The 225946-nt window shown below is 70.8% G+C and carries 224 protein-coding genes, 7 tRNA genes, 3 rRNA genes, 1 other RNA gene and 2 pseudogenes (2 of these 237 only partly in view); 159 read left to right on the top strand and 78 right to left on the bottom strand.

The features are described 5' to 3' along the window. From dcd to PVE36_RS13300, 7 genes are all read left to right on the top strand, one after another. Positions 1-57: the 3' end of a dCTP deaminase gene (gene dcd / locus PVE36_RS13330; RefSeq protein WP_277453008.1), read on the top strand. The gene continues 519 nt to the left of window position 1, outside the view; only the last 57 of its 576 coding nucleotides appear in the window; its start codon lies off the left edge, out of view; it ends in the stop codon at positions 55-57. A gap of 73 nt (positions 58-130) precedes the next feature. Further along, complete coding sequence (locus PVE36_RS13325) at positions 131-1651, top strand: amidase (protein WP_277453007.1); 1521 nt, start codon at positions 131-133, stop codon at positions 1649-1651. A 113-nt stretch (positions 1652-1764) separates the two neighbouring features. Next, positions 1765-2814: an enoyl-CoA hydratase/isomerase family protein gene (locus PVE36_RS13320; RefSeq protein WP_277453006.1), complete on the top strand. Its 1050-nt coding sequence runs from the start codon at positions 1765-1767 to the stop codon at positions 2812-2814. A 32-nt stretch (positions 2815-2846) separates the two neighbouring features. After that, on the top strand, positions 2847-3962 hold the full coding sequence (locus PVE36_RS13315) for an ATP-binding cassette domain-containing protein (protein ID WP_277453005.1): 1116 nt from the start codon (positions 2847-2849) through the stop codon (positions 3960-3962). Further along, positions 3962-4612: an ABC transporter permease gene (locus PVE36_RS13310; RefSeq protein ID WP_277453004.1), complete on the top strand. Its 651-nt coding sequence runs from the start codon at positions 3962-3964 to the stop codon at positions 4610-4612. The genes PVE36_RS13315 and PVE36_RS13310 overlap by 1 nt, the downstream gene beginning before the upstream one ends. Further along, positions 4609-5337, top strand: coding sequence for an ABC transporter permease (locus PVE36_RS13305; protein WP_277453003.1), 729 nt, complete (start codon positions 4609-4611; stop codon positions 5335-5337). The genes PVE36_RS13310 and PVE36_RS13305 overlap by 4 nt, the downstream gene beginning before the upstream one ends. Continuing rightward, positions 5334-6260 (top strand): ABC transporter substrate-binding protein, encoded by a 927-nt coding sequence (locus PVE36_RS13300; RefSeq protein ID WP_277453002.1) that lies wholly within the window; start codon positions 5334-5336, stop codon positions 6258-6260. The genes PVE36_RS13305 and PVE36_RS13300 overlap by 4 nt, the downstream gene beginning before the upstream one ends. Before the next feature lie 60 nt (positions 6261-6320). Here PVE36_RS13300 and PVE36_RS13295 read toward each other — a convergent pair whose 3' ends face one another. From PVE36_RS13295 to PVE36_RS13280, 4 genes are all read right to left on the bottom strand, one after another. Continuing rightward, positions 6321-6890 (bottom strand): TetR/AcrR family transcriptional regulator, encoded by a 570-nt coding sequence (locus PVE36_RS13295; protein ID WP_277453000.1) that lies wholly within the window; start codon positions 6888-6890, stop codon positions 6321-6323. Positions 6891-6898: 8 nt separating this feature from the next. After that, positions 6899-7261 carry an SPW repeat protein gene (locus tag PVE36_RS13290; RefSeq protein WP_277452998.1) on the bottom strand — a complete coding sequence of 121 codons (363 nt, stop codon included), beginning with the start codon at positions 7259-7261 and terminating at the stop codon, positions 6899-6901. A gap of 270 nt (positions 7262-7531) precedes the next feature. After that, positions 7532-8107 carry a GNAT family N-acetyltransferase gene (locus PVE36_RS13285; protein WP_277452996.1) on the bottom strand — a complete coding sequence of 192 codons (576 nt, stop codon included), beginning with the start codon at positions 8105-8107 and terminating at the stop codon, positions 7532-7534. An 83-nt stretch (positions 8108-8190) separates the two neighbouring features. After that, positions 8191-9042 carry a hypothetical protein gene (locus PVE36_RS13280; protein ID WP_277452995.1) on the bottom strand — a complete coding sequence of 284 codons (852 nt, stop codon included), beginning with the start codon at positions 9040-9042 and terminating at the stop codon, positions 8191-8193. A 58-nt stretch (positions 9043-9100) separates the two neighbouring features. Between PVE36_RS13280 and PVE36_RS13275 the strand changes: the two genes are divergently transcribed. Further along, the gene (locus PVE36_RS13275; RefSeq protein WP_277452994.1) at positions 9101-9310 is read left to right on the top strand and encodes a hypothetical protein; all 210 of its coding nucleotides are present in this window, start codon (positions 9101-9103) and stop codon (positions 9308-9310) included. Between the two features lie 343 nt (positions 9311-9653). Here the strand turns inward: PVE36_RS13275 and PVE36_RS16255 are convergent. Further along, positions 9654-10973, bottom strand: a pseudogene (locus tag PVE36_RS16255) ((Fe-S)-binding protein); the annotation flags it as partial. A gap of 1113 nt (positions 10974-12086) precedes the next feature. On the opposite strand from PVE36_RS16255, the gene cysK reads away from it, so the two are divergent. The 8 genes from cysK to PVE36_RS13230 all read left to right on the top strand — a co-directional run bounded on the left by cysK (position 12087) and on the right by PVE36_RS13230 (position 17373). Beyond that, positions 12087-13013 carry a cysteine synthase A gene (gene cysK / locus PVE36_RS13265; protein ID WP_277452993.1) on the top strand — a complete coding sequence of 309 codons (927 nt, stop codon included), beginning with the start codon at positions 12087-12089 and terminating at the stop codon, positions 13011-13013. A 2-nt stretch (positions 13014-13015) separates the two neighbouring features. Next, the gene (gene cysE, locus PVE36_RS13260) at positions 13016-13615 is read left to right on the top strand and encodes a serine O-acetyltransferase (RefSeq protein ID WP_277452992.1); all 600 of its coding nucleotides are present in this window, start codon (positions 13016-13018) and stop codon (positions 13613-13615) included. A gap of 99 nt (positions 13616-13714) precedes the next feature. Then, positions 13715-13801 (top strand) — tRNA-Ser (locus PVE36_RS13255). A gap of 48 nt (positions 13802-13849) precedes the next feature. Next, positions 13850-14284 (top strand): type II 3-dehydroquinate dehydratase, encoded by a 435-nt coding sequence (gene aroQ / locus PVE36_RS13250; protein WP_277452991.1) that lies wholly within the window; start codon positions 13850-13852, stop codon positions 14282-14284. A 201-nt stretch (positions 14285-14485) separates the two neighbouring features. Beyond that, entirely contained in the window at positions 14486-14689 is a 204-nt protein-coding gene (locus PVE36_RS13245) for a cold-shock protein (protein WP_185991445.1), read from the top strand. Between the two features lie 112 nt (positions 14690-14801). After that, positions 14802-16274, top strand: a complete 1473-nt coding sequence (locus PVE36_RS13240) for an LCP family protein (protein ID WP_277452989.1) — start codon at positions 14802-14804, stop codon at positions 16272-16274. Positions 16275-16340: 66 nt separating this feature from the next. Then, positions 16341-16426 (top strand) — tRNA-Ser (locus PVE36_RS13235). A 116-nt stretch (positions 16427-16542) separates the two neighbouring features. After that, a complete protein-coding gene (locus PVE36_RS13230) occupies positions 16543-17373 on the top strand; it encodes an alpha/beta fold hydrolase (RefSeq protein ID WP_277452988.1) in 831 nt (276 codons plus the stop codon). Here the strand turns inward: PVE36_RS13230 and PVE36_RS13225 are convergent. After that, positions 17360-18208: a class I SAM-dependent methyltransferase gene (locus PVE36_RS13225; RefSeq protein WP_277452987.1), complete on the bottom strand. Its 849-nt coding sequence runs from the start codon at positions 18206-18208 to the stop codon at positions 17360-17362. The two genes, PVE36_RS13230 and PVE36_RS13225, sit on opposite strands and share 14 nt — an antisense overlap. 99 nt (positions 18209-18307) lie before the next feature. Here PVE36_RS13225 and PVE36_RS13220 point away from each other — a divergent pair. Both PVE36_RS13220 and PVE36_RS13215 read left to right on the top strand, forming a co-directional pair. Further along, positions 18308-18380: transfer RNA gene (locus PVE36_RS13220), tRNA-Arg, on the top strand. Between the two features lie 172 nt (positions 18381-18552). Further along, positions 18553-18816 carry a hypothetical protein gene (locus PVE36_RS13215; protein WP_277452986.1) on the top strand — a complete coding sequence of 88 codons (264 nt, stop codon included), beginning with the start codon at positions 18553-18555 and terminating at the stop codon, positions 18814-18816. A 169-nt stretch (positions 18817-18985) separates the two neighbouring features. On the opposite strand, the gene PVE36_RS13210 is transcribed toward PVE36_RS13215, so the two are convergent. Continuing rightward, positions 18986-20827: a phosphoenolpyruvate carboxykinase (GTP) gene (locus PVE36_RS13210; protein WP_277452985.1), complete on the bottom strand. Its 1842-nt coding sequence runs from the start codon at positions 20825-20827 to the stop codon at positions 18986-18988. 267 nt (positions 20828-21094) lie between these two features. Here PVE36_RS13210 and PVE36_RS13205 point away from each other — a divergent pair, with 267 nt between their 5' ends. The 3 genes from PVE36_RS13205 to PVE36_RS13195 all read left to right on the top strand — a co-directional run bounded on the left by PVE36_RS13205 (position 21095) and on the right by PVE36_RS13195 (position 25795). Next, a complete protein-coding gene (locus PVE36_RS13205; RefSeq protein ID WP_277452984.1) occupies positions 21095-22420 on the top strand; it encodes an acyl-CoA dehydrogenase family protein in 1326 nt (441 codons plus the stop codon). 92 nt (positions 22421-22512) lie between these two features. Beyond that, positions 22513-23778, top strand: a complete 1266-nt coding sequence (locus PVE36_RS13200) for an acyl-CoA dehydrogenase family protein (RefSeq protein ID WP_277452983.1) — start codon at positions 22513-22515, stop codon at positions 23776-23778. 274 nt (positions 23779-24052) lie between these two features. Continuing rightward, positions 24053-25795, top strand: coding sequence for a S8 family serine peptidase (locus tag PVE36_RS13195; protein ID WP_277452982.1), 1743 nt, complete (start codon positions 24053-24055; stop codon positions 25793-25795). Positions 25796-25948: 153 nt separating this feature from the next. Here PVE36_RS13195 and PVE36_RS13190 read toward each other — a convergent pair whose 3' ends face one another. The 8 genes from PVE36_RS13190 to PVE36_RS13155 all read right to left on the bottom strand — a co-directional run bounded on the left by PVE36_RS13190 (position 25949) and on the right by PVE36_RS13155 (position 33490). Further along, complete coding sequence (locus PVE36_RS13190) at positions 25949-26707, bottom strand: helical backbone metal receptor (protein ID WP_277452980.1); 759 nt, start codon at positions 26705-26707, stop codon at positions 25949-25951. A gap of 153 nt (positions 26708-26860) precedes the next feature. Next, complete coding sequence (locus tag PVE36_RS13185; protein WP_277452979.1) at positions 26861-27031, bottom strand: DUF202 domain-containing protein; 171 nt, start codon at positions 27029-27031, stop codon at positions 26861-26863. Between the two features lie 13 nt (positions 27032-27044). After that, entirely contained in the window at positions 27045-27413 is a 369-nt protein-coding gene (locus PVE36_RS13180; protein WP_277452978.1) for a DUF202 domain-containing protein, read from the bottom strand. Between the two features lie 57 nt (positions 27414-27470). Then, entirely contained in the window at positions 27471-30731 is a 3261-nt protein-coding gene (icmF, locus tag PVE36_RS13175; protein WP_277452977.1) for a fused isobutyryl-CoA mutase/GTPase IcmF, read from the bottom strand. Positions 30732-30851: 120 nt separating this feature from the next. Then, positions 30852-31409 (bottom strand): MarR family transcriptional regulator, encoded by a 558-nt coding sequence (locus tag PVE36_RS13170; RefSeq protein ID WP_277452976.1) that lies wholly within the window; start codon positions 31407-31409, stop codon positions 30852-30854. Positions 31410-31480: 71 nt separating this feature from the next. Then, positions 31481-31837, bottom strand: a complete 357-nt coding sequence (locus tag PVE36_RS13165; RefSeq protein ID WP_277452974.1) for a CrcB family protein — start codon at positions 31835-31837, stop codon at positions 31481-31483. Beyond that, the gene (locus tag PVE36_RS13160; RefSeq protein ID WP_277452972.1) at positions 31834-32262 is read right to left on the bottom strand and encodes a CrcB family protein; all 429 of its coding nucleotides are present in this window, start codon (positions 32260-32262) and stop codon (positions 31834-31836) included. Before PVE36_RS13160 ends, PVE36_RS13165 begins: the two co-directional genes overlap by 4 nt. A gap of 10 nt (positions 32263-32272) precedes the next feature. After that, on the bottom strand, positions 32273-33490 hold the full coding sequence (locus PVE36_RS13155) for a pyridoxal phosphate-dependent aminotransferase (RefSeq protein WP_277452971.1): 1218 nt from the start codon (positions 33488-33490) through the stop codon (positions 32273-32275). A 79-nt stretch (positions 33491-33569) separates the two neighbouring features. Between PVE36_RS13155 and PVE36_RS13150 the strand changes: the two genes are divergently transcribed. Both PVE36_RS13150 and PVE36_RS13145 read left to right on the top strand, forming a co-directional pair. Next, a complete protein-coding gene (locus tag PVE36_RS13150) occupies positions 33570-34910 on the top strand; it encodes an MFS transporter (protein ID WP_277452969.1) in 1341 nt (446 codons plus the stop codon). Next, positions 34907-36322, top strand: a complete 1416-nt coding sequence (locus tag PVE36_RS13145; RefSeq protein ID WP_277452967.1) for an aspartate aminotransferase family protein — start codon at positions 34907-34909, stop codon at positions 36320-36322. Before PVE36_RS13150 ends, PVE36_RS13145 begins: the two co-directional genes overlap by 4 nt. Positions 36323-36357: 35 nt before the next feature. Here the strand turns inward: PVE36_RS13145 and PVE36_RS13140 are convergent, their stop codons facing one another. The 3 genes and pseudogenes from PVE36_RS13140 to PVE36_RS13130 all read right to left on the bottom strand — a co-directional run bounded on the left by PVE36_RS13140 (position 36358) and on the right by PVE36_RS13130 (position 37936). Next, complete coding sequence (locus tag PVE36_RS13140) at positions 36358-37221, bottom strand: thiamine pyrophosphate-dependent enzyme (RefSeq protein ID WP_277452966.1); 864 nt, start codon at positions 37219-37221, stop codon at positions 36358-36360. Positions 37222-37235: 14 nt separating this feature from the next. After that, positions 37236-37334, bottom strand: a pseudogene (locus PVE36_RS13135) (hypothetical protein); the annotation flags it as partial. Next, positions 37301-37936, bottom strand: coding sequence for a thiamine pyrophosphate-binding protein (locus PVE36_RS13130; RefSeq protein ID WP_277455847.1), 636 nt, complete (start codon positions 37934-37936; stop codon positions 37301-37303). The pseudogene PVE36_RS13135 and the gene PVE36_RS13130, both read right to left, overlap by 34 nt. A 175-nt stretch (positions 37937-38111) precedes the next feature. Between PVE36_RS13130 and PVE36_RS13125 the strand changes: the two genes are divergently transcribed. From PVE36_RS13125 to PVE36_RS13105, 5 genes are all read left to right on the top strand, one after another. Next, complete coding sequence (locus tag PVE36_RS13125) at positions 38112-38288, top strand: hypothetical protein (protein ID WP_277452965.1); 177 nt, start codon at positions 38112-38114, stop codon at positions 38286-38288. Between the two features lie 165 nt (positions 38289-38453). Next, positions 38454-39983, top strand: a complete 1530-nt coding sequence (locus tag PVE36_RS13120; protein WP_277452963.1) for a Re/Si-specific NAD(P)(+) transhydrogenase subunit alpha — start codon at positions 38454-38456, stop codon at positions 39981-39983. Between the two features lie 3 nt (positions 39984-39986). Continuing rightward, positions 39987-41438: a Re/Si-specific NAD(P)(+) transhydrogenase subunit beta gene (pntB, locus tag PVE36_RS13115; RefSeq protein ID WP_277452962.1), complete on the top strand. Its 1452-nt coding sequence runs from the start codon at positions 39987-39989 to the stop codon at positions 41436-41438. A gap of 122 nt (positions 41439-41560) precedes the next feature. Continuing rightward, positions 41561-41896 carry a PadR family transcriptional regulator gene (locus tag PVE36_RS13110; RefSeq protein WP_277452959.1) on the top strand — a complete coding sequence of 112 codons (336 nt, stop codon included), beginning with the start codon at positions 41561-41563 and terminating at the stop codon, positions 41894-41896. Further along, positions 41893-42921, top strand: a complete 1029-nt coding sequence (locus tag PVE36_RS13105; RefSeq protein ID WP_277452958.1) for a permease prefix domain 1-containing protein — start codon at positions 41893-41895, stop codon at positions 42919-42921. The genes PVE36_RS13110 and PVE36_RS13105 overlap by 4 nt, the downstream gene beginning before the upstream one ends. On the opposite strand, the gene PVE36_RS13100 is transcribed toward PVE36_RS13105, so the two are convergent. From PVE36_RS13100 to upp, 3 genes are all read right to left on the bottom strand, one after another. Then, positions 42909-43613: a PH domain-containing protein gene (locus PVE36_RS13100; protein ID WP_277452956.1), complete on the bottom strand. Its 705-nt coding sequence runs from the start codon at positions 43611-43613 to the stop codon at positions 42909-42911. The two genes, PVE36_RS13105 and PVE36_RS13100, sit on opposite strands and share 13 nt — an antisense overlap. Positions 43614-43617: 4 nt before the next feature. Next, on the bottom strand, positions 43618-43791 hold the full coding sequence (locus PVE36_RS13095) for a hypothetical protein (protein ID WP_277452953.1): 174 nt from the start codon (positions 43789-43791) through the stop codon (positions 43618-43620). Between the two features lie 150 nt (positions 43792-43941). Further along, positions 43942-44580, bottom strand: coding sequence for a uracil phosphoribosyltransferase (upp, locus tag PVE36_RS13090; protein ID WP_277452951.1), 639 nt, complete (start codon positions 44578-44580; stop codon positions 43942-43944). Positions 44581-44661: 81 nt separating this feature from the next. Here upp and PVE36_RS13085 point away from each other — a divergent pair, with 81 nt between their 5' ends. From PVE36_RS13085 to idi, 10 genes are all read left to right on the top strand, one after another. Continuing rightward, positions 44662-45093, top strand: coding sequence for a nucleoside deaminase (locus tag PVE36_RS13085; protein WP_277455845.1), 432 nt, complete (start codon positions 44662-44664; stop codon positions 45091-45093). 89 nt (positions 45094-45182) lie between these two features. Then, a tRNA-Ser gene (locus tag PVE36_RS13080) sits at positions 45183-45272 on the top strand. 117 nt (positions 45273-45389) lie between these two features. Further along, the gene (locus tag PVE36_RS13075) at positions 45390-46253 is read left to right on the top strand and encodes a phytoene/squalene synthase family protein (protein WP_277452949.1); all 864 of its coding nucleotides are present in this window, start codon (positions 45390-45392) and stop codon (positions 46251-46253) included. Further along, a complete protein-coding gene (gene crtI / locus PVE36_RS13070; RefSeq protein ID WP_277452948.1) occupies positions 46250-47872 on the top strand; it encodes a phytoene desaturase family protein in 1623 nt (540 codons plus the stop codon). Before PVE36_RS13075 ends, crtI begins: the two co-directional genes overlap by 4 nt. Positions 47873-47877: 5 nt before the next feature. Continuing rightward, entirely contained in the window at positions 47878-48201 is a 324-nt protein-coding gene (locus tag PVE36_RS13065) for a lycopene cyclase domain-containing protein (RefSeq protein WP_277455844.1), read from the top strand. After that, complete coding sequence (locus tag PVE36_RS13060; protein ID WP_277452947.1) at positions 48198-48509, top strand: lycopene cyclase; 312 nt, start codon at positions 48198-48200, stop codon at positions 48507-48509. Before PVE36_RS13065 ends, PVE36_RS13060 begins: the two co-directional genes overlap by 4 nt. Continuing rightward, positions 48506-49408: a prenyltransferase gene (locus PVE36_RS13055; RefSeq protein WP_277452946.1), complete on the top strand. Its 903-nt coding sequence runs from the start codon at positions 48506-48508 to the stop codon at positions 49406-49408. The genes PVE36_RS13060 and PVE36_RS13055 overlap by 4 nt, the downstream gene beginning before the upstream one ends. Then, positions 49398-49958: a hypothetical protein gene (locus PVE36_RS13050; RefSeq protein ID WP_277452945.1), complete on the top strand. Its 561-nt coding sequence runs from the start codon at positions 49398-49400 to the stop codon at positions 49956-49958. The genes PVE36_RS13055 and PVE36_RS13050 overlap by 11 nt, the downstream gene beginning before the upstream one ends. Further along, positions 49951-50706: a glycosyltransferase family 2 protein gene (locus tag PVE36_RS13045; RefSeq protein ID WP_277452944.1), complete on the top strand. Its 756-nt coding sequence runs from the start codon at positions 49951-49953 to the stop codon at positions 50704-50706. The genes PVE36_RS13050 and PVE36_RS13045 overlap by 8 nt, the downstream gene beginning before the upstream one ends. Next, positions 50703-51296 carry an isopentenyl-diphosphate Delta-isomerase gene (idi, locus tag PVE36_RS13040; protein ID WP_277452943.1) on the top strand — a complete coding sequence of 198 codons (594 nt, stop codon included), beginning with the start codon at positions 50703-50705 and terminating at the stop codon, positions 51294-51296. Before PVE36_RS13045 ends, idi begins: the two co-directional genes overlap by 4 nt. A 25-nt stretch (positions 51297-51321) precedes the next feature. Here the strand turns inward: idi and PVE36_RS13035 are convergent, their stop codons facing one another. The 3 genes from PVE36_RS13035 to PVE36_RS13025 form a co-directional block, all read right to left on the bottom strand. Beyond that, positions 51322-51822: a LytR C-terminal domain-containing protein gene (locus PVE36_RS13035; protein WP_277452942.1), complete on the bottom strand. Its 501-nt coding sequence runs from the start codon at positions 51820-51822 to the stop codon at positions 51322-51324. Between the two features lie 2 nt (positions 51823-51824). Next, positions 51825-52127, bottom strand: coding sequence for a type II toxin-antitoxin system VapB family antitoxin (locus PVE36_RS13030; protein ID WP_277452940.1), 303 nt, complete (start codon positions 52125-52127; stop codon positions 51825-51827). A gap of 73 nt (positions 52128-52200) precedes the next feature. Beyond that, on the bottom strand, positions 52201-52665 hold the full coding sequence (locus tag PVE36_RS13025) for a DUF3817 domain-containing protein (RefSeq protein WP_277452939.1): 465 nt from the start codon (positions 52663-52665) through the stop codon (positions 52201-52203). 84 nt (positions 52666-52749) lie between these two features. On the opposite strand from PVE36_RS13025, the gene PVE36_RS13020 reads away from it, so the two are divergent. The 11 genes from PVE36_RS13020 to PVE36_RS12970 all read left to right on the top strand — a co-directional run bounded on the left by PVE36_RS13020 (position 52750) and on the right by PVE36_RS12970 (position 63301). Next, positions 52750-52839: transfer RNA gene (locus PVE36_RS13020), tRNA-Ser, on the top strand. Between the two features lie 152 nt (positions 52840-52991). Further along, positions 52992-53088, top strand: an RNA gene (gene ffs / locus PVE36_RS13015) — signal recognition particle sRNA small type. A 133-nt stretch (positions 53089-53221) separates the two neighbouring features. Further along, entirely contained in the window at positions 53222-54250 is a 1029-nt protein-coding gene (locus PVE36_RS13010; RefSeq protein WP_277452937.1) for a hypothetical protein, read from the top strand. Positions 54251-54328: 78 nt separating this feature from the next. Then, on the top strand, positions 54329-54901 hold the full coding sequence (locus tag PVE36_RS13005) for an NADPH-dependent FMN reductase (RefSeq protein ID WP_277237359.1): 573 nt from the start codon (positions 54329-54331) through the stop codon (positions 54899-54901). 68 nt (positions 54902-54969) lie between these two features. After that, positions 54970-57222, top strand: coding sequence for a DNA polymerase III subunit gamma and tau (locus PVE36_RS13000; RefSeq protein WP_277452935.1), 2253 nt, complete (start codon positions 54970-54972; stop codon positions 57220-57222). A 56-nt stretch (positions 57223-57278) separates the two neighbouring features. Beyond that, complete coding sequence (recR, locus tag PVE36_RS12995; RefSeq protein WP_185991479.1) at positions 57279-57878, top strand: recombination mediator RecR; 600 nt, start codon at positions 57279-57281, stop codon at positions 57876-57878. Then, complete coding sequence (locus PVE36_RS12990) at positions 57871-58425, top strand: DUF5063 domain-containing protein (protein WP_277452934.1); 555 nt, start codon at positions 57871-57873, stop codon at positions 58423-58425. Before recR ends, PVE36_RS12990 begins: the two co-directional genes overlap by 8 nt. Before the next feature lie 203 nt (positions 58426-58628). Further along, positions 58629-59903: an aspartate kinase gene (locus PVE36_RS12985; RefSeq protein WP_277452933.1), complete on the top strand. Its 1275-nt coding sequence runs from the start codon at positions 58629-58631 to the stop codon at positions 59901-59903. After that, complete coding sequence (locus PVE36_RS12980; protein WP_277452931.1) at positions 59900-61003, top strand: aspartate-semialdehyde dehydrogenase; 1104 nt, start codon at positions 59900-59902, stop codon at positions 61001-61003. The genes PVE36_RS12985 and PVE36_RS12980 overlap by 4 nt, the downstream gene beginning before the upstream one ends. A 223-nt stretch (positions 61004-61226) precedes the next feature. Then, entirely contained in the window at positions 61227-62105 is an 879-nt protein-coding gene (locus PVE36_RS12975) for a LytR C-terminal domain-containing protein (RefSeq protein ID WP_277452930.1), read from the top strand. Next, positions 62102-63301 carry a pyrophosphate--fructose-6-phosphate 1-phosphotransferase gene (locus PVE36_RS12970; RefSeq protein WP_277452929.1) on the top strand — a complete coding sequence of 400 codons (1200 nt, stop codon included), beginning with the start codon at positions 62102-62104 and terminating at the stop codon, positions 63299-63301. The genes PVE36_RS12975 and PVE36_RS12970 overlap by 4 nt, the downstream gene beginning before the upstream one ends. A gap of 19 nt (positions 63302-63320) precedes the next feature. Here the strand turns inward: PVE36_RS12970 and PVE36_RS12965 are convergent, their stop codons facing one another. The 6 genes from PVE36_RS12965 to PVE36_RS12940 all read right to left on the bottom strand — a co-directional run bounded on the left by PVE36_RS12965 (position 63321) and on the right by PVE36_RS12940 (position 66642). After that, positions 63321-64058 carry an enoyl-CoA hydratase-related protein gene (locus tag PVE36_RS12965; RefSeq protein WP_277452926.1) on the bottom strand — a complete coding sequence of 246 codons (738 nt, stop codon included), beginning with the start codon at positions 64056-64058 and terminating at the stop codon, positions 63321-63323. Continuing rightward, positions 64058-64420 carry a YchJ family metal-binding protein gene (locus PVE36_RS12960; RefSeq protein WP_277452925.1) on the bottom strand — a complete coding sequence of 121 codons (363 nt, stop codon included), beginning with the start codon at positions 64418-64420 and terminating at the stop codon, positions 64058-64060. Before PVE36_RS12960 ends, PVE36_RS12965 begins: the two co-directional genes overlap by 1 nt. A 23-nt stretch (positions 64421-64443) precedes the next feature. Next, a complete protein-coding gene (locus PVE36_RS12955; protein ID WP_277452924.1) occupies positions 64444-64869 on the bottom strand; it encodes a VOC family protein in 426 nt (141 codons plus the stop codon). A 119-nt stretch (positions 64870-64988) separates the two neighbouring features. Continuing rightward, positions 64989-65065: transfer RNA gene (locus tag PVE36_RS12950), tRNA-Pro, on the bottom strand. A gap of 75 nt (positions 65066-65140) precedes the next feature. Continuing rightward, a complete protein-coding gene (locus PVE36_RS12945) occupies positions 65141-65704 on the bottom strand; it encodes a hypothetical protein (RefSeq protein ID WP_277452922.1) in 564 nt (187 codons plus the stop codon). Then, complete coding sequence (locus tag PVE36_RS12940) at positions 65701-66642, bottom strand: metallophosphoesterase (protein ID WP_277452920.1); 942 nt, start codon at positions 66640-66642, stop codon at positions 65701-65703. The genes PVE36_RS12945 and PVE36_RS12940 overlap by 4 nt, the downstream gene beginning before the upstream one ends. 57 nt (positions 66643-66699) lie before the next feature. Between PVE36_RS12940 and PVE36_RS12935 the strand changes: the two genes are divergently transcribed. Beyond that, positions 66700-67158 carry a GatB/YqeY domain-containing protein gene (locus PVE36_RS12935; protein ID WP_277452919.1) on the top strand — a complete coding sequence of 153 codons (459 nt, stop codon included), beginning with the start codon at positions 66700-66702 and terminating at the stop codon, positions 67156-67158. A 97-nt stretch (positions 67159-67255) separates the two neighbouring features. Here the strand turns inward: PVE36_RS12935 and PVE36_RS12930 are convergent, their stop codons facing one another. From PVE36_RS12930 to PVE36_RS12920, 3 genes are all read right to left on the bottom strand, one after another. Then, a complete protein-coding gene (locus PVE36_RS12930; protein WP_277452917.1) occupies positions 67256-69766 on the bottom strand; it encodes a transglycosylase domain-containing protein in 2511 nt (836 codons plus the stop codon). A 64-nt stretch (positions 69767-69830) separates the two neighbouring features. Beyond that, on the bottom strand, positions 69831-70988 hold the full coding sequence (locus PVE36_RS12925; protein WP_277452915.1) for an ArsA-related P-loop ATPase: 1158 nt from the start codon (positions 70986-70988) through the stop codon (positions 69831-69833). After that, positions 70988-71959, bottom strand: coding sequence for an ArsA-related P-loop ATPase (locus tag PVE36_RS12920; protein WP_277452913.1), 972 nt, complete (start codon positions 71957-71959; stop codon positions 70988-70990). The genes PVE36_RS12925 and PVE36_RS12920 overlap by 1 nt, the downstream gene beginning before the upstream one ends. Positions 71960-72012: 53 nt before the next feature. Between PVE36_RS12920 and PVE36_RS12915 the strand changes: the two genes are divergently transcribed. From PVE36_RS12915 to PVE36_RS12900, 4 genes are read left to right on the top strand one after another with little or no spacing between them, the layout of a single operon-like run. Continuing rightward, positions 72013-72171, top strand: a complete 159-nt coding sequence (locus tag PVE36_RS12915) for a DUF4177 domain-containing protein (protein WP_277237322.1) — start codon at positions 72013-72015, stop codon at positions 72169-72171. Then, complete coding sequence (locus PVE36_RS12910; protein WP_277452911.1) at positions 72171-72635, top strand: RidA family protein; 465 nt, start codon at positions 72171-72173, stop codon at positions 72633-72635. The genes PVE36_RS12915 and PVE36_RS12910 overlap by 1 nt, the downstream gene beginning before the upstream one ends. Next, on the top strand, positions 72635-73468 hold the full coding sequence (locus tag PVE36_RS12905) for an NUDIX hydrolase (protein WP_277452909.1): 834 nt from the start codon (positions 72635-72637) through the stop codon (positions 73466-73468). The genes PVE36_RS12910 and PVE36_RS12905 overlap by 1 nt, the downstream gene beginning before the upstream one ends. After that, positions 73465-74274, top strand: coding sequence for an MBL fold metallo-hydrolase (locus PVE36_RS12900; protein ID WP_277452907.1), 810 nt, complete (start codon positions 73465-73467; stop codon positions 74272-74274). The genes PVE36_RS12905 and PVE36_RS12900 overlap by 4 nt, the downstream gene beginning before the upstream one ends. Before the next feature lie 15 nt (positions 74275-74289). Here PVE36_RS12900 and PVE36_RS12895 read toward each other — a convergent pair whose 3' ends face one another. Continuing rightward, the gene (locus tag PVE36_RS12895; RefSeq protein ID WP_277452904.1) at positions 74290-74967 is read right to left on the bottom strand and encodes a Crp/Fnr family transcriptional regulator; all 678 of its coding nucleotides are present in this window, start codon (positions 74965-74967) and stop codon (positions 74290-74292) included. 137 nt (positions 74968-75104) lie between these two features. Here PVE36_RS12895 and nth point away from each other — a divergent pair, with 137 nt between their 5' ends. Further along, on the top strand, positions 75105-75782 hold the full coding sequence (gene nth / locus PVE36_RS12890) for an endonuclease III (protein ID WP_277455843.1): 678 nt from the start codon (positions 75105-75107) through the stop codon (positions 75780-75782). Then, positions 75779-76459, top strand: coding sequence for a CoA pyrophosphatase (locus PVE36_RS12885; protein ID WP_277452902.1), 681 nt, complete (start codon positions 75779-75781; stop codon positions 76457-76459). Before nth ends, PVE36_RS12885 begins: the two co-directional genes overlap by 4 nt. On the opposite strand, the gene PVE36_RS12880 is transcribed toward PVE36_RS12885, so the two are convergent. Continuing rightward, positions 76353-77252 carry an alpha/beta hydrolase gene (locus tag PVE36_RS12880; protein WP_277452900.1) on the bottom strand — a complete coding sequence of 300 codons (900 nt, stop codon included), beginning with the start codon at positions 77250-77252 and terminating at the stop codon, positions 76353-76355. The two genes, PVE36_RS12885 and PVE36_RS12880, sit on opposite strands and share 107 nt — an antisense overlap. Positions 77253-77341: 89 nt before the next feature. Further along, complete coding sequence (locus PVE36_RS12875; protein ID WP_277452899.1) at positions 77342-77800, bottom strand: phage holin family protein; 459 nt, start codon at positions 77798-77800, stop codon at positions 77342-77344. A gap of 245 nt (positions 77801-78045) precedes the next feature. Between PVE36_RS12875 and PVE36_RS12870 the strand changes: the two genes are divergently transcribed. From PVE36_RS12870 to rrf, 4 genes are all read left to right on the top strand, one after another. After that, entirely contained in the window at positions 78046-78915 is an 870-nt protein-coding gene (locus PVE36_RS12870) for a glycerophosphodiester phosphodiesterase (RefSeq protein WP_277452897.1), read from the top strand. Between the two features lie 565 nt (positions 78916-79480). Continuing rightward, a 16S ribosomal RNA gene (locus PVE36_RS12865) occupies positions 79481-81005 on the top strand. 425 nt (positions 81006-81430) lie between these two features. After that, positions 81431-84549, top strand: a 23S ribosomal RNA gene (locus tag PVE36_RS12860). A 115-nt stretch (positions 84550-84664) separates the two neighbouring features. Beyond that, positions 84665-84781, top strand: a 5S ribosomal RNA gene (rrf, locus tag PVE36_RS12855). Together the 16S, 23S and 5S rRNA genes form the textbook arrangement of a ribosomal RNA operon. Before the next feature lie 137 nt (positions 84782-84918). On the opposite strand, the gene acs is transcribed toward rrf, so the two are convergent. Beyond that, on the bottom strand, positions 84919-86859 hold the full coding sequence (gene acs, locus PVE36_RS12850; protein WP_277452896.1) for an acetate--CoA ligase: 1941 nt from the start codon (positions 86857-86859) through the stop codon (positions 84919-84921). A gap of 289 nt (positions 86860-87148) precedes the next feature. Between acs and PVE36_RS12845 the strand changes: the two genes are divergently transcribed. After that, positions 87149-88048: a phenylalanine 4-monooxygenase gene (locus PVE36_RS12845; RefSeq protein WP_277452895.1), complete on the top strand. Its 900-nt coding sequence runs from the start codon at positions 87149-87151 to the stop codon at positions 88046-88048. A 2-nt stretch (positions 88049-88050) separates the two neighbouring features. Here the strand turns inward: PVE36_RS12845 and PVE36_RS12840 are convergent, their stop codons facing one another. Next, positions 88051-88671 carry a TetR/AcrR family transcriptional regulator C-terminal domain-containing protein gene (locus PVE36_RS12840; protein WP_277452893.1) on the bottom strand — a complete coding sequence of 207 codons (621 nt, stop codon included), beginning with the start codon at positions 88669-88671 and terminating at the stop codon, positions 88051-88053. A gap of 120 nt (positions 88672-88791) precedes the next feature. On the opposite strand from PVE36_RS12840, the gene PVE36_RS12835 reads away from it, so the two are divergent. Genes PVE36_RS12835 through bioB form a run of 4 tightly spaced genes read left to right on the top strand, consistent with a single transcriptional unit; the run spans position 88792 to position 91789 of the window. Beyond that, on the top strand, positions 88792-89376 hold the full coding sequence (locus PVE36_RS12835) for a biotin transporter BioY (protein WP_277452892.1): 585 nt from the start codon (positions 88792-88794) through the stop codon (positions 89374-89376). Next, the gene (locus tag PVE36_RS12830) at positions 89376-90065 is read left to right on the top strand and encodes an ABC transporter ATP-binding protein (protein ID WP_277452890.1); all 690 of its coding nucleotides are present in this window, start codon (positions 89376-89378) and stop codon (positions 90063-90065) included. Before PVE36_RS12835 ends, PVE36_RS12830 begins: the two co-directional genes overlap by 1 nt. Then, a complete protein-coding gene (locus PVE36_RS12825) occupies positions 90062-90700 on the top strand; it encodes a CbiQ family ECF transporter T component (protein WP_277452888.1) in 639 nt (212 codons plus the stop codon). The genes PVE36_RS12830 and PVE36_RS12825 overlap by 4 nt, the downstream gene beginning before the upstream one ends. Positions 90701-90727: 27 nt before the next feature. Continuing rightward, positions 90728-91789: a biotin synthase BioB gene (gene bioB, locus PVE36_RS12820; protein WP_277452885.1), complete on the top strand. Its 1062-nt coding sequence runs from the start codon at positions 90728-90730 to the stop codon at positions 91787-91789. 90 nt (positions 91790-91879) lie between these two features. Here bioB and PVE36_RS12815 read toward each other — a convergent pair whose 3' ends face one another. The 6 genes from PVE36_RS12815 to PVE36_RS12790 all read right to left on the bottom strand — a co-directional run bounded on the left by PVE36_RS12815 (position 91880) and on the right by PVE36_RS12790 (position 97880). Then, positions 91880-93490: a cation acetate symporter gene (locus PVE36_RS12815; RefSeq protein ID WP_277455842.1), complete on the bottom strand. Its 1611-nt coding sequence runs from the start codon at positions 93488-93490 to the stop codon at positions 91880-91882. A gap of 8 nt (positions 93491-93498) precedes the next feature. Further along, positions 93499-93846 (bottom strand): DUF485 domain-containing protein, encoded by a 348-nt coding sequence (locus tag PVE36_RS12810; protein WP_277452884.1) that lies wholly within the window; start codon positions 93844-93846, stop codon positions 93499-93501. A gap of 174 nt (positions 93847-94020) precedes the next feature. Continuing rightward, positions 94021-95544 carry a cation acetate symporter gene (locus PVE36_RS12805; RefSeq protein ID WP_277452882.1) on the bottom strand — a complete coding sequence of 508 codons (1524 nt, stop codon included), beginning with the start codon at positions 95542-95544 and terminating at the stop codon, positions 94021-94023. Then, positions 95541-95912, bottom strand: a complete 372-nt coding sequence (locus tag PVE36_RS12800; RefSeq protein ID WP_277452881.1) for a hypothetical protein — start codon at positions 95910-95912, stop codon at positions 95541-95543. The genes PVE36_RS12805 and PVE36_RS12800 overlap by 4 nt, the downstream gene beginning before the upstream one ends. After that, on the bottom strand, positions 95909-96670 hold the full coding sequence (locus tag PVE36_RS12795; protein ID WP_277452879.1) for a LytTR family DNA-binding domain-containing protein: 762 nt from the start codon (positions 96668-96670) through the stop codon (positions 95909-95911). The genes PVE36_RS12800 and PVE36_RS12795 overlap by 4 nt, the downstream gene beginning before the upstream one ends. A 10-nt stretch (positions 96671-96680) precedes the next feature. Beyond that, entirely contained in the window at positions 96681-97880 is a 1200-nt protein-coding gene (locus PVE36_RS12790; RefSeq protein ID WP_277452877.1) for a histidine kinase, read from the bottom strand. Positions 97881-97912: 32 nt separating this feature from the next. Between PVE36_RS12790 and PVE36_RS12785 the strand changes: the two genes are divergently transcribed. The 5 genes from PVE36_RS12785 to PVE36_RS12765 all read left to right on the top strand — a co-directional run bounded on the left by PVE36_RS12785 (position 97913) and on the right by PVE36_RS12765 (position 102086). Continuing rightward, positions 97913-98767 (top strand): Fic family protein, encoded by an 855-nt coding sequence (locus PVE36_RS12785; RefSeq protein ID WP_277452876.1) that lies wholly within the window; start codon positions 97913-97915, stop codon positions 98765-98767. 328 nt (positions 98768-99095) lie between these two features. Then, entirely contained in the window at positions 99096-99824 is a 729-nt protein-coding gene (locus PVE36_RS12780) for a hypothetical protein (protein WP_277452875.1), read from the top strand. Further along, positions 99821-100861, top strand: a complete 1041-nt coding sequence (locus tag PVE36_RS12775) for a TadA family conjugal transfer-associated ATPase (RefSeq protein WP_277452874.1) — start codon at positions 99821-99823, stop codon at positions 100859-100861. Before PVE36_RS12780 ends, PVE36_RS12775 begins: the two co-directional genes overlap by 4 nt. After that, a complete protein-coding gene (locus PVE36_RS12770) occupies positions 100858-101538 on the top strand; it encodes a type II secretion system F family protein (RefSeq protein ID WP_277452873.1) in 681 nt (226 codons plus the stop codon). The genes PVE36_RS12775 and PVE36_RS12770 overlap by 4 nt, the downstream gene beginning before the upstream one ends. Beyond that, a complete protein-coding gene (locus PVE36_RS12765) occupies positions 101535-102086 on the top strand; it encodes a type II secretion system F family protein (protein WP_277452871.1) in 552 nt (183 codons plus the stop codon). The genes PVE36_RS12770 and PVE36_RS12765 overlap by 4 nt, the downstream gene beginning before the upstream one ends. A gap of 18 nt (positions 102087-102104) precedes the next feature. Here the strand turns inward: PVE36_RS12765 and PVE36_RS12760 are convergent, their stop codons facing one another. After that, positions 102105-103556, bottom strand: a complete 1452-nt coding sequence (locus tag PVE36_RS12760; protein WP_277452869.1) for an alanine/glycine:cation symporter family protein — start codon at positions 103554-103556, stop codon at positions 102105-102107. Between the two features lie 173 nt (positions 103557-103729). Here PVE36_RS12760 and PVE36_RS12755 point away from each other — a divergent pair, with 173 nt between their 5' ends. From PVE36_RS12755 to PVE36_RS12745, 3 genes are read left to right on the top strand one after another with little or no spacing between them, the layout of a single operon-like run. After that, positions 103730-103921, top strand: coding sequence for a DUF4244 domain-containing protein (locus PVE36_RS12755; protein WP_277452866.1), 192 nt, complete (start codon positions 103730-103732; stop codon positions 103919-103921). Positions 103922-103940: 19 nt separating this feature from the next. Next, positions 103941-104273, top strand: a complete 333-nt coding sequence (locus PVE36_RS12750; protein WP_277452862.1) for a TadE family type IV pilus minor pilin — start codon at positions 103941-103943, stop codon at positions 104271-104273. After that, positions 104260-104688 carry an Rv3654c family TadE-like protein gene (locus tag PVE36_RS12745; RefSeq protein ID WP_277452860.1) on the top strand — a complete coding sequence of 143 codons (429 nt, stop codon included), beginning with the start codon at positions 104260-104262 and terminating at the stop codon, positions 104686-104688. The genes PVE36_RS12750 and PVE36_RS12745 overlap by 14 nt, the downstream gene beginning before the upstream one ends. Before the next feature lie 24 nt (positions 104689-104712). Here the strand turns inward: PVE36_RS12745 and PVE36_RS12740 are convergent, their stop codons facing one another. The 6 genes from PVE36_RS12740 to PVE36_RS12715 are packed head-to-tail and all read right to left on the bottom strand — an operon-like array spanning position 104713 to position 109515. Continuing rightward, a complete protein-coding gene (locus PVE36_RS12740; RefSeq protein ID WP_277452858.1) occupies positions 104713-105429 on the bottom strand; it encodes a GAF and ANTAR domain-containing protein in 717 nt (238 codons plus the stop codon). Beyond that, positions 105426-105899, bottom strand: a complete 474-nt coding sequence (locus tag PVE36_RS12735; protein WP_277452853.1) for a hypothetical protein — start codon at positions 105897-105899, stop codon at positions 105426-105428. The genes PVE36_RS12740 and PVE36_RS12735 overlap by 4 nt, the downstream gene beginning before the upstream one ends. Continuing rightward, positions 105896-106432, bottom strand: a complete 537-nt coding sequence (locus PVE36_RS12730; protein WP_277452852.1) for a GAF and ANTAR domain-containing protein — start codon at positions 106430-106432, stop codon at positions 105896-105898. Before PVE36_RS12730 ends, PVE36_RS12735 begins: the two co-directional genes overlap by 4 nt. Positions 106433-106443: 11 nt before the next feature. Continuing rightward, positions 106444-106605: a hypothetical protein gene (locus PVE36_RS12725; protein ID WP_277452850.1), complete on the bottom strand. Its 162-nt coding sequence runs from the start codon at positions 106603-106605 to the stop codon at positions 106444-106446. 4 nt (positions 106606-106609) lie between these two features. After that, entirely contained in the window at positions 106610-107170 is a 561-nt protein-coding gene (locus tag PVE36_RS12720; protein ID WP_277452849.1) for a hypothetical protein, read from the bottom strand. Beyond that, positions 107170-109515 carry a DEAD/DEAH box helicase gene (locus tag PVE36_RS12715; RefSeq protein WP_277452848.1) on the bottom strand — a complete coding sequence of 782 codons (2346 nt, stop codon included), beginning with the start codon at positions 109513-109515 and terminating at the stop codon, positions 107170-107172. The genes PVE36_RS12720 and PVE36_RS12715 overlap by 1 nt, the downstream gene beginning before the upstream one ends. 18 nt (positions 109516-109533) lie before the next feature. Between PVE36_RS12715 and PVE36_RS12710 the strand changes: the two genes are divergently transcribed. Genes PVE36_RS12710 through PVE36_RS12680 form a run of 7 tightly spaced genes read left to right on the top strand, consistent with a single transcriptional unit; the run spans position 109534 to position 119380 of the window. Then, a complete protein-coding gene (locus PVE36_RS12710) occupies positions 109534-109887 on the top strand; it encodes an STAS domain-containing protein (RefSeq protein ID WP_277452847.1) in 354 nt (117 codons plus the stop codon). Positions 109888-109946: 59 nt separating this feature from the next. Beyond that, positions 109947-110933, top strand: coding sequence for an NAD(P)-dependent oxidoreductase (locus PVE36_RS12705; protein ID WP_277452845.1), 987 nt, complete (start codon positions 109947-109949; stop codon positions 110931-110933). Next, positions 110930-111733, top strand: a complete 804-nt coding sequence (locus tag PVE36_RS12700; protein WP_277452843.1) for a hypothetical protein — start codon at positions 110930-110932, stop codon at positions 111731-111733. Before PVE36_RS12705 ends, PVE36_RS12700 begins: the two co-directional genes overlap by 4 nt. A gap of 24 nt (positions 111734-111757) precedes the next feature. Continuing rightward, positions 111758-114097: a sodium-translocating pyrophosphatase gene (locus PVE36_RS12695; RefSeq protein ID WP_277452842.1), complete on the top strand. Its 2340-nt coding sequence runs from the start codon at positions 111758-111760 to the stop codon at positions 114095-114097. Positions 114098-114106: 9 nt separating this feature from the next. Then, positions 114107-115627: a class I SAM-dependent methyltransferase gene (locus tag PVE36_RS12690; RefSeq protein WP_277452840.1), complete on the top strand. Its 1521-nt coding sequence runs from the start codon at positions 114107-114109 to the stop codon at positions 115625-115627. A gap of 10 nt (positions 115628-115637) precedes the next feature. Beyond that, positions 115638-117365 (top strand): ABC transporter ATP-binding protein, encoded by a 1728-nt coding sequence (locus PVE36_RS12685; protein WP_277452839.1) that lies wholly within the window; start codon positions 115638-115640, stop codon positions 117363-117365. Continuing rightward, complete coding sequence (locus PVE36_RS12680; protein WP_277452838.1) at positions 117362-119380, top strand: ABC transporter ATP-binding protein; 2019 nt, start codon at positions 117362-117364, stop codon at positions 119378-119380. The genes PVE36_RS12685 and PVE36_RS12680 overlap by 4 nt, the downstream gene beginning before the upstream one ends. A gap of 56 nt (positions 119381-119436) precedes the next feature. On the opposite strand, the gene PVE36_RS12675 is transcribed toward PVE36_RS12680, so the two are convergent. Then, complete coding sequence (locus PVE36_RS12675) at positions 119437-120225, bottom strand: class III extradiol ring-cleavage dioxygenase (RefSeq protein WP_277452837.1); 789 nt, start codon at positions 120223-120225, stop codon at positions 119437-119439. Between the two features lie 167 nt (positions 120226-120392). On the opposite strand from PVE36_RS12675, the gene topA reads away from it, so the two are divergent. The 4 genes from topA (at position 120393) to PVE36_RS12655 (ending at position 126024) form a co-directional block, all read left to right on the top strand. Further along, on the top strand, positions 120393-123191 hold the full coding sequence (topA, locus tag PVE36_RS12670; RefSeq protein WP_277452836.1) for a type I DNA topoisomerase: 2799 nt from the start codon (positions 120393-120395) through the stop codon (positions 123189-123191). A 118-nt stretch (positions 123192-123309) separates the two neighbouring features. After that, a complete protein-coding gene (locus PVE36_RS12665) occupies positions 123310-123762 on the top strand; it encodes an SCP2 sterol-binding domain-containing protein (RefSeq protein ID WP_277452834.1) in 453 nt (150 codons plus the stop codon). A gap of 1 nt (position 123763) precedes the next feature. Further along, complete coding sequence (locus tag PVE36_RS12660) at positions 123764-125341, top strand: AMP-binding protein (RefSeq protein ID WP_277452832.1); 1578 nt, start codon at positions 123764-123766, stop codon at positions 125339-125341. Positions 125342-125589: 248 nt separating this feature from the next. After that, positions 125590-126024 carry a pyrimidine dimer DNA glycosylase/endonuclease V gene (locus PVE36_RS12655; protein ID WP_277452831.1) on the top strand — a complete coding sequence of 145 codons (435 nt, stop codon included), beginning with the start codon at positions 125590-125592 and terminating at the stop codon, positions 126022-126024. A 6-nt stretch (positions 126025-126030) separates the two neighbouring features. Here PVE36_RS12655 and PVE36_RS12650 read toward each other — a convergent pair whose 3' ends face one another. Next, complete coding sequence (locus tag PVE36_RS12650; protein ID WP_277452830.1) at positions 126031-127371, bottom strand: serine hydrolase domain-containing protein; 1341 nt, start codon at positions 127369-127371, stop codon at positions 126031-126033. A gap of 58 nt (positions 127372-127429) precedes the next feature. Between PVE36_RS12650 and tmk the strand changes: the two genes are divergently transcribed. From tmk to PVE36_RS12620, 6 genes are all read left to right on the top strand, one after another. Beyond that, entirely contained in the window at positions 127430-128050 is a 621-nt protein-coding gene (gene tmk, locus PVE36_RS12645; protein WP_277452829.1) for a dTMP kinase, read from the top strand. Further along, positions 128047-129210, top strand: coding sequence for a DNA polymerase III subunit delta' (locus PVE36_RS12640; RefSeq protein ID WP_277452827.1), 1164 nt, complete (start codon positions 128047-128049; stop codon positions 129208-129210). Before tmk ends, PVE36_RS12640 begins: the two co-directional genes overlap by 4 nt. A gap of 121 nt (positions 129211-129331) precedes the next feature. Then, entirely contained in the window at positions 129332-130828 is a 1497-nt protein-coding gene (locus PVE36_RS12635) for an alpha/beta hydrolase (protein WP_277452826.1), read from the top strand. Positions 130829-130956: 128 nt separating this feature from the next. After that, a complete protein-coding gene (locus tag PVE36_RS12630; protein ID WP_277452824.1) occupies positions 130957-132063 on the top strand; it encodes an NAD(P)/FAD-dependent oxidoreductase in 1107 nt (368 codons plus the stop codon). A gap of 60 nt (positions 132064-132123) precedes the next feature. Beyond that, complete coding sequence (locus PVE36_RS12625; protein ID WP_277452822.1) at positions 132124-133752, top strand: LuxR family transcriptional regulator; 1629 nt, start codon at positions 132124-132126, stop codon at positions 133750-133752. Between the two features lie 85 nt (positions 133753-133837). Next, a tRNA-Thr gene (locus PVE36_RS12620) sits at positions 133838-133911 on the top strand. A 159-nt stretch (positions 133912-134070) separates the two neighbouring features. Here PVE36_RS12620 and PVE36_RS12615 read toward each other — a convergent pair. Further along, complete coding sequence (locus tag PVE36_RS12615; RefSeq protein ID WP_277452821.1) at positions 134071-135144, bottom strand: site-specific integrase; 1074 nt, start codon at positions 135142-135144, stop codon at positions 134071-134073. A gap of 24 nt (positions 135145-135168) precedes the next feature. Further along, positions 135169-136719, bottom strand: coding sequence for a replication initiator (locus PVE36_RS12610; RefSeq protein ID WP_277452820.1), 1551 nt, complete (start codon positions 136717-136719; stop codon positions 135169-135171). 484 nt (positions 136720-137203) lie between these two features. On the opposite strand from PVE36_RS12610, the gene PVE36_RS12605 reads away from it, so the two are divergent. The 5 genes from PVE36_RS12605 (at position 137204) to PVE36_RS12585 (ending at position 143407) form a co-directional block, all read left to right on the top strand. Continuing rightward, positions 137204-138862, top strand: a complete 1659-nt coding sequence (locus tag PVE36_RS12605) for a hypothetical protein (protein ID WP_277452819.1) — start codon at positions 137204-137206, stop codon at positions 138860-138862. 1025 nt (positions 138863-139887) lie between these two features. Next, positions 139888-140400, top strand: a complete 513-nt coding sequence (locus PVE36_RS12600; protein ID WP_277452817.1) for a TspO/MBR family protein — start codon at positions 139888-139890, stop codon at positions 140398-140400. Positions 140401-140505: 105 nt separating this feature from the next. After that, a complete protein-coding gene (locus tag PVE36_RS12595; RefSeq protein WP_277455840.1) occupies positions 140506-142050 on the top strand; it encodes an alpha/beta hydrolase in 1545 nt (514 codons plus the stop codon). A gap of 182 nt (positions 142051-142232) precedes the next feature. Continuing rightward, positions 142233-142988 carry an SDR family oxidoreductase gene (locus PVE36_RS12590; protein ID WP_277452816.1) on the top strand — a complete coding sequence of 252 codons (756 nt, stop codon included), beginning with the start codon at positions 142233-142235 and terminating at the stop codon, positions 142986-142988. 35 nt (positions 142989-143023) lie between these two features. After that, entirely contained in the window at positions 143024-143407 is a 384-nt protein-coding gene (locus tag PVE36_RS12585; RefSeq protein ID WP_277452815.1) for a hypothetical protein, read from the top strand. A 51-nt stretch (positions 143408-143458) separates the two neighbouring features. On the opposite strand, the gene PVE36_RS12580 is transcribed toward PVE36_RS12585, so the two are convergent. Beyond that, positions 143459-144355 (bottom strand): alpha/beta fold hydrolase, encoded by an 897-nt coding sequence (locus tag PVE36_RS12580; RefSeq protein ID WP_277452813.1) that lies wholly within the window; start codon positions 144353-144355, stop codon positions 143459-143461. A gap of 127 nt (positions 144356-144482) precedes the next feature. Here PVE36_RS12580 and PVE36_RS12575 point away from each other — a divergent pair, with 127 nt between their 5' ends. After that, a complete protein-coding gene (locus PVE36_RS12575) occupies positions 144483-144929 on the top strand; it encodes an SRPBCC family protein (protein ID WP_277452812.1) in 447 nt (148 codons plus the stop codon). On the opposite strand, the gene PVE36_RS12570 is transcribed toward PVE36_RS12575, so the two are convergent. Further along, positions 144913-145545, bottom strand: a complete 633-nt coding sequence (locus PVE36_RS12570; protein ID WP_277452809.1) for an inorganic diphosphatase — start codon at positions 145543-145545, stop codon at positions 144913-144915. The genes PVE36_RS12575 and PVE36_RS12570 overlap by 17 nt on opposite strands. Before the next feature lie 120 nt (positions 145546-145665). Here PVE36_RS12570 and dacB point away from each other — a divergent pair, with 120 nt between their 5' ends. The 9 genes from dacB to PVE36_RS12525 all read left to right on the top strand — a co-directional run bounded on the left by dacB (position 145666) and on the right by PVE36_RS12525 (position 154949). Continuing rightward, the gene (dacB, locus tag PVE36_RS12565) at positions 145666-147042 is read left to right on the top strand and encodes a D-alanyl-D-alanine carboxypeptidase/D-alanyl-D-alanine-endopeptidase (protein ID WP_277452806.1); all 1377 of its coding nucleotides are present in this window, start codon (positions 145666-145668) and stop codon (positions 147040-147042) included. A 35-nt stretch (positions 147043-147077) separates the two neighbouring features. Next, positions 147078-148121: a zinc-dependent metalloprotease gene (locus PVE36_RS12560; protein WP_277452804.1), complete on the top strand. Its 1044-nt coding sequence runs from the start codon at positions 147078-147080 to the stop codon at positions 148119-148121. Beyond that, the gene (gene tilS, locus PVE36_RS12555; protein ID WP_277452801.1) at positions 148121-149137 is read left to right on the top strand and encodes a tRNA lysidine(34) synthetase TilS; all 1017 of its coding nucleotides are present in this window, start codon (positions 148121-148123) and stop codon (positions 149135-149137) included. The genes PVE36_RS12560 and tilS overlap by 1 nt, the downstream gene beginning before the upstream one ends. 24 nt (positions 149138-149161) lie before the next feature. After that, on the top strand, positions 149162-149713 hold the full coding sequence (gene hpt, locus PVE36_RS12550; protein ID WP_277452800.1) for a hypoxanthine phosphoribosyltransferase: 552 nt from the start codon (positions 149162-149164) through the stop codon (positions 149711-149713). Positions 149714-150050: 337 nt separating this feature from the next. Next, positions 150051-152177: an ATP-dependent zinc metalloprotease FtsH gene (ftsH, locus tag PVE36_RS12545; RefSeq protein ID WP_277452798.1), complete on the top strand. Its 2127-nt coding sequence runs from the start codon at positions 150051-150053 to the stop codon at positions 152175-152177. Positions 152178-152180: 3 nt separating this feature from the next. After that, positions 152181-152759 (top strand): GTP cyclohydrolase I FolE, encoded by a 579-nt coding sequence (folE, locus tag PVE36_RS12540; RefSeq protein WP_277452797.1) that lies wholly within the window; start codon positions 152181-152183, stop codon positions 152757-152759. Continuing rightward, positions 152756-153613 carry a dihydropteroate synthase gene (gene folP / locus PVE36_RS12535; RefSeq protein ID WP_277452795.1) on the top strand — a complete coding sequence of 286 codons (858 nt, stop codon included), beginning with the start codon at positions 152756-152758 and terminating at the stop codon, positions 153611-153613. The genes folE and folP overlap by 4 nt, the downstream gene beginning before the upstream one ends. Then, positions 153610-154488, top strand: coding sequence for a 2-amino-4-hydroxy-6-hydroxymethyldihydropteridine diphosphokinase (gene folK, locus PVE36_RS12530; RefSeq protein WP_346780589.1), 879 nt, complete (start codon positions 153610-153612; stop codon positions 154486-154488). Before folP ends, folK begins: the two co-directional genes overlap by 4 nt. Further along, on the top strand, positions 154482-154949 hold the full coding sequence (locus tag PVE36_RS12525) for a DUF3180 domain-containing protein (protein ID WP_277452794.1): 468 nt from the start codon (positions 154482-154484) through the stop codon (positions 154947-154949). Before folK ends, PVE36_RS12525 begins: the two co-directional genes overlap by 7 nt. 12 nt (positions 154950-154961) lie before the next feature. On the opposite strand, the gene PVE36_RS12520 is transcribed toward PVE36_RS12525, so the two are convergent. The 4 genes from PVE36_RS12520 to PVE36_RS12505 all read right to left on the bottom strand — a co-directional run bounded on the left by PVE36_RS12520 (position 154962) and on the right by PVE36_RS12505 (position 159350). Then, on the bottom strand, positions 154962-155726 hold the full coding sequence (locus tag PVE36_RS12520; protein WP_277452793.1) for a class F sortase: 765 nt from the start codon (positions 155724-155726) through the stop codon (positions 154962-154964). A 143-nt stretch (positions 155727-155869) separates the two neighbouring features. Then, a complete protein-coding gene (locus tag PVE36_RS12515; RefSeq protein ID WP_277452792.1) occupies positions 155870-156706 on the bottom strand; it encodes a hypothetical protein in 837 nt (278 codons plus the stop codon). A gap of 235 nt (positions 156707-156941) precedes the next feature. Next, positions 156942-158021, bottom strand: a complete 1080-nt coding sequence (locus PVE36_RS12510) for a DUF6801 domain-containing protein (RefSeq protein ID WP_277452790.1) — start codon at positions 158019-158021, stop codon at positions 156942-156944. Positions 158022-158171: 150 nt separating this feature from the next. Then, positions 158172-159350 carry an NADH-quinone oxidoreductase subunit D gene (locus PVE36_RS12505; RefSeq protein ID WP_277452788.1) on the bottom strand — a complete coding sequence of 393 codons (1179 nt, stop codon included), beginning with the start codon at positions 159348-159350 and terminating at the stop codon, positions 158172-158174. A 32-nt stretch (positions 159351-159382) separates the two neighbouring features. On the opposite strand from PVE36_RS12505, the gene PVE36_RS12500 reads away from it, so the two are divergent. After that, positions 159383-160645, top strand: coding sequence for a GDSL-type esterase/lipase family protein (locus tag PVE36_RS12500; RefSeq protein WP_277452786.1), 1263 nt, complete (start codon positions 159383-159385; stop codon positions 160643-160645). Here PVE36_RS12500 and PVE36_RS12495 read toward each other — a convergent pair whose 3' ends face one another. After that, positions 160646-161200 (bottom strand): SAM-dependent methyltransferase, encoded by a 555-nt coding sequence (locus PVE36_RS12495; RefSeq protein WP_277452784.1) that lies wholly within the window; start codon positions 161198-161200, stop codon positions 160646-160648. A gap of 146 nt (positions 161201-161346) precedes the next feature. Here PVE36_RS12495 and PVE36_RS12490 point away from each other — a divergent pair, with 146 nt between their 5' ends. The 11 genes from PVE36_RS12490 (at position 161347) to ggt (ending at position 171389) form a co-directional block, all read left to right on the top strand. Beyond that, complete coding sequence (locus PVE36_RS12490) at positions 161347-161553, top strand: hypothetical protein (protein ID WP_277452783.1); 207 nt, start codon at positions 161347-161349, stop codon at positions 161551-161553. A 99-nt stretch (positions 161554-161652) separates the two neighbouring features. Continuing rightward, positions 161653-162546 carry a DUF2520 domain-containing protein gene (locus PVE36_RS12485; protein WP_277452781.1) on the top strand — a complete coding sequence of 298 codons (894 nt, stop codon included), beginning with the start codon at positions 161653-161655 and terminating at the stop codon, positions 162544-162546. Next, positions 162543-163451, top strand: a complete 909-nt coding sequence (panC, locus tag PVE36_RS12480) for a pantoate--beta-alanine ligase (protein WP_277452780.1) — start codon at positions 162543-162545, stop codon at positions 163449-163451. Before PVE36_RS12485 ends, panC begins: the two co-directional genes overlap by 4 nt. Positions 163452-163547: 96 nt before the next feature. Further along, the gene (gene panD, locus PVE36_RS12475; RefSeq protein WP_277452779.1) at positions 163548-163994 is read left to right on the top strand and encodes an aspartate 1-decarboxylase; all 447 of its coding nucleotides are present in this window, start codon (positions 163548-163550) and stop codon (positions 163992-163994) included. Then, positions 163987-165714, top strand: a complete 1728-nt coding sequence (locus tag PVE36_RS12470) for an L-aspartate oxidase (protein ID WP_277452777.1) — start codon at positions 163987-163989, stop codon at positions 165712-165714. The genes panD and PVE36_RS12470 overlap by 8 nt, the downstream gene beginning before the upstream one ends. Then, positions 165711-166595 carry a carboxylating nicotinate-nucleotide diphosphorylase gene (gene nadC / locus PVE36_RS12465; protein ID WP_277452776.1) on the top strand — a complete coding sequence of 295 codons (885 nt, stop codon included), beginning with the start codon at positions 165711-165713 and terminating at the stop codon, positions 166593-166595. The genes PVE36_RS12470 and nadC overlap by 4 nt, the downstream gene beginning before the upstream one ends. Positions 166596-166709: 114 nt before the next feature. Continuing rightward, positions 166710-168161 (top strand): lysine--tRNA ligase, encoded by a 1452-nt coding sequence (gene lysS, locus PVE36_RS12460; protein ID WP_277455836.1) that lies wholly within the window; start codon positions 166710-166712, stop codon positions 168159-168161. A 2-nt stretch (positions 168162-168163) separates the two neighbouring features. Then, positions 168164-168376, top strand: coding sequence for a hypothetical protein (locus PVE36_RS12455; protein WP_277452775.1), 213 nt, complete (start codon positions 168164-168166; stop codon positions 168374-168376). Positions 168377-168450: 74 nt separating this feature from the next. Next, complete coding sequence (locus PVE36_RS12450; RefSeq protein ID WP_277452773.1) at positions 168451-168780, top strand: Lsr2 family protein; 330 nt, start codon at positions 168451-168453, stop codon at positions 168778-168780. A gap of 161 nt (positions 168781-168941) precedes the next feature. Then, entirely contained in the window at positions 168942-169403 is a 462-nt protein-coding gene (locus PVE36_RS12445; RefSeq protein ID WP_277452771.1) for a (2Fe-2S)-binding protein, read from the top strand. A 174-nt stretch (positions 169404-169577) separates the two neighbouring features. Next, positions 169578-171389: a gamma-glutamyltransferase gene (gene ggt, locus PVE36_RS12440; protein WP_277452768.1), complete on the top strand. Its 1812-nt coding sequence runs from the start codon at positions 169578-169580 to the stop codon at positions 171387-171389. A 2-nt stretch (positions 171390-171391) separates the two neighbouring features. Here ggt and ligD read toward each other — a convergent pair whose 3' ends face one another. Genes ligD through PVE36_RS12430 form a run of 3 tightly spaced genes read right to left on the bottom strand, consistent with a single transcriptional unit; the run spans position 171392 to position 173203 of the window. Further along, complete coding sequence (ligD, locus tag PVE36_RS12435; RefSeq protein WP_277452767.1) at positions 171392-172279, bottom strand: non-homologous end-joining DNA ligase; 888 nt, start codon at positions 172277-172279, stop codon at positions 171392-171394. Continuing rightward, the gene (locus tag PVE36_RS16250) at positions 172272-172418 is read right to left on the bottom strand and encodes a hypothetical protein (RefSeq protein WP_346780588.1); all 147 of its coding nucleotides are present in this window, start codon (positions 172416-172418) and stop codon (positions 172272-172274) included. The genes ligD and PVE36_RS16250 overlap by 8 nt, the downstream gene beginning before the upstream one ends. Beyond that, positions 172415-173203, bottom strand: coding sequence for a DNA ligase (locus PVE36_RS12430; protein WP_346780587.1), 789 nt, complete (start codon positions 173201-173203; stop codon positions 172415-172417). The genes PVE36_RS16250 and PVE36_RS12430 overlap by 4 nt, the downstream gene beginning before the upstream one ends. A 63-nt stretch (positions 173204-173266) precedes the next feature. Here PVE36_RS12430 and PVE36_RS12425 point away from each other — a divergent pair, with 63 nt between their 5' ends. Then, complete coding sequence (locus tag PVE36_RS12425) at positions 173267-174271, top strand: Ku protein (RefSeq protein ID WP_277452766.1); 1005 nt, start codon at positions 173267-173269, stop codon at positions 174269-174271. A gap of 12 nt (positions 174272-174283) precedes the next feature. Further along, positions 174284-175108 carry a DNA-formamidopyrimidine glycosylase family protein gene (locus PVE36_RS12420; RefSeq protein ID WP_277452765.1) on the top strand — a complete coding sequence of 275 codons (825 nt, stop codon included), beginning with the start codon at positions 174284-174286 and terminating at the stop codon, positions 175106-175108. Here the strand turns inward: PVE36_RS12420 and PVE36_RS12415 are convergent, their stop codons facing one another. After that, complete coding sequence (locus tag PVE36_RS12415; RefSeq protein ID WP_277452763.1) at positions 175109-175696, bottom strand: flavin reductase family protein; 588 nt, start codon at positions 175694-175696, stop codon at positions 175109-175111. Positions 175697-175874: 178 nt separating this feature from the next. Here PVE36_RS12415 and PVE36_RS12410 point away from each other — a divergent pair, with 178 nt between their 5' ends. From PVE36_RS12410 to PVE36_RS12400, 3 genes are all read left to right on the top strand, one after another. Further along, on the top strand, positions 175875-176447 hold the full coding sequence (locus tag PVE36_RS12410) for a DUF4328 domain-containing protein (protein ID WP_277452762.1): 573 nt from the start codon (positions 175875-175877) through the stop codon (positions 176445-176447). Further along, entirely contained in the window at positions 176444-176749 is a 306-nt protein-coding gene (locus PVE36_RS12405; protein WP_277237143.1) for an antibiotic biosynthesis monooxygenase, read from the top strand. Before PVE36_RS12410 ends, PVE36_RS12405 begins: the two co-directional genes overlap by 4 nt. A gap of 165 nt (positions 176750-176914) precedes the next feature. Then, positions 176915-179440 (top strand): ATP-dependent Clp protease ATP-binding subunit, encoded by a 2526-nt coding sequence (locus PVE36_RS12400; RefSeq protein ID WP_277452758.1) that lies wholly within the window; start codon positions 176915-176917, stop codon positions 179438-179440. A gap of 274 nt (positions 179441-179714) precedes the next feature. Here PVE36_RS12400 and PVE36_RS12395 read toward each other — a convergent pair whose 3' ends face one another. The 3 genes from PVE36_RS12395 to PVE36_RS12385 form a co-directional block, all read right to left on the bottom strand. Then, positions 179715-180224 carry an SRPBCC family protein gene (locus PVE36_RS12395; RefSeq protein WP_277452757.1) on the bottom strand — a complete coding sequence of 170 codons (510 nt, stop codon included), beginning with the start codon at positions 180222-180224 and terminating at the stop codon, positions 179715-179717. After that, positions 180221-180586 carry a metalloregulator ArsR/SmtB family transcription factor gene (locus tag PVE36_RS12390; protein WP_277452756.1) on the bottom strand — a complete coding sequence of 122 codons (366 nt, stop codon included), beginning with the start codon at positions 180584-180586 and terminating at the stop codon, positions 180221-180223. The genes PVE36_RS12395 and PVE36_RS12390 overlap by 4 nt, the downstream gene beginning before the upstream one ends. A gap of 88 nt (positions 180587-180674) precedes the next feature. Beyond that, complete coding sequence (locus tag PVE36_RS12385) at positions 180675-181343, bottom strand: DUF305 domain-containing protein (RefSeq protein ID WP_277452754.1); 669 nt, start codon at positions 181341-181343, stop codon at positions 180675-180677. Positions 181344-181533: 190 nt separating this feature from the next. On the opposite strand from PVE36_RS12385, the gene PVE36_RS12380 reads away from it, so the two are divergent. Further along, positions 181534-182952 (top strand): hypothetical protein, encoded by a 1419-nt coding sequence (locus PVE36_RS12380; protein ID WP_277452753.1) that lies wholly within the window; start codon positions 181534-181536, stop codon positions 182950-182952. Positions 182953-183008: 56 nt separating this feature from the next. After that, entirely contained in the window at positions 183009-183506 is a 498-nt protein-coding gene (locus PVE36_RS12375) for an amino-acid N-acetyltransferase (protein WP_277452750.1), read from the top strand. 70 nt (positions 183507-183576) lie between these two features. On the opposite strand, the gene PVE36_RS12370 is transcribed toward PVE36_RS12375, so the two are convergent. From PVE36_RS12370 to PVE36_RS12350, 5 genes are all read right to left on the bottom strand, one after another. Further along, positions 183577-184464: an A/G-specific adenine glycosylase gene (locus PVE36_RS12370; protein WP_277452749.1), complete on the bottom strand. Its 888-nt coding sequence runs from the start codon at positions 184462-184464 to the stop codon at positions 183577-183579. A gap of 92 nt (positions 184465-184556) precedes the next feature. Beyond that, positions 184557-185633: a DNA integrity scanning diadenylate cyclase DisA gene (disA, locus tag PVE36_RS12365; protein ID WP_277452747.1), complete on the bottom strand. Its 1077-nt coding sequence runs from the start codon at positions 185631-185633 to the stop codon at positions 184557-184559. Positions 185634-185650: 17 nt separating this feature from the next. Next, the gene (gene radA, locus PVE36_RS12360; RefSeq protein WP_277452746.1) at positions 185651-187036 is read right to left on the bottom strand and encodes a DNA repair protein RadA; all 1386 of its coding nucleotides are present in this window, start codon (positions 187034-187036) and stop codon (positions 185651-185653) included. 56 nt (positions 187037-187092) lie between these two features. Continuing rightward, the gene (locus PVE36_RS12355; protein WP_277452745.1) at positions 187093-188511 is read right to left on the bottom strand and encodes an FAD-linked oxidase C-terminal domain-containing protein; all 1419 of its coding nucleotides are present in this window, start codon (positions 188509-188511) and stop codon (positions 187093-187095) included. After that, positions 188511-189350 carry a hypothetical protein gene (locus PVE36_RS12350; protein ID WP_277452744.1) on the bottom strand — a complete coding sequence of 280 codons (840 nt, stop codon included), beginning with the start codon at positions 189348-189350 and terminating at the stop codon, positions 188511-188513. Before PVE36_RS12350 ends, PVE36_RS12355 begins: the two co-directional genes overlap by 1 nt. A gap of 67 nt (positions 189351-189417) precedes the next feature. Here PVE36_RS12350 and PVE36_RS12345 point away from each other — a divergent pair, with 67 nt between their 5' ends. The 10 genes from PVE36_RS12345 (at position 189418) to PVE36_RS12300 (ending at position 197256) form a co-directional block, all read left to right on the top strand. Next, on the top strand, positions 189418-190344 hold the full coding sequence (locus PVE36_RS12345) for a Ppx/GppA phosphatase family protein (protein WP_277452742.1): 927 nt from the start codon (positions 189418-189420) through the stop codon (positions 190342-190344). A gap of 192 nt (positions 190345-190536) precedes the next feature. Next, positions 190537-191355, top strand: a complete 819-nt coding sequence (locus PVE36_RS12340; protein WP_277452741.1) for a sugar phosphate isomerase/epimerase — start codon at positions 190537-190539, stop codon at positions 191353-191355. After that, entirely contained in the window at positions 191352-191936 is a 585-nt protein-coding gene (locus PVE36_RS12335) for a TetR family transcriptional regulator (RefSeq protein WP_277452740.1), read from the top strand. Before PVE36_RS12340 ends, PVE36_RS12335 begins: the two co-directional genes overlap by 4 nt. 71 nt (positions 191937-192007) lie before the next feature. Beyond that, positions 192008-192730 carry an ABC transporter ATP-binding protein gene (locus tag PVE36_RS12330; RefSeq protein ID WP_277452739.1) on the top strand — a complete coding sequence of 241 codons (723 nt, stop codon included), beginning with the start codon at positions 192008-192010 and terminating at the stop codon, positions 192728-192730. Next, positions 192727-193461, top strand: coding sequence for an ABC transporter permease (locus PVE36_RS12325; protein WP_277452738.1), 735 nt, complete (start codon positions 192727-192729; stop codon positions 193459-193461). The genes PVE36_RS12330 and PVE36_RS12325 overlap by 4 nt, the downstream gene beginning before the upstream one ends. A 21-nt stretch (positions 193462-193482) precedes the next feature. Further along, positions 193483-194388: a diacylglycerol kinase family protein gene (locus PVE36_RS12320; protein ID WP_277452736.1), complete on the top strand. Its 906-nt coding sequence runs from the start codon at positions 193483-193485 to the stop codon at positions 194386-194388. Then, complete coding sequence (locus PVE36_RS12315) at positions 194385-195338, top strand: hypothetical protein (protein WP_277452735.1); 954 nt, start codon at positions 194385-194387, stop codon at positions 195336-195338. The genes PVE36_RS12320 and PVE36_RS12315 overlap by 4 nt, the downstream gene beginning before the upstream one ends. A 43-nt stretch (positions 195339-195381) precedes the next feature. After that, on the top strand, positions 195382-196176 hold the full coding sequence (gene proC / locus PVE36_RS12310) for a pyrroline-5-carboxylate reductase (RefSeq protein ID WP_277452733.1): 795 nt from the start codon (positions 195382-195384) through the stop codon (positions 196174-196176). Next, positions 196173-196676, top strand: coding sequence for a GNAT family N-acetyltransferase (locus tag PVE36_RS12305; RefSeq protein ID WP_277452731.1), 504 nt, complete (start codon positions 196173-196175; stop codon positions 196674-196676). Before proC ends, PVE36_RS12305 begins: the two co-directional genes overlap by 4 nt. A 64-nt stretch (positions 196677-196740) precedes the next feature. After that, positions 196741-197256, top strand: a complete 516-nt coding sequence (locus tag PVE36_RS12300; RefSeq protein ID WP_277452730.1) for a GNAT family N-acetyltransferase — start codon at positions 196741-196743, stop codon at positions 197254-197256. A 10-nt stretch (positions 197257-197266) separates the two neighbouring features. On the opposite strand, the gene PVE36_RS12295 is transcribed toward PVE36_RS12300, so the two are convergent. Next, entirely contained in the window at positions 197267-197935 is a 669-nt protein-coding gene (locus PVE36_RS12295; RefSeq protein ID WP_277452729.1) for a TrkA family potassium uptake protein, read from the bottom strand. A 64-nt stretch (positions 197936-197999) separates the two neighbouring features. Here PVE36_RS12295 and PVE36_RS12290 point away from each other — a divergent pair, with 64 nt between their 5' ends. The 13 genes from PVE36_RS12290 to hemL all read left to right on the top strand — a co-directional run bounded on the left by PVE36_RS12290 (position 198000) and on the right by hemL (position 210374). After that, complete coding sequence (locus PVE36_RS12290) at positions 198000-199190, top strand: acetoin utilization protein AcuC (RefSeq protein WP_277452728.1); 1191 nt, start codon at positions 198000-198002, stop codon at positions 199188-199190. A 170-nt stretch (positions 199191-199360) separates the two neighbouring features. Then, positions 199361-199558 carry a helix-turn-helix domain-containing protein gene (locus PVE36_RS12285; protein ID WP_277242298.1) on the top strand — a complete coding sequence of 66 codons (198 nt, stop codon included), beginning with the start codon at positions 199361-199363 and terminating at the stop codon, positions 199556-199558. A gap of 190 nt (positions 199559-199748) precedes the next feature. Next, on the top strand, positions 199749-199847 hold the full coding sequence (locus tag PVE36_RS12280; RefSeq protein WP_003792170.1) for an AURKAIP1/COX24 domain-containing protein: 99 nt from the start codon (positions 199749-199751) through the stop codon (positions 199845-199847). A gap of 181 nt (positions 199848-200028) precedes the next feature. After that, positions 200029-201081, top strand: coding sequence for an NAD-dependent epimerase/dehydratase family protein (locus tag PVE36_RS12275; protein ID WP_277452727.1), 1053 nt, complete (start codon positions 200029-200031; stop codon positions 201079-201081). Then, positions 201081-202538, top strand: a complete 1458-nt coding sequence (locus tag PVE36_RS12270) for a lysophospholipid acyltransferase family protein (protein WP_277452726.1) — start codon at positions 201081-201083, stop codon at positions 202536-202538. Before PVE36_RS12275 ends, PVE36_RS12270 begins: the two co-directional genes overlap by 1 nt. 35 nt (positions 202539-202573) lie before the next feature. Next, the gene (locus tag PVE36_RS12265) at positions 202574-202792 is read left to right on the top strand and encodes a glutaredoxin family protein (protein WP_277455832.1); all 219 of its coding nucleotides are present in this window, start codon (positions 202574-202576) and stop codon (positions 202790-202792) included. Positions 202793-202932: 140 nt separating this feature from the next. Then, positions 202933-203616, top strand: a complete 684-nt coding sequence (locus tag PVE36_RS12260) for a redox-sensing transcriptional repressor Rex (RefSeq protein ID WP_277455831.1) — start codon at positions 202933-202935, stop codon at positions 203614-203616. Next, positions 203613-204887, top strand: a complete 1275-nt coding sequence (locus PVE36_RS12255; RefSeq protein ID WP_277452725.1) for a glutamyl-tRNA reductase — start codon at positions 203613-203615, stop codon at positions 204885-204887. The genes PVE36_RS12260 and PVE36_RS12255 overlap by 4 nt, the downstream gene beginning before the upstream one ends. Then, the gene (hemC, locus tag PVE36_RS12250) at positions 204884-205843 is read left to right on the top strand and encodes a hydroxymethylbilane synthase (RefSeq protein WP_277452722.1); all 960 of its coding nucleotides are present in this window, start codon (positions 204884-204886) and stop codon (positions 205841-205843) included. The genes PVE36_RS12255 and hemC overlap by 4 nt, the downstream gene beginning before the upstream one ends. Further along, positions 205840-207483, top strand: coding sequence for a uroporphyrinogen-III synthase (locus PVE36_RS12245; protein WP_277452720.1), 1644 nt, complete (start codon positions 205840-205842; stop codon positions 207481-207483). The genes hemC and PVE36_RS12245 overlap by 4 nt, the downstream gene beginning before the upstream one ends. Further along, entirely contained in the window at positions 207480-208484 is a 1005-nt protein-coding gene (gene hemB, locus PVE36_RS12240; RefSeq protein ID WP_277452719.1) for a porphobilinogen synthase, read from the top strand. The genes PVE36_RS12245 and hemB overlap by 4 nt, the downstream gene beginning before the upstream one ends. Further along, on the top strand, positions 208481-208966 hold the full coding sequence (locus tag PVE36_RS12235) for a MarR family transcriptional regulator (RefSeq protein WP_277452718.1): 486 nt from the start codon (positions 208481-208483) through the stop codon (positions 208964-208966). The genes hemB and PVE36_RS12235 overlap by 4 nt, the downstream gene beginning before the upstream one ends. Positions 208967-209042: 76 nt before the next feature. Then, positions 209043-210374 carry a glutamate-1-semialdehyde 2,1-aminomutase gene (hemL, locus tag PVE36_RS12230; protein ID WP_277452716.1) on the top strand — a complete coding sequence of 444 codons (1332 nt, stop codon included), beginning with the start codon at positions 209043-209045 and terminating at the stop codon, positions 210372-210374. Positions 210375-210521: 147 nt separating this feature from the next. On the opposite strand, the gene PVE36_RS12225 is transcribed toward hemL, so the two are convergent. Continuing rightward, positions 210522-211202 (bottom strand): hypothetical protein, encoded by a 681-nt coding sequence (locus tag PVE36_RS12225; protein ID WP_277452715.1) that lies wholly within the window; start codon positions 211200-211202, stop codon positions 210522-210524. 136 nt (positions 211203-211338) lie between these two features. Here PVE36_RS12225 and PVE36_RS12220 point away from each other — a divergent pair, with 136 nt between their 5' ends. From PVE36_RS12220 to PVE36_RS12210, 3 genes are read left to right on the top strand one after another with little or no spacing between them, the layout of a single operon-like run. After that, the gene (locus PVE36_RS12220) at positions 211339-212055 is read left to right on the top strand and encodes a succinate dehydrogenase cytochrome b subunit (RefSeq protein ID WP_277452714.1); all 717 of its coding nucleotides are present in this window, start codon (positions 211339-211341) and stop codon (positions 212053-212055) included. Between the two features lie 19 nt (positions 212056-212074). Continuing rightward, the gene (locus PVE36_RS12215; protein WP_277452712.1) at positions 212075-214042 is read left to right on the top strand and encodes a fumarate reductase/succinate dehydrogenase flavoprotein subunit; all 1968 of its coding nucleotides are present in this window, start codon (positions 212075-212077) and stop codon (positions 214040-214042) included. Between the two features lie 2 nt (positions 214043-214044). Then, positions 214045-214788, top strand: coding sequence for a succinate dehydrogenase/fumarate reductase iron-sulfur subunit (locus PVE36_RS12210; RefSeq protein WP_277452711.1), 744 nt, complete (start codon positions 214045-214047; stop codon positions 214786-214788). A gap of 71 nt (positions 214789-214859) precedes the next feature. Here PVE36_RS12210 and PVE36_RS12205 read toward each other — a convergent pair whose 3' ends face one another. Then, complete coding sequence (locus tag PVE36_RS12205) at positions 214860-215474, bottom strand: CPBP family intramembrane glutamic endopeptidase (protein WP_346780586.1); 615 nt, start codon at positions 215472-215474, stop codon at positions 214860-214862. A 274-nt stretch (positions 215475-215748) separates the two neighbouring features. Here PVE36_RS12205 and PVE36_RS12200 point away from each other — a divergent pair, with 274 nt between their 5' ends. The 7 genes from PVE36_RS12200 (at position 215749) to PVE36_RS12170 (ending at position 224300) form a co-directional block, all read left to right on the top strand. Next, entirely contained in the window at positions 215749-216339 is a 591-nt protein-coding gene (locus PVE36_RS12200) for a hypothetical protein (protein WP_277452710.1), read from the top strand. 140 nt (positions 216340-216479) lie between these two features. Then, positions 216480-218279, top strand: a complete 1800-nt coding sequence (metG, locus tag PVE36_RS12195; protein WP_277452709.1) for a methionine--tRNA ligase — start codon at positions 216480-216482, stop codon at positions 218277-218279. Continuing rightward, the gene (locus tag PVE36_RS12190) at positions 218279-219154 is read left to right on the top strand and encodes a TatD family hydrolase (protein ID WP_277452707.1); all 876 of its coding nucleotides are present in this window, start codon (positions 218279-218281) and stop codon (positions 219152-219154) included. Before metG ends, PVE36_RS12190 begins: the two co-directional genes overlap by 1 nt. Positions 219155-219329: 175 nt before the next feature. Then, positions 219330-220541 carry a resuscitation-promoting factor gene (locus tag PVE36_RS12185; protein ID WP_277452704.1) on the top strand — a complete coding sequence of 404 codons (1212 nt, stop codon included), beginning with the start codon at positions 219330-219332 and terminating at the stop codon, positions 220539-220541. 125 nt (positions 220542-220666) lie between these two features. After that, positions 220667-221560: a 16S rRNA (adenine(1518)-N(6)/adenine(1519)-N(6))-dimethyltransferase RsmA gene (rsmA, locus tag PVE36_RS12180; protein ID WP_277452702.1), complete on the top strand. Its 894-nt coding sequence runs from the start codon at positions 220667-220669 to the stop codon at positions 221558-221560. After that, complete coding sequence (locus PVE36_RS12175) at positions 221557-222492, top strand: 4-(cytidine 5'-diphospho)-2-C-methyl-D-erythritol kinase (protein WP_277452701.1); 936 nt, start codon at positions 221557-221559, stop codon at positions 222490-222492. Before rsmA ends, PVE36_RS12175 begins: the two co-directional genes overlap by 4 nt. Further along, positions 222492-224300, top strand: coding sequence for an ABC-F family ATP-binding cassette domain-containing protein (locus tag PVE36_RS12170; protein WP_277452699.1), 1809 nt, complete (start codon positions 222492-222494; stop codon positions 224298-224300). The genes PVE36_RS12175 and PVE36_RS12170 overlap by 1 nt, the downstream gene beginning before the upstream one ends. Before the next feature lies 1 nt (position 224301). Here PVE36_RS12170 and PVE36_RS12165 read toward each other — a convergent pair whose 3' ends face one another. Then, entirely contained in the window at positions 224302-224808 is a 507-nt protein-coding gene (locus PVE36_RS12165) for a MarR family transcriptional regulator (RefSeq protein WP_277452697.1), read from the bottom strand. A 114-nt stretch (positions 224809-224922) separates the two neighbouring features. On the opposite strand from PVE36_RS12165, the gene PVE36_RS12160 reads away from it, so the two are divergent. Both PVE36_RS12160 and PVE36_RS12155 read left to right on the top strand, forming a co-directional pair. Next, positions 224923-225723, top strand: a complete 801-nt coding sequence (locus PVE36_RS12160) for a methyltransferase domain-containing protein (RefSeq protein ID WP_277452696.1) — start codon at positions 224923-224925, stop codon at positions 225721-225723. Beyond that, positions 225720-225946, top strand: partial view of a VOC family protein gene (locus tag PVE36_RS12155; protein ID WP_277452695.1) — the 5' portion only. Its footprint extends 133 nt past the window's final position; the window shows 227 of its 360 coding nt (coding positions 1-227); the start codon lies at positions 225720-225722; its stop codon lies off the right edge, out of view. Before PVE36_RS12160 ends, PVE36_RS12155 begins: the two co-directional genes overlap by 4 nt.

Genomic DNA, 225946 nt, shown 5'->3' with positions numbered 1-225946 from the left:
CAGCGCGGTCCGACGGCGAGCCGATCCTTCGCCAACTTCCACCGCACGGATCTCTGAGCGAGGCCCCCTCCGTCCCGACGCGGTCGATCACCTGCCGGGGCCCTCGGTGACCCACGGGTAATATCTGGCCATGACGACCGACACCTCCCGCCCGGCCCCGTACGAGCAGATCCGCGAGGACCACGAGTCGCGACGGGTGTCGGCCTTCACCGGCGACGCCCTCGGGACCCACGACGCCACCGGCGTCGCCGAGGAGATCCGCTCGGGCCGGATCAGTGCGCAGGAGGCCGTCGACGCCGCGATCAGCCGCGTCGAGGCGGTCGACCCGGTGCTCGGCGCGACGATGGTGCGCGACTTCGAGAGGGCCCGACGCAGGGCCGGGCACCTGCCGAAGGGGACGTCCGCCCCCTTCGCCGGGGTGCCCTCCGCGATCAAGGACAACGTCCACCACGCCGGCCTGCCCATGACCATGGGCTCCGACGCGCTGCCGACCGCCGCGGCCACGGAGGACGGGCCCTTCGTGAGGCAGTTCCTCTCCACCGGGGTGGTGCCGGTGGCGACCACGACCTGTCCTCCCTTCGGCTGGACCGCGACGACCGAGCGCCCCGACGGCCGGGTCACCCGCAACCCCTGGGACACGGGCTACTCCTCGGGAGGGTCGTCCGGCGGCTCGGCGGCGCTCGTCGCCTCCGGCGCCCTGCCGATCGCCCACGGCAACGACGGTGGCGGCTCGATCCGCATCCCCGCCGCGGTGTGCGGCCTCGTCGGCCTCAAGAGCAGCCGCGGCCGGCTCCTGGGTGACCCGACGACCGACCAGGCCCCCATCAAGATCGTCGTCAACGGCGTCCTGACCCGCACCGTGCGCGACACCGCGAACTTCATCGCCGCGGCCGAGCGATACCAGCCCTCCCGTGCCCTGCCACCCGTCGGGCTCGTCGAGGGGCCCGGCGCCCGCCGGCTGCGCATCGGCATGATGCTCGACTCGCCGCTCATCGGCCCCTCCGACCCGCAGACCCGCGCCGCCGTCGAGGCGGTGGGTGCCCTGCTGGACGGTCTCGGCCACGACCTCGAGGCCGACGTCGAGCTGCCGATCCCGCAGTTCTTCAAGACCGACTTCGAGGACTACTGGGGCCTGCTCGCCCTCGCTACCAGGGCCCAGGGGAAGGGCCAGTACGGCAAGGACTTCGACCCCGCCCGCCTGGACCGACTCACCCTCGGACTGGCCGCGAAGGCCAAGCGGCGCCTGGTCCGCACCCCCATGGTCTTGGCCCGGCTGGCCGCGACCGGCACCGGGGCGGAGCGGCTCTTCCCGCGAGGGCTGGACCTGCTGCTCACGCCGACCCTGTGCCACACCACGCCGCGGATCGGGTACCTCGCCGGCGACCTGGACTTCGAGACGCACATGGAGCGCCTGACCCAGTACGTCGGCTTCACCCCGCTGCACAACGCGAGCGGCCAGCCCTCGATCTCGCTGCCGCTGGGCCGCACCGACGACGGGCGCCCGATCGGGGTCATGTTCTCCGCGCGGCGCGGTCAGGAGCGGCTGCTGCTCGAGCTGGCCTTCGAGCTGGAGGCCGCCGCCCCCCTTCGAGGCTCGGGCCCGGGGGCCCTCACACCTCAGGACGGCGCCTTCGCCCGCATCGACGACTGACGGGTGTGCCCGAAAGGGACTCCCCGTGACCAGCACCCCCGAATCCGACGTCGACGTGCGCCAGGGGTCCCTCTTGTGCACGGCCCGCCAACCCGTGTGCAAAGGTGACGCCCATGCCTGACTTCACCCCCGGCAGGACCGGCACCGACGAGGTGCTCTTCGCCCGTGACGGCGTGCTCGGCCGCGTCCTGCTCAACCGCCCCCGCGCAATCAACTCCCTCACCCGCGACATGGTCGTCGCGATGCAGGACCAGCTGACGGCCTGGGAGGGGGACGACGCGATCACCGCGGTCTCGCTGGAGGGCGCGGGGGAGAAGGGCCTGTGCGCCGGCGGCGACGTGCGCGCCGTCCGGGAGGCGCACCTGGCCGACAGCTCCGGGGGCGTGGACTTCTGGGCCGACGAGTACGTCCTCGACGCGCAGATCGCGGAGTACCCAAAGCCGGTCATCGCGGTCATGGACGGCATCGTCATGGGCGGCGGGCTCGGGATCTCGATGTTCGCCGACGCCCGGTGGACCACGGAGCGCTCCCGGATCGCCATGCCCGAGACGATCATCGGCTTCTTTCCCGACGTCGCCGCCACCTACCTGCTCGCGCGGATGCCCGGCGAGCTCGGCACGCACATGGCGATGACCGGCGCGACGATCTCCGGTGCCGACGCCGTCGACGTCGGTCTGGCGGACTGTGTCGTCGACTCCGCCAGCATCCCGGACCTCCTCGCCGCCGTGGCCGCCGGCGGTCCGGTCGAGTCCGTGCCGGACGCTCGTTTCGAGGCTCGGCCGCTGCCGGCCTCGCACCTCAACGACCGGAAGACCCGGGAGTGGATCGACGAGTGCTACGCCGGCAACGACCCGGCCCTGGTCCTCGAGCGACTCCGCGCGCACGCGCACCCGGACGCGCAGGCGGCGGCCGAGGAGATCTCCGTGCGCTCGCCGTTGTCGGTGGCCGTCACCCTCGAGGCGGTGCGTCGTGCTGCGGACGCGGAGTCGGTGCGCGAGGTGCTGCGGACGGACACGGTCGTCAGCGCCAACCTGCTGCACCGCCCTGACTTCAGCGAAGGGGTGCGCGCGCTGCTCGTCGACAAGGACAAGCAGCCGCGGTGGGAGCATCCCGACGTCGCGAGCGTGCCGCGGGCAGAGGTCCTGGAGCTCTTCACACAGTAGGTTGGTAGCCACTCGACAGGAAGCAGCTGAGCATGATCGAGCTGGATGGCGTGACCAAGCGGTTCCCCGGGGGGTCCGTGGCGGTCGACGATCTGAGTCTGCGCGCGCCCGACCGCGCCATCACCGTGCTCGTCGGTCCGTCGGGCTGCGGCAAGACGACCACCCTGAGGATGATCAACCGGATGGTCGAGCCGACCTCCGGCACGGTGACGATCGACGGCCGGGACGTGCAGGCGATGGATCCCGCGCAGCTGCGTCGGGGTATCGGGTACGTGATCCAGCACGGTGGTCTCTTCCCGCACCACACCGTCGAGCGCAATGTCGCCGCGGTGCCGCTGCTGCTCGGGGAGAAGAGCCGCACGGCGCTGACCCGTGCGCGTGAGCTCCTCGAGCTCGTCGGCATCGACCCCGCGCTCGGACGCCGCTACCCCAGCCAGCTCTCCGGGGGGCAGCAGCAGCGCGTCGGCGTCGCCCGCGCGCTTGCCGCGGACCCGCCGGTGATGCTCATGGACGAGCCCTTCTCCGCGGTGGACCCGGTCGTGCGCGGGCAGCTGCAGGACGAGTTCCTGCGCCTGCAGGGTGAGCTCGGCAAGACCATCGTCATGGTCACCCACGACATCGACGAGGCGATCAAGCTCGGCGACCACGTGGCCGTGCTGCGTACCGGGGGCGTGCTCGCCCAGATGGCCACCCCCCGCGACCTGCTCGCCTCGCCGGCCGACGCCTTCGTCGCCGACTTCCTCGGCAAGGACCGCGGCTACCGCGCCCTCGGATTCGATGCCGCCGAGTACCCCCTGCACGAAGAGGTGACCGTCGTCATCGGCACACCGGTTGGCGCCGCGGGCAGCAGCGCGGACTCCGACGGCTGGGTCCTCGTCACCGACGCGGACCGCCGCCCTCTCGGCTGGGCCCGCCCCGCCGACGCAGACGGTGCGGTCACCGAGGAGGACCTCGCGCTCGGCGGCACACTGGCCACGGTGGACGGCCCCCTGCGCGGCGCCCTCGACGCAGCCCTGTCCTCGCCGAGCCGGCGCGGTGTCGTCGTCGACGAGGACGGTGTGCTCGTGGGGACCTGCCGCGCGACCGAGGTGCTGGAGGTCATCGAGTCCAGGGACCGGCAGCAGGCCCCGATCAGTGCGAGGCACTGATGCAGTGGATCCTCGACCACCTGGACGACATCACCTCCCTCGGTCTGCAGCACGTCTGGCTCTCCGGCCTGCCGCTAATCCTCGGGCTGGTCATCTCGATCCCCGTCGGCTGGCTGGCGACGAGGGCGCGGTGGCTGCGCGGCGTCCTCATCACCGGGTCCGGCCTGCTCTACACGATCCCCTCGCTGGCGCTCTTCGTGCTGATGCCACTCGTCCTGGGCACCAGCATCCTCGACCCGCTCAACGTCGTCGTGGCGATGACGATCTACACGATCGCCCTGCTCGTGCGCTCCGTCGTCGACGGGCTGACCTCGGTGCCCGACGAGGTCGCCCGGTCGGCCACGGCGATGGGGTACACCTCCGTGCGCCGGTTCTTCGGTGTCGACCTGCCGCTGGCCGTCCCGGTGATCGCCGCCGGCCTGCGGGTGGCGGCGGTGAGCAGCGTGAGCATGGTCTCGATCGCCTCCCTCATCGGGGTCGACCAGCTCGGTGACCTGCTCATCGACGGCTTCAACCGCGAGATCGCCGGCGAACTGCTCGCCGGCATCCTCGCCTCGGTCCTGCTGGCCGTCGTCTTCGACCTGCTGATCCGGTTGGGGGAGCACACGCTCACCCCCTGGCGGCGCGCGCAGCAGGGGAGCAGCGCATGATCGTCGACATCCTGCAGTGGCTGGTCAGCGCCGAGGAGTGGTCCGGTGACGGCGGCATCCTCGTGCGCCTCCTCGAGCACATCGCCTACACGCTCCTCGTGATCCTCCTGGCGGGCCTGGTCGCGATCCCCGCCGGGCTGTGGATCGGGCACACCGGCCGGGGCCGGTGGATGGTCACGGTCGCCAACGCCCTGCGCGCCATCCCCACACTCGGTCTCCTCTTCGCGCTGACCCTCGTGCTGCTGCCGCGGCTGCCGGGCGCGTCCGCCTTCATCGTGCCCAGCATCGCCGTCCTCGTGCTGCTGGCCATCCCACCGATCCTGTCGGGTACCTACTCCGGGGTGGAGTCCGCCGACCCCGCCGCCCTCGACGCCGCGAAGGGCATGGGCATGACCGGACGGCAGGTGCTGCGCTCCGTCGAGATCCCCATCGCGCTGCCGCTGCTCATCTCCGGGATCCGCGCCGCCGTCCTGCAGGTCGTCGCGACGGCCACGATCGCCGCGTACGTCGGGCTCGGGGGACTGGGCCGCTACCTCATCGACGGACTGGCGATCTCCGACTACGTCAGCACCGCCGGCGGTGCCCTGCTCGTGGCACTCCTCGCGCTCGCGCTGGACGCCCCCTTCGCCCTGCTCGGCCGGTACCTCGTCTCGCCCGGCCTGACCGGGCGCACCCCTCGTGCACTTCGCCAAACCGACCCCGTACCAGCTGGAGGCACAGCATGAACCCGTCCCGCTCCCTTCGTCCCGCGCTCCTCGCGATCGCCTGCGTCGGCGCGCTCACCCTGTCCGCCTGCGGTGGCGAGAGCGACCCGCTCTCCTCGTCCTCCTCGGGCGAAGGGGGTGGCTCCGGTGGGGAGGTCGTCGTCGGCTCCGCGGACTTCTCCGAGTCGACCCTCCTGGCACACATCTACGCCGGCGCGCTCAAGGCCGACGGCGTCAACGCCACGACCAAGACCGGCATCGGCTCCCGCGAGGTCTACCTCAAGGCCCTCGAGGAGGGCTCGGTCGACGTGATGCCGGAGTACACCGGCGCGCTCGCGCTCTACTACGACAAGGACTTCGACGAGGTCGACCCGGACAAGACCTACGCGGCCCTCGAGGGCGTGCTCCCCGAGGGCATGGCCGTGCTCGAGAAGTCCGCGGCCGAGGACAAGGACTCGATCGTCGTCACCCAGGAGACGGCCGAGTCGCAGGACCTGTCCGCCATCGGTGACCTCGAGGGGGTCGCCGGGGACATGACGCTCGGGGCGCCCGCGGAGTTCAAGGAGCGCGCGCAGGGCATCCCGGGCCTGGAGGAGACGTACGGGGTGACCTTCGGTGACTTCCGGGCGCTGAAGCCGGGGCAGTCCATGAGCGGTGCGCTGGCCAACGGGCAGATCGACGCGGCCAACATCTTCAGCACCGACCCCGCGATCGTCGAGAACGACTTCGTGGTGCTCGACGACCCGAAGAAGCTCTACGGCAGCCAGAACGTCGTGCCGCTCGTCCGCGCCGACGTCCAGGACAAGGTCGACGAGACCCTCAACGAGGTCTCCGCGAAGCTGACCACCGAGAAGCTGCAGGAGATGCTGCGCCAGACCGACGTTCAGAAGAAGGACCCGGACCAGGTGGCCGCCGACTTCCTCGAGTCGGAGGGCCTGGACTGACATCCGGCCGGGCCCACGCGGGCGTCCCCGGGAGGCCGGGGCACGGCGGGCCGGTGGTGCTCAGCCCGGCGGCGACGTGAGGGCGTTGCTGATGACTCGAGCCGCGCCGGCGACGTCGGGCCCCGTGCCCTCGAAGCGTTGTGTGTTGGCATCGTCCATCACGACGGCGACGAAGGTCTGCGCCGCCTGACGGCGCATCACCGGATCGATGGCGTGCTCGATCGCGGAGTCGAGGACCTGCTCGGTCAGCTCGAGGATGCTCTCGCGCAGGGCCCTCAGGTGCTCACGCACCTCGGGATGGGTCCCGGACTCACGCCAGATGATCGTGCTCAGCACGACCGACTCGTGCCGCCCCAGGCCGAGCGTGCGCGCGAGCTGGACGAGTGAGGCGACGGGGTCGCCGATGCGGGTCACCTCGCTCGGCTCGCACAGGGGATGGGACGGGAGCCGCTCGGCCAGGAGCGCCCGGAGGATGTCGATCTTGCGCGGGAAGTAGTAGAAGACCAGCCCCTTGGGCACGCCGGCCCCGTCCGCGATCGCGGTGGTGCCGGTGGCGGCGAAGCCGTCACCGGCGAACTGCACCTCGGCCGCGTCGAGGATGCGTTCACGGCGCGAGGCCGGGGTGCCCATCGTGTCCCCTAGTGCGAGGCGGCCGGGCGGTGCATGCGAGCGCTGACCTGGGGGAGTGTCAGCACACCGGCGACGAACGTGACGACTCCGGCGATCCACGCGGTCCAGGCGAGACCGCCCAGGTCGGCGAAGCCCATGACCCACGGGGCGATGAACAGCAGTACCCCGAGGACGGCGTGCGAGCCCTCGCTCATGGTGTCCCTCTCGCCGGGGGTGTAGAGGGAGTAGGCCGACGCGAGCACGATCAGTCCGCCGAGGACGACCATCGTCCACGTCGCGCGTGTGTCCGTCGTCGTGACCAGGGGGGCCAGCAGCGCGATCGCGCCGGCGGTCAGGGCCACCCAGTCCTGCCATCGAGTCCACTTGTGCATCACAGCATCCCACCTTCATGGATTGGGATCCGTCGCGCCTGAGGCGGATCGTGTCCCTCCATGCTCGTCCTGTTTGACCGGTCGGTCAAGAGTGCGGTGCGATGAGCCCGACGCCGCTACTGTGCAGTTCGCAAACTGAACTTACGCGCGGGTACGACGACAACTACAGACGTAGCGCGGCGGTGGAGCCCCGGAACCATAGGGTCCTCCTCCCGGCGCCCAGCGCAAGTGGTCGTCGTACCCGCGCGTAGCTTCCTGCGGTCAGACCGGTCAGAGCGCCCGACGCATCACCAGGCGCGGCATCTTCGAGGCGATGGCGTCCGTCGTGCCGATGACCTCGAAGCCGGCCCGCTCGAACATCGACCTCGTCCCGACGAAGGCCATCGTCAGGTCCATCCGACGATCGCCCGGGTCGACGGGGTAGGCCTCGACCGCGGGCGCTCCGTGCGAGGCCGCGAAGTCGACGGCGCCCTGGATGAGGTGGCCGGTCACTCCCTTCCTGCGGTGCCCGCCGCGGACGACGACGCAGATGATGCTCCACACGGGGACGTCGTCGACGGGGTGGATCTTCGTCGACCCGACCAGGCGGGGGATGTCGCTGCGGGCACCGATGTTGCACCACCCGACGGGTGTGTCGTCGAGATAGGTGACGACGCCGGGCGGGACCTCGCGCTCGCACAGGCGCCGTGCGGCCTGCTCGCGGCTGCCCTCGCCCAGCTCCTCGATCTGCGGCGCGGTGAGGCGGTGGGACAGGCACCAGCAGTGGCTCTGCCGGCGATTCGGGTTGATGACGTCGCCGAAGTCCTCGAACCGGTCGGCGGCGACCGGGTGGGTGCTCCACTCCATGCCCCCAAGCATGCACCCCACGGGGGACAGCCGAAGGGGGTTGCGCACCGTGGTGCGCAACCCCCTTCATCAGCGGTCCGGGATCACTCCCAGGACGGCTTGGCGTTCTTCTTCGCCAGGTCGGACAGGTGGTCCTCGTCCGAGGTCGACGCCGTAGGGGCCTCGGCCTGCTGCGCCTCGGTCGCCTCGTGCTGGTCCGCCGGAGCCGACTCCGTCTCCGCCTCGGGAGCGGTCTGCTCCTGCTGCGGCGCCTCGGCCGGGGCCTCGTCCGTCGGGGCCGTTTCCGGCGAGGGAGCCTCAGCAGCCTCCTGCGCCGGCGCTTCGGTGGCCGAGGAGGCCGCCGGGGTGCCGGTCTCCCACGACGGGGCGGCGTTCTTGGCCGCCAAGTCGCTGTCACCCGCGGCTGCGGGAGCGGCCGGCTCGGCCGTCTCGGTCGCGGGAGCCTCGGCGGCCGGAGCGGCCTCGGTGCTCTCCTCGACCGGGGTGGCCTCGGTGCTCTCCTCGACCGGGGCAGCCTCGGTGCTCTCCTCGGCCGGTGTGGCCCCGCCGGTCTCCCAGGAGGGGGCGGCGTTCTTGGCGGCCACGGAGTCGTTGGCCGGTGCCTCGGTCGCAGTCGCCTCGGCCTTGGGCTCGGGTGCCTCGGCAGCCGGGGTGGCAGCCCCGCCGGTTTCCCAGGAGGGGGCGGCGTTCTTGGCGGCCACGGAGTCGTCGGCCGGTGCCTCTGTCGGGGTCGCCTCGGCCTTTGGCTCTGGCGCCTCGGCGGCCGGAGCGGCAGCCCCGCCGGTTTCCCAGGAGGGGGCGGCGTTCTTGGCGGCGACCGAGTCGTCGGCCGGTGCCTCGGTCGGGGTCGCCTCGGCCTTTGGCTCTGGTGCTTCGGCGGCCGGAGCGGCAGCCCCGCCGGTTTCCCAGGAGGGGGCGGCGTTCTTGGCGGCCACGGAGTCGTCGGCCGGTGCCTCTGTCGCAGTCGCCTCGGCCCTGGGCTCTGGCGCCTCGGTGGCCGGAGCGGCAGCCCCGGTCTCCCACGACGGTGCCGCGTTCTTCGCCGCGGTGTCGCTCTCCCAGGCGGGTGCGGCGTTCTTGGCCGCAGGACTGTCGTCCGACGAAGAAGCAGCAGCACCCGCACCGACGACGGCGGCGCCACCGGCGGCCGCAGCCCCGGTCTCCCACGAGGGAGCCGAGTTCTTGTCGGCGACGGTCTCCTGACCCTCGACGGCCTTCGGGTCCTCGCCGGCCTCCTCGACCGCGGCCGCGGTCTTGGCGGTCTCGGCCTCGCTCGGCGCGGCGGGGGTCGCCCCTTCGCCTCCGTGCCCTCGGTGGGGGCGGGGACCGCGGTCTTGGGCTCGGCCTCGGCCTGCTCCTCGGTCTCGGTCTGGCCGCCAGTCGTCGCCTCGGACTCCTTGATGGAGGCGAGCAGCATCTGCGCGACGTCGACGACCTCGATGTCGTCGGACGCGCCCTCAGACTGCTTGGCGGTCAGCCCGTCGGAGAGCATGACGCGGCAGAAGGGGCAGCCGACGGCGATCCGGTCGGCGCCGGTCGCGATGGCCTCCTCCGTGCGGTTGAGGTTGATCCGCGACCCGAGCTTCTCCTCCATCCACATGCGGGCACCACCGGCGCCGCAGCAGAAGGACTTCTCCTTGGTCCGCTCCATCTCCTTCAGCTCGACACCCGGCAGGGCGCTGATGAGCTCACGCGGCGGGGCGTAGACGTTGTTGTGGCGACCCAGGTAGCAGGGGTCGTGGTAGGTGACCGACGGGCCGGTGGAGGCGACGTCCTTGAGGGAGGACTTGCGGGCGCCGTCGGGACGGTTGACCGGGGCGATCTTCTTCTCGCGGACCATGCGGTTGAGCAGCTGCGTGTGGTGCAGCACCTCGTACTTGCCGCCGAGCTGCGGGTACTCGTTCTTGATCGTGTTGAAGCAGTGCGCGCAGGTGACGACGATCTTCGTCGCGCCGACCTCGTTGAGGGTCTCGACGTTCTGCTCCGCGAGCATCTGGAAGAGCACCTCGTTGCCCGCGCGGCGGGCGGAGTCGCCGGTGCAGGTCTCACCGTTGCCGAGGACGGCGAAGTCCACGCCGGCGTGGTCGAAGAGCTCGGCCACGGCGCGGGTCGTCTTCTTCGCACGGTCCTCGTAGGCGCCGGCGCAGCCGACCCAGAAGAGGTAGTCGACCTCGTCGGCGGACTCGACGTCCTCACCGAAGACCTTGACCGTGAAGGGAAGGTCCTTCGCCCAGTCCATGCGCGCCTTGGCGCCCATGCCCCACGGGTTGCCCTTCGACTCGAGCTTCTTGAACAGGCCCCCGAGCTCGCTCGGGAAGGCCGAGGCGATGAGTGTCTGGTAGCGGCGCATGTCGACGAAGTGGTCGACGTGCTCGATGTCCACCGGGCACTGCTCGACGCAGGCGCCGCAGGTGGTGCAGGACCACAGTGCGTCCTCGTCGATGACGACATCGGGCCCGTGCGGGTTGTAGGCCGTCAGCGGGTGCTCCGGGTCGTACCCGGTCTGCCCGACGAGGGCCATCTCGCCCCAGTTGATCGCGTCGGGCTCGGCGGTGGCGACGGAGCCCTCCGCGTCGGTCGGGGCATCCGCCAGCGCAACGGCGCCGGACTTGGTCTGGGAGCGGGCACCGCCGGCGGACGGCAGTGCACCGGAGACCCCCTCGGCGGCGGCCAGGTAGGGCGCCTTGCTGTGCGCGTGGTCGCGCAGCGCCATCATCATCATCTTCGGCGAGAGGGGCTTCTCGGTGTTCCACGCCGGGCACTGGTCCTGGCAGCGACCGCACTCGGTGCAGGTGCTGAAGTCGAGCAGGCCCTTCCACGTGAAGTCCTCGACCTTGCCCACGCCGAAGGTGGAGTCCTCGTCCATCTCCTCCATGGCCTCCATGGAGAAGGGCTTGCCGTCGACCATCATCGGCTGCAGCTCACCCAGCGAGGTGCGTCCGTCGGCGTGGCGCTTGAAGTAGATGTTGAAGAACGCGAGGAAGCGGTGCCAGGCGACACCCATCGTCGGGGTGAGCGAGATGGTGATCATCCACGCGTAGGAGATGATCAGCTTGATCAGCGCGACGACGACGATCCCGGTCTCGAGCGCGCCCACGGACATGCCCGTGAAGAGCGAGCCGAGCCACGCCGTCAGCGGGAAGTGGAAGAGCGAGGCGTGCTCGGTGTCGCCCGTGTTGCTCATCAGCGCGTACTCCATGCCGCGCAGCAGCGCGATGCACAGGCCCACGCCGAGGATCGTCAGCTCGACGTAGTAGGCCTGCCAGAAGGTCGAGCCGAAGAAGCGCGAACGGCGGCCCTCCTCACCCGCGGCCGAGCGCGGGTGCTGCTTCTGCCGGATGGCCATCAGCATGAGGATCGTGATGATGCCCGTCATCGCGAACAGCTCGGTGACCCACTCGTAGAGGAAGAACGTGCTGATGAACGGGATGACGAAGTGCGGGTCGAACAGCTGCCCGGTCGCCTGGACGAGGGTCAGGAAGAGGACCCCGAAGGAGATCATCGTGACCCAGTGGGCGATCGCCACGACCGGCAGGCGGGACATGCGGGTGTGCCCCAGGAACTCGCGCAGCAGCGTGGCGGTGCGCGCCCCCGGGTTCGCCGTCCGTTCGCCGCTCGGCGTGGACTGCCCGAGCTTGAAGAGGGTGACGAAGTGCTTGACGGCTCGAGCGAGCAGGCCCCATCCGACGATGGTGATCCCGACCCCGATGATGATCGCGACGATCTGGAGGGCTGACATGGCGGGCAGTCTAGTGAGCGTGCGCGCCCCCGCACCCCCGAGGCAGTGCGTCGCTCGTCACCCTCGGGCGATGAGGGAGACCATGGTGGAGGCGAAGGGGGCTCGCCCGCGCCGCATGAGACCCGCTTGCGGCCGGAAATAACAGGGTGTTGGAATATCCATAACACCTCGTTCGTTCTCGGACGAGATCGGCCGCGCGTGCGCGGCACCCTTCGAACCCTCCGATGGAAGGACCCCGCGTTGCCCATCTACGAAGACGCCACGAAGCTCGTCGGCCGGACCCCGCTGGTGCGGATCAACCGCGTCATCGAGTCCGACGCCACCGTCGCGGCCAAGCTCGAGTTCTACAACCCGGCCAGCTCGGTCAAGGACCGCATCGGCGCGGCGATCGTCGACGCGGCCGAGGCCTCCGGTGACCTGAAGCCGGGTGGCACCATCGTCGAGGCGACCTCGGGCAACACCGGCATCGCCCTGGCCATGGTCGGCGCGGCCCGCGGGTACAAGGTCGTGCTCACGATGCCGGAGACGATGTCGAAGGAGCGCCGAGCCCTGCTGCGCGCCTTCGGTGCCGAGCTCATCCTGACCCCCGGGCCCGGGGGCATGAAGGGGGCGGTCGAGAAGGCCGACGAGGTCGCTGCCGAGCGCGGCGCGGTCCAGGCGAAGCAGTTCGCCAACGCGGCCAACCCGAGCATCCACGAGAAGACCACCGGCCCGGAGATCTGGCAGGACACCGACGGCAAGGTCGACATCCTCGTCTCCGGGATCGGTACCGGCGGCACCATCACGGGCGCCGGCCGGTACCTGCGCTCGCAGAACCCCGACCTCCAGATCGTGGCCGTGGAGCCCGCGGAGTCGGCGATCCTCAACGGTGGTGACCCCGGACCGCACAAGATCCAGGGACTCGGCGCGAACTTCGTCCCGGAGATCCTCGACACCGACATCTACGACGAGGTCATCGACATCGATGCCTCCACCTCCTTCGACTGGGCTCGGCGGGCTGCCACCGACGAGGGTCTGCTGGTGGGTATCTCCTCGGGCGCGGCTCTTGCGGCGGCTGACCAGGTCGCCCGTCGCCCGGAGAACGCCGGGAAGACAATCGTCGTGATCATCCCCTCGTTCGGTGAGCGCTACCTGTCGACGCCGCTCTTCGAGGGTCTGACCGACTGAAGATGACCTCTCACCTGCCGGTTCGCGAGACGATCCGCGAGGACGTGACCGCGGCCATGGAGCGCGACCCCGCCGCGACCTCGCGGTGGGTCGTGCTGCTGACCTCTGCCGGTCTGCACGCGATCTGGCTGCATCGCATCGCGCACCGGTGGTGGCAGCAGCGTCGGCTGCGGTGGCCCGCGCGGCTGCTCGCCTACGCGTCGCGCTCCATCACCGGGATCGAGATCCACCCAGGGGCGCACATCGGCCGTCGCTTCTTCATCGACCACGGCATGGGCGTCGTCATCGGCGAGACCGCGGTCATCGGTGATGACGTGATGCTCTTCCACGGGGTCACGCTGGGTGGTACCTCCGGCCAGCGGGTCAAGCGGCACCCGACGCTCGGCGACGAGGTGATGGTCGGTGCCGGCGCGAAGATCCTCGGCGACGTGCACGTCGGCTCCCGGGTCAAGGTCGGCGCGAACTCGGTCATCGTCAAGGACGTACCCACCGGTGCGGTCGCGACGGGCATCCCGGCGCAGTACCGCTTCCCTCAGCTGGGGGACCTGCCGGCGATGAGCTCCGAGGAGCGGCTCTACGCCGACCCCGCTCTCTTCATCTGATCTGCGGGCCCGGACGAAGGGGTGCACTCACCAGATCCGGTGAGTGCACCCCTTCGTCCGTGGCATACCGTTGGCCGTGCCGTCGTGCACCGGCGGCCGGGAGGGCTCGCATAGTGGCCTAGTGCGGCGGTCTTGAAAACCGCTAGGGGCGCAAGCCTCTCGTGGGTTCGAATCCCACGCCCTCCGCTCGTTCCATGCTCGCCGGGCCGACCGACTGCTGGCTAGGCTGCCTGCGTGACCAACCGCCCCACCGTCGTCGTCCTCAACGGGCCCAACCTCAACCTCCTCGGTGAGCGCCAGCCGGAGATCTACGGCCACGAGACCCTCGCCGACGTCGAGGAGATGTGTCGGGTTCGTGCAGACGAGCTGGGGATGGACCTGGACTTCCGGCAGACCAACCACGAGGGCGTCTTCATCGACGCCATCCACGAGGTGCGCCGCTCCGCGATCGGTCTCGTGGTCAACGCCGGCGGCTGGACGCACACCTCCGTGGCCATCCGCGACGCACTCGCAGCCGTGGTCGCTCCGGTGGTCGAGGTCCACATCTCGGACGTGCACGCACGCGAGGATTTTCGGCGCTTCTCCTACATCTCGGACGTCGCCGAGAGTGTGATCGTCGGGCGCGGGGTCCGGGGCTACGTGGAGGCCATCGACGCCCTCGGTCGCTGATGCGTCACACGGGCGGTAATGCTGGTAGCGTCGCTCTCGTAGTTGCATGACAGAACTTCTCGCACGATGCGAATGGGCTCGACCCCGGTCGGGTCCCGAGTATTACCGGAGGCGTGTTCCTCTGCCGAGGGGAGCGTTGCAGCTCGGAAGGGACCGCAACCGGCGGGACCGGATTGTTCAACAGGAAAGAAGATTCACCCCATGGCACAGGGCACAGTTAAGTGGTTCAACGCTGAGAAGGGCTTTGGCTTCATCGCCCAGGACGGCGGGGGCCCCGACGTGTTCGTTCACTACTCCGCCATCGACACCACGGGTTACCGCACCCTGGACGAGGCGCAGCGTGTCGAGTTCGAGATCACCCAGGGCCCCAAGGGTCCGCAGGCCGAGGGCGTTCGTCCCGTCTGAGACGACGCTCACCTGATGCGGTGATTCCACCGCTTCGACGAAGGCCCCCACCACACGTTGGTGGGGGCCTTCGTCCGTCCCGTGCGGTTCGGGACGATAAGGTGACCCTTCGATGCGACACGAGAGACAACAGGCGAGCCGCTCTGCGCGTAGCCTTGAGCGCCGTCGGCGACGTGCCCGTACCCGTCGCCGGGTCCTCATCGGGGGCGGGCTCGTCATCGCCCTCGTCGCCACCATCGCCCTGGCCACCGGGATGCACCTCACCGGCAACATCTCCCGGGTCGACATCGCGTCGGGCAGCAACGAGCGGCCCGAGGACATCGATGGCGACCTGAACATCCTCGTCATCGGCTCCGACACCCGCGAGGGCATCGGGACGGACGAGTACGGGACCGGGACCGCCGAGGGTGGGGCTCGCTCGGACACCAACCTGCTCCTGCACATCGCAGCCGACCGCGAGTCGGCCTACGTCATCTCGATCCCGCGCGACTCGATGACCCCGGCCCCCACGGACTGCGACGACCCGGCCTCTACCGTCATCAACGGCGAAGTGCGCCGGTGGAACGACAACTTCAACCGGGGCGGCCCCGCGTGCGTGGTCAAGACCCTCGAGGGCCTGACCGGGATCTTCGTCGACCACGTCGCGGTCGTCGACTTCAACGGTTTCCAGTCGATGGTCGACGGCCTCGGCGGAGTCACGGTGTGCCTGCCCAGGGCCGTGCACGACGAGGACGCCCAGATCAATCTTGAGGCCGGCAAGCAGCGCCTCGACGGTCACGAGGCCCTGGGCTACGTCCGGATGCGCAAGTCCCTCGGGGACGGCTCCGACCTGCAGCGCATCGAGCGGCAGCAGGCCTTCATGTCCTCGATGGCGCAGGAGGCCACGCGCACCTCGCTGCTGCTGCGCCCGGACCGGCTCTACTCCTTCCTCGACGCGGCGACCAAGTCGATGACCGCCGACGAGGACCTCGGCCTGAAGCGGATGCTCTCGATCGCGACGAGCGTGAAGGACCTGGGCATGGACGAGCTCGTCTTCGTCACCGTGCCGAACGAGCCCTACCCGGCCAACACCAACCGGGTGCAGTGGAGCCAGCCGGCGGCGGACGCCCTCTGGACGGCCGTGCGCAATGACACCGCCCTCCCCGGTCAGGAGAAGGACGAGAAGAAGGACACGGAGCCGACCCTGACCGTGGCGCCGCGGCAGATCCACGTCCAGGTCCGCAACGACACCCCGGCGTCCGGCCTCGCCGCGCAGGAGACGAGGTTGCTCCAGGCGCAGGGCTTCGACGCGTCCGTGGTCTACGACCCCCCGACCGGCGAGACCGAGGGAGTCACCGTCGCGCACGCGAAGGGGGAGGCGGCCGCCGCCAGAACCGTCGCCGCCGCCTACGAGGGCGCCAAGCTGAAGGTCGACGAGGAGCTGCCCGTCGGCACCGTCCAGGTCTCCTTGGGGCGCGGTGCACCGAACGCCCAGGAAGTGCCGAACAGGGAGGGCACCCAGCCGCTCCCGGAGGCCACGGTCCAGGCCCCGCCGGCGCCCACCCAGGTCAAGACCCGCACGGCCGACCAGGACATCTGCGGCTGAGCGACCCCGCCACCGGACCCGACTTTGAGAGCCGAAGGCTTGCCAGATAGTCTGTCCGGGTTGTCTGGAGGCGTCGCCTAGTGGCCTATGGCGCCGCACTGCTAATGCGGTTCGGGTTACCCCCGTCGAGGGTTCAAATCCCTCCGCCTCCGCGCAACAGGAGCCCCCGCGCCGTGTGGCGTGGGGGCTCCTGCTCGTGGTGGGCCTCGAGGTCTCCGGCTAGGTTCAGGACCATCGTTGGAGCGTTTGCCGATGGGACAGTGGAGCCATGTGGATCAGGGGCGTGGGCATTGCCGCGGCGGTCGTCGTCGGTGTGCTCGCCGTGCTCGTCGGTGCAGCGTGGGCCTTCCAGCGCTCACTCGTCTTCGTCCCCGATCCTTCCCCGGTCACCACGCCGGACGACGTACGTGAGGTGACGTTCACGACGAGTGACGACGTGGAGCTCTTCGCTTGGCTCGTCGAGCCCGGGGCGGGCGCCCCCGACCGTGAGACCGCCGTCCTCTACGCCCCCGGCAACGGCGGGAACCGCGGCGGGCGTATCGGTATCGGACGGGCGCTCGCGGACGAGGGGTTCACCGTGCTGCTCATGGACTACCGCGGCTACGGGGGCAACCCCGGGAGCCCGTCGGAGGAGGGACTCGCCAAGGACGCCAGGGCGGCGGCCGGCGTGCTGCGCGGCGAAGGCTTCGGGCCCGAGCGCACGCTCTACCTCGGGGAATCCATCGGCACGGGCGTCGTCGCGAGGCTGCAGGCCGACCGGCCACCTGCCGGGATGCTGCTGCGCTGGCCGTTCACCAGCTTCGTCGACGTCGGGTCGCACCACTACCCCTTCCTGCCCGTGGGGCTGCTCATGCGTGACCGGTTCCCGGTGGAGACGTACGTGAGCTCGAGCGAGGTGCCGGTCACGGTCGTGTCCGGCACCGACGACGAGGTCGTACCTGCCGAGCAGAGTGCCCGGGTCGCCGACACCGCGGGGCGCCTCGAGGAGGTGGTGGCCCTCGACGGGGTGGGACACAACGACCCGCAGATGTTCGGGCGCCCCGTTGTCGAGGCACTCTTCCGATTGGCCGACGCCCACGTGGGCGTCAGTGCTCCTTGACCGCCTGCAGGGTGTAGCTCGCGGCCAGGCGCTCGCGACGCTCGGTGAGACGGAACTCGCCGGGGTGGTCCGGGTGCGGCTCCATCTGGTCGCCCAGCGCGAGGTAGGGGACGCTGTCGTGCTCCTCGAGTCCGGTGATGCGCATGCCGTGGTCGAGCAGCGCCGTGACGATCTCACCCAGCCCGTGGTTCCACTCATGGGTGACGGTCGCCCCGATCCGGCCGTCACTCCCTTCGCCCGTGCTCACGTAGGTCGAGGCCTCGTCCCAGACCATCGGGGCCTCGGTCTGGAAGTACGGGTACTCCACGGCCAGCAGGCGGTCCTCGCGCGGATCGTCGAGGCTCCACAGCATCGGGTGACCCTCCCTCAGGTGCAGGCGGCCGCCGGGCCGCAGGAGGGACGCGACGACGCCCGCCCACCGGTCGATGTCCGGCAGCCAGTTGAGGGCGCCGATGCCCGTGTACACGAGGTCGAAGGGGGCGACCCCGGCCAGCGCCTCGGGTGCCCTGTAGACGTCGGAGACGACGTAGTCGATCTCCGCGCCGGTCTCCCGGGCCAGCTCGCGTGCGGCGGTCACCGCGGCGGGGGAGAGGTCGACACCGATGACCTGCGCGCCGAGGCGGTGCAGGGAGAGCGTGTCGGTGCCGATGTGGCACTGCAGGTGCACGGCCCGCAGGCCGTCGAGGTCGCCGAGGCGGGGCCGGTCGAAGCTAACGACGTCGCTGATGGACTGCGGGTCGCTGCGGTAGCGGGCGAGGTCGTACTCGGGGGAGTCGACGTGGATCGCGGTCCGGTCGTCCCAGTTCGCGCGGTTGATCGCCAGGTAGTCGTCCACCGTCTGAGTATGCCGTCCGACGCCCGGGAGGGCCCGATTTCGTCCTCGGCACCCGAGCCGGTATTGTCCATCCGTGTTGCCGGCCGAGTTCGGCAGCGAGCGCCCGTAGCTCAACGGATAGAGCATCTGACTACGGATCAGAAGGTTTGGGGTTCGAATCCCTACGGGCGCGCTCTGTGTTGAGACAGACAACGAAGGCCCTGGACCAGCGGAAACGCCGTGTCTGGGGCCTTCGTGGCAGAGTCGGCCCGTGATCCGAGCGTGCATTCACCCGATCCGGCGTCCACTTCTGCACTAGGCTCGGGGTCCCCGCTGGAGCCTCCGCGGGAGAACTGGAGCGGACGATGGACTTCTACCTCATCCTTGGTGCACTGGCTGTTCCCGTGGTGATCCTCGCGGCGGTGATCGCCCGGCGCGGTGGGCGCATGGGCGAATACGACGCCAATGGCCGTGGAGTGAGCTCTCCGCACGTCCCCCGCTCCGGTGGTGGCACGACGAACGGCACCGGCTGGGGCGGCAGTGTCAGCGCGGGGACGTACGGCGCCGGCGTCGCGCACCCGGCCGAGGACTGGGGTGGCCGCGACGTGGGGGACCAACCCCGCCGCTGACCGGCTGGGTGGCCTCCAGAGGTCTCGGTCGGGTGGCCATCAGCCTATGTGCGCGGCACTTCTCGTGGTCGATCGAGTGGGGGAGGAGCATGCGAAGGGGGCCGCACCGGATTTCCGGTGCGGCCCCCTTCGATGTGGCGTCGTGGGCGCTCTTGTCAGGCGCTGCGGATCAGGCCTGCTCGTTGTCCAGGGCCTTGGCGACCCGGCGGTGGGCCTGCCAGATCTCCTCGGGCAGCCGGTCGAACTGCTTGAGGTGCTCCTCGCGGAAGCCCATCTCCTGCTGCCAGCGCGGCACGTCGATGGACAGGATCCGGTCGAGGTCGGCCTGCGGCAGGTCGAGCCCCTCGAGGTCCAGCTCGTCCTCGGTCGGGAGGATGCCGACGGCCGTCCGGCGGCCGGTGACCTCGCCGTCCTTCAGGCGCATGAGCCACAGCAGCGGGCGCAGGTTCTCCCGGAAGCCGGGCCACACGTAGTGCCCGTCCTCGGGGTCGCGCTGGAACCAGTTGACGTGCGCGAAGAGCGGCTTGTCCTTCACCTGGCTGAGGATGTCGAGGTAGTGCTGCGCGTAGTCGCCCTCGCCGTAGGCCATGAACGGCCGGTTCGACATCGGGTCGTAGCGCAGCTGGCCCTCGACGCCCTCGGCGGCGAAGGTCGCCTCGGCGCCCAGGGTCAGGCCGTCGTACACGCCCTCGGCGACGTCCTCGATCGCGCGGATCAGCGGCTCGCGGTCACGGGTGCGGCCACCGAAGATGATCGCGTCGATCGGCACGCCGGCCGGCTCGTCGAAGTCCGGAGCGGCGTTCGGCACGTTGGCCAGCGTCGTGGTGAAGCGGCTGTTCGGGTGCGCCCAGGGGGAGTCGTCGCCCGGCTCGCGGTCGGCGATCGGCTCACCCTTCCAGTCCAGCCACCCGTCCACGTCGGCCGGCGGCTCGGGCGTGCGGCCCTCCCACCAGACCTCCTCGAGCTTCGGGTTGTAGGCGACGTTGGTGAAGATGACCTTCGTGCCCGGGTCGGTGGACCGCAGCGCCGTCGGGTTCGTCTTCTCGTTGGTGTCCTTGGCGACACCGAAGACGCCGTACTCCGGGTTCATCCCCATGAGCTTGCCGGTCTTCTCGTCGACCCACAGCCACGCGATGTCATCGCCGTAGAAGTCGACCTGGTACCGGTCGCCCATCGCGTCCGGCGGCAGCATCATCGCGAGGTTGGTCTTGCCAGAGGCGCTCGGGAAGCCACCGGTGATGTGGTACCGCTTGCCGGTCTCCTTGTCGGTGATCCCGATGAGCATGTACTGCTCGGCGAGGAACTTCTTGGTGTCCCAGCCGTCGTAGGCGCCCTGGCGCAGGCCGTGGGCGATCTTGCCGAGGAGGGCGTTCCCGCCGTAGGAGGAGCCGAAGTGCAGGATCATCCGCTCGTCGGCGACGGTGACGAAGTAGCGCTTGTCGTCCGGGGTGCCCTGGCCGAGGTTCTCCAGGTCGCCGGTGACGTGCACAGCGCGCACGAAGTTGTCCTGCTGCGGCAGGTCGTTGACGTGCTCCACGCCCACGCGGGACATGCGCATCATGTGCAGCACGACCGGGCGGCTGTCGGTGAGCTCGACGCCGGTGGCCCACTGGGACAGCTCGTTGTTCCTCGGCGACATCAGGTAGGGCAGCACGTACATGGTCTTGCCCTTGGACTGACCGCGCATCAGCTCGGTCAACTTCTCCTTCATCTCGGAGGCGGGGCGCCAGTTGTTGTAGACGCCCTTGTCCTTCTCGTCGTTGGTGGCGACGATGGTGCGCTCCTCGGAGCGGGCGGTGTCCTTGGAGTAGGAGCGGGAGTAGTAGCGACCCTCGCCGGCGGGGAGGAACTCGCCGGAGTCGAGGCACTCCTGGATGAGTCGGTCATCGTCCTCGGAGCCGATAACCTCGATCCGATCCGGCTGGGTGATCTCCGCCCAGTGCTTCACGTACTCGCGGACCGCCTCGTTAGTGAGGCCTGACGCATCCAGCGCGGCGTCGACGTCGACCATGCTCTGTATCCCTCTCACGTGCTCTGGTGTCGGGTGCTCCCTCTCGGGCTCCCGTTGCGGGCAGGCTACCGCCAGTAGAAGGGATCGGGTCGGGTGCGACTGGCCCCGTGTGCGTGAGATCACCCGGGCAATCGGGAATCAATGCCGACGTCGGCTGTGCCGCGGATCACCCGCACTCGTAGTGACTCACCGGTATACGATACTTGCTGTAGCAGGTACTGTCTGTACCGAGCACTTTTGCCTTGCCGTCCACGAAGGGGTAGTCCCATGGCTTCCAGCGACACGATGACCTTGGCCGACAAGGGCCAGCGCATCGGCCTGCGTCTCATCGCCAAGGCCGGGGCCCTGCCCGGCCTGAAGGACAAGGACGTGCGCGCCCGCGTCGAGAAGTACCTGTACAAGGGCGCCGTGACCGGCTTCAAGGCGCAGACCGCGGCCGGTCGCACCTTCGCGAAGAAGAAGGCCTCCGGGGACCCGGCTCGCCCGGCCCCGACCAAGCCCAAGAAGGCCTTCGACCTCACGCCCACCGAGGACCAGCAGATGATCCAGGGGGTGGCGCGTGAGCTCGCCGAGGAGGTCGTGCGTCCCGCGGCGGCCAGGGCCGATGCCGAGCGCACCGTGCCGGCGGAGGTGCGCGCCGCCGCTGCGGACATGGGCCTGCACCTCATCGGTGTCCCGGCCGAGCTCGAGGGCATCGCCGAGGAGCGCTCCGCCGTGACCGGCGCCCTCGTCCTCGAGGAGCTGGCCCGCGGTGACATGGGCATCGCCACCGCGATCATGGCCCGCTCGGCGGTCGCCACGGCGCTCGCGAGCTACGGCAGCGCCGAGCAGCAGGCCACCTACCTGACCGAGTTCACCGGCGAGAACCCGCCGGCCGCCGCCCTGGCGCTCCAGGAGCCGCAGGTGCTCTTCGACCCCTTCGCCCTGCGGACCACGGGTCGGCGTGAGGGTGGTCAGATCGTCCTCGACGGCGTCAAGGCACTCGTGCCGGGCGCCGAGGAGGCAGAGCTGTTCGTCGTGTCCGCCGAGATCGAGGGCGAGTCCCGCCTGGTCATCGTCACCTCCGGCATCGAGGGCCTGCAGGTCGAGGACGACCCCGCCATGGGCGTGCGCGCTGCCGGGACCGCCCGCCTGCACCTCGAGGGTGTGCGCGTGCCCGACAGCGACCTGCTCGGGACGGCCGAGGACCACCGCGACGCCGTGCGCCGCGCCCGTCTCGCCTGGGCCGCCGCCGCCGTCGGTACCTCCCAGGCCGTCCTCGACCAGGTCAGCGAGTACGTCAAGGAGCGCAAGGCCTTCGGCGAGCCGATCGGCTACCGCCAGGCCGTCGCCTTCACCGTCTCCGACATCGCCATCGAGCTCGCCGGGTTGCGCCTGGTCGTGTGGAAGGCCGCCTCCCGCCTCGACCGCGGCGATGACGCAGGCGCCGAGATCGCCCAGGCCCGCAGCCTCGTCGCGCGGCACGCCACGTGGATCGGCTCGAGCGGCGTCCAGTTGCTCGGCGGCCACGGCTTCGTCAAGGAGTTCGACAACGAGCGCTGGTACCGCGACCTGCGGGGCGCCGGAGTCCTCGAGGGCACGCTGCTGGTCTGAGCGGCCCCATCCACTCAACTTCCCGTTGGCTGAGGTGCGAGGCCGTCCACGGCCGAGCCTCGAAGCCACCGACCGACACGAAGGACGCGACAATGATCGATCTCGAGGTTCCGAAGAAGTTCCGCCCGCTCGTCTCCCAGGCCCGCGGCATGGCCGAGGAGGTCTTCCGGCCGATCTCGCGCAAGTACGACCGCGCCGAGCACGAGTACCCCGCCGAGCTCGACCTGGTCTCGGCCGTCATCGACGGCATGGCCGATGGAGGGGCCGGCCAGGGGGCCGGCGCGTCCAACACCACCCGCGCCAAGGACGAGGGCGCCGAGGAGGGTGACGTCGCCGCCGTCGGCTCCGGCCGCAAGAGCGCGAAGGGGGAGAAGGAGAACAAGAACGGCTCCAACCTCTCCTCGGTGCTCTCGATCCTGGAGACCTGCCGCGGGGACGTCGGCCTGACCCTGTCCATCCCGCGCCAGGGCTTGGGCAATGCCGCCATCGCCGCGGTCGCCAATGACGAGCAGAAGGCTCGGTATGCCGGCAAGTGGGCCGCCATGGCGATCACCGAGCCCGAGACGGGGTCCGACTCCGGCGCCATCCGCACCACGGCGACCAAGGACGGCGACCACTACGTCCTCAACGGGGAGAAGATCTACGTCACCTCCGGTGAGCGCGCCGAACTCGTCGTCGTCTGGGCGACCCTCGACCGCAGCCTCGGCAAGCAGGCGATCAAGTCCTTCGTCGTGCGTCGCGACAACCCCGGCCTGCAGCTGGTGCGCCTGGAGCACAAGCTCGGCATCCGCGCCTCCGACACCGCGGCCTTCGTCCTCGAGGACTGCCGCGTCCCTGCCGAGGACCTCCTCGGCGACCCGGAGGTGCGGATCGAGGGTGGTTTCGGTGGTGCGATGCAGACCTTCGACAACACCCGTCCGCTCGTCGCGGCGATGGCCCTGGGGCTGGCCCGCGCCTCGCTGGACAGGACGACGGAGCTGCTGGCCGAGGCCGGCGTCGTCGTCGACCAGGACCGGCCGGCCAACGTCCAGTCCGCGGCCGCGGCCAAGCTCATCGAGATGGAGGCGGACTACCAGAGCGCCTACCTGCTCACCCTGCGCGCCGCGTGGATGGCCGACAACGGCAGGCCGAACTCGATGGAGGCCTCGATGGCCAAGGCGAAGGCGGGACGCACCTGCGTCGACGTCTCCCTCGCCTGTGTCGAGCTCGCCGGCGCCACCGGCTACGCCGAGACCGAGCTGCTCGAGAAGTGGGCCCGCGACTCCAAGATCCTCGACATCTTCGAGGGCACGCAGCAGATCCAGCTGCTCGTCGTCGCCCGCCGCATCCTGAACTACTCCAGCAAGGAGCTGAAGTAGGCCGGACCGGCTGACCGCCACGCCCCCTTCGTCACCGCACGAAGGGGGCGTGGTGCGTCGTCGTGCAGGCCGGTGCCCGGGGTGTCGCAACTCGCCGCGACGGTGGCTAGCCGCAGAATCAGCCGGTCGCACCCGCGAGCACCGCACATCCTGCGGATCGGCTCTGCGACACCACAAGAAGTCCTGACCCGCTCTTGCCTCCAGATGCGTGAGCCACCCCATAAGGTGCTCACGGGCGGCGCAACAGCCGTCAATCACCATCGGGAGGAATTGCATGCGACACCAGCGCATGGTCTCGGTCCTGGGCGCGCTCGCGCTCGGTGTGACCGGGCTGACCGCGACAACCAGCGCCACCGCGGCACCGACACAGACGTCAACCGACTCCGCCAGCGGGAAGCAGTCCAGTTACGTCGTCCTCGCCGAGCGCGGTGGTGACGCCGCGGCGCTCGCCGAGCGCCTCGAGGCGCAGGGCGCGAAGGTCGTCTCGATCAACGAGCAGGTCGGCATGGTCATCGTGACCTCGCGCTCGGCGGACTTCGCCGAGCAGGCGCGATCGATGAAGGGCGTCTTCGGCGCCGCGACCGAGGGCGTCGTCGGGCGTTCCCCGGAGAAGCCGAAGAAGGACAAGGACGAGGTCGAGCGCCCGCGGCTGAAGGGCAAGCCGGCCACGACCCCGCCGGTCGCCACCGGCCCCAAGGGCAAGAGCAAGAACCGCGCCGCCGACCCCCTGGACTCGAAGCTGTGGGGCATGGACATGATCAACGCGGGCGCCGCACACAAGGTCGAGTCCGGTGACAAGCGCGTGACGGTCGGGATCATGGACACCGGTGTCGACGCGAGCCACCCGGACATCGCGCCGAACTTCAACCACAAGCTCTCGCGCAACTTCACCACCGACATCCCGGCCATCGACGGGGCGTGCGAGGTCGAGTCCTGCGTCGATCCGGCCGACGTCGACCAGGGCGGCCACGGCACTCACGTCGCCGGCAGCGTCGCCGCGGCCAAGAACGGCCTCGGCGTCTCCGGTGTCGCTCCCGATGTGTCCCTCGTCAACGTGCGGGCCGGTCAGGACGCGGGCTACTTCTTCGTCGGCCCGACGGTGAACGCGCTGACCTACTCCGCCGACGCGGGCATCGACGTGGTCAACATGAGCTTCTACGTCGACCCGTGGGCCTTCTACTGCGAGGGCGGTGCCCCCGAGGACACCGCGGACGAGGCGGCCCAGCAGGACATGATCATCGAGTCGATGTCCCGTGCGCTGCGCTACGCGCACTCCAAGGACGTCACCCTCGTCGGTGCGCTCGGCAACGCGGCGACCGACCTGGCCAACCCGGGTACGGACACCTCGAGCCCGAACTACCCGGACGGCAACGCGCACGAGCGCACCCTCGACAACGCGAGCTGCATGGACCTCCCGGTCGAGGGGGAGCACGTCATCGGTGTCTCGTCGGTCGGGCCGAGCGAGCGCAAGGCGTACTACTCCAACTACACGACGGACGTGACCTCGGGCGAGATCGAGGTCAGCGCCCCCGGTGGTGACGCGTATGACTACCCGAACGCCGACCTGCCGAACCCGGAGAGCATGGTGCTCTCCTCGGTCCCGGAGGAGGTCGTCAAGGCCGAGGGCTCGGTCGACGAGGACGGCAACATCACCGAGTACGGCGAGGGCTGGGTCCTCAAGGACTGCGCCTTCATCAAGGGCCAGGAGGAGTGCGGGTACTACGAGTACTACCAGGGCACCTCGATGGCCTCGCCGCACGCGGCCGGTGTCTCCGCGCTGATCGTCTCCGCGTACGGCAAGAACAACGGCCACACCGGATTCGGTCTCGACGCCGCCACGACCAAGGAGATCCTCATGGACTCCGCGCGTGACAAGGCCTGCCCGGAGCCGCGTCTGTACGACTACCCGGCGCCGATCCCCTCGGGGTACAACGCCGAGTGCGTCGGTGACGAGGACTTCAACGGCTTCTACGGCGACGGCATCATTGACGCCGAGGCCGCCGTCAGCGGTCGCTGAGGTACCAGTACACAGCGCGAAGGCGTCGCCCTGAGGTGCGACGAAGGAGCCTCGAAGGGGGGGCGGTCACCGCACGGTGACCGGCCCCCTTCGCCGTCCTCTGGGTGGAGGTGCGGAAGCCGTCCGCGGCTGACGCCTCGAAACCACGGGCCGCTACTCCACTGCCAGCGCCTCGTACGCCTCGACCATCGCCGGGCCGTACCAGGTGAGCAGCCGCCCACTGACGAGCCGGGTCGGCGCCTGCGCGAAGGCCTCCGGCCCGTCCTGCGCCGTGAAGTCGTACGGCTCGTCCGGCAGGAGGACGAGATCGATGCCGGAGCGATCGATCTGCTCGATCCCGACGTGCGGGTACCGCTTGTCCGGGTCGGCGTCCGCGCCGGCGAAGGCGTTGCTCCAGCCGAGCCGGGACAGCAGGTCGGTGGTGTACGTCCGCGGCCCGACGACCATCCACGGGTCCCGCCAGATCGGCACGGCGACCAGCCCGCGGGGTGCGGGCGCCGGCCCTCCCCACAGCTCGTCGGCGCGATCGAGCCAGTCGGGGACGGGCTGCTGCAAGGCCTCGACGAAGAGGCGACGCATCGCCGTCAGGGCCGAGGGGACGTCCTCGATGTCGGTCACCCAGACCGGGATCCCGCGCTCGCGCATCCGCCGGACGTCGAGCTCGCGGTTCTCCTCCTTGTTGGCCACGACGAGGTCCGGGGACAGGTCGGCGATCGCCCGGAGGTTCGGGTTCTTCGTGCCGCGCACCCGGGCGACGTCGAGGTCCGCCGGATGGGTGCACCAGTCGGTGGCGCCGACGAGCACCTCCGGGCAGGAGGCGGCGAGCGCCTCGGTGAGGCTCGGGACGAGGGAGACGACCCGCTGCGGGGGGCGTGCGGGCTCGAGGGTGGTTCCGAGGTCGTCGGTGGGCATCTCAACCTCCGAGGGTCAGGGCGAGCAGTTCGGTCAGGGCGAGGGCGACGACGGCCATGCTGAGGGCGAAGGGGGCGCGACCGTCCCGGCGGCGGGCGCGCAGCCCGAGGTCGGGGTCGTACCGGCGCCGCCCGAGGACGAAGGCGGCGGCGGTCAGGCCGAGCGTCCCCAGCAGGAGGGGAGTGCGACGACCCCGAGGGTGTCGGCGGAGTGGCGGGCGATGATCGCCGCCCCGGCGGCGCTCGCCAGTGCGGTGCGCTGCCAGGACAGGGCGGTGCGCTCGGGCTGGGCGCCGCGGGGGGAGGCGGTGGCGAACTCGCTCATGGCTCCCGCCGGCTCAGGCCCGGACGACGACGACTGCGATGACGGCGGCGGCCACCAGCACCACGCCGGTGAGCGCGACGGCCAGTCCGCCCATCGACGGCAGCGGGGCGTCGTGGCGCAGGGCGCGCTCGGTCGAGGCCCACCGGAGGAAGGCCGCCGCAGGGCTGATCACCCCGAGAGCGAGCAGGAGCGCCGCGAGGCCGCGGGCGATGTCCTCGGGAACCCCGAGCTCGAGCACGCTGACGGCCACCCCGGCAGCGATGAGCGCCAGGGTCGTGCGCAGCCACGCGAGGAAGGTGCGCTCGTTGGCCAGCGAGAAGCGGTAGTCGGGCTCCTCACCCTCGCCGTAGACCGCCGCGGGCCAGCGCTTGGGGGTACTCACGGTCCCCACGCTACCCACGGCGCGGGCCACGGCCACCCGTGACCCGACCGCCGGGGGTCACACGTTGCGCCGGTACTGCCCACCCACCTCGAAGAAGGCCTCGGTCACCTGCTGGAGGCTGCAGACCCGAGCGGCGTCCATGAGGACGGCGAAGACGTTCGCGTCGCTCGTGGCCGCCTCCTTCAGGCGCTCGATCGCCTCGGCGGCCTCGTCGCGGTGGGTCTGCTGGAAGGAGTGCACGCGCTCCAGCTGCGAGACCTTCTCCTTCTCGGTGGCGCGGGCGAGCTCGATGTCCTCCGGCTCCCCCTTCTCGCCGTCCTCGCGGAGGAAGGTGTTGACGCCGACGATCGGGACCGAGCCGTCGTGCTTGCCGTGCTCGTAGACGAGGGACTCGTCCTGGATGCGGCCGCGCTGGTAGCCCGTCTCCATGGCCCCGAGGACGCCGCCCCGGTCGCTGATCCGGTCGAATTCCAGGAGCACGGCCTCCTCGACCAGCTCGGTCAGCTCGTCGATGATGTAGCTGCCCTGCAGCGGGTTCTCGTTGTAGGACAGGCCCCACTCGCGGCTGATGATCAGCTGGATGGCCAGGGCTCGGCGCACCGACTCCGTCGACGGGGTCGTCACGGCCTCGTCGTAGGCATTGGTGTGCAGGCTGTTGGCGTTGTCGTAGAGCGCGTTGAGGGCCTGCAGCGTCGTGCGGATGTCGTTGAAGTCCATCTCCTGGGCGTGCAGCGAGCGGCCCGAGGTCTGGATGTGGTACTTCAGCTTCTGGCTGCGCTCGTTGGCGCCGTACTTCTCCTTCATCGCCACCGCCCAGATGCGGCGGGCGACCCGACCGAGGACCGAGTACTCCGGGTCCATGCCGGAGGAGAAGAAGAAGGACAGGTTCGGCGCGAAGTCGTTGATGTCCATCCCGCGCGCGAGGTAGGCCTCGACGTAGGTGAAGCCGTTGGCGAGGGTGAACGCGAGCTGGCTGATGGGGTTCGCCCCGGCCTCGGCGATGTGGTAGCCGGAGATGCTCACCGAGTAGAAGTTGCGCACCCCCTGCTCGATGAACCACTCCTGGATGTCGGCCATCATCCGCAGCGAGAACTCCGTGGAGAACAGGCAGGTGTTCTGCCCCTGGTCCTCCTTGAGGATGTCCGCCTGGACGGTGCCGCGGACCGTCTGCAGCGCGTGGGTGCGCAGCTCCTCGGCCTCGGCGGCCGACGGCTCGCGGCCCTCGCGCTCACGGAAGAGGTCGACCTGCTGGTCCATCGCCGTGTTGAGGAAGAAGGCGAGGACCGTCGGGGCGGGTCCGTTGATCGTCATGGACACGCTCGTCGTCGGCGAGACGAGGTCGAAGCCGGAGTAGAGCGCCTTCATGTCGTCGAGGGTGGCGACGGAGACGCCGGACGTGCCGACCTTGCCGTAGATGTCGGGCCGCTCGCCCGGGTCGCGCCCGTAGAGGGTGACCGAGTCGAAGGCGGTGGACAGGCGGGTCGCCGGCTGCCCCTGGGAGAGCATCTTGAAGCGGCGGTTGGTGCGGAAGGGGTCGCCCTCGCCGGCGAACATGCGCGCCGGGTCCTCGTTGTCCCGCTTGAAGGGGAAGACGCCGGCGGTGAAGGGGAACTTCCCGGGCAGGTTCTCCGAGCGCCAGTACGCGACGAGCTCACCGTGGTCGGTGGTCTTCGGCAGGGCGACACGGGAGATCTTGTTGCCGGAGAGCGACTCCTTGGTCAGCTTGGTGTGCAGCTCCTTGCCGCGGATGGTCACGACCTGTTCGTCACCGGAGTACGACTCGACGACGGCGTGCCAGTTCTCGATCTGCTCGGTGATCTCCGTCGGCATCTGCGCGCGGGCCTCGTCGAGCAGCTCGTCGACACCGTGCCCGTCCTTGCCTGCCGCGGTCAGCTCGTCGTCGACGAGGGCGAGGCGCTGCACGCGGCGGGCGTTCTCGGCGAGCTGCTTGGTCTGCTCGTGGTAGCCGCGGACGGTCTCGGTGATCTCTGCGAGGTAACGCACACGGGTGGCCGGGACGACCTGCCCGAACTTGGTGGAGTACTTGGTGTCGACGCGCTGGAGCTGCCCCTCGTCGACGCTCAGGCCCCTCTCGGCGAGGAGGTCGCGCAGGTGGTGGTAGAGGGCGGTGACGCCGTCGTCGTTGAAGGTCGCGGCGGAGGTGCCGTAGACCGGCATCTCCTCGGGCTTGACGCCGAAGGCCTCACGGTTGCGCACCAGCTGACGGGCGACGTCGCGCAGGGCGTCCGCGGCGCCGCGGCGCTCGAACTTGTTGATCGCCACGACCTCGGCGAAGTCGAGCATGTCGATCTTCTCCAGCTGGCTGGCCGCGCCGAACTCCGGCGTCATGACGTACATCGGCACGTCGACGTAGGGGATGATCGCGGCGTCGCCCTGGCCGATGCCCGGGGTCTCGACGATGACGAGGTCGTAGCCGGCGGCCTTGGTGATGTCGATGACGGTCTGCAGCGCGTCGGGGAGTTCCCGCTCGCCGCGGGTGGCAAGCGATCGGAAGAACACCGGAGAGGACCCTGCGCTGCTCTCGCCGAGGGAGTTCATCCGGATCCGGTCGCCGAGCAGCGCGCCGCCGCCCTTGCGGCGGGTCGGGTCGACGGCGATGACCGCGACCCGCAGCTTGTCCTCCTGGTCCACGCGGAAGCGGCGCACGAGCTCGTCGGTCAGCGAGGACTTGCCGGAGCCGCCGGTGCCGGTGAGGCCGAGGACGGGAGCCGTGGACTTCTCCGCGGCCTTGGTGATGCCGCCGATGAAGGAGTCGTCGAGCTCGCCGAGCTCGGCGCCGGAGATCGCCCGGGAGACGGCGGCACGCTCGCCGGCGAGGACCTGGTCGAGGGTGGTCGGACCGAGCTGCCACACATTGGTGTCGCAGTCGGCGATGAGGGTGTTGATCATGCCCGGCAGGCCGAGGCGCTGGCCGTCCTCGGGGGAGAAGATCGTCACGCCGGCATCGCGCAGACGCTGGATCTCCTCGGGGACGATGACGCCGCCGCCTCCACCGAAGACCTTGACGTGGCCGGCGCCCTGCTCACGCAGCAGCTGGGTGAGGTACTCGAAGTACTCCACGTGACCGCCCTGGTAGGACGAGACGGCGACCCCCTGCACGTCCTCGTCGACCGCTGCGTCGACGACCTCCTGCACGGAGCGGTTGTGCCCGAGGTGGACCACCTCTGCACCCTGGCTCTGCATGATCCGCCGCATGATGTTGATCGACGCGTCGTGGCCGTCGAAGAGAGCAGATGCGGTCACGAAGCGGACCGGGTGGGTCGGGGAGTGCAGCTCGGGCTTGGCGGGTGCAGACATGGAGGAACCTCGTCATCGAGTTAGTCGGTACTCACCGATACTAGGACATCCAAGTAATTGCTGGCCAGCCCGGTTGGTCGGGACGGCCCCGAAAGCGCACGGCCCTTGGTCGTTCGTTCCTCACTCCCCGAGTCGGGTCGCGCCCTCTCGGGCCCGACCCTCCACCGAGGTCCGGGGTGGGGCGCTCACCGTGTCCCCGTGGGCGGAGCGAAGGGAGGTGAGCAGCTCGGTCGCGGCGCCCACCTGGGCCGGGTCGAGGCCGGGGGAGGTGAAGACCGTGTCGTTGAGGTCGGCCGTGGCCGCCTCGACGATCTCGACCCCCTTCGTCGTGAGGGAGGCGAGGATGACCCGCCGGTCACGCTGGAGACGGAGCCGCTCGACGAGGCCCTGCTTCTCCAGGCGGTCGACGGCGCTGGTCACGCTCGTCGCATGGACCTGCAGGAGCGACCCGAGCCGGCTCATCGCCATGGACCGGCGGCGGCTGAAGGCGAGCAGGCGCAGGATCTCGTAGCGCGCGAAGGTCAGCCCGTACGGCCGCAGCACGTCCTCGACCCGCTCGACGAGCAGCTGCTGCGCCCGCGTGATCGAGGTGACCAGGGCCATGCCGTCCGCGGCGTCCGTCCAGCCGTGCGACACCCACTGCTGGTGCGCCTCGGCGATCGGGTCCCGGTCCGTCATGAGTCGATCCTAGGACGTCCATCCACTTCGGGCGCACCCTGGCTGTCGGAAGTGCTCGGGCAGTCGCCGGGTCAGGTGGTGAGCCACCAGCCGAGCGAGACCAGCACCAGCCCGAGCACGAGGCTGAGCACGAGGTCGGTCAGCGCCTGCCGAAGTCGTCTCTCCTGCAGGGCCGCCGCCACCTCCACCGCGTGACTGGCGAAGGTCGTGAAGCCACCGCAGAAGCCGACCCCGAGCAGAGGGAGGAGCCAGTCGGGGCCACCGGAGGTCACGATCCCGGCCACGAGGCCGAGCAGGAGCGACCCGGGCAGGTTGACGAGCATCGTCGCTCCCGCGACGGTGGCACCCCTGCTCCGCCCGCGCGTGGTCACCTCGTGCCGGGCCAGGGCACCCAGCGCGCCACCGATGACGACGAGCAGCCAGGTCACAGCTCCTCCTCCTCGACCATGCGGTCGGCCCTCTCTGGGGACACCCCGAACCACCGCTCGCCGGCGAGCAGGCCGCCCAGGCTGGCGCCCACGCCGAGGAGCAGAGTGGCGAGGACGTAGCCGACGGCCCGGCCGAGACCGTCCCCACCGATGATCGCGTGCGCATCCAGCACGAAGGTCGAGTACGTCGTCCACCCACCGAGCAGGCCGACGGCGGCGAAGGGCCGTACCAGCGAATGCCTGACCCGGGCCGCCAGCCAGGCCACGAGCAGGCCCATCGCGAGGGCACCGGTGACGTTGACGGTGAGCGTCGCCCACCCCCACCCGGGTCCGGCCTCGGGCAGCGAGCCGTCGACCAGCCACCGACCGAGCGTGCCGACGGCGCCGCCGGCCGCGACGGCCAGGCGGGTCCCCCCTTCCGTCATGAGAATGTGCTCACGACCGCTTGGTCTCGAGGAAGTCCGCGATGCGCCCGATGGCCTCGGTGAGGACGTCCTCGTCCGGCAGGGTGACGAGGCGGAAGTGGTCCGGCTCGGTCCAGTTGAAGCCGGTTCCGTGGGTGACGAGGATCTTCTTCGCCCGCAGCAGCTCGATGACGAAGGCCTGGTCGTCCTCGATCGGGTACACCTCCGGGTCCAGCCGGGGGAAGCAGTAGAGCGCCCCCCGTGGTTCGACGCACGAGACGCCCGGGATCTCGTTGAGCAACCGTGAGGCGAGCTTGATCTGGTCGTGGTAGCGCCCACCCGGCACGATGAGCTCGTCGATCGACTGGTACCCGCCGAGCGCGGTCTGGATCGTGTGCTGGGCAGGGACGTTGGAGCACATCCGCATGTTGGCCAGCAGGGTCAGGCCCTCGAGGTAGTCCTCGGCGAGGTGCTTGGGGCCGGAGATCATCACCCAGCCGGCGCGGTAGCCGCACACGCGGTAGGCCTTGGACAGCCCGGAGAAGGTGAGGCACAGGACGTCGTCGCCGGCGTACTCCGCGGCGTGGTGGTGGACGGCGTCGTCGAAGACGATCTTCTCGTAGATCTCGTCCGCCATGACCACGAGATCGTGCCGCCGGGCGATGTCGACGAGACCGCGCACGGTCTCCGGCGAGTAGACCGCGCCGGTCGGGTTGTTCGGGTTGATGATCACGATCGCGTGGGTGTTCTCGGTGATCTTCGACTCGATGTCCGCGAGGTCGGGGTTCCACCCGTTGTCCTCGTCGCAGCGGTAGTGCACCGGCGTGCCGCCGGCGAGCGAGACCGCCCCGGTCCACAGCGGGTAGTCGGGCGCCGGGATGAGGATCTCGTTGCCGTCGTCCACGAAGGCCTGCAGCACCATCGAGATCAGCTCGGAGACGCCGTTGCCGATGAAGACGTCCTCGACCTTCGTCTCCTTCAGTCCGTGCGACTGGTAGTACTGCGCCACCGCGGTCCGCGCCGAGTAGATGCCCTTGCTGTCGACGTACCCCTGCGAGCCGCGCAGGTGGCGGGTCATGTCGGCGACGATCGCCTCGGGTGCCTCGAAGCCGAAGGGCGCGGTGTTGCCGATGTTGAGCTTGAGGATCTTGTGGCCCTCTGCCTCGAGACGCTGGGCCTCGACGAGGATGGGGCCGCGCACGTCGTAACGCACGTCCTTCAGCTTGCGGCTCTGGCGGATCTGGCGCATGGGCGTGATCATCTCACCCCGGTCGTACGGGCCGCGTCGGCCCGACGACATGTGGCTGACTCGTGAGTAGCATCGCGCCATGGAGCCATCACCGGCGGTGCTGCCGGCGCGGGTGCGGCGCGGTTACGGCCTGGGGTCGGTGGTCACGGGCGCCTTCCCCACCGTGCCCGGGCTCCTGCTCCTGCCGTACCTGACCGATCGGCTGGGGATCGCCGCGGGGCTGGCCGGCCTGATCGTGCTGCTGCCCAAGGCCTGGGACGTCCTGCTCAACCCGGTCGCGGGACGCATCTCCGACCGCAGCACCCACCCGGAAGGACGGCGTCGTCCGTTCCTGCTGCGGGGCGGGATCGCCCTCGCGTTCTTCTTCGCGCTCCTCTTCGCCGGGCCGACCGCGCCGCCCGCACTCGCCGGCGCCTGGGTGGTCGTGGTCTTCCTCGCCTGCGCCAGTGCCTACGCCTTCTTCCAGGTCCCGTACGTGGCGATGCCCTCCGAGCTGACGCGGGACTACGGCGAACGGACCCGCCTGATGACCTGGCGGGTGGTCGTGCTGGCCCTGGCGATCCTCGTCTCCGGTGGTCTGTCCCCGGCCCTGCGGGACGCGCTGGGCCCGCCGTGGGGCTATCGCGCGGTCGGGATCTTCGTCGGTCTGCTCATCCTCGGCGGGGCCGTGGGCGCGTGGTGGGCGACGAAGGGGGTCGCGCCCGTCCTCCACGTCACCGCCAGCGGGTCACTGCGTGACCAGTTGCGCGTCGTCGCGCGGGCCCGGGACTTCCGCGCGCTGCTGCTGACGTACTCCGTCCAGGCGCTCGCGACCGGCGTCATGCTCGCGGGCGTCGACTACACCGCGCGCTGGGTCCTCGGGAGCCCGGGGGCCTCCACCTATCTCTTCGTCGCCTTCGTCGCACCGGCGCTCGTCGTCACCCCGCTGTGGGAACGGATGGGCACCCGCGCCGGCAAGCGGCCGGGCTTCGTCGCCGCCACGGTGTGCTTCGGCGTGGGTGCCCTGCTGGTGTGGGTCCTGCGTGACCACGGGATCGTCGCGATCGCGGGGGCGATCGCGCTCGTCGGCGTCGGCTACGCGGGCGCGCAGATGTTCCCGCTGGCGATGCTCCCCGACGCCGCGGCCGTCGACGCCGACCGCACGGGGGAGAACCGCGTCGGGGTCTACACCGGGGTGTGGACCGCGGTCGAGACCCTCGGTCTCGCCTTCGGCCCGGGGGTCTACGCCCTCGTGCTCATGGCCGGTGGCTACGTCTCCTCGACGGGAGGCGCCGTCGACCAGCCCGACTCGGCCGTGACCGCGATCGTCCTCGGTTTCAGCGTGCTGCCGGCGCTGCTCTTCTTCGCCTCCCTGCTCCTCCTGCGCCACTACCGGATCGACGAGGCGGCCGTGGTGGCCGCCGGGAAGGACCTGTCATGAGTCGTGACGCGAGGCCCCTGGACTGGAGCCGCCCGGCGGGGGCCGACGAGGTACGGGCTGCGCTCGCGGACCTGCGGGCGGGGGACCTGCCCACCCACGGCGGCCGGACGCTCAGTTACGTCTACGACTCGGGGATCGCCACGGCCGACGAGATCGGGCGCGAGGCGCTCACCTCCTTCGCGGCGACGAACGGCCTCGACCCGACGGCCTTCCCTTCGCTGGCGGCCATGGAGTCAGATCTCGTGGCGGTCACCCGCGACCTGCTGGACGGTCCGGAGTCCGCGGTGGGTGTCGCCACCTCCGGCGGGACCGAGTCGCTCGTCCTCGCCGTGCTCGCGGCGCGGGAGGGCAACCCGCACATCGCGCGCCCGCAGGTGGTCGCCCCCGAGACGGTGCACGCGGCCGTGCACAAGGCCGGTCATCTCCTGGGGGTCGAGGTGGTCATCGTGCCGGTGGACCCGCGGACCTTCCGTCCCGACCCCGACGACCTGGCCGCGGCCGTCACCGACTCGACGGTGCTGCTCGTGGCATCCGCGCCGTCGTACGCGCACGGCGTCGTCGACCCGGTCGTGGAGATCGCGGCCGTCGCTGCCGAGCGGGGCATCCGCTGCCACGTCGACGCCTGCATCGGGGGCTGGGTGCTGCCCTTCCTCGGGGACGTGCCGCCGTGGACCTTCGCCGTCGACGGGGTCACGAGCATCTCGGTCGACCTGCACAAGTACGCCTACACGCCGAAGGGCATCTCCCTCCTCCTGCACCGTAGCCCCGCGCTCCGCCGCGGCCACTTCTACGCCTGCGCGGACTGGCCGGGATACACCGTGCTCAACACGACCCTGCAGTCGACGAAGTCCGGCGGGCCCCTCGCCGCCGCCTGGGCGGTGGTGCACGCCATCGGCCGCGACGGCTACCGCGACCTCGCCACCCGCGCGCGGACCGCGACCCTCGAGGTGGCCGCAGCCGTCGACGGCATCGACGGGCTGCGCGTCGTCGTCGCACCCGACTCCACTCTGCTCGCGCTCGCGACCGACGAGCGGTGCGACGTCTTCACCATCGTCGACGAGATGGCCTCGCGTGGCTGGCTGGTGCAGCCGCAGATGTCCTTTGCCGGGCACCCGCCGACCCTGCACCTCTCCCTGTGCGCGGCGACCGCGGACCGCGTGCCGGAGCTGGTCCCGGCACTGACGCAGGCCACGGCGGAGGCGGTGCGAAGGGGCCGGTCCGGGTCGACCCGCAGCTCGCCTCGGCAGCCGCGGCCCTCGACCCCGCCGGACTCGACGACGCCGCCCTCGACGGGCTCCTCGCCATCGCCGGGCTGGCCGGCGACGGCGGTGCCGTGCAGGTCCCGGAACGCATGGCCGAGGTCAACGCCCTGCTGGACATTGCCCCACCGCCCCTGCGCGAGGCGCTGCTGACCGCCGTCCTCGACCGCCTCACCCGCTGAGCCTGGTCAGATGCCGGTCGTGGTGCGCGGGTAGGGGATCTGCGCGTCGGTGACGACGTTGACCAGGTAGGGCACGCCGGAGGCGAAGGCGCGGTCGAGTGCCGGGCCGATCTCCCTCGGGTCGGTGACCATCTCGCCGCCGCCGCCGAGCGCGGTGACCACCTGGTCGTAGCGCGTCCGAGGTGCGAGGTCGGTCGCGACGTCGTAGCCGTAGAGCATCTGCATCGGCTGCTTCTCCAGCCCCCAGGCGCTGTTGTTGCCCATGACCATCACGACCGGCAGGTCGTGGCGCACGAGTGTGTCGACGTCCATGAGCGACATCCCGGCCGCGCCGTCACCGAGGAGCAGCACCACCTGCGACGAAGGGCGGGCCACCCGGGCCGCCATCGCCGCACCGAGGCCGGCGCCGAGGCAGCCGAAGGGGCCGGGGTCGAGCCAGCCGCCGGGGCGGGTCGGCTCGATGAACCGCCCGGCCCAGGAGACGAAGTCGCCGCCGTCGCCGATGACGACGGCGTCCTCGGCCAGCCGGGGGAGCAGCTCGCCGTAGATGCGCGCGGGGTGCATGGGAGAGACGTCGCTGGTGAGCAGCTCGCGGTCGGCCGTCGCGCGTCCGCGGGCCTCCTCGGCCAGCCGCCCGGCCCACTCCGACCAGTCACGGTGGCCCTGCTCCTCCATCCGGGCCTGGAGCGCGTCGAAGAAGGTCGTGAGGTCGCCGCAGGCGCTCGCGGCGAGTTCGGCGTGGCCGCTGATCTGGGCGGCGGAGTCGCCGACGTGCACCACGGCCGCGTCGGGGGTGCCCGCGGCGCCGCCGAAGGAGCCATAGCCGAGGCGGAAGTCGAGGGCGTGCCGACGACGATCGCCACGTCGCACTGGCCGCACGCGGTGCGGCGGGCCCCACCCACGAGCAGCTCGTCACCACCGGGGACGATGCCGCGGGCCATGCCGTTGGTCAGGGTCGGCAGGCCGAGGTCGTGGACGAATCTGCCCGCGGCCCGGTCGGCGCCGTCGCTCCAGACGTCGGAGCCGAGGACCAGGAGGGGCGCTCCGCGGTGGCCAGCAAATCCGCGATGGGGGCGACGTCCTCGTCGTCAGGGGCGGCCGGGGCGGCCGAGGAGGTCGTGATCGGCAGCGCCTCGGTCTCGTTGAACAGCTCGTCCATCGGGACGTCGAGGAAGACCGGTCCGCGGTGCGGGGCGGCCGCGAGCCGGAGGGCCTCGTCGACGGCAGGGCCGATCTTCTCCACCGACTGGACCGTCGCTGCCTGCTTCGTCACGGGTGAGAGCAGCGGGGGGTGGTCGAACTCCTGCAGCGCGCCGCGTCCCCAGGAGAAGCTCGCGGCGCGACCGCCGAGGACGACGAGGGGTGAGCCGGAGAAGTGGGCCTGCGTGATCGCGCTGACGCCGTTGGTCACGCCCGGCCCCGCCGTGAGTGCCGCGAGCCCCGGGGTGCGCGTGAGCTTGCCGATGGCCTCGGCCGCGAAGACGGCCGTCTGCTCGTGGCGCACGTCGACCAGCCGCAGCGGTGGCTCCGCGGTGACCGCACCGTCGTGGAGGGGGAAGATGTGCGCCCCCGAGAGGGTGAACATCGTCTCCACGCCATGGGCGGCCGCCGCCGCGACCGCCCGCGCCCCGCCGCTGACTTCCTCGTGGTCCATGGCCAAAGGTTACCCGTGAGTAGGGCACTGCGACACCCCTTCGCGGCCCTAGTCTGAACGGGCGTGCCGTCGCGATCCCGGGCGCGCCCCCTTCGCCTCGGAGGTCATGATGGTCCGGTTGCTCCTGCTGGTCCCGCTGGTCCTGCTGCTGTCCGCGGCCGACGGCCGCGAGCCCGAGGAGCACACCGTCTGGGAGGACGAGGAGGAGGTCCGCGAGGCGGTGCTCGACGCCGCCGAGGCGGAGGAGGACCCCGACTCGCAGGTCGCCCCGAGCGAGGAGTGAGCGACCCCGGCACGGGTGCTGCCCGTGCCACGCAGTGAGACGAAAGGCCGTCTCACGCAGTGGGCCTGTGATCATCATCCCCATCACAAAGACGTGGGATCTCGCGCGCGCTGTCGTAAGTTGCGCAGCGACCCACACCCACCACACCCCAGTACTGGAGTGACGATGCGAATTGGCGTACCCAAGGAGTCAAGGCCGGGAGAAACCCGTGTGGCCGCGACTCCGAAGACCGTCGCGCAGATGATCAAGCTGGGCTACGACGTGATCGTCGAGCCCGGCGCAGGAGCGGCCTCGGCCTACCCCGACCAGGGGTACGTCGACGCCGGCGCGACCCTTGGTGAGACCGCGGAGGTGTGGGCCAGCGACATCGTCGTGAAGATCAACGCCCCCACCGACGCGGAGGTTCCCCTGCTGCGGGAGGGTGCCATCCTGACCTCCCTCCTCGCCCCTGCCCTGAACCCGGAGAAGGTCGAGGCGCTGCGTGCGCAGGGCGTGACCTCGATGGCGATGGACGCCGTGCCGCGGATCTCGCGCGCCCAGTCCCTGGACGTGCTCTCCTCGATGGCCAACATCGCGGGCTACCGCGCCGTCGTCGAGTCCGCCCACGAGTTCGGCGGTCTCTTCACCGGGCAGGTCACGGCCGCGGGCAAGGTCCCGCCGGCCAAGGTCCTCGTCTGCGGTGCCGGCGTCGCCGGTCTCGCCGCGATCGGTGCCGCGGGCTCCCTCGGTGCGATCGTGCGCGCGTTCGACGTGCGCCCGGAGGTCGCCGAGCAGGTCGAGTCGATGGGCGCGGACTTCCTCGAGATCGACGTCCAGCAGGAGATCTCGTCCGACGGCTACGCGAAGGAGGCCTCGGAGGACTTCAACGCCAAGGCCGCCGAGCTCTACGCCGAGCAGGCCAAGGACGTGGACATCATCATCACCACGGCCCTGATCCCCGGGAAGCCCGCCCCGCGGCTGATCACCGAGGAGATGGTCGCCTCGATGAAGCCGGGCTCGGTCATCATCGACATGGCCGCCGGCACCGGTGGCAACGTCGCCGGTTCCGTGGCCGACGAGCGGGTCGTCACCGACAACGGCGTGCGGATCATCGGCTACACCGACCTGGCCGGTCGCCTCCCGACGCAGGCCAGCCAGCTGTACGGCACCAACGTCGTCAATCTCCTCAAGCTCATCACCCCCGAGAAGCAGGGTGAGGCCGTCCTCGACATGGAGGACACCGTCGTGCGCGGCATGACGGTCACGCAGCAGAAGGAGACGCTGTGGCCGCCTCCACCGGTGCAGGTCTCCGCCGCCCCCGCGGCGCCGGCGCCCGCCGAGGTGGAGCCCGCAGAGCCGAAGAAGCCGGTCGACCCGAACCGCAAGTTCTGGATCATCGGCGGCGCCGCCGCGCTCTTCCTCGTTGCGGCCGCGTTCATGCCGGCAGCCTTCCTGTCCCACTTCATCGTCTTCGCGCTGGCCGTCACCATCGGCTTCTACGTCATCGGCAACGTGGCCCACGCCCTGCACACGCCGCTGATGTCGGTGACCAATGCGATCTCCGGGATCATCGTCGTCGGCGCCCTGCTCCAGGTGACGTCGTCGAACCTCGCCATCCAGGTGGTCGCCGCGGCCGCGATCTTCTTCGCCAGCATCAACGTCTTCGGTGGCTTCACCGTGACGCAGCGGATGCTCAACATGTTCCGGAAGGGCTGAGTCGTGCTGTCCACAGTCGTCACCGCCGCGTACATCGTCGCGGCCCTGTTGTTCATCCTCAGCCTCGCCGGACTCAGCAAGCACGAGTCGGCCAAGCACGGCAACTGGTTCGGCATCGCCGGCATGGTCATCGCCCTCGTGGCCACCATCGCGCTCGTCGTCAAGGGCGTCTACGACGGACCAGGTGCCGCCGTCGACGCCGGCAAGTGGGGTCTGGGCGTGCTCGTCGTCACCATGGCCCTCGGTGGGGCCATCGGTGTGCGGATCGCCCGTCGCGTCGAGATGACCGGCATGCCCGAGCTCATCGCGATGATGCACTCCTTCGTCGGTCTGGCCGCCGTGCTCGTCGGCTACAACTCCTTCCTCGGAGCGCACGGCGACTCCGAGGAGGCGGTCGAGGCGCACCGTGCGCTCGAGGCCCTCGACATGGTCGGCATCCACAACGGCGAGGTCTTCGTCGGTGTCTTCATCGGTGCCCTGACCTTCACCGGCTCGATCGTGGCCTACCTCAAGCTGAGCGCGAAGATGAAGTCCGCCCCGCTCGTGCTCCCGGCGCGCCACTGGCTCAACCTGCTGGCCGTGCTCGTCTCGGTCGGGCTGGGCGTGTGGTTCGTCGTCGCGCCCTCGCTGGTGCCCCTGGGCATCATGACCGTGATCGCGCTGGCCTTCGGGTGGCACCTCGTCGCCTCCATCGGCGGCGGCGACATGCCGGTCGTCATCTCGATGCTCAACAGCTACTCGGGCTGGGCCGCGGCCGCGGCGGGCTTCATGCTCTCCAACGACCTGCTCATCGTCACCGGTGCGCTCGTCGGCTCCTCGGGTGCCTTCCTGTCCTACATCATGTGCAAGGCGATGAACCGCTCGTTCATCTCCGTCATCGCCGGCGGGTTCGGCGCCGAGGCGCCGAAGTCCAGCGGCGACGAGGAGCAGGGGGAGCACCGCGAGACCAACGCCGAGTCCGTGGCCGAGATGCTCACCGGCGCCTCCTCGGTGGTCATCACGCCCGGTTACGGCATGGCCGTGGCCCAGGCGCAGTACCCGGTCGCCGACCTCACCGAGCAGCTGCGGGCGAAGGGGGTGGACGTCCGGTTCGGGATCCACCCCGTCGCCGGTCGCCTCCCCGGGCACATGAACGTCCTCCTCGCGGAGGCCAAGGTGCCCTACGACGTCGTGCTCGAGATGGACGAGATCAACGACGACTTCCCGGAGACGGACGTCGTCCTCGTCATCGGCGCCAACGACACGGTCAACCCGGCCGCTGCCGAGGACCCGGCCAGCCCGATCGCCGGGATGCCCGTCCTGGAGGTCTGGAACGCCAAGGACGTCGTCGTCTTCAAGCGGTCGATGGCCACCGGCTACGCCGGGGTGCAGAACCCGCTGTTCTTCAAGGAGAACACCCAGATGCTCTTCGGCGATGCCAAGGAGCGGGTGGGGGACATCCTCAAGCTGATCTGATCAGCAGAGGCCACACGAAGGGCGGCGCTCACCCGATCGGGGGAGCGCCGCCCTTCGTCATGCCCCGAACCCGTTGAGAGTGCCATGGACAATAGTGTGTGAGGCACACTATTGTGCTTCGCATGGACGAGGAGACGTTGGCAGGACACCTGCAGGAGGTGCGGCGGGGCACCGTCGTGCTCGCGTGCCTGGCCACCCTCGAGCGTCCGCGGTACGGCTACGCGTTGCTCGAGGACCTCGACCGCGCCGGCTTCGCCGTCGACGGCAACACGCTCTACCCGTTGTTGCGCCGCCTCGAGAAGCAGGGGCTGCTGACGAGCGAGTGGAGCACCGCGGAGGCGCGGCCGCGCAAGTTCTACCGGACCAGCCCGGCGGGGGCCGAGCTGCGGAAGCGCCTGATGACCGAATGGCGATCGCTGGACTCGGCGATCGAGGCACTGGACGGAGACCAGTCATGAGTACGAGCACGCTGACCGAGCGCTACGTCTGGGTCGTCACCCGGCACCTGCCCGAGGAGATCGGTCCCGACGTCGCCGAGGAACTGCGCAGTGCCCTGGCGGAGACCATCGAGGCCAAGGTCGAGGCGGGAGCACGACCGGAGGCGGCCGAGCGCGAGGCGCTCACCGAGCTCGGCGACCCCGACGTCCTCGCTCGCGAGTACGGCGGGATGCCCAACCACCTCATCGGTCCGGCCGTCTATCCCGACTTCATCCGGTTGCTGAAGATCCTCATGGCCGCCGTGCCCGCCATCGTCTTCGTCGTCTCCGCGGCGGTGAACCTGATGACGGGCGGCGCCCACATCGGGCAGGTCGCCCTCGATGCGGCTCTCCTCGCCCTGACCGTGGCCGTGCACGTGGGCTTCTGGACCGGGGCGACCTTCGCCCTGGTGGAGCGCTCGCGGCCCGAGCACGAGCGGGACCGGCCGCTGAGCCGGTGGGGCCCCGACCAGCTGACGGCCGATGTGCCGTGGCGGCACTACCCGACGGGCCAGATGGTCTCGCAGGTGATGTGGACCTGCGCGGTCGGGGCCGTGGTGGTGTGGCAGTTCGCCGGTGTGGGACAGCCGGGTCTGCAGGTGCTCGATCCCTCCCTGGCCCTGGTCTGGGAGGTGGTCGTCGTCGGCCTCTTCCTCGTCGAGGCGGTGCTCGCGCCGATCGCCTGGCGTGTCGGCAGGTGGACGCCGACCCTGGCTGCCCTGGCGGTCGTCGCGAACGTCGCTGCCGCGGTCGTGACGCTGTGGCTGCTCGGCCGCGGAGACCTGCTGACCGACCTGCAGGCGACTGTGGGAGAGAGGTTCGACCTGGTCCTCGACCAGTCCGTCGCCGTCATCCTCGTCGGGGCGGGTGTCCTCCTCGTCACCGCGTGGGATGCCACCGATGCCGTCGTGCGGGCCCGCCGGTCGCTGCGCGGCGGGGGCCGGTCCGGCCTCTCCCCGGCGGCGAAGGGGGGAGCCGAGCCGCCCCCTTCGCCTCACTCGTCGTAGCCGGGGTCGTACGGCGGGAGCTCACCGGTGTCGGCGTCGTGGTCGCGCCGCAGCAGGTCGGGGCTGCGGTAGATGGAGCCGGTGTGCACCCGCGGGTCGTCCCGGTCGGGGTCGTCGTCGAAGGGCTCGTCGGTCCAGGTGCCGCCGGCGGGGCCGTCCGGGTGCCGCGGGTCCTCGTCGTCCACGAGGTTGCTCGGCAGGCCGAAGACGACGGCGCAGATGGCGCGGTAGTTGTCGTCCGGGTTCGGGACGAAGGAGATCTTCGACAGCCGCTGGTCCTGCCCGGCGCTCTCGAGGACGAAGGTGCCGTAGCCGAGCAGCCGGCCGAGCAGGGAACGCTCGTACCCCATGTCGGTGACCTTCTTCAGCGGCATCATCGAGACCTTGTGGTTGATCCACCCCTCGAAGAGGACGATCCGCTTGTCGGTGGCCACGACCTGGGTGTGGCGCCACTCGATCCACTGCCAGGCGGCCCAGAGGAAGGCGATGAACCACAGGACCCAGACGTAGGTGAGGATCCCGGCGTTGGCGATGCTGATGGACAGGTCGAGCCACAGTGCGAGGACGGTGGCCGCGAGGACGACCAGCGCCGGCTTGAGCAGGACGATCGGGTGGTACCTGATCTCCGCGGCCGGCGTCTCCCCGGGCAGGAGGTACCGGTCTACGCCGTGGCGGTCGAGGCGCGCCGGCACCGCGTCACCGGTTGATCAGCGAGTCGAAGAACTGACCGATGTTGTCCACCCCGTCGGCGAGGATCCCCCACCCGGTGTCGACCATGTCGGCGGCGTCGGTGGGGGAGGTCAGGATCGCGTAGAGGAGGAAGATCGTGACCAGCCAGAGGACGATCTTCTTGATCGGTGGCGCGTTCATGGGTCGTTCTTCTCCGTCATCGGGCGGCTGGCCGCTCACGGCGCAGTAGGACGCTTCAGTGTTGCAGATGTGACCTGTGGGACGAGAGACCCCGCCCCCTGCGGGCGCGCCGCCCCCTTCGCCCCCCGGTGACCCAGGCGCGACGCCGAGTCAGACGATGCCGTAGAGGCGGTCCCCGGCGTCTCCCAGCCCCGGGACGATGTAGCCGTTGTCGTCGAGGCGCTCGTCGATGGCGCCCGTGACCAGCCGGATCGGCACCTGCAGGTCACCCAGCTCGCGTTCCAGGGCGTCGATGCCTTCGGGGGCCGCGATGAGGGTCACCGCCGTGATGTCGTCGGCACCGCGCTCGACGAGGTACTGGATCGACATCGCCAGCGTGCCGCCGGTGGCGAGCATCGGGTCGATGACGTAGCACTGCCGGCCGGAGAGGTCGTCGGGCAGCCGGTTGGCGTAGGTGATCGCCTCGAGCGTCTCCTCGTTGCGCAGCATCCCGAGGAAGCCGACCTCGGCCGTCGGCAGCAGGCGGACCATGCCCTCGAGCATCCCGAGCCCGGCGCGCAGGATCGGCACGACCAGCGGCTTGGGCGTCGACAGCTTCATGCCGGTGGTCGGCGCGACGGGCGTGTCGATGTCGAAGGGCACGCACCGCACCTCGCGGGTCGCCTCGTACGCCAGGAGCGTGACCAGCTCGTCCGCGAGCCGGCGGAAGGTCGGGCTGTCCGTGTCCTTCTTCCGCAGGTAGGTCAGCTTGTGGGCGATGAGCGGATGGTCCGGGACGGTGACGCGCATGGGCCCGAACCTACCGTGCGGGAGACTGTGGGCGTGAGCCACGATCCGACCCGCCCGCAGCGGCCCGCCGAGGAGGCGTGGATGGACCACGCCCTGCAGCTGGCCGAGCAGGCCGCCGCCGACGGGGACATCCCGGTGGGCGCGGTCGTCGTCGACGCGGAGGGCGAGATCATCGGCGAAGGGAGGAACGTGCGCGAGCGCGAGGGGGACCCGACCGGCCATGCCGAGGTGGTCGCCCTGCGGGCCGCGGCACGGGCGAAGGGGGAGTGGCGCCTGACCGGGTGCACCCTCGTCGTCACGCTCGAGCCCTGCCCGATGTGCGCGGGCGCGAGTGCACTCGCCCGGGTCGACCGGATCGTTCTCGGGGCCTGGGACCCGAAGATGGGCGGCTGCGGCTCCGTGTGGGACATCGTGCGCGACCGCCGTTCGACCCACCGGGTCGAGGTCGTCGGTGGCGTGCGCGAGCAGCAGGCCGCGGACCTCCTGCTGGACTTCTTCGCCGACCACCGCTGACGCGGGGTCGCCCCCCTTCGCCCGTGCCCGTGTGCTCGGGGGCGCGGCCGGTTTCTCGCTCGGAGCGGTGCTCCGGTACCCTTCTCGGCGGTGGCGTGTCCGAGCGGCCTAAGGAGAACGCCTCGAAAGCGTTTGTCGGTTGACGCCGACCGTGGGTTCAAATCCCACCGCCACCGCCACGGGGCCCCGAGGGGCCCGGATGCCGTCCGGCACCAAGAGACGGCCCGACCGCTCGCGAGCGGTCGGGCCGTCTGCCGGGGCGGATTCGGCCGGGGATGACGGGTACCTTCTGACACATGGTGCGCAATCCGCTTCGTGCGAGGGCCTCGCCGACCTATGACGAGGTCGCCCACGCGAGTGCCGCCGTCGTGATCGACCGCTACTCGACCTCCTTCGGGTGGGCGACGCGGCTCCTGCAGCAGCCCGTACGCACCCACGTGTGCTCCATCTACGCCTTCGTGCGGGTGGCCGACGAGCTCGTGGACGACGAGAGCCAGCCGTGGGACGCCGACCAGCGTCGCCGGCTCCTCGACGGGTTGCAGCAGGAGACCCACCGCGCGCTCGCCTGCGGAGCGAGCGCCAACCTCGTCGTCCACGCCTTCGCGCGCACTGCACTCGAGCACGGCATCGGGACCGACCTCGTCGACCCGTTCTTCGCCGCCATGCGGGCCGACCTCTCCCTGCGTCGCCACGACACGGAGACGCTCGACCGCTATGTCTACGGGTCGGCGGAGGTCGTGGGGCTGATGTGCCTGCGTGTCTTCGTCTCCGGTGACGAGCGCCGCTACGAGGACCTCGCGCCCGGTGCCCGTCGGCTGGGCGCCGCCTTCCAGAAGGTGAACTTCCTGCGCGACCTCCACAGCGACCACGAGCTCCTCGGCCGGTCGTACCTGCCCGGTGTCGACCGAGGGACCTTCACCGACGACCAGCGCGACCAGCTGCTCGACGACATCGACGGGGACCTGCGCGCAGCCGCCCGGGCGATCGAGCAGCTGCCCCCGAGCAGCAGGCGCGCGGTGCGAGCGGCGCACGCGCTCTTCGAGGCGCTCTCGCTGCGACTGCGCGCCACCCCGGCAGAGCAGATCGCGCGCGAGCGCGTGCGGGTCCCCGACCTCGACAAGGCGCGCATCATCGCGCGCAGGGCCCTGGTCGTGCGATGAGGGTCGCGGTCGTCGGCGGCGGGATCGCCGGCCTCGCCACCGCTGCTCTCCTCGCCTCGGACGGCCACGAGGTCGACCTCTTCGAGCAGCAGCAGGCGCTCGGTGGTCGCGCGGGGACCTGGTCGGCGGACGGGTTCCGCTTCGACACCGGACCGTCGTGGTACCTCATGCCGGAGGTCTTCGAGCACTTCTTCCGGCTGCTCGGCACGACCGCCGCGGAGCAGCTCCCGGTCCGGGCACTTGACCCGGCCTACCGGGTCTTCTTCGAGGGGACGCCGCAGGCGCGGCCGTCGCAGCTGGACGTGCACGCCGACACCGGGGCCAATCTCGAGGTGTTCGAGCGGATCGAGCCGGGCGCGGCAGGGGAGCTCTCCTCGTACCTGTCCTCGGCGTCGGACACCTACGACATGGCGATACGCCACTTCCTGTACACGAACTTCACCTCCCCCTTCGCGCTGGCGCACCCCGACGTGCTCCGACGGGTGCCGCAGCTGCTGCCACTGCTGGCCAGGTCGCTCGAGTCGTTCGTGGCGGCGCGGTTCCGTGACGGGAGGCTGCGCCAGCTGCTCGGTTACCCGGCGGTCTTCCTCGGGTCCTCGCCGGACCGGACCCCGAGCATGTACCACCTGATGAGCTCGCTCGACCTGACCGGCGGTGTCGGCTATCCCGAAGGGGGCTTCACCCGCCTCATCGAGGTCATCGCCGACCTGGCGACCGGGCGCGGGGTGCGCGTCCACACGGGCGCGACCGTGACCGAGGTGACCACCACGCCCACGAAGGCCACCGGACTGCGCGCGCGAGCGTCCCGACGTCGCGCTCGTGCGACCGGGGTGCGGTGGCAGGAGCCGGACGGCCGGGCACACCATCACGACGCGGACATCGTGGTCGGGGCAGGCGACCTGCACCACCTCGAGACCAGGCTGCTGCCGGAGGGGCTGCGCACCTACCCGCAGCGCTACTGGGATCGCCGCGCCAGCGGGCCCGGCGCCGTCCTGGTCCTCCTCGGGGTGCGCGGGCGACTGCCCACGCTGGCCCACCACAACCTCTTCTTCACCCGGGACTGGCACGCCAACTTCGACGCGATCTTCGCCGGCCGGGTCCCCGACCCGGCGTCGGCCTACGTCTGCAAGCCCTCGGCCACGGACGACGGCGTCGCCCCGGAGGGGCACGAGAACCTGTTCGTGCTCGTCCCCGTGCCCGCCGAGCCGGCCCTCGGGCGCGGCGGTGCGGACGGGAGCGGCGACCCCGGCATCGAGGAGGTCGCCGACCGGGCCGTCGCGCAGGTCGCGCAGTGGGCCGACGTGCCCGACCTCGCGGACCGCGTCGTGGTGCGCCGGACCATCGGACCCGGCGACTTCGCGGCCGACCTGAACGCGTGGCAGGGCGGCATGCTCGGACCGGGTCACACCCTGCGACAGAGCGCGATGTTCCGCAGCCGCAATCGCTCCCGGCACGTGGACGGCCTCTACTACGCCGGATCGAGCACCATCCCGGGCATCGGCCTGCCGATGTGCCTGATCAGCGCCGAGCTGGTGCTGAAGCACCTGCGCGGCGACACCTCGAGCGGGCCCTCCCCGACGGGGCCCGCGGCGCCTCCTCGGGACGGGGGCGTGACGTGATCTCGATGGTCTACGGGGCCGTGCTCGTCCTGCTCATCGGCTGCATGGCCCTGCTCGACGCGCGCTTCTCGCTCGTGCTGTGGCGCGCCCGGCGACGCAGCGCCATCGTGCTCGGCGGTGGCATCCTGCTCTTCCTGCTGTGGGACGTGGTGGCGATCCGGCTGGGCTTCTACCACCGGGGCGAGAGCGAGATCATGACCGGGCTGCTGCTGGCGCCGGAGCTGCCGGTCGAGGAGCTGCTGTTCATCGGCTTCCTCTGCTACACCACTCTGGTCCTGCGCGGGCTCGTGGGCCTGGCCGTCGGCCATGCCGGGACGAGGCCGCGATGACGTACGCCGGCCTCGCCTGCGTCTTCGTCGCCCTGTCGGCGGCCGTGGCGCTCTTCGCCACCCTCCGGTGTGGCCTGACCGCGCGGTGGTGGCTCACGACGGGCGGGACCATCGCGGTCCTGGTGGTGCTCACGGTGGTCTTCGACAGCCTGATGATCCTCACCGACCTCTTCCGGTTCGACGAGTCCTCGCTGCTGGGCGTGCGGCTGTGGCTCGCCCCCGTGGAGGACCTGGCCTGGCCCGTGGTCGCCGGTCTCGTGCTTCCCGCCGCGGACGAGCTGCTCGGTGCCCGCGAGGTTCGGTCATGACGGTGTCCCGGGCCGCGGACACCGGCCCCTCGGTCGGTGGCGCCCTCCGTCAGCTCGTCGGCTCCTCGCGTCCGGTCAGCTGGATCAACACGGCCTACCCCTTCGCAGCGGCGTACCTGCTGTCCGGTGGCGGCCTCACCGCCACCTTCGTCGTCGGGACGCTGTGGTTCCTCATCCCCTACAACCTGCTCATGTACGGCGTGAACGACGTCTTCGACTTCGAGTCCGACCTGCGCAACCCACGCAAGGGCGGGCTCGAGGGGGTCGTGCTCTCCCGGCGCTGGCACCGCCTGACGCTGTGGGCCGCCGTGGTGACGAACGTCCCCTTCGTCGTCCTGCTCGTCCTGTGGGGCGACGCCGTCTCCACGGTGACGCTCGCGGTGATCCTCTTCGCGGTCATCGCCTACTCGGCCCCGGGGCTGCGCTTCAAGGAGCGCCCGGTCGTGGACTCGATCACCTCGAGCACCCACTTCGTGAGCCCGGCCGTGCTGGGGCTGGCGCTCACCGACACCCCTCTGACGTCTCCCGTCCTCGCGGGGCTCGGGTCGTTCTTCGTGTGGGGGATGGCCTCGCACGCCTTCGGTGCGGTGCAGGACATCGAGGCCGACCGCGAGGCCGGCATCGCGTCCGTCGCCACCGCGCTCGGTGCGGCGCCGACCGTGCGGGCGGCCTTCCTCGGTTACCTCGTCTCCGGGGGGTTGCTCCTGGCCACCGACTGGCCCATTGTCTGGGCCGCCCTCCTCGCCCTGCCCTACGCCGCGAGCGTCGCTCCCTTCCTGCGCCTGTCGGACCGGGACTGCGAGCAGGCCAATGCGGGGTGGCGCCGATTCATCTGGCTCAACTTCTTCACCGGTTTCGTCCTGACCCAGTTCTTCATCTGGATGAGCCTTGCGACCTGAGCTGATCGTGCCCGGCCCGCGGTGGGCGCGCGCGGCGACCGACGTGGTGGCGGTGATCGGCGTGCTCTCGCTCGCCCTCGCCTTCTGGTGGGGAGCGGTGGTGGTCGCGCTCTTCGCCCTCGTCCTCCTCGGCCTGACGGTGCCCCGGGTGGCGGGACTGCCGGGGAGTTTCCAGGCCGTGGGCGGCGCGATGCTCGTCTTCGCGGCCTGGGCCGCCACTCTCGGATGGTACGAGGCCGTGCCCGCACTCGACCTCCTCGTCCACGCCGCCGTCAACGGCCAGCTGGCCGTCCTGCTGGTCGTGCTGCTGCTCCGCGCGGGGGCGCTCCCCGCCGGTGCGTCGCGCACGGGGACGGTGCTGGTGACCGTGGGCCTGGGCGCGTTGCTCGGGGTCGTCTGGGAGGCGGGCGAGTGGTTCGGCCACAGTGTGCTCGACGACGGGATCGTCGTGGGCTACGACGACACCATGGGCGACCTGCTCGCCGGCATCGTCGGTGCCGGAGTCGGGTCGGTCCTGCTGGCTCGGCACCGAGGGGGCGGCGATGTCTGAGGTCAGTGTCGTCATCCCGGTGCGCGACGACGCAGAGCTGCTGCGGGAGTGCCTCCGCGCCCTGGGCCGGCAGAGCGAGCCACCGCTCGAGATCATCGTCGTGGACAACGCCTCGTCCGACCACTCGGCCGCCGTGGCGCTCTCGCACGGTGCCCGCGTCGTGCGGGAGCCGAACGTGGGTATCGCGTACGCGACGGCGACCGGTTACGACGCCGCCCGCGGGGCGATCATCGCCCGGTTGGACGCCGACACGCGCCCGCCCACCGACTGGCTCGAGCGGATCGGGACCGTCATGGCCGGCCATCCCGGCCACGAGGCCGTGACGGGGATCGGCGTCTTCCACGACGCTCCCCGTGGCCTGCGGCGGCTGCTGTCGGTCATCTACCTCGGCAGCTACTACCTGCTCGGGGCGGCGGCCGCCGGTCACCACGTGCTGTGGGGATCCTCCATGGCAGTGCGCCGCACGGCCTGGCAGCGGGTCACCCACCTCGTGCACCGTGACCTCGAGGTGCACGATGACTTCGACCTGGCCCTGGTGCTCGGGCCGGGGGCCGCCATCGTGCTCGACCCGTCACTCGTCGTCGGGGTCTCGGCGAGGTCCGTGCGAGGTGGTCGGCAGTGGCGCCGACGCCTGGGCCGGGCCTTCCACACCCTCCGCCTCAACTGGCGGGACGCGCCGCCGTGGGAGCGGTGGGCGGTCACGCTCCACCTGCAGGACACCGACGAGACCCGAGGGAGCCACCGATGAGCAGCACGACCAGGACATCGACGCAGGGACCACCACGCGACGAGGTCGTCCTCCTCGATGCGGAGGGCCGACCCGTGGGGACCGCGCCGCGAGAGGACGTCCACGGCGAGGACACCCCGCTGCACCTCGCCTTCTCCTGCTACGTCCACGACGAGGCAGGACGGGTGCTCCTCACCAGGCGTGCCCTCGTCAAGCGGGCGTGGCCGGGTGTGTGGACCAACTCCTTCTGCGGCCACCCCCGACCGGGCGAGGACCCGGAGGCCGCGGTGCACCGGTATGCGCAGAAGGAGCTGGGCCTGCGCGTCACGGGGCTGCGCCCGATCCTGCCGGACTTCCGCTACCGCGCGGTCGACGTCTCCGGGATCGTGGAGAACGAGGTCTGCCCGGTCTACGCCGCTCGCGCCGTGGACGGGGTCCGCGCGAACCCGGACGAGGTCGTGGACCACACGTGGCTGACCGGGGCCGAGCTGGCCGCCGCCGTGGATGCCGCGCCCTGGGCGTTGAGCCCCTGGCTGCGCGAGCAGTGGGAGCAACTGGGAGCATTGCAGCTGGACACGTGGGGAGAGCCGGCCCCCGGCTCGACGTCCTGACCCGCAGGCGGGTGAGGCGGGCGCCTCAGCAGTCGGGGACCGACTCCTTGTCCACCAGGCCGTCGAACGTGGGGCCGAGGACGACGTCGACGTTCGTCCGGGTCCGTTCGTCCACCTTGCGCGCGAAGGAGCCGACGTGCTCGTCGACGAGGTCGGCGCCCGCCTTGCCCGCGGTCCCGTGGCGCAGCTCGCCCAGACCGGTCAGCTCGGCGCGTTTGGGGTCGTTGGCGACCGTCTTGACCTCGAAGCCGCGACCACGCAGGCCCTTGGCCACCTGCGCGGCCAGACCGGGGCGGTCGGTCGCGTTGTAGACGTTGACCTCCACCTCCTCGGGCGTGAGGTCGCACGAGGTCGTCGAGGAGGACGTCGTGGGGGAGGTCTCGCGGGTCTCGTCGGCCCGGATGTACGACAGCGCGTACCACACCGCGAAGAAGAGCATCAGGATGACGAGGCTGAAGGTGATGATCGACCTGCGGCGCCGTGCCCGGGCCTCGGTGGACTCCCCGTAGTGGTCGTCGGCGGCCATGGTCAGTCCGGAAGCTCGAGTACGCGGGCGTGCAGCACGGGACGCTTCTGCACCAGAGCGGCCCGGAGGGCGCGGTGGAGGCCGTCCTCTAGGTACAGCCGGTCGTGCCACGCCACGACGTGCGGGAAGAGGTCGCCGTAGTAGGTGGAGTCCTCGGCGAGCAGGTCGTGCAGGTTGAGCACGCTGCGGGTCGTCGTGAGCTGCTCGAGGCGCACGGCCCGCGGCGGGATGTCCGCCCAGTCGCGTGGCGTGGTCCGACCGTGGTCCGGGTAGGGACGGGAGTCGCCGACGGTCTGGAAGATCACCCCGACACGATATGAGGGGTGAGGCCGCAGGATCGCACGGGTCGCGTGCTTGTGACCGACTCTTGACTCCCGGTCAGGAGGTCGGGACGGGCGGCCCCACGAAGAGGGCCACGCCGGTGAGGAGCGCGACGGCCACGACGAGGACGAGCGCAGCCAGTCCGGGGCGGAGCAGCGCGCCGGAGACGAGCCGCTCCGGGGGAGAGGTGGCCTCCCCCTTCGCCCCCAGACGCCACGCGGAGCCGAGGTGGCCATCGCGGTCGAGCCAGCGCTCGGTCCACAGCGTCGCCAGCGGTGGGATGGCCGTGGCGAGGGTGATGAGGCCGCGCCTGGTGGGCCACTGCTGGTCCACCCACACGATGAGCGTCACGAGGACGAAGGCGATGAAGACCACCCCGTGCAGCATCCCGCCGATGCGCACACCCAGCTCCGTGGTCTGCGTGACGTACTTGAGGAACATGCCGATGAGCAGCAGGGACCACGTCACGGCCTCGGCGGTGGCGACCGTCTTGAACAGGCGGCGGGGGGAGGGAGGGGTCATGCCCACCATGGTCGCCTACAGGTGTTGAACGTGGGTAATCGACTCGATTTCGGGCAAGCGGATGCCTCGGGTAATCTCTCCCGCGGAGGATTCGCATAGTGGCCTAGTGCGCACGATTGGAAATCGTGTTGGGGATGAAACCCCTCGCGGGTTCAAATCCCGCATCCTCCGCCATCGAAGGCCCCGGTCCGTGGATCGGGGCCTTCGGCATGTTCGAGGGCGAAGGGGTGCCTCCGGCAGTCGCCCGACGCCTGCGCGGGGTGGGTGTCGGGGGTGGGCGTCCGGGCCCGCTTTCGCGGACGGCTCGGGGACACGTAGACTCGGCGATCGGCACCCCGCGTGGTGGTACCTCACCGAACTCCCCCAGGGCAGGAATGCAGCAAGGGTAGGCGAGCTCTTCCAGGTGCGCGGGGTGTCCTTTTTTGTGCCCTGTCGCCCGGCATGGCGAGCCGGAGCCAAATCGTGGCGCCGTTTCGACTGGCGCGTGGCGCAGATCCCCATAGCGTGGTGCCAAGAGCGGTCGTGACCACGACCGCCTCCGTGAAGGAGGAGCTCCATGGACAACATGTGGATCTGGATCATCGTCGCTGTCATCGTCCTCTTGGTGCTCGTCGCTCTGGCGTCGATGCTCGCCAAGGGCGCCAAGAAGAAGAAGATCGAGCGCGACCGCGCCGAGGCCGAGCAGATGCGCGCCCAGGCGGCCGAGCGTGAGCGGGAGGTCCGCACGCGCGAGGCCGACGCCAGGTCATCCGACGCCGATGCCCGCGCCGCCCGCGCGGAGGCGGACCGCACGGCCGCCGAGGCCGAGCAGAGGGCTGCGGAGGCAGAGCGTCGCCGGGTGGAGGCAGAGCGCCTCGACGACGAGTCGCGACTGAAGGCGGAGGAGGCCGAGCGCGAGAGGCGCGCTCACGACGAGCAGCTGCGCGCGGCGGACGCCAAGGACCCCGAGGTCCGCGCCGATGATCGCGGCCCGGAGCGTGACGCCCGGGCGGATGACGATCGCCACGGTCGCGGCGCCGGGACTGCTGCCGGTGCCGGAGCCGTCGGCGCGGGCGCCGGGGCGTACGCGGCCTCGGACCACGGCACCACCGATCGGACCGTCGAGCAGCGCGAGGACTTCGCCGCCGATCGTCCCGCCGGCCGCGACGAGGGTTTCGGCTCGGACCGTGCCGCCGACCGGGGCGAGGGTTTCGGCTCGGACCGTCCCGTGGGTCGGGACGAGGGTTTCGGCTCGGACCGTCCCGTGGGTCGGGATGAGGGTTTCGGCTCGGACCGTCCCGTGGGTCGGGATGAGGGTTTCGGCTCGGACCGACCCGCCGACCGGGACGAGGGCTTCGGCTCCGACCGCCCCGCCGACCAGAGTGGTCTCGTGGGTGGTGACGGCCCCGAGCACGACCGAGGGGTCGGAGCGGACCGCCCCGGAGACGTCGGGACGGACCGTCCCGGTGACGCAGGTCGTGACCACCTCGACCCCGAGCCGCGTCCGGACGGACCGCAGCACGCGAAGCGCGAGGGCATGATGGACAAGGTCCGCGATAAGGTCGATGGCCTGCGCGGTCGCGACGACGAGCCGCCGCGCGCCTGATTCATCCACGATCGGGCCCGCCGCCCCCACACCCGGGGGCGGCGGGCCCCGTTCGGTCCGCAACCGCGAAGGAGTTTCGTGAAGATCGCCATCATCCTCGGCAGCACCCGCCCCGGTCGTTTCGGGAAGCAGGTCGCCGACTGGGTCCTCGAGCAGACCGAGGGCCGTGACGACGCCGAGTACGAGCTCGTGGACCTCGCGGACTACGACCTCGACCTCCTCGGTGAGCCCGTCGTCCCGGGTGCCGCCAAGCGGCAGTACGAGAACCCCAAGACCGTGCGCTGGGGGAAGAAGATCGACGAGTTCGACGGCTTCGTCTTCGTCACCCCGGAGTACAACCACGGCGTGCCCGCCGCGCTGAAGAACGCCTTCGACGTGCTCTTCCCGGAGTGGGTGCACAAGGGCGTCGCCCTCGTCTCCTACGGCGCGGACGGCGGGGTGCGCGCGGTCGAGCACTGGCGCACCATCCTCGCCAACCCGCAGATGCACGTCGCCCGGGGACAGGTCTCCTTCTCGACCATGCTCGAGACGACGGAGGCCGAGGACGGCAGCCTCGTCTTCGCCCCGGCCGAGCGTCGCGCCAAGGAGCTGCGCAACCTGCTCGCGCAGCTGCGCAAGCTGACCGAGGCCACCGCCTCCCTTCGCCCCTGAGGTGATCCTCCACAGCCGGTCCCCGGTCAGGGGACCGGCTGTCGGGAAGCGCAAGTAGGGTCGTCCCCGTGAGCACCGCCCTGTACCGCCGCTACCGGCCAGAGACCTTCGCCGACGTCATCGGCCAGGAGCACGTCACCGAGCCGCTGATGCAGGCACTGCGCTCCGGGCGGGTCAGCCACGCCTACCTCTTCTCCGGGCCGCGCGGCTGTGGCAAGACGACGAGCGCCCGCATCCTCGCCCGCTGCCTCAACTGCGAGCAGGGACCCACCCCCACGCCGTGCGGTGAGTGCGACTCGTGCGTGGCGCTGGCCCGCGGGGGTGCCGGCTCCGTCGACGTCATCGAGATCGACGCGGCCAGCCACGGTGGTGTCGACGACGCGCGTGACCTGCGTGAGCGGGCGTCCTTCGGGCCGGCGCAGAGTCGCTACAAGATCTACATCATCGACGAGGCGCACATGGTGACGCCGCAGGGATTCAACGCCCTGCTGAAGATCGTCGAGGAGCCGCCGGAGCACGTGAAGTTCGTCTTCGCGACGACCGAGCCGGAGAAGGTCATCGGCACGATCCGCTCACGCACCCACCACTACCCCTTCCGCCTCGTGCCGCCGGCGCGGCTGCAGGACTACATGGAGCAGCTGTGCACCGCGGAGGGCGTGGCCCTGGAGCCCGGCGTGCTCTCCTTCGTCGTCCGGGCCGGCGGTGGGTCGGTCCGCGACTCCCTCTCCGTCCTCGACCAGCTGATCGCCGGCAGCGACGAGCGGGGGCTGACCTACGACGGGGCCGCCGCGCTTCTGGGCTTCACCGACGACGAGCTGCTCGATCGCGCGGTCACGGCCTTCGGCGCCGGCGACGCGGGAGCCGTCTTCACCGTCATCGACTCGGTCATCGAGACCGGCCTGGACCCGCGCCGCTTCGTCGAGGACCTGCTCGAGCGCTTCCGGGACCTCATCGTCATCGCGGCCGCGCCCGAGGGCGCCGCGGCGATCCTGCGTGGGCTGCCCGGTGACCAGATCGAGCGGATGCGTCAGCAGTCCGGAGTCTTCGGGGCCGCGTCGCTCTCCAGGGCGGCGGACATCATCAACGCCGGCCTGACCGAGATGACCGGTGCCACCTCCCCGCGCGTGCAGCTGGAGATCATCGCCGCCCGGGTGCTCCTGCCGGCCGCGGCCGGCGAGTCCGGCTACGCGGCCCGACTGGACCGCCTCGAGCGTCGTCTGGACGTGGGAGGAGTGCCCACGGGCGAAGGGGGCGGCCCCAGGAGCGAGGACGCAGCCCCGGCGAGGGGCGACGCACCGCGTCAGGCCGCCGTGTCCCAGCGCCCGGCGCCGGGCCCGCAGCAGGACGCCCCCACCGCGCAGGCTGCGCCTGCCGCTGCGACGAGCGGGCGGGGCCCGGAGCATGCGGCCACGCCGCAGGAGTCGGCCCCGCGGGAGCCGGCGCCGCAGGGGCGCGCGTCCGAACCACGCCCCACGGCGCACGACGTCTCCGCGCACGCGCCGGCCGCGGCCGAGTCGCAACCGCCGACACCGGAGCCGGTCCCGGAGCAGACCGCAGCGCACCCGGACCGCGGCGAGCCGTCGGTCGGCGGGCCCGGGCAGCCCGCGGCCGAGGAGCCGGCCGGGACCGCCGCGACGAGCAGCCACATCGACGTCGAGGCGCTGCGCCGGGCCTGGCCCGACGTCCTCGGGCGGATCTACCAGATGCGGCGGGCGACCTGGACCTTCCTGTCCGAGCACGCGCAGGTGCTCTCCTACGACGGCCAACGGCTCGTCCTCGGGATCGCGACGACCGGTCTGGCCAACGCCTTCCGCAACGGCTCCCACGCCGAGGTGGTCCGGCAGGCCCTCATCGACGCACTCGGGGTCGACGCCCGCGTCGAGGGCGTCCCGCACCAGCAGAGCGGCCAGCCGCCGACCGGTGGGGGCTCCCAGGCGACGTACTCACCACCGCCGCAGAGCGCGTCCGCGCCGGCCGCTGCCGGCGGAGGCGGACCCACCGGGCCGGGCGAACCCCGGTCCCGGACCGCTCCGGCGGATGACGTGGGCGTCCCGTCCCCGACCGGTGGACCCTCCGGTGGCGACTGGGGATCGGCGCCGGCGGCCGCCTCCTCCGCGCCCTCGTGGGCCACGGCCGGGCCGGCGAACGGGTCCGAGCAGGCGAGCGGGCCCCCTTCGCCGTCCGTCCCCGAGCCGCGCGCCCCGCACGAGCCGGACGATGCGTCGGTCAGCGACGACGACGAGGACATCGTCGATGCCGGTGCCGCCGGCCCGGCCGTCATCGAGCGGATCCTCGGCGGAGCGGTCATCCGCGAGGAGTGAACCGCCCATCTCCCTCCGATGGCCCACGTGGTCACCGGTGGGCGTAGGGTCGAGGCGTGTACGAAGGCGTGGTCCAGGACCTGATCGACGAGCTCGGCCGACTGCCCGGGGTCGGCCCCAAGAGTGCCCAGAGGATCGCCTTCCACCTCCTGCAGGCGGACCCGCAGGACGTCCAGCGGCTCGTCCAGACCCTCAGCGAGGTCAAGGACAAGGTCTCCTTCTGCGAGACCTGCGGCAACGTCGCCGAGGGCCCGCAGTGCCGCATCTGCGCGGACACCCGCCGCGACCCCAGCGCCATCTGCGTCGTCGAGGAGCCCAAGGACGTCATCGCGATCGAGCGCACCCGTGAGTTCCGTGGTCGCTACCACGTGCTCGGCGGCGCGATCTCCCCGATGGACGGCGTCGGCCCGGACGACCTGCGCTTCACCGAGCTGATGTCCCGGCTGTCCGACGGCAGCGTCGCCGAGGTGATCATCGCGACCGACCCGAACCTCGAGGGCGAGGCCACCGCGTCCTACACGGCCCGGCTGCTCTCCCCCTTCGGGATCAAGGTGACCCGCCTGGCCTCCGGGCTGCCCGTGGGCGGGGACCTCGAGTACGCCGACGAGGTCACCCTCGGTCGCGCGTTCGAAGGGAGGAAGCTGCTCGATGCCTGACGAGACCACCCTGCTGGCCGACGAGTGCGCCGCCGAGGCGAGTACCTGGCTGGCGACCGTCGCCGAGATCGCCTCGGGGGCCGCGCCCGAGAGCGCCATCCCGCTCCTGCTGCTCACGACGAGCCAGATCCAGCTCGTCGGCGCCCGGCTGGGGGCGATCAACGACATCGTCCTCGAGCAGCGCTTCGAGGACGACGCGGGCCCGGACACCGACCTGGACCCGCTGCGCACGGGCCTGGCCCAGCTGCTCTCCGAGGTCGACGAGTACGGCGACGTCGCCGACCCGGTCACCTCGCCCGAGCGGGCGACCGGGTCGCTGAGCAACGACCTGGCGATCATCGCCGGGGCACTCACGCACGGGCTGGCCCACCACGAGGCCGGACGGCCGACCGAGGCGCTGTGGTGGTGGCAGTACAGCTACCTCGCCGACTGGGGCGACCGCGCGGCGATGGCCGTGCGGGTCCTGCAGACGCTGCTGGCGCACCTGCGACTCGATGCCGACGCCGACGTCGTCGGAGAGGCCGAGTTCGACGCCCTGCACTCCTGACCCGGCGGCGGGACGGTCCCCACCCGACCCCGCGTGACCAGCCTCACCAGGGGCGCCACCGCCCGCTGACAGGGGCGGGAGAGGCGGTGGGAAGGACAAGGGTCCGGTGGACGGATGCGGCACAGGTGCCGCCGGGTCGTTATCCTTCGGGGTGACGCGCCGGTCCGTGCCCGGGCCGGACCCGCAGAACACGGAGTTCTCCTTTGAGTCTGGTTGTCCAGAAGTACGGCGGTTCCTCGCTCGGTGATGCCGAGAGCATCAAGCGAGTGGCGCACCGCATTGTCGAGACCAAGAAGGCGGGCAACGACGTATGCGTCGTCGTCTCCGCCATGGGTGACAGCACCGACGAGCTGCTCGATCTCGCGGAGCAGGTGAGTCCGGTCCCGCCACCGCGGGAGATGGACATGCTGCTGACCGCCGGTGAGCGGATCTCGATGGCGCTCGTCGCGATGGCCATCGCCGACCTGGGCCACAGCGTGCGGTCCTTCACGGGTAGCCAGGCGGGGGTCATCACCGACACCTCGCACGGCAAGGCGAAGATCATCGACGTCACACCCGGCCGCATCACCGAGGCGCTGGGCAAGAAGCACATCGTCATCGTCGCGGGCTTCCAGGGCGTGAGCCAGGGGACGAAGGAGATCACCACGCTCGGACGAGGTGGCTCCGACACGACCGCGGTGGCGCTCGCTGCTGCTCTCGAGGCCGATGTCTGCGAGATCTACACCGACGTCGACGGCATCTTCACCGCCGACCCGCGCATCGTGTCCAAGGCACACAAGATCGATCGCATCTCCCACGACGAGATGCTGGAGATGGCCGCCAGCGGCGCCAAGATCCTCCACCTGCGGTGCGTGGAGTACGCGCGTCGCTCCGAGATGCCCATCCACGTGCGTTCGTCCTTCACCCCGAAGGAGGGCACGTGGGTCCTGCCCCCCGAGACCGAAGGAAACCAGGCCATGGAAGAACCCATCATCGCCGGCGTCGCGCACGACGCCAGTGAAGCCAAGATCACCGTCGTCGGCGTGCCGGACGAGCCGGGCCGCGCCGCGCAGATCTTCACGACCGTGGCCGACGCCCAGGTCAACATCGACATGATCGTGCAGAACGTCTCCGAGTCGGAGACCGCCCGCACCGACATCTCCTTCACGCTCCCGATGTCCGACGGGCAGGTGGCCGTCGAGGCGCTGATGAAGACCAAGGACGAGGTCGGCTTCGACTCGATCCAGTACGACGACCAGATCGGCAAGCTCTCGCTGATCGGTGCCGGCATGCGCACCAACCCGGGCGTCTCGGCCACCTTCTTCAAGGCACTCGCCGACGCGGGCATCAACATCGAGATGATCTCGACCTCGGAGATCCGCATCTCCGTGGTCACGCGCGCCGACCAGCTCGATGAGGCGCTCCAGGCACTGCACACGGCCTTCGGCCTGGACTCCGAGGACGGCGAGGCCGTCGTCTACGCCGGTACCGGGCGGTGACCGCGTCCCCGTCGCCGTCCACCACCGGGCCGACCCTGGCCCTGGTGGGGGCGACGGGGCGCTTCGCGGAGGCGCTCGCCTCCGCGCTCGCCCTGCGGGACGACCCGTGGGGCGAGATCCGTCTCTACGCGCCGGGGGTGACCACCCGGACCCTCACCGTGCGCGGACGCGAGCAGCCGGTGGAGACCCTCCGGGAGGACTCCTTCGACGGCGTCGACGTCGCACTGTTCAACCTCTCGTCCGAGGTGACGGGGGAGTGGGCGACCCGAGCGGTGTCGGCCGGCGCCGTCGTCGTCGACGCCAGCTCCACGCACCGCTTGGACGAGGAGGTCCCGCTCGTCGTCCCGGGCATCAACTCCGAGCTGGTGAGCCACCGGCCCCGAGGCATCGTCGCGCTGCCCGGCCCACTGACGTGGGGGCTCATCGATGCCGCCCACGTCCTGCACCAGGGGTGGGAGCTGCAGCACCTCGTCGTCACGGGCCTCATCGCCGCGGTGTCGCAGTCGGACCGGGGGGTGGCCCGACTGCGCGAGGAGATGTACACCGTCGCGGGGGAGCCGACGATCGGACAGCACCCCGGGGACGTGCGGGCGGCCGTGTCCGACCTGCCCGTCGCGTCCCCCTTCCCCGCTCCGTTGGCGCTCAACGTCATCCCGTGGGTGGGAGAGGCGACCGATGACGGCTTCACCACCGCCGAGCGCGCGGTGGACCACGAGGTGCGCAAGATCCTCGACCTCGCCGCCGCCGTGCCCGTCGTGGTCACCCTGGTCCAGGTGCCGGTCGTCATGGCGCACTCCATGGCGCTGCACGCACGGTGCGCGCGGCCGGTCTCCCCGGACAAGGTGCGACAGGCCTACGTGGCCGCGCCGTCCCTCGTCTACCTCGACGAGCGGACCGGAGAGGTCCCGACACCCGTGGACAGCGTGGGCATCGACCCGCGCTTCGTGGGTCGGATCCGGCAGCCGAAGGGGGCGGGGCACCACATCGACATGTTCGTCAGTGCCGACACGATCCGCCGTGGTGCCACGGCGATGCTCACGGTCGCCGAGATGATCGCCGTCGAGCGCGGTCGGGGCGCACCTGCCGTCACCATGGGCTGACCGTGGTGCGGCCGGGTCGTGACCATCACGCAACCGGTTCGTCACCCCGCGCGTCCACGCTCGTGAGTGCCCGATCGGTCTCGGTCCGGGAACGATCCAGCCGTGTTGCTTGTGTGACTGGTGTGACTCATGAGGAGATAAAGTTCCTCTACAATGGAGACTCAGGGGAGGGGCGCAGATGACTGATCAGAACCACGGAACGGACCCGCACGAGGAGGGGCCCGTGTCGTATCGAGTCGTCGGCTTCGACGAGCTCGAGGGAGCCGCCGCCAGGCACTTCCGTCGTCAGCGTCGGCGACGCCTTCTCCTCTTCATCACCCTCCCCGGGCTCATTCTGGGGACCGCCACCGTCGCAACGGCGTACGGGACCGGTCTGCTCGGGATGAACGAGACCGTAAACTGTGCCCCGGTGACCGCGCCCGCCCCCGAGCGCGAGTCCTTCACGATCAACCTCCTCAACAGCAGCGACGCCGTCGGCCTGGCGGGTGAGGTCGGACGTGACCTCGAGCTGCGCGACTTCAAGGTCGCCTCGATCGGCAACGCCGACGACTCCGTCTACGTCGAGGGCCCGGCCACCATCTACTTCGGCGACGAGGGCCTGGAGAACGCTCTGCTGGTGCAGAAGCAGATCCCCGGCTCCAAGCTGTGGAACGACGCCCGGGGCGGGGAGAGCGTCCAGCTCGTGCTGGGTTACGGCTTCGAGAAGCTCGTCGACGAGCCCGACCCGCCACTGCCGGCGCCGTCCGAGATCTCCGTCAACGTCTACAACACGACGTGGAAGGAGGGGCTCGCGGCAGAGACGAGCGACACCCTCCAGGAGCGCGAGTTCACGGTGAAGAAGACGGGCAACGACCCGCAGAACTCCTTCCACGAGAACGAGGTCGGCGTCATCCGGTTCGGCCCGGAGGGCGAGCGAGCGGCCAAGCGACTGGCCGAGCAGGTCGAGGACATCCAGTTGCAGAAGGACGATCGCAGCGGAACCACGCTCGATCTGGTCCTCGGCAACGAGTGGGACGGCCTGAAGGCGCAGAGCGAGATCCCGCAGGTCAAGCCCTACGAGCGTCCGGCAGAGACGATCCAGCTGCCCTGCAAGAGCCAGTGAACGTTCGCACCGTGGCGATGCTGACGGCCGGGGGTATCGCCCCGTGCCTCTCGTCCGCGGTGGGCGGGCTCATCGAGCGCTACACCGACCGGGCCCCCGAGGTGCGCCTCATCGGCTACCTCGACGGTTATGCCGGCCTGCTCTCCGGCCGCAGCGTCGAGGTCACCGACGAGGTGCGTGCCACCGCGGGCCGTCTGCACGCCTTCGGTGGTTCCCCGCTCGGCAACTCCCGGGTCAAGCTGACCAATGCCGAGGACCTCGTGCGCCGCGGCCTCGTGGCGAAGGGGGGCGACCCCCTTCGCGTCGCGGCCGAACAGCTGCTCGAGGACGGGGTCGACGTCCTGCACACCATCGGTGGTGACGACACCAACACCACGGCGGCCGACCTCGCCCGCCACCTCGCCGAGGCGGGCCACGACCTGCGGGTCATCGGGCTGCCCAAGACGATCGACAACGACATCGTCCCGATCCGGCAGAGCCTGGGGGCGTGGACGGCGGCCGAGCAGGGGGCGCTCTTCGCCCGCAACGTCATCGGCGAGCACTCCTCGAACCCGCGGATGCTCATCATCCACGAGGTGATGGGGCGGCACAGCGGCTGGCTCACGGCCGAGACCGCTCGTCGGTACCGGGGCCACCTGCTCGAGCGCGAATTCGTCCCCGGGATCGGCAACGACCCCCGCCGGTGGGACGTGCACGCCGTCTACGTCCCCGAGGTGCCCGTCGACCTCGACGCGGAGGGTGAGCGACTCAGGGCGGTCATGGACGAGATCGGGTGCGTCAACGTCTTCCTCGCGGAGGGTGCCGGTGTGGACGACATCGTCGCCTCGCTCGAGGCCGCCGGTGAGGAGGTGCCGCGGGATGCCTTCGGCCACGTGGCCCTCGACGAGGTCAATCCGGGCGCCTACTTCGCGGAGAACTTCGCCGAGCGCCTCGGGGCGGAGAAGGCGAAGGTGTGGAAGTCGGGTTACTTCGCCCGCTCCGCCGCCCCGAACGCCGAGGACCTGGAGCTGATCGCCCGCTGCACCAACCTGGCGGTCGAGACCGCGCTGGCGGGCGGCTCGGGCGTCATCGGCCAGGACGTGGGGCGCGACGACGAGCTGCGCGCGATCGAGCTGGACCGCATCGCCGGTGGCGGGGCCTTCGACCCGACCGTCGAGTGGTTCGCCGACCTGCGCAGGGCCATCGGCCAGCCCTGACCCGGGGCCGTGTGGCTGCTCAGGCGCCGTGCTTGCGGCGCAGGGACCACATCTGCGGGGAGTGCTCGACCTCGACCGCGGAGTCCCACGCCAGACCGCCGGGAGCGGTCTCGCGCCGGAAGCTGCGCAGCACCCGGCGGGCCAGATCGGGGTCGACCGCCGCTCGGGCGGCCACGGCCCGGGCTGCGCCCTCCACGTCGGGATCCTCGTGCGCTGACCACGCGATCCCGAGATCGACTGCCCTCGTGCCGTCGACCTCCTCGCCGAAGAGACCCATGGCCGCAGCCGCCTCGCGCCCCGCGACCCGGTGCAGCAGGTGCAGGTGGCCGCCACCGGGATGGATCCCGATCTGGGCGAAGCCGGGCAGGAGGCGTGCGGAGCGCGAGACGACCCGCAGGTCGGTGGACAGGGCGAGGTTCAGGCCTGCTCCCACGGCCGCGCCGCGCACCGCTGCGATCGTGGGCACGTCGAGCGTCCCGATCGTCGTGAAGGCCGAGTAGACCGTCTCGAGGTCGCGGTACGCGGTGTCCTCGACCGGGTCCTTGCCGGTCTCGGCGAGGACGGAGCGGACCGCGCCGGCGCAGAAGTGCGCGCCGCCGGTGATGACGACGGCACCCACGTCGGCATCGGACTCCGCCGTGCGGGCGGCGTCGATGAGCTCGCGCGACATCTCCACCGACAGGGCGTTGCGCCGCTCCGGCGCTGCCAGCGTGATGGTCGCAACACCCTCCGTGGCGTCGTAGCGGACCTCGCCCATCATCGACCTTCCGTGTAGAACCAGCGTCCACCGCGCCGGGTGAACTCGCTGCGCTCGGCCAGCTCGCCCCCTTCGTGCCGGGCGGTGAAAACGACCGTCCCGGTCAGGTCGTCCGGGCCGCCATCGACGACCTCGGTGATCTCCAGACCCGTCCAGCGGGCCTCGCCGGGATTGACCACGGCCGGCCGGGTACGGCCGTCCCACGTGCGCCACAGGTGCTCCGCGTTGCCGAAGACGTGCGCCGTGTACCGGCTGCGCATCAGCTCCTCGGCGGTCTCGGCGAGGCGCTCGGTGGTCAGCAGCGGTCCGCAGCACTGCGACAGTGCCCGACCGGTGCCGCAGGGGCATGGCTCGTCAGTCATGGTCGCAGCGTAGTCAGGCGCTGTCAGGTCGCGAAGATCTGGGACTCGTCCGCGAAGGACTTGAACTCCAGGGCGTTGCCGGCCGGGTCTAGGAAGAACATCGTCCACTGCTCACCGGGCTGTCCCGCGAACCGCACGTACGGCTCGATGACGAACTCGACCCGGGCCGCTCGCAGCTTCTCCGCGAGGTCGTGGAAGTCGTCGTGGTCGAGCACGAGCCCGAAGTGGGGCACCGGCACCCGGTGGTCGTCCACCGGGTTGTGACCCGCCGGGCCCGGGGCGCCACCCGAGGTCTGGTGCGTGACCAGCTGGTGGCCGTAGAAGTTCCAGTCGATCCACAGCGTGTCCGAGCGCCCCTGCCCGAGCCCGAGCACGCCGCCGTAGAACTCTCGTGCAGTGTCGATGTCGTCGACCGGGATGGCGAGGTGGAAGCAGGGGCGGTGCGTCATGGGCGTCTCCTGAGGGATGGGATCCGCCCCCAGTACACCGCACGGTCGACAGGGCGCGGCGACGAGGCCCGGGGAACGAGAACACCGGCCCTGATCCGTGGATCAGAGCCGGTGTCAGATGGTCGGGGTGACAGGATTTGAACCTGCGACCTCGTCGTCCCGAACGACGCGCGCTACCAAGCTGCGCCACACCCCGAGGTGCCTGTGCTGCCCGCAGTGGGCAACGACAAGGAAGAATAACCCAGAGACTGCTTCGACCCGTAATCGGGTGTCACCCTCGCCCGTCGTCGGGTGGTGAGAGCGGGTCCAGGAGGCCCGGGCCCGTGGACCCGACCTCCGGGCCGAGCTCCTCCTCCGCCTCCTCGTCGCCGTCGTCGGTTGGTGCACCGCCGTCCGTCGTCCCGCCCCCGGTCGTGGCGGGGTCGGACGTGCCGTCACCCACGGTGGTCCCCTGTGGCGTGTCCGGGGTGAGGGGCTCGAGCGGTGGGACCACGGGCGCCCACGTTGGCTCGACCGGGGCGTAGGTGGCCGACGGCTCGGGCACCCACGTGCTGGTCGGCTCGGGAGACGGCGCCACGGGGGTCACCTCCACCGGCTCCGTCTCGCTCACCAGGTCCTCCGTCGCCGACACCAGAGCATCGGTCCGGGTCGTCGTCGAGGTGCTCGACGCGGAGGTCGAGGACGTGCTCGTCGTCGTCGAGGAGGGGGAGGGCCCGCCACCGGTGGACGGGGTCGGCAGGTCCACCTCCGGCTGCGCGGTCGCGAGGGCCCACGTCGTGGTGCCGGCGGCGAAGACGACGGCGGCCCCCAGGGCCACGGCCTCCTGGACCCTCACCGGGGATCTCCCGCCGCGGTCAAGGTCATCAGGCTCGCCTCCGGACGACAGGAGAAGCGCACCGGTGCGAAGCGCGAGGCGCCCAACCCGGCGGAGACGTGCAGCCAGGCCGCGTCCGGCGGCTGGACCCGACCGGAGCCCGCCCCCGTCCACCACCGGGAGACCCCCCTGGCGCGGCGGCGGTCGAGATCGCAGTTGGTCACGAGCGCCCCGAAGCCCGGGACACGCAGCTGCCCGCCGTGTGTGTGACCGGCGATGACCAAGCGCGCACCGTCGGCGGTCATGGCGTCGAGGACGCGCTGGTACGGCGCGTGCGCGACGCCGATCGTCAGGGCGGCGTCGGGGTCGGCCGGCGCGCTGACGGACGCGTAGTCGTCACGCTCGATGTGTGGGTCGTCCACCCCGACGAGATCGAGACGGCTGCCCTCCACCGCCATCGTCGTCCGGACGTTGTCGAGGTCGACCCAGCCGCGATCGGCGAGGCCGGCGCGCAGCTCCTCCGTGGGGAGCCGGACTTGACCGTCCGGGACCTTGGCGTAGGCCGACGTGAGGTACCGCCCGGGGTTCTTCGGCGTCGGCGCGAAGTAGTCGTTGGACCCCATGACGAAGACGCCCGGCCGCTCCAGCAGCGGGGCCAGCGCCTCGAGCGCCGGTGGGACGCCCCGGAGGTGGCTGAGGTTGTCGCCGGTGTTGACCACGAGGTCGGGCTCGAGGGCGGCGAGCGAGCGGATCCACTCCTGCTTGGCCCGCTGGCCCGGGACCATGTGTATGTCGCTCACCTGGAGCACGCGCAGCGGTCGCGAGCCCCGCGGCAGGACGGGTAGGGCGTACCGGCGGAGGGCGAACAGCCGGGGCTCGACGAGGGTGGCCCAGGCCAGGGCGGCCCCACCGGTGGCGGCGCCGTAGGCCGCGAGGCGGAGGGGCAGGGGAGTGGTCACCGGCTCATCTTCGCAAATGGTCCCGGGCGACGTGGGGATGCTGCGACAATCAGGCCCATGAGCGACTCGCTGAAGGCCACCCTCCGCACCGACCTCCACGCCGCGATGCGTGCGCGGGAGCAGGTCCGCGTGGACACCCTGCGCATGGTCCTCACCGGCGTCAGCAACGCGGAGGTCTCCGGCACCGAGGCCCATGAGCTCAGCGACGCGGAGACGCTCAAGGTCGTGGCCAAGGAGGCCAAGAAGCGCAAGGAGTCGGCCGCTGCCTACCGTGACGCCGGTCGGCCCGAGCTCGCCGAGCGTGAGGAGGCCGAGCTGGAGGTCCTGCAGGTCTACCTGCCGGAGCAGCTCGGTGACGAGGAGATCGCGGGGATCGTCGACCGGGCAGTGGACGAGGTCGGCGCGACCTCCATGGCCCAGATGGGGCAGGTCATGAAGATCGTTCAGGGCGAGGTCGCCGGCCGAGCGGACGGCGCCGCCGTCGCTGCGATGGTCAGGGCCCGGCTCGCCGGCTGACCGACCGCGGCCCAGACGCACGAGTCGCCCGGGGCGCGACGCAGGAGCGACGAAGGGGCCGGTCACCGCGATGGTGACCGGCCCCTTCGTCATGACCTCAGTCCGGTGAGCCGGACGCGGTCGCGGAGGGTCCACGGCCGTTGCCGTTGCCATTGTTGCCCAGCGCCTGCGGCTGCGCGGTGGACGACGGTGTGCTCGCCGGCGCCGGGGGTGGGGGAGCCGCCTGCGTCGTCGGGGCCGCCGGCGGTGGTGCCTGCGTCGTCGGGGTCGGCGGCGGGGGCGTGTACGGCGCGACCCCGCTGGAGATGTACATGGTGACCGTCGATCCCTCGAGGGCCTCGTCCCGCGGGTCGGTGTACGCGATCGACCCTGCCTGCTGGTTGCTGGACACGGTGCCTCCCTCCGTGACCTCGAAGCCTGCCTCCTCCAGCGCGGCTCTCGCCTGGGTCGGGCCCTCGCCCACGACGTCGGGGATGTCCCGGAGGTCGCCCTCGACGATCTTCTCGCTCGGCTCCTTGAAGCTCTTCCGCTCCATCCCCTTGGAAGCGGTGTTCATGATCTCCGTCCAGATCGGACCGGCCATCGTGCCGCCGTAGACCTTCTCGTAGAACTGACCGCCGATGGAGACGTTGGTCATCTTGTGCTCCGTGATCGGGGAGCCGACCCAGATGGCCGTGGACAGCTGGGGGGTGAAGCCGGCGAACCAGGACTGCTTGTTGTCATCCGTCGTCCCGGTCTTGGCGGCCGCCTCGCGGCCGTTCGCAAGGGTCATCGCGGCGGCGGTGCCGCCGTCCTCCATGGTGTTGGTGAGCAGTTGCGTCGCGCCACGCGCGATGCCCTTGTCGATGACCTGCTTGCACTTCGGGGGGGCGATCTTCATCTTCGTGCCGTCGGCGCGGGTGATGGACTCGATCGGTGTCGGCGGGCAGTACTCGCCATCCGCGGCGAGGGTGGCGTAGGAGGAGGCGAGCTGCAGCGGCGACGTCGAGTCCGATCCGAGCACGATGTTGGAGATCGCGTACCGGCCCTTGATCTTCTCGCCGCCGCCCCGGGCCAGTCCGTAGGGCAACCCGTAGCCGTCGGTGAGCCCCATCTTCGCCATGACCTTCGGGATCGAGCACGAGCCGATGTCGGAGGCGAGCTCGGCGAAGGCGGTGTTGACCGACCTCTTCGTCGCCTCACCCATCGTCATCGTGCCACCCGCCGCGGACTCTGCGTTCGCCACCGTCCACGGGTCGGTCGTGGTGCAGTTCTTCTGGAAGTCGTCCCGGGTGTAGGTGGCCGAGCTGCCCGCGGGAGCGTCGATCGTGGACTCCATGGGCTTGCCCTTCTGCAGGGCGGCGACGAGCGCGTACATCTTGGCCGTCGAACCGATGGCGAAGCCGTTGGTCCCGCCGTACTGCGCCGGCACGCTCCACGCCTGCTCGGAGTACTTGGTCGTCGCCTGCTCCATGCCGACCTTGTACTCAGAGGTCTGGGCGATGGCACGCACCTTGCCGGTGCCCGGTTGGACGATCGCCCCCGCGGCGCCGAAACGTTCGGTTCCGGACGGCACCCGGTCGGTCAGGTTCTCCTTGAGCTGCTTCTGCCAGTCACGGCGCAGCGTCGTCTTGATCGTCAGCCCCGCGGTGTTGATCGTCTGCATGCGGGCGTCCGGGTTCGGGCCCAGCTCGGGCATCTGCCTCAGGTAGGAGATGACGTAGTTGCAGAAGTACGGGTCGGACGCCTTCGAGCAGGTGCCGCCCTCGTTCTGGCGGATCTTGAGCAGGTCCTCCAGGTCCTTGGCCTTGGCCTTCTCGCCCTCCTCCTGGGTGGCCCAACCCAGCTCGACCATCCGGTCGATGACGACGTCGCGACGCTGCTGGACCTCCTCGGTGTTCGTCCGTGCGTTGAGCCGGCTGGGGGACTGGACCACGCCGGCGAGGGTCGCGGCCTCGGCGAGCCCGAGGTCCTTCGCGTGCTTGCTGAAGAAGTGCAGGGACGCCGCCTCGACACCGTAGGCCTGGTCGCCGTAGTAGGCGAGGTTGAGGTAGCTGCCGAGGATCTGCTTCTTGGTGTGGGTCTTCTCGACGTTGAGCGCATACTTCAGTTCCTGGAGCTTGCGCGCGTACGTTTGCTCCGTCGCCGCTGCGACGGCCTCCCGGTTGTCGTTGCGCGCGGCCTTCTCCACCAGCATCATCTTCACGTACTGCTGGGTGATCGAGGACCCGCCCTGGGTCGACTGCGAGGTCAGGTTCGACACGAGGGCGCGGCTCGTGCCCCGCACGTCGATGCCGCCGTGCTCGTAGAAGCGACTGTCCTCGATGGCCAGCTGCGCCTTCCGCATCACCGGTGCGATCTTCTCCAGGGGCACGACGATGCGGTTCGCGTCGTAGGGGGTGGCGAGGAGCTTGTCGTCCGCCGAGAAGATCTTCGACTGCTGGGCCAGCGGGTTGGCCGTGAACTCGTCATCGAGGTTGTTGAACCCCTGCGCGGTGGCCTTCGCTGCATTGCCGGAGGCGCCGGCGAAGGGGATGACGAGTCCGGCGCCGACGAGTCCGATGCCGACCGACACGGCGACGAAGGCGCAGAGCAGCCGGGCAAGATGTGGCATCCGGGAGGCAGACATGCGGCAAAGGGTAACCTCCGAACCTGAGCGGATCCGGCAAGCGCGGCGGCGGTTCGGCGCCTCGTCACGGACGCCCGGCGAGCGCCTTCCCGATGTCGCGCAGCCCCGTGAGGTCGTGGATGTCGACCGGGTGCGCCGGGACCGTGCCGACCGGGACTCCCGGGTGCGAGGTGCGAAAGCGCGTGATGATCGCCCGGTGGCGGGCCGCGTCCTCGGCGGCCTGGGCGTGCACTCGCAGCAGCGAGACCGCGAGGGGGTGGCTCCCCATGGCCTCGAGCCGGTCCGCGGCGTCCTCGGCGCGCCCCGCGCTCAGCTGCTTGGCAGCGGTCACGCGCACCCGGTTGACGAGGAGCCCGGCCAGAGGCATCTGCTCGCTGGCGAGGCGCTCGATGAAGAATCCCGCCTCCCGCATCGCGTCGCGCTCCGGTGAGGCCACGACGAGGAAGGAGGTCTCCGGGTCGGCCAGGAGTGCATACGTCTGGTCCGCCCGCTGGCGGAAGCCGCCGAACATGGTGTCCATGGCGGCGACGAAGGTCTGCATGTCGCGCAGCAGCTCCCCGCCGAGCAGCTTCGTCATGATCCCGCCGGCCAGCGAGACCCCGGCACCGAAGACGCGAAGGGAGGCGCGGCCCCCGACCTTCGCCGGCGCCATGAGCAGTCGGATGAAGCGCCCGTCGAGGAAGGACCCCAGTCGTTTGGGGGCGTCGAGGAAGTCCAGGGCGGAGCGTGAGGGCGGGGTGTCGACAATGATCAGGTCCCAGTCGCGCGACCCGTCGCTGATCTGGGCGCGCAGCTGCCCGAGCTTCTCCATCGCCATGTACTCCTGCGTCCCGGCGAAGGAGCTGGAGACCGCGACGTAGAAGGGGTTGGCCAGGATCTGGGCGGCCTTGTCGGGGGAGGCGTGGGCCTCGACGACCTCGTCGAAGGTCCGCTTCATGTCGAGCATCATCGCGTCCAGCGAACCGCCCTCCGAGGTGTCCAGGCCCGTCACCGGACGCGGGGTGTTGTCCAGCTCGTCCAGCCCGAGGGACTGGGCCAGCCGTCGTGCGGGGTCGATCGTGAGGACGACCACGCGACGTCCCTGCTCGGCGGCTCGCACGGCCAACGCGGCAGCGGTCGTCGTCTTGCCGACGCCACCGGAGCCACAGCACACGATGATCCGTCGTGCGGGGTCGGCGATGACGGCATCGAGGTCCAGGCCCGTCTCTGTCCGGGTGGCCATCACACGCCTCCCTGCTCGGCGAGGGTTCCGGCGAGCACCCGCAGGTCCCCCGACTCCACGCCGTCGGCCAGGTGCGGCAGCGTGCGGACGGGGACGGGGAGCCGGGCCAGCACCTGTTGTTGCTCGAGCTGCAGCCGGGCCCGCATCACGTGGTCGGCGCCCTCGCGGAGCAGTCCGGAGACCATCGCCGGTCCGGCCTTGATGTCGACGACGCCGAGGGCCTCGCTCACCACGTCCCTCACCTCCGGCGACTGGTCCGCGACCGTGGCGGCGTGCTCGTCCGCGACGAGCCGCTGGCGGACGCCGTTGGCGATGACCGACCCCACCCGCAGGGAGAGGCCACCGAGCTCGGCGATGGCGTCACTCGTCTCCTGGACCGGCATCTCCTCCAGGAGGGTCACCACGTGCACCGACGTGGCCGGGCTCTGCAGGACGCGGGTGATCGACTCGGCCTGGTTGTGGATGGGCCCCATCCGGGCGACCTCGGAGACCTCCTGGTTGACCGCGAGGAACCGGCCGATCCGTCCCGTGGGCGGAGCGTCGAGGACGACCGCGTCGTACACGGGGCGCTTGCGGGCCCCCTTCGTCTGCCGCCCGACGGCCTCGTAGACCTTGCCGATGAGCAGCACGTCCCGGACCCCCGGGGCGATCGTCGTGGCGAAGTCCACCGCCCCGACCTTCTCCAGCACGGAACCCGCCCGCCCGAGCTTGTAGAACTTCTGCAGGTACTCCAGCAGCGCGCTCTTGGCGTCCACGGACAGGCCGAAGAGCTCTCCGCCGGACGGGTCGCTGACGAGGTGGCGCTCGCTCGACCCGAGCGGAGCCACGTCGAGCACCTGCGAGATCCCCTGGCGCCCCTCCACCTCGGCGAGCAGGACGCGTTGACCGCGAGCCGTCAGGGCCAGGGCCATCGCGGCGGCGACGGTCGTCTTGCCCGTCCCGCCCTTGCCGGTCACGACGTGCAGCCTCACGCGAGGGTCCGAGGGGGAGTCCACACCCGTCAGCCTACGAGTAGGGTGCCGACATGACCCAGTGGGAGTACGCAACAGTGCCGCTCATCGTCCATGCCACCAAGCAGATCCTCGACCAGTGGGGCGAGGACGGGTGGGAGCTCGTCCAGGTCGTCCCCGGCCCGGACGGGACCAACCTGGTGGCCTACCTCAAGCGACCCAAGGGCGCCTGATGGGACGCATCGACGATCGCCTGGCCGAGCTGTCCATCGCGCTCGCGGAACCGGCCGCACCGGCAGGCGCCTACGTCCCGGCCCTCGTGGACGGCAACCACGTCCTCACGTCCGGACAGCTGCCGATGGTCGACGGGCAGCTGCTCGAGGCCGGGCACGTCGGCGCCGAGGTCGACCCGGACCGGGCCAAGGAGCTCGCGAGGACGTGCGCGATCAACGCGCTCGCCGCCGTGAAGTCCGCCATCGGGGACCTCGACCGCGTCGAGCAGGTCACCAAGGTCGTCGGTTTCGTCTCCAGCGCACCCGACTTCACCGGGCAGCCCGGCGTCATCAACGGCGCCAGCGAGCTGTTGGGCGAGGTCTTCGGCGAAGGAGGCATGCACGCCCGGTCCGCCGTGGGCGTCGCGGCGCTCCCACTCGGCTCGCCGGTCGAGGTCGAGGTGACCGTGAGGTTGCGCGACTGATGGTCGAGCGGGACTTCCTGCTCGACGTCGACGCCCGGCGAACGCTCGGGGTGGCGGAGGGCAACGGCACTCCCGCCGAACCGGTCACCCCGCGGCTGGCGTCGACCGTGATGCTGCTGCGTGATGACGAGGGCCCGCTCGAGGTCTTCATGCTCCGTCGCGTGGCCCAGATGGAGTTCGCTGCGTCGATGCACGTCTTCCCCGGGGGTGCGGCCGACCGGCGCGATGCCGAGGACGAGCTGCCGTGGGCCGGGCCGGCTGTCGAGGAGTGGGCGGAGCTGCTCGGCACCGACGAGGCCGCGGCACGGATGCTCGTCGCCGCTGCGGTGCGCGAGGTCTTCGAGGAGACCGGTGTCCTGCTGGCCTCGCCGGCCGGCGCGGAGGGTGAGCCGCCGCAGCTCGACCTCGATGCCGCACGGGAGCTGCGTCGGGCCCTCGTGGCCCGCGAGGTCGGTTTCGGTCAGGTCCTGCTGGATCGTCGGCTCGTCCTGCGCAGCGACCTGCTGCGGTACCGGGCGCACTGGATCACGCCCGTCGTCGAGCCGCGACGCTACGACACGAGGTTCTTCGTCGCCGCCGTCCCCACGGGCCAGGACCCCGACGGCGACACCAGCGAGGCGGACCGGTCCGGCTGGACCCGGCCGCAGGCGCTGCTCGACGCGTTCGCCGACGGCGACGTCATGCTGATGCCCCCGACGATCGTCAGCCTGGAGCAGCTGGCCCCCGTGAGCACCGTGCGGGCGGCCATGGAGCAGGACCTTCCCATCGCGCCGGTGATGCCGGAGTTCGTCATCTCCGACGCCGGGCCGGCCATGCGCGCGAGCCTGCCGTGAGCCCGGCACGTCCTCCCGAGCCCTCCGCCCCCGTCGGGGAGTGGCACGGCGGTCAGATCACGGTGCACGCGCACTGTCTCCTCCAGGGCAACCCCGGGCCCATGACGCTCGACGGGACCAACACCTGGGTCCTGCTCCCGCCCGGCGGGAGCGAGGCGATCGTCATCGACCCCGGTGAGGACGAGGCGGCGCACCAGCAGCGCGTGGTCGACCACGTCGCATCGCTCGGGGCGCGCGTCGGTCGCATTGTGCTCACGCACGGTCACCTCGACCACAGCGAGGGCGCGCCTCGTCTGGCGCGGCTCACCGGTGCTCCCGTCCAGGCCGTCGGGCAGGGGCACGACGACCTGTCCGACGGCGATGTGCTGCGGACCGCGGGCCTGGAGGTCCGCGTCGTGACCACCCCGGGGCACACCGCCGACTCGATCTCATTCGCCCTCCCGGCCGACAACGCGCTGCTGACCGGGGACACGGTCCTCGGACGGGGCACCACCGTCGTCGCCCATCCCGACGGGGAGCTGGCCGCCTACCTCGACTCACTCGAGCGCATCAAGACGCTCACCGGTGGGGGAGAGGTCGCCTCGATCCTTCCCGGTCACGGACCGACGATCCCCGACGCCGCCTCGATGGTCGACTTCTACCGGCTTCACCGGCGCGAGCGACTCGACCAGGTCCGCGCGGCACTCGCCGACGGTGCGCGGACGGCCGACGATGTCGTGGCGACGGTGTACGCGGACGTCGACCACTCGGTGTGGCCGGCCGCGAAGATGTCGGTCCTGGCCCAGATGGCCTACCTCGGGGCCTGAGCCCGCTCGCTCGGGTCAGCGGGCGCGGCGGGTGAGGCGCTCGACGTCGAGGAGCAGGACGGCGCGCGCCTCGAGGCGGAGCCACCCACGGCCGGCGAAGTCGGCGAGGGCCTTGTTGACCGTCTCGCGGGAGGCGCCGACGAGCTGGGCGAGCTCTTCCTGGGTGAGGTCGTGGGCGACCATGACGCCCTCCTCGACCGGACGTCCGAAGCGCTGGCTCAGCTCGAGCAGGGCCTTGGCCACGCGACCGGGGACGTCGGTGAAGACCAGGTCGGCGAGGTTCTCGTTGGTCCGACGCAGGCGTCGGGCGAGGGCGCCCAGCAGCGTGCCCGCGATACGGGGATGGCTGCTGAGCAGGGTGACCAGCTGCTCGTGCCCGAGTCCGATCAGCTGCGTCTCGGCCACGGCGGTCGCCGTGGCCGTGCGCGGACCGGGGTCGAAGAGGCTGAGCTCTCCCAACATCTCGGACGGGCCGAGGATCGCCAGCAGATTCTCCCGGCCGTCCGTGGAGGAGCGGCCGAGCTTGATCTTGCCCTCGGTGATGACATACAGACGATCACCCTGGTCGCCCTCGTTGAAGAGGACGTCCCCGCGCTCCATGCGCACGGGGGTCATCGTCGCCATCACCTCGGCGGCGTCGGCGTCGTCAAGAGTCGCGAAGAGCGGGGCGCGGCGTACGACATCGAGGTTCACACAGCGCAGTGTGCCATGCGAGGGGATTTCCGTGGGGTCTGGTCGCCCGGAAGACGCAGGTCGCACCCCATTAGGCTGCGAGGGTGTCTGCCGAACGCGTCGAGTCACCACTCGCTCTGACCCGTCGAGCTCGCCGCATGTACCGCACCCTGCACGAGCGGTACCCGTACGCGCACTGCGAGCTCGACTTCGCCAACCCCCTGCAGCTGCTCGTCGCGACCGTGCTCTCGGCGCAGACGACGGACGTCACGGTCAACCGGGTCACCCCTGCCCTGTTCTCCCGCTGGCCCACCGCGGCCGACCTGGCGTCGGCCGACCGGACCGAGATGGAGGAGGTCCTGCGGCCGACCGGCTTCTACCGGGCCAAGACCAACTCGGTGATCACGCTGGGTGCGGCCCTCGTGGAGCGGTACGACGGACAGGTCCCGCCGCGGTTGGCGGACCTGGTCACGCTTCCGGGCGTCGGTCGCAAGACCGCGAACGTCGTCCTCGGCAATGCCTTCGGCGTCCCGGGGATCACGGTCGACACCCACTTCGGTCGGTTGTCGCGGCGCATGGGCTGGACGGACGAGGAGGACCCCGTCAAGGTCGAGCAGGCCGTCGGCCGGCTCATCCCGCGCAAGGAGTGGACGATGCTCAGCCACGTGGTGATCTTCCACGGACGGCGGACCTGCCACGCCCGGCGACCGGCGTGCGGTGCCTGCCCCGTGGCCAGGTGGTGTCCCTCGTACGGCGTGGGTGAGACCGACCCCGTGGCGGCGGCCAAGCTCCTCAAGTTCGAGCTGGCGCCGGGCACGGAGGCGAAGGGGGGATGACCGGCCACACCGGGGCGGAGCCGCCCGAGTGGCTGCTGGAGTGCGAGGTGAACCTCCACGCGGACCTGCCGGACTGGTTCACCCGTTTCGAGCCGCCCGACGACCCGCCGCGTCGCTCCGCGGTCCTGATGCTCTTCGGTCCCGGCGACGCCGGGCCCCGCGTGGTGCTCACGGAGCGGTCGGAGACCCTGCGCAGCCACGCCAGCCAGGTCTCCTTCCCGGGCGGCAAGCTCGATCCGGGTGAGACCGCGGTCCAGGCCGCGCTGCGGGAGACGTGGGAGGAGGTCGGGGTGGACCCCTCAGAGGTCGAGGTCATCGGTTCCTTCCCCGACCTGTGGCTCGGGCCGAGCAGCAACGCCGTGACCCCGGTGCTGGGCTGGGTGCGAGAGCCGCACCCCCTTCGCGTCATCGACAGGGGAGAGGTGGCCCGTGTCGAGTGGGTGCCGGTCGCGGACCTCGTCGAACCGGCCAACCGATTCACCGTCAAGGGCCCGTCCGGTTACGTCGGGCCGGGCTTCGACGTGGCGGACCTGTTCGTCTGGGGGTTCACCGCACAGCTGCTCGCGGTGCTCATCGAGGCCGCGGGGATCGATGTCCCGTGGGACGAGGCCGTCCGGCGGCGGTTGCCGTGGCGCTTCGTGCGGCAGTACCTCCATGGCCGGGGTGGACGGCGCTGAGCCAGTCGACGAGGAGCGAGTTCATCTGCGACGGCGCCTCCTCGGGCACGAAGTGACCGACGCCCGGCACCTCGGCGGTCTGCAGCGGCCCGCTCGTGTGGCGACGGCTCTCCGCGGACAGGATCGGCAGCGAGGACGGGTCCCGCTGCCCGTGGACGTGGAGGACGGGGACCGTGATCCCCTCGGAGACCCGGTGGAGGTATCGCACACCCGACGGGGTGAGCGGGCAGCGATAGAGCCACCGGTGGTACTCCGCGGCGGCCTGACCGGCGAAGGGCACGGACACCGCCTCCGTGTACCGCGCGACCACCTGCGGGGTCAGCCATGCACGGTCCGGTCCGGACCAGGCGTGGAGACGGCGGCCCACCGTGGTGGCCTGGCGGCCGGGCGCGAAGGGGGCCTGCATCGCCCTGAGGTTGCCGTTGGAGCGCCACTGGAGGGGGTGCCTCCACATCGCGCGGTGGAAGACCGCCGGATGGGGTACGTCCACCGGCGCGATGGCGGCGGTCACGTCGGGATGCAGCGCCGGCATGCCCCACGTGAACCAGGCACCCAGTCCGTGGCCGACGAAGACGGCTCGGTCCGCGCCCAGACTGCGCACGACGGCGGCGAGGTCGTCGCACGCCGTCGGGCCGTCGTACCCGGTGGGTGGCTTGTCGCTCGCCCCGAAGCCGCGTAGGTCTAGCGCGACCGCGCGATACCCCGCCGCGGCCACGGCGGGAAGCTGGAATCGCCATGCCCACCAGAACTGCGGGTAGCCGTGCACGAAGAGGACGAGGGGACCGCTGCCCATGGCAGCGACGTGGAACCGGGCGCCGTTCGCGGAGACGAACCGGTGCTCCCACGGCCCCTCGACCAGGGCCGCGGCGGCGTCGGGAGGGTTCAGCTGCCCGGCTTGATGGCCGTCATCGACTCCTGCGCGTTGCGGATGGCCCGCTGCGGCACCGCGTTCGCCTTGGCCTTCTTCATGGCCTTGACCCCCAGGAGACCGAGGACCGCTGCGATGAGGAAGAGGACCAGCGTCACGATCAGGTAGCCCGCCCACACCGGCAGCCAGACGGCGATCACCTGGGCGAGGGTGTGGAAGAGGAAGATCAGCCCGAGCAGGGCGAGGAAGGCCGCGACGCCGAGGAAGGCCGCGCCCTTGCCGCCGAAGGAGACGCCCCGGGAGACCTCGGTCTTGGCGAGCTGGATCTCGTTCTGGATCAGGGAGGAGATGTCGTGCGAGGCGTCGGCGACGAGCTGACCGACGGTCCGCTCGGTCTCCCCAGGGGCCGGCTGCCCGACGACGCGGTGGGCGGCTCGCTCGGCGGGGGTGCTGGTGGCGCTGTCGTTGCTCATGGTGCTCCTGGTCGCGACGGTGACCCGCCGCTGACGGGCCGGGCCTTGTGCAGTTGCAAGCCTACCCACGAGTCGAGGGGAACGTCGGCAAGCGGGGTCACGAGACGCTGCCGGTCGCCGCTGCGCGTGGTGTGGGTGACCGCTGGGTGGCTGGTGGGGATGTACCCGGCGAAGAACTGGTGAAGCCGTGCGGGATGGGACTTGCGGGGCTGGGCAACCGCTGTCTCCGGGGCAACCATGGAGACATGAGCTACGGCATCCAGGGTCAGCCACTGGCCATCGCCCACCGTGGCGGTGCCCTCATCGCTCCTGAGAACACCCTGGCGGCCTTCGCGATGTCGACCGCTCTCGGACTGGGTTACCTCGAGAGCGACGTCCGGCTCACCGCGGACGGGGAACTGGTCTGCTTCCACGACGAGGTGCTCGACCGCTGCACCACGGGACGAGGTCGGGTCTCCGCCCACACGAGCGACCAGCTGCGCGCGCACGTGCGGGTGGCGGGTACGGAGCGCATCCCGACCCTCGAGGAGGCGCTGGAGGCCTTCCCGGATGCCTGCTTCACGGTCGACCTGAAGGAACGAGCCGCCATCGCGCCCATGGCCCGGCTCCTCCAGCGCCGGGACTACGCGGAGCGGGTCTGCGTCGCCGGCGCCTGGGACGGCTGGCTGCAACTCCTGGCGTCACAGGTGCCGCACGTCCGCACCGCCCTGGGGTGGCGGTCCCTGGCCGCGCTCCTCTCCGCGTCGACGGTGGGCCTCCAACCGCCGGCCGTGACCGTGGCCGGACGCTTCGCACACCTCCCGATCCGGCTCGGGCGTCTCCCGGTGCACTCGCCCTCGCTCGTGCGACGGGCCCACCGTCTGGGTGTGCGGGTCGTGGTGTGGACGGTCAACGAACCGGCCCTGATGGACGAGCTGTTGGACATGGGAGTGGACGGGATCATCACCGACCGGCCGGACATCCTGCGCACCGTCCTGATTCGCCGGGGGGCGTGGGCACCGATGCGGGGGACGAGGCCGGGCGGGGACACCCGGGCCGTCCCGGAACCCACCCGTCGCGGGCCGGACGGGCACTCCCGGAGAGGCGATTTGGCGTCGGGTCGACGGGTGATCTAATGTTTCATCTGTCAGCCCGAGAGGGAGGAACGGACACCAAGTGGTGGCCCTTGCAGGGTCGCACCAAGTAGGCCGGTCCCAGGACTGACAGCCCCTCGTTCGAATCGCAGGATCCACGGTCATCGCGACCACGGAGACACGGATTTGGAGCCGTACAGCCTCGCTGCTACGGTGGGTCACCGCCGCTGAAGATCCAAGCGCGATCAAGCAGTCCGGCCCCTCAGAGAGCGGGTCACGGATTTGACGCCCAAGCATGGACAGCGGCAAGATGGAGAAGTTGCCCCTTGTGCAGGTCGCCGGTTGGTGGGTTGTGTGGGGTGTGCGTGTGAATCTTGAGAACTCAACAGCGTGTCAAATGATCGATGCCAATACCTCGTTCCTTGGCTGATCTGGCCTGTGCCGTGTGGTGTGGGTTGGTTTGGTTGGGGAGCATTTTCTTTTGGTTGATTGAGACAAGTAGCAGTTTTTGCTAGTTGTTCTTGCTCAGCCGGGATTTTAGGCCCTTTGTTGGGTTATTGATTGGCTTCTGCTCCTGGGTTTTGCCTGGGGGTGGGGGTTTTTATCATCAACGGAGAGTTTGATCCTGGCTCAGGACGAACGCTGGCGGCGTGCTTAACACATGCAAGTCGAACGGTGAAGCTCCAAGCTTGCTTGGGGTGGATCAGTGGCGAACGGGTGAGTAACACGTGAGCAACCTGCCCCAGACTCCGGAATAAGCGCTGGAAACGGCGTCTAATACTGGATATGAGATCAGTCCGCATGGGCATGGTCTGGAAAGTTTTTCGGTCTGGGATGGGCTCGCGGCCTATCAGCTTGTTGGTGAGGTAATGGCTCACCAAGGCGACGACGGGTAGCCGGCCTGAGAGGGCGACCGGCCACACTGGGACTGAGACACGGCCCAGACTCCTACGGGAGGCAGCAGTGGGGAATATTGCACAATGGGCGAAAGCCTGATGCAGCGACGCCGCGTGAGGGATGACGGCCTTCGGGTTGTAAACCTCTTTCAGCAGGGAAGAAGCGAAAGTGACGGTACCTGCAGAAGAAGCACCGGCTAACTACGTGCCAGCAGCCGCGGTAATACGTAGGGTGCGAGCGTTGTCCGGAATTATTGGGCGTAAAGGGCTTGTAGGCGGTTTGTCGCGTCTGCTGTGAAAATCCGAGGCTCAACCTCGGACTTGCAGTGGGTACGGGCAGACTAGAGTGTGGTAGGGGAGACTGGAATTCCTGGTGTAGCGGTGAAATGCGCAGATATCAGGAGGAACACCGATGGCGAAGGCAGGTCTCTGGGCCACTACTGACGCTGAGAAGCGAAAGCATGGGGAGCGAACAGGATTAGATACCCTGGTAGTCCATGCCGTAAACGTTGGGCGCTAGGTGTGGGACTCATTCCACGAGTTCCGTGCCGCAGCTAACGCATTAAGCGCCCCGCCTGGGGAGTACGGCCGCAAGGCTAAAACTCAAAGGAATTGACGGGGGCCCGCACAAGCGGCGGAGCATGCGGATTAATTCGATGCAACGCGAAGAACCTTACCAAGGCTTGACATATACCGGTAACACCCAGAGATGGGTGCCCCTTTTTGGTCGGTATACAGGTGGTGCATGGTTGTCGTCAGCTCGTGTCGTGAGATGTTGGGTTAAGTCCCGCAACGAGCGCAACCCTCGTTCTATGTTGCCAGCACGTAATGGTGGGGACTCATGGAAGACTGCCGGGGTCAACTCGGAGGAAGGTGGGGATGACGTCAAATCATCATGCCCCTTATGTCTTGGGCTTCACGCATGCTACAATGGCCGGTACAATGGGCTGCGAAACCGCAAGGTGGAGCGAATCCCAAAAAACCGGTCTCAGTTCGGATTGGGGTCTGCAACTCGACCCCATGAAGTCGGAGTCGCTAGTAATCGCAGATCAGCAACGCTGCGGTGAATACGTTCCCGGGCCTTGTACACACCGCCCGTCAAGTCACGAAAGTCGGTAACACCCGAAGCCGGTGGCCCAACCCTCGTGGAGGGAGCCGTCGAAGGTGGGACTGGCGATTGGGACTAAGTCGTAACAAGGTAGCCGTACCGGAAGGTGCGGCTGGATCACCTCCTTTCTAAGGAGCTTTCAATGCCCCGGCCACTGCTTTTGGTGGTGGTTGGTGGTCATGCCCGGTTGTGTCGGCGGATGTCCGGCAGCCGGGTGCTCTGGGTGGAACATCGATCATGACATCGTGACCCTGGTGGGTCGCGTGCTAGTACCTGCAGCCCCTTGGTGGGGGTGTGGTGGAACGCCGCGGCTGGTCGGGGTGGGTGTCGGACACGTTGTTGGGTCCTGAGGGTTCAGGCGGTGAGCTTGTTCCTGATGGCCAACGAAGCGCCTGCTGCTGTTGTGGTGGTGGGTGTGTTGGTTGTGGGCCCTGCCTGGTCGGCGGACTGCCACGTGCATCCTGTGTTTTGGGGTGTGGTGGTCAGCGTCGACAGTTGGGTGGGGTGCTGCCCGTATGTTGAGAACTACACAGTGGACGCGAGCATCTTTGTGGCTCAAGTTTTTAAGGGCGCACGGTGGATGCCTTGGCACCAGGAACCGAAGAAGGACGTAGGAATCTGCGATAAGCCTCGGGGAGTCGATAACCAGACTGTGATCCGAGGATTTCCGAATGGGGAAACCCGGCTGGAGGCAAGTCCAGTCACTCCCGGCTGAATATATAGGCCGGGTAGAGGGAACGTGGGGAAGTGAAACATCTCAGTACCCACAGGAAGAGAAAACAATTGTGATTCCGTGAGTAGTGGCGAGCGAAATCGGATCAGGCCAAACCGCACTTGTGTGATAGCTGTCAGGCGTTGCAGGTGCGGGGTTGTGGGACCTTCGTTTCGGGACTGACATCCCGGACGGGAGTGATAAATCTGCGTCATAGTCGAAGAGTCTTGAATGGCTCGGCACAGAGGGTGCGACCCCCGTAGACGAAATGATGCAGACTCTCGTGGAGTGTTCCCAAGTAGCACGGGGCTCGAGAAATCCCGTGTGAATCTGGCGGGACCACCCGCTAAGCCTAAATATTCCCTGGTGACCGATAGCGGACAAGTACCGTGAGGGAAAGGTGAAAAGTACCCCGGGAGGGGAGTGAAATAGATCCTGAAACCGTGTGCCTACAATCCGTCGGAGCCTCCTTGTGGGGTGACGGCGTGCCTTTTGAAGAATGAGCCTGCGAGTTAGTGCTCAGTGGCAAGGTTAACCCGTGTGGGGAAGCCGTAGCGAAAGCGAGTCCGAATAGGGCGTATGAGTCGCTGGGTCTAGACCCGAAGCGGAGTGATCTACCCATGGCCAGGTTGAAGCGACGGTAAGACGTCGTGGAGGACCGAACCCACTTAGGTTGAAAACTGAGGGGATGAGCTGTGGGTAGGGGTGAAAGGCCAATCAAACTCCGTGATAGCTGGTTCTCCCCGAAATGCATTTAGGTGCAGCGTCACGTGTTTCTTACCGGAGGTAGAGCTACTGGATAGCTGATGGGCCTCACCAGGTTACTGACGTTAGCCAAACTCCGAATGCCGGTAAGTGAGAGCGTGGCAGTGAGACTGCGGGGGATAAGCTCCGTGGTCGAGAGGGAAACAGCCCAGATCACCAGCTAAGGTCCCTAAGCGTGTGCTAAGTGGAAAAGGATGTGGAGTTGCCGTGACAACCAGGAGGTTGGCTTAGAAGCAGCCATCCTTGAAAGAGTGCGTAATAGCTCACTGGTCAAGTGATTCCGCGCCGACAATGTAGCGGGGCTCAAGCACACCACCGAAGCTGTGGCATTAACGCACTGCTCGGCATCCTCCTTTCGGGGTGGGTGTCCAGGCGTGTTGATGGGTAGGGGAGCGTCGTGTGGCGAGTGAAGCGGCGGAGTGATCCAGTCGTGGATGCCACACGAGTGAGAATGCAGGCATGAGTAGCGAAAGACGGGTGAGAAACCCGTCCGCCGAATAACCAAGGGTTCCAGGGTCAAGCTAATCTGCCCTGGGTAAGTCGGGACCTAAGGCGAGGCCGACAGGCGTAGTCGATGGACATCCGGTTGATATTCCGGAACCGGCGAAGAACCGCCCCTGATGAATCCAGTGATGCTAAGCGCCTGAAGCCCACCACAGGGATCTTCGGATCCCGCCGGTGGGTGGAACGCGTGACCCGAGCTGGTAGTAGTCAAGCGATGGGGAGACGCAGGAAGGTAGCCTCCGCGTGGCGATGGTTGTCCACGTCCAAGGGTGTAGGGCGAGCTGTAGGCAAATCCGCAGCTCATGTGCCTGAGACCTGATGGTGACCGCTTTAGCGGGAAGCAGGGTGATCCTATGCTGTCGAGAAAATCCTCTAGCGAGGTTCTAGCCGCCCGTACCCCAAACCGACTCAGGTGGTTGGGTAGAGAATACCAAGGCGATCGAGTGAATCGTGGTTAAGGAATTCGGCAAAATGCCCCCGTAACTTCGGGAGAAGGGGGCCCGGACCCTGAAGCTCTTCACGGGCTAGGGGAAAGGGCCGCAGAGACCAGGGAGAAGCGACTGTTTACTAAAAACACAGGTCCGTGCGAAGTCGCAAGACGATGTATACGGACTGACGCCTGCCCGGTGCTGGAAGGTTAAGAGGACCTGTTAGGCCACGTGTGGCCGAAGCGGAGAATTTAAGCCCCAGTAAACGGCGGTGGTAACTATAACCATCCTAAGGTAGCGAAATTCCTTGTCGGGTAAGTTCCGACCTGCACGAATGGCGTAACGACTTCTCCACTGTCTCAACCACGAACTCGGCGAAATTGCACTACGAGTAAAGATGCTCGTTACGCGCAGCAGGACGGAAAGACCCCGGGACCTTCACTATAGCTTGGTATTGGTGATCGGGACGGCTTGTGTAGGATAGGTGGGAGACGTTGAAGCATGCACGCCAGTGTGTGTGGAGTCATCGTTGAAATACCACTCTGGTCGTTCTGGTTATCTAACCTCGGTCCGTGATCCGGATCAGGGACATTGCCTGGTGGGTAGTTTAACTGGGGCGGTTGCCTCCTAAACAGTAACGGAGGCGCTCAAAGGTTCCCTCAGCCTGGTTGGCAATCAGGTGGCGAGTGCAAGTGTACAAGGGAGCTTGACTGCGAGACAGACATGTCGAGCAGGGACGAAAGTCGGAACTAGTGACCCGACGGTGGCTTGTGGAAGCGCCGTCGCTCAACGGATAAAAGGTACCCCGGGGATAACAGGCTGATCTTCCCCAAGAGTCCATATCGACGGGATGGTTTGGCACCTCGATGTCGGCTCGTCGCATCCTGGGGGTGGAGTATCTCCCAAGGGTTGGGCTGTTCGCCCATTAAAGCGGCACGCGAGCTGGGTTTAGAACGTCGTGAGACAGTTCGGTCCCTATCCGCTGTGCGCGTAGGAAACTTGAGAGAGGCTGACCCTAGTACGAGAGGACCGGGTTGGACGAACCTCTGGTGTGTGAGTTGTTCTGCCAAGAGCACCGCTCATTAGCTACGTTCGGGAGTGATAACCGCTGAAAGCATCTAAGCGGGAAGCATGTCTCAAGATGAGGTTTCCATGAACTACGGTTCGAGAGGCTCCCAGTAGACGACTGGGTTGATAGGCCAGATGTGGAAGTGCAGCAATGCATGCAGCTGACTGGTACTAATAAGCCGATGACTTGATACACACACAACACTTGTTGCGTAAAAAAAGAAACGTTCGCGTCCACTGTGCAGTTCCCGAGATACGGTCAGCCACCCCCGATCCGGGGTGAAACCTGCGAATCGTATTTCCATAGAGTTACGGCTGTCACAGCGAAAGGGAAACGCCCGGTCCCATTCCGAACCCGGAAGCTAAGCCTTTCAGCGCCGATGGTACTGCACTGGAGACGGTGTGGGAGAGTAGGACGCAGCCGGACAACCATTCACACGAAAGCCCCCAACCACACCGTTGGGGGCTTTCGTGCGTGCGGAGGTGGCGGCGTCCCGTCCCACGGCACACGAGAAGGGGCCTGCCCACCGGTAACCGGTGGGCAGGCCCCTTCGTCGTGGTGGGTCAGTCGCTGGCCGACTTGGACATGCCGTCCTGGATCAGTGACATGACCGAGGAGTCGGCGAGGGTGGTGACGTCGCCGACCTCGCGGTTCTCTGCGACGTCCTTCAGCAGCCGCCGCATGATCTTGCCGGAGCGGGTCTTGGGCAGCTCGGAGACGATCATGATCGAGCGCGGCTTGGCGATCGGGCCGATGTGCTTGGCCACGTGGTTGCGCAGCTCGGTGACGAGCTCGTTGCCGCCCTCGGCGTCGGCCTCGGTCGCTGCGTCCTGACGCAGGATGACGAAGGCCTCGATCGCCTGTCCCGTGGTGGGGTCCGACGCCCCGACGACGGCGGCCTCGGCCACCTTGTCGTGGGAGACCAGCGCCGACTCGATCTCGGCGGTCGACATCCGGTGGCCGGAGACGTTCATGACGTCGTCGACGCGGCCGAGGATCCAGATGTTGCCCTTCTCGTCGTACTTCGCGCCGTCACCGGCGAAGTAGAGGTCGGGCCCGAAGCGGCTCCAGTAGGTCTCCTTGTACCGCTCCGGGTCCCGCCAGATGCCGCGGAGCATGGCCGGCCACGGCTTGGTGAGCACGAGGTAGCCGACCGCCTCGGGGTCGGTGAGTCGGTTGCCCTCGTCGTCGAGGACCTCCGCGTGGATGCCGGGCACCGGTGCCTGGGAGCTGCCCGGCTCGAGGTCGGTGACGCCCGGGAGCGGGGAGTTCATGATCGCTCCCGTCTCGGTCTGCCACCAAGTGTCCACGATCGGGGTGCTGCCACCGCCGATGTGCTCCCGGTACCAGCGCCAGGCCTCCGGGTTGATCGGCTCACCGACCGAGCCGAGCACGCGCAGGGAGGACAGGTCGTACTGCTCCGGGATGTCGTGGCCCCACTTCATGAAGGTGCGGATCGCAGTGGGGGCGGTGTAGAGGATCGAGACGCCGTACTTCTGCACGATCTCCCAGAAGACGCCCTTGTGGGGGCTGTCCGGGGTGCCCTCGAAGACGATCTGCGTGGCGCCGTTGGCCATCGGGCCGTAGACGATGTAGCTGTGCCCGGTCACCCAGCCGATGTCGGCGGTGCACCAGTAGACGTCGGTCTCCGGGTGCAGGTCGTGGACGACGGCGTTGGTGTAGGCGCACTGCACGAGGTATCCGCCCGTGGTGTGCAGGATGCCCTTGGGCTTGCCGGTCGTGCCGGAGGTGTACAGCAGGAAGAGGGGGTGCTCGCTGTCGTGGGCGACCGCCTCGTGGGTGTCCGCAGCCGGTGTGACGACGTCGTCCCACCAGACGTCCCGGTCGTTCCAGTCGACATCGATGCCGGTGCGCTTGACGACGAGGACCTTCTGCGCCGCGGTGCCCTCGACGGCCTCGTCGACGGCCTTCTTCAACGGCATGGCCTTGCCCTTGCGGAACTGGCCGTCGCTGGTGACGACGACCTTGGCGTCCGCGTCGTCGATGCGGGCCCGCAACGCATCGGCGGAGAAGCCGGCGAAGACGAGCGAGTGCGGTGCACCGATGCGGGCACAGGCCAGCATCGTGAAGATCGTCTCCGGGATCATCTGCATGTAGATGGCGACCCGGTCACCCTTCTCCACACCCAGGGACTCGAGGCCGTTGGCGGCCTTGGCGACCTCACGCTGCATGTCTGCGTAGGTGATCGCACGGTCGTCGTCGCCGTTGGCGGAGACGAAGTGGATCGCGACGCGGTCGCCGTTGCCGGCCTCGACGTGGCGGTCGACGCAGTTGTGGGCGACGTTGAGCTCGCCGCCGACGAACCACTTGGCGAAGGGGGCGTCGCTCCAGTCGAGCGTGGTGTCGAAGTCTTTGCTCCAGGTGACGTACTCGCGGGCACGGGCGGCCCAGAATCCCTCATGGTCTGCCGCAGCCTCGTCGTACAGGTCTGCCTTGCCGACCGCCTGGTCGGCGAACTCGGTGCTCGGGGCGTAGTCCGACACGTGTCCTCCTCATCGAGTGGCCGTGCGTCAGCGCACGGTGGGTACCACCCCTACTTTCCCCCGATGTGGTCATGAGCACAATCGATGACCGTTCACCGTCGCCGGGCGTCGGCCCCGGGGCGACGAACGGCAGGTGCCGCTCGGTACCTGCCCCGGGGGGTACGCACTGTGCCCAGGCGCGGGGGGAGCGGAGCGCCAGCGCACTGCACATCATGACCAGTGTTCCCCGCGCCCGTGGCCTCGATGGTCCTGATCTGTCACTGTTGACTGACCACAAGGAGGTGGTGACGTGTTCACCGAAGGACAGTTGTACTCACCCGTGACCGAGCACGACGACGGCACCGTGGAGGTCCACCTGGCGGACACCCACCCGGGTCGCGACGACGCGGAGTACCTGCGTCGGCGGGGCGAGATCGCAGGGACGGCACTGCGCTGGGACCGCCGCACCGAGCCCGTCCCGTCCATCGACTACACCGAGGACGAGCACTCGGTCTGGCGACAGGTCAGCCGTGAGCTCGCGCCCCTGCACGAGGCCCACGCGCACCCCGAGTACCTCGCGGCCAAGGAGCGGCTGGCGCTGCCCGTCGACCACGTCCCGCAGCTGCACGAGGTCAGCGAGCGGCTGCTGCCGCTGACCGGATGGCGCTATGTCTGCGCGCCGGGGCTGGTGCCGCTGCGTGACTTCTACGCGGACCTGGCCAACCAGACCTTCAACTCCACGCAGTACCTGCGCCACGGCGCCGAGCCGCTGTACACGCCGGAGCCCGACATCATCCACGAGGTCATCGGGCACGCGAACCAGCTGGCCAGCCCCCGCTTCGCCGCAATCACGCAAGCCGCCGGCGAGGCGTCACTGCGGCTGGAGACGGACGAGGCGATGCAGTTCGTCGCCGACGTCTTCTGGTTCTCGATCGAGTTCGGGGTCGCCTACGACGGGGACGATCTCAAGGCCTACGGGGCCGGGATCCTCTCCAGCTACGGCGAGATCCAGGAGTACGCGTCCATGGAGATCCGGGACCTGGACCTCGTGGACATGGGCACCCTCAACTACGACATCACCAAGTACCAGCCGATCCTCTTCGCGGCCCGGGGTCTGGGTCACCTCGAGGACGTCGTCGGGGACTTCTTCGCCACCGTCGACGACGACCGGGCGGCGGCGCTGCGCGCCCAGGCGGCTGCCCCGGCCTGAGGTCAGCGGCCCGGGCGAGCGGTCCGGGGTCGGTCGTCGGTGAGTCCCGGCAGCGCGCTGATGCCGGTGAGCACGATGTCCAAGCCGGTGTCGAAGTCCGTCGGCGCACGCTCGCCCGGGGTGATCCCGGATCGGGCCGCGTGCTCGTGGGACTGCTCGTCGTAGGCGTGCCCGTACACGAAGTGCAGGAGGGTTCGGGCCGCCGTCGGGGCCACCTCGGTGGACAGGCCGGCCTCGGTGAGGAGGTCGCGCAGCTCGACGAAGGGCGCCTGCGCACCCATCCCGAAGGCCCACATGCTCATGACCAGATCGGCGCCGTCCGGGTAGGCGGTCACGGCCGCGTGGAGGTCGGCGCACCGGCGGCGCGCCCGGCGGCGCCAGTCGTCCCCGACCCCGGCCGGGCCGCGCGGACCACGCGCGATGATCTCGTCGGCGACGGCGCCCAGGAGCGCCTGCTTGTTGTCGACGTGGTGGTACAGCGCGCTCTGCCGCACGCCGAGCTCCGTGCCGATCGCGCGCATCGTCAGGTCGGGCAGGCCCGCCCGGGCGAGGATCGCCAGCGCCGTGTCGACGAGGAGGGCGCGGGTGAGTGGGCGCGAGCGGGGGGTGTGGGCGTCGGGCACGGCCCTCCCTTCGTCCTGGTGCGTCCTGCGGATCAACTTGACCCTACCTGCCCCGCACCCTAATCTGAACGCCGTTCACCGCCGGTGAACGGCGTTCAGTGCGACGACGGAGGACCGACCGTGACGACCCATCTGGCCACCCGGGACCGTGCCGCCTCCGTCGATCTTGCGCTCGTCGCGGCGCTGGCCGCCCTCATCGCCGTGTGCTCGATCCTGCCCGCCATCAACGTCTCGGCCTTCGCGCCGATCACGCTGCAGACCTTCGGGGTGCTGCTCGCCGGGGCGGTCCTGGGGGCCCGACGGGGGGCCATGGCCGTGGTGCTGTGGATCGGCGTCGGCGTCGCCGGCCTGCCCGTCTTCGCCAACGGCAAGGCGGGACTGGCCGTCATCAGCGGGCCGACGGGCGGGTACATCATCGGCATGGTCGTCGGCGCCGCGGTCATCGGTACCGTGGCCACCGCCCTCGCGCGCCGGTCCGGGACCCCGGGCGCCGCCGCGCTCTTCGCCGGTGGCCTGCTCGCCGTGGCGCTCATCCACGGCGCGGGCATCGTCGGTCTGCACCTGCGGGCGGACCTCGACTGGACGGCCGCAGCCACGGTGGACGCCGCCTTCTGGATCGGTGACCTCATCAAGCTGGCCGCCACCGCGGCCGTGGCTGCAGCGGTGCACCGGGCCTTCCCGTGGTTGCTGCGCCGCGGGTCCTGATGGCCCGCCTGGAACTCGAGGACGTCACCGTCCGGCGGTCCACGGCCGACGGTGACCGACTGGTCCTCGAGCGGACGAGCCTGGAGCTCACCGAGCACCGGGTCGCCCTCATCGGTCCGAACGGCGCCGGCAAGTCCACCCTGGCGCGTCTCCTCAACGGGCTCGTGACGGCCACCACCGGGACGGTCCGCGTCGACGGACTGGACGTCGCCCGCGACGGGCGTGCGGTGCGACGACGGGTCGCCTTCTCCTTCACCGACCCCCGGGCCCAGCTGGTGATGCCGACCGCGGGGGAGGACGTGGCCCTCTCCCTCCGCCGCAGCCACCGGGACCCCGGGGCCCGGCGGCAGGCCGTCCGCGAGATCCTCACGGCCCACGGACTCGACGGACTCGAGGACCGCAGCGTGCACGCGCTCTCGGGCGGTCAGGCCCAGCTGCTGGCGCTCGCGGGCGTACTCGCACTCGACCCCGACGTCCTCGTCGCGGACGAGCCGACCACCCTGCTCGACCTGACCAACGCCCGCCGGGTCGGGGACCTGCTGATGGCCCTGCCCCAGCAGCTCGTCCTCGTGACCCACGACCTCGAGCTCGCCGAGAGGTGCGACCGGGCACTCCTGGTCGCCGGAGGGCGTGTCGTCGCCGACGGGCCCGCCGCCGAGGTCGTCGCGCAGTACCGGGTGAGTGCATGAGCCGCCTGCTCCTCGGTGGGTACCGGCCCGCCGACACGTGCCTGCACCGGCTGTCCGCAGGGACGAAGCTGCTGGCCCTGCTCGTGGCCGGTCCGCTCGTCGCGATCCTCCGGGGGTGGCCGTCGGCGCTCCTCGCCCTCGGTGTCACCGTGGCGCTCGTGGCCCTCGCGCGCATGCCGGGCCGCGACCTGGTCCGGGCTCTGCGCGGGCTGCTGCTCCTCGTCCTCGTGCTGGGTGGTTGGCTCACCCGCCAGGAAGGCTGGCCGCGAGCCGTCGAGACCGTGGGGGACCTCGTCGCCCTCGTCCTCCTGGCCACCGTCGTCACCACGACCACGCCGGTCGACGCCATCCTCGACGTCGTCGAGCGTGCCCTGGAGCCGCCGTCGAGGCTCGTCCGTCGCATCCCGGGGCACCGGTTCCGGCTCGAGCCGGAGCGGGTGGCGCTCGCGTTCTCGCTCGTGCTCCGCACCATCCCCGCCACGATCGGGCTCGCCGAGGAGACCCGTGACGCGGCCCGCGCCCGCGGGCTGGAGCGTGATGTGCGGGCCCGACTCACCCCCTTCGCCATCCGGGTCGTGGCCGACGCCCAGGCGACGGGCGACGCCCTCCACGCCCGTGGCGTGGGCGACGACTGACCAGACCCAGACACCGGAGGTAGCCACATGACCACCCACGACGACCTCGTCGACCGCATCCTCGCCGGAGCGGAGGCGACACCGCAGGACGCCCTTGCCGTGCTGGGGACACCCGACGAGGAGGTGCTGGACCTCGTGGCCGCCGTCGGCCGGCTGCGACGCGCGCACTTCGGCATGACCGTCAAGGTCAACTACCTCGTCAACCTCAAGTCCGGGATGTGCCCCGAGGACTGCGGCTACTGCTCCCAGGCGCTCAGCTCCACGAGCGAGATCCTGCGCTACACCTGGCTCACGGAGGACGAGGCGCTCGAGCAGGCCAGGGCCGGGCTGCGCGGTGGCGCGACCCGGGTGTGCATGGTCGCCAGCGGCCGTGGCCCGAGCAACCGCGACGTCGAGCGGGTCGCCGGCATGGTCGGTGCGATCAAGGACGAGCGCCCCGACGTCGAGGTCTGCGCCTGCCTCGGGCTCCTGCGGGACGGCCAGGCCGAGCGGCTGCGGGAGGCCGGGGCCGACGCGTACAACCACAACATCAACACCGCGCAGTCGCACCACGACCAGATCGTCACCACGCACACCTACGAGGACCGGGTCCGCACGGTGGCCAGGGCGCAGGGCGCCGGTCTCTCCCCGTGCAGCGGGCTCATCGCGGGCCTCGGCGAGACCGACGAGCAGCTCGTCGAGGCGCTCGTCGCGCTGCGCGAGATGGGCTCGGAGTCGATTCCGATCAACTTCCTCATCCCTTTCGACGGGACCCCGAAGCAGCAGACGTGGGAGCTGACGCCGCTGCGCTGCCTGCGGATCCTCGCCGCGGCACGGCTCCTCGCACCGTCGACGGAGATCCGTATCGCCGCGGGCCGGGAGATGCACCTGCGCAGCCTGCAGGCCCTCGGGCTGCACGTGGCCAACTCGATCTTCCTCGGGGACTACCTCACGGCCGAGGGGCAGGCCGCGCAGGAGGACCTCGACCTCCTCGCGGACAACGGTTTCGTCGTCCTGGGGGCGCAGGCCGCGGCGGACGAGACCGCGACCACCACGGACCCGGTCATCCGCCGTCGCGGCGCGGGCACGCACGCCCCGGCCAATGCCTGACCTTCCCGCACCGCGCTGACACGACGAAGGGGGGAGAGCCGCGGCTCTCCCCCCTTCGGGGCGCGTGCTGCGCACGTCGCGCGGGTCGGCTCAGTGGTCGACCATCTCGGCCACGCCGTGTCCGGTGAGGCTGCGCACCTCCATCTCGGCGTACTTGGCGCGGTTGAACTCCTTGCTGGAGATCGTTCCGAGCCAGCCGAGGATGAAGCCGAGCGGGATCGAGATCAGACCCGGGTTGGCCAGCGGGAAGATGCTGAAGTCGGCGCCCGGGATCATCGCCGTCTCGGACCCGGAGACCACGGGGGAGAAGGCGATGAGGACGATCGCCGACCCGAGGCCGCCGTACATCGACCACAGCGCCCCACGGGTGTTGAAGCGCTTCCAGAAGAGGCTGTAGAGGATCGTCGGGAGGTTCGCGCTCGCCGCGACGGCGAAGGCGAGGGCCACGAGGAAGGCGATGTTCTGGTTCTTGGCGAGCATGCCGCCGAGGATCGCCACGATGCCGATACCGATGACCGCGTAGCGCGACACCTTCACCTCCTGCTCCTGGGTGGCCTCGCCGTTCTTGAAGACCTGGTTGTACAGGTCGTGGGCGAAGCTCGCGCTCGCGGTGATCGTCAGCCCGGCGACGACCGCGAGGATCGTCGCGAAGGCGATGCCCGAGACGATGCCGAGCAGCCAGGACCCGCCGAGCTCGAAGGCCAGCAGCGGAGCGGCGGCGTTCGCCTTGCCCGGGGCGTCGTTGATGACGTCCGGACCGACGAGGGCGCCGGCGCCGTAACCGATGACCAGCGTCAGCAGGTAGAAGCCACCGATGAGCCAGATGGCCCACTCGACCGACTTGCGGGCCTGCTTGCTCGTCGGGACGGTGTAGAAGCGTTGCAGGACGTGGGGGAGTCCGGCGGTCCCGAGGACGAGGGCGAGCGAGAGGGAGATGAAGTCGATCTTCGTCGTCAGGCTCTCGCCGTACTTCAGGCCCGGCTCGAGGAGCTTGTCCCCGACCCCGGTGGGGCTCTTGTCGACCGCGGCCTGCATGAGGGCGGAGAAGTTGAAGCCGTAGCTGCCCAGGATCCACACGGTCATGATCGCCACGGCGAAGATCAGCAGCACGGCCTTGATCATCTGCACCCAGGTGGTGCCCTTCATGCCACCGATCATCACGTAGCTGACCATGACGATGCCCACGACGGCGATGACGACGTTCTGCGCCATCGCGCCGTCGACGCCCAGGAGCAGCGAGACGAGGGATCCGGCGCCGGCCATCTGGGCCAGCAGGTAGAAGAAGGAGACCGCGAGGACCGAGCTGGCCGTGGCGATGCGCATCGGACGCTGCCGCAACCGGTAGGACAGCACGTCGGCCAGCGTGAAGCGGCCGGTGTTGCGGAAGAGCTCGGCCACCAGGAGCAGGGCGACGAGCCAGGCCACGAGGAAGCCGATGGAGTAGAGGAAGCCGTCATACCCCTGCAGGGCGATGGCCCCGGCGATCCCGAGGAAGCTTGCGGCCGAGAGGTAGTCGCCGGCGATGGCCAGGCCGTTCTGCCGGCCGGAGAACGCAGCGCCGCCGGTGTACATCTGGCTGGCGGTCTTGTGGCCGGACGCCACCTTGATGACGATCGCCAGCGTCGCGACGACGAAGACGACGAAGATCGTGATGTTCAGGGCCGGCGAACCGGTCGTGGTCGCGGCGGCCAGGGTGCTCATGGCGCTCATCAGCCGTCCACCTCCGGGGTCCCGTGGCTGCCGACGCTGGCGGACAGCGCCTCGGCGCGCGGGTCGAAGACCCGGTCGGCCCAGCGGACGTAGACGATCGTGATCGCGAAGGTCGTCACGAACTGGCCCAGCCCGAGGAGCAGGCCGATGTTGATGCTGCCGAAGACCGGGGTGCCCATGAAGTCGGGTGCGAACATCGACAGCAGCACGTAGAGGAAGTACCACGCGAGGAAGAACGCGGTGACGGGGAAGACGAATCCGCGGAACTTGCGGCGCAGCTCGCCGAAATCCTCGGACTCCTGGACGGCGATGTAGCGCTCGCCGAGCGTGGGAGCGTCGTTGCTCACAACACACCTCCGGGTAGTTGGTGGGTCCGGACGGCTCCGGCCGGATGGACCAACACTGGTGCAGGAGGGGACCTGTCGTGCGCGTCCGGGTCGTCCTCCGCGGTCGACGTGCTGCCTGCGTCGCCGTGCGGGAGGGAGCCCCACGATGAGCGGTCGCCCGGCTGCGACGAGCGGTCATCGCGCGTCGGCGAAGACCTCCTCCGGGGTGTGCAGTCGAGCCATGGTGCGCGCCCAGCGGCGGGGACGCGAGCCGGGGGTCGCCAGCGAGACCAGCACCGTGACGACGAAGGCGAGCGGGGTCGCCCACGCGGTCGGCGCGGCGACGAGCGCGCCGGTCCACCCGTCCGGGACGAGGCCGAGGACGGAGGCCAGCGCCGCGGCACCCGTGGTCAGGCCACCGACGAGGACCCCTGCCGCGGCCCCCTTCGCCGTCAGCCGAGGCCACCAGACGCCGAGGATCAGCAAGGGGGCGAAGGTGGCCGCCGCGATGGCGAAGGCATGGCCGACGGCGGACGAGATCCCCACCGGCGCGGTCGAGGCCGCCACGGCGAAGGGGGCGAGGACCCCGATCCCGGCGGCGAGACGGAAGGAGCCGGCGGGCGTCGCGTCGCTCTTGGTCAGTCGGCTCAGGAGAGGTCGGAGCACGTCCTGGTCGATCGCCCCCGCCACCGACATGGTCACGCCCGAGGCGGTGGAGAGGAAGGCGGCGAAGGCGCCGCCGGCGACGAGGGCGGTCAGCAGCCGCCCCTCCAGGCCGGGCAGCATGGCCCCGGGCAGGGCGAGGACCACCGTGCGGCCGGGGTCGTTGAGCAGGTCGGGGGCGTCGAGGTACGCCCGCCCGAGGAAGCCGTAGACCGGTGGGAAGAGGTAGAACAGCCCGAGTAGCGCCAGCACGGCGACCGTCGTGCGTCGGGCAGCCACGCCATCGGGGTTGGTGTAGAAGCGCACGGCGATGTGCGGCAACCCCATGGTGCCCAGGCACAGGGCGGCGAGGGTGCTGTAGGTGGTGAAGAGCGAGCGGGTGACCGGCTCGGTCGAGGTGAGCGGCTCCCACCAGGAGTCGTCGGCCTGCGGTGGTGGCGCCCCGGACTGTGCCCACACGGCGAGCAGGACGAAGGCCGGGATGGCGATGGCCGACAGCTTGATCCAGTACTGGACCGACTGCACGAGGGTGACCGCCCGCATGCCGCCGGAGGCGACGTTGAGGGTGACGATCACGGTGAGCACGGTGACGCCCACCCAGGTGGGCAGCCCCGAGACGTGCCGCAGCGCCAGGCCCGCCCCCTGCATCTGCGGCAGGAGGTAGAGCCACCCGATGCCGACGACGAGCAGGGCGCAGCCGCGCCGCAGCGTCGAGGACTCCAGCCGGGACTCGGCGAAGTCCGGGAGCGTGTACGCGCCGGACCGGCGCAGGGGAGCGGCGATGAGGACGAGCAGGACGAGGTACCCGACCGTGTAGCCGACGGGCATCCACAGCATGTCGACGCCGTTCTCGTAGACGAGCCCGGCGACACCCAGATAGCTCGCGGCGGAGAGGTATTCGCCCCCGATGGCGCTCGCGTTGCGCCACGGGGTGACGGCGCGACCGGCGACGTAGAAGTCGCTCGTCCCCGTCGCCAGCCGCAGCCCCAGGGCGCCGAGCGCGAGGGTGGTGATGCAGACGACGACGATCGCGGCGACGCTCAGCGGGTCGCTCACCGGCGACTCACGAGGTCCTCGAACTCCGCCTCCAGCCGCTCACCGGAGCGGGTGTACCACCGGGCGACGAGCACGACGACGGGGTAGACGACCACACCGAGGACGGGCCAGGCGACCGGGATCCCGAGAACGGACAGCGATCGCACGGGTGGGACGAGCGCGAAGATCAGGGGGAGGGCGCAGAGGGTCATCACGCCGACCGCGAGGACCCCGAGCGTGAGTTGGAGCTGGGCGCGCATGAGCGAGGAGACGTACGTCGCACCGAGCCCGGACTCCCCGACGATCTCCTCGCGCACCGTGCGCGGGTGATCGCCCTCGGTGCTCCTGCGGGTGCGGGTGACCCGGACCCGCTCCGGTGGGGGCGTCACCCGTCGACGGAGTCGGTACGGGGGCGCAGCAGGGTGGTCCGCAGCGCGCGGGTGTGCCGGCGGCTCACCTGCAGCTCGGTGCCGTCGACGACGACCGAGCAGCGTCCGCCGTCGTTGTGGACCTCGCTGATGTGCCGGGTGGAGACGAGGGTGGAGCGGTGGATCCGGACGAATCCGGCCTCGGCCCACCGGTCCTCGAGCGTGGCCAGCGGGATGCGCACGAGGTGCGAGCCCGAGGGGGTGTGCAGCCGGGCGTAGTCGCCCTGGGCCTGCACCCACCGGATCTCGCTGCGCGGGATGAAGCGGGTCACCCCGCCGAGCTCGACCGGGATGGTCTCGTCGGACTCGCCCGTCTCGGGGGTCCCCGTCTCCCGGTCTGCCGACGCGAGGCAGCGCCGGACCGCCTCGCCGATCCGCTCCGGGCGCACCGGCTTCATCAGGTAGTCCACCGCGTCCAGGTCGAAGGCGTCGACGGCGTGGGTGTCGTAGGCCGTGACGAAGACGACGCGGGGTCGCTCCGCGAAGCGACGGATGACGCGGGCGAGCGCCATGCCGTCGAGGCCGGGCATGGCGATGTCGCTGAAGACGACGTCGATCTGCTCGCGCTCGAGTGCGGCGAGGGCCGCCGTGCCGCTGGACGCGGTGAGGACACGACTGACCCGGTCGTCCTGGTCGAGCAGCCAGGCGACCTCGTTGCGTGCCGGGGCCTCGTCGTCGACGACGAGGGCGGTCAGCCCTGGGAGTGGCGCGCGCGACATGGGGACCACACTAGGCGGGTTCCTCGAGGGCGGGGGAGTACTTGGGTACCCGGAACGAGACCCGCATCCCCGCATCCGGTGCCGTGTCGACGACGAGCCCGAACTCCTCGCCGTAGACCTGGCGCAGGCGGGCGTCGACGTTGCCCAGTCCGACCGAGTCGGTGCGGGACTGCCCGTCGAGGACCTTGCGGATGGCTTCCGGGTCGGCCCCGACCCCGTCGTCGTCGACCGCGAACTCGGCATCGGTGCCGTGGTCGATGGCGCTCAGGGTGATGTGACCCGGCCCCTCCTTGGGGGCCAGCCCGTGGCGCACGGCGTTCTCCACGAGGGGCTGGATGGCGAGGTAGGGCACCCGGACCGGGAGCACCTCGGGCGCGACCTTCAGCGTGATGCCGAGACGCTCGCCGAAGCGGGCCTGCTCGAGGACGAGGTAGCGCTCGACATTGCGCAGCTCCTCGCTGACGGTCGTGAAGGCGCCGTCGCGTCGCAGGGCGTACCGGGTGAAGTCGGCGAACTCGAGCAGCAGCTCGCGGGCGCGGGCCGGGTCCGTGCGCACGAAGGAGGCGATCGCCGCGAGGCTGTTGTAGATGAAGTGGGGCGAGATCTGGGCGCGCAGGGCACGCAGCTCGGCCTCCATGGCGCGGGTGCGCTGGTGGGAGAGCTCGGCCAGCTCGACCTGGGTGGCCACCCACGAGGCGACCTCCTCCGCGGCGCGGGCGAGACCTGCGGACGCCGCCGGTCCGAAACCGGCGATCATCCCGATCACCCGGCCCTCGACGGACACCGGGGCGAGCACGGCCGAGCGCAGGGGGCACTCCAGCGAGCTGCAGGTGACTGACTCCGGTCCGAGGACGAGCGTGCGTCCCGAGGAGAAGACCGACTGCCCCTGGTCCATGACACCGGGCAGGTGGTGCCTCCCTTCGCCGTCCCAGACGAGGACACTGCTCCGGTCGCAGATCGCCAGCGCGGGCGTGGCGAGCATCGCCCGCAGGAAGGGAGCCGCGCGCTCGCAGCCCTCGTCGGTGAACCCGTCGGCGAGGTGGCGTGCTGCTACCGACGCGGTGTGCAGGGTCTCGTACGTCGCCTGGTCGGTGACCGAGATGAACCCGGGGCGGTGGCGTCGCCAGCGCAGGAACGCGATGAGCAGACCACAGGCGATGAAGGCACCCGAGACGACCACCACGGTGGGGAGGTGCAGGCCGGCGGTCATGGGCGCAGACTAGTGCGGCCTACGCTGTGGGGGTGGCCGACTCCAGTCCCCTCCTGTCCGCACTGACCACGATCGCTGCCCTGCCCGAGGTGGCCGACGCGTCCGCGAAGGCCCGGGAGGTGTGTACGCAGCTGCGGTGGCACGAGGCCCTGCGGCGGCGTATCCCGGAGGCGGCCGCCGAGTCACGGGTGCGCGGTGCGTGGGCGAGCGCCGAGCTCGACGGGGCCCGGTCGACGGCCTCCATCGTGCGTGACCTCATGCGCGGGGCCCGTGAGCGCAACCCGCGCCCGGACCCCGCGGAGCGGGTCATCCACGGGGCGATCTCCGCGACGTCCGAGACGGAGCACCTGGGCCAGCTCATCACCCGGTCGCCCGGCCAGGCACTGGCGCGGCTGCACACCGTCGCAGCAGCCCAGCTCGTCGACGACCACGACCAGCTGGGTCGGCCGCGTCGCGAGGGGGAGGGCTGCGAGGAGTTCGCCGACCTGGGTGCGGCCCCCACGGGCGCCGAGCTGCGCGACCGCCTCAACGGCATCATCGAGCTCATGCAGGGGGCGAGCGAGGCCCCCGCCCTCGTCGTCGCATCGATCGTCCACGCGGAGATCACCACGGTGCGCCCCTTCGTGGTGGGCAACGGCCTCGTCGCCCGCGCCGTGGAGCGCGCCCTCATCGCGGAGACGGGGCTCGACCCGACCGCTGTGGCCGTTCCCGAGGCCGGGCACGGGCACGAAGGCGGCCCGGCCTACCTCGGCTCGTTGAACGGATACGTCCACGGGGGCCAGCCGGGTCTGGTCCTGTGGTTGCAGCACTGTGGTGACTCGCTCGTGGCCGGTGCCGAGGAGGGGTGGCGGATCGCTGACTCGGTGCGGGCCGGACGCATCGGCTGAGGCCGTCCCGACGGATCCTCGGGCCCGCTCGGGGTGTCCTCGAGGGGGCGCTCCGGGCGAGTGAACACCCGTCGCAAATGTGACAGTCGTTAGGAATTGCGTTGCGTCCGGAGTCCGTTAAAGTTGGATGTAGCCGCTCCCTGAGGGTTGAGCGGCGACGCGCGGCTCCCTCCCCCCGGAGTCCGAGCGTAGACGGCCCCGGCGCTCCCCCGCCGGGGCCGTCGTTTGTCCCGGTGCCGTTGTCCACAAGCGGGAACGACGGGCGGGGCTTCCCACAGGAGTGAGCCGCCCGGCCTCGGTCGGTCCGGCAGGGCGGCAGCCTCGGGGCATGCATCCCGTGATCCTCGTGACCGGCGCCTCCGGCGGGCTGGGCGCCTCGACTCTCACCGCCGTCACCGGCACCGTCCTGGGCCGGGGCCGTGCGCCGACGCTCGTCGACGCCGACTTCCGGGGTGGCGGGCTGGACGCGACGCTGGCGGTCGAGCACCTCGAGGGGCTGCGGTGGGGCGATCTCGCCGACCACGAGGGACCGGTCGACGCGGAGGGCCTGCGGCGGCGGCTCCCGGCAGGGCCGGTACCGGCGCTCGCGGCCCGGGGAGGGCGGCCGTCGGTCTCGGCGACCGCGGCGGTCGTCGAGGCCCTGGCCGCCATCGGGCCCGTCGTCCTCGACGCGCCGTCCGGACCCGTGCTTCCCGAGGAGCTGCGCCGGCTCGCGGACATCGCCATCGGGCTCGTCGGGGTGCGTCCGCGCTGGTTGCGGGATGGCGAGCGGTGGGCCGCCGACCTGGGCGACCTGACCGACCGGACCCTCCTGGTCACCCGGGGCCCGCGTCGGGCCGAGCGGGTGGCGGCGCGAGCCGCGGACCACCTGGGCCTGCCGCTGCTGGAGCACTGCGCCGATGATCCCGGTGTCCTGCGGGACGAGGCCCGCGGCCGTGCGCCGCGACCTCGCGGACCGGTCGGTGAGGTGGCCCGGGCGGTGGTGGGGGCCCTGCCCGCGACGGGCGTTGCCGATGCCAGCGTCCGGGCCGACGGGGTGCTGGGGCTGGTCTCGTGAGGTGGTCGAGCGCCATGGACGCGCAGGTGCGGGCCGGGCGGACGCCGGATGACTCGGCGATCGCGGACGTGGCCCACTCCGAGGCGGTGCGCCTGGGCGTCGCGGGAGCCCGTCGACGCTCGGACGAGCTGCAGGCCGAGCTGATGGGGCTGGGGGTGCTCGAGCCGCTGGTGGCGGACGAGAGCGTCACGGACATCCTCGTCAACGGAGACGGCTCGGTGTGGGTCGAGCGCGGTGCGGGCGTCACCCGAGCCGTGGGCGTCGAGGTCGGTGACGACGCTGCCGTGCGCCGGTTGGCGACCCGGCTCGCGGCGATGGCCGCACGGCGGCTGGATGATGCCCAGCCGTGGGTGGACGGTTTGCTGCCTCGCGGCATCCGCCTGCACGCGGTGCTGCCGCCGCTCGTCGCCGGCGGCCCGCACGTGAGCCTGCGCATCCCACGTCACCGCGGCGGCGGGCTGGACCGGTTGGTCGACCTCGGGATGGCCACCCCGAGGCAGGCCGGACAGCTGCGCGAGGTCGTCGCCGAGCGGCGTGCCCACGTCATCACCGGCGGGACCGGCACGGGCAAGACGACGCTGCTGGCCGCGCTCCTGGCTGAGGTTCCCGCGCACGAGCGGCTGCTCGTCGTCGAGGACGTCGGTGAGATCCAGGTGGAGCATCCGCACGTCGTCCTGCTGCAGGCGCGCTCGGCGAACACGGAGGGTGCCGGCGAGGTGACGATGGTCGACCTCGTGCGCCAGGCGCTGCGCATGAGGCCGGATCGCCTCGTCGTCGGTGAGGTGCGCGGCGCCGAGGTGCGCGACCTGCTCCTCGCACTCAACACCGGGCACGAAGGGGGTTGCGGCACCCTCCACGCGAACCGTGCCGAGGACGTGATGAGCCGCCTGGAGGCGCTCGGGGCCCTGGCCGGGATGAGTCGTGATGCCGTGCGCGCGCAGGTGGCCAGTGCCATCGACGTGGTCATCCACCTGCGCCGGGTCGGCGGTCGGCGCGTCGTGGACTCCATCGGCTCGCTCCCGGGGGCGCCGTCGTGAGCCTGCTGGTCGTCACGCTCGTCCTCGCCGCGGCCCTGTGCTGGCCCGGGCGGGCTGCCGCCGCAGGAGTGCCCGGCACCGAGCCGCGACTGCGCGTGCGATGGCGGTCCGCCCGGCACGGCGCCCCGCTGGCCGACCTCGAGGGTCTGGCCCGCGTCGCCGACCTGCTCGCCATGACACTCCGCTCGGGCGCGACGCCGACCACGGCGGTCCGGGTCGTCGCCGGGGAGTCACCGCAGCCGTGGGCGGGCGTGCTCGCGGACGTGCACGAGCAGCTGTCATCGGGCGGTCGCGCGGGGGAGGTGTGGCGCACGCACGCCCTGCAGCGACCCGAGCTGAACGCCCTCGCGGGGGCCTGGGCACTCAGCGAGGACCTCGGGGTCGCCCTGGCGCCGTCGATGACGACGAGCGCGCAGGTGCTGCGGGCGCAGGTCCAGGCGCGGCGCCGGCTGGACGCGGCGACCTCCGGTGCGCGGGCGACGATGCGGATGCTCACGTTGCTGCCACTCGTCGGGACGCTGGCCGGGCTGACCTTCGGCCTCGCGCCCTGGGAGGTCTACGGCCACAGCGTCGTGACGATGGTCAGCGCGGCCGTCGGGCTGGGTCTGACCGGCGTCGGCTGGCTCGTCTGCCGGTGGGTGCTCGCCCGGGCCGTGGCCGCCGAGGTGCACCGGTGAGCGGAGCGGTCGTGGTGCTCGTGCTCGGGGCGGTCATCGTCTGGCCCGGGACATCCGCGGGCCGAGCGTGGTGGTCACGTGGTGCCGATCCGCAACCGTCTCCGGCACGAGTCGGCGTCACGGTCGAGGACGTGGCGGACGCCAGTGTCCTGCTCGCGCTCGCGCTGCAGTCCGGCCGGGGCCTCGTCGAGGCCCTCGAGGAGGTCGCGGAGGTGGCCGCCCCCGGGGCCGCGGAGGACCTCACTCGGGTGGCGGCAGCCCTTCGCTGGGGACGCCCGATGGGGCAGGCCTGGGGTTACGCCCGTGCCGTGTGGGGCCCCACGGCGACGGCCTTCGTCGTCGCCGATGCCGTCGGTGCGCCCTCGGCCAGGGTGCTCCTCGATGCGGCGACGACGTTGCGCGAGACGGAGTCCCGGCGCCTCGAGCAGGCTGGTGGCACGGCCGCGGTCATGCTCGTGCTCCCGCTCGGGCTGTGCTTCCTGCCGGCCTTCGTCGCGACCGCGGTGGTGCCCCTCGTCGCGGTGCTGGTCGGGACCCAGCTGCCGTGAGGAGGGCGAGGGCGACGTCTACCGGGCCGGCTCCCTCTCCTTGGTCCAGACCTCGATGTCCGCGTCGTCCCACAGGGTCACCCCTCGTGCCTGCGGCAGGTCCTTGCGGTGGAAGACCGGGTTGCGTCCCTGCGCCTTCTGCTCGCTGTAGTCCCTCAGCAGTGCCATCGTCAGGCCGGCCAGCGGCAGGATGGCGATGAGGTTGATGGTCGCCATCAGGCCCATGAAGAGGTCGGCCAGGCTCCACACGAGCGCCACCGAGCCGAGCGATCCGCCGACGACGCAGAGGAGGACCAGCACCCGGAAGGCCGTGAGCATCCGCCCCGAGCCGCTGAGGAAGCGGATGTTGGCCTCGCCGTAGTAGGTGTTGCCCAGCACCGAGGACCACGCGAGGAAGAAGATCACCACGGACAGGAACGGCCCCGCCCAGTCACCGACCTGGACCTGCAGGGCGCTCTGCGTCAGCTGGATGCCCTCGGGGTCGTCCAGGCCGAAGGAGGGGGCGCTCAGCAGGATGATGAACGCGGTCGCCGAGCAGACGAGGATCGTGTCGAAGTAGACGCCGAGCGTCTGGACGAGACCCTGCTTGACCGGGTGCGAGACGGAGGCGGTGGCGGCGGCGTTGGGTACCGAACCCATGCCGGCCTCGTTGGAGAAGAGGCCGCGGCGCATGCCCTGCATGACAGCCGCACCGAAGGCGGCGCCGGCGATCTCGCGGAACCCGAGCGCGTGCTCGACGATGAGGGTGACCATCGCGGGGACGTGCTGGATGTTGATCGCGACCACGACGAGCGCGACGGCGATGTACGCGACGGCCATGAGCGGCACGATCACCTCGGTGACCGCGGAGAGCCGGCGGACACCACCGAAGATGACCACGCCGGTGATGCCGGCGAGCGCGAGGCCCACGACCCATGCGGTCACCGTGCTGTTGCCGCCGATGTTGCCCTGGACGGAGGCGGAGATGGAGTTCGCCTGGACGGAGTTGAAGACGAATCCGTAGGTGATCGTGATGAGCACGGCGAAGATGGCGGCCAGCCACGGCAGCCGGAGACCGTCACGGATGTAGTAGGCCGGACCGCCGACGTAGCTGTCACCACCGCGAACCTTGTACAGCTGGGCGAGCGTGGACTCCACGAAGGCGGTCGCGCCGCCGATGAGCGCGAGCATCCACATCCAGAACACCGCTCCCGGACCGCCGAGGGTGATGGCGATCGCCACACCGGCAACATTGCCCGTGCCCACGCGGGAGGCCGCCGAGATGGTGAAGGCGCGGAAGGGCGAGATGCTGTCCTCGTCCTTCGTGCCCGTCGGCCGCTCGATGATCGTGCGGAACATCTCCGGCACGAAGCGGATCTGCACCACCACCGACCAGATGGTGAAGGTCAGCCCGGCGACGACGAGCAAGACGATGACGAGGTACCAGTAGATGTCGTTGATCCCGACGACGGCATCGGCCACAGATTCCATGCGCGCACCCTAGGCTCACGTGGCCGCGGGACGGGATTCGGGCCCGTCCACACCCGGCGGCGGCGCCCACCCACCGTGCACAGGTTCTCCGTGCAGCGCCCGCGGGCCGGCCCGCAGGCGAAGTGTGGATCTCACCGCGGCGCATTCCGCGCCGCCCGAGGTGAGGAGCACCCATGAAGAGAAGCATCGTGCGTTGGCGTCACCGGGCGCACCGTGCCGGCGAGGCCGGTATGACCACCGCCGAGTACGCGGTCGGCACACTGGCCGCGTGCACCTTCGCGATCGTCCTGCTGGCGGTCGTGAAGTCCGGGTCGGTCGAGTCGGGGCTCTCCGGTGTCATCCTCGAGGCGCTCGGTATCCGCTAGGACGATCGACGACGCGGGGATGGTGACGGCCGAGCTGGCCCTCACCTTCCCTGCGGTCGTCCTCGTCCTCGTGACCTGCCTGTCGGCCCTCGCCTGGGGCGTCGACCAGGTCCGGTGCGTCGATGCCGCGAGGGTCGCCGTCCGCGAGCTGGCCAGGGCCGAGTCCCCTGCCCGGGCCGTGCGGGACGCCCGGCAGGCCGCACCGGGGTCGGCGACCGTCGAGATCGCGCGGGCGGATGGCCACGTGACGGTCACCGTGGCGGCGCCGGCGCCGGCCGGTGTGGCCTGGGTCGGTCCGGACACGAGGTGCTCCTCCACCGCCAGGATCGAGTCGGTCGATGTCGCACCGTGAGCTCCCGGCGGAACGGTTGCGCCGCGCGGCGCGGCGCGGCACCGGCGAGGGAGGGTCCGCGACGGTGCTCGCCGTCGGGGTGATTGCGGCACTGCTCACCGTGACCCTCGGCGCACTGGTGGTCCTGGGCGCCGTGCGCTCGGTGCACGTGGCCCGTTCCGCGGCGGACCTCGGCGCGCTCGCCGCCGCGGGCCACTTCCAGGTGCACGCGGATCCGGCTGCCGCGTGTCGGGAGGCCGACCGGATCGCCCGCCGCCACGAAGCCCGGGTGCTGGACTGCTCGGTCGGCGACCTGGGCGTCGTGACCGTGACGGCGTCCGTACCGATCAGACCCCACCTGGCCGGAGTGGGTCCGGACCGGGCTGAGGGCACGGCTCGGGCGGGCCCGGCCGGAACGGACCGTGCCATTGGCTGACCCGTGCCAGCGGCGGCCTGGTGGTCAACGAGGGTGCGAGCGGTCCTCGATCACCTGCGCGGCAGCGGCCTCCATGCTGACCTGCTGGTCGACGGCGAGGCGGGCCAATGACTCCCATGCCTGCTGGCCATCGAGCGCGTGCCGCTCCATGAGGATGCCCTCGGCCTGCCCGATGAGGATCTTGCCGGCCATTGCCAGGTTGGCGTCGCTGAGGTCGCGTTCGCCGGCAAGGGCGATCGACACGTGGGCTGCCAGGGCGTACCCCATGGTGACGTCGGCCTCGCTGAATGCCGACGTCCTGATCCCGTACAGGTTGAGAGCACCCAGGCTGTCGCGGCTGGTGAAGAGCTGGAAGCACAGCATCGACCGGATCCCCAGCTCGTCGGCTGCGAGCGGGCCCCACGTGGACCAGCGTTCCTCGGTGGTCAGGTCCTCGCTGTGGACCGTCTCCTCGGTCCAGATCGCGTCGAGGCAGGGGCCCTCCTGCAGGCGGTACTGCAGCTCGTCGCCCCGGCGGGCGGCCTCGTCGGTGAAGGCGGGGGTGTCGATCCGGTGGCTGCGGTGCACCAGCGACACGCACGCGTGGTCGCACCCGGGGAAGAGCTCCACCGCGGCATCCACGGCTCGCTGGAGCGTCTCCTGCATGCCCTGCTCGGTGTGCAGGGCCCGCACCACCGCCGCGAACCGCGCGTCCGCGTGGTCGTCGGCGCTCGTCCCGGCACCGCCCGGGGCGTCACTCACCGAGTGCTCCACCGCTGTGCGTCGGCGACCACCTGCTTCGCCACCTCCGTCACGCTCAACCCGTCGGCCGCGGCACGGTCGACGATGCGCACCTGTCCGCGCCAGCGCAACGGTTGGGCGTGCGCCGCGAGGAAGCCGGCGTCGACGATCGCGCCGCCCACCGTCGGCCAGCGCGACCGAAGCTCCCCGCTCCCTGTCGCGGCCGTGAGCTGCCCACTGCGGATGCAGTCGATGCACGGACCGTCGGTCTGCCGGACCTGGAAGATCTCCAGCTCGGCAGCGCGGTGCGAGGTGGCGGAGAGCAGCTCCAGGTCCTCGGGGCCGGTGCTCACCACCAGGTCGACCGCGTCCGCACCCACGGCCCGGGCGCAGTCGTCGACCAGGTGGGTCAGCAGGTCCAGGGTGTCGTGCTCGGCGACCAGCGCCGAGGTGGCCTGGGCCAACGAGTGGGCGGCGGTTCGCGCGATCATGGGTCCTCGTTTCCGGAGATGTCGGTCTGGCTGAAGTCGAGCTCTCTGCTGAGCACGCGTTCGGCGATCGCGGTGAGACTGACCTCCTGGGTGTAGGCGTGGGCCCGGAGGATGGCCAGCGCGTCGTCCGGGTCGATCCCCAGCTGCGCGATCACCATCCCCGTCGCCTGGTACACCGGTGCGCGGCTGGCCCAGGGGCTCGTGTGCTCGTCGGTCTCCCACTCCGGGTCGCGCAGCAGCGCCGCGCCGACCGCATCGGCCAGGTACTGCGCCCGTCGAAGGTCGAAGCGGCGCGGGTCGGAGCCCGGGTGGTGCACGGTGAGGGCGCCCATCATCCGTCCTCCGGGTTGCATCGGCACCGCCAGGATCCGCAGGGGCCCCAGCTCGCCGCGCGCGGCCTCGGCCAGCACGGGCCATCGTGTGCGGCTCTCGAGGTCCCCGTCGACCGACCTCCCCTCACGGTAGGCGTCGGGGACGGGGCCCTCGCCGATGACGTCCTGCAGCTGCGCCAGTCGCGCGGACGCCTCGTCCACCGCGACCACCGTCAGTCGGCTCTGCTCGTCGAAGCCGATGGTGAGCGCGGCGCCCCCACCTCGAGGATCTCGGCACAGACCGCCGCCAGGCGCTCGGCCAACGGCGCATCCCGTCGAGCCGCCACGCCCCGTGCCAGCCGGGAGAGCACGACCGCCCGGTCCTCGGCCATCACGTCATCAATCCCTACCGCTGGGCTCTCCCCCCGCCCCGCGGCGCCCGCGGGTGAGCGGGCGGGTGGGCCCACCGGTGTCCTCACGGGGGAGTGGGCGTGTCTCGTCGGTCGATGAGGTCGCGGTGCCCTCCTCCGGGTGCACCGCTGTGGAGCCTCCTGCCCGGCGCTCCTCCCCGAGGCGGCGTTCCTCTCCGAGGCGGCGCTCCTCCTTGAGGCGGCGCTCCTCGAGCTGGCGCTCCCCCTCCTCGTGCCGGGCGCGCTCGGCTGCCTCGGCCTCCTCGCGCCGATGGCGCTCGCGTGCCTCGAGCTCGGCGGCCTTGCGCTCCCGGCGCAGGCGGGCCTTGCGCGCCAGCGTGGTCTTGATCAGGACCAGCCCGAGCCACAGGAGGAACATCACGACCATGCCGGAGACGACGAGCGTCAACGGGTTGAGCGTGAACGTGACGGTGTCGAGGACGGTGATGTCGACGTCCTGCCCCACGGTCTCCGGTGCGGAGGTCCCCGTGATCAGGGCGGCCCCCAGGAGGAGAGCGAGCAGCACGAGAACGAGTCCGAGGACGACCATCACGAGATCCTTTCGGCTGGTCGGGTGGCGGGACCCGAGTGGGCCTCCGTCCCAACTGTAGGGCGCAGGGCACCGATCATCAGGTCGAGCAGCGCCACGGCTCCCCGTGCGTCGAGGGGCTCGTTGCCGTTGCCACACTTCGGGGAGACGACGCAGGCGGGGCACCCGGCGGCGGCGCAGCCGCAGCCCGCGATCGTCTCCCGGGTCATCGTCAGCCACTGCTCGATCCGCTCGTGGGCCCGTGCCGCGAAGCCCGCGCCCCCGGGGTGGCCGTCGTAGACCATGATCGTCGGCAGTCCGGTGTCCGGGTGGCAGTCCGTGGAGACCCCGCCGATGTCCCACCGGTCGCAGGTGGCGAGCAGCGGCAGCATCCCGATGGCGGCGTGCTCGGCCGCGTGCGCCGCCCCCGGGACATCGACCTCGTCGATCCCGGCCGCCGCCAACGCCTCGGGCGTCATGGTCCACCACACCGCCCGCGTCGACAGGGTGCGCTCGGGCAGCTCCAACGGGTGCGTCCCGAGGACCTCACCACCCGGCAGCCGTCGCAGGAAGCCGGTCACCTGCCGACGCACGTCGACCCGGCCGAAGCTGACCCGCACCGGTCCGAGGTCGACGCCGCTCTCCTCGGCGACGATGTCGAAGGCCGACACCGACTGCGACTGCGTCGACCAACCCGGGTCACCGCGCACGACCGTGGCGGTCGCCTCCTCGAGGTCGAGATCGGTGACCACCCATGTCTGCCCCTGGTGCACGTGGACCGCCCCGGTGTGCACCTGGGCGTGCGCCGCCGCTTCGTCGATGGTGCCGACGACCCGGCCGGACCTCCCTTCGACGATGCTGACGACCTCGCCGATGCCGCGCAGGGAGACGTGATCGCCCGGCCGGTCCGGTCGGGTCCAGAACCACCCGCCCGGTCGGGCTCTCAGGATGCCGCGCTCCACGAGCATGGCCAGCACGCCCTCGAGGGAGTCGCCGAACCAGGCCTCGTCGGCGAGCGTCACGGGGATCTCGGCGGCGGCGCAGGCAAGGTGCGGGACGAGCACGCGCAGGTTCTGCGGGTCGAGGACGCTCGCCTCGACCGGGGAGTCGAAGACCGCCTCCGGGTGCTCCACGACCCACGAGTCGAGAGGATCGTCGGCGGCGAGCAGCACGGCGAGGGCGTCCCGCCCGTCACGACCGGCGCGCCCCGCCTGCTGCCACACCGAGGCGAGCCGTCCCGGCCACCCGGCCATGAGCACGACGTCGAGACCGGCGACGTCGATGCCCAGCTCGAGGGCATTGGTCGCCGCGAGCCCGAGCAGCTGCCGCTCGCGCAGCCGGCGCTCGATGACCCGTCGCTCCTCGGGGAGGTACCCGCCGCGGTAGGCCGCGATCCTCCCTTCGTCGACGATGCTGACCTGCCGCGACGCGGACGAGGCCAGCGCCTCCACGCCCGCCCGCGACCGGGCGAAGGCGAGCGTCTGCACGTCCCGGCCCACCAGCTCGGCCATGAGCTCGGCGGCCTCGGTGGTGGGGGAGCGCCGACCCCCGTCGTCGTCCTCCGGTGGTTGCCACAGCCCGAAGGTCAGCGCGCCGCGCGGTGACCCGTCCTCGGTCACGGCGAGCACGTCGTCACCGATGAGCCGCGACGCGTGCCCGCCCGGGTCGCCGACGGTGGCGGAGGCCAGGACGAAGGTCGGGTCGGCGCCGTAGCGTCGCGCCACCCGGCGCAGCCGGCGCAGCAGCAGCGCGACGTGCGAGCCGAAGATCCCGCGGTAGACGTGGCACTCGTCGATGACGACGTACCGCAGGCGGCGCAGGACGTGCGCCCAGCTGCGGTGGCCCGGCAGGAGGGAGTGGTGCACCAGGTCGGGGTTGGTGAGGATGACGTCGGCGTGGTCGCGGATCCAGCGGCGCTCGTCGGTGGGGGTGTCCCCGTCGTACGTCGCCGCGCGGACCCCGGGCACCGCCCAGGACTGCAGCCGGGCGAGCTGGTCGGCTGCCAGTGCCTTGGTGGGGGAGAGGTAGAGCGCGGTCGCGCCCCGGCCGTTCGCGGCGGACCGGCCCTCGAGCACCGACGTGAGTGACGGGAGGAGGTAGCCGAGCGACTTGCCCGAGGCCGTCCCCGTGGAGAGCACGACGTGCCGGCCGTCCCGGGCCGCCTGCGCCGCGCTCGCCTGGTGCGACCACAGCCGGTCGATCCCGGCACCGGCCAACGACTGGCGAAGGGGTGGTGCCACCCAGTCCGGCAGGTCCACCTCGGTGGCCGGTCGGGCCGGGATGCGCTCGACGTGCCGCAGCCGGTCCTCGCGCCCGCGGGTGAGCAGGCCGAGCAGCTCGTCGGCCTCTGGGCGGGGGGTGGTCATGTGCTCTACGGTAGGCCGGTGTCCATCTCCGTCACGTCCAGCGAAGCCGGGGAGGTGCACATCGTCCACGTCGCCGGTGAGATCGATGTGACCTCCGCCGCCGTGCTGCGCGATGCCCTCGAGGCGCTCATCGCCGACGGGCGTCGTCGGCTGACCCTCGACCTGACCGACGTCACCTTCCTCGACTCCACCGGGCTGGGGATCGTCGTCGGTCGGCTCAAGCGGCTGGCGCGCCACGGCGGGACCATGACCGTCGCCGCCTCGCACCAACGGGTGCTGCGTGTCTTCAGCATCACGGGCCTCGACCAGCTGCTGGACATCCGGCCCGACCTCGACTCGGCCGTCGGTGCGGCGGAGGCGCCGGTCGGCTGACGCAACCAGGTGGGCACCTCGTGCGTCTGGGTGGTCGACCCCGGACACAGGAGGAGCACGTGGAGCACGTCGTCGTACTCAGTCGCGCAGGCACCCGGTCGGTGCCCGCAGCCCGGACAGCGCAGATCCAGGAGCACGCGAGGCTGGGCTTCGTCACCCGGGAGGACGCGCCGGACGGCCGCGAGGCGGCCGCCCTGCTGCGCAGCGCCACCGTCCTGGCCACGACGAACGCGACCCTGCCCCGCCTCGACGCCGAGCTGCTGCGGGCCTGCCCCCGGCTGCGGCGGATCGTGCTCTACGCGACCGGGTACGAGCACATCGACCTCGAGCTCCTCGATGACCACGGGGTGAGCCTGTCGGTGCTGCCCGAGTACGCCACCACGGCCGTGGCCGAGCACGCCCTGGGCCTCCTGCTCGGCCTGGCCGCGCGGATCCACCTGGCCAACGACCGCTCCCGGGGCCTCGTCCCCGCGGCCACCTCCTTGCGCGGCATCGAGCTGGGTGGACGCGTCCTGGGCATCATCGGCGTCGGCCGCATCGGTACGCACCTCGCGCGGCTCGCCGGGGGCGTCGGCATGTCGGTCATCGGCAGCGACCCGGACCCGGTCGCCCGCGTCGCCGCCCAGGAGCGGGGGACGATCATGACGCACACGGACGAGCTGCTCGAGCGCGCGGACGTCGTCGCGCTGTGCTGCTCCACCGACCCGCAGCACCCGCTCGTCGTCGGTGCACCCGAGCTGGAGCGCATGCGTCCCGGTGGGCTCCTCGTCAACATCGGTCGACCGGCCCTGGTCGACCACGACGCGGTGGCCGCGGCCATCCGCTCCGGCCACCTGCGCGGGTACGGCGTCGACGACGCCGTGCTCGATCCCGCGTGCGACCTCGTCACCGAGGGCCGTGTCCTGCAGACGGGTCACAGCGCCTGGTGGCGCGACGAGGTGCTCGAGCGCGGTGCGGAGCAGTTCGGCCGGGCGGTCCTCGCCGCGGTACGGCACGCCCCGGTCGACGTGGTCACGTCCGGTGCCCTCGTCGGACGGACCGCATGAGCACCCGGGCGAGGACCGGACTGCTCGGGGCGCTGCTGCTGACGTGGCTGCTCGTCCCGGGGCTGCTCTTCGCCGCCCGATACCCGACGTGGTGGGCGTGGATCGCCCAGGAGCAGGTGCCGATGACCTGGTTCCAGTCGGTGACGCTCGTCGTGGCCGGGGTCCTCGCCGCCCTCGCGTGGTTCGTGGCGCGGTTGCGCGATCAGCGTCCCCGAGCCGGTCTGGCGGTGCTCGCCGTCGGCTTCTGCGTCCTGGCCTTCGACGAACGCTTCGCGATCCACGAGCGCCTGCGCGACGGCTACCTCGCCCCGCGCGACGTCCGGCTGCCGCTCCTGACGTGGGTGGCGCCGGGGGACTTCCTCCTCCTGATCGTCGGGGTCGTCGGGTTGGCCCTGCTGCCCCTCGTCGTGCGCAGCCTGCGCGCTGACCGCTGGGCCACGGGTCTGCTCGTCGTCGGCGTCGCCCTGGCCTGCGTGACCGTGGGCATGGACTCGATCGACCCGCACACGTGGTCCGTGGCGGCCGAGCGGGTCCAGCAGACCCTCGAGGAGGTGATCGAGCTCGGGGCGGGCCTGGCCTTCCTCGGCGCGGTCGTGCTGCACCTGCTGGGTCAGCTCACCGAGCACGTGCGACCGGCCGCCCCCGACCGGGTGCCCGAGCCGGTCTGGCCGGGGCGCTCCCCTTCCCCCGCAGGTGGAGGCGAAGGGGGGGGCCTCATCCGAAGTCCCCACGCGAGAAGCCTTCCGGCGCTAGGGTGTGGCCACGGCTGTGGTCGACCTCACACGTGGCTCCGGCCGTGACCCTCGTCCATCAAGGAGGATGGCATGGCCGGTATGCAGGTGTCCCTGACCGCGGCGTCGTCGGCGCTCGAGCTCGACGGCGCCAACCTGACCCTCATCAGCGGTGTGGCCGTCATCGGTCTCGCCGCGCTCGTGCTGGGCGTCGTCCTGCGACGCCAGGTGATCGCGGCCGGCGCCGGCACCCAGCGGATGCAGGAGATCGCCGGTGCGGTCGAGGAGGGGGCCCACGCCTACCTGCGACGGCAGTTCAGGACGCTGATCATCTTCGTCGTCCTCGTCTTCGTCCTGCTGCTCTTCCTGCCGGCCGACACCGCTGGGGTGCGGTGGGGCCGGTCCGGCTTCTTCGTCCTCGGTGCCGTCTTCTCCGCGGCCATCGGCTACCTGGGCATGAGCCTGGCGGTCAAGGCCAACGTCCGCGTCGCCGAGGCGGCCCGCTCGACCGGACGCGACGAGGGCATGCAGATCGCCTTCCGCACCGGCGGCACCGTCGGCATGTTCACCGTCGGGCTCGGTCTGCTCGGGGCGGCCATCGTCGTCCTGGCCTACCGCGGTGATGCGCCCCGTGTCCTCGAGGGCTTCGGCTTCGGTGCCGCCCTGCTCGCGATGTTCATGCGCGTCGGGGGTGGCATCTTCACCAAGGCCGCCGATGTCGGCGCCGACCTCGTCGGCAAGGTCGAGGCCGGCATCCCCGAGGACGACCCGCGCAACGCCGCGACGATCGCCGACAACGTCGGGGACAACGTCGGTGACTGCGCCGGCATGGCCGCCGACCTCTTCGAGTCCTACGCCGTCATGCTCGTCGCCGCACTGATCCTCGGCTCGGCGGCCTTCGGCGCCTACGGCCTGGTCTTCCCGCTGCTCATCCCGGCGATCGGCGCCGTGACCGCCATGATCGGTATCTTCATCACCCGCGCCCGCGCCGGCGAGTCGGCCCTGGACGCGATCAACCGCGGCTTCTACATCTCGGCGGTCATCTCCGCGGTGCTCTGCGCGGCCGCCGCCTACCTCTACCTCCCCGGCAGCTACGAGCAGCTGGGTTCCTCCGACCAGGACGTCGCCGCCCTCGTCGGCGACCCGCGGCGCGCCGCGCTCCTGGCGGTCATCCTCGGCATCGTCCTGGCCGCCGTCATCCTGCGGATGACCGGGCACTTCACGGGCACCGACAAGCGCCCGACCGAGGACGTCGCCCGCACGACCGAGACCGGCGCCGCGACGGTCATCCTCTCCGGCATCAGCCTCGGCCTGGAGTCCGCGGTCTACATGACGACGACGATCGCCGTCGTCATCTACCTGGCCTTCCTGCTCGGGGGCTCCTCCGTCGTCCTCGGGCTGTTCTTCATCGCGCTCGCCGGCTGCGGTCTGCTGACCACGGTCGGGGTCATCGTCGCGATGGACACCTTCGGCCCCGTCTCCGACAACGCCCAGGGCATCGCCGAGATGTCCGGCGACGTCGACGAGGAGGCCGCGCAGGTCCTCACCGAGCTCGACGCCGTGGGCAACACGACCAAGGCGATCACCAAGGGCATCGCGATCGCGACGGCCGTCCTCGCGGCCACCGCGCTCTTCGGCAGCTACACCGACGCGTGGACCTCCACGGTGCGGGCACTCGAGGAGGGCGCGGTCTCCCAGGACCGCGTCGGGGGCTTCGAGCAGATGGTCAACACCCAGATCGTCACCCCGAGCGTCCTCGTCGGCCTGCTCCTCGGCGCCGCGGTCGTCTTCCTCTTCTCCGGGCTCGCGATCAACGCGGTGACCGTCGCCGCGGGGTCGATCGTCCACGAGGTGCGCCGCCAGTTCCGCGACCACCCCGGGATCATGGCCGGCACCGAGAAGCCCGACTACGCCAGCGTCGTCGACATCTGCACCCGCGACTCGCTGACCAAGCTGGCGACCCCGGGCCTGCTCGCCGCCCTGACCCCGGTCGTCGTCGGCTTCGGCCTGGGCATCGGGGCGCTCGCCGGGTTCCTCGCCGGGGCGATCGCCTGTGGTGCCCTCATGGCGGTCTTCCTGGCCAACTCCGGTGGTGCGTGGGACAACGCGAAGAAGATCGTCGAGGACGGGCGCCACGGCGGCAAGGGCTCGCCGGCGCACGAGGCCGCGGTCATCGGCGACACGGTCGGCGACCCCTTCAAGGACACCGCCGGACCGGCGATCAACCCGCTGATCAAGGTGATGAACCTCGTCGCCGTGCTGATCGCGCCGGCCATCGTCACCCTCTACCTCGGTGACGAGGGGTCGCAGATGATCCGGTGGGCGATCGCCCTCGTCGCCCTCCTCGTCCTCGTCATCGCCCTCGTGGTCGCCAAGCGCGATGATGTCGCGATCGCCGAGGTGCAGGAGGAGTCCGTGGGCGACCGGGCCTAGGCTCATGCCGTGACCTCCTCGGCGAACCTCCGTATCGACCCAGCCCTCCTCGAGCAGCTACGCGAGGACCTGACCGCGGCGGACTTCCGCGTCGACGCCGTCCGGGAGCGCCTGGGTGGTCTCGCGGCCGACGCACTCGGCCGCGAGCAGCCGCTGCCGGCCAGGCGGGTCGTCGCCGGGGCGAGCGATCCGCTCGGTGTGCTCATCGGCTGCTTCGGGCTGGGGCTGCCCATCCCCGCCGACACCCTCGGGGCCGCGCTGCCGCGGACCGGCGTGACCGGGGCGATCGCCCTGCGCATCGTCGAGCCGCACGGTGCGCACCTCGTCGCCACGTGCGACCTGCGGCCCTACGGCGACGACCTCGGTCACAGCTGGTGGATCGCCTCCGACCCCCCTGCGCTCTTCCAGCACCTGCGCAGCGAGCCCCTGCCCGTCGACCACGTCCTCGGCATCGGCGGTGCGTCGACGACGCTGGCCTCGTGGACGCCCCGGACCCCGGTGGCCCGCGCGCTCGACCTCGGCACCGGCTCCGGCGTGCAGGCGCTCCACCTGTCGGGGCACGCCGGGTCGGTCGTCGCCACCGACCTGTCGCAGCGGGCGCTGCGCTACGCCGAGTTCAACGCCGGCCTCAACGGCGTCGACTGGGACCTGCGCTCCGGGTCCTTCCTCGACCCGGTGGCCGGGGAGACCTTCGACCTCATCGTGAGCAATCCCCCCTTCGTCATCACGCCGCGGGCCGAGGGGGTGCCGCTCTACGAGTACCGCGACGGCGGTGCCGCCGGCGACGGCGTCGTCGCGGCCCTGACGAAGGGGGTCGGGGCCCACCTCGCCCCGGGCGGGGTCGCGCAGCTGCTCGGCAACTGGGAGACCGGCGCCGGGCAGGACTGGCGGGAGCGGGTCGGCGAGTGGGTCGCCGAGAGCGGCCTGGACGCCTGGGTGGTCCAACGGGACGTGCAGGACCCGGCGGAGTACGCCGAGCTGTGGGCCCGCGACGGCGGCCACCGGCCCGGCACCCCCGAGTACGACGCGCTCGTTGGCGCGTGGCTCGACGACTTCGCGAACCGGGGCGTGAGCGAGATCGGGTTCGGCATCATCACGCTGCACCGACCGACGAGCGAGCGGGCCCCCTTCGTCGACCTCGTGGAGGCGACCGGCCCGGTGGCGGCACCGATGGGCCCCACCGTCGCCGCAGGTCTCGCCGCCCGGGACCGGCTCGCCGGCATGACCGACGCTGAGGTGCTCGACACCGCCTGGCGGTGCGCGGCGGACGTCACCACCGAGACGCACGCGGAGCCCGGCGCCACCGACCCCAGCGTCATCCTGCTCCGGCAGGGCGGGGGGCTGGGCCGCGTCGTCCGTCTCGACACGCTCGACGCCGCCCTGGTCTCGGTGTGCGACGGCGAGCTGACCGCCCGCCAGTCGCTCGTCGCGATCTCCGGGCTGCTCGAGCGGCCCACGGACGAGGCGCTCGACGCGGGCGTCTCGCTCGTGCGGGGACTCGTCGCGGACGGGTTCCTGATCCTCCCGTGAGGGGGTAGTCGTGCTGGTCCGTCTGTGGCGCACGCACCTCGGCCGTCGGCCGGGGTTGCTCGCCGGCCTCGTCGCACTCCAGCTCCTGGGCACCCTCGCGGCCCTGGCCCTGCCGAGCCTCAACGGCCGGATCATCGACGAGGGCGTGGCGGTGGGGGACACCGGGTTCATCCTGCGCGCCGGCGCGGTGATGCTGGGGGTCTCGCTGGTCCAGGTCGTCGCCACGATCGGGGTCGCGTGGATCGCCTCGCGGTGCTCCTCCGGCCTGTCGGCGCAGGTGCGCTCCGACGTCTTCGCGGGGGTCGGCCGGTTCAGCGCGCAGGAGGTGAACCGCTTCGGCGCCGCGACGCTGATCTCCCGGAGCACCAACGACGTCCAGCAGGTGCAGCTGGTGACCAACCTCGGCCTGTCGATGATGCTCAGCGCGCCGATCATGATGGTCGGCGGCATCATCATGGCCCTGCAGGAGGACGTCGGGCTCTCGTGGCTCGTGGCCGTCGCGGTGCCGGTCCTCGGGGTCGGCGTCGGGCTGCTCGTGAGCCGCATGCTGCCGGGCTTCCGCACGATGCAGGAGAGCGTCGACTCGGTCAACCGGATCCTGCGGGAGCAGATCACCGGGGTGCGGGTCGTGCGGGCCTTCGTGCGCGAGCAGGACGAGCGCGAGCGCTTCGCCGAGGCCAACCAGCGGTACACCGCCTCGGCAGTGCAGGTCGGCAACCTCTTCGCGACCGTCTTCCCCTTCGCGATGCTCGTGCTCAACCTCTCGACGGTCGCCGTCGTCTGGTTCGGTGCGCAGCGCATCGACGCCGGTCAGATGAGCATCGGGTCGCTCACCGCCTTCATGACCTACCTGACCCAGATCCTCATGTCGGTGGTCATGGCCACGATGATGACGATGATGATCCCGCGTGCGGCCGTGGCGTCCGGGCGCATCGTCGAGGTCCTCGACACCCCGTCCAGCGTCGCGGCGCCCACCGACCCGGTGCCGGTGCCCGACGGTCCGCTCGAGGTGCGCCTGGAGGGGGTCACCTTCACCTACCCCGGTGCCGACGTGCCCGTCCTCCACGACATCGACCTCGTCGCGCGGCCGGGGACGACGACGGCCGTCATCGGGTCGACCGGCGCCGGCAAGAGCACCCTCGTCGGGCTCGTCCCCCGTCTCTACGACTGCACCTCCGGAGCGGTGCGCCTCGGTGGGGTCGACGTCCGCGACGCGGCTCTCGAGGACGTGTGGGCACGTATCGGGCTGGTGCCCCAGCGCGCCTTCCTCTTCGCCGGCACGGTCGCCGGCAACCTGCGCCAGGGAGCGCCCGAGGCGAGCGACGAGGACCTGTGGGCCGCGCTGGAGGTGGCCCGGGCCGCCGACTTCGTCCGCGAGCAGGGGGGCCTCGACGCCCCGGTCGGGCAGGGCGGCGCCACTCTGTCCGGGGGGCAGCGCCAGCGCCTCGCGATGGCGCGCGCGATCGTGCGTCGACCCGATGTCTACCTCTTCGACGACTCCTTCTCCGCGCTCGACGTCGCGACCGACGCCCGGGTGCGCGCCGCCCTTCGCCCCTGGACCCGGGAGGCCACGGTCCTCGTCGTGGCCCAGCGCGTCGCCTCGATCATGGACGCCGACCAGATCGTCGTCCTCGAGGACGGGCGGGTCGTGGGGCGCGGCACCCACGCCGAGCTGCTGCGGCAGTGCCCGACCTACGTGGAGATCGTCGAGTCGCAGGTCACCGAGGAGGTGGCATGAGCGAGGTCCCCACCGAGGAGGAGAAGGCGGCCGCGGCCCGCAGGCAGCCCGCCCCGCGCGGGGGACCGCCCGGCGCCGGTCTCGGCGTGCCGGTGGAGAAGCCCGCCGACTTCGCCGCGTCCGCCCGCCGCCTCGCGGGCCTGCTGCGCCCGCAGCGCGCGATCGTCGCGCTGGCGACCTCCGTCGCCGTCGTCGGCGTGGTCCTGACCGCCATCGGCCCGCGCATCCTCGGGTGGGCGACGGACCTCGTCTTCGCCGGTGTCGTCGGCGAGCGGCTGCCGCCCGGGCAGACGAAGGAGCAGGCGGTCGAGGGGCTGCGGCAAGCCGGGCGTGACCAGCTGGCCGACATGGTCAGCGGCGTCCCCGACCTCGTGCCCGGTCAGGGGATGGACCTCGGGGCCATCGGCCGGGTGCTGCTGCTCGCGGCGGCCCTCTACGCGGGCGCGGGGGTGCTGACCTTCGTGCAGAACCGCCTCGTCGTCGTCGCGGTCAACCGGGTCATCAGCGACCTGCGCCGGGACGTCGAGGACAAGCTGCACGCGCTTCCCCTGCCGTACCTGGACGGGCAACCGCGTGGCGAGCTGCTCAGCCGGGTCACCAACGACATCGACAACCTCGCCCAGTCGGTCCAGCAGACGCTGGGGCAGATGCTCACCAACCTCGTCATGGTCGTGGCGATGCTCGCGATGATGTTCTCCATCTCGCCGTTGCTGGCGGTCATCGCCCTGGTGACCATCCCGGTCTCGATCTGGGTGACGAAGGTCATCGGCACCCGCAGCCAGCGCTACTTCAAGCAGCAGTGGGCCACCACCGGCGAGGTGAACTCGATCGTCGAGGAGACCTTCAGCGGGCACGAGCTGGTCAAGGTGTTCGGCCGCCAGGAGGAGGTGACCGCGACCTTCGAGGAGCGCAACGAGGCGCTGCGGCGGGCGACCTTCGGGGCGCAGTTCGTCTCCGGTGTGATCATGCCGGTGATGATGTTCGTCGGGAACCTCACCTACGTCGTCGTCGCCGTCGTCGGGGGTCTGCAGGTCGCCGACGGAGTCCTCACCCTCGGCAGCGTCGTCGCCTTCATCCAGTACTCGCGGCAGTTCACGATGCCGATCACCCAGCTGGCGTCGATGGCCAACCTGGTCCAGTCCGGCGTGGCCTCGGCCGAGCGGGTCTTCGAGGTGCTCGACGCGCAGGAGCAGCGACCCGACCCGGTGGCGCCGGTGGTGCCCGAGCGCTCGGACGGTCGGGTCACCCTCGAGGGCGTCTCCTTCTCCTACTCGCCGGACCGGCCGCTCATCGAGGACCTCGACCTGCACGTCGAGCCCGGTCAGACGGTGGCGATCGTCGGTCCGACCGGCGCGGGCAAGACGACCCTCGTCAACCTCGTCCTGCGCTTCTACGAGCTCGACGCCGGACGGATCACCCTCGACGGCGTCGACATCACCCGGATGTCCCGGGCCGGGCTGCGCTCGCGCATCGGGATGGTCCTGCAGGACACGTGGCTCTTCGGCGGGACCATCGGGGAGAACATCGCCTACGGCCGCCCGGGCGCGGACCTCGAGGACGTACGCGAGGCGGCCCAGGCGACCTTCGTCGACCGCTTCGTCCACTCCCTCCCGGACGGCTACGACACCGTGCTCACGGACGGGGCGACCAACATCAGCGCGGGGGAGAAGCAGCTGATCACGATCGCCCGGGCCTTCCTCTCCGACCCGGACCTGCTCATCCTCGACGAGGCCACCAGCTCGGTCGACACCCGCACGGAGAAGCTCGTCCAGGACGCGATGCGCGCCCTGCGCGGACAGCGCACGTCCTTCGTCATCGCGCACCGGTTGTCCACCATCCGCGACGCCGACGTCATCCTCGTCATGGAGTCCGGACGGATCGTCGAGCAGGGACCGCACGAGCAGCTGCTGGACCGTGGCGGCGCCTACGCGCGCCTGTACGAGGCGCAGTTCGTCGCCCCGATGGACCAGGAGGACGTGCTGCTCGACCCGCGGGCCGTGCCGGCGGGGGAGTGAGGAAGGGGGTCAGGAACCCTCGGGGGCCCGCCTCGTCGTTCTGCAGCGGGAGGTGGTCAGGCGAACTGCCAGGAGCGCTTCGACAGGCCGAACCAGAAGCCGTCGACCGCGGTGGTCCGCTCGGTGGCGCCGGAGGCCTCGGCGGCGCCGGCAGCGACGTAGAGCGGCGCCCAGTGCTCGGTGCGCGGGTGCGCCTCGTGCGCGGCGGGGGCGACCTCGAGCATCCGCTCGAGGGTGTCGAGGTCACCGGAGTCGACCGTCTCGCGCGCCCAGTGGTCGAACTCGCTGGAGGCGCTCGGCGGCCGCGTGTCCGGGCCGAGGCGCGGGTTGAACCAGCGCAGGTTGTGGGTGGTGAATCCGGACCCGACGATGAGTGTGCCCTGGTCGCGCAGCGGGGCCAGGGAGCGGCCGAGCTCGGTCAGCTCGTGCGGGTCGAGGGTCGGCATGGACATCTGCAGCACCGGGACGTCCGCGTCGGGGTACATCTCCACCAGCGGCACGTAGGCGCCGTGGTCCAGGCCGCGGGTCTCGTCGCGGCGCACGTCGACCCCCTTCGCCCCGAGGAGGGAGGTGACCTCGGAGGCGAGGTCCGGCGCCAGGGGGGCGTCGTAGGTGACCTCGTAGTAGTGCTGGGGGAAGCCCCAGAAGTCGTACGTGAGCGGCACCCGGGTGCGGGTGGGGCTGACCGTCACGGGGGCGTTCTCCCAGTGCGCGGACACCATGAGGATGTTCTTCGGCTTCTCGAAGGAGCCGGACCAGCGGGCGAGCTCGGCGGTCCACCGGGCGTCGTCGGCCAGCGGAGGGGCGCCGTGGGACAGGAAGAGCACGGGCGGGGTCGTCGTCATGCCTCAATATTACTTGAACCTTCAATAAAAAGCCAGCCGTGCACTGGTCCCGTCTGTCGGGGATCGGCAGGGCCGCCCTGCCGGGCGTAGTACGGTCTGCGCGAGAGTGACCGCACGTCGAGGCAGCGACGAATCCGCTGCACGTGTGGTCGGGAGAAGGGGCACACATGGCCAGCAAGCTCGTCATCGTCGAGTCGCCAGCCAAGGCCAAGACGATCGCGGGGTACCTCGGCGGCGACTTCGTCGTCGAGGCATCGGTGGGGCACATCCGGGACATCCCGACCCCGTCGGAGATGCCCGCGGAGATGAAGAAGGGGCCCTTCGGCCGCTTCGGGGTCAACATCGAGGAGGGCTTCGAGCCCTACTACGTCGTCGACCCGGACAAGAAGAAGAAGGTCACCGAGCTCAAGCGCCTGCTCAAGGACGCCGACACCCTCTACCTCGCCACGGACGAGGACCGGGAGGGCGAGGCCATCGCCTGGCACCTCCTGGAGACCCTCAAGCCCAAGGTCCCGGTCAAGCGGATGGTCTTCCACGAGATCACCCAGGAGGCCATCGAGCGGGCGGTCGAGGACACCCGCGAGCTCGACCTGCACCTCGTCGACGCCCAGGAGTCGCGCCGCATCCTCGACCGCCTCTACGGCTACGAGGTCTCGCCGGTCCTGTGGCGCAAGGTCAAGGCCGGGCTGTCCGCCGGCCGCGTCCAGTCCGTCGCCACCCGCATCGTCGTCGAGCGCGAGCGGGAGCGGATGGCCTTCACCGCCGCCTCCTACTGGGACGTCGAGGGGAAGTTCTCCGCCGGCACCGCCCCCTTCGCCGCCCGCCTGTCCTCCCTCGACGGGACGAAGGTCGCCGCCGGGCGCGACTTCGACGACACCGGCTCCCTCAAGGGCAGCGCCCGCCACCTCGACGAGCGGGCCGCCACGGCCGTCGCCGAGGCGACGATCGCGGCCACCGCCACGGTGAGCTCGGTCGCCGAGAAGCCGTACACGCGCCGCCCGTACGCCCCCTTCACGACCTCGACGCTGCAGCAGGAGGCCGGCCGCAAGCTCGGCCTCGGCTCCCGCGACGCCATGCGCGTCGCCCAGCGGCTGTACGAGAACGGCTACATCACCTACATGCGTACCGACAGCACCAACCTATCGGGCTCGGCCGTCTCCGCCGCCCGCGGGCAGGCCCGCGACATGTACGGCGCGGACTTCGTCCCGGAGTCGCCGCGGATGTACGGCAAGAAGGCCAAGAACGCCCAGGAGGCGCACGAGGCGATCCGCCCCGCCGGTGACCGCTTCCGCACCCCGGCCCAGGTCGCCGGTGAGCTGCGCGGCGACGAGTTCCGGCTCTACGAGCTGATCTGGAAGCGCACCATCGCCTCCCAGATGGCCGACGCGAAGGGCTCGACCGCGACGATCAAGGTCACCGCGGACCTCGGCGGCTGCGAGGTCGCCACGACCGCCGAGTACTCCGCCTCCGGCACCGTCATCACCTTCAAGGGATTCCTCGCCGCGTACGAGGAGGGCACCGACGAGCCCGAGACCAAGGGGGCGAAGGGGGGCGAGGCCCGCCTCCCGAAGGTCACCGAGGGCGCGGACCTCGACGTCGTCGACGCCACCGCGTCCGGCCACGAGACCTCACCGCCGGCCCGCTACACCGAGGCGTCGCTGGTGAAGACCATGGAGGAGAAGGGGATCGGGCGCCCCTCGACGTACGCCTCGACGATCAGCACGATCCAGGACCGCGGGTACGTGCGCAGGAAGGGGTCCGCGCTCGTCCCGACGTGGCTGGCCTTCGCCGTCACCCGGCTGATGGAGGTGCACTTCACCCGCCTCGTCGACTACGACTTCACCGCATCGATGGAGGAGGATCTCGACCAGATCGCGTCCGGCTCCGCGGAGCGCGCCGCCTGGTTGCAGCGCTTCTACTACGGCGCCGACGGCACCGAGGGGCTGGCGGACCTCGTCTCCGACCTCGGCGACATCGACGCGCGGGCGATCTCCACCATCGACATCGGCGACGGGATCGTCGTGCGCGTCGGCCGCTACGGCCCCTACGTCGAGGAGGTCGTGCCCACCGGGGTCGACCCGGCGACCGGCGAGGTCACCGACGGGGCGACGACCGAGCCGAAGCCCAGGCGCGCGACGATCAACGACGACGTGCCGCCGGACGAGCTGACGCCGGCGATGGCCCGCGAGCTGCTGGCCCAGGCCGCAGACGACGGTCGCGTCCTCGGGCAGGACCCCGGGACCGGGCGCGACATCATCGTCAAGACCGGTCGCTACGGCCCCTTCGTCACCGAGGTGCTCGAGGAGACCGAGGAGAAGCCGAAGAAGGGCAAGGCCAAGGTCAAGCCGCGCACGGCCTCGCTCTTCAAGACCATGGACCCGGCGACGGTCGATCTGCAGACCGCGCTGAAGCTGCTCTCGCTGCCGCGCGTCGTCGGCACCGTGACCGAGACGAAGACGGCCGAGGACGGCACCGAGAGCCAGGTCGAGGTGGACGTCACCGCGCAGAACGGCCGCTACGGGCCCTACCTGAAGAAGGGCACGGACTCGCGCTCGATGGAGACCGAGGAGCAGATCTTCACGATCACCCTCGAGGAGGCGATGGCCCTCTACGCGCAGCCGAAGCGGCGTGGTCGCGCGGCCAAGCCCCCGCTGAAGGAGTTCGGCGAGGACCCGGCCAGCGGCAAGGCCGTCATCGTCAAGGACGGCCGCTTCGGCCCGTACGTCACCGATGGCGAGACCAATGCCACCCTCCGTCGTGAGGACGACCCGGAGACGATCACCGCGGAGCGCGCCTTCGAGCTGCTCGCCGACAAGCGGGCCAAGGGCCCGAGCACCCGCAAGAAGAGTGCCAAGAAGTCGACGAAGAAGACCGCCAAGAAGGGCGCGAAGAAGACGACGGCGAAGACGACGGGTGCCAAGAAGGCCGCGACGAAGAAGACGGCTGCCAAGAAGCCCACCTCCTGAGGCGGGCCACGCTCCCTTCGACGGTGTGACAGGACGCACGCGGCAGTGCGGCCGCGACCGCTGGCGGGCCACGTTACCCGCGGGTATGGTCGCCGCACACCGCACCGAAGGAGCTGCCATGGAACTGGACCCGTCGAGCTTCGCGACCACGAGTCCCGAGGAGTTCGCCGCGCTCGTCAAGGGCATGTCCGACCGTGAGATCGCCGAGACCATGCGCGGCGAGCACCGCAGCGCCGTGCTGGACGCGGTCTTCGCCCGCTTCCCGACGCGCTTCCGCCCCGACCGGGCGGAGGGCGTCAGCGCCACCACACAGTTCCGGATCACCGGGGGCCCCGAGAGCCGGCCCCACGACACCTACGAGATCGTCATCGACGACGGCTCGTGCCGCGTCTCCGAGGAGCCGGGCGACGACTTCGACGTCTCCCTGATGATGGCGCCCGCGGAGTTCCTCAAGATGACCACAGGTCGGGGCAACCCGACGATGATGGTGATGCGCGGCAAGATCAAGGTGAAGGGCGACCTCGCGCTCGCCGCCACCTTCCCCTCCATGTTCGACACCCCGAAGGCCTGAGATGTCCATCAATGCACTGACCGTCGCCAAGACCATGGCCAAGCGGGGCATGCTCGCCCCCGGGCCGCCGACCAACCAGGTCAAGCAGCTGACCGCCCTGAAGAAGTGGGGCTTCGGCCTCGCCGGTGAGATCCGCCAGGCGGCCAACCGCTCGCCCAAGGCCGTCGCCGTCGTCGACGAGACCAGGGGCGCCACGACCTACGCCGAGCTGCTGGCCAACTCCGAGAAGATCTCGGTCATCCTGAACGAGATGGGCTTCACGGCCGGTGACCGCATCGGGCTGCTCGCCCGCAACCACGTGCAGGCCATCGAGGTCATGTGCGCCACCTCGGCCATCGGGATCGACCTCGTGCTGGGCAACACCGGCCTGTCCGGGCCGCAGTTCGCCCAGGTCTGCGAGCAGCAGGGGATCAGGGCGCTCATCCACGACGACGAGTTCGCCGAGGTCGTGACCCACCTGCCGGAGTCGATGCCGAAGGTCACGGAGAGCGAGCTGGCCCGCCGGGTCGAGGCCGCGCCCCGCGCGAGCGAGCTGCCCGTCCCCGCCCGCGGCGGCAAGACGATCATCCTCACCTCGGGCACGACGGGCACGCCGAAGGGGGCCGCCCGCAAGACCCCGGGTGGCTTCGGTCCGCTGATCTCGATCATCGACCGGATCCCGCTCCACGCAGGTGACCGGATCCTCATCTCCGCGCCGATCTTCCACACGTGGGGCTACGCCGCGATGCAGCTGTCGATGGCCCTGCGCGCCACGATCATCCTGCAGCGGCGCTTCACGCCGGAGGCGGCCCGCGCGGCGCTGGAGGAGCAGCAGCCGCAGGCGATGTTCGCCATCCCGGTGATGCTCCAGCGGATGATGGAGCTCCCGGAGGACCCGGGCGCCCGGGCCCGTCGCAACCTGCGGGTCGTGGCCACCTCGGGCTCGGCCTTCCCCTCCGGCTTCACCACGAAGTTCATGGACGCCTACGGCGACGTCCTCTACAACCTCTACGGCTCGACGGAGGCCTCCTGGGTGTGCATCGCCACGCCGGAGGACATGCGCCGCGACCCCAACACCGCCGGCACCCCGCCGCTGGGCACGGTCGTGAAGATCTACGACGACGAGGGGCGTGAGGTCCCCGCCGGCCAGACGGGCCGCATCTTCGCGGGCAACGAGCTGGTCTTCGACGGGTACACCAACGAGGGCAGGTCCAAGGACTTCATCAACGGCCTGGTCTCCACCGGCGACGTCGGCCACGTCGAGGGCGGCCTGTACTTCGTCGACGGCCGCGACGACGACATGATCGTCAGCGGCGGCGAGAACGTCTACCCGACCGAGGTCGAGTGGTTGCTCGCCGAGCACCCCGCCGTGCGCGAGGTGTCGGTCGTCGGCGTGCCGGATCCCGACTTCGGGCAGCGGCTGGCCGCCTTCGTCGCCGTCAGCGAGGGGCACTCCCTCGACGAGGACGCGGTCAAGGAGCACGTGCGTGCCCACCGGGCCCGCCACTGCGTCCCGCGCGAGGTCGTCTTCATGGACGAGCTGCCGCGCAACGCCACGGGCAAGGTCCTCAACCGGGAGCTGCGCAAGCACCTCGCCTGAGTCGCCGCCACCCGGACCCACGCTGGTCGAGGTGCGAAGCCGTCCACGGCTGAGCCTCGAGACCGTCGCGGACGAAGGGGTGGGGTCGTCCTTGGCGCGGGCCGTGGGTGGCCGCGGACGAAGGGGAGGGGCCGTCCTTGGCGCGACGTCCGCACGACCGGGTGCAGGCGTTGCGTGGGTGCACGGTGCGGACGTCGGCCTGAGCCGGACGACCCCACCCCTGCGTCCGCTCCGGTTACGCTCACGTCATGCGGCTGTGGAGTCTTGACCCTGCCCAGCTGGACCGGGCGGCCCTGGTCTCCGGCTGGCGCGAGGGGCTGCTGGCGCAGGCCGTGCTGCTCGGCCGGACGAAGGGGTACACCCGGCACCCGCAGCTGGTGCGCTTCCAGCAGCTGGACGACCCGGTCGTCGGGGTGGCCACGTGGCTCCTCGGCCTCGCCGACGAGGCGGACCGCCGCGGCTACCGGTTCGACCGCTCCCGGGTGGTCCCGGCGCCCGACCCGACGCTGCGGATGACAGTCACCGAGGACCAGCTGCAGCTCGAGTGGCGCCACCTGCTCGCCAAGTGCGAGCAGCGCTCGCCGGACTGGGCCGCGGACCTGGTGATCGCCGCGCCGCGCGCCCACCCGCTCTTCGACGTGGTCAGCGGGCCGGTGGCCGACTGGGAGCGCGCGACGAGCTGAGGACGGTCACAGCCACTCGCCGAAGGCCATCGGCCGACGGTCGAAGCGGTAGGTGGCCCAGTTGAAGTGGCTGACCTCCCCCTTCGCGTCCCGCTGCACGCGCAGCAGCTCGCCCCGCTCCCGGCCGGAGACGGTGCGGAATCGGTCGGCGCCCTCGCGCTCGAAGACCGACGGCGGCTGCTCCTTGGGCTGACCGGCGATGCGCGCCTCGAGCGCGCCCTGCCTGACCGACAGGACGAAGTGGGTGCCCTCCGAGTACCAGTGCCCGAGCAGCGGGACGAGGTCGGCGGGCAGCTCGGTGCCGGGCTCCCACGGCTCCGGCTCGACCGGCTCGCGCTCGATCGCGATGGTGCCCATCTCGACGGCAGCGGTGGCCGGCGGGACGGGCGCGGAGTTGTTCATCATGATCAGGCCGGTGGTCGCAGAGGAGCGCTCGGTGAAGACCCCGGTGATCGAGCCCGGCCAGCCGCCGGTGTGCCCGACCCAGAAGCGGCCCTCGTGGCGGACCAGCTGCAGCCCCAGGCCCCACGCGCTGACCCAGCCGACCGTGTCGGCCATGACCTGCGGCTGGCACATCTCCTCGAGGGTGTCGGGGGAGAGGACCTCCTCGACGGGGTCGGCGATGAAACCACCCCAGCGGGCCATGTCGGCAGGGGTGGAGAGAAGACCACCGGCGGGGTCCATGGCGCGGGCGTCGAGGACGGGCTCCTCGACGGGGACGTCGGCGAAGGGCGGGACGTAGTACCCCTTCGCCCCGCGACCGATCGGGGCGGTCCCGGTGCGGCTCATCCCGAGCGGGTCGAGGATGCGACGGCGGATCGACTCCTCCCAGGTGCCGCCGTCGAGCCGGGCGATGATCTCACCGAGGACGGAGAAGCCCAGGTTGGAGTAGTGCCAGCGGTCGTGCGGGCGACCGACGCGCTCGGCACCCGACCAGCCGGCGAGCAGCTCCTCGCGGGTGGGCATCTCCAGCGTGTCGAAGACGTCGCCGACGGGCTCGCGCTGCATCCCGGAGGTGTGCGAGAGCAGCTGCCGGATCGTCACGCGGGCGTGCGAGCTGTCGGAGAGGTGCTCGTCGACGGTGTCGTCGAGGCTCAGGCGGCCCTCGTCGCGCAGCGCCATGACCGCGACGGCGGTGAAGGTCTTGGAGTTGCTCGCGACGGGGTACTGCGTGTCCTCGTCCGGGGCGTCGCCGGGGGAGGCGAGGTCGATCGTCCCGATCCCGCGGAACCACTCGAGGCCGCCCTTGCGCGCCACGCCCGCCGCGAGGCCGGGCACCCGCCCGTCGGTCTGCGCCGTCAGGGCGCGCGCGGTCAGGGCACGTGCGGTCTCCTCGGTGAAAGCCATGGGGGACAACGTAGTGCCCCCGACCACGGTTGTCCGGGGGCTGCCATAGGCTCGCGGGGTGAGTGAACCAGAGGGGACCTTCATCGCCTTCGAAGGGGGCGACGGGGCCGGCAAGTCCACGCAGGTCAGGCGCCTGGCGCAGGCCTTCGAGGAGGCCGGCCGCGAGGTCGTGATCACCCGGCAGCCGGGCGGCACGGCGCTCGGCGGAGCGCTTCGCGACCTCGTCCTCCACGGTGACGAGATCACCCCGCGGGCCGAGGCGCTGATCTTCGCGGCCGACAAGGCCCAGCACGTCGACGAGGTCGTCCTCCCCGCGCTCGAGGACGGAGCCGTGGTCATCACCGACCGCTACACCGACTCGGCCATTGCCTACCAGGGTGCCGGCCGTGACCTCGGTGCGGACGAGGTGGCGCAGCTGCAGGACTGGGCGGTCGACGGGCTCGTCCCGCACCTCACCGTGGTCGTCGACATCGACCCCGGCGAAGGCAGGCGCCGCCGTGGCGCGGTCCACGACCGGATGGAGTCGGAAGCCGAGGCATTCCACGCCACCATCCGCGGCCGGTTCCTCTCGCTCGCCTCGGACGACGGCAGCCGGTATCTCGTCGTCGACGGCTCGGCCGACCCCGCGGAGATCGCCTCCAGGGTGTGGGCGCGTGTGGTCGAGGAGGGCTGGGCATGACCGCCTCCACCACGACCGGCGCCGGGATCTGGCGGGACGTCATCGGCCAGCCGCAGACCGTGGCCGCGCTGCAGCGGGCGGTCGGCGAGCCCGCGTCGATGACGCACGCGTGGTTGTTCACCGGCCCACCCGGGTCGGGACGCTCGGTCGCGGCGCGGGCCTTCGCCGGGGCATTGCTGTGCCCGAGCGGCGGGTGTGGGGAGTGCCGCGAGTGCCGCACCGCGCTGGACGGGACGCACGCCGACGTCGAGGTGCTCGCGACGGAGGCGTTGTCCATCGGTGTGGCCGAGACGCGCGGGCTCGTCCAGCTGGCCGGGCGCTCGCCGAGCGTGGGGCGCTACCGGGTGATCCTGGTCGAGGACGCCGACCGGCTGACCGAGCAGTCCGGCAACGCCCTGCTCAAGGCACTCGAGGAGCCGACACCGCGCACCGTGTGGCTGCTGTGCGCGCCGAGCCTGGAGGACGTGCTCATCACCGTGCGCTCGCGCTCGCGGCACGTGCGGCTGCGTACCCCACCGGTCGCGGAGGTCGCCGAGCTGCTGCAGCGCCGGGACGGCATCGACCCGGGGATGGCGACGTACGCCGCGCGGGCCGCGCAGAGTCACATCGGCCTCGCCAAGCGTCTGGCGACCGACGAGGGTGCCCGCATCCGGCGCCGCGACACCATCATGATGGCCTCGCGCATCCGAGGGGTCTCCGACGCGGTGGGGGCCGCGGCCGACCTGCTCCAGATCGCCGAGCAGGAGCGTGACCGCACCCTCGAGTCCCGCGCCACCCAGGAGAAGGCGCGCCTCCTCGAGACGCTCGGCGCCGACCCGAGTGCCCGGACGCAGCCGCCGCACATCCGCGCCCAGATCAGCTCCCTGGAGAAGGAGCAGAAGACCCGCGCCACCCGATTCACCCGCGACATGATCGACCGCGCCCTCGTGGACCTGCTGTCCGTCTACCGCGATGCGCTCGTCCTGCACGCGGGCACCCCGGTCGAGCTCGTCAACGAGGACGCCCGGCCGGTCGTCGAGGAGGTCGCCCGCGCCTTCAGTGCCGAGGGGTTGCTCCTCGCGATGGAGGAGATCGCGACCGCGCGCGAGCGCATCGGTGCCAACGGCGCGCCCCTCCTCGCCCTGGAGGCGATGGCGGTCGGGCTGCAGCTGCCGCGATAGCGTCGGCGACATGCTCTCGCCCGGCCGTGCCCCCCTTTCGAGGCTCCCTTCGAGGTTCCTTCGTCGCACCTCAGGACGGCGCCTCGGTCGCACCTCAAGACGGCGCCTTCGCCTTGCCTCGGTGCTCGTCGCACTCGTGCTGCCGGTGACCAGCTGCTCACTCCTGGCGCCCGGCCCGGAGCCGACCGGCCTGTCCGCCGGCGACCGCGAGGTGCCGCCCGGCAGCGACGGACTCGAGCGGTACTACGAGCAGGAGCTGGACTGGAGCGACTGCGCGGCGGTGGAGTGCGCGAGCCTCGAGGTGCCCGTCGACTGGTCCGAGCCGGACGGCGAGACCCTCGAGATCGCTGTCAACCGCGTCCCGGCGAAGGGGGACGCCGCCGGCTCCCTCGTGGTGAACCCGGGTGGTCCGGGCGGCTCCGGTGTGGACTACGCGGCCGCGGCCGACCAGATCGTCGGGACGTCGATCCGGGAGCACTTCGACGTCGTCGGCTTCGACCCCCGGGGCGTCCAGCGGTCGGCACCGATCGACTGCGTCGGCGACGCAGAGCTCGATCAGTGGATGGGCAACGACCCGTCGCCGGACGACGCCTCGGAGCGCGCGGCGGCGATCGAGCAGTCGAGGGAGTTCGGCCGGGCGTGCGAGGCGACGACCGGTGAGCTCATCGGGCACGTGTCCACCCAGGACGTCGCCAAGGACCTCGACGTGCTCCGCTCGGCGCTCGACGACGGCAAGCTGACCTATCTCGGCAAGTCCTACGGGACCACCATCGGAGCGACCTACGCGGAGCTCTTCCCCGAGCGGGTCGGCCGGATGGTCCTCGACGGGGTCTTCCCGACCGACCTGAGCAGCACGGAGGCCGCGATCGGGCAGGCGAAGGGCTTCGACACCGCGACCCGCGCCTGGGCCGCGGACTGCCTCGCCGACGACTGCCCCCTCGGGGGCACGGAAGAGGAGGTCCTCGCGACGGTCACCGGCCTGCTGCAGGAGCTCGACAAGGATCCGGTGCCTGCCGGTGGTGGCCCCCGGCTCACCGAGGGGTGGGCCTCCGTCGGCATCGCCCAGGCCATGTACGACCAGGGCATGTGGTCGATGCTCACCGAGGCACTCGTCGCCGCCCAGCAGGGTGACGGCAGCGCGCTGATGCAGCTGGGGATGTCGTACGCCGGGCGCGATACCTCGGGGACCTACACCTCGAACATCATGGAGGCTCTGCCCGCGGTCAGCTGTCTCGACGACGGCGTCGACAGGGACCCGCAGGAGTGGCAGCAGGTCGTCGACGAGGTCGAGGCCGAAGCGCCGATCTGGGGGACCTTCCTCGCCTGGGAGAGCCTGGTCTGCGCCACCTGGCCCGTCGAGCCGGTCGAGGGCATCGGCCCGGTCGAGGCGAAGGGGGCCGACCCGGTTCTCATCGTCGGCACCACCCGCGACCCGGCCACGCCCTACGAGTGGGCGGTGCGGTTGCACGAGCAGATCGACGACTCGGCGATGATCACCCACGAGGGCGACGGCCACACCGCCTACATGCGACAGAACGACTGCGTCGACTCCGCGGTGGAGGAGTACTGGCTCACGGGCGAGCTGCCCGAGGGCGGGGAGCTGACCTGCGAGGAGTAGGCGGGAGCAGCGCGAGGGGTGGGTAGAACGACCCACGTGGTCTCGGCGGGGGATGGGCACTGCGGCCGATGCCGGGGTGCCCCGACGTCCATAGCGTGATGGGTACGGATCGAACCCGGGAGGGCGTCATGCAGGCACAGCACGTGGACACGGTGATCATCGGAGCGGGTCAGGCCGGCCTGTCGACCGCCTACCACCTGAGGCGCGAGGGGGTCGACTGCCTGGTCCTGGACGGGAACGCACGGATCGGGGACGAGTGGCGACGACGCTACGACAGCCTGCGCCTCTTCACCCCTGCCGGGAGGAGCCACCTCGACGGGTTGCCCTTCCCTGGGGACCCGTGGGCCTTCCCGACCAAGGACGAGATGGCCGACTACCTCGAGCTCTACGCGCTCACGCACGAGCTGCCGGTGCGGCTGCGCAGCCGGGTGCGCCGGGTGGCCGCGGACGGCGACGGGTTCCGCGTCGAGCTGGAGGAGCCGGCCGAGCACCCGATCACCTGCGACGCGGTCGTCGTCGCCACGGGGACCTTCGGTGAACGACCGAACCTGCCTCCCTTCGCCTCCGGTCTCGCCGAGACCGTCCACCAGGTGCACTCGAGTCGGTACCACGGTCCTGATGACCTGCCCGCCGGGCCGGTCCTCGTCGTCGGGGCGTCGCACAGCGGTCTCGACATCGCACTCGAGCTGGCCGCCGAGCGCGAGACCACGCTGGTCGGCCCCGTCCACGGCAGCGTCCCGCTCGAGTGGGGCACGTGGCGGATGCGACGGGCCTTCCCCGTCATCGAGTTCGCCTTCCAGCACATCCTGACCAGGCGGACTCCGATGGGGCGCAAGATGCTCGGGGTCATGCGTCACCACGGCGCTCCGCAGCTGCGGGTCAAGGCGCACCACCTGGCAGAGGCCGGGGTCGAGTGGATCGACGACCACGTCGTCGGGGCGTCTACGGACGGCCTGCCGCAGCTGGCGGACGGGCGCACCTTCGAGGTCGCCAGTGTCGTGTGGGCCACTGGTTGGCGCCACGATCACTCGTGGCTGGACGTGCCCATGGAGGTCGAGGACGGCTGGCCGGTCGAGTACCGGGGAGTCGTCGAGGACGTGCCCGGCCTGTACTTCTGTGGGCTGGCCTTCCAGTACGCGTTCAGCTCGGGCGAGATGTGTGGTGTCGGCCGCGACGCGGCACACGTCGCCGATCGGATCGCCCGTCGGCGGGCGGCGCGCGTGCCGGCTGCCTGACACCGCGATCCCGGTCCCGGACGGCTCCCTGCCGCTAGCATCGGTGGTGAGGGGGTCGCCATGGGCGTGGTCGAGGATCTGCACCGGGCGCGCGAAGCGTACGAGCGCCGTGAGTGGCTCGCGGCCTACCGCACCCTGTCGGACCTCGACGACGCGGTTCTCGCGGCCACGGACTTCCTGTCCCTGGCCGACGCGGCCGAGCTGCTCGGCCGTCCGGACGACGCGGTGCAGGCACTGCAACGGGCCCACCACGCCGCCCTCGACGCGACGGACCCCCTGCTCGCGGCCCGTGCGGCCGCGCGGCTCGGGATACTGCTGGCACTGAGGGGGGAGAGCGCCGTCGCCGGCGGCTGGCTGGCCCGCGGGGAGCGCGTGCTCGAGGAGGTCGACGGTGACGTCGTGGAGCGGGGGTACCTGCTCGTCGGGCGGATGCTGGAGCGGGTGAGCGTCGGTGACCTGGAGGGGGCCCGCCCGCTGCCGGCGCAGATCACGGCGTGCGGGCGACGCCACGCCGACCCCAACCTCGTGGCGCTCGGGCTCAACCAGGAAGGGCGTGTGCTGACGGTCTTCGGGCAGGTCCCCGCGGGGCTGCGGCTGCTGGACGAGGCCATGGTCGGGGTGGTCGCGGGCGAGGTCGACCCACTCGTGGCCGGCGAGGTCTACTGCTCGATGATCGAGGCCTGCCAGTGGGTCGGTGACCTGGGCAGGGCGGCGCAGTGGACGCGTGCCCTGTCGCAGTGGTGCGACGCCCAGCCCACAATCGTGGCCTTCACCGGCCAGTGCGCGGTGCACCGGGCGCAGCTGATGCGGCTGCACGGCTCGCTACAGGACGCGGTGACCGAGTTGGAGCGGTCCGCGGCGAGGTACGAGGCGGCCGGCGGCCATCCGGCCATCGCCCTCGCCCACCACGAGCGCGGCGACGTCCTCCGCCTGCTCGGGGACCTCGACGGCGCGGACCGGGCATACGGTCAGGCGCTGCAACACGGCAGCGACGCGCAGCCCGGACGGGCCCTGTTGTCGCGGGACCGGGGTGACCTCGATCAGGCCGTTGCTGCCGCCCGACGAACCCTCGCCGGGACCCACGGTGCGATCTTCCGTCATCGGGTCATCCCGGGCTGCGTCGAGGTGCTCCTGGCGGGTGATCTCATCGACGAGTCGGACGTCCTGTCCGACGAACTTGCGGGGATCGCCGAGGACTTCGGGTGCGCGGCCGTGCGCGCCTCGTCCGAGACCGTGGCCGCGCAGGTGGCCCTGGCCCGCGACGATCCCGAGTCCGCGCTGCCGATGGCGAGGTCGGCGCTGGCCCGGTGGTCGGTCATCGACGCGGACTACGAGGCGGCACGAGTTCGGGTGCTCGTGGGGCGGGCGCTGCGCCTGCTGGGTGATGAGGACGGCGCGGTGCTCGAGCTGGAGGCCGCCCGGGAGGCATTCGTGACGCAGGGGGCGGTCCCCGACGCCCGTGGTGTCGCCGACCAGCTCGGTGAGGCGGACCGGCCCGGTGGACTCACCGGCAGAGAGGTCGAGGTGCTGCGCCTCGTGACCGTCGGCATGAGCAACGCCCAGATCGCCGAGGAGCTGCACCTGTCGATCAAGACGGTCGCCCGGCACCTGTCCAACATCTTCACCAAGCTCGATGTCGGGTCCCGCACGGAGGCGGCGGCCTTCGCCCACCGGCACCATCTGGGGTGAGTGCACACGGTCGCCCGGCCGGGTGGACTGCGATTTCACCCCAACCCACCGCATCCGTATACTCGTGCCTCGCGCCACGGCGCATGCCGCCTTAGCTCAGTCGGCTAGAGCGATTCACTCGTAATGAATAGGTCATCGGTTCGATTCCGATAGGCGGCTCAGCGGAACGCCCTCGACACGGTCGGGGGCGTTTTTGCTGATCAGAGGCGGTTTTCGTCGAGCCGGCAAGGACGGCGACCAGACCAGCAAGTGCCGCCAAGAGCAGGTCGGCGGGGCCGAAATGGGCACACTTTGGGCACATCAGGTGGCGAAGGGGGCTCATGGCTGGGCTCCCCGCAGGCCATCCAGCGCTGCCGCGATCTCGTCCAGCTCGTCGTCGTAGAGGTGCGCGTAGATTCGCGCCGTGGTGGTGATCGACTCGTGGCCCATCGCCCGTTGGATGTAGCGGAGGTCCGCGCCGGCCTTCCTCGCCAAGCTGCCGAAGGTGCGTCGCAGGTCTTGCGGCGTCACCCCGTCGAGCCCCGTTGCCTTCAGCGCGGCACTCCACCCTGACCGGTGTCGCCAGTTGCCGTTGCGCAGGTAGCCACCGTCCGGAGCCGGGAAGATCAACGCATCGGCAGACCGACCCGCGGTCCTGGCCTCGGGCACCTCCCGCATCGAGGGCGGGATGCCGATCGAGCGCGCAGAGGCCCGCGACTTCGGTGCAGAGACATCCATCCGACCGCCGACTTCGGTGGCTCGCTCGACCACCCGGACCTGGCCCCGCTCGAGGTCGACGTCCGAGACCTTGAGGGCGGCCAGCTCCGACCACCGCAGACCGAGCAGGGCCATCGCCAGCACGAGGTCGCCCTCACGACCGAGGCGTGCCGCGAGGGCCTCGACCTGGGCCATGGTCAGAATCCGCTCGCGCGATGGTGGCCTCGCTGGCAACCGCACGCCCCGAGCGACGTTGTGGCTCAGGCGCCGGGTCCGCATGCCGAAGTCGAGGACGAGGCAGAAGACTCGGTGGGCGTAGCGCACGGTCTCCGGGCCCTTGGTCTTTCCGAGCGAGGTCACCCACTCGGCGATGTCGGCGTGCTCGATCTTCGCGACCGGCCACGTGCCGAAGTGGTTCAGCACGTGACGGAACGCCATGCGGTAGTTCTGCTGCGTCGTCACACGTAGGTGGGTCATCCCGCCCTGCTCGTACTGCGACCACAGGGCCGATAGCGTCACCAGTCCACGTCGAGGGTCGACGAACTCCCCACGGCGCATCCGACCACGCAGCTCGTCCTCGAAGGCCTCGGCATCCGCACGCCGGTCGAACGTCCGGGACCGCTGGCGGTGCTCCGGTGTCCGGTACCGAACCCGCCAACGCACCCGCCCCGAGTCCAGGACTCGACGCTCGATCATGTCGGCACCTCACTCGTGTCCTGCTCATGCATCGCCATCTCCTCTCTCTAGCCCAGATCGAGCCTTTCGCCGTTCGGCTTTCCACAGGTCGTACTCACGGGCGCGGGCGGCGACCGCCAGGGCGAGGGCTTGTTCGAGGTGGTCGCGCCAGCCGGTCCCGACGTAGGTCCAGGTGCCCACGACCTGGGTGGTCTCTTCCGCGTCGTCGGCGAGCAGCCGTGCCTCGAGGTCGCGGGTGTCGAGGGGTTGCCCGGTGCGGCGGGACTCAGCGGCCAGGGCCTGCCACCGCGAGCGGGCGCGACGCAGGGCGCCGAGGGTGAGGGAGTAGCAGCGGGACTTGGTGCCGAAGTGACCGCGGAAGCCCAGGCAGTGCACCCACTTGCCCATGCGTTGGTAGTCGTGATCCTGATCGTGGAAGGTCGCGGCCCGGGCAGCCATCTCGTGGCACTGCCGGCGCAGGGCGAGGATGTGCGGCCGCTGCTGGCCGCGGCCGTGCAGGCCGGAGGAGTCCTTGGTGGAGTACTTGGCCAGGTACCCGGCGACCTGGTCGGGGGTTAGCGGGCCGGCCGGGTCGTCGGTGCGCGAGCCGGCTCGGACGGTACGCACGTCGACCTGGGACCCGAAGGCCAACACTCGAGGGGTGTCCTTGTGGTCGGCCGGCTCGGCGATGGCCGTGACGGTCGGGACGACCTGGTGGACGAGGGTGGCGAGGGTGTCGCCGTCGATCGATGGGGGAGCGGGCGACCCGGTGCCGCCGGCGGCGGGTCCGTCGAGGCGGATCAGGGCGTGGAAGTGGATCAGGCCTCGTGCCTGGTGCTCGGCGACCTTGGCGTACTGGATCGACGCGACCTCGCCAAGGCGGGAGTCGGGCACGGCCACGTGGTGGGCGACGGCGCGGCGGAAGGCGATGGTGAAGCGTCGCCACAGCTCGGGAGCGTGCCACTGCCACATCACCGCCGACGCCGTGTCGTGGCATTCGAAGCACAACGGCGCCCCGTTGACCTCGTCGTCCCGGTCGTGGACCCGGGTGCACCACAACGGCCGTCCGTGGGGACACCGGGTGCGGTCGTCGCGTCGCCGGGGCCGACACGCCCTCCCGCTCCGGTGGCCGTGGACCGGCCCAAACGAGGGGGCGGTGAGGGTGACGAACAGCAGCGGGTTGTCCCGCACCTGGTCGGGGACGCTCTTGCCTCCGACAACCCCGGCATGGATCAGTGCGTAGGTGTCACGGGCATAGGTGCGTGAGCAGGACGGGCACACCGAGGCACGGCGGTTGCCACACGGACGGTGGAGCACCCCGAACGGCAGGTCACTGGCGTCGAAGGTCGAGACGATCTCGCCGGTCGTGGTGTCGACGGTGACCGAGGACCCGGCCAGCCGGACGGGGTGGGCGCAGTTGTGTGTGGTGTTCAGGGCCTGGGCGAAGTTGTCCATGCTCCCGTCGCGCATCCGCTGGGCGATCAGCTTGGCGTTCTCGGGGTGATTGAGGTCGGGAATGTCCAGCGGCGCGTCCTCACCGAAGCCGGGGAAGCGGTCCTGGCCGGCGGCAGGGGCGTGCGTGTCGGTGGTGGCCACGGTCCCCTCCCAACCAAAGAAGGGTGTGCCACGCGGACCGGAGTGCGGCTCTGAGATCCGCGCGGCACACCCAGACTGTGGGGTGAGCGGCGATACGTGGTCACCGACGTTCCAGAGCCGCTCAACGCCGGGCACACCCAAAGAGGGTGCAAGTGCGGATCCCGTCAACGAGTCTTTGCGGCCTTCGATGGATGCGAGCCGTCAGGCCCGAGAGGGGAGCCGACCCCCGGGACAATGGGTGTCCATATGTGCGTCTATGTCTATCCGCACCACCCACGATGCCGTGCTTGATGAGGCTGTTCCAGCAAATCGAGCGCCGTGACCAGAGAATTGTCTGACGTACCCCGAGGAGACCGCCCGACAGCGTCCGCTGGTTGAGTTGCAGGCAAGGGCTGCGCGCGGCCGATCGCAGGACTGAAGCCCGAGTCGTATGGAAAGGTCAGGGCTGAGCGATTTGATCTGGCGTCCCCGAGGAGACCGAGAAGTGGCCCACGAGCTTGAGCAGCAAACGATCCGAGCGACCTTCGAGGCGCAAGGTGACGGACCGTGGACGACGGTCCATGACTCGACCTACGAGAACGGACTGAACCTCGGAATCTACTGCGCCATCGCGTCACCTGAACGCCGCGAAGAGGCGCTGGCCCGAACCGGATGGCTGCTAACCAAGACCGACGGCGCCCCCGGTTTCGTTCAGCACTGGGGGGACGGCGAGCAGACCACCACCTACCTTTCGAAGGGCTCCCTGGACGAGGACATCGAGCCGCTGATCCTCGTTCGCGAATACCACGGCGCCGCAGACAGCGAGTACGAGATCGACCAGCAGTTCCGCCTGTTTCACAACTTGCGCTTCGAGGCTGCGTCGAACACCTACGTCAAGATGAACGATGACGGGAGCCAAATCCCCGCGGTTCGGTTCGAAGGCAGCAAGATCGAGATCCGCACCTCCTTGCTCAAGCAGTACCTCGCCGCTCGAGGCATGGACCTACTGTTGTTCGTGGACTCCGCAACCTACTCAGACACCGCCCCAGCGTTGGACGAGACGCAAGAGTTCGCCACAGACAAGGTCGGCGGACTGCTCAACTTCTTTGAGAACCGGTGGGCCTCATCCGGCCCGTACGGCAGCCGTTACCTCGCGACCAAGGTGATCGCGCACGGCCCGGTGACCTCCTGCGGTATGTGGCCCTACGAAGACGAAGACGACAACTACCCCCAATTCATCATCGGCGAGGACGAGCACGGCAGGCCGATCAAGTTCTCGTGCGACCCCGATCTCCTCGCCAACTACTTTGGGAAGAACCCCGAAGCGCCGCACTACCTGACGCCCGTCCACTTCCGCCGCGAGGTCCTCCAGAAGTACTACGACAAACCGGAGCTGTATTCAGTCGAGGACGGCTACCTGCGCTGCGCCTCCCTCTGGGGCGTGGCCATCGACAACGACCACTCGGACCGGGTCCTGATGTTCCTCGGCGACATCGGCCGCGACCTGCCGGCAGGGGAACGAGACCACTGGCGAGCGAACATGATCGCGCCAGATGCCCACATGAGCGAAACCAACATCCGCCGCTCGTTCCTTGCGCAGGCCACGAACCCTAAGGTCGTTGACCTAGTCTTCCGACGTGCGTACCGCGACACGACGAAGGCGTGGGAGGCAAAGTACGGCTGGCGGTTGTTCAGGGATCTGAAGGAGAGCGACGTACATCTCCTCCAGCAACTTCGGCTCCCGCTCAACGACGGCCAGAACGAGTTCGAGGACTCGATCAAGGTGCTGGCCAAGCTGATGAGCGACGCTCTGAACGAAGGCTCCATCGGGAAGGCCTTGGGCACGAAGATCCCCGACGAGAAGGGGATCTCGAAGTTCGAGCGTTTCCTCACTGCTGAGGGCTACCCGCACGTTGCCAGGGATATCGCCTACCTGCGGAGGGTCCAGGAGCTCCGGTCCAAGGTCGCCGCCCACCTCAAGGGCAGCGACTACCAGGCCATGCTCGCGAAAAACCTAGGCACCGACCGCGGCATAGAGGCGATCCAGGTCCTGCTGCAGGAGGGCCTCCAGTTCCTCGCCGACCTGAAGGACTGGGCTCTTCCGCCCGACGCCGGTGCCGAGGGCGCCGACGAGGCGCCTGCCGCTGAGGATAGTCTCGGGTAGCCCGAAGTAGCACCGCTGACTGATCTCGGGGATGTTCTCGAGTAGCCGGCGGGAGATCGCGTACGCGAACGGGCGTTCGGACTCGCGAAATGTGCATCTCCCACCCAGTCGGGAAATGTTTCTTTCGCGCACATCAAGCGGCGTCATTTCGGGCGATGTTCAGCGGTCACGGACAGCTACACGGAGTGCCCTGTCCCTCAAGCCGAACCTCAAACGGTCAACCCGCAGGTCAGGACGCGATCTCTGCCTTGGCACACGGACGCCTCCTGGCGCATCCGTCCGCCGGCCCATCCCAGGTCAGCGGCCTCCACTGCTGACAGATCGCGCGGGACCTACAACACAACGAGTAGTCCTCGCGCCGTCAATTCACGCTCCATGTGAGAACTTTCTCTACTGACTCAAGGCGGCGACTCCGTCGCCGCTGGCCGCCCGCTGCGCATGCGGCCTGGCGGCCGTTCTCGCGTCCGCCCGCACGCGGACGGCCACACAGACGAAGACGCCCCGAACCAGTGCCGAGACGCCCTCCCCCCTCGTGCCGTCGACCCGCCGCTACACGATCCGGCCTCCGGGCCACCGCCTCAAGCGGCAGATCGAACCATCGGTCCCGGAAGGTGCTCCCGCACCTGCGCACCACCCCGTCGCCACAGCGGGCCGCTTGACCCGGCGCCCCTCCGACCAAGGCTGCTCCGCTATCGGGTCGGCTGCCCTCCACGGTCGGATTCGTGGGCACACTTTGGGCACATGACGGTCGCCACGCTTGGCACGACTGACTTGAAGAACCCCGATTTCATGCGGTTTTCGCGGTTGCCGAAAAGCCAAAATTGGCGGTGACGCCTCTCGTAATGAATGGGTCATCGGTTCGATTCCGATAGGCGGCTCAGCGGAACGCCCTCGACACGGTCGGGGGCGTTCTTGCTTGTCAGTCAGCCGGCTTCACACCCCGCTGCTGTGGCATGCCGTCCGGGACGAGGGACGAATCCGATTTCGCCCTCTCCATCTGACTGATTGCGCGGCACAATGGTCCTATGTCGGGTCCTGACGATCTTCCACCGTCCGGACCGTCTAGGAATGCCTGGATCGGTCCCGCCGTGCGGGCGTCGATGCCGGTGGCGGCTCCACCCCTGGTGGCGGCAGTGATCGGTAACGGGTTCATCGGGCGTTCGTCGCTGGCGTGGTTCAACGAGTTGCGGCGACCGGGGATGCAGGTCCCGCTACCAGTGTTCATCGTCGTCGGCGGGGTCTACTACGGGCTGATGGGGGTGGTCCTGCAGCGCGCACAGCGCGGCCAGGACACCGTGCTGCGCAACCGGACCTACGCGGTGCTCGCGGGCAACGAGTTGTGGAATGTCCTTCTCTTCGGCCGCCGGAGCACCCGAGCGGGATTCGTCGGGATGCTGGCCTTCACCCCCATGGTCTTGGCGCTGCAACACCGCGCCCAGAGGGATCGGTGGGCCCGCGTGGCTGCGGGCGTCTACACGGCGTGGGTTCTTGGCTACGACGTGCCCTGGTCGTACAGATTGTGGAGGCTCAATCCGTGAGGGACCGCACCGCCAAGTGCTGGACCAGATCGGCCCACCACCATAGGGTCGATCCACACGGTGGCTCGGGCGAGGGGGAGCCGCACTGGTGGGGGGAGGACCGTGATGGCGCGCAAGTTGCCGATCATCTACGTTCGCGGCTTCGGGGGTGGGCAATCGGGTATCGATTCGCTCGTCGAGGACCCGTTCTACGGTTTCAACGTGGGTTCCACCCACGTGAGGGTGGGGGCAGGCGGGGACCCCAGCTTCTACCAGTTCGAGAGCCCGCTGCTGCGCCTGATGCTCGACCACGGCTACGACCTGAAGGTCCACGGCAGCCAGCTGGCGTGGCTGGGTACGCAGCCGGACGGCGAGGTCCCCGAGGCGACCATCTGGATCCATCGCTTCTACGACGACGCCGCCTCCACCTGGGGGCGGACGCCGCAGGAGTACCGTCTCGAACGCGCCGCCGAAGATCTCCTTGATCTGGTGTCGCTGGTACGCACCAAGACCGGCGCCCCCAGGGTTCACCTGGTCGCGCACTCCATGGGCGGTCTGGTCTGCCGCAGCATGATGCAGAAGGTCATCCCCGACCGGGGCGCGCACGCCGAGCAGTACGTCGACAGGCTCTTCACCTACGCGACTCCCCACGGGGGCATCGACTTCGACATCGGATTCGGTCTCTTCGAGAAGGTCAGGGACCACTTCGGTATCCAAGGGGCCGACATCTTCGGACCGCAACGGATGTGGGAGTACCTGAATCCGGCCGGTGTCGGCGACCGCACGGCGAGCTGGGACCCCAGGAAGATCCCGGAAGAGGCGTTTGCGCCCGAACGCGTATTTGCCTTGATCGGCACCAACCCCGACGACTACGACGTGGCCCGCGGCCTCTCCTCCGCAGCCGTCGGGGTGAAGAGCGATGGGCTGGTCCAGATCGAGAACGCGTACGTTCCGGACGCCAAGTTCGCATTCGTACACCGCAGCCACTCCGGGCGCTACGGCATCGTGAACTCGGAAGAGGGTTACCAGAACATGCGCCGCTTCCTCCTCGGCGACCTGGAGGTCACCGCGGACCTCGTCGGGCTCCGGCCCCCGAGGCAGGAGGCAGCGGACCGCGACGACATCGTCTGGCAGGCGGAGGTGGAACTCGCCGTGCGCGGTCTTCCGATCCTGATGCACCAGCAGACTGCAGCGCACCACTGCCCCGTGATCCTGGACTTCCCCGCGGACGAATCGGACCGGCCACAACCGCTGGTCACGACCTTCCTCATCGCCGATCCGACCACGCGCCCCGAGGAGGCCGAGCACGCCCGCTACACCCTGCACCTCAGGCTCATCTCACTGCGTCAACGGAACGGCATCTTCGACTTCCGGGACCACGTGGAGCAGACCGCGGATTTCGACGACTGGCTCGCTGTCGACATCGGCGCCGCGGACGGCGGGTTGGCAGCGTGGGCTGCCTGGGTCTCCGAGTTGCCGGTGCCCCTGCGTGACTACGTGCCGACGGGCCCCCCGCTCGAGGACGAGGACGCGTCACCACGCCGATGGGTCAAGCGGATCGCGCTCCCGAGCGCAGCCAGGAAACTCTTCGGTCCGCACGTGGCGCTGAGGCTGACCGTGCGCGATCGTGACGGTCATGCTGCCGACGCGCTCACCGGTCCACCCCAGTGATCACTGCAGCTACCGGCCCCTTGGCATTGGTCGTTTCGGGGAGCTCCTGGGCCAAGTCCAGGGTGACCCGGTCCTGAGGTGCTCCTCTCGCAGAAGTTCCGCTGAGCACGCTGTCGGCTCCCTGCAGGTCCAGCAGTGCCATGGTGGAAGAACACGTCCACCGATCGCGAAGGATCGCAGCCATGGAACGGTTCACCGGCAAGGTCGTCATCGTCACGGGTGGGGGCTCGGGCCTCGGCCGGGCTGTCGCCGTGCGTCTGGGGCAGGAGGGCGGCAGGGTCCTCGTCGCCGACATCAACGACGAGGGCGCGGCCGAGACGGCCCGCCTCGTCGAAGGGGCCGGCGGCGAGGCGGTAACGATGCACCTCGACGCCTCCAGCCCCGAGGACAACGAGGCTGCCGTGCGTCTCGCGCTCGACACCTGGGGTCGCCTGGACGGAGCGGTCAACAACGCGGGCATCGGTGCCTCACCCGGTCCCATTGGAGAGCTCGACCTCGACGTGTGGCGCAAGGTCATCGGAATCAACATGGACGGCGTCGCCTACGGGATGAAGTACCAGATCCCGGCGATGAAGGACACGGCCGAGGGCAGGGGTTCGATCGTCAACATGGCCTCGGTCCACGGCAACGTGGCCACCCACGCCCCCGGGTCGGCGTACACGACGGCCAAGCACGGCGTGCTCGGCATGACCAAGGCTGCCGCCGTCGAGTACGGCACGGAAGGGATCCGGGTGAACGCGGTCCAGCCGGGCGTCATCGCCACGCCCCTGACCGAGATGCCCGAGGACGCCAAGGCCTTCCTCGAGGACAAGCACGCGATGAAGCGCTTCGGCACTCCGGAGGAGGTCGCGGCGATGGTCGCCTTCCTCCTCTCGGACGAGGCGTCCTTCTGCACCGGAGCGGGCTACCTCGTCGACGGAGGCTACACCGCGCTGTGACGTCGACGAGATCCGAGATGAGGAGAGCAGGCAGCATGCGTGACGAGTCGACCAACGAGATGCGGCGGGTGGCTGCGTTGCCCGGTGGCACCCCGCTCTCGGTGGCGTTCTACGACAGGCACCGCGGTGCCGAGGCGCTGACCTCCGCGCGCATCATCCAGCGTGAGGGTTCGTGGCGGGAGGCGTGCGCCGCCGCGGGAGTCGCGGCGAACAAGGCCTCCCGGACCTCCTACCGCCGCAAGTGGAGCGAGGCCGACCTGCTGGAGTGGGTCCGGCTCTACCTGGCCGAGGACGAGAAGCCGTCCTACGGTCGCTTCGGCCAGTGGCTGCGGGAGCAGCAGGACGCGCCGTCGGCCAACACCGTCCGAAACGCGTTCGGTGGCTGGTCAGCAGTCCTCGAGGCGGCCTCGCGCGACTGACCCCTCATGGGCGAGCCAAGGGGGTGCTGCTCGGCCCGCACCCCCCTTCGCTCAACCCGCCTGCTGCTCGCTCCGACCGTGCCCACCGATCCGATCGAGGACGACCTCGGCGATCGTCTCCGGGTGGGTCTCCATGAGCCAGTGACCGGTGTCGAGCTCGAGGGTGTGCACGAGGTCGATCTGCTCCCCGGCGCGCTCACGCAGCTTGTTGACCGTGTGCCGGGTCGACGCCTTCGCGAAGGCCGGGTCCTTGGCGCCCCAGACGAAAGCGGTCGGAAGCATCTCGCGGTGCTTGCTGCGACGAGGGGTCCCGGGGCGGGACCGCCGGCGCCACAGCAGCGTCGGGGAGAGTTGCGCGCGGTACCAGTTCAGGGATCCCTGGGCCGAGCTCGCGTCCTTCAACCGCTTGGCGTCGTACGCCGCGCGCTCGCGAGGCATCCCGATCCTCTCCATGACCTGCTGGGCGAAGAACCGGAAGAACAGCACCGGCAGGATCGGCAGGGCGAAGAAGGCCATGTACCAGCTGGCCTTCAGCTGCTCACCCTGACGGAAGCCGTGGGCCATCCCGGACGGACTCGGGGTCGACAACACGGTCAGGGTCTGCACGCGGTCGGGGTGGCGGGCGGCCACGGCCCACGCGAGGGCGCCGCCCCAGTCGTGACCGACGATGTGGGCCTGCGAGGCGCTGGCGGCGTCGAGCAGGGCGATGACGTCCCCGACGAGTTCGGAGATCTCGTAGTCGAGGTGGTGCGGTGGGCGGGCGCCGGGGGAGTAGCCGCGCAGGTCCGGGGCCAGCACCCGCAGGCCGGCGTCGACGAGCCGGGGCGTCACCTTGTCCCACGCCGTGCGGTCCTGCGGCCAGCCGTGCAGGAGGACGACGACCTCCCCCTTCTGGGGGCCGCTGTCGTCGACGTCGAAGGTCAGTCCGTCACGGGAGAAGTAGCGCACGTGTCGCACGGTATCCCGGGGAGGGGCGGAGTGGGGTGGGGTCTCGAGGCTCGGCCGTGGACGGCCTCGCACCTCGACCGGCGGTGGTGCCGGGGACGGCACCCGGTGGGTGGAGTTGGATGGGGGTGTGACCACCCAGACCTTCGACTTCAGCAGCGTCTGGTTCGTGGACGCCGAGCCGCCCGACGTGGTAGCGGTGCTGGCGGACATCGATCGCTACCCGACCTGGTGGCCGCAGGTGCGCTCGGTCGACCGCATCGACGACGACTCCGGCATCGCCGTCGTGCGCAGCCTCCTCCCGGTCACGCTGCGCCTGCGCCTGACCCGCGTGGTCGCGGACCGGGAGGCGGGCGTGCTGCGGGTGCTCCTCGCGGGGGACCTCGTCGGCCACGCCCAGTGGCGCATCGCGGCCGTGCCGCAGGGCAGCGTGCTCCACTTCGCGCAAAGCGTGAGGGTCGCCACCCGCCTGGAGCGGGTGGCGACCCTCGTGCCGTTGCTGCTGCGGGCCAATCACGCGTGGATGATGCGGCAGTGCCGCCACGGGTTGGCCCGGGAGGTCACTCCTCGTCGCTGAGGGGGCTCTCCTCGGTGGCCAGCTGCTCGCGCGCACGGGCGGCCGCTGCCTTGATGTCCTCCTCGGAGTGGGTGACGTCCTCGGGCTCGGGGATGTGGCCGGAGGAGGGCATCGTCCAGCGGGCGGTGCTCATGCCGTTGGCCTTGGCGCGCTCGATGGACTCCAGGACGACCCTCTCGGCCTCCTCGCGGCCGACCCAGTGGGCGCCCTCGACGGACTTGCCCGGCTCGAGGTCCTTGTAGGTCTCGAAGAAGTGCTGGATCTCCAGGCGCCAGAACTCGCTGATGTCCTCGAGCTCCTTGATGCCCTCCTTGCGGGGGTCGCCCGCAGGGACGCACAGGACCTTGTCGTCCCCGCCGGCCTCGTCGCGCATGTGGAACATGCCGATCGGGCGGGCACGCACGAGGCAGCCGGGCCACGTCGGCTCGTCGAGCAGGACGAGCGCGTCCAACGGGTCCCCGTCCTCGCCGAGGCTGTCCTCGACGTAGCCGTAGTCGCTCGGGTAGGCCATGGAGGTGAAGAGCATCCGGTCCAGACGGATCCGCCCGGTCTCGTGGTCGACCTCGTACTTGTTCTTCTGACCCTTGGGGATCTCGATGGTGACGTCGAACTCCACTAGGTGCCCCTTTGTTCGGTGACGGTGATGTGATGACCGTGATCTAGTCTCGGTGCCAGTGTTCCACCACCGTCGACCAATCCACGCAGGGGGCAGCGGGTGCGCCGCACACTCATCGCCGTGACCTCCGTCGCAGCACTGCTGATCGGGTACGGCGCGGCGGACGCCTACGACCGCGTCCCCGGCGTGCTCACGATCGACGAGGAGGTCACCCGGCAGGCTCCGCAGGCCCCCGCCACCGCGCCCGTCCTGCCGGCCGCCTCGACCGAGGCGCCCGTTCCGACGAGGGCCGGGCTGACCGCGGCCCTCGAGGAGGACGCGGAGGCCAAGGCGCTGGGTGAGCGCGTGGGCGTGGTGGTGCGCGACGCCCTCACCGGCGAGACCCTCTACTCCCACGGCGGCGACCGACCGATCACCCCCGCCTCGACCGCGAAGCTGCTCACCGCCGCCGCGGTGGCACAGACCGCCGATCTCAGCCGGGTCATGACGACGCAGGTCGTCGCCGGTGACCGGCCGGACGAGCTGGTCCTCGTCGCCGCGGGCGACACGATGCTCGCGCGCGGCGAGGGCGACCCGACGGCCGTCGAGGGCCGGGCCGGTCTGGCGGACCTCGCCCGCCAGGTGGCGGCCTCGGTCCCGGCGAAGGGGGAGGGGAGCTACTCCCTTCGCCTCGACATGACGTACGCCCACGGCGAGCGGTACCCGCCGACCTGGGAGATGGCCGACGTCGCGGCCGGCTACACCCAGGGCGTGACGATGATCGGTCTCGCGGGGGAGCGACCCAAACCCTTCGAGCCCTCGCCCAAGTTCCCCGAGCGCAGCGTGCTCAAGGCCTTCGCCAAGGAGCTGAGGGCCGTGGGGGTCGCCGTCGAGGCGGACACCTCGACGAAGCAGTGGCAGACCCCCGCGCCGGAGGACGCAGAGGTCCTCGGTGCGGTGGACTCCGCCCCGCTCGGGGACGTGCTCGCCGTGGCCCTCGACGACAGCGACAACGCCCTGACGGAGAACGTGGCCCGCCAGGTCGCCGCCGTCCACGGTGTCGGCACCTCGACCGCGGCGGTCTCCGACTGGGTCCAGCAGACCCTGGCGGGCGCCGGCATCGACCTCACCGGAGTCACGCTCAAGGACAGCAGCGGGCTCAGCTCGGGCCAGAAGGTGCCGGCGCGGGTGATCTCCGACGTCATGCAGCTGGGCATCACCGGCTCGGCAAAGGAGATGACCTCGATCCTGGCCGAGCTGCCCGTCGCCGGGCTGACCGGCACGCTGCACGAGCGCTTCGACACCGACGACAGCCGCAGCGCCGCCGGGCTCGCCCGGGCCAAGACGGGCACCCTGACCGGCACGTCGGCGCTCGCGGGGACGACCACGACCGCCGACGGGCGACTGCTCACCTACGTGCTGCTCGCCGACCGGGTGCCCTCGACCACCGGCACCCTCGGGGCGCGCGCCGTGCTCGACCGGATGGTCGCCGACCTCACGGACTGCGGCTGCCGCTGACGGTGCTCGCGGGCCGCAGTTCGTATGGTGGGGGCGTGCCGAACTACGTCGACTGGACATTCGCCAAGAGCGCCGGGGCCCGCCTCGTGCCCCCCGGACCCGACGTGTCGCCCGAGGAGGCCACCCGGATCGTCGAGGAGATCCGCGAGCTGGCGGCCTTCGCCGTCGATCCCGTCGCGGCCACCGCCCGCCTGAGCGCGCCCGGCGACGCACCGCCACCCCTGGTCATCGACCGCCCCACGTGGATCGACGTCAACGCCGACTCGATGGCCGCGATGCTCGACCCGGCGCTGGAGGCGGTCGCCAGGCGCCGGGACAAGGAGCCCTCGGGCCTGGCCCAGGCCGTCGGCAGCAAGATCACCGGCACCGAGGCCGGCGGGATGCTCGCCTTCCTCTCCACCAAGGTCCTCGGCCAGTACGACATCGCCCCCGGCGGCACCCCGGCGCTGCTGCTCGTCGCGCCGAACATCGTGCACACCGAGCGCGAGATCAAGGCCGTCCCGCGCGACTTCCGCCTGTGGGTGTGCCTGCACGAGGAGACCCACCGCGTGCAGTTCACCGCCGTGCCGTGGCTGCGCGACCACATCATCGACTCCGCCCGCACCCTCGCCGTGGACCTCGTGCCCGACACCTCCGACCTGCGTGATCGCGTCGAGCAGATCGCCACCCAGCTGCCCAAGGTCTTCAGCGGCGAGAGCCAGGGGCTCGCCGAGCTCGTCATCACGCCGGAGCAGCGGGAGCAGATGGCCAAGGTCACCGCGGTCATGTCCCTCCTCGAGGGGCACGCCGACGTCGTCATGGACGACGTGGGCCCCGCGTACGTCCCCACCGTCCGCTCGATCCGGCGCCGCTTCACCGAGCGACGGAAGGGGGCCGGTGCCGTCGACCGTCTGCTGCGCCGGCTCCTCGGTCTCGAGGCGAAGATGCGCCAGTACCGCGACGGCGCCGTCTTCGTGCGCACGGTCCAGGAGAGCGTCGGCGTCGACGGCTTCAACGCCGTGTGGACCTCCCCCGAAACCCTGCCCACCCCGCTCGAGATCACCGATCCGACCGCGTGGGTGCGCCGGGTGCACGGCTGATGGGAGCCGGCCACCCGGCACAGGCTGACTGCCGAAGGGGGGTCCGCGCCGCCCTCGAGGGTCTGCCTGCCGGCTCGCTGGCGCTCGCCGCGGTCAGCGGTGGCGGGGACTCCCTCGCGCTCGCGGCCGCGCTCGCGGCCGAGGCGGCCAACCACGAGATCACGGCCGGCGCGATCATCGTCGACCACGGCCTGCAGGAGGAGTCGACGGACGTCGCGCTGCTCGCCGTCCAGCAGTGCGCGGACGTCGGTCTCGCCCCGGTGGCCGTCGTCCCCGTCGAGGTCGTCGCGACGGGGGAGGGGCTCGAGGCGGCCGCCCGGGACGCCCGCTACACCGCCCTCGCCGAGACCGCAGCGGCGATGGGCACCTCGAAGGACGTTGACCACCCGGCCTTTGTGGTCCTGCTCGGGCACACCCGGGACGACCAGGCCGAGCAGGTCCTCCTCGGGCTCACCCGCGGATCCGGGGCCCGGTCCCTCGCCGGGATGCCGGTGCTCACCGTCCGGGAGGGCACCCCCTTCGCCCGACCGCTGCTCCACCTGCCGCGGCAGACCACGCACGACGCCTGCTCGGCGTGGGGACTCGTGCCGTGGACCGACCCGATGAACGACGACGCCGCCTTCACCCGGGTGCGGGCCCGTGCCGCGCTGGCCGAGCTGGAGAGAGCGCTCGGCCCCGGCATCGACGAGGCGCTCGCCCGCACCGCAGACCTCCTGCGCGAGGACGCCGACCTCCTCGACGAGCTCGCCGATGCCGCGGTCCCGGACCACGGCCCCGACGGCGTGGCGGTCGGGGACCTGGGCGAGCTGCCCGGTGCCCTCCGCTCCCGGGTGTGGCGCCGACTGCTCCTGACCGCCGGTGCCCCCGCCGGCTCCCTCACTGCCGGGCACGTCGCCGCCTGCGACCGACTCGTCACCGACTGGCACGGGCAGGGACCGCTGCACCTGCCCGGCGATCTGCGCGTGAGCCGTGCCGACGGCCGGGTGCACATCGCCCCCGCGGCTGGTGGACAATGACAACCGCCGACCTGAAGGAGAGCCGTGGACACCACCCACATGCAGGATGACCTCGTCGAGGTGCTCGTCACCGACGAGCAGATCCAGACGCGTCTCGCCGAGCTCGCGGACGAGGTCTGGAAGCACTACGAGGGCAAGGACCTGCTGCTCGTCGGTGTCCTCAAGGGCGCGGTTATGGTCATGGCCGACTTCATGCGCCACCTGCCCGGCTCCGCCCCCATGGACTGGATGGCGGTCAGCTCCTACGGCTCCGGCACCAAGTCCTCGGGTGTGGTGCGCATCCTCAAGGACCTCGACGGCGACATCACCGACCGGCACGTGCTCATCATCGAGGACATCATCGACTCCGGGCTGACCCTGTCGTGGATCCGGGCCAACCTCGAGTCCCGCTCGCCGGCCTCCGTCGAGATCCTCACCCTGCTGCGCAAGCCCGAGGCGGCCAAGGTCGACATCGACACCCGCTGGGTGGGCTTCGACATCCCCAACGAGTTCGTCGTCGGCTACGGCCTGGACTTCGCCGAGAACTACCGCAACCTGCGCGACGTCGCCACGCTCGCCCCGCACGTCTACAGCTGACGGCCCCGCCTCGCGCCCGGCCGGCACCGTCAGGCGCGGTGCCGAGGGATGGTGGTCCGGCTCAGGCCAAAGCCCGGACCCCTGTGGTCACGGTGCCGTGGGCGGTCAGGAGTCCGGGCTTTGCGCCAAGGGCCGCCGTGCCTCGGTGCCGTGCCGGTACCCTGCCGGCCATGGCTTCGGGCGTAATTGCTGGTGGTGGGAACACCCGTGACAGGATGCTCGTTGGCCTCATAGCCGTGGTTGTCCCGCGTTCAGGTAGTTTCGTCCTGTTCCTCCCGGGTTGCCCCGGAGGCCGCCACGTCGTCGAGTCAGGAAGTCCGGGAAGCCCCGTACCCGTATGAACGCGAAGAAGTTTTTCCGCTCCCCAGCCTTCTGGGCGCTGCTGATGATCACCGTCTTCGGACTGATGTTCCTCACGCAGGGCGACGAGGAGTACGCCCGGGTGGACACCTCCGCCGCCGAGGAGCTGATCACCGACGGCAAGGTCGAGAACGCCCACTTCACGACCGACAACGTCCTGCAGCTCGAGCTGAAGGAGGGGGAGACCTACTCCGACGGCGAGGCGGTCCAGGACGCGGACAAGGTCGAGACCGAGTTCATCGACGCCCGCGCCAACGAGCTGCTCACGATCGTCGACGAGAACGTCGACGGCGTGCAGAACGACACGGTCGAGCGCCCCAGCGTCTGGAGCAACATCCTGCTCTCGCTGCTGCCGCTGCTGCTGCTCGTCGCCCTGTTCTGGTTCATCCTCAGCCGCGCCCAGGGCGGCGGCTCCCAGGTGATGAAGTTCGGCAAGTCCAAGGCGAAGCTCGCCTCGACGGACACCCCGAAGGTCACCTTCGCCGACGTGGCCGGAGCCGACGAGGCCGTGGAGGAGCTGCACGAGATCGTCGACTTCCTGCGCGAGCCGAGCAAGTTCCTCGCGGTCGGCGCCAAGATCCCCAAGGGCGTGCTGCTCTACGGCCAGCCCGGTACCGGTAAGACCCTGCTCGCCCGCGCCGTCGCCGGTGAGGCGGGAGTGCCCTTCTTCTCCATCTCGGGCTCGGACTTCGTCGAGATGTTCGTCGGTGTCGGTGCCTCCCGTGTGCGTGACCTCTTCGAGCAGGCCAAGACCAACGCGCCGGCCATCGTCTTCGTCGACGAGATCGACGCCGTCGGGCGCCACCGCGGCGCCGGCATGGGCGGCGGCCACGACGAGCGCGAGCAGACGCTCAACCAGCTGCTCGTCGAGATGGACGGCTTCGACGTCAAGACCAACGTCATCCTCATCGCGGCGACCAACCGCCCCGACATCCTCGACCCGGCGCTGCTGCGCCCGGGGCGCTTCGACCGGCAGATCTCCGTCGAGAACCCCGACATGATCGGCCGCCACCGCATCCTCGAGGTGCACGCCGCCGGCAAGCCCATGGCCCCCGGCGTCGACCTGCTCGCGGTCGCCCGGCGCACGCCCGGCATGACCGGTGCCGACCTGGCCAACGTGCTCAACGAGGCGGCGCTGCTGACCGCCCGCCTGAACCAGCAGTTCATCGACGACTCGATCCTCGACGAGGCCATCGATCGCGTCATCGCCGGACCGCAGAAGCGCACCCGGATCATGAGCGCGCAGGAGCGCAAGATCACCGCGTACCACGAGGGTGGGCACGCGCTCGTCGCCGCGGCGATGAACCACACCGACCCGGTCACCAAGATCACGATCCTGCCGCGCGGCCGCGCCCTCGGGTACACGATGGTCATGCCGACCGACGACAAGTACTCGACCACGCGCAACGAGATCCTCGACCAGCTGGCCTACGCCCTCGGCGGTCGCGTCGCGGAGGAGATCATCTTCCACGACCCCTCCACCGGCGCCGCCAACGACATCGAGAAGGCCTCGGCGATGGCCCGCAAGATGGTCACCGAGTACGGCATGAGCGAGAAGATCGGCGCGGTCAAGCTCGGCCAGTCCCAGGGCGAGCCCTTCCTCGGCCGCGACATGGGCCACCAGAGGGACTACTCGGAGAGGGTCGCCGGCATCGTCGACCAGGAGGTCCGTCGCTTCATCGAGGCCGCGCACGACGAGGCCTGGTACGCCCTCAACGACAACCGGGAGGTCCTCGACCGGCTGGTCCTGGAGCTGCTCGAGCACGAGACCCTCAACGCCAAGGAGCTCGCGGACCTCTTCGCCGACGTCCGGCGCCGCCCGGTCCGCCCGACGTGGCTGAGCAGCGAGGACCGCCCGATCTCGCAGATCCCGCCGGTCCTCACCCCGGCCGAGGAGGATGCGAAGCGGCAGCGTGAGGAGAGGGCCCGCTCCCAGGAGCAGACCCAGCCTCCGGCCACCACGGAGGGCCGGCACGAGCCGACGGTCGCCGAGCAGATCGACCGGGCGGCCGAGGAGGGCGCGAGCCTCCCGCCGGAGAACCCACCGAGCGAGGTCCGAGAGGTCCCGCCGGGCGAGCCCGTCGACGGCGACGGACGCGTCTGATCCATGGCCCGCAGCGTCGACGTGGCTCGCATCGAGGCAGCCGTGCGCGAGATCCTCATCGCGGTCGGGGAGGACCCCGACCGTGACGGGCTCGTCGAGACCCCCGGGCGGGTCGCCCGCTCGTACGAGGAGGTCTTCGCCGGGCTGCACTCCGACCCGGCGGAGCTGCTCGGGACGACCTTCGACATCGCGCACGACGAGCTGGTGATCGTGCGTGACATCGAGCTGTACTCCACGTGCGAGCACCACCTCGTCCCCTTCCACGGGGTCGCTCACGTCGGCTACGTGCCCGGCAAGAGCGGCAAGGTGACCGGCCTGTCGAAGCTCGCCCGTCTCGTCGACATGTTCGCCAAGCGCCCGCAGGTCCAGGAGCGCCTGACCAGCCAGATCGCCGACGCCCTCGTCGACCACCTCGACGTGGGTGGCGTCATCGTCGTCGTCGAGGCCGAGCACCTGTGCATGTCGATGCGCGGGGTGCGCAAGCCGGGCGCCAAGACCATCACCTCCGCCGTGCGCGGCCAGCTGCGTGACGCGACCACCCGGGCCGAGGCCATGGCACTGCTCTCCGGGGCCGCTCGGTGACGCACGCCGTCCTCGAGCAGCTCGCGGCCCGGGCGACGCGGCCCGGCCCGGTGGTCATGGGCGTCGTCAACGTCACGCCCGACTCCTTCAGCGACGGCGGCCGGTGGATCGAGACCGATGCGGCCATCGCCCACGGTCGCGAGCTCGTCGCGGCCGGTGCCGACGTCATCGACGTCGGCGGTGAGTCCACACGCCCCGGGGCGCAGCGTCCGTCGGCGGAGGAGGAGCTGCGCCGGGTCGTGCCCGTCGTCGAGGCCCTCGCCCAAGAGGGTGTCGTCGTCTCGGTCGACACGATGCGGGCCGATGTGGCCCGTCCGTCGCTCGAGGCCGGAGGCGCGATCATCAACGACGTGAGCGGAGGACTGGCCGACCCTCAGATGCCGGCCCTCGTCGCCGACAGCGGCGCCCCCTTCGTCGTGATGCACTGGCGCGGGCACTCGCACGACATGCAGTCCAAGGCGCGCTACGGGGACGTCGTCGCGGAGGTGTGCGCCGAGCTCGAGGAGCGCGTCACTGCGCTGCGCGACGCCGGGGCCGTGCCCGAGCAGCTGGTCCTCGACCCGGGCATCGGCTTCAGCAAGACCGCCGAGCACAACTGGGAGCTGCTCGCCGGCCTCGAGGAGGTCGTCGACCTCGGCTACCCCGTCCTGCTCGGCACGTCCCGCAAGGGATTCCTCGGTCGGGTCGGGCGAAGGGAGGGGGACGAGCGTCCCCTCGACGCCCGGGCCGTGGCCACGGCCACCACCAGCGCCCGCGCGGCCCGCGCCGGGGTGTGGTGCGTGCGTGTGCACGACGTCACCGCCACGATCGACGCGATCGACGTCACCGCGGCGATGGGGGAGCTACCGGCATGACCATGCCGCGCGACCGCATCAGCCTGCTGGGTGTGCGTGCCTTCGGCCACCACGGCGTGCTGACCCGGGAGAAGCGCGAGGGGCAGGAGTTCGTCGTCGACGTCGTGCTGCACCTCGACCTGGCCCCCGCCGGGACGAGCGACGAGCTCGCCCGCACGGTCAACTACGCCGAGGTCGGCGCGGACGTCGTCGCCCGGATCGAGGGCCCCTCGCTCGACCTGATCGAGTCGCTCGCCGAGCAGATCGCCGGGGACGCGCTGGCCCGCCCCGGTGTGCACACCGTCCAGGTGACCGTCCACAAGCCCTCCGCACCCGTGGGGGTGCCCTTCGGGGACGTGACCGTGGGCATCGAGCGTCGGCGCGCCGTCCCCGTGGTGATCGCGCTCGGTGCCAACCTCGGGGACCCTGAGCGACGGCTCGACGCCGCGATCGACGACCTCGCCGGTGACCTCGAGGCGGTGCGCCGGGCCCCCTTCGTCACGACGGACCCGGTCGGCGGTCCCGACCAGCCGCGCTACACCAACACCGTCCTGGTGGCGACGACGGCCCATGCGCCCGACGCGCTGCTCGCGCGGCTGCACGCCGTCGAGGCCCGGCACGGACGGGTGCGTGAGGTGCGCTGGGGGGCGCGCAGCCTCGACCTGGACCTCATCCAGTACGGCGACCCCGCCGCCGGGACGGACGTCGTCAGCGACGAACCGCAGCTCACGCTGCCGCACCCGCGGGCGCACGAGCGCGGCTTCGTGCTTGCCCCGTGGACCCGCGTCGACCCGGACGCCGTCCTGCGCGTCGGCGGCTCGGTCATCGCCGTGAGCGAGCTGCTCGCGGCGGTCGACACCTCCGACATGCGCGACACGGAGGCCGGCTCGTGCTGAGGACGGGCCTGAAGATCTCGACGACGGTGCTCGTCGCCTTTGCCGTGATGGTGCTCAGCTGGGGCTTCGGGCGCTGGTGGATCACGGGTGGTCATGCCGGGCTGCGGATCGGTTGGGTCGCCGGTGTCCTGCTCGCGGGGATGGCGGTCGTTGTCGTGGTGGCCGGCTCGCGGATGTGGCGGATGCGGCGCGGTCGCACCCACGTCGAGCCCGTCGTCGCCGCCCGTCTGCTCGGTCTGGCCCAGGCCAGCGCGCTCACCGGAGCGATCACCGGGGGCTTCTACCTCGGGCAGGCTCTCGCACTGCTCCCGGACCACGACTTCGGCGGCCGGGGGGTCCTGGCGGTCCAGCACGGACTCGCCGCGTTCGGGGGCCTGCTCCTGGCCGTCGCCGGGCTCCTCGTGCAGTCCTGGTGCCGCATCGATGACGACGACGAGGACGAGGAGCGCGATCCCGCCTGACGAGCTCCGGGGTCAGGTCGTGAGCCGCTCGGCCCACACGACCCAGTTGCCGTCGTAGTGCCCGTTGCTGAAGGACGTCTGCGGATCGCACGTGATCAGGCGCAGCACCGGATCCGGGTTGTCGTGGTCCCAGATCGAGTCGTCCTGGGGGACACCCTGCTTGGTCGCCGCCTCGGACCTGGTGATCTCGAACTTCACCTGCTCGCCGGAGCTGTAGGAGACGGTGACGACGTCGCCGATGTTGACCCGGGGGAGGTTCCAGAAGACGTCCGGGTTGCTGCCGTGGTTGATGTGGCCGACGAGGATGCTCGCCCCGTCGAAGCCGGGCTTGGGCCAGCCGGGCTCGGCGTACCAGCCGGCGGTGCCGAAGGGGGGGGCCAGGACGTCTTCGGAGTCGAGCAGCGTGGCCTGGAGCGTGGCGTCGACGATGGAGCGGCCGCCCGAGGTGACCTGGACGCGAGTCGGGTTGCCGGTGGGGGCGCCCTGGACGACGTTGCCGTCGGTGGAGGACGTCGACGTGGCCGACGACGAGCTGGACGAGGTCGTGCGCGACGACGTCGGTGAGGACGACGAGCTCGCCGAGGTCGGCATGATCTCCGTCGGCGGCACGTAGGCGTCCACGTCGACGTTCATCACCGGCTCGTCGCGCTGCGCCCACCAGACCCCCGCGGCCCCGGCGCCCACGACGAGCGCGACGGAGGCCGCCATGAGCGCGGTCGTGCGCCGGTAGCGACTGCCCTCGCGGCGCATCTCCCGGCGTGTGCGCGGTGTCGTCACGTGTCCCCCCTCCTTGATCTCGACGTCACAGGGTGAACGGCTGTCCCCGTCGTGGAGTTCCCTGCGGGCAACGGTACGGGCCGTCGGCTCCGGGATGCTCCCGGGTGCCGACGGCCCGTGCCGTGGTGGTGTGTCGTGTGTCCTCAGTGCTGGGTGGAGCGGCGACGGGCCACGAGGACCGTCCCGGCGCCCGCACCGGCGAGGAGCAGGCCACCGAGGGCGTACGCGATGGTGTTGTCCTCCTCGGGCAGCATCTGCGGGGTCAGGCCGTCGGTCTGCACGACCTGCGGGACGGCGGGCGCCTCCTCGGAGGTGTCCCCGGTGGGCGCCTCCTCGCCGTCGGTCGGGTCGTGGACCTCGGCGGTGTCCTCGGCGTCGTCGGGCTCCTCCTCCATCTCCGGGGCGGTGACGACCACCGTGTCGATGACCTGGTCCGCCTCGGACGTCTCGCACGACGCGATGATCGGGTCCTGGGCGAAGCCGTCGAACGTGGCCTGGAAGGATGCCGGCACCAGCACCTGGAAGGTCCGGCCGGCAGCCTCGACGGGAACCTCGACGGACCGCGACTGGCGGTCCGCCAGCTGAACCTGCACCCCGGTCTCGTCGACGGTGATGGCCTCTGACGTGAGTGTTGCGTCGACGGTGCCGATGGGCTCACCGTCGACGGCCACCGGAGCGGTGACGGGGACGGTGACCTCGGCCCCGTCGGCCGGGGACGAGGCGCCCGCCAGCGGGATGGCTGCGGTGGCAGTGACGGAGTCCACGGTCACGGTGTTGCCGGGGGCGACGGTCGCCGGGGCGTTGGTGTCGAAGGTGACCGTGACGTCTGCGGTCGCGTTGGCGTCTGCGCCCTCGACCGTGCAGGAGTAGGTGACTGTGGTCTCGGCGTGGGCCGGCAGGGCGGTGGCGACGCCCATCATGCCGAGGCCGGTGACGAGTGCGGCACCCGCGGAGAGGCGGGTCTTCAGGCGTGCAGCCATGCTGGTCTCCCCAGTTCTCGACGGCAACCGCTGGGCGCGGGTGCCCTTCGAGGAAGATAGCGGTGAGTTGGGCCACTCTCAACGCGAGGGGCTCGTCGGGACCGAATCGTCACGTGCTCGTCCCGGAGGCATCGGACCCTGATGCGCTGGCCACGGGAGAACGACGACGGGCCGCCGACCTCTGGTCGGCGGCCCGTGGCCGTGCTCGCCGACCCGGGGTCGGTGGCTTCCTACATCAGTGCTGCTGCGCGCGGCGACGTGCGACCAGCACGGTGCCGGCGCCTGCACCCGCGAGGAGCAGACCGCCGAGCGCGAGCGCGGCGGAGTTGTCCTCCTGGGAGGTCATGGCCGGGGTGAGACCGTCGGTCTGGACGACCGCGGGGATCTGCGGGGTGCCGGCGTCCGTGCCGTCAGTGCCGTCGGTGCCATCCGTGCCGTCGGTTCCGTCGGTGCCGTCGGTGCCGTCGGTGCCATCCGTGCCGTCGGTCCCGTCCGTGCCGTCGGTTCCGTCGGTCCCGTCGGTTCCGTCGGTGCCGTCCGTGCCATCCGTGCCGTCGGTCCCGTCCGTGCCATCCGTGCCGTCGGTCCCGTCCGTGCCGTCAGTCCCGTCCGTGCCGTCGGTCCCATCGGTGCCGCCCGTGCCGTCATCCCCGGTGCCGGGCTCGACAACGACCGCGCCGATCGTCGCGTCCGACGAGACCAGGGTGCAGTCGAGCGTGACGTTGGTGGAGTAGCCACCACTCGCGTCGTACGCCCGGATGTAGCTCTGGAAGTCGCCCGCGGCGATGGTGTAGGTGCCCGCCTGCTCGAGGGTCACGGGCTCCGTCGAGCCGGTGGCGGTGACGACGAGCTCACCGGCAGCCGGGACCTCGGTCATGGGGATCTGGAGCGGGATGGTGCCATCGAGGGTGGTGGTGCCGTCGCTGAGCGTGAAGTCCGCCTGGTTTCGCGCATTTTGCGCGTTGAGTCCACCGTCCTCGGCAGCTGCCTCGGCTTCTCCCGGCCCATCGATGCTGCGCACGTTGAGCAAGCCGTACAACGAGTCACGCCGGGACTCCGGGATGGTGACGGTGGCCGTCACGTCGGGGTCGATCACATCGCCGACCTGCGCGGTCTCCGGCAGCGCGACGTCGAGGTCGACACTGACGGCGTTGTCACCCTCGATCACACCCATGTTGAGCACGGTGTAGGTGCAGCTGTAGTCAAGCGTGGCCGAAGCGGCCTGGGCCGGGGCCGCGGAGGCGATGCCCATCAAGCCGAGGCCGGTGACGAGTGCGGCACTCGCAGACAGACGGGTGGTGACGCGCTTGCTCATGGATCTCCCCTGAGGTCAGAGTTATGTACCTACCACTGAGTAGGTATCTGCATCCTGCAACTTACAGATGGCTGGGAGAACTCACAAGGTTTTCCCAGACTTTTACTACCCGTCGGTCATGAGACCGGTCGCAGGGACGGACCCACACCGCTACTTGTCGACGTCCCCCACGACGAAGAACATCGAGCCGAGCACGGCAACGAGGTCGGAGACGAGGCAGCCGGGCAGGACCTGCGAGAGCACCTGCACGTTCCCGAAGGACGCGGACCGCAGCTTCAGCCGCCACGGTGTCTTGTCGCCGCGCGAGACCAGGTGGTATCCGTTGAGGCCCAGCGGGTTCTCCGTCGCGGTGTACCGGTCGCCCTCGGGCACCTTGAGCACCTTGGGGAGGCGCTGGTTCACCGGACCGCGCTCGAGCGAGCGCATCCGCTCCACGCACGCGTCGGCGAGGTCGAGGCTGACGTGGGTCTGCTCCAGGAGCACCTCGAGCCGCGCCAGGCTGTCGCCGGCGGTGCGGGTGACGACCCTGCCGGGGCCCCCTTCGCCGAAGAGCTCCCCGTACGCGAGGTAGGGGTCGTCGCGCCGCAGGTCCACGTCGACGCCCGAGGCCCGGGCGATCGGCCCGGAGACCCCGTAGGCGCAGGCGAGGTCGTGGGGGAGGGGGCCGACCCCCTTCGTCCTCGCCTCGAGGATCTCGTTGCCGACGATCAGGGCCTCGAGCTGTGGCATCCGGTCCCGGATCAGCGCGACGACGGTCGACACCCGGTCCAGCCAGCCCGCCGGCAGATCCTCCTTCAGGCCCCCGACGCGATTGAACATGAAGTGCATCCGGCCGCCGGAGATCTCCTCCATCACCGCCTGGAGGTCCTCGCGCTCGCGGAAGGAGTAGAAGATCGGCGTGATCGCACCGAGCTCCAGCGGGTAGGAGCCCAGGAACATCAGGTGGTTGAGCACGCGGTTGAGCTCCGCGAGGAGGGTGCGCGCCCACGTCGCCCGCTCCGGGATCTCCATGCCGAGCATCGCCTCGACCCCCAGGACGACCCCGAGCTCGTTGCTGAAGGCCGACAGCCAGTCGTGGCGGTTGGCCAGCATCGTGATCTGTCGGTAGTCGCGGACCTCGAAGAGCTTCTCCGCCCCGCGGTGCATGTAACCGACGACCGGGTCCGCCGAGACCACCCGCTCGCCGTCGAGCACGACCCGCAGCCGCAGGACGCCGTGGGTGGCCGGGTGCTGCGGGCCGATGTTGAGCACCATGTCCGCGCTCGCGAGGGTGGCGTCCCCGACGCCGACGTCCAGCGTCCGGGCGCCGGGTCCCGGTGTGCTCGTCATGTCCGCCAGTATGCGTCAGGCACCATGGGACGGTGTCGATCCGGGCCCGTGTGAAGGCAGCGTGCGCTGCCGCAGTCGGTCTCGCGCTGCTGGGCGTGGCCGGCTGCTCGCTCCCGTCCCCGCAGCCCTCCTCGACGCGCACCTTCGACGGGTACCCCGTACTGGAGCCGTGGACGCAGGCCGTGCGCGGGGCCGGCGACGACGCGGCGAACATCGTCGTCCTCGGTGACTCGGTGAGTGAGGGCTCGGGCATCGAGGACCACCTGGAGAACCGTTGGGTCGGCCGGCTGCAACGCGGCCTTCGTGAGCGGGCCGGGACGCCGGACTGCCCGACCGGTGCCGCCGGGTATCACGGCACGACCTCGGTCGTCCCCGCCGACTACCGGGCCTCGACCCTGCCCGACCCGCGGACGACGGGGGAGATCACGCCGCTGACGGAGGTCGGTCCCGGCGGGCGGGCGCTCCAGCTCGGTCCCGGCGCCAGCATCAGCTGGCCGGTCGACGCCCGCTCGGTCGACCTCGGTTACCGCACCCGGCCCGACGGCGGCACCCTGCGCATCGAGGTCGATGGCGTCACCCCCACGCCGGCGCTGGCCATCCCGACCGGCACGAGGAGTCCCCGGCCGAGCGCCACCGAGGCGGACGGCACGCAGACGCGCAGCACCGGCGAGCGCCGGGTGTGGTCCTCCGAGGACCTCGGGCCGGGCAGGCACACGGTGACGGTGACCAATGCCAGCGAAGCGGGGAGCGAGGCGCCGGTGACCGTCACCGACCTGACTCCCTACCGTGGCGACCGCGACCGGTGCGTCCACGTCCTCGACGCCTCCCGCTCCGGTGTCTCGGCGCGCGTCATCTCCCAGACGCCGACCTACCTCGCCGACAGCCTCTCGCTCGATCCGGACCTGCTGCTCGTGCCGCTCGGCTTCAACGACGCGTTGCGTGGTGTGGGACCGGCGGAGTTCGGCCGTGTCCTCGACTCGCTGATCGAGCAGACGCGTGAGCAGGGGTACGAGGGACCGGTGCTGCTCGTCGGCTGGTTCGTGCCCGACTGGGGCGGCCGCGCCCCGGCCTGGAGCCTCTACCTCGACCAGATGGCCGATCGCACCGACCACGAGGGAGTCAGCTTCATCGACCTGTCGGCGGTGCTGCCGCCGGTGGCCTTCGCGCCCGACGGGGTGTACCTGGACGACCTGCACCCGGGCCCGCGCGGGCAGGTGCTCATCGCCGACAGCCTTCTCGAGGCGCTGGCCCCGCGCTCAGACTTGGAGGGGGCGAACGCTCCGCGGACCCCGTGATCAGGGCACGCGGCGGGTCGCCCACAGGAAGTCGCCGGCACCCGGGCCGGTAAGTGCGGCGGCGTGGGAGGCCCCGGACAGGGCAGCCAGGTAGCCGGCCGGGTCCGTGTGCGCCCGCTCGATCGGTGGCCGCGTGCCGTCGACCCCCAGGTCCTGCAGCACCTCGCGCTGCGTGCGCACGGTGTCGGCGCGAAGGGAGTCCATCGCCACGTGCGCGGTCAGGTCGCACGACCCGTCCGGCAGCGGGGGGCAGGTCGTCCCGGCGCGGTACCCCATGAGCGTCCCGTCGGGCGGTCGGGCGCCCGCCCGGTGGCCGTAGTCGACGGCGACGACGAGGCCCGAGCCCGTCCGCGCCGCCAGTCGGTCGAAGGCCTCGTCGCGGGGGCGGCCGACCTCGACCGTGGCACCCGGCGGGTGCGGCCCCGGCCACCACCGCGTCACCCAGGCGGCGGAGGCGTCGTCGAGGGGCCCGCCGAGGCGCTCGACACCGTCCTCGTCGACGCACACCGTGCGCAGGGCCCCCTGCTCGTCCGCGCGGGCGATGCCGCACGGCACGACGTCGAGCCACTCGTGCGCGAGGACGAGGGCGTCGGTCGGCGCGCCGAGGTCGGGCAGGTCGGCGCCGCCGGGGAGACCAACCAGTCGATGCGCGGGTCGAGACCGGCGGGACGGTCCACGACGTCGACACCCAGGAGGTCGAGGTGGACACCGTCGCGGCGGGACGAGGCTGCGAGGGCGGTCAGCAGCTCACCCCGGCCGCAGCCGACGTCGACGACCCGCCGCAGGCCCTCCCTCTCGACCAGCCGCAGCAGCGCGTCCGCGAGGAGCTCACCGGCCGTGCCGTGCGTCGAGGTCGCGAAGTGCCCGGCCGGCCCCTCCGCGCGACGGTAGAACCCCCTTCGCCGTAGAGGGCCTCCGCCCACGCCTGCTGCCACGTCCGCACCCCCGCATTGTCGCCCCGCAGGCAGATGGGCGAAGGGGGAGTCCCCCCGGGTACCGTCGGGCCGGTGAACATCCCACCCGTGCCCGAGCGGCCCACCCTGCGCGTCGGGGTCGTCGGATCCGGTCGCGTCGGTGCCGTCCTCGGCGCCGCCCTGCGCGGAGCCGGCCACGAGGTCGTCGCCGTCTCCGCCGTCTCCGAGGCCAGCCGGGACCGCGCCGAGCTGCTCCTGCCCGGCGTCCCGGTCGTGCCCGTGCCCGAGGTCGTCTCCTCCGCGCAGCTCGTCGTCCTCGCCGTGCCCGACGACGCCCTGACCGACCTCGTCGCCGGCCTGCACGCCACCGGTGCCTGGCGCCCCGGGCAGCTCGTCGTCCACACCTCGGGCCGGCACGGGCTGGCCCCCTTCGCCCCGGTCGCCGACGAGGTGCTGGCGATGGCGATCCACCCGGCGATGACCTTCACCGGGACCAGCCTCGACCTCACGCGGCTGCACGAGTGCTGCTTCGGGATCACCGCGCCCGAGGAGATGCGACCGGTCGCCGAGACCCTCGTGGTGGAGATCGGGGGCGAGCCGGTGTGGGTGCCCGAGGAGTCCCGCGGCCGGTACCACGCGGCGCTGGCGCACGGCAGCAACCACCTGGTCACCCTCGTCGCCCAGGCCATGGAGATCCTGCGCACGGCCGGCATCGACCCCGCCGACCGCGTGCTGCGGCCACTGCTCCAGGCGAGCCTGGACAACGCCCTGGCCTCCGGTGACGCGGCCCTGACCGGGCCGGTCGCGCGCGGTGATGCCGGTACCGTGGCCACGCACCTGGACGAGCTGGCGGACCTCCCGCAGGACATCCGTCCCGCCTACCGCGCCCAGGCCAGGGCGACTGCCCTGCGCGCCGCCCGCGCGGGTCGGCTGCGCGCGGACGTGGCCGAGACCATCCTGACGATCCTCGACGAGGAGACCCGATGACCACCACCCCCCTCGTCACCCGCAGCAGGGACGAGCTCGCTGCCGCCCGCGCCGGGCTCACCGACGGCGACGTGGCCGTCGTGATGACCATGGGCGCCCTGCACGAGGGGCACGCCCGGCTCATCCGCACCGCCCGCGAGCGGGCCCGGTACGTCCTGGTGACGATCTTCCTCAACCCGCTGCAGTTCGGGGTGGGCGAGGACCTGTCGAAGTATCCGCGGACCTTCGACGACGATCTGACGATCTGCACCCGTGAAGGGGTCGACCTGGTCTTCGCGCCCACCCCGGACGTGGTCTACCCGGACGGCGACCCCGGCGTGCGCATCTCCGCCGGGCCGCTGGGCAACGTCCTCGAGGGACAGTCGCGGCCCGGTCACTTCGACGGGATGCTCACGGTCGTCGCCAAGCTGATGCACCTCACCCGCGGTGACCTCTTCTACTACGGGCAGAAGGACGCCCAGCAGCTGCTGCTCATCCGTCGGATGGTGCGCGACATCGACTTCCCCGCGACGGTCGTCTCCGTGCCGACCGTGCGCGAGGAGGACGGCCTGGCCATGAGCAGCCGCAACACCTACCTGTCCGAGAGCGACCGGGAGACCGCCCTCAGCCTCTCCCGCGCGCTGCGGGCCGGCGCCGATCGCGCGGTGGAGGGGCCCTCGGCGATCCGACGGGCCGCCCGGGAGGTCCTCATCAGCGAGCCGCTCGCGCTGGTGGACTACCTCGTGCTCGTCCACCCCTCGAGCCTGGACGAGGTGCCGGAGTGGTACCGCGGCGAGGCACTGCTGGCCGTCGCCGCCAAGGTCGGCACCACCCGCCTCATCGACAACATCCCGGTCCTCGTCGGTCCGGGGGGTGGGGCGCTCGAGGTCTTCTCCGACGTGCCCCACGCCGCCCTCCACGACTGAGCGTGCCGGAGGTCTCGCTCCACACGTCGTGACGGCGGTACCGCGCTGATGCGAGACTGGACGACGGTCAATCGCCGAGATGAAGGACAACTGGTCGTGCAGCGTTACATGCTCCACAGCAAGATCCACCGGGCCACGGTCACCCAGGCCGACCTGCACTACGTCGGGTCGCTGACGATCGACCGCGACCTCATGGACGCCGCGAACATGCTCCCCGGGCAGCAGGTCGACATCGTCGACGTCGACAACGGCAACCGGCTGACCACCTATGCCATCGAGGGGGAGCGCGGCAGCGGGATCATCTGCATCAACGGCGCCGCCGCCCGCCTCGTCCAGCCCGGTGACACGATCATCATCATCGCCTATGCCTCCATGGACGACCACGAGGCGCGGACCTACGAGCCCCAGGTCGTCTTCGTCGACGGGGACAACGCCTTCGTCGACCAGTACCACGACGTGGGCGACGTGCCGGAGGGCTTCGGGCTGAGCACCTCGGCGGTCACCCACCGTGACCACCCGGGTGACGGAAGCGCCGGTGCCTGACGCGGACGAGGTGGTCGCGCTCCCGCGCTTCCTCACCGCGCCGCCGCCCGGCTGGACGGCGGATGCGGACGTGCTCGTCGTCGGGTCCGGCATCGCCGGGCTGACCTGCGCGCTGCGCCTGCGCGAGCACGTCGACCGGGTGCTGCTGGTGACCAAGACAGAGCTGTCCGCCGGGTCGACCACGTGGGCCCAGGGCGGGATCGCCGCTGCCCTCGCACCAGAGGACTCCGCGGCCGAGCACCTCGACGACACCCTCGTCGCCGGCGTCGGCCTGTGCGACGAGTCGGCCGTCGAGGTGCTCGTCACCGAGGGCCCCGCGCGGGTGCGCGAGCTCATCGGGCTCGGCGCGCGGTTCGACACCGACGACGCCGGCGAGATCACGCTCACCCGCGAGGGTGGCCACCACCGCGACCGGATCGCGCACGCCGGTGGTGACGCCACCGGAGCGGAGATCTCGCGGGCGCTCATCGCCCAGCTCGAGGCCGTGCGCGCCGACCCCGGGATCGAGGTCATCGAGAACGCCCTCGTCGTCGACCTGCTCACCTCGGCCGAGGGTTCCGTGTGCGGCGCGACCGTCCATGTCATCGGCGAGGGGGAGATCGACGGGGTGGGGGCCGCGCGGTCCCGGGCCGTCGTCCTCGCCACCGGAGGGCTCGGCCAGATCTACTCCTCGACGACCAACCCTCCCGTGGCCACGGGCGACGGCATGGCGGTCGCCCTGCGTGCCGGCGCAGCGCTCGCCGATCTCGAGTTCGTGCAGTTCCACCCGACCGTCATGCACCTCGGCCCGGGGGCGAGCGGTCAGCAGCCGCTGGTCTCCGAGGCGGTGCGCGGCGAGGGCGCGGTCCTCGTCGACGCGACCGGCGAGGCCTTCATGGCCGGCATTCACCCGCTGGCCGACCTCGCACCCCGGGACGTCGTCGCCCGGGCAATCCTCGAGCGGATGGAAGCGACCGGCTCCGACCACGTCCTCCTCGACGCGCGGCACCTCGGCGGGGAGTTCCTCGAGCGGCGCTTCCCGACGATCGTCGCCCGGTGCCGCGAGCTGGGCATCGACCCCGCGACCGAGCCCATTCCGGTGGCCCCCGCGCAGCACTACGCCTCGGGCGGGGTGCGCACCGACCTGCGCGGCCGCACCAGCCTGCCCGGCCTCTACGCCTGCGGGGAGGTCTCGTGCACCGGCGTGCACGGCGCCAACCGCCTCGCGAGCAACTCCCTCCTCGAGGGGCTCGTCTTCGCCCACCGGATCGCCGAGGACCTCGTGGAGCGGCTGGCCGCCGGCGAGCTGCCCTTCGTCGACGCACCGGGCGAGGGGACCACCGGCCTCCTCGACGCCGCTCACCGCCCCGCCCTGCAGGAGACGATGACGACGGGGGTCGGCCCCCTTCGCTCCGGGGGGTCCACGCGCTCGGCGCTGGCCTCCCTGCAGGAGCTGGCCGCGGCCACGTCCGACGCGGAGCCGGGACCGCGCAGCTGGGAGACGACCAACCTGCTCCACCTCGGGCAGGCGCTGGCCACCGCCGCCCACCTGCGCGAGGAGACCCGCGGCGGCCACGTGCGCCACGACCACCCGGTCGCCGACGACGCCGGCTGGTCCGCGCACCTCGTCCACGTGCGCGACCCCGACGGCGAGCTGGCCGTCATCCGTCTGGACGTCGACCTCTGCTGGCCGCAGCCGCGCGAGGCACCCGAGACCGAGACGCTGGAGGGCGTGCAGTGACCGACCCGGACTTCCCGCTCGAGGCCGCCCGCCGGCTCGTCGACACCGCTCTGGCGGAGGACCTCGGTCCGGACGGTCTCGACGTCACGAGCTCCGCCACCATCCCGGCCGACCAGGTCGCGACCGGTCACGTGGTCGCCCGCGAGCGCGGGGTCCTCGCCGGCGCACCCGTCATCGCGCTCGTCCTCGAGGGGGTCGCCGCGCTGACCGGAGGGACGCCCCCTTCGCTCGACGTGCGGATCGCCGACGGGACCCGGTTGGCGGCCGGCGACGTCATCGCCGTCCTCGACGGATCCGTCCGGCAGGTACTCATGGCCGAGCGGACGCTGCTCAACGTCATGTCCCGACTGTCCGGGATCGCCTCGCACACCCGCCGCTGGGCGGACGCGCTGGCCGGGACCGGGTGCAGCGTGCTCGACACCCGCAAGACCACGCCCGGCATGCGCGAGCTGGAGAAGTACGCGGTGCGCGCCGGTGGGGGGACGAACAAGAGGATGGGCCTCTTCGACGTCGCGATGGTCAAGGACAACCACGTCGTCGCCGCCGGGGGAGTGGGCGCCGCGTACACCGCCATCCGCGAGCGCTTCCCCGGGATCGCGATCGAGGTGGAGGTCGAGTCGACCGAGCAGGCGCTGGAGGCGCTCGAGGTCGGGGCCCGGTTCCTCATGTGCGACAACATGTCGCTCGACCTGCTGCGCACGACGGTCGACGCGGCCCGGGCCCGTGCGGCCGAGCTCGGTGTGTCCGTCGAGATCGAGGCGACCGGCGGGCTGAGCCTGGCGGTGGCCGCCGAGTACGGCTCCACCGGGATCGACTACATGAGCGTCGGTGGGCTGACCCACTCCTCGCCGATCATCGACCTCGCGCTCGACCTGGTCTGAGCCCCCTCTCCCGGGACCGAGGCGATTCGGGCGCCGACCGGTCCGCGGATATCGTGGGGGATCGTGAGTGACGAGCCGACCGAGACCCCTGCCGACGACGAGCTGCCGGAGCAGATGCGCATCCGGCGCGAGAAGCGCGACCGCATCCTCGCCGACGGCAAGCAGGCCTACCCGGTCGGCGCCGCGCGCACCCACTCCCTCGCGCAGGTCAACGAGACCTGGGGCCACCTGGAGACCGGCGAGGAGACCCAGGACGTCGTCACCGTCGCCGGTCGCGTGATGTTCGTGCGCAACACCGGCAAGCTCGCCTTCGCCGCCCTGCAGGAGGGCGTCGGCACCCGCCTGCAGATCATGCTCTCGCTCGCCGAGGTCGGCCAGGAGGCCCTCGACTCGTGGAAGCACGACGTCGACCTCGGTGACCACGTCGCCGTCACCGGGCGCGTCATCCGCTCCCGCCGCGGGGAGCTGTCTGTCATGGCCACCTCCTGGTCGATGGCCTCCAAGGCGCTGCGCCCCCTTCCCGTCCTGCACAAGGAGCTGTCGGAGGAGGCGCGGGTGCGCCAGCGCTATGCCGACCTCGTCGTGCGCCAGGAGGCCCGCGACATGGTCCGGCTGCGCGCGGGGATCGTTCGGGCCATTCGCGAGACCCTGCACGCCCGTGAATTCATCGAGATCGAGACGCCGGTGCTGCAGCTCGTGCACGGTGGCGCCGCGGCGCGTCCTTTCGATACGCACATGAATGCCTTCGACCAGGGGATGTCGCTGCGCATTGCCCTCGAGCTGCCGTTGAAGAAGGCCGTCGTCGGTGGTGTGGACCGTGTCTACGAAATGGGGCGCCTTTTCCGCAACGAGGGTGTGGACTCCACACACTCCCCGGAATTCACCTCGCTCGAGGTCTACGAGGCCTGGGGTGACCAGTTCACGATGGCCGAGCTGATCAAGGCGCTCATTCTTGCCGCTGCCGATGTCGCCGGGACCCGCCGGGTGACCACTCCCGCCGGGGAGGTCGACCTCGATGGTGAGTGGCGGTGGCTGTCCTTCTACCCCGCCCTGAGCGAGGCCGTCGGCGAGGACGTCGACGTGACCACCCCGGTCGAGCGCCTGCGCGAGATCGCGGAGGCGAACGGGGTCTCCCTCGACCCGTCCTGGGACGCCGGCAAGGCCGCCATGGAGATGGTCGCCGAGCTCGTCGAGCCCACCTGCATCCAGCCCACCTTCATCTGCGACTACCCGGCGATCGCCCAGCCGCTGGCCCGCCCGCACCGGGAGAAGGAGGGCCTCATCGAGGCCTGGGACCTCTTCATCGGCGGTGTCGAGCGGGGCACGGCGTTCTCCGAGCTGATCGACCCGGTCATCCAGCGCGAGGTCCTCGAGGACCAGTCCCGGCGCGCCGCTGCCGGCGACGACGAGGCGATGCAGCTGGACGAGGACTTCCTGCGGGCGCTGGAGTTCGGCGCGCCGCCGATGGGTGGACTCGGTCTGGGCATCGATCGCCTGATCATGCTCTTCACCGGCGTCGGCATCCGCGAGACGATCCTCTTCCCCCACCTGAAGCCCGAGGCCTGATCATGGGTGCATTCATTGCCGAGTACTGGCCCTATCTGGCCGCGCTGCTGCCGACGGTCGGGGTGGGTTATCTCTTCTACTGGATCATCCGCTACATGATCGAGGCCGACCGCAGTGAGCGAAAGGCCATTGCGAAATGGAATGCGGAGCACGGTGACAACCTCAAGGGAAATCACCAGCCGCTCCCCAAGAAGGACGGACCTGTGGACAAATAATTGGGCGATTCATCGGATTCCTGACTATTGTGGAATGCATCCCAAAGACTTTCTTCAATTGAACGGAGCCCGACATGGCCCAGCGTGTCCAGATCATCCTCGAGGACGACATCGACGGGGGTGAGGCCACCGAGACCGTCACCTTCGGTCTTGATGGCGTCAGCTACGAGATCGACCTCAACGAGAAGAACGCGACCGCCCTGCGCGACGCCCTTGCCGGGTACGTCGGCGCCGGTCGGCGGGTGGCCGGTCGTCGCAGCAGCGGATCGTCCTCCTCGTCGCGTTCCAACAGCAACGAGCTGGCGAAGATCCGCGAGTGGGCCCGGGCCAACGGCCACGAGGTGTCCGACCGCGGCCGGATCAGCAAGAAGGTCCGCGACGCCTACGCCAAGGCCACGGGCTGAGCGAGGTCGGCGCCGCTGAGCTGCGTGCCGCGGTCGCGCAGCTCGACCGGCACCTCGCCTTCCTCACGGTCCGGGTCGCCGACGACGGCGACCCGGACCGGGGCGTTCCGCTCGCCCGTGCGCTGCAGGTCGCACCGCGGTGGATCGAGGCCTACCGACAGGTGACGATCGCCCAGTCCGGCACCGCGCCGGCCGGGATGCCCTCGGCGTTCGTCCTGCAGTACCTGCTCGACCCGCTCGCGACGGTCATCGCGACCGCGGCGGTGCGCACCCCCTTCGCCCTCGACGCCGAACCGGCGCTGTGGTCCCTCGACCTCGACCCGTCCTACCTCTACCCGGTCGCGGTGCAGGTGCGCCCCGGCGGCCACCAGCGGGTCGAGGACGACGTCGAGCGGCTGGAGACGGCCTGGGCGGGGTACCGCGAGACCGGCACCACCCTGGCCACCCGGTTGCCGACACCGACGAAGATGAGCAGCCGGCAGCGGCTCGGCATGGTCGAGGACATGTGGGAGATCGCCCTCGCCCGGCTCGTCGGAGCGCCGCCGCCGGAGCGGACGTCGTGCTGCCTCATGTACGCCCTGCCCGGCCTGGACGCCTGTGCCGGCTGCCCGCGACGGGCGTGAGGCATTGATGGGGCGAACGTCAACCCGCGGGTGATTCGTCGGCGCGTTCACCTCCACCGACCGATCGTCTCGTGTGGCGCACCTCACATCACGGCTATAGGGTCGGTCGGGACCACACCCACACGTCGGACAGCCTGACCGCCCGGTGGTGTTCGACCCGGCCAGGGAGTACACATGGGCACAACGAGACCGCGCGCCAGCTACCTCGTGGCGCTGGCTGCCGCCGGAGCGCTGGGGCTGTCGATGACGGCAGCACCGGCCAGCGGGGACCCTCGCGCCGAGGACAAGAATCCGACCGCGAGCGGCTTCGGCGGAGCAGTCACGTCGGTCGATCCGTCCGCGAGTGCGGTCGGACTGGAAGTGCTGCGCAAGGGCGGGAACGCGACCGACGCCGCAATCGCCACCACGGCTGCACTCGGCGTCACCGAGCCCTTCAGCACCGGCATCGGTGGCGGCGGGTTCTTCGTCCACTACGACGTCGACACCGGCGAGGTCGAGACCATCGACGGTCGCGAGGAAGCCCCGATGGGGATGACGAAGGACGCCTTCGTCAACCCGGACACCGGAGGGTTGTACCCGTTCTCGCCGGAGCGCGTGACGAGTGGCGTCGCCGTCGGGGTGCCCGGCACCCTGGCGACGTGGGACGCGGCACTCGCGCAGTGGGGCAGTTACTCCATGGCCGACGCGCTCCGACCCGCGACCCAGCTCGCACGCCGCGGATTCGTGGTCGACGACACCTTCCGCTCCCAGATCCTCGACAACGAGGAGCGGTTCTCGGCCTTCAGCTCGACGTCCGAGCTCTACCTGCCTGACGGCGAGGCCCCCGAGGTCGGGTCAATCTTCCGCAACCGGGATCTTGCGCACACCTACGGACTGATCTCGCGGAAGGGTGCGGACAGCTTCTACAACGGTCCGCTCGCCGAGGAGGTCGTCTCTGCCGTGCAGAATCCCCCCGTCGTCGAGGACACGGACCTGCCGGTGCCGCCCGGGTCGATGGAGACCTCCGACCTCGCCGACTACGAGGTGCGCACCCCGGAGCCGACGCACAACGACTACCGCGGGTACGACGTCTACGGCATGGCGCCGCCGTCCAGCGGTGGCACCACCGTCGGTGAGATCCTCAACATCTTGGAGCAGTACGACCTCGGCTCGATGCCGCAGGACCAGGCACTCCACCACTACCTGGAGGCCAGTGCCCTGGCCTACGCCGACCGTGGGGCCTACCTGGGGGATTCCGAGTTCGTCGACGTCCCCGTCGAGGAGCTGCTGTCGGACGGCTTCGCCGGGGAGCGCTCCTGCCAGATCGATCCCGAGCGGGCCGCCGACAAGCCGGTGGACGCAGGTGAGGCCGACGGGGACTACGTGGAGTCGTGCGACCAGGTCCCCGAGACCGTCGGGGCATCCGGCGAGGACTCCGAGGGCCTGTCGACCACGCACCTGACCGTGGCCGACCAGTGGGGCAACGTGGTCTCGTACACCACCACGATCGAGCAGACCGGTGGGAGCGGCATCGTGGTGCCGGATCGAGGTTTCCTGCTCAACAACGAGCTGACGGACTTCTCGGCCGACCCCGACGACACGGGCCCGAACAGCATCGCGCCCGGCAAGCGTCCTCGCTCGTCCATCTCGCCGACCATCGTGCTCGAGGACGGCGAGCCGGCCATGGCGCTGGGGTCCCCCGGTGGGTCGACCATCATCACCACGGTGGCGCAAACCCTGGTCAACCGGATCGATTTGGGCATGGACATGGAGTCGGCTCTGGCTGCGCCCCGGGCCAGCCAGCGAAACACGACGACGGTGAGCGCTGAGCCCGAGTTCACCGCCGCCCACGGCGCGGCGCTGAGGGCCTACGGTCACGAGTTCTCCGCGGTCTCCGAGATCGGTGCGCTCACCGCGATCGAGTTCCTGCCCGACGGCAGCACGACAGCGGTGGCCGAACCGGTGCGGCGCGGAGGCGGGGATGCCCGCGTCGTCGACCCCCGTTAGGGTCAGGCGGGCAGCAGCGGCTCGAGCGGGTCGCCGTGTTCCTCGAGCCGGACGAGGACCTCGTCGAAGTCCAGCTGCTGCAGCGCCTCCGCGTCCTCCGCCCCGGCCTCGACCTCGTCCCACGTGCGCGGTGCCGCCACCCACGGGTCGTCCCGACCGCGCATCGAGTACGGGCAGACGGTCGTCTTGGCCGCGACGTTCTGGCTCCAGTCGAGGAAGACCTTCCCCGGGCGCAGCGACTTGGTCATCTTCCACAGCACCAGGTCGGGATGGTTCTTGGTCATCTCCTGCGCCAGCTGCTGGGCGAGGTCGCGCACCTGGTTGCTCGTGAGGTCACCGCCGAGCGGGGCGTAGAGCTGCATCCCCTTGCTGCCGGAGGTGACCGGGTACAGGTCGAGCCCCAGGCGTCCGAGGCGTTCGCGCAGCAGCAGGGCGACCCGGGCGCACTCGTGCAGCCCGGCCGGCTTGCCCGGGTCCAGGTCGATGACCAGCCGGTCGGGGTTGAGCCGCGCGCCGTCCTCGTCCACCCGCCACTGCGGGACGTGCAGCTCGATGCTGTTGAGGTTGACGAGGTAGGTCAGGTGGGCGAGGTCCTCCACGAGGGGGAAGGTCACGTCGTCCACCTGCACCCGCGGCAGCCAGCTCGGTGCCCCGGACGGCAGGTTCTTCTCGAAGAAGCTCTCCCCGCCGGTCCCGTGCGGCCATCGCACCCGCGTCACGGGACGCTGCGCCAGGTGCGCCAGGAGCGTCTCACCGGCCCGGGCGTAGTAGGCGAGGATCTCCCCCTTCGTCGTCTCGGTGGCGGGGTACATCACCTTCTCCAGCGAGGTCAGGCGCATCGTGCGCCCGGCCACCTCGACCCTCGTGACGCTTCCGCGTGAGTCAGCCATCGGTCGTCTCCCACAGGTCGGCGGTGGTCAGGTCGGTGCGGGTGCGCAGGTACGAGGGCTGGCGCAGGCGGCCGCTCCCGCGGCCCAGGCTGGCGACGTCGATGACGACCTCCGGCTCGACCCACGTCGTCCCCTTCACGTCCTCGCGCGGCACCTCGGAGGCGAAGGGGAGTCGCCCCGCTCGAGGGGACGGAGCCGCTCGAGCATGGCGGCTCCCGCACGGCCGGCGAGGCCGGCGCCGACCCGACCGACGAAGTCCCACCCGTCGGGCCCCGGGACCCCCACGAGGACGGCGCCGAGCAGGGTGCCGCCGATCTCCCTCCGCCAGCCGCCGACGACGACGGACTCGCTGTCGCGGTGCGGGCGCTTGCGCCAGTCGGGGGAGCGGCGACCGGCGGCGTAGGGGGAGGAGCGGCGCTTAGAGACGATGCCCTCCAGACCCTGCTCCGCGGTCGCCGCGAGCAGGCCCTGGCCGTCGTCGTGGGTCGGCGGGACCTGCCAGCGGGACCCGTCGATGTCGAGCTGCTCCAGCAGCGTCCGGCGCGCCGACCACGGCTGGGCGGTGAGGTCCTGGCCGAGCAGCCGCAGCAGGTCGAAGGCCATGAGCGTCACCGGGCGGGAGCCGGCGAGCGTGGCCGCGCGGCGGGCGTTCGTCACGTGCATGCGTTCGGTGAGACCGGCGAAGGAGGGACGGCCGTCGACCAGGGCGACGAGCTCGCCGTCGAGGACCATGTCGTCGTAGAGCTGCGCCAGCGGTGCGAGCTCGGGGTAGGCGACCGTGACGTCCCGACCGGTGCGACTCGTCACGGTGAGGGCACCCCCCTTCGCCTCGACGATGACGCGCATCCCGTCCCACTTGACCTCGTGGACCCACTCCGCGCCCTGCGGCACGGCGTCGGTGAGCGTGGCGAGCATCGGTCGCATGACCCCATCCTGCCCCGTGTACCCGCGTAGTCTGAGGTGGACGCTCACCCTCGGGAGGAATGCATGCGCGCCATCTGGAAGGGGGCCGTCTCCTTCGGCCTCGTCAACGTCCCGGTCCGGCTGTACTCCGCGACGGAGAACCACGACGTCCAGTTCCGACAGGTCCACCGCACCGACGGCGGCCGCATCCGCTACAAGCGCTTCTGCAGCATCGACGGCGAAGAGGTCGCCTACGACGACATCGCCAAGGGGTACGAGACCGAGGACGGGGAGATGGTCATCCTCACCGACGAGGAGATGGCCGGCCTGCCGACCCGGTCGAGCAAGGAGATCAGCGTCGAGAAGTTCGTCCCCGAGGACCAGATCGACCCGATGCTCCTCGACAAGAGCTACTACCTCGAGCCCGACAAGTCGGCCACCAAGCCCTATGTCCTCCTGCGCGAGGCGCTCGAGGCGCAGGGCCGGATGGCCGTGGTCACCGTCGCCATCCGCACCCGGATGACGATGGCGGTGCTGCGCGTGCGCGAGGGCGTCATCGTCATGCAGACGATGCTGTGGCCCGACGAGATCCGCAGCGCCGACTTCGCCGCGGTCGACGAGGCGGGTGAGGCCTCCGAGAAGGAGATGGCCATGGCCCGCCTGCTCATCGACGAGCTCGCCGGCGACTACGACGCCGACGAGTTCGAGGACGACTACGCGATCGCCGTCCAGGACCTCGTCCGCGCCAAGATCGAAGGGGGAGAGGTGCGCGCCCCGGAGACCGAGGAGGAGGAGGGTGGCGAGGTCGTCGACCTCTTGGCCGCCCTGGCCCAGTCGGTCGAGAAGGCCAAGAAGTCCCGTGGGGAGAGCACCGGCTCATCGCAGGAGGACCGGGAGGAGTCGCCGACCGCCCAGGAGTCCGGCTCGACGCCGGCGAAGAAGAGCGCGGCCAAGAAGAGCACCGCGAAGAAGTCCACCGCCAAGAAGGCGCCGGCGAAGAAGAGCGCCGCCAAGAAGTCCACGGCGAAGAAGAGCGCTGCCAAGAAGACCTCGGCGAAGAAGTCCACCCCCAAGAAGAAGGCGAGCTGACCCCCCTTCGCCATGCCTGAAGGCCACACCCTCCACCGGATCGCCCGCGACCTGCACGCCGCCTTCGCCGGCCGGGTCGTGTCCGTGTCGTCCCCGCAGGGGCGCTTCGCCGCCGGCGCGGCACTGCTCGACGGCCACGAGGTGGTCGAGGCGCGCGCCCATGGCAAGCACCTCTTCGTCGAGTTCGCCGGCGAGCGGGTCCTGCACGTGCACCTGGGCCTGATCGGCACCTTCGTCATCGACTCGATCGCGTACGTGGGCGAGCGTCCGGTCACCGGTCAGGTGCGCTGCCGCATCGCGACCGGACGCCACGTCGCCGACCTGCGTGGCCCCATCGTCTGCGCCGCCATCACCCCCGACGAGGAGGCCGCCGTCCACGCCAAGCTCGGTCCCGACCCACTGCGGGACACCGACGGTGGGCGTGCGTGGGAGCGGATCCACCGCTCGCGCAAGTCGATCGCGGCCCTGCTGATGGAGCAGGACGTGCTGGCCGGGATCGGCAACGTCTACCGCTGCGAGGTGCTCCACCGGCACCGGATCAACCCGATGACCCCGGGGGAGCGGCTCAAGCGGGCGTCGTGGGAGCTGATCTGGGCGGACCTGCGCCGGCTCCTGCCGCTCGGCGTGGCGACGGGGCGGATCGTCACCGACGTGGCCGAGGTGGACGAGATCGAGGCGGCCCTGGCGAAGGGGGAGGACGTGCACCTCGACGAGCGGACGAGCTCGGTCTACAAGCGGACGGGCGAGGAGTGCGGTCGGTGCGGCTCCGTCATCAGGGCGAAGGACGTCGCCGGTCGCACCCTCTACTGGTGCGGGAACTGCCAGCGGCGCAGCTGATCAGGGCCGTTCCGGCCGGGTGAGGTGCATGACCTCCGGCGGGCGTCCCCACTCGTCACGTCCCAGCCGCGAGAGCGGCCGCAGCGCCTCCATCGTCGGCCGCCCGTCCACGAGGGCGTCGTCGCGCACGGTGATGGCACTGACCTCGCCGATGACGAGGTGGGAGTTGCCGAGCTTGAGGCTCGAGTGCAGGCGGCACTCGATGGAGGTGGCGGATTCGGCGACCCGGGGGACGGGCACGACCTCGCTCGGCTCGAGGGGGATGTGCAGCGCGTCGGCCTCGTCCACGTCGGCGGCGAAGGGGGCGCTGCTCGCGTTGGCGAGGTCCTCCATCCCCTCGGACACGAGGTTCACCACGAAGTATCCGGTGGCGAGGATGTTGCGCAGCGTGTCCTTCCTCCCGACGGAGGAGAAGCTGACCATCGGAGGCTTCTGGCAGGCGACGTTGAAGAACGAGTGCGGGGCGAGGTTGCCGACGCCGTCGGGGCCCACGGTCGTGATCCAGGCGATGGGCCGCGGCACGACGATCGAGGTGAGCAGGTCGTACGGGTTCGTGGCCGGGTCGCTGGTGTCGAAGACCGTGCGCATGGGTTCAGCGTAGTGATGTCGACGTTGTCCACAGGCGCTCTACGTCACCGCGCGACGTCGACGATGACCGCCATAGGTTCGGTCCATGAGCATTCACGACGCCACGATCACTTCCGCAGGGACCGCCCCACGACGGTCTGTCGGCCCACGCCTGAGCAGGGTCAGGGCTGCGTCCGTCATGGCACTCGGCTCGGCCTTCGCCACGACGTTCCTGACGCTGGCGGGTGCGGCTGTGGTGACGGTGCGCCGGCGGGAACTGCACGCGTGGATGGAGGGCTCGGCGGCCACGACCGCCGGCCTTGATGTCGCCAACGACCTCATCGCCCTGTCCGGGTTGGTGTTCGTCGCCGCCTTCTTCCTCACTGGCTGGTGGCTCGTCGAGCTGCGAAGGGTGGCCGAGTGGTACCAGCCGAGCGGCCTGCAACGCAGGTCCTCGTGGTGGGCCTTCGCCGGCTGGGTCGTGCCGGTCGTCAACCTGTGGTTCCCGTACCAGCTGGTGGCCGACTCCAGTCGTGCTCTGCGGTCGCGAGTGACGAACTTCTGGCCGTGGTGGATCGCCTGGCTGCTCGTCGGCGTCGGCCGCGTGCTCGATCCCACGGGCGGCGAGCTGGCGACCGTCGCTGACGTCGATCGATGGATCCTGGCGGAGCAGGTCAACGCGGTGATCACCCTGATCGCCTTCGTGTGCTGGTGGCGGGTCGTGCGGGGCGCGACGTCCGCGGCGAGCACTGCGGCTACGGTCGGACCATGAGCATCGTCAAGATCAACGCCATCACCGTGCCCGAGCAGGCGCGTGAGGAGTTCGAGCGTCGCTTCGCCGCCCGCAAGGGGGCCGTCGACCAGGAACCGGGGTTCGAGGGTTTCCAGCTGCTGCGTCCGACGGAGGGCGAGGAGCGCTACTTCGTCCTCACGTGGTGGGCCGACGAGGAGTCCTTCGCCGCGTGGCGGGACGGCAACGCCAGCGAGGCGCACTCGGGACAGCAGCAGCAGCCGGTCGCCACCGGCACCCAGCTCATGGGCTTCGACGTCGTCCTCGACTCGCCCAAGCCGTGAGCGGCCCGGATTTTGTGCGCTGAGAGCGAACACGCCCGAGCTGGCTCCCGCCGTGGAACAGCCTCGCGGGAAATGACGTTGGCACCCGTGACAAGGCTTGACTCCGAGTACTCGGGGTAGGCACGTAGCATCGTGGTCTGAGCGACACGTGAAGGGGTAGATCCCATGTTCGAACGGTTCACCGACCGGGCCCGCCGGGTCGTGGTCCTGGCCCAGGAGGAGGCACGCCTCCTCAACCACAACTACATCGGGACCGAGCACATCCTGCTCGGGCTCATCCACGAGGGCGAAGGGGTGGCGAGCAAGGCGCTCGAGTCCCTGGGGGTCTCGCTCGATGCCGTCCGCGAGCAGGTCCAGGACATCATCGGTCCCGGCCAGCAGGCGCCGTCGGGGCACATCCCCTTCACCCCGCGCGCCAAGAAGGTCCTCGAGCTCTCCCTGCGCGAGGCGCTGCAGCTCGGCCACAACTACATCGGCACCGAGCACATCCTCCTCGGCCTCATCCGTGAGGGCGAAGGGGTGGCTGCCCAGGTCCTCGTCAAGCTCGGCGCGGACCTCGGCCGGGTGCGCCAGACCGTCATCCAGCTGATCTCCGGCTACCAGGGTGGCAAGGAGGGCCAGGCCGCTGGTGTCGGCGCGGGCTCCGGCCCGCAGGAGGGCCAGCCCGCGGGCTCGCTCGTCCTCGACCAGTTCGGTCGTAACCTCACCCAGGCCGCCCGGGACGGCCAGCTCGACCCGGTCATCGGGCGGACCAAGGAGGTCGAGCGCATCATGCAGGTGCTCTCGCGCCGCACGAAGAACAACCCGGTCCTCATCGGTGAGCCCGGCGTCGGCAAGTCCGCCGTCGTCGAGGGCCTCGCCCAGGACATCGTCGACGAGAACGTCCCGGAGACGCTGAAGGACAAGCAGCTCTACACGCTCGACCTCGGCTCCCTCGTGGCCGGCAGCCGCTACCGCGGTGACTTCGAGGAGCGCCTGAAGAAGGTGCTCAAGGAGATCAAGACGCGCGGCGACATCATCCTCTTCATCGACGAGATCCACACCCTCGTCGGTGCCGGAGCGGCCGAGGGCGCCATAGACGCCGCGAGCATCCTCAAGCCGATGCTGGCCCGTGGTGAGCTGCAGACCATCGGCGCGACCACGCTCGAGGAGTACCGCAAGCACATCGAGAAGGACTCCGCGCTCGAGCGCCGCTTCCAGCCGATCCAGGTCGACGAGCCCTCGCTGGCGCACGCCATCGAGATGCTCAAGGGCCTGCGCGACCGGTACGAGGCGCACCACAAGGTGACCATCACCGACGCGGCGATCGTCGCCGCGGTGACGATGGCCGACCGTTACGTCAACGACCGCTTCCTGCCGGACAAGGCGATCGACCTCATCGACGAGGCGGGCGCGCGCCTGCGCATCCGCCGGATGACGGCGCCGCCGGAGCTGAAGGAGTTCGACGACAAGATCGCGCAGGTGCGTCTGGAGAAGGAGTCGGCCATCGACGGCCAGGACTTCGAGAAGGCCGCCAGCCTGCGTGACGACGAGAAGAACCTGCTCGCGGACAAGGCCAAGCGCGAGGAGGAGTGGAAGGCCGGCGACATGGACATCGTGGCCGAGGTCGACGAGGAGCTGATCGCCGAGGTGCTCGCCGCCTCGACCGGCATCCCCGTCTTCAAGCTCTCCGAGGAGGAGTCCAGCCGCCTGCTCAACATGGAGGGCGAGCTGCACAAGCGGGTCATCGGCAACGACGACGCGATCCACGCCCTCTCGGCGGCGATCCGTCGCACCCGCGCCGGTCTGAAGGACCCGCACCGCCCCGGCGGCTCGTTCATCTTCGCCGGCCCCACCGGTGTCGGCAAGACCGAGCTGGCCAAGGCGCTCGCGGAGTTCCTCTTCGGCGACGAGGACAGCCTGATCACCCTCGACATGTCGGAGTACTCCGAGAAGCACACGGTCAGCCGTCTCTTCGGCTCGCCCCCCGGCTACGTCGGCTACGACGAGGGTGGTCAGCTGACGGAGAAGGTGCGCCGCAAGCCGTTCTCGGTGGTCCTCTTCGACGAGGTGGAGAAGGCCCACCCGGAGATCTTCAACTCGCTGCTCCAGGTCCTCGAGGACGGTCGCCTGACCGACTCGCAGGGTCGGATGGTCGACTTCAAGAACACCATCATCCTGATGACGACGAACCTCGGCACCCGGGACATCTCCAAGGGGTCGATGGGCTTCGTCGCCAACACGGACGACCGCACGGACTACGAGCGGATGAAGGGCAAGGTCATCGACGAGCTGAAGAACCACTTCCGTCCGGAGTTCCTCAACCGCGTCGACGACACGATCGTCTTCCCGCAGCTGAGCAAGGACGAGCTGATCCAGATCGTCGACCTCGAGGTCGCCAAGCTCGACAAGCGCCTCAAGGACAAGGACATGGGCATGGAGCTCACGTCCGCGGCGAAGGAGCTGCTGGCCAAGCGTGGCTACGACCCGGTGCTGGGTGCCCGTCCGCTCAAGCGGACCATCCAGCGCGAGATCGAGGACGTGCTCTCCGAGAAGATCCTCTTCGGCGAGCTGCACGCCGGCGAGATCGTCGCGGTGGACGTCGAGGGCGAGGGCAAGTCCGCGAAGTTCACCTTCCACGGCACGCCCAACGTCGGCGAGCTCGACGTCCCGCTCATCGAGGCGGGCGACGGCGGGTCCTCCTCCGACTGACCGCACAGCACGAAGGGGGCGGCCACCATCGAGGTGGTCGCCCCCTTCGTCGTGCTCCGGTCCGAGAAGGCCGTCCGGGCAGTCCTGAGGTGACCGGGAAACCTCGGGATGATCGCTTCGTGGCCCGGCCGTGTCGAGGTTTACCGGCCCGGGCGCTCATTCCCTCAAGCGCGAGGGGAGGGAGCGTCCCAGTCGAGGGTCCTTCGGACGCGGTCGGTGAAGGTGTCGGCGGCCGAGCGATGGCGCTCGACGACCGACAGCTCGGTCAGCGAGGTCATGTGACCTCCCCGGCGTCGAGCATCGAGTCGAGGGTGGCGTAGCCGTCGTTGATGCCGACGTCCATCCCGGAGGCGAGCATCTGCTCGCGTGCCTCGAAGGAGTCGACGAGCGAGCTGACCACCAGGCGGCTCCACCCGTCCCCGAGGTCCTCGAAGGTCACCGTGTCCAGGGACACCCCGTCGGGGTAGCCCTCCCAGGTGAATGTCTGCACGATCCGGTCCGCTCGCACCTCGTGGAAGCATCCGTGGAACCGGAACTCCTCGGCGTCGGCCCCTTCACCCCGGATGTTGGTGAACCGCCAGCTGCCGCCGGTGCGTGCCTCCCAGTGGTCGATGCGGGTGGACAGGTCCTTCGGGCCGATCCAACGGGCGTAGAGGTCCGGGTCCGTGTGCGCGCGGAACAGCTGCTCGGGCGTGGCCCGGAAGTCCCGGGTGATGCGTAGGACGGGGACCTCCGGGTCGGCCTCGATGCTGGCGGTGGTGACGTGGGTGGTTGCGGCGTTCATCGGTCTGCTCCTGCATCAGTGGTGTGCGTGCCGGGCGAAGGGGGTTCGCCGAGCACCTCCTCGAGCCGGACCATGCGGTCCTCGGCCCGTCGGTGGTGTCGCTCGATCCAGGTGGTCAGGGTGGCCAGCACCTCGCTCTCGAGGTGGACCGGGCGGCGTTGCGCCTCACGACTGCGGGTGACCAGGCCGGCGTCCTCGAGCACCCTCAGGTGCTTGCTGACGGCCTGCAGACTCACGTCGTAGTGGGCGGCGAGGTCGGAGACGGTGGCGTCACCGACGGTGAGGCGGGCGACGATGTCCCGCCGGATGGGGTCGGCCAGGGCGGCGAAGGCTCGGGACAGCTGGTCCGGGGTCCTGGCCATACCACCCTCCGCCCATTAATCAACCAAAAGGTTGAATACAACGGTACGCCGGATGAGGGTCGTGGTCAACCATGTGGTTGACCACAGGTCAGAGGCGCGTGCGCATCGCCTTCATCTGCGAGATCTGCTTGGTCTGGGTCACGGTGATGTCGTCGCACAACTCCTCGGTGCGGACCGCCTCGCCCTGGTCGCCCAGCCTCGTGCACATCTCGATGGCGCCCTCGTGGTGGGCGACCATCAGGTCGAGGTAGAGCCGGTCGGCCCCGCTGCCCTTCGCGGCCTCCAGCTCGTCGAGCTCCTCCCGGGTGGCCATCCCCGGCATCGAGTGCCCGTGACCGCTGTTCATGCCGAAGGTCGGGTTCTCCGCCTGCGGGGGGACCTTCTTGTCCCAGCTCTGCAGGATCTGCCCCATCGCGCGCATCTCCGGCTCCTGCTCGTCCGAGATGCGTGCGGCCAGGCTGCGGACCTTGTCGTCCTCGAGGTCTCCGTCGACCAACTCGCCCATGACGATGGCCTGGGCGTGGTGGCCGATCATGTCCTCGAGGAAGGAGACGTCGGCGGCGTTGTGCGCGTCACTCGGCGTGGCGACCGCCTCGGTGCCGCTCAGGGACGAGTTGGGTTCGCCGGGGGTGCCGGGCTGGAGCACCGGGGCGTCGGGCGACGTCGCGCTGGGCGAGGGTGTGGACTCAGCGCCCGAGCAGGCCGCGAGGGCCAGGGTGCCCGTGAGGAGGACGGTGACGGCGCGGGGGTGGATCACCCGGGTGACGGTAGCCCTCACGGCGGTGCCCGTGGGCGCAGCGCGGGGCGACCTTGGCGATCCTGACGAAGTCCTGACCAAACCTCGTGCTCTCCCGGGGCCACGGTGAGCCCCGGGCGCGACAGGGTGAGGTGCATCACGCGGTCGGTTTCCCCCCTGCCGGTCGCACGCCACCAGCCGGAGGACAAGTATGCGCAGACCCACCATCGCCCTCATGGCCGCTGCGGCACTCGTGATCCCGAGTGCCGGCATCGCCGCAGCAGAGGGCCCCGATGACCGTGTCGGGGTGTCCGGCACCGACCTGCAACCCGATGAGATCGGCCGCAGCGCGAACATGGCCCACCTGGCCAACCTCGCGCCCTCGGGCTCGCTCGCCGAAGGCATCGGTACCGATCTCGCCTTCCAGGACGGCAAGGCCTTCGTGGGCAACTACGACGGCTTCTCGGTCGTCGACATCAGCAACCCTGGGAGCCCCGAGACCATCGTCCAGGTCAAGTGCCCCGGCTCGCAGAACGACATCTCCGTCTCCGGCGACCTGCTGTACCTGTCCACCGACTCCTCGCGCAGCGACGACTCGTGTGCCTCGACCAGCCAGTCGGCCACCGAGAAGGGCAGCTGGGAGGGCATCAAGATCTTCGACATCTCCGACCTGGCCAACCCGCAGTACATCAAGTCCGTCGAGACCGCGTGCGGGTCGCACACCCACACCCTGGTCCCTGGCAAGGGCAGGACCCGGGGCAACGACTACCTCTACGTCTCGAGCTACTCCCCGCGTGCGGAGTACCCGGACTGCCAGCCGCCGCACGACCTGATCTCGATCGTCGAGGTGCCGACCGCCTCGCCGACCGACGCCGAGGTCATCGACACGCCGAACCTCTTCCCCGAGGGTGGCAACCCGGGAGGCCCCGGGCCGACGCCGATCGCGAACCGGTCGGCCACGACCGGCTGCCACGACATCACCGCGTTCCCGCAGCAGGGGATCGCCGCCGGCGCCTGCATGGGTGACGGCATCATCATGGACATCAAGAAGCCCGAGCAGCCCGAGGTCATCGAGCGGGTCCGCGACGACGAGAACTTCGCCTTCTGGCACTCGGCGACCTTCAACGCCGACGGCACGAAGGTGATCTTCACCGATGAGCTCGGGGGCGGTGGCGCCGCGACCTGCAACGCGGACATCGGCCCGAAGCGCGGCGCCAACGCGATCTACGACCTCGACCGCCAGGGGGAGCTGACCTTCCGCTCCTACTACAAGATCCCGCGCCACCAGCACGACGTGGAGAACTGCGTCGCCCACAACGGCTCGGTCATCCCGGTGAAGAACCGCGACATCATGGTCCAGGCCTGGTACCAGGGTGGTGTCAGCGTCTGGGACTTCACCGACTCCGAGAACCCGCGTGAGCTGGCCTACTTCGAGCGCGGCCCGGTGTCGGCGGAGGAGGGCATCGGTGGGTCGTGGTCGTCCTACTACTACAACGGCCACATCTACTCCTCGGACATCCGGCGTGGTTTCGACGTGCTGAAGTTCAACGACCCGGCGACGGCGGGTGCCGACCAGCTGGACCTCGGCGAGCTGAACGTGCAGAGCCAGCCGAAGTACAAGACGCGCTGACCCCCCTTCGCGTCCACCTGCGCCCCCGCCCCGTGGCGGGGGCGTAGGTTTGCCCGGTGAGCGTCACCATCCGTCGAGCCCGCACCACGGACGTGTGGGCCATCCGCGACCTCGTTGCCCCGCTGGCCGAGCGTCGGGTCCTCGTCAGCAAGGACACCGTCGCCTACTTCGAGGGACTGCAGGAGTTCCGAGTCGCCGAGATCGACGGCGAGGTCGTCGGCTGTGGCGCCCTGCACGTGATGTGGGAGGACCTCGCCGAGATCCGCACGCTCGCGGTCGCGGACGCGCACCTCGGCCGCGGGGTCGGGGGCCGGCTGCTGCAGGCACTCACCGATGATGCCGTTGCCCTGGGTGTGCAGCGCCTGTTCTGCCTGACCTTCGAGACCGAGTTCTTCACCCGGCACGGGTTCGAGGAGATCGACGGGCAGGCCGTCGACCCCGAGGTCTACGTCGAGCTGCTGCACTCCTACGACGAGGGCGTGGCGGAGTTCCTCGACCTCGAGCGGGTCAAGCCCAACACCCTGGGCAACTCCCGCATGCTCCGCCAGCTCTGACCACCCCTCGGAGCGGCATTCCCCGGGGTCGTGCGAAGGGGGTCGACCGCCGGCTCGTGCGGCCGACGGCTCAGGAGGGCAGCGAGTAGTGGCCGTCCGCGTCCTGCTCGGCCAGTCCGTCCTCGAGCAGGCCGGCCAGGCACCGCTCGACCTTGGACTCGTCGTCGGGCCACGTGGCGGCGATCGCGGTGCGCGTCACCGGGTCCGGGCTCTCCCGCAGCAGCTGGACGATGCGCCCGCGGACCTGCCGGTCCGTCCCGTGCCACGCCTGGCCGCGCCTCGGCGGCCCGTCGTGCTCGGGACGTCCGGCGAGCTGCCAGGCGCACAGGTGCGCGACGGGGCACTCGTCGCACCCGGGGGAGCGGGCCGTACACACGAGTGCCCCCAGCTCCATGACCGCGGCATTCCACGCGTTCGCCTCGTCCCGCTCGCGGGGCATCGACTGCTCGGCCAACCGGGACTCGGCGACCGTGAGCGACGCAGCGGCGTGCTGGTGTCCGGTGACCGTCCGGGCGAGGACCCGTCGGACATTCGTGTCGACGACCGTGCGCGGGTCACCGAAGGCGAAGGACGCGACCGCTGCGGCGGTGTAGGCACCGACACCCGGCAGCGCGAGCAGGTCCGCGTGCTCGCGCGGGACCTCACCCCCGTGCCGCTCGACCATGACCGTCGCCGACTCCCACAGGCGCAGCGCGCGGCGCGGGTAGCCGAGACGCTCCCACATCCGTACCGCCTCACCGGGGGCGTCCGCGGCGAGGTCGAAGGGGGTGGGCCAGCGCTCCATCCAGCGCTCCCAGACGGGGAGCACCCGGGCGATGGGGGTCTGCTGGGACATCACCTCGGAGAGGTAGACACCCCACGCGGAGCAGTCGGGCTCGCGCCAGGGCAGGTCTCGTCCGTGGTCGGCGTACCAGGAGGTGACGGCATGGTGGAGCAGCGGTCCAGCGGCGTCGGTCATGGCAGCGTGCTCCCGTCGAACTGGGGGCGGCCCCTCCCGGATCGGGTGTCGAACCCGCCCGTGACGGGCTCGGAGGCGACGAAGCACCCCATCTAGACGTAGCGCTCGAGGATCGACGACTCGGCGAGACGGGAGAGCCCCTCCCGGACCATGCGGGCACGCAGCTCACCGACGCCGTCGACCGCCATGAGGTCGTCGAGCCCGGCCGCCAGCAGCGGCTGCAGGGAGCCGAAGTGCTCGACCAGCCGCTCGACGATCGCGCCGGGCAGGCGCGGGATCTTGCTCAGGATGCGCAGACCGCGGGGACCGACGGTCGCGTCGAGGGACTCGCCGACGATCGGGAAGCCGAGGGCCTTGGCCACGTGACCGAGGTCGAGCAGCTCGGCGGCATCGAGGACCGCGAGGTTGTCCAGCACGTCGGTGTGGGTGTCGACCGCTCCGTCGGGCTCGATGTAGTCGAGGATCACCGTGCGCATGTTGTCGTCGAGCCCGGCGGTCAGCTCCTCGAGCTGCAGGCTCAGCAGCCGCCCGTCGATCCCGAGCTCGAGGACGTACTCGGCGATCTCCGCGTGGATGCGTCGGACCATCTCCAGGCGCTGGAGCACGACCGCGACGTCGCGGACGGTGACCAGGTCCTCGATCTCCAGTGCCGACAGCGCACCGGTGACCTCGGTGAGCCGGGTCGTGTACCGCTCGAGCGTCTGCATCGCCTGGTTGGCCTGGGAGAGCAGCTCGGAGGCGGTGCGCAGCACGTGCCGGCGCCCGGCGACGTAGAGCGCGATGATGTGCATGGACTGGCTGACCGACAGCACGGGGTTGCCGGTCTGGCGCGCGACCCGCTCCGCGGTGCGGTGGCGGGTGCCGCTCTCGGTCGTCTCGATCGTGGGGTCGGGCACGAGCTGGACGGCGGCCTTGTGGATGCGCGAGACGTTCGTGTCGATGATGATGGCGCCGTCCATCTTCGCCAGCTCACGCAGTCGCGTCGCGGAGAACTCGATGTTCACGTCGAAGCCGCCGGTGCACAGCGCGTCCACCCGGGGGTCGTAGCCCATGACGATGAGCGCGCCGGTGTTGCCGCGCATGATGCGGGCGAGTCCGTCGCGCAGCGGTGTACCCGGGGCGACCGCGGCAAGGGTCGCCCGGAAGAGGTCCTCGTCGGCTTCGGTCACGAGCCGAGTCTAGGTCGTCAGACGGAGCGCAAACGGCTCGCGGGCGGGCGGGCTCGCACCTGCTCGATCGCGGAGGCGACGTCGACGACCTCGACGACGTCCATGCCGGGGGGAGGGGAGGCGTCGGCCAGCGCTCCCTTCGGCACGAGCGCGGTGCGGAAGCCGAGCCGGGCGGCCTCGGTCAGACGGCGGGCCACCCCGACGGCAGGGCGCACCTCGCCGCTCAGGCCGACCTCGCCGAGCGCGAGCAGGTCGTGGGCGACCGGCTGCTCGAGGACGGCGCTCGCGATGGCCACGGCGACGGCCAGGTCGCTCGACGGCTCGGTGATCTTCACCCCGCCGACGGTCGAGACGTAGGTGTCGGCCCCGACGATGGGGGCTCCGGCACGCTTGTCGAGCACGGCGATGATCATCGCCACGCGGCCGGAGTCCAGGCCGACGTTGGCCCGGCGGGGCGTCGGGATCTGGGACGGGGTGACCAGGGCCTGGATCTCGACGACGAGCGGTCGTCGCCCCTCGAGCGTGACGGTCGCACAGGTGCCCGGGACGGTGATGTGCCGGCTGGACAGGAAGAGGCCGCTGGGGTCGCTCAGCCCCACGATGCCCGTGTCGTGCAGGTCGAAGCAGCCGACCTCGTCGGTGGGGCCGTAGCGGTTCTTCACCGCGCGCACCAGACGCAGCCGGGAGTGCCGGTCGCCGTCGAACTGCACGACGACGTCGACGAGGTGCTCCAGCACCCGCGGGCCGGCGATCGACCCGTCCTTGGTCACGTGCCCGACGAGGAGCATCGCGAAGCCACCCGTCTTGGCCGCCTGGATGAGCGAGCCGGCGACCTCGCGGACCTGGCCGACGTTGCCGGCGGCGCCGTCGACCTCGCCCGAGGCGACGGTCTGCACCGAGTCGATGACGACGAGGTCCGGCCGCACCTGGTCGATCTGCGCCAGCACGGTCGCCAGGTCGGTCTCGGAGGCGAGGTAGAGCCCGTCGGTGATCGCCCCGATCCGCTCGGCTCGACCACGCACCTGGGCCGCGGACTCCTCGCCGCTGATGTAGAGCACGCGCCTGCCCTCGCCGACGCGCGCGGCGACGTCGAGCAGCAGCGTCGACTTGCCGATGCCCGGCTCGCCGGCGACGAGCACGACCGACCCCGGCACGAGCCCGCCCCCGAGGACGCGGTCGAACTCGGCAACGCCGGAGCTGCGGTGGGCGGCGTGGTCGCCGTCGACCTCACGGATCGGCACGGCCGGGCGCTCCACGCGCGCGGCGGCGAAGGTCCGGGTGGTCGCGCCGCCGACCTCCTCGACCGTGCCCCAGGCCTGGCACTCGCCGCAGCGGCCGACCCACTTCACGCTCGTCCAGCCGCACTCGCTGCACCGGTGGACGGGTGCCTTCTTGCTCGCCATGACTCAGAACCTACGCGGCGGGGGCGACAACGGCCGACCGCGTCCGGCCCGGGCCCTCACAGGTCGGCGAACATCGTGCCCGGGTTGAGGATCCCGTGGGGGTCCAGCGCGGTCTTGACGGCCCGGTGGATGCCCCGGTTGCCCTCGTCGAGCTCGCGGGCGAGCCACCCCCGCTTGAGCCGGCCGACGCCGTGCTCGCCGGTGATCGTGCCGCCGAGGTCCAGCCCGAGCCGCATGATGTCGTCGAAGGCCCGGTGCGCCCGGTCGACCTCGTCCGGGTCGGCGGTGGAGAAGAAGATCGAGGGGTGCAGGTTGCCGTCGCCGGCGTGGGCGACCGTCGCGATCGTCAGCCCGGTGGCGGCGCGGATGCCGTCGAGGCGCTCGTAGAACGTCGGCAGCTGCTCGCGCGGGACGCACACGTCGTCGAGGAGCTGCCCGCCCCCGTGGGAGCGGGCGTGGTGCTCGTAGGCCGTCTGCGCCAGGCGGCGGGCGGCCACGAGGGCCTCGTTGTCGGCGGCGTCGTCGGAGAAGGCGACGTCGAGCGCGCCGTGCGAGCGGGCCTGCTCGGTGAAGGCCTCGACCTCCGCCAGGGCGCTCTCCCGGCTGCCCCCGCCGTCGGACTGCATGAGCAGCATCGCGCCGGCGTGCGCGTCCAGGCCGAAGTCGCCGTAGGCGTTGAGCATGTCCAAACTGGTGCGGTCCAGCGACTCGAGCATCGACGGCTGCGCACCGGAGGCCATGAGGGCCGACACGGTCGCGGCGCCGGCCCGCTCGTCGGCGAAGGTCGCGACCGCGGTCAGCGGCGGCGGCATGAGCGGCACGAGGCGCAGCGTGATCCCGACGATGACGCCGAGCGTCCCCTCCGACCCGACGAAGAGGCCGCGCAGGTCGAGCCCGGCCACCCCCTTCGCCGTCCTCGCCCCGATCGTGGTCAGGGTGCCGTCGGCGAGCACGACCTCCAGTGCCCGCACGTAGTCGCGGGTCACGCCGTACTTCACGCAGCACAGGCCGCCGGCGTTGGTCGCGACGTTGCCGCCGACGGAGGAGATCGCCACCGATCCCGGGTCGGGCGGGTACGACAGGCCGTGCCGGGCGACGGCGTCCTTGAGGTCCTGGTTGATGATCCCCGGCTCGACCGTGACGGTGCGCTCACCGAGGTCGAGGTCGAGGATCCGCGTCATCGACGCGACGGACAGCAGCAGGCAGCCGGGTACGGCGTTGGCGCCGCCGGACAGGCCGGTGCGGGCCCCCTGGGGGACGACGGGGATGCCGTGCCGGGAGGCGAAGCGCATCGTCGCCTGCACGTCCGCCACCGTCCGCGCCCGCACCAGGGCCAGGGCGCCGTCGTGCGGGCAGAAGAGCGCCTCGTCCCGCGAGTGCGCGGCGACCACGTCGGCCTCGGTGGTGACCACCCCGTCGCCCGTCTCCGGGGCGAGCTCGCCCCGGACGAGGTCGAGCAGGGCAACCGGGTCCATCACCTCTCCCGGGCGGCCAGGGTCGCGGGGTGGACGAGCAGCGGCAGCAGGTCCCGGCCTCCGGGCGAAGGGGGGCCCGCTGCCCCCTTCGCGCCGGTCGCCGCGGCCACGAGGGCGAGGTGGGCCTCGCAGCGCTCGGCGAGCTCCGCGTACCCCTGCTCGCCCATGAGCTCGATCAGCCCCGGACGCTCGCTGACGTAGACCGGGTCGGGAGCGGTGTGCGCATCGGGGCTGCCCGAGCAGTACCAGTCGAGCTCGTGACCGCCCGGACCCCACCCGCGGCGGTCGTACTCGCCGATGCTCACCTCGAGGTAGGTGGTCCCGTCGGGCAGCTCGACGTCGCGGTAGGTGCGGCGGATCGGCAGCTGCCAGCACACGTCCGGCTTGGTCGTGTGCGGCTCGACGCCGGTGAGGATCGCGTGCTGGTGCAGCGCGCAGCCCGCCCCTGCGGGGAAGCCGGGACGGTTGAAGAAGATGCAGGCCCCGTCGACGACCTTCGTCTTCAGCTCGCCGTCCTCCTTCTCCGTCCACGCCGACCGGCGGGTGGTGCCCGGGTGCAGCTGCCACTCGTCCTCGCCGAGCTCGTCGGCGATCGCCTTGACCCGCGTGACGTCGTCCTTGTCGGTGAAGTGCGCGCCGAGCACGCAGCACCCGAAGTCCGGTTCGTCGGCGTCGATGCCGTGGCAGCCGTTGCCGAAGATGCACGTCCACGACGACGTCAGCCAGGTCAGGTCGCAGCGGAAGCGCTGCCCCTCCTCGGCCGGGTCGTCGAACTCGACCCAGGTGCGGGCCGTTGCCAGGTCGGTCTCGCCGGGGTGCTGCTCGTTGTCCTGCTCCACGGCGACACCCTAGTGGGGAGCGCAGCCGCGCGACCGCTCGATCTCCTCCGGGGTCTACTGTGGCCCCGTGCGACTTGGCGTCATCGACATCGGCTCGAACACCGTCCACCTGCTCGTGGTGGACGCACACCATGGTGCCGCGCCGATCCCGGCCACCAAGCACAAGATGGTGCTGCGCCTCGCCGAGCACGTCGACGCAGAGGGGGCCATCGACGAGTCCGGGGCGGCCGACCTGTCCCGGTTCGTCACCGAGTGCCTCGAGATCGCCGAGGACCAGGGCGTGGAGGAGATCCTCGCCTTCGCCACCAGCGCCATCCGCGAGGCCCCCAACGGGGACGCCGTCCTCGACCGCGTGCGCGAGGAGACCGGCGTGGACCTCGAGGTCCTCGAGGGCGTCGACGAGGCACGGCTGACCTTCCTCGCCGCCCGCCGCTGGGTCGGGTGGTCCGCCGGGAGGTTGCTCGTCATCGACATCGGTGGCGGCTCCCTCGAGCTCACCCTCGGCGACGACGAGGAGCCGGACGTCGCCAAGTCCCTCCTCCTCGGAGCGGGACGCGTCACCCGGGACCACCTGCCGGGGGACCCGCCGACACCCGAGGCCATCAGGGCCGCCCGGCGAGCGGTCCGCGCGACCCTGGCCAAGGAGATCCGTCCCTACGCCAAGGCGGCATCCCCGGTCAGCGTCGTCGGCACGAGCAAGACGATGCGCTCGCTGGCCCGGATCGCCGGCGCCGCGCCGAGCGGTGAGGGCCCCTACGTCCTGCGCACGCTGCGCGTGGACGACGTGCGCGAGACGATCGCGAAGGTCGCACCGATGACCGCTGGCGAGCGCGCCACCCTCGCCGGGGTCAGCGCCGCCCGCGCGCAGCAGATCCTCGCCGGTGGGATCGTCGCCGAGGCAGCGATGGACCTGTTCGGTGTCACGGAGCTGACCATCTGCCCCTGGGCGATGCGCGAGGGCGTGCTGCTGCGCTACCTCGACCACATGAGCTGACCCGACAGCCCGCAGAGGAAGGGGATGGTGGCCCGGCTCCGGCCGCCGCCCGGACCATGACGACGACGTTCGGCCGAAGACCAACGAGTCCGGGCGGTGCGCCAAGGGCCGCCGTGCCCTTCCTCTGCGGGCCGCTGGTGTCCGGCTCCCATCACCGCCGGCGCCGTGGACTCAGAGGTCTACGCTCGAGGTATGGCTGAAGCAGGCGCGATCCCGGTGGCCCTGTCCACGGCATCCGTGTACCCGGCAGGGACGGCGGCGGCCTTCGAGTACGCGGCCGACCTCGGCTACGACGGCATCGAGGTCATGGTGTGGAACGACCCGATCTCGCAGAACGCCAAGGCGCTCAACGCGCTCGCGGACCACCACGGCCTGGACATCGTCTCCATCCACGCGCCGACGCTGCTGCTGACCCAGCGCGTCCTGGGGACGGACGCGTGGGGCAAGGTCGACCGCTCGATCGAGCTGGCCCACGCGGTGGGGGCGCCGACGGTCGTGCTGCACCCGCCCTTCCGCTGGCAGAAGGAGTACGCCCGCAACTTCCCCGACGGCGTCGCCGCGCGCGAGCACGACAGCGACATCGTCCTCGCGGTGGAGAACATGTTCCCGTGGGCGGCCCGGGGGCAGTCGGTGCAGGCCTACCTGCCGCACTGGGACCCGGTGCCCCAGCCGTACGACCACGTGACCGTCGACCTGTCGCACACCGCGACCTCGCGCAGCGATGCCCTGCAGATGGTGCTGGACCTCGCGGAGCGTCTGGCCCACATCCACCTCGCCGACGGGATGCTGACGACGCTCAAGGACGACCACCTCGTCCCGGGCCGGGGGACCCAGCCGTGCGCGGAGGTCCTCGACCACATCACGGGCAGCGGCTTCGCCGGGGCGGTCGTCCTGGAGGTCGGCACCCGTCGGCGCCCGAAGGAGCGCGAGCTCGACCTGCGCGAGTCGCTCGACTTCGCCCGCCACCACCTCGGCCAGGCCGCGCCGGTGCCCGACGTCGCCTCGTCATGAGCGCGCGCGGCCGCCGGTCCGGGGGCGCGGACACGCGCGCCGAGATCCTCGACGTGGCCCGGGGCCTCTTCGCGGCGAAGGGGTACGACGGCACCTCGGTCCGGGGAGTCGCCAGGGAGGCCGGGGTGGACCCGGCTCTCGTCCACCACTACTTCGACGGCAAGCCCGGCCTGTTCTCCGAGGTCGTCGGCGTGCCGGCCGGTATCGAGGAGCAGATCACGGCGGCCGTGGCCGGTCCGCACGAGGGCGCGGGAGAGCGGGTCGTGCGCACCTTCCTGCGCGTGTGGGACGGCCCCGAGGGGCGGGACCGCTTCCGGGCGCTCGTGGGAGCCGTGGCCTCCCACGAGGAGGCGGCGCACCTGCTGCGCGACTTCGTCTCCCGCAGCATCCTCAGGAGCCTGGCGCACATCTTCGGTGACGAGGACGTCCTGCCGGATCTGGCGGTCGCGGCGGTCGGCGCGCAGCTGGTGGGGATGGCCCTGCTGCGTTACCTCCTCGAGGTCCCCCCGATGGCCGACGCCGACCCCGAGGAGATCGTCGCGGTCCTGGCCCCGCCGATCCAGGCGCTGCTCGTCCCCTGATCGCGACCCCCACGACCGAGGGGGCACGGCGAGGGTTGCGCAGATCACGGGACGGGAGGAGCATTCATCACATGGGGAATTACGTGATCGAGATCGCCGGGCTGACCGTCACCCGGGGTGGGCGGCTGGTGCTCCCCGGCCTGGACCTGCGGGTGCCGGCGGGCCAGGTGGTCGGCCTCCTCGGGCCCAGCGGGGGTGGCAAGTCGACCGTGATGCGTGCCGTCGTCGGCGTGCAGCGCATCGACGGTGGTGACGTCGAGGTCCTCGGTCTGCCGGCCGGCCACCGGCGACTACGCAAGCGGGTCGGGTACGTCACCCAGTCGCCGAGCGTGTACGGCGACCTCACCGTCCGGGAGAACGTCACCCACTTCGCCCGGCTGCTCGGGGTCGCCGACCCGGCGGCGACCGCAGAGGCCGTGGTGGCGCGCGTCGGCCTGACCGAGCACGCCGACGACCGCACCGACGAGCTCTCGGGCGGACAGCGCAGCCGGGCCTCCCTCGCCGCCGCCCTCGTCGGCGACCCGGAGCTGCTCGTCCTCGACGAGCCGACGGTCGGTCTCGACCCGGTGCTGCGGCGCGACCTGTGGAGCCTCTTCCGCCGGCTCGCCGAGGACGGCGTGACGCTGCTCGTCTCCAGCCACGTGATGGACGAGGCCAGCCGGTGCGACCGCCTGGTCCTCCTGCGCGAAGGGGTGGTGCTCGCCGACGACACCCCGGCCCGGCTGCTCGAGCACACCGGCGCCGAGGACGCCGAGGGCGCCTTCCTCGCGCTCGTCGAGGGGGCGGCGGCATGATCCCGCGACTGACGCTCGCGACCGCGGCCCGCGTGCTGCGGCAGGTGCGTCGGGACCACCGCACGCTCGCGCTGCTGGTGGTCATGCCGATCGTGCTGATGGGCCTGCTCGCGTGGATCTACGTCGACAGCCCGATCTTCGACCGGATCGGTCCGGTCCTCGTGGCGATCTTCCCCTTCGTCATCATGTTCGTCGTCACGAGCGTCGCCACCCTCCGCGAGCGCACGAGTGGCACCCTCGAGCGGCTGCTGACCACGCCGCTGGGCAAGGGTGACCTCGTCGTCGGCTACGCTCTCGCCTTCGGCCTCCTCGCCATCATCCAGGGTGCGATCGTCACCGCGATCACGGTGTGGCTCTTCGGGCTGCAGATCGCCGGCGCGCTGACATGGCTCGTCCTCGTCGTCGTCGGCAGCGGGGTGCTCGGGACGGTGCTGGGGCTCTTCGCCTCGGCCTTCGCCAGCACCGAGTTCCAGGCCGTCCAGCTGATGCCCGCGACGGTCCTGCCGCAGTTCCTGCTGTGCGGTCTCCTCGTGCCCCGCGACCAGCTGCCCCGCACGCTCGAGCTCGTCTCCGACGTCCTGCCGCTGTCCCACGTCGTCGACGCGGCGTACGCCGTGGCGCGCAGCGCCGAGCCGGCTGAGGACCTCGGCCTCCCGCTGCTCGTCATCGCGATCTGGATCGCGGTCGCCCTCGTCCTCGGCAGCCTCACCCTGCGGCGCCGTACCCCGTGACCGCAGCCGTAGGGTGACGGCGTGAGACGGTTCCTCTTCATCGCCAACTCCTCCGCCGGCACCAGCGACCGGGAGCGCACCGACGCTGCCCTCGGGGTGCTGCGAGAGCACGGTGACGTCGACGTCGTCACCACCGACACGATCCAGGAGCTGACCGAGGCCATCGCCCGGAGCGACGGGCGCGAGATCGTCGTCGCGGGCGGCGACGGGTCGCTCAACGCCTTCGTCACGGCCCTGTGCCGCGCAGGCCACCTGGGCGAGGACCCGCCGACCGTGGGTCTGCTGCCGATGGGGACGGGCAACGACTTCGCCCGCACCGTCGAGCTGCCCACGGACCCGGCCGAGGCAGCCCGGGTCGTCATCGACAGCCCGGCGCGGCCGATCGACGTGCTCATCGACGACGAGGACCGGATCGTCGCCAACGCCGTCCACATCGGCGTCGGGGAGGAGGCCGGTCGCATCGCCGCGCCCTGGAAGGAACGGTTCGGGCCGATCGGGTACGTCATCGGGGGCTTCGCCGCGGGGTTCGGCCAGACCGGGCGGCGACTGAGGGTGGTGGCGGACGGCCAGGTCGTGGCCGACGGCCGGCACCACATCCTGCAGGTCGCCGTGACGATCGGCCAGAGCGTCGGCGGGGGCACCCGGATCGCGCCCGACGCAGAGCCGGGTGACGGCCGGGCCGAGCTCGTCATCTCCCGCACGATCTCCCCGAGACGACGCCTGCTGTACGCCGCGACGGTCAACAGGGGACGCCACACGCGACTCGACGATGTCGTCTCCATGCGGGTGCAGACGGTGACCGTCACCGGTGTCAACCACGCCTTCGGCGCGAACTCCGACGGCGAGGAGCTCGAGCCCCGCCGCGAGCGCACCTGGCGCGTCGTCCCTGCCGCCTACCGGCTGCACGCCCCCGTCAGCACGGCATGAGCGCCGCGAGCACGATGAGCACCGACCGACTGTGGGCACGCACCCTCGACGCGCTGCTCGCGCCCGGTACCCGTGACCGGGTCGCGGCCTCCCGTCCCGTCGTCGCCGCACGAGCACGGTTCGTCGCCGGTGAGGCCACCGACGACGCCGTCGCGGAGGCCCAGCGGCTGCGGCGCACCAACCGGCTGGCAGCCCTCCACCCGCTCCTGCCGCCCGCCGACGGTGCCGCCGGGGTCGACGCGACGGTCGCCGAGGCGGTCACCGCGATCGAGCGTCTCGCGCCGGTCACCTCCGGCGGCGACTACCGCTCCGAGATCTACCTGGCGCCCGAGCAGCTGGGCATCGGCACCGACGCGGCCCGCGCCGCGCGGGCGCTCGCCGAGGTCTGCGCCGCCGGTGACGCGCACCGGGTCGACATCACGCTGCGCTCGGGGCCGATCGCTGCCGCCGAGGCGACCCTCGACCTCGTGGAGGCCACGCGTGCGCACTACCCGCGCCTGACCGCATCGGTCGTCGCGCGGCGCCACCGGAGCGAGGGCGATGTGGCCCGCCTGGCGGCCTCGGGCACCCGAGTGCGTCTCGTGCGCGGGGGAGCGGGCGAGCCCGCCGACGTCAGCTGGCAGGACCCCCACGAGACGGATCTGGCCTTCGTCCGCTGCCTCGCCGACCTCCTCGGCTCGGGCGTGCACACCGTCGTGGGCACGCACGAACCGCTCCTCCTCGACCTCGCGGACGGTCTGGCCGACCAGTCCGGCCGTGGCCCCGAGGGGCTGGAGTATCAGTTCTTCCTCGGGGCCCAGCCCGACCTGCAGATGCGCACGGCCGACGCCGGGCACCGCGTACGCGTGCTCGTGCCCTACGGGCCGCAGTGGCTCGAGTACCTGCACGACCTGGCCCGCCGGCCCTCCGGTGTGCGCCGTCTCGCCGCGGTCCTCACCGGCCTCGGCTGACTAGGCTGGACCACCCACACCCCCACGACGAGGAGCACGACGGATGACGACGGCGATCTACGGAGTCGGGTCGATGGGCGGGGCCGTCCTCGACGCGCTCGCGGACGATGGCGAAGGGGAGGTCCTCGCCGTCGAGAGCAGCGCCGAGCGGGTGGCCCAGCTGCGTGAGCTGCACGCAGACCACCCGACGGTGGAGGTCGTCGACGTGGCGGAGGCCGCCGGTCGGGCGGACGTCCACCTCGTCCTCGTCAAGCCCTACGGCGTGGCGGACCTGCTCGAGGCGATCTCACCCTCCCTTCGTCCGGACGCGATCGTCGTCTCCATGGCGCTCGGGGTCTCCCTCGCCGACCTGGCCGCCCACCTGCCCGCGGGGACGGCCGCCATCCGGGCGATGCCCAACACCCCGGCCAAGGTGGGTCAGGGCATGACCGTGCTCAGCCCGGCCGACGACGTCACCGACGAGCAGGTCACCCGGGTGCGCGAGCTGCTCGCACCGACCGGGCGCACGCTCGTGCTGCCGGAGTCCCAGCAGGACGCCGCGACGGCGATGTCCGGGTCCGCTCCCGCTTACGTCTACCTCTTCGTCGAGGGACTCGTCGACGCCGGTGTCGCCCAGGGCCTGACGCGCCAGCAGGCGCTGGCGATGGCGACCCAGGCCGTGCGCGGGGCCGGCGCGATGCTCGCCGAGACCGGTGAGGACCCGGCCATCCTGCGCACCCAGGTCACCTCACCCGGGGGCTCGACGGCGGCCGCCCTCGCCCGGCTCGAGGCACACGGGATGCGCCATGCCCTGGCCGACGCGGTGAAGGCCTGCGCGGACCGGTCCGCCGGCCGATGAGCCGGTGCTCGGTCCGCCTCCTCACCGAGGAGGACTGGGAGGTGCTGCGCGCGGTGCGGCTGGCGATGCTCCTGGATGCCCCCGGCGCGTACGGCAGCTCCTACGCCCGTGAGGCGGCCTTCACGGAGGAGACCTGGCGCCAGCGCACCGGGCAGGCGGTCTTCCTCGCCGAGCGCGAGGACGGGCTGCCGCTCGGGACGGCGACGCTGCTGCGCCTGGACCTCGAGGAGGACCCGGAGATCGTCGCGATGTGGGTCGCCGGGCACGCCCGGGGCGCAGGCGTTGCCGACGCGCTCGTCGACGCATGTCGTGACCGGGCCGTCGCCGAGGGTGCGGATCGCGTCCGGATGCACGTCATGCTCGACAACCCGCGCGCCGTGGCCTGCTACACCCGGCTGGGGTTCGCCTTCGACGGGGGAGCCGGTGACGCCGAGGGGTGCGCCTCCATGCACTGGCGCCCGAGCGGCGATTCCGCGACCATGAAGGCGAAGAATGCATGAACTGTCACCACGATTCCGAGGGACCGGCCCCACAATCCGCCCTCGGGGATGAGAGAGTGCAGCCATGAGTGAGATCACTGTGCGCGCGCTGACCGAGGACGAGTGGGAGATCTACCGCACCCTTCGGCTGGAAGCGTTGCAGGAATCTCCCGAGGCCTTCGTCGCCGACCACGACGACGAGGCCGACCAGCCGGAGGAGTTCTGGCGCAAGCGCATGCGTCGCAGCGCGCGACTCGTCGCGGAGGTCGACGGTGAGTACGTGGGCGTCGCCAGCCTCGGTGACGCGACGGAGAGCGAGTCGGAGAACGGCGGCCAGCTCTTCGGCCTCTGGGTCAACCCCAAGTGGCGCGGCGCCGGGGTCGCCGCGAACTTGGTGAGCCAGGGCGCCACGATCGCCGAGGAGCAGGGCTTCGCCCGACTGTTCTACTGGGTCGGCTCCGACAACGGACGCGCGGTGGCCTTCGCCTCGAGCTTCGGCTTCCGCCCCACCGATGAGCGTCGCCCGATGCGCGTCGTCGGCGAGAGCGGCCCCGAGGAGGAGATCGCGCTCGTGCTCGCCCTCGGCGAGGACCGCGCCTGACCCGACGGACCTAGGGGCGCGCGGCCATGCGCTCGATGAGCGAGGTCGGGCCGCTGACGATGATCAGGTCGCCGCTGCGGACCTTGGTCTCCGGCCTGGCGTAGGTGAAGTCCTGGCCGGGCGACTTCACCCCGACGACCGTCACGCCGTACTTCTGCCGGATCTGGGTCTGCTCGAGGGTGAACCCGACGGCCTCCTGCGGCGGTGTCATCTTCACGATGGCGAAGCCGTCGTCGAACTCGATGTAGTCCATCAGGCGGCTGCCGATGAGGTGCGCGAGCCGCTGGCCCGACTCGATCTCGGGGGAGAGGACGTGGTGGACCCCGATGCGGTTGAGGATGCGGGCGTGCGCCGGTGAGACGGCCTTGGCCCACACCTTGGGTGACTCGTTGTCGATGAGGTTGACGGCCGCGAGCACAGAGGCCTCGATGGACGAGCCGACCCCGAGCACGCTCGCGGAGAAGGTGTGCGGCTTCAGCTCCTCGATCATCGCGACCGAGGTCGCGTCGCCCTGGACGATCCGACCGACCCGGCCGAGAAAGGTCTCCGCGAGCATCGGATCGAGCTCCAGCGCGGTGACGCGGTTGCCGAGACGGTGCAGCTCGGTGGCCACGGCGCCGCCGAAGCGGCCCAGGCCGATCACGAGCACGTCCTCGTTGTGCAGTCGGGTGCGGGCCACGGGCTCTCCTCCGGTCGTCGGGTCGTCGTCCGATCACGACCCTAGCCGGGGTACCGTCACTCGCATGAGCACACAGGCGTGCGCCATCTGGGGCGAGGACTTCACGAAGTACGACTTCGGGGTCGGCCACCCGATGGCGCCGGTGCGACTGGACCTCACCGCGCGTCTCTGTCGAGCCCTCGGGGTCTTCGACCACGTCGACGTCGTCGACGTCGACGTCGCGGGTGACGACGTCCTGTCCGCCGTCCACGACCCCGAGTACATCGATGCCGTGAAGGCGATCTCGGCCGACCCGGACACCGCCGACGGGCAGTGGGGGATCGGGACGGAGGACGTGCCCGCCTTCGCCGGCGTCCACGAGGCGAGCGCCCGCATCGTCGCCGGCTCGGTCGAGGCCGCGCGCCGGGTGTGGACCGGGGAGGTCGAGCACGGCGTGAACTTCACCGGGGGCATGCACCACGCCATGCCGGCCAGGGCAGCCGGCTTCTGCATCTACAACGACATCGGTGCCGCGATCCAGTGGCTGCTCGACAACGGGGCGGAGCGGGTCGCCTACATCGACGTCGACGTCCACCACGGCGACGGTGTCGAGGCGATGTTCTACGACGACCCCCGCGTGCTCACGATCTCGGTGCACGAGTCCGGTCGCACGCTCTTCCCCGGCACCGGCTGGCCGGCGGACACCGGAGGCGTCGGCGCCGAGGGGACCGCGGTCAACGTCGCCCTGCCCCCCGGCGTCGTCGACGGGCCGTGGTTGCGGGCCATCACCTCGGTCGCCATGCCGCTCGTCCGCGCCTTCGAGCCGCAGGTGCTGGTCACCCAGCACGGGTGCGACACCTACCGTGACGACCCCCTGGCGCACATGTCGATCTCGCTCGACGCGCAGCGCCAGGCCGCCGTGAACCTCCACCGCCTCGCCCACGAGGTCGCCGAGGGCCGGTGGTTGGCGCTCGGCGGGGGTGGCTACGACCTCACCAACGCCGTCCCCCGGGCCTGGGCCCACCTCACCGCGATCGCCGCCCACCGTCCCGTGCCGGCGGCCACCGAGGTGCCGCAGGAGTGGCGTGACCACTGTGAGCTCGTCGCCGGGCAGCAGGGGCCGGCCACGATGGGGGACCTGCCGGAGAAGGACCTGCCGATCTGGGTGCAGCCGTGGGCCATGGGGTACAACCCCCACCACGGGGTCGACCGGGCGATCATGGCCGCCCGCGAGGCGGTCTTCCCCCTGCACGGCCTCGACGTCTGGTTCGACTGAACCCCGATTTTCTCCCGCCGGGCGGCGTGTCGGATGGACTTTCGGTGATTGCCCTCATGTTCTGTCTTCACAGTGGCCACATCTGCATCTATGGTGGACATCTGCAAGGGCTCGTCGAGGACTGCTGGCAGATCGGCCGGCGGTGCGATCCTGCAGAGATCGAGGTGGTCATGTCGAACGATCTTCTGGGTGAGGTGCGCTTCCTCACCGTGGCTGAGGTCGCGTCGATCATGCGGGTCTCGAAGATGACGGTGTACCGGATGGTGCACAACGGCGATCTTCCGGCCGTTCGCGTCGGCCGCAGCTTCCGCGTCCCCGAGGACGCGGTCCACACGTACCTCGAGACCTCCTTCATCGAGACGGCCTGAGCGCAGTCCCGCCCCGCGACGCACGGACCGGCCGGTTGCCCGTGGTCGGGCGGATCCCGCACGCGGGTACGTGCCACTGCCCGCGAGGCGTTAGACTTCCCGTCTGACTCGCATTCGGTGGGGCCTGCCGCAGGGCCGGCATCGCTCGAGCCGTCACCGAAGTCCCGAAGACGACACGAAGGAAGACCGCATGGGTTCTGTCATCAAGAAGCGACGCAAGCGCATGGCGAAGAAGAAGCACCGCAAGCTGCTGCGCAAGACGCGCCACCAGCGTCGCAACAAGAAGTGACCCAGCGTGAAGGGGGCCGCACCGGAGACCGGTGCGGCCCCTTCGCCGTCCCCGGGGCGGGGCCCGCGCCGGGAACGGGTGATCCCCATCTCGATGGGGCCGTCCACGGTGCCAGAGGCCTCCCTGCTGGTTAGGCTGCGGACAGTGCGGCCGTCCCGCCGCTGCCGACAGGAGGTGTTCCGTGCCCAGGACCGTGCTCGTGGTGGGTGTCTCCCGCCACCTCGGTGGTGCCTTCGCCCGGCGCCTCAGCCGCGACGAGACCGTCGAGCGCATCATCGGCGTCGACGTCGTCCCCCCGCGGCACGGCATCGGGCGCGCCGAGTTCATGCGCGCGGACATCCGCAGCCCCCTGGTCAGCAGGATCATCTCCGGCAACGACGTCGACACGGTCGTGCACATGGGCGTCATCGCGACCCCCCGTGCCGGCGGCGGACGCTCGACGCAGAAGGAGATCAACGTCATCGGCACGATGCAACTGCTCGCTGCGTGCCAGCGGGCCGAGTCGGTGACCAAGCTCGTCGTGAAGTCGACGGCGGGCGTCTACGGCTCCAGCTCGCGCGACCCCGCGATGTTCACCGAGGACATGTCGGCGAAGAAGATGCCCAGCTCCGGCTGGGCCCGCGACAGCGTCGAGGTGGAGGGCTACGTCCGTGGCCTCTCCCGGCGGCGCACCGACATGGAGATCACGACGCTGCGCTTCGCCAACGTCATCGGTCCGCGGATCCGCACCGCCTTCACCGACCACTTCTCCCTGCCGGTCATCCCGATCCCGTTCGGCTACGACGCGCGGCTGCAGTTCGTCCACGAGGACGACTGCGTCGCCGCGATGACCCATGCCGTGCACGCACGCGGGCTCGGTCCGGTCAACATCGCCGGTGACGGGATCATCACCGCCTGCCAGGCCGCGAACATCGCCGGTCGCCCCTACGTGCTCGTGCCGCGGATGACCACCGGGGCGATCGCCGACCTCGCCAAGCGCTTCGGGCTGGTGGACATCGGCTCCGACCAGCTGGACATGATGACCTTCGGCCGCGGTCTGGACACCACCCGGATGCGCGAGGACCTCGGCTTCGACCCGGTGTACTCCACGCGTGCCGCCTACGAGGACTTTGCCCGGGCGACGAAGGGTCGGGTCATGGACCGCCTGCCCTTCGCCCAGCCCGGATGGACTGCCGTGCAGGCGGCCGAGACCGCGATGCGCGCGGTGACGCCCACCAGCGAGAGCGAGAAGTGATGGCCGACAGCACCCGACGGTCGACCGCGAAGAAGGCGACGTCCTCCGCCCCCGCCACGAAGTCCGCGAGGAAGACCACCACCTCGACGACGGCGCGCACGTCGCCGACCCGGCCCGCACCGGCGAAGAAGACCTCCGCGAAGAAGACGTCCTCGACGAAGAAGAAGGCGACGCCACGACCCAGCGCCGTGGCCGCCGCGGCCGACCGCGCCGGTGGCGAGCGCGCCCGCAGGCGCAGCACACCCCTGATCGGCGCCTCGTCGCCCACCGCGACCCCACCAACAACCGGGACGAAGGGGGCGAAGGCCGCCTCCCGCAAGCCCGCGTTGCGCGTCGTGTCCGGGCCCGACGGGTCCCCTCCCGCGGCCCAGCGTTCCACGACGCCCGGCTCGACGGGCCGGCGCAAGCCGCCGGCCCGGCGCTCCACCTCGACCGCCGCCCGGCCCGTGTCCGCCGCACCGACGGCGTCCACCGGCGCCCACGAGCGCGGGACCAGCGGGACGCCGGACGCCGGCCAGGCCATCGTGCCGGGGCTGGCCGAGCTGCTCTCCGTGCTGCTGTCGGCGGGTCAGCTGACCTCCCGGACGATCGGTCAGGCCGCGGGTGCGGCAGCGGGGGAGGACTGGGAGCGGCGTTTCGCCGACACGCTCGAGTTCCTGCAGCGCCGGGTGCGCGGTGACTACGACGTCGACGACTTCGGCTACGACGAGGACTTCACGACCCACACGGTCTTCCCGGTCCTGCGCCTGCTGAAGGACAAGTGGTTCCGCGTGGAGGTGCGCGGGATCGAGAACATCCCGGACGAGGGCGGTGCGCTGCTCGTCTCGAACCACTCGGGCACGATCGCGCTCGACTCGGTCATCACCCAGCTCGCGATCCACGACGCCCACCCGCGCGCCCGCTCCCTGCGGATGCTCGGTGCGGACCTGGTCTTCCAGCTGCCCGTCGTCGGTGACTTCGCCCGCAAGACCGGCGCGACCCTGGCCTCCAACGCCGACGCCGAGCGGCTGCTGCGTGGCGGCGAGCTCGTGGGCGTGTGGCCCGAGGGGTTCAAGGGCGTCGGCAAGCCCTTCCGTGAGCGGTACAAGCTGCAGCGCTTCGGCCGGGGCGGCTTCGTCTCCGCGGCGATCCGCTCCGAGGTGCCGATCATCCCGTGCTCGGTCGTCGGTGCCGAGGAGGTCTACCCGATGATCGGCAACATGAAGACGGTGGCCCGCCTCCTCGGGGCGCCGTACGCGCCGATCACGCCGTTCTTCCCCCTGCTCGGGCCGCTGGGTCTGGTGCCGCTCCCGAGCAAGTGGATCATCGAGTTCGGCGAGCCCGTCGACACCGCCTCGCTGGGGCCGGCTGCGGCGGACGACCCCATGCTCGTCTTCGAGCTGACCGACCAGGTGCGCGAGACGATCCAGCAGACGCTCTACTCCGTCCTGGTCACCCGCCGCTCCGTCTTCTTCTAGGAGGACCCGTGCCACTCCCGACGTCTCGCGTGGTGATGATCGGCAAGCCCGGCTGCCACCTGTGCGAGGAGGCCCGCTCGGTCATCGAGCGGGTCGTCGCGGAGACCGGGGACTCCTTCGAGGAGGTCCACCTCGACTCCGACCCGGCCTTCGCCCGGTACACGGAGGAGATCCCGGTGACCTTCGTCGACGGGCGCCAGCACGACTACTGGCGCGTGGACGAAGGGCGGTTGCGGGCTGCTCTCGGGCGCTGAGCCACCCCCGGCCGGCCCGTTCCAACGCGGTCCGGCGGGTGGGCGGTGACTTTGTGCATTTGTTCACAAGAGCGTAATCTCGAGGTGTTCGGTTCTTCGGCGCCGCCCGCCGGAGACCGTGGAGAGGAGCCGTGCCCAACGTGTCCGTCGACCAGTCCGCCAAGCGGGACATCCCTGATGCGACAGTGGCGCGGCTCCCGGGTTACCTGCGCGCACTGGGGCAGCTGGCCGCAGTCGACGTGCTCTCCGTCTCCTCGGAGGAGCTCGCCCACAGCGCGGGTGTCAGCTCGGCCAAGCTGCGCAAGGACCTCAGCCACCTGGGCTCCTACGGGGTGCGCGGGGTGGGTTACGACGTCGCCCACCTGAGCTACCAGATCTCCCGGGCGCTGGGACTGACCCACGACTGGCCCGTGGTCATCGTCGGCATGGGCAACCTCGGTCGCGCCCTGGCCTCCTACGGCGGCTTCGCGACCAAGGGTTTCCAGGTCGTGGCGCTGCTCGACAGGGACCCCGCCGTGGTCGGCCACAAGGTCGACGACCTCGTCATCCAGCCCATGGCCGCGCTCGAGGCGCTCGTGACACCGGGGGAGGCGTGCATCGGCGTCATCGCCACCCCCGCAGCGTCCGCCCAGCAGGTCGCCGACCTGCTCGTCGCGGCCGGGGCCAGCTCCATCCTCAACTTCGCCGCCACCGTGATCCAGGTCCCCGAAGGGGTGCACATGCGCAAGGTCGATCTCTCCACCGAGCTGCAGATCCTGGCCTTCCACGAGCAACAACGCGTCGGCATCGACTCCGACGAGCTGTTGGAGGGAGCTGGTCGATGAGTTTGCTCAGCTTCGGCTTCAACCACCGCCGCACGCCCATCTCCGTCCTCGAGCGGGCCGCCCTGGACGAGTCCAGCCGCCAGGCCATCGTCGCGATGGCCCAGGCCAGCCCGGACATCTCCGAGCTCCTCGTCATCGCCACGTGCAACCGCACCGAGGTCTACGCCGAGGTCTCGGCCTTCCACGGCGCGGTCGCCGACCTCACCGACGCCCTGACCTCGAGCACGGCGATCACCCACGAGGACCTCAAGGAGCACCTCGACCTGCACTACGGCGATGCTGCCGTCGCGCACGTCTTCAACGTCGCCGCGGGGCTGGACTCGATGGCGGTCGGGGAGTCCCAGATCCTCGGCCAGCTGCGCGACGCCCTCGCCCGGGCCCAGACCGACGGGCACGTGGGCAGCCACCTGAACTCCCTCGTCCAGCAGGCACTGCGCACCGGCAAGCAGGTGCACACCGAGACCGGTCTCGACGAGGTCTCCCGCTCGTTGGTGACCGCGGGGCTGGACTCCGCGGAGCAGCACGTCGGCCAGCTCGCCGACGCCCACGTCCTCGTCATCGGGGCCGGGTCCATGAGCGCGCTCGCGGCGACCACCGCGGTGCGCCGCGGGGTCGCCCGCCTCACCGTCGTCAACCGCACCCACGAGCGCGGCCTCGCCCTGGCGGAGCGGCTCGGGGGCCGTGCACGGCCCACCGACGAGCTCGGTGACGCCCTCGCCGACGCGGACGTCGTCATCTCCTGCACCGGCTCGACCGGGCTGGCGATCTCCCTCGCCGACGTCGCCGACGCCCAGATCGAGCGCTCCGGCCGCAGGCAGGCACTCATCGACCTGGCCCTGCCGCACGACATCGCCCACGAGGTCGCGGACCTGAGCGAGATCACGCTCCTCGGTCTGGGCGAGCTCGGCGACATGCTCGGTGCCGACGGGACCATGCCGGAGGTGGCACAGGCCCGCTCCATCGTCGGCGAGGCCGTGACACGTCATCTCGGGGCCCGGGCCGCGAGCATCGCCGCGCCCACCGTCCGCGCCCTGCGCGAGGCGGCGCAGCAGGTCGTCGAGTCCGAGCTGGCCCGGATGGACCAGCGCGTGCCGGACATGTCGGCCGCCGACCGCGAGGAGGTCGGCCGGGCCGTGCACCGCATCGTGGACAAGCTGCTCCACCAGCCGACCGTGCGGGCCAAGGAGCTCGCCGTCGACGGGCGCCTGGGTGAGTACGAGGACGCCCTCCGCCAGCTGTTCGACCTGCACGCCGAAGGAGGTGCCCTGTGACCACGCTCCGTCTCGGGACCCGTCGGTCGAAGCTCGCCATGACCCAGTCCGGGCACGTCGCCGACGCGCTGCGGGCCGAGGGGCACGACGTCGAGATCGTCGAGATCGTCACCGAGGGCGACACCAGCCGCGCCTCGCTGGCCAGCATGGGCGGCCACGGCGTCTTCGCCAGCGCCCTGCGTGAGGCCCTCCTCGCCGGGGAGATCGACATCGCAGTGCACTCGCTGAAGGACCTGCCCACCACGCCCGAGCCCGGTCTGGTCGTCGCGGCCATCCCGGCCCGGGTCGACCCCCGCGACGCCCTGTGCGCGCGCGACGGGCTCACCCTCGGCGAGCTCGGCGAGGGAGCGGTCATCGGGACTGGCTCTCCCCGCCGTCGCGCCCAGCTGGCCTGCCTCGGCCGGGGGTTCGAGTTCCGCGACATCCGCGGCAACCTCGGGACCCGGCTCGACATGGTCGGCCCCGGCGAGGGCCAGCTCGACGCGGTCATCCTGGCGCACGCCGGCCTGACCCGGTCGGGCCTGCAGGACCGCGTCACCGAGGTGCTCGAGCCGATCCAGATGATCTGCGCCCCCGGTCAGGGAGCCCTGGCCGTCGAGTGCCGTGAGGCGGACGAGCAGGCGCGCGCCGCCCTTCGCCCCATCGACGATGCCGACGCCCGGGCCGCCACCACCGCCGAGCGCGGTGTGCTGGCCGAGCTCGGGGCCGGGTGCGCCGCACCCGTGGGCGCCCACGCCGAGGTCGTCGAGGACGTCGACGGCCCGATCCTCTCCCTACGGGCCGTCGTCGCCGCCACGGACGGCTCGGGGGACCTGCGCCGGTCCATCACCGGCCCCATCGGGGAGGCGGACGACCTCGGTCGCCGACTCGCCCGAACCCTTGTCGCCGACGGCGCGCCCGCGCTCGCCGACCTGTCAGCCACCCACCCCACGACCGCTTCGGAGCATGCCCAGTGACCCCCCAGCGCTCGACCGCAAACGCCACCACCGCAGCACGCCGACCGGCTCGAGTAGCCTTCGTCGGCGCCGGGCCGGGTGACGCATCACTGATGACCGTCGCCTCCGTCGAGCTGCTTGCGCGCGCCGATGCCGTCATCACCGACCAGCTGACCAACGAGGAGATCGTCGCCTCGATGACCGAGGAGGGCGTCGAGATCGTCGACGCCAGCCACGGCGAGCACGGCCAGCAGCTGACCCACGCCTCGCGCGCCAAGCTCGTCGTCAAGACCGCCAAGGCGCACAAGGGTGGCCTCGTCGTGCGACTCATGGACGGCGACCCGGCCACCTTCAACGGCCTCGCCGAGGAGGCGGCCGCCCTCGCCAAGGCGGACATCGACTTCGACGTGGTGCCGGGCGTCTCCGCCGTGAGCGCCGTGCCCTCCTACGCCGGCGTGCCGCTGACGAACCGCTCGACCGGTGCACTGCACGTCGTGAGCGTCTCGGGGTCCAAGCGCCCGGACCTCTCGGCATCGGTGCGCGACGACGTCACGCTGGTGCTGCTCGGCCTGCCCGAGCACCTCGTCCCGGCCTTCGCCGACCTGCTGGCCAACGGCCGTGACGGCGAGACGCCCGTCGCCCTGACCCAGGGTGGGACCACCACCTCGCAGGTCACCCACGGAACGACCCTCGCCGAGGCCGCCGACGCCGTCGTCGGGCTCGAGGTGCCGACGCTGGCGATCGTCGGTCCGACCGTGGCCATGCGCAGCACGCTGTCCTGGTTCGAGACCAAGCCGCTCTACGGCTGGAACGTCCTCATCCCACGGACGAAGGACCAGGCCGGCCCGATGACCAAGCAGCTGCTCGGCCACGGCGCGACGAGCGAGGTCGTGCCGACGATCAGCGTCGAGCCGCCGCGCACCCCCCAGGCCGTCGAGCGCGCGGTGCGCGGTCTCGTCACGGGCCGCTACCAGTGGATCGGGTTCACCTCGGTCAACGCCGTGAAGGCGATCCGGGAGAAGTTCGAGGAGTTCGGGCTGGACGCGCGCGCGTTCTCGGGGCTGAAGATCGCCGCAGTCGGCGGTGTCACGGCCGACGCCCTGCGTGAGTGGGGGATCGAGCCCGACCTCGTGCCGACTGGGGAGATGTCCGCGCGCGGCCTGCTCGAGGAGTGGCCGCCCTACGACGAGGTCCTCGACCCGATCGACCGCGTCTTCCTGCCCCGTGCCGACATCGCGACCGACACCCTCGTGGCCGGACTGCAGGAGATGGGCTGGCAGGTCGACGACGTCACCGCGTACCGCACGGTGCGCGCCACCCCGCCGCCCGCGCCGACGCGTGACGCGATCAAGCAGGGTGCCTTCGACGCCGTCGTCTTCACCTCCTCCTCCACGGTGCGCAACCTCGTCGGCATCGCCGGCAAGCCGCACCCGTCCACGGTCATCGCCTGCATCGGCCCGGCCACCGTCAAGACCGCGGAGGAGGCCGGCCTGCGGGTCGACGTCATGGCCCCCGAGGCCACCGGCGCGAGCCTCGTCGAGGCGCTGGCCGAGCACGGCCGCAAGCTGGCCACCGCGGCCATCGAAGCGGGTGAGGAGCCCCAGCGCCCCAGCGCCCGCCGCAAGAAGGCGACGACGCGCCGCACGAAGGCGAAGGGGTGACTCCCGCGCCCCACGGTCCGAGCGGACCCGTCGTGCGCCCGCGGCGACTGCGGGGCAGCGCCCCCCTTCGCCGTCTCGTCGCGGAGACGCGGCTGCACCCGGCCGACCTGGTCCTGCCCGTCTTCGTCCGTGAGGGCGTCGACGCGCCGGTGCCGATCTCCTCCATGCCGGGCACGGTGCAGCACACCGTCGACTCCCTCGTGGAGGAGGCGCGGGTGTGCGTGGCCGCCGGCATCGGCGGGATCATGCTCTTCGGCGTGCCGCAGACCAAGGACGACTGCGGCTCCGGTGCCGACGACCCCGAGGGGATCCTCAACGTCGCCACCCGGGCGGTGGTGGACGCGGTCGGTGACGATCTCGTGGTCATGACCGACCTGTGCCTCGACGAGTTCACCGACCACGGCCACTGCGGGGTGCTCACGACCGACCCGGCGGGGCGGACCGTGGTCGACAACGACGCCACCCTCACCCGCTACGCCGACATGGCGCTCGCGCAGGCCGCTGCCGGGGCCCACGTCCTCGGCCTCTCCGGGATGATGGACGGTCAGGTCGCCCGTGTGCGCGCCGCGCTCGATGCCGCCGGGTACACCGACACCCTCGTGCTCGCCTACGCCGCGAAGTACACCTCCGCGCTGTACGGCCCCTTCCGCGAGGCCGTGCAGTCCTCGCTCACCGGTGACCGGGCGACCTACCAGCAGGACCCGGCCAATGCCGTCGAGGCCCTGCGCGAGGTCGAGCTCGACCTCGCCGAGGGCGCCGACATCGTCATGGTCAAGCCGGCCCAGCCGCACCTGGACGTCGTCGCCGCCACGGCGCAGATCTCCACCGTGCCGGTCGCGGCCTACCAGATCTCCGGAGAGTACGCGCAGATCGTCGCCGCCGCCGACCGCGGCTGGATCGACCGCGACGCCGCCGTCCTCGAGTCGCTCCTCCACATCAAGCGGGCCGGAGCGCAGATGATCCTCACCTACTTCGCGCTCGAGGTGGCGGGGCGACTGTGAGCGGGCCGAACTGGCTGGATGCGCAGCAGCAGCAGCACTGGCGCGCCTACCTGCGCGGCACGCGTCTGCTCGAGCGGGCTCTCGTCGACGACCTGGCGCCGTACAGGATGCAGCTGACCGAGTACGAGCTGCTGTCGATGCTCTCCGAGTCGCCGGGGCAGCGCACGCGCATGTCCCACCTCGCCGACGACATCGTGCAGTCGCGCTCGCGGGTGACCCACACCGCCGCACGGCTGGAGAAGCGCGGTTGGGTCGAGCGCTGCCGGGCCTCGGACGACGGTCGTGGCGTCGAGATCGTGCTCACCGACGCCGGTCGCACGATCCTCGACGAGCTCGCCGGCGTCCACGTGGAGTCGGTGCGCAGGCACCTCGTCGACATCCTCACCCCCGAGCAGTTCACCGCGCTGGGCGAGGCGATGGCCGCGGTGCGTGACCGGCTCGCGCCCGAGCACCACGAGATCGGCCTGGACGACCGGGCCTGATCGGACGAAGGGGGTCGGTGGCCTCCGCCCCCTCCCTCGGCTCGGTCGGGTCGGGGCCGTGGGGGAGACTGGGGCCATGACGCAGACGACGACCCGATCCGAGGCCCTGTTCGACCGCGCCCGCGCCGTGACGCCCGGGGGAGTCAACTCCCCGGTGCGCGCCTTCGGCGGGGTCGGTGGCGTCCCGCGGTTCATCGAGCGCGCGGAGGGGCCGTGGCTGACCGATGTCGACGGCAACCGCTATGTCGACCTCATCTGCTCGTGGGGGCCGATGATCCTCGGGCACGCCCACCCCGATGTCCTCGCGGCCGTGACCGAGGCAGCACAGCGTGGTTTCTCCTTCGGGACGCCGAGCGAGAACGAGGTCACCCTGGCCGCCGAGGTGGTCGACCGCGTCGAGCCGCTCGAGCAGGTCCGACTGGTCTCATCCGGGACCGAGGCGACGATGTCCGCCCTGCGCCTCGCGCGCGGAGCGACCGGTCGCTCGGTCATCGTGAAGTTCGCCGGCTGCTACCACGGTCACGTCGACGCCCTTCTCGCGCAGGCCGGTTCGGGTGTGGCGACCTTCGCGCTGCCCGACTCCGCCGGGGTCCCCGCATCGGCGGCGGGCGAGACGGTCGTGCTGCCCTACAACGACCTCGCCGCCGTCGAGGAGCTCTTTGCCGCCCGCGGTGAGGAGATCGCCGCGGTCATCACCGAGGCGGCACCCGGCAACATGGGCATCGTCCCGCCCGCACCCGGCTTCACGGAGGGGCTGCGCCGGGTGACGGCCGCCCACGGCGCGCTGCTCATCAGCGACGAGGTCATGACCGGCTTCCGCTCCAGCCGGTCGGGCTGGTACGGCCACGAGACCGGACCCGAGGGTGCGCACCCCGGAGGCTACGAGGGGGGAGCGCCCGACCTCTTCACCTTCGGCAAGGTCATGGGTGGTGGTTTCCCGGCCGCGGCCTTCGGCGGTCGGGCCGACCTCATGGCCGAGCTCGCGCCCGGGGGCCCCGTCTACCAGGCCGGCACCCTGTCGGGTAACCCGGTCGCGACGGCTGCCGGGATCGCGACGCTGCGCGCCTGCACCCCGCAGCTCTACCTGCGCCTCGAGGCGACGGCCACCCGCATCGCCGACGCCGCATCGGCCGCGCTGTCCGCAGAGGGGGTGGCGCACCGAGTGCAGTGGGCCGGGTCGATGTTCTCGATCTTCTTCCGCGACGGCGAGGTGCGCTCGTTCACCGACGCCCAGCAGCAGGACACGGCGGCCTACGGCCGCTTCTTCCACGCGATGCTCGAGGGCGGTGTGCACCTGCCGCCGAGCGCCTTCGAGGCGTGGTTCGTCTCCGGCGCCCACGACGACGCGGCCGTCGAGACGATCCTGGCCGCGCTGCCCGCCGCTGCGAAGGCGGCCGCCAACGGCTGATCGTTCGCAGGCCGGGCGACGTGGGTGGGCCGGCCCGCCTCAAGCCGAAGTCCGATGTGCTTCGGCGAGGAGCACGACAAGGAAGGGACTTCGGCAAGGGCCGGCGCACCTACGTCGTGTGGCCGGTCACCCAGCCACTCCGGTCGTTCAGGGGCGGGCGATGTAGAGCGCGTACTCGAGGGAGCGGCCCTGGCGCTCGACGGGGAGCAGGACCTCCTCGGTCGTGGCCAGGCCGGTCAGCGTGGCAAGCAGGTCGGGCTCGCGCTGGGCGGCCCAGATCGCCAGGGCACCCCCCGGCGCCAGCTGAGCCAGGATCGAGGACAGGGCGGGCGCGGAGTACAGCCGCTCGTTGTCCCGGTGCACGAGGAAGCTCGGTCCGTTGTCCACGTCGAGCAGCACGAGGTCCCACGGCCCGGCGGGCCCGCCGTCGCCGGCGACGGGGGAGGCCGCATCCTGCACGTGGAGGGTGACCCGCGGGTGGCGGGCGAGGACGCCCAGCGTCGGGGTCAGGCCCAGCCGGGCCCACTGGACGAGGTCCTCCTCGATCTCGACGACGTGCAGGTCGCGCACCCGCCGGTCCTTGAGCACCTGCCACGCGGTGAAGCCCAGGCCCAGGCCGCCCACGAGGACCCGTGTGGGCGTCTCCACCCGCTCCAGGGAGCGGTCCGCCAGGGCCGTCTCGGTCGAGGTGTCCGCCGAGTCCATCGCGAAGACCCCGGCGACGACCAGCTCGTGCACCACCGTGCCGTCGGGGGCAGGACGCTCGCGCAGGGCGATCTCTCCGCGGGGTGTCTCGGCGGCGGCGATCGTCTCGGGGGTGCTGTCCATGACCTGCTTCCGGTCGGCGCGGGATGTTTCTGCGACAAATGTGTTGTCTATTACGTCACGGTAACCGGGCTAATGTCACATTCCGAACTGCGGGGGCACCCCGGTGCCGCCGGTCACGAGGGGGTACCTTGACCCCGTGGCTACTACGACTCTCCCCGCGAAGAAGAAGGGGGTGACGTCGTCCACCATCGGGCTGAAATTCCTCATGGCGGGCTCCGGCGTCATCTTCCTCCTGTACGTGCTCCTGCACATGTACGGCAACCTCATGGCACTGGGTGGCCAGGAGACGTTCGACACGTACGCACACCATCTGCGCACGTTCGGGGAGCCGATGCTCCCGTACGGCGGGATGCTGTGGATCGTGCGCGTCGCGCTGATCGCGTCGATCATCGCGCACGTATACGCCGGGATGAAGCTGTGGGCCATGGCCGGGTCCGCCCGCCCGCAGAAGTACGCGGTGAAGAAGAACCTCGGGTCCACCCTCGCCTCCCGCACGATGCGCTGGGGCGGGCTGGCCATCCTGATCTTCGTCATCTGGCACCTGATCCACTTCACGCTGGTCAAGCCGGCCATCAACGACTCGGTGTCCGCCGCGGCGGTCAAGGAGTCCCCCTTCGTGATGGTCCAGGCGAGCTTCGAGCTGTGGTGGATGGTCCTCATCTACGCACTGGCCATGATCGCCCTGGGCATGCACCTCTACCACGGTGTCTGGAGCGCGGCCCAGACGATGGGCATGACGAGCACCGCAGCCTCGCGCAAGCGGGCCAAGACGCTCGGGGCGATCGTGGGGATCGTCATCGTCGTCGGCTTCCTCATCCCGCCGTTCGCGATCTTCTTCAACCTCATCGCCTGATTCTGGAGCACTGACACACATGACTGACACGCTCAGCGAGTACTTCACCGTGGGCGACCCGATCGCCGACACGAAGGCGCCGGACGTCCCCATCGAGCAGATGTGGACCAAGCACCAGTTCGACAGCGCCCTGGTCAACCCGAACAACCGCCGCAAGCTCGACGTGATCATCGTCGGCACCGGCCTGGCGGGGGCGTCCGCGGCCGCGACGATGGGAGAGGCCGGCTACAACGTCAAGAGCTTCTTCTACCAGGACAGCGCCCGTCGCGCGCACTCGATCGCCGCGCAGGGTGGCATCAACGCCGCGAAGAACTACAACGACGACGGCGACTCGACCTACCGCCTCTTCTACGACACGGTCAAGGGCGGCGACTACCGCAGCCGCGAGAGCAACGTCTACCGCCTGTCCGAGGTCAGCGCGAACATCATCGACCAGGCCGTGGCCCAGGGCGTGCCCTTCGCCCGCGACTACGGCGGTCTGCTGGACAACCGATCCTTCGGTGGCGTCCAGGTCGCGCGCACCTTCTACGCCGCCGGCCAGACCGGTCAGCAGCTGCTCATCGGCGCCTACCAGGCCATGGAGCGCCAGGTCGCCAAGGGCACGGTGACGGAGTACAGCCGCCACGAGATGCTCGAGGTCATCATCGTCGACGACGTCGCTCGCGGGATCATCGCGCGCGACATGGTCACCGGTGAGATCGAGACGCACCTGGCCGACGTCGTCGTGCTGGCCAGCGGTGGCTACGGCAACGTCTTCTTCCTCTCGACCAACGCCATGGGCTGCAACGTCACGGCGGCCTGGCGCGCCCACCGCAAGGGCGCCTACTTCGCCAATCCGTGCTACACGCAGATCCACCCGACGTGCATCCCCGTCAGCGGCGACCACCAGTCGAAGCTGACCCTGATGTCGGAGTCGCTGCGCAACGACGGCCGGATCTGGGTGCCGAAGAACGCCGAGGACTGCGAGAAGGACCCGCGCGAGATCCCGGAGGAGGACCGCGACTACTACCTGGAGCGGATCTACCCCGCCTTCGGCAACCTCGTGCCCCGCGACATCGCCTCCCGGCAGGCGAAGAACATGTGCGACGAGGGCCGCGGCGTCGGCCCCAAGGTCGGCGACTTCCGGCGCGGCGTCTACCTCGACTTCGCCTCGGCGATCGAGCGCCTGGGCCGCCCGGCGATCGAGGCCAAGTACGGCAACCTCTTCGACATGTACAGCCGGATCACCGGTGAGGACCCGTACCAGGTGCCGATGCGCATCTACCCGGCGGTGCACTACACGATGGGTGGCCTGTGGGTCGACTACGACCTGCAGACGTCCGTGAAGGGGCTGTACTCCATCGGTGAGTCCAACTTCTCCGACCACGGCGCCAACCGCCTCGGCGCGTCCTCGCTGATGCAGTGTCTGGCCGACGGGTACTTCGTCCTGCCGAACACCGTCCGCGACTACCTGGCCAAGGCGCCCTTCGAGAAGATCTCCGAGGATCACCCGGCGGTCGTCGCGGCGAAGAACTCGGTCACCGAGCGCATCGACGCGCTGCTCTCCATCAACGGTGAGCGCAGCGTCGACTCCTTCCACCGCGAGCTCGGCAACATCATGTGGGAGTACTGCGGCATGGAGCGCACGGACGAGGGCCTGCGCAAGGCCATCGACCTCATCCGCTCCCTCAAGGACGAGTTCTGGCGCAACGTCCGTGTCCTGGGCGCCGCGGACACCCTCAACCAGAGCCTGGAGAAGGCCGGCCGCGTCGCCGACTTCTTCGAGCTGGGCGAGCTGATGTGCATCGACGCCCTCCACCGCCGCGAGTCCTGCGGCGGCCACTTCCGGGCCGAGTCGGTGACGGAGGACGGTGAGGCACTGCGTCACGACGACGAGTTCGCCTACGTCGCGGCCTGGGGCTTCGGCGGAGAGGACGGCGCCCCCGTCCTGCACAAGGAAGACCTGAACTACAAGTTCATCGAGCTGAAGCAGCGGAGCTACAAGTGAGCATGGAACTGACCCTGAAGATCTGGCGACAGGCCGGACCCACCGCGAAGGGCGACTTCGCCACCTACGAGGTCACCGACGTCTCCCCGGACATGTCCTTCCTCGAGATGCTCGATGTCCTCAACGAGCGACTCATCAACGAGGGCACCGAGCCGATCGCCTTCGACAGCGACTGCCGCGAGGGCATCTGCGGCATGTGCGGGCTGATGATCTCCGGTGAGGCCCACGGGCCCGAGCGGACGACCACGTGCCAGCTGCACATGCGCTCGTTCACCAGCGGCGAGACGATCACGATCGAGCCGTGGCGGGCCAACGCCTTCCCGGTCATCCGTGACCTGGTCGTCGACCGCACCTCATTCGACCGGATCATCCAGGCCGGTGGCTACGTCTCGGTCAACACCGGCGCCGCCCCGGAGGCGCACTCGGTGCCCGTGCCGAAGGAAGCGGCCGACCGCGCCTTCGACTCCGCCAAGTGCATCGGCTGCGGTGCCTGCGTCGCGGCCTGCCCGAACGCCTCGGGCATGCTCTTCCTCGGCGCCAAGGTCACCCACCTGGGTGAGCTGCCGCAGGGCCAGCCCGAGCGCGACGCCCGCGTGGTCAAGATGCTGGACGAGCACGACCTGCAGGGCTTCGGCGGCTGCACCAACATCGGTGAGTGCTCGAACGCCTGCCCGAAGGAGATCCCGCTGGACGTCATCAGCACGCTCAACGCGGACCTGCGCAAGGCCGCCGGTCGGAGCCGCTGAGCGACGCACGACCCGCAGCGAAGGGCCCGCACCGACTCGGTGCGGGCCCTTCGCCGTCTCCTCCGGGAGGGTCAGCCGAGCCAGCCGACGCGGGTGACGAGCAACGCGTAGCCGACGAAGGCCACGACGTCGATGACCCAGTGGGCGATGATCATCGGCGCGGTGCGGCGGACCCTGAGGTAGACCGCGCCCAGCAGCAGCCCCATGGCGACGTTGCCGACGAAGCCACCCAGGCCTTGGTAGAGGTGGTAGCTGCCGCGGACGAGGGCGCTGACGACGACGATGGTGACGGGCGACCAGCCGGCCTCGCGCCACCGGGTGAAGAGGTAACCGAGCATGATGACCTCCTCGAGCACGGCGTTCTGGCCGGCGGCGAGGACGAGCACGGGGATGGTCCACCACACGGTCGTCAGGTCGGCCGCGGCGACCGTGGTGTTCAGGTCGAGGGCACGGGCGCCGAGGTAGAGGCCGAGGCCGGGGATGCCGATCACGGCGGCGAGCGCGAGGCCCTGGCCGAGGTCGCGCAGGGGGGCGTCCCGGTCGAGCCCGATGAGCCGGCCGGGGTGGGGGTGCTGACGGGCGAGCAGGTGCAGGGCCAGGACGACGGGGACCAGCGCGAGCCCGATCCCGACGAGCTGGTGGGTCAGGTCGAGCCACGGACGGTCCGGAGTGACCGACTGGTTCATCGCCGTCACCTGGCCCGAGAGCGACTCCTGCTCGGTGAACTTGCGGGCGAGCGACAGCGCCGACCACAGGGCCGAGGCCCCGAGCGAGACGCCGAGGACGAGGACCGACTCGGTCAGCGCGGTCCGGGGGAGAGGTGCCCGGAGGGCTCCGCGCTCTCGGTGGCTGCCAGCATGTCCCCACTCTAGGGATGCCGGCGCGTGCGGCGGACGGCCCCGCAGCCGGGGGACGGGCGAAGGGGGGAGGGGCGCCCGCGTGACGGGTACCGTGACCGCAATGAGCGCGAAGGAGAACTCCGGCCTGTCGCCGAGGATGCAGCGGATCCTCGAGGCCGCGACGCGGGTCGTGGCCGCACGGGGCATGCGCGGCCTGACGCACCGCGCCGTCGACGCCGAGGCAGGGCTGCCCCAGGGAAGCACCTCGGGCTACCTGCGCACCCGCATGGCGCTCGTGACCGCCCTGACGGAGTTCATCGCGGCCGGTCTCATCGACAGCGTCGAGGTCCTGGCCGGTCAGCAGCAGGCGGGGGAGGACGACGAGGCGCTCATCGAGAACGCCCTGGACGTCTTCGCCGGCTGGTTGCGCGAACCCGACGCCCTGATCGCCAAGGCCGAGCTCGCCCGGGAGGTGGCGCGCGAGCCGGAGATCGCCGCGGCGATGGAGCCGGCCCGGGCGCGCATCGAGGGCATCGTGGGCCAGATCCTCACCCTCGCCGGGGTCGACGACGTCCCGACCGCGGCGCAGGCGATCATCGCCGCGATGGAGGGCGTGCTCAATGCCGCGCTCCTGCGTCCGGAGGGTGAGCGCGAGGCCTTCGTGCGCGGCGTCGGCCGCCGCATCATCACCGCCTTCATCCCGCAGGGGTGACCGGCTCCCGCTGGGCGGCCGCCCCCTTCGCACCTGCTTGGGCTCTTGCGGGGTGTCCGGTCCGTCCCCTGTTGCGCCTGCCCGGGCTCGCGCGAGGTCGCGGGGCGTGGGTATGGGCTGGGAACCTAGGATGAGCAACCATGAAGGTTCTCTCCTCCGTCGCCTGGCCGTATGCCAACGGTCCCCGCCACCTCGGTCACGTCGCCGGCTTCGGGGTGCCCTCGGACGTCTTCAGCCGCTACATGCGCATGGCCGGCCACGACGTGCTCATGGTCAGCGGGTCGGACGAGCACGGCACCCCGATCCTCGTGCTCGCCGACAAGCAGGGAACCACCGCGCGCGAGCTCGTCGACGTCCACCACTCGACGATCGCCCACGAGCTGTCCGACCTGGGCTGCTCGTACGACCTCTACACGCGCACCACGGCACGCAACCACTACCGGGTGGCCCAGCACATGTTCGAGCAGTGCCGGGCGAACGGCTACTTCATCGAGCAGACGCAGCAGGTCGCGATCGACCCGCGCACGGGCCGGACGCTGCCGGACCGCTACATCGAGGGCACCTGCCCGATCTGCGGGTACGACGAGGCCCGCGGCGACCAGTGCGACAACTGCGGCAACCAGCTCGAGCCGAGCGACCTGGTGGACCCGCGCAGCAAGATCGACGGCTCCACCCCGCAGTTCGGCGAGACCGAGCACTTCTTCCTCGACCTGCCGTCCCTGGCCGACGCGCTGCGCGTGTACCTCGAGGGCCGCGAGGCGACGGGCACGTGGCGGCCCAACGTCATCCGCTTCAGCCTGAACATCCTCGACGACATCCGCCCGCGGGCGATGACCCGCGACATCGACTGGGGCATCCCGCTGCCCGGCGACCTCGGGGAGAAGTACCCGACGAAGCGCTTCTACGTCTGGTTCGACGCCGTCATCGGCTACCTGTCGGCGTCGATCGAGTGGGCCCGCCGCCAGGGCGACCCCGACCTGTGGCGCCAGTGGTGGAACGATCCGGAGGCCCTCTCCTACTACTTCATGGGCAAGGACAACATCACCTTCCACTCCCAGATCTGGCCGGCGGAGCTGCTCGCCTACGCCGGCAAGGGGACGAAGGGGGGTTCCCCCGGCGAGTACGGGGAGCTGAACCTGCCGACCGAGGTCGTCTCGAGCGAGTTCCTCACGATGGAGAGCAGGGCCTTCTCCTCCAGCCGGGGTCACGTCATCCACGTGCGGCACGTGCTCGAGAACTACGGCCCGGACGCCCTGCGCTACTACATCTGCGCGGCCGGCCCGGAGAACCACGACGCGGACTTCACGTGGCCGGACTTCGTCCAGCGCAACAACTCCGAGCTCGTCGGCGGCTGGGGCAACCTCGTCAACCGCACGGCGTCGATGGTGGCCAAGAACTTCGGCGAGATCCCGCAGCCGGGACCGCTCGAGGAGGTCGACGAGGCCGTCCTCGCCCGGGTGCGTGACGCCTTCGACGAGGTCGGCGGTCTGCTCGGACGGCACCGCCAGAAGGCGGCCCTGGCCGAGGCGATGCGCGTCGTCGGCGACGTCAACAAGTACGTCACCGACACCGAGCCCTTCCGCCTGAAGGGCGACGACCAGCGCGAGCGGCTCGCGACGGTCCTGCACACGCTGCTCCAGTGCGTCAGCGACTGCAACCTGCTGCTCGCCCCGTTCCTCCCGCACGCGGCCAACCGGGTCCACGCGGTGCTCGGCGGCTCCGGCGAGCTCGTGCCGATGCCGCGTGTCGACGCGGTGGAGGACCTCGACGGGGGGCCCGGCTACGAGATCATCACCGGTGACTACACCGGCTTCCCCGCCTGGGAGAGCACCCCGGTGACGACCGGGACGGCGATCGCCAAGCCGACGCCGGTCTTCACCAAGCTCGACCCCGAGGTCGTTGTCGCGACCGAGCGCGCGGCCATGGCGGGGGAGGCCTGATGGGAGGGCGAGGCGTCGTGCCCGCGCGACCCGACCCCCTTCCCGTCGCGGTCGTCGACAACCACACCCACCTGGACATCCGGCGTCGGGACGTCCCCGACGCCATCGCCCCCGACGCTCCCGACGAGCGCACCACCGAGGACGTGGCGGCGGCCCTGGCCGAGGCCGCGTCGGTCGGCGTCGACCGGGTCGTCCAGGTCGGCTGCGACCTCGAGGGCGCGCGTTTCACCGTCGACCAGGTCGACCGCCACCCGGGCATGCTCGGCGCGATCGCGTTGCACCCCAACGAGATCCCGGCGCTCGCCGAGGCCGGCCGGCTCCAGGCCGCGTGGGACGAGATCGAGCGGCTGTCCGCGCACCCGCGCATCCGCGCGATCGGGGAGAGCGGCCTCGACCACTTCCGCACCGGGCCGGAGGGCCACGCGGTGCAGGAGGAGTCCTTCCGCTGGCACATCGACCTGGCCAAGCGCACCGGCAAGCCGCTGCAGATCCACGACAGGGACAGTCACGAGGACGTGCTGCGCGTCCTGGCCGAGGAGGGTGCTCCCGAGGTGACCGTGCTGCACTGCTTCAGCGGTGACGTCGCGATGGCGCGGGAGTGCATCGACCGCGGCTACCTGCTCTCCTTCGCCGGCACCGTGACCTTCAAGAGTGCGCGTGACCTGCGTGAGGCGCTCGCGATCGCACCGCTGGACCAGGTGCTGGCCGAGACCGATGCGCCCTACCTCACGCCGGCCCCCGAGCGGGGCAACGCGAACGCGCCGTACCTGTTGCCGCACACCGTCCGTGGCATGGCGCAGGCCCGCGGAGTGGACGTCCCGACGATGTGCCGGGCGGTCTCCGACAACGCCGCGCGAGTGTACGGACCGTGGTGACGTGCGTCGCGTCCGTTACCAAAAATTGACCTGAGCGTTTCCTGTCAGGCATTGTGGTGCGCCGTTGGCCGGGACCGGTTCCCCTGAAGTACTCGCCGACACCGGACCCGCCACTCACTGGGGGGATCCTGTGCGAGCACGCCGGAGCCCGGGAAGAGCTATCAATCGGAGCACAGTGAGTTCACTCGCCATCCGCCGCATCACCCAGGCCGGCGTCGTCGGGACCCTCGCGCTCGGCGTCTCCGGCGTCGTCGCCATGGACAAGTCCGTCGCACTGTCCGTCGACGGCGAGAAGTCGACCGTGCACGCCTTCGGCGGCACCGTGGGTGACGTCCTCGACAAGCAGGGCATCGACATCAAGAAGCACGACGTCGTCACGCCCTCGGTGGACACCCCCGTCGAGAACGACCAGACGATCGTCGTCCGGTACGGCCGCAAGCTGACCCTGACCGTCGACGGCCAGGAGCGCACCTACTGGACGACCGCCACCACCGTCGGCGAGGCGCTGAAGGAGCTGGGCATCCGCGGTGGCGAGGACGCGAAGCTGTCCGCCTCGCGCAGCCAGTCCATCGGTCGCCAGGGGCTCGAGCTGAAGGTCAACACCCCCAAGGGCGTCACCTTCGTCGTCGCGGGCAAGAAGTCGACGGAGACCGTCACCGGGGGCACCGTCGAGGCGGCGCTGAAGGAGGCGGACATCGCGTTCGACTCCGACGACAAGCTCAAGCCCGGCGCGGACGCCCGCCTCAGGGACGACATGACGGTCACGCTCGACCGCATCGAGCGCAAGACCACGACGAAGAAGCAGTCGATCCCCTTCGAGACGAGGATCAAGAAGGACTCCTCGGTCCTCGAGGGGACGCGCACGGTCGAGCGCGAGGGCGAGAACGGCAGCGAGACCCTCACCCTGAAGGTCACCTACGAGAACGGTGACGTGGTCCGCACCAAGGAGACCGACAGCAAGGTCACCGCGAAGCCGGTCGCGAAGATCGTCGTCGTCGGCACCAAGGACAAGCCCGAGCCGAAGCCGGAGCCGGCCCCGGAGCCCGAGCCCGCCCCGGAGCCGAGCTCCTCCAGCACGAGCTCGTCCTCGTCGAGCTCCTCCAGCAGCTCGAGCTCCTCCAGCTCGTCCGGCGCCGGCCTCGACCTGTCGCGCGCCGCCATGTGGGACCGGATCGCCCAGTGCGAGTCGACCGGCAACTGGTCGATCAACACCGGCAACGGCTACTACGGCGGTCTGCAGTTCGACATCCAGACCTGGCTCGGTGCCGGCGGAGGCGACTTCGCGCAGCGCGCCGACCTGGCCTCGCGCGCTGAGCAGATCACCGTGGCCAACCGCGTCTACGCCGACCGTGGGACGCAGCCGTGGGGCTGCGCGCACGCGGCCTGACCCCCCTTCGAGACGCTTGCTGCGCAAGCTCCTCAGGGGCGGCGCACACCCGACCCCCGGACCTCGCTGGTCCGGGGGTCCGCTCCTGTCCCGACGCCCTCCCGAGCACGCATAGAGTCCACCCCATGAGCACCGACCCCACCACCCCCGGCGAAGGGGGGCGTCGTGGCCTGCTCGGGGCGGGCGCCGTGCGTGAGCTGGCCGACCGTCTCGGGGTGCGGCCGACGAAGCAGTGGGGGCAGAACTTCGTCGTCGACGCCAACACCGTCCGCCGGATCGTGCGCGCCGGTCAGGTGACCGGTCAGGACCACGTCGTCGAGATCGGCCCCGGGCTGGGCTCGCTGACGCTCGCGCTGCTGGAGACCGCCGGCCGCGTCACCGCCGTCGAGGTCGACCCGGTCCTCGCCGGGGCGCTCCCGGACACGGTCGCGCAGTTCGCGCCGGACGCGGCGGAGCGGCTCGAGGTCGTCCACGGCGACGCCATGACCGTGACCGAGCTGCCGGGGCCGCCTCCGACCGCGCTCGTGGCCAACCTGCCGTACAACGTCTCCGTGCCGGTCGTGCTGCGCTTCCTCGAGCTCTTCCCGTCGATCGAGCGCGTGCTGGTCATGGTCCAGCTCGAGGTGGCCGAGCGGCTCGCAGCCGCCCCCGGGAGCAAGGTGTACGGAGTTCCGAGCGTCAAGGCCGCCTGGTGGACCCGGGTGCGGCTGGCGGGCAAGGTGCCGCGGAGCGTCTTCTGGCCCGTGCCCAACGTCGACTCGGGCCTCGTCTCGCTGGTGCGGCACGCGCCGCCGGAGACGAGCGCCACCCGCGAGCAGGTCTTCGCCGTCGTCGACGCCGCCTTCGCCCAGCGCCGCAAGACGCTGCGGGCGGCCCTGCGCGGTATCGCCGGCTCCGGCGAGGTGGCCGAGGAGGCCCTCGTCGCGGCGGGGATCGACCCGCGCACTCGCGGGGAGCAGGTCGACGTCGCCGGCTTCGCCCGGATCGCCGCCGAGCTCATGGCTAGGGTGACGACATGACCTCTCCGCTCGAGACGCCCATGGCCGTGACCGTGCGTGCTCCCGCGAAGATCAACCTCGAGCTCTTCGTCGGCCCGAGGGGTGAGGACGGCTACCACGCCCTGGCGACCGTGTACCAGGCCGTCAGCATCCACGACGAGGTCACTGCCGCCTACGCCGACGAGTGGGGCTGCTCGGTCTCCGGGCGCGACGCCGACCGGGTCCCGACCGACGAGAGCAACCTCGCCCTCAAGGCCGCCCGTGCGCTCGCGGAGCGCACCGGCGGGCAGGACCCCGTCCACCTGTCGATCCGCAAGGAGATCCCCGTGGCCGGGGGCATGGCCGGCGGCTCCGCCGACGCCGCCGCGGCGCTGATCGCCTGCGACGCGCTGTGGGAGACCGGCCTGTCCAGGGAGCAGCTGGAGGAGGTCGCGGCCGATCTCGGCAGCGACGTCCCCTTCCTCCTGCACGGGGGCACCGCCGTCGGCTCCGGCCGCGGCGAGGTGATCACGGCCGTGCTGGCGAAGGGGGCCTACCACTGGGTCTTCGTCCCGTCCGTCGACACGGGGCTGTCCACTCCGGCCGTCTACCGCGCCTTCGACGAGCGGAGGGCCGGGACGACCATCGAGGACCCGGCCCCGAGCGCCGCCCTGATGAGCGCCCTGCGCGCCGGCGACCCGGTGGCGTTGGCGCCGGTGCTGGACAACGACCTGCAGCCCGACGCGATCGACCTGCGTCCCGACATCGGCGAGGTCATCGAGGCCGCGATGGGCTTCGGTGCGCTCGCCGCGATCGTCTCCGGCTCCGGCCCGACGGTCGCGGTCCTCGCCGAGTCGACGGAGGGCGCGATCGACCTCGCGGTCTCGCTGACCGCCTCCGGCGTGGCCGGTGACATCCTGCGCGCCACCGGCCCGGTGGCCGGCGCCCACATCATCCCGACGACACGAGTCTGATGGCCAACCTCATCTCCGTCGAGCGCGCACGCCTGACGCTCGGCACCGCACACATCCTCGACGACGTCTCGCTCGGCCTCGGTGAGGGCGACCGGGTCGGCATCGTCGGCCGCAACGGTGGCGGCAAGTCCACCCTGCTCCAGGTCCTCGCCGGCCAGCGCGAGGTCGACGACGGGCGGGTGACCTTCGGCGGGCACGTCCGCGTCGGCATGCTCACGCAGGCCGACACCCTCGACCCCGAGGCCAGCGTCGCGCAGGTCGTCCTCGGCGGCCGGGCCGAGCACGAGTGGGCCGGCGACGCGCGCATCCGCGATGTCCTCACCGGCCTCCTCGGCGGCCTCGAGGCGCCTGCCCTGGGCGGGCTCGACGCCCGCATCGGCCCGATGTCCGGGGGCGAGCGGCGGCGGCTCGCCCTGGCCAAGGTCCTCGTCGACGACCCCGAGGTGCTGCTGCTCGACGAGCCGACCAACCACCTCGACGTCGAGGGCGTCGCCTGGCTGGCCGAGCACCTCGTGAACCGCTGGGCGCGGCCGGACCGGTCGCTCGCGACGATCACCCACGACCGCTGGTTCCTCGACGCGGTGGCCGAGCGCACCTGGGAGGTCGTCGAGGGACGGGTCGAGCAGTACGAGGGCGGCTACGCGGCCTACGTGCTGGCCAAGGCCGAGCGCGAGCGCATCGCCCGGGTCACCGCCGAGCGACGCAACAACCTGCTGCGCAAGGAGCTGGCCTGGCTGCGGCGCGGCCCACCCGCGCGCACCAGCAAGCCGAAGTTCCGCATCGACGCCGCCAACGCCCTCATCGAGGACGAGCCGCCGCCACGCGACGGGGTCGAGCTCGTCCGCTTCGCCACGACGCGGCTGGGCAAGGACGTCATCGACCTGCTCGACGCCTCCCTGCAGCTGGGCGAGCGCGAGCTGCTCTCCCGGATCACGTGGCACCTCGGCCCGGGCGACCGCATCGGGATCGTCGGTGTCAACGGCGCCGGCAAGTCCACCCTCCTGCGCGTGCTCTCCGGGGAGATCCCGCTGACCTCCGGCAAGCGCAAGCAGGGCCTGACCGTGCGCGTCGGCCACCTCACCCAGGAGGTCGGGGAGCTCGAGCGCTTCGTCGACCGCACCGTCATCGAGGCGGTCGAGGACGTGCGCAAGGTGACGATGCTCGGCAACAAGGAGGTCAGCGCCTCCCACCTGGCCAAGCGGCTCGGCTTCTCCGGCGGGCGCCAGCAGACCCGGGTCCGCGAGCTCTCCGGTGGTGAGCGGCGCCGCCTGCAGATCCTGCGGCTGCTCATGGACGAGCCCAACGTCCTCCTCCTCGACGAGCCGACCAACGACCTGGACATCGAGACCCTGACCCAGCTCGAGGACGTGCTCGACGGCTGGGCCGGCACCCTGCTCGTCGTCAGCCACGACCGCTACCTCCTCGAGCGGCTCTCCGACCGCCAGATCGCCCTCCTCGGCGACGGCCGCATCCGCGACCTGCCCGGGGGAGTGGAGCAGTACCTCCGGCTGCGCGCGCAGATGCCTGCGGTGACCACGGCGAAGGGGGGAGCAGCGCCCCCTTCGCCCGCACCGGCGGAGCCGGAGGTCGACCCCGCCGCCCAGCGGGAGGCCCGCAAGGCCATGGCGCGCGTGGAGAAGCAGCTGACCAAGCTCAGCGAGCGCGAGGAGAGGCTGCACCACGAAATGGCCGACGCCGTGCACGACCACGAGCGGCTGGCCGAGCTCAATGCCACGCTCGGGGAGCTGGCCCAGGAGAAGGAGATGCTCGAGCTGGAGTGGCTGGAGGCCGCCGAGCTCGTCGGCTGAGTCAGCCCTCGAAGGGCGCGAGCAGACGGCGCAGGGCACCGGTGAGGGCGAGGCGCTCGTCCGCCGGCATCGAGGCGAGCAGCTCGCGCTCGCGGGTGAGGAGGTCGGCCATCGCGGCGTCGACGCGCTCCTGGCCCTCGCGGGTCAGCTGCACGATGACCCCGCGCCGGTCGGTCGGGGAGGGCAGGCGGGCGACCCATCCCTTCGTCGCCAGGCGGTCGATGCGGTTGGTCATCGTCCCGGAGGTCACGAGCGTCTCCTGCACGAGGCGACCGGGGGAGAGCTGGTAGGGGTCGCCGGCGCGGCGTAGGGCGGAGAGCACGTCGAACTCCCAGCCCTCGAGCGAGTGCTGGGCGAAGGCGTTCATCCGGTCGAGGTCGAGGAGCCGCGCCAACCGGGAGACGCGCGAGAAGACGTGCAGCGGCTCGGTGTCCAGGTCGGGTCGCTCGCGGTGCCAGGCCTCGACGATGGCGTCGACGTCGTCCGCGGGGTCGTGGCGGCTGCTCATCCCTGAACTGTACCCATCATCGTGAATCTTGACGTCGAAGTATGTTGCCCACCACCCGTCGTGGGTGTGGTGGTGGCGGCTAGGCTCGCGGGCACCATTCCTCAGGAGGCGAACATGGCAGTGACGTGGGACCCGAGCCGGTACGGGCAGTTCTCCAGCGAGCGGACCCGTCCCTTCGAGGACCTGATGGCCAGGGTGCGTGCCGAGGACCCCGGACTCGTCGTCGACCTCGGCTGCGGTCACGGGCCGACGACGCTCTCCCTCGCGCAGCGGTGGCCCGACGCCCGGGTCGTCGGGGTCGACAGCAGCCCGGAGATGCTCTCGGCCGCCCGCGAGCTCGACACCGACGGACGGGTCGAGTGGGTCGAGGCGGATTTGGCCCACTGGGACATCACCGAGCTCGGCGCGGCCCCGGACGTCATCGTGACCAACGCTGCGCTGCAGTGGGTCCCGCGCCACCTGCCCCTCATCGAGGGCTGGCTCGAGGCGCTCGCGCCCGGCGGCTGGTTCGGGATGCAGGTCCCGGGCAACTTCGACGCTCCGACCCACGCGTTGATGCGTGAGACGGCGGTCGCGCACGCGCGCAGCGGCGAGCTGGAGGCGGCGAGCACGCGCTACGGCGCCGGTGAGCCGGCGACCTACCTCCAGATAATCAGCGCGCACGGCCTGGCCGTCGAGGCGTGGGAGACGACGTACACGCACGTGCTCGACCCGGAGGGCAGGAGCGACAACCCGGTCCTGGACTGGGTGAGCGGGACCGGCCTGAAGCCGATGCTCGACGTCCTCGACGAGGGCGAGGAGCGCGACGAGTTCATCGCCACCTACGCCGAGAAGGTCCAAAAGGCCTACCCGCGTACCCCGGCCGGAGTGCTGCTGCCCTTCCGTCGGGTCTTCGCCGTCGGGCGCAAGCCGTGAGCGTCGTCGGTCTGCACCACGTCCAGATCGCTTGCCCGTCCGGTAGCGAGGACGACCTGCGTGGCTTCTACGGTGACCTCCTCGGCATGCCCGAGATCCGCAAGCCGCCGGTCCTCGCTGCCCGTGGCGGCGTGTGGTTCGAGGCGGGCGACCGGCAGCTGCACTGCGGTGTCGAGGCGGACTTCCGGCCGGCGCGCAAGGCGCACCCGTGCTTCCTCGTCGA

The sequence above is a fragment of the Janibacter sp. DB-40 genome, from assembly GCF_029510815.1.
In the GTDB taxonomy this organism is placed as follows: domain Bacteria; phylum Actinomycetota; class Actinomycetes; order Actinomycetales; family Dermatophilaceae; genus Janibacter.
This window is presented reverse-complemented; position numbering and strand designations above follow the sequence as displayed.

Coding starts and splice junctions, on each gene's coding strand:
- PVE36_RS13325 (WP_277453007.1), top strand. CDS start 131: ATGACGACCGACACCTCCCGCCCGGCCCCGTACGAGCAGATCCGCGAG.
- PVE36_RS13320 (WP_277453006.1), top strand. CDS start 1,765: ATGCCTGACTTCACCCCCGGCAGGACCGGCACCGACGAGGTGCTCTTC.
- PVE36_RS13315 (WP_277453005.1), top strand. CDS start 2,847: ATGATCGAGCTGGATGGCGTGACCAAGCGGTTCCCCGGGGGGTCCGTG.
- PVE36_RS13310 (WP_277453004.1), top strand. CDS start 3,962: ATGCAGTGGATCCTCGACCACCTGGACGACATCACCTCCCTCGGTCTG.
- PVE36_RS13305 (WP_277453003.1), top strand. CDS start 4,609: ATGATCGTCGACATCCTGCAGTGGCTGGTCAGCGCCGAGGAGTGGTCC.
- PVE36_RS13300 (WP_277453002.1), top strand. CDS start 5,334: ATGAACCCGTCCCGCTCCCTTCGTCCCGCGCTCCTCGCGATCGCCTGC.
- PVE36_RS13295 (WP_277453000.1), bottom strand. CDS start 6,890: ATGGGCACCCCGGCCTCGCGCCGTGAACGCATCCTCGACGCGGCCGAG.
- PVE36_RS13290 (WP_277452998.1), bottom strand. CDS start 7,261: ATGCACAAGTGGACTCGATGGCAGGACTGGGTGGCCCTGACCGCCGGC.
- PVE36_RS13285 (WP_277452996.1), bottom strand. CDS start 8,107: ATGGAGTGGAGCACCCACCCGGTCGCCGCCGACCGGTTCGAGGACTTC.
- cysE (WP_277452992.1), top strand. CDS start 13,016: ATGACCTCTCACCTGCCGGTTCGCGAGACGATCCGCGAGGACGTGACC.
- PVE36_RS13245 (WP_185991445.1), top strand. CDS start 14,486: ATGGCACAGGGCACAGTTAAGTGGTTCAACGCTGAGAAGGGCTTTGGC.
- PVE36_RS13240 (WP_277452989.1), top strand. CDS start 14,802: ATGCGACACGAGAGACAACAGGCGAGCCGCTCTGCGCGTAGCCTTGAG.
- PVE36_RS13230 (WP_277452988.1), top strand. CDS start 16,543: ATGTGGATCAGGGGCGTGGGCATTGCCGCGGCGGTCGTCGTCGGTGTG.
- PVE36_RS13215 (WP_277452986.1), top strand. CDS start 18,553: ATGGACTTCTACCTCATCCTTGGTGCACTGGCTGTTCCCGTGGTGATC.
- PVE36_RS13210 (WP_277452985.1), bottom strand. CDS start 20,827: ATGGTCGACGTCGACGCCGCGCTGGATGCGTCAGGCCTCACTAACGAG.
- PVE36_RS13205 (WP_277452984.1), top strand. CDS start 21,095: ATGGCTTCCAGCGACACGATGACCTTGGCCGACAAGGGCCAGCGCATC.
- PVE36_RS13200 (WP_277452983.1), top strand. CDS start 22,513: ATGATCGATCTCGAGGTTCCGAAGAAGTTCCGCCCGCTCGTCTCCCAG.
- PVE36_RS13195 (WP_277452982.1), top strand. CDS start 24,053: ATGCGACACCAGCGCATGGTCTCGGTCCTGGGCGCGCTCGCGCTCGGT.
- PVE36_RS13190 (WP_277452980.1), bottom strand. CDS start 26,707: ATGCCCACCGACGACCTCGGAACCACCCTCGAGCCCGCACGCCCCCCG.
- PVE36_RS13185 (WP_277452979.1), bottom strand. CDS start 27,031: ATGAGCGAGTTCGCCACCGCCTCCCCCCGCGGCGCCCAGCCCGAGCGC.
- icmF (WP_277452977.1), bottom strand. CDS start 30,731: ATGTCTGCACCCGCCAAGCCCGAGCTGCACTCCCCGACCCACCCGGTC.
- PVE36_RS13170 (WP_277452976.1), bottom strand. CDS start 31,409: ATGACGGACCGGGACCCGATCGCCGAGGCGCACCAGCAGTGGGTGTCG.
- PVE36_RS13160 (WP_277452972.1), bottom strand. CDS start 32,262: ATGACGGAAGGGGGGACCCGCCTGGCCGTCGCGGCCGGCGGCGCCGTC.
- PVE36_RS13155 (WP_277452971.1), bottom strand. CDS start 33,490: ATGCGCCAGATCCGCCAGAGCCGCAAGCTGAAGGACGTGCGTTACGAC.
- PVE36_RS13150 (WP_277452969.1), top strand. CDS start 33,570: ATGGAGCCATCACCGGCGGTGCTGCCGGCGCGGGTGCGGCGCGGTTAC.
- PVE36_RS13145 (WP_277452967.1), top strand. CDS start 34,907: ATGAGTCGTGACGCGAGGCCCCTGGACTGGAGCCGCCCGGCGGGGGCC.
- PVE36_RS13130 (WP_277455847.1), bottom strand. CDS start 37,936: ATGTTCACCCTCTCGGGGGCGCACATCTTCCCCCTCCACGACGGTGCG.
- PVE36_RS13125 (WP_277452965.1), top strand. CDS start 38,112: ATGATGGTCCGGTTGCTCCTGCTGGTCCCGCTGGTCCTGCTGCTGTCC.
- PVE36_RS13120 (WP_277452963.1), top strand. CDS start 38,454: ATGCGAATTGGCGTACCCAAGGAGTCAAGGCCGGGAGAAACCCGTGTG.
- PVE36_RS13110 (WP_277452959.1), top strand. CDS start 41,561: ATGGACGAGGAGACGTTGGCAGGACACCTGCAGGAGGTGCGGCGGGGC.
- PVE36_RS13105 (WP_277452958.1), top strand. CDS start 41,893: ATGAGTACGAGCACGCTGACCGAGCGCTACGTCTGGGTCGTCACCCGG.
- PVE36_RS13095 (WP_277452953.1), bottom strand. CDS start 43,791: ATGAACGCGCCACCGATCAAGAAGATCGTCCTCTGGCTGGTCACGATC.
- upp (WP_277452951.1), bottom strand. CDS start 44,580: ATGCGCGTCACCGTCCCGGACCATCCGCTCATCGCCCACAAGCTGACC.
- PVE36_RS13085 (WP_277455845.1), top strand. CDS start 44,662: ATGGACCACGCCCTGCAGCTGGCCGAGCAGGCCGCCGCCGACGGGGAC.
- PVE36_RS13075 (WP_277452949.1), top strand. CDS start 45,390: ATGGTGCGCAATCCGCTTCGTGCGAGGGCCTCGCCGACCTATGACGAG.
- crtI (WP_277452948.1), top strand. CDS start 46,250: ATGAGGGTCGCGGTCGTCGGCGGCGGGATCGCCGGCCTCGCCACCGCT.
- PVE36_RS13065 (WP_277455844.1), top strand. CDS start 47,878: ATGGTCTACGGGGCCGTGCTCGTCCTGCTCATCGGCTGCATGGCCCTG.
- PVE36_RS13060 (WP_277452947.1), top strand. CDS start 48,198: ATGACGTACGCCGGCCTCGCCTGCGTCTTCGTCGCCCTGTCGGCGGCC.
- PVE36_RS13055 (WP_277452946.1), top strand. CDS start 48,506: ATGACGGTGTCCCGGGCCGCGGACACCGGCCCCTCGGTCGGTGGCGCC.
- PVE36_RS13045 (WP_277452944.1), top strand. CDS start 49,951: ATGTCTGAGGTCAGTGTCGTCATCCCGGTGCGCGACGACGCAGAGCTG.
- idi (WP_277452943.1), top strand. CDS start 50,703: ATGAGCAGCACGACCAGGACATCGACGCAGGGACCACCACGCGACGAG.
- PVE36_RS13035 (WP_277452942.1), bottom strand. CDS start 51,822: ATGGCCGCCGACGACCACTACGGGGAGTCCACCGAGGCCCGGGCACGG.
- PVE36_RS13025 (WP_277452939.1), bottom strand. CDS start 52,665: ATGACCCCTCCCTCCCCCCGCCGCCTGTTCAAGACGGTCGCCACCGCC.
- PVE36_RS13010 (WP_277452937.1), top strand. CDS start 53,222: ATGGACAACATGTGGATCTGGATCATCGTCGCTGTCATCGTCCTCTTG.
- PVE36_RS12990 (WP_277452934.1), top strand. CDS start 57,871: ATGCCTGACGAGACCACCCTGCTGGCCGACGAGTGCGCCGCCGAGGCG.
- PVE36_RS12965 (WP_277452926.1), bottom strand. CDS start 64,058: ATGGGCGAGGTCCGCTACGACGCCACGGAGGGTGTTGCGACCATCACG.
- PVE36_RS12960 (WP_277452925.1), bottom strand. CDS start 64,420: ATGACTGACGAGCCATGCCCCTGCGGCACCGGTCGGGCACTGTCGCAG.
- PVE36_RS12955 (WP_277452924.1), bottom strand. CDS start 64,869: ATGACGCACCGCCCCTGCTTCCACCTCGCCATCCCGGTCGACGACATC.
- PVE36_RS12935 (WP_277452919.1), top strand. CDS start 66,700: ATGAGCGACTCGCTGAAGGCCACCCTCCGCACCGACCTCCACGCCGCG.
- PVE36_RS12930 (WP_277452917.1), bottom strand. CDS start 69,766: ATGTCTGCCTCCCGGATGCCACATCTTGCCCGGCTGCTCTGCGCCTTC.
- PVE36_RS12925 (WP_277452915.1), bottom strand. CDS start 70,988: ATGGCCACCCGGACAGAGACGGGCCTGGACCTCGATGCCGTCATCGCC.
- PVE36_RS12915 (WP_277237322.1), top strand. CDS start 72,013: ATGACCCAGTGGGAGTACGCAACAGTGCCGCTCATCGTCCATGCCACC.
- PVE36_RS12910 (WP_277452911.1), top strand. CDS start 72,171: ATGGGACGCATCGACGATCGCCTGGCCGAGCTGTCCATCGCGCTCGCG.
- PVE36_RS12905 (WP_277452909.1), top strand. CDS start 72,635: ATGGTCGAGCGGGACTTCCTGCTCGACGTCGACGCCCGGCGAACGCTC.
- nth (WP_277455843.1), top strand. CDS start 75,105: ATGTACCGCACCCTGCACGAGCGGTACCCGTACGCGCACTGCGAGCTC.
- PVE36_RS12885 (WP_277452902.1), top strand. CDS start 75,779: ATGACCGGCCACACCGGGGCGGAGCCGCCCGAGTGGCTGCTGGAGTGC.
- PVE36_RS12880 (WP_277452900.1), bottom strand. CDS start 77,252: ATGGGCAGCGGTCCCCTCGTCCTCTTCGTGCACGGCTACCCGCAGTTC.
- PVE36_RS12875 (WP_277452899.1), bottom strand. CDS start 77,800: ATGAGCAACGACAGCGCCACCAGCACCCCCGCCGAGCGAGCCGCCCAC.
- PVE36_RS12870 (WP_277452897.1), top strand. CDS start 78,046: ATGAGCTACGGCATCCAGGGTCAGCCACTGGCCATCGCCCACCGTGGC.
- PVE36_RS12830 (WP_277452890.1), top strand. CDS start 89,376: ATGGCCCGCCTGGAACTCGAGGACGTCACCGTCCGGCGGTCCACGGCC.
- PVE36_RS12825 (WP_277452888.1), top strand. CDS start 90,062: ATGAGCCGCCTGCTCCTCGGTGGGTACCGGCCCGCCGACACGTGCCTG.
- bioB (WP_277452885.1), top strand. CDS start 90,728: ATGACCACCCACGACGACCTCGTCGACCGCATCCTCGCCGGAGCGGAG.
- PVE36_RS12815 (WP_277455842.1), bottom strand. CDS start 93,490: ATGAGCACCCTGGCCGCCGCGACCACGACCGGTTCGCCGGCCCTGAAC.
- PVE36_RS12795 (WP_277452879.1), bottom strand. CDS start 96,670: ATGTCGCGCGCGCCACTCCCAGGGCTGACCGCCCTCGTCGTCGACGAC.
- PVE36_RS12790 (WP_277452877.1), bottom strand. CDS start 97,880: ATGACCGCCGGCCTGCACCTCCCCACCGTGGTGGTCGTCTCGGGTGCC.
- PVE36_RS12780 (WP_277452875.1), top strand. CDS start 99,096: ATGCATCCCGTGATCCTCGTGACCGGCGCCTCCGGCGGGCTGGGCGCC.
- PVE36_RS12760 (WP_277452869.1), bottom strand. CDS start 103,556: ATGGAATCTGTGGCCGATGCCGTCGTCGGGATCAACGACATCTACTGG.
- PVE36_RS12755 (WP_277452866.1), top strand. CDS start 103,730: ATGAAGAGAAGCATCGTGCGTTGGCGTCACCGGGCGCACCGTGCCGGC.
- PVE36_RS12750 (WP_277452862.1), top strand. CDS start 103,941: ATGGTGACGGCCGAGCTGGCCCTCACCTTCCCTGCGGTCGTCCTCGTC.
- PVE36_RS12745 (WP_277452860.1), top strand. CDS start 104,260: ATGTCGCACCGTGAGCTCCCGGCGGAACGGTTGCGCCGCGCGGCGCGG.
- PVE36_RS12735 (WP_277452853.1), bottom strand. CDS start 105,899: ATGATCGCGCGAACCGCCGCCCACTCGTTGGCCCAGGCCACCTCGGCG.
- PVE36_RS12720 (WP_277452849.1), bottom strand. CDS start 107,170: ATGGTCGTCCTCGGACTCGTTCTCGTGCTGCTCGCTCTCCTCCTGGGG.
- PVE36_RS12715 (WP_277452848.1), bottom strand. CDS start 109,515: ATGACCACCCCCCGCCCAGAGGCCGACGAGCTGCTCGGCCTGCTCACC.
- PVE36_RS12700 (WP_277452843.1), top strand. CDS start 110,930: ATGAGCACCCGGGCGAGGACCGGACTGCTCGGGGCGCTGCTGCTGACG.
- PVE36_RS12695 (WP_277452842.1), top strand. CDS start 111,758: ATGGCCGGTATGCAGGTGTCCCTGACCGCGGCGTCGTCGGCGCTCGAG.
- PVE36_RS12680 (WP_277452838.1), top strand. CDS start 117,362: ATGAGCGAGGTCCCCACCGAGGAGGAGAAGGCGGCCGCGGCCCGCAGG.
- PVE36_RS12675 (WP_277452837.1), bottom strand. CDS start 120,225: ATGACGACGACCCCGCCCGTGCTCTTCCTGTCCCACGGCGCCCCTCCG.
- topA (WP_277452836.1), top strand. CDS start 120,393: ATGGCCAGCAAGCTCGTCATCGTCGAGTCGCCAGCCAAGGCCAAGACG.
- PVE36_RS12665 (WP_277452834.1), top strand. CDS start 123,310: ATGGAACTGGACCCGTCGAGCTTCGCGACCACGAGTCCCGAGGAGTTC.
- PVE36_RS12660 (WP_277452832.1), top strand. CDS start 123,764: ATGTCCATCAATGCACTGACCGTCGCCAAGACCATGGCCAAGCGGGGC.
- PVE36_RS12655 (WP_277452831.1), top strand. CDS start 125,590: ATGCGGCTGTGGAGTCTTGACCCTGCCCAGCTGGACCGGGCGGCCCTG.
- PVE36_RS12650 (WP_277452830.1), bottom strand. CDS start 127,371: ATGGCTTTCACCGAGGAGACCGCACGTGCCCTGACCGCGCGCGCCCTG.
- PVE36_RS12640 (WP_277452827.1), top strand. CDS start 128,047: ATGACCGCCTCCACCACGACCGGCGCCGGGATCTGGCGGGACGTCATC.
- PVE36_RS12630 (WP_277452824.1), top strand. CDS start 130,957: ATGCAGGCACAGCACGTGGACACGGTGATCATCGGAGCGGGTCAGGCC.
- PVE36_RS12625 (WP_277452822.1), top strand. CDS start 132,124: ATGGGCGTGGTCGAGGATCTGCACCGGGCGCGCGAAGCGTACGAGCGC.
- PVE36_RS12615 (WP_277452821.1), bottom strand. CDS start 135,144: ATGATCGAGCGTCGAGTCCTGGACTCGGGGCGGGTGCGTTGGCGGGTT.
- PVE36_RS12600 (WP_277452817.1), top strand. CDS start 139,888: ATGTCGGGTCCTGACGATCTTCCACCGTCCGGACCGTCTAGGAATGCC.
- PVE36_RS12595 (WP_277455840.1), top strand. CDS start 140,506: ATGGCGCGCAAGTTGCCGATCATCTACGTTCGCGGCTTCGGGGGTGGG.
- PVE36_RS12590 (WP_277452816.1), top strand. CDS start 142,233: ATGGAACGGTTCACCGGCAAGGTCGTCATCGTCACGGGTGGGGGCTCG.
- PVE36_RS12585 (WP_277452815.1), top strand. CDS start 143,024: ATGCGTGACGAGTCGACCAACGAGATGCGGCGGGTGGCTGCGTTGCCC.
- tilS (WP_277452801.1), top strand. CDS start 148,121: ATGGGAGCCGGCCACCCGGCACAGGCTGACTGCCGAAGGGGGGTCCGC.
- ftsH (WP_277452798.1), top strand. CDS start 150,051: ATGAACGCGAAGAAGTTTTTCCGCTCCCCAGCCTTCTGGGCGCTGCTG.
- folE (WP_277452797.1), top strand. CDS start 152,181: ATGGCCCGCAGCGTCGACGTGGCTCGCATCGAGGCAGCCGTGCGCGAG.
- folK (WP_346780589.1), top strand. CDS start 153,610: ATGACCATGCCGCGCGACCGCATCAGCCTGCTGGGTGTGCGTGCCTTC.
- PVE36_RS12515 (WP_277452792.1), bottom strand. CDS start 156,706: ATGGCTGCACGCCTGAAGACCCGCCTCTCCGCGGGTGCCGCACTCGTC.
- PVE36_RS12510 (WP_277452790.1), bottom strand. CDS start 158,021: ATGAGCAAGCGCGTCACCACCCGTCTGTCTGCGAGTGCCGCACTCGTC.
- PVE36_RS12505 (WP_277452788.1), bottom strand. CDS start 159,350: ATGACGAGCACACCGGGACCCGGCGCCCGGACGCTGGACGTCGGCGTC.
- panC (WP_277452780.1), top strand. CDS start 162,543: ATGACCACCACCCCCCTCGTCACCCGCAGCAGGGACGAGCTCGCTGCC.
- lysS (WP_277455836.1), top strand. CDS start 166,710: ATGCGCATCCGGCGCGAGAAGCGCGACCGCATCCTCGCCGACGGCAAG.
- PVE36_RS12455 (WP_277452775.1), top strand. CDS start 168,164: ATGGGTGCATTCATTGCCGAGTACTGGCCCTATCTGGCCGCGCTGCTG.
- PVE36_RS12450 (WP_277452773.1), top strand. CDS start 168,451: ATGGCCCAGCGTGTCCAGATCATCCTCGAGGACGACATCGACGGGGGT.
- ggt (WP_277452768.1), top strand. CDS start 169,578: ATGGGCACAACGAGACCGCGCGCCAGCTACCTCGTGGCGCTGGCTGCC.
- ligD (WP_277452767.1), bottom strand. CDS start 172,279: ATGGCTGACTCACGCGGAAGCGTCACGAGGGTCGAGGTGGCCGGGCGC.
- PVE36_RS12430 (WP_346780587.1), bottom strand. CDS start 173,203: ATGCGACCGATGCTCGCCACGCTCACCGACGCCGTGCCGCAGGGCGCG.
- PVE36_RS12425 (WP_277452766.1), top strand. CDS start 173,267: ATGCGCGCCATCTGGAAGGGGGCCGTCTCCTTCGGCCTCGTCAACGTC.
- PVE36_RS12420 (WP_277452765.1), top strand. CDS start 174,284: ATGCCTGAAGGCCACACCCTCCACCGGATCGCCCGCGACCTGCACGCC.
- PVE36_RS12415 (WP_277452763.1), bottom strand. CDS start 175,696: ATGCGCACGGTCTTCGACACCAGCGACCCGGCCACGAACCCGTACGAC.
- PVE36_RS12410 (WP_277452762.1), top strand. CDS start 175,875: ATGGCACTCGGCTCGGCCTTCGCCACGACGTTCCTGACGCTGGCGGGT.
- PVE36_RS12405 (WP_277237143.1), top strand. CDS start 176,444: ATGAGCATCGTCAAGATCAACGCCATCACCGTGCCCGAGCAGGCGCGT.
- PVE36_RS12400 (WP_277452758.1), top strand. CDS start 176,915: ATGTTCGAACGGTTCACCGACCGGGCCCGCCGGGTCGTGGTCCTGGCC.
- PVE36_RS12395 (WP_277452757.1), bottom strand. CDS start 180,224: ATGAACGCCGCAACCACCCACGTCACCACCGCCAGCATCGAGGCCGAC.
- PVE36_RS12390 (WP_277452756.1), bottom strand. CDS start 180,586: ATGGCCAGGACCCCGGACCAGCTGTCCCGAGCCTTCGCCGCCCTGGCC.
- PVE36_RS12380 (WP_277452753.1), top strand. CDS start 181,534: ATGCGCAGACCCACCATCGCCCTCATGGCCGCTGCGGCACTCGTGATC.
- PVE36_RS12370 (WP_277452749.1), bottom strand. CDS start 184,464: ATGACCGACGCCGCTGGACCGCTGCTCCACCATGCCGTCACCTCCTGG.
- radA (WP_277452746.1), bottom strand. CDS start 187,036: ATGGCGAGCAAGAAGGCACCCGTCCACCGGTGCAGCGAGTGCGGCTGG.
- PVE36_RS12355 (WP_277452745.1), bottom strand. CDS start 188,511: ATGGACCCGGTTGCCCTGCTCGACCTCGTCCGGGGCGAGCTCGCCCCG.
- PVE36_RS12340 (WP_277452741.1), top strand. CDS start 190,537: ATGGCTGAAGCAGGCGCGATCCCGGTGGCCCTGTCCACGGCATCCGTG.
- PVE36_RS12335 (WP_277452740.1), top strand. CDS start 191,352: ATGAGCGCGCGCGGCCGCCGGTCCGGGGGCGCGGACACGCGCGCCGAG.
- PVE36_RS12330 (WP_277452739.1), top strand. CDS start 192,008: ATGGGGAATTACGTGATCGAGATCGCCGGGCTGACCGTCACCCGGGGT.
- PVE36_RS12325 (WP_277452738.1), top strand. CDS start 192,727: ATGATCCCGCGACTGACGCTCGCGACCGCGGCCCGCGTGCTGCGGCAG.
- PVE36_RS12315 (WP_277452735.1), top strand. CDS start 194,385: ATGAGCGCCGCGAGCACGATGAGCACCGACCGACTGTGGGCACGCACC.
- proC (WP_277452733.1), top strand. CDS start 195,382: ATGACGACGGCGATCTACGGAGTCGGGTCGATGGGCGGGGCCGTCCTC.
- PVE36_RS12305 (WP_277452731.1), top strand. CDS start 196,173: ATGAGCCGGTGCTCGGTCCGCCTCCTCACCGAGGAGGACTGGGAGGTG.
- PVE36_RS12300 (WP_277452730.1), top strand. CDS start 196,741: ATGAGTGAGATCACTGTGCGCGCGCTGACCGAGGACGAGTGGGAGATC.
- PVE36_RS12290 (WP_277452728.1), top strand. CDS start 198,000: ATGAGCACACAGGCGTGCGCCATCTGGGGCGAGGACTTCACGAAGTAC.
- PVE36_RS12285 (WP_277242298.1), top strand. CDS start 199,361: ATGTCGAACGATCTTCTGGGTGAGGTGCGCTTCCTCACCGTGGCTGAG.
- PVE36_RS12280 (WP_003792170.1), top strand. CDS start 199,749: ATGGGTTCTGTCATCAAGAAGCGACGCAAGCGCATGGCGAAGAAGAAG.
- PVE36_RS12270 (WP_277452726.1), top strand. CDS start 201,081: ATGGCCGACAGCACCCGACGGTCGACCGCGAAGAAGGCGACGTCCTCC.
- PVE36_RS12265 (WP_277455832.1), top strand. CDS start 202,574: ATGATCGGCAAGCCCGGCTGCCACCTGTGCGAGGAGGCCCGCTCGGTC.
- PVE36_RS12255 (WP_277452725.1), top strand. CDS start 203,613: ATGAGTTTGCTCAGCTTCGGCTTCAACCACCGCCGCACGCCCATCTCC.
- hemL (WP_277452716.1), top strand. CDS start 209,043: ATGACGCAGACGACGACCCGATCCGAGGCCCTGTTCGACCGCGCCCGC.
- PVE36_RS12225 (WP_277452715.1), bottom strand. CDS start 211,202: ATGGACAGCACCCCCGAGACGATCGCCGCCGCCGAGACACCCCGCGGA.
- PVE36_RS12215 (WP_277452712.1), top strand. CDS start 212,075: ATGACTGACACGCTCAGCGAGTACTTCACCGTGGGCGACCCGATCGCC.
- PVE36_RS12210 (WP_277452711.1), top strand. CDS start 214,045: ATGGAACTGACCCTGAAGATCTGGCGACAGGCCGGACCCACCGCGAAG.
- PVE36_RS12205 (WP_346780586.1), bottom strand. CDS start 215,474: ATGAACCAGTCGGTCACTCCGGACCGTCCGTGGCTCGACCTGACCCAC.
- PVE36_RS12200 (WP_277452710.1), top strand. CDS start 215,749: ATGAGCGCGAAGGAGAACTCCGGCCTGTCGCCGAGGATGCAGCGGATC.
- metG (WP_277452709.1), top strand. CDS start 216,480: ATGAAGGTTCTCTCCTCCGTCGCCTGGCCGTATGCCAACGGTCCCCGC.
- PVE36_RS12190 (WP_277452707.1), top strand. CDS start 218,279: ATGGGAGGGCGAGGCGTCGTGCCCGCGCGACCCGACCCCCTTCCCGTC.
- rsmA (WP_277452702.1), top strand. CDS start 220,667: ATGAGCACCGACCCCACCACCCCCGGCGAAGGGGGGCGTCGTGGCCTG.
- PVE36_RS12175 (WP_277452701.1), top strand. CDS start 221,557: ATGACCTCTCCGCTCGAGACGCCCATGGCCGTGACCGTGCGTGCTCCC.
- PVE36_RS12170 (WP_277452699.1), top strand. CDS start 222,492: ATGGCCAACCTCATCTCCGTCGAGCGCGCACGCCTGACGCTCGGCACC.
- PVE36_RS12165 (WP_277452697.1), bottom strand. CDS start 224,808: ATGAGCAGCCGCCACGACCCCGCGGACGACGTCGACGCCATCGTCGAG.
- PVE36_RS12160 (WP_277452696.1), top strand. CDS start 224,923: ATGGCAGTGACGTGGGACCCGAGCCGGTACGGGCAGTTCTCCAGCGAG.